Source organism: Lacrimispora sp. (genome assembly GCF_046972725.1).
In the GTDB taxonomy this organism is placed as follows: domain Bacteria; phylum Bacillota; class Clostridia; order Lachnospirales; family Lachnospiraceae; genus Lacrimispora.
The window spans coordinates 115,344-299,282 of sequence record NZ_JBKVXF010000005.1; the positions used below are offsets into that span (position 1 = coordinate 115,344).

Sequence of the window (183,939 nt, forward strand, 5' to 3'; positions counted from 1 at the left end):
TTACATCCAGTTCTCTTGTGGGGCCCTCACTTATTTGAATCATAAAGGGGGACTGGGAATCTGTAATTTCAAAAGGGCCATGGAAATATTCCCCCGTATGAATACTGGATGAATTGATCCACTGCATCTCCATAAATATACAGATACTTTCCATATAGGCAGCACCATAACCCGCGCCGCTGCCCATGGTATAAATTACCTTATCATTTTTATATTCCTCTGCAAAAGCTTCTGCTCTTTTTTCCACATGCTTACGGGCTTGCTTAACGATTCCGTCAATTTTTTTTACACCATCAAGAAAATCATCGTAATTATCATATCCTTCACTTTGATTTAATATCTCAACTGCAGCCATCAGGCCTACAATTGTTTTTTCTTGTGCAATATCTTTATCATCACCAAAGGAGTATGAAACCACATAATCGGAAACTTTTGTGATTGGAGAATCCTGTGACCAGGTAAGAGCAACGACCGATATACCTGCTTTGTGTGCCAGCTCCGCCGCTTTTACGGTCTCCGGAGTATTTCCTCTGTGCGAAGCTGTAATAACTACTGTGTTTTTACCAAAGACCTTCGGGGTATTATGTATGAACTCATTACTGTTATACCAGCCAGTACGTATGGAAACCGACTCTGTCTCCAGAAAAACCTTTGCTGGATAAAAAGCACCCAGGGAACCTCCGCAGCCCACAAAATATACTTCTTTAATTCCACCATCACCCTTTTTCTTTTTAATTATTTCAGAAATAATTTCTTTTACAGTCATATTTTAACCTCCATTATTATTTATATAACGTATTATAACATTATATAAATAATAATCAAGTATTACGTAAAATATTTATTTATTGTTGACTATCATTATATAATGTTATATAATGTATTTATTAATTGAACAAACACTTTTTGGAGGTAATATACAATGACAGTCACAGAAATTGTTTCTGCAATAAATAAGGAGCATGAAAGCATCACTTCTGTTTTCTTTGTTGGTTGCGGTGCATCCATGTCCGAGTTATTTCCTGGCAAGTATTTTCTTGAGGCAAACTCCCGAAAACTACGGACCGGTATTTTCACAGCAAATGAATTTAATTATTCTCCCCCTATAGCGGTAGATGAATCAGCGATAGTGATAACCTGTTCTTTAAGCGGAACTACACCGGAAACGGTAGCGGCTTCCAAAAAGGCAATGGAGTTGGGTGCCACAGTCATCTCAGTTACACATGTCGAAGGCTCCCCCCTTGCAGTAGCTTCTCATTACCAAATCATTCACGGTTTTGAAAAGAATTACGCTGCAAAAATGGAAAAGATGGCAAATGTCCTTAGTCTTGCTGCAGAGATTCTCAATACTTATGAAGGATATAAGCATTATAATGAAATGCAGGATGGTTTTTCAAAAATCTACAATCTAATAGAGACTGCGGCCTCCTCAAGCCTGGCAGCCGCAAAATTATTTGCCAACAATTACAAGGACATACCGATTTTATATGTCATGAGTTCAGGGGCCACCCAGATGGTTTCCTACTCCTTTGCAAGTTTCCTCATAATGGAGATGCAGTGGATCAATGCAAGCGCATTTCACGATGGCGAATTCTTTCATGGACCTTTTGAAATAGTAGATAAAGATGTTCCTTATCTCCTGCTGATGAACGACGGTCCAACACGCGCTATGGATTCCAGAGCTCTCACCTTCCTGCAGCGTTTTGACGCAAAAGTTACAGTTGTTGATGCAAAAGATTTCGCTCTCAGTTCTCTCATTGACAAATCTGTAGCCGAATACTTCAATCCACTGCTCATCTCAGGCATATTAAGAATTTATGCGGAGCAGCTGGCCGAGGTACGTAAGCATCCTCTTACCAAAAGAAGATACATGTGGAAACTTGATTATTAAGCTAAAAAGCCTCTGTAAGACAATCTGCTAAAGGAGTACTTTTTCCCCACCTTTACGGCCACTGTCTTACAGGGGCTTTTTTTACAATAAAAGTTTGCCTATGAAATATTTTCAGGTTCCTGAAATTTCTTACCAAAACCAAAGGAGCCGTCAAGCTGACAGTTATGGGAAGCATAAACAGCCGCCTTATAAAGACTCGTCTTCACAATCAGATCCTTGTAGTCCTGCGCAGTAGTAATACCAAATCTTCCGGATCTTTCAGGAAAATCAACGGCGTATTTCATACCATCTATATAATTAATTAAAAAGCAGGTAATAAAGGAATCTCCTGCTCCCATAGTGTCTTTTGCTTTTACCATGCATGGTGATTGCCGGTACATTTTCCCATCTACAAAAACAAGTGCTCCCTTGCCCCCTCTTGTCGCTATGACAATATGCCTGCAACCAAAGGATACAATCAACTCTATCTGACTTCTTATTTCCTCCTGAGGCATATCTTCTCCGCATGACAAACTGGCGCAATCAATATAAGGGCAGACCTTTTTTAGATAATCAGAAGATGCATAATTAGAAAAATCCATTGAAAGGAACGGTACTGTTTTCCGTATCACAGGAAGCTGAGCCTCAATATGACTGAATATACTGGTATGAACAATATCATAATCCACCAGATATTTTTTATCAATATTGGTAAGTTCCAAGGGATGCTGATTGGAAATACCTCCTTTGTTACTTCCTATAAATACTCTGTCTCCATCCACAAGCTTTACCCTTGCAGCACCATTCTCCCCCTTCCAAAAACGGCATCTGGAAACATCAATCCCAAGCGATGAAATAGTTTCATATACATATATAGCCTCATTATCATCACCAAAATTACCTAAGTATGCAGATTCATATCCAAACAATTTTGCATACACAGCAAAGTTTAACGCATTTCCTCCCGGATACATGGTCATGGTATGCATGTATTTATCTACCACGTTGTCTCCTAAACCTAACACTTTAATCATTATTTCATCTCCCTTTTTTTGTTTGCTAAATTTGTCACGGCATTGCATTTACATATAAATAGACTGCACATTTAAGTCTGCCATAGTTTCAGCCCTTTACCGCACCTTGTGTAAGCCCCCGCACAAACTGTTTCTGCATACACAGGAACAAAAACACCATAGGAGCCGATGCAATTAAAATACCTGCAAGCATTACTACATAATCAGATTTTAAATCCCCCTGAAACGCCATAAGTCCCAAGGGAATCGTCATAATGGACTTGTTTTCCAGAAATACATTGGCAAATAGAAATTCGTTCCATACGAAATTTAAGTTTACAATTGCACAGGAAGCCAAAACAGGCTTACTAACCGGAATAATAATCTTGAAAAACCGTTGCAGACTGTTACAGCCGTCTACAATGGCGGCTTCTTCCAATTCTTTTGGTATAGAAATGAAATAGGCTCGAAGCAAAAACATAGTAAATGGGATGCGAAAAGCTATGTACGGCAGGATAATTGCCCATTGAGTATTATAAAGTTTCACTGTCTGCAAAATCTTATAGAGAGGAACTAAAGCAACCTGTTCGGACAATGCCATCCCTCCCAGCACCAGTATAAAGATAAAGTCACTTCCAGGAAGCTTGAACCTCGTTAGACCATAGGCCAAAAATGAGCTGCACAAAAGGATAAAAAACAGGGAAACTGCACTTACCAGGATTGAATTTTTAAAATAACTGAAAAGGCCTTTATTCCATGCCGTCACATAGTTCACAAACATCCATTTCTTTGGAAGAGCCATAGAATTTAGAAACATCTCCTGATTTGTTTTTAACGAATTGAGCACAAACCATATAACGGGAAAAATGATAATGCACACCAGAAAAATAAGAAAGGTATGTAACAATATCTTTAATGCAAACACCTTTGGATTCTCAGAACATTTCATTCCACACTCCTCCTTTAATCCTTACCAGATTTTGTGACCTTCAACTGTATTATAGATGCTAACACAGTAATTGAGAAAATTAATACACCGGTTGCAGCGGCCATGCCCATATCGTCATGCAGAAATGCATTTTGATAAAGAAACAAACCAAGGACCTGTGAGTTATTACCCGGACCTCCGCCGGTAGTCGAATATACCTCAGTAAACAATTTAAATGCACCGATAATTGTAATAATTGAACATACCAGTAATTGTTCTTTTGCGAGGGGAATTGATATACTGAGAGCTCTTCTTATAGGACCTGCACCGTCAATAACTGCTGCTTCCAGAAAATCGTCTGATACATTTTGAAAGGCAACCACCATTAACAGCGTAATATAACCGGTAAATTGCCACTGACTCATGGCTATGATACAGAAAATGGCAAGCGTTTTATCTCCCAGCCACGTCTGCTGAAATTGTTGAAGACCTGCATTATTTAAAAGAGTATTGAAAAGACCTACTTGTGGAGAATAAATAAAATTAAACATCAGCCCTACTGCTGTTAAAGAAATCAAGGATGGTATAAAGTAAATATTTCTATATATGTTTCTACCTTTTCCAGTTAGCTTACTTTCCAGCAGCAAGGCAAGAATGGTTCCAAATCCTACCTGAACAATAAGAGAAATAACACAATAGTATATGTTGTTACGAATCATAATTGGAAATACCTCATTGGTAAACAACCGTCTAAAGTTTTCAAATCCCACAAACTTCATACTTGACGAGTAGGAAGATAATCGAAAAAAGCTATACACACAGTTAACTATAATTGGAATATATACAAACCCCACCACCAAAAGAAGTCCCGGCAATATATATAAATATGGGGTAAACTTAAATTTCTTTTTCATCTGAATCCCCTCCTATTTAATACAGGGAGCGTTTTACGCTCCCTGTTAAGCTGATACTATAATCAAATTACTGGACCAATGATTGTGCTTCTTTTGCTGTTACCTGAACCTTCTTCATTGCATCTGCAGGTTTCACATCTCCATTGGTTATATCTGAAATTACTGTCAAATAAGTATCACATACGGTCGAATACAAGGAACTGTCAAACCATGGCCCCATTTCTTTTGCAGAAGAAATCACTTTGTATGCATCAATTAAAGACTGGTCCTTAAGACTTTTATCAATACCTTTAGAAGCATTAAACCAGCCTACTTCTTCCGCCTGTTCAGCACCAACTTCCGGTCCAAGGAACCATTTTAAGAATTCTACGCTTTCTTCTGGATACTTTGTCTTAGAGGAAATAACAAACCCTTCCGGAGAACCCGTAAGAAGTTCCGGATTACCAGGTCCTTCGACTACCGGAAAGTTAAACATGCCCCAGTTTAAATCGGCATTTTCCTGCTTAACATTTGTAATTTCAACAAGTTCAGCATACAGCATAGCCGTTTGTCCCTGAGTAAATCCTAGCCTTGCCATATCATGAGTCTGCCCATTTACACCAGTATTCATATATGGTACAAGCTGTTGATAATATTCAAGTGCTTTTACATATCCCGGATCAGTAAACTCACCTGTTTTAGGATCATAATCCTTTGCTCTGACATCATCTGCAACAAGCATTTGATTTAAAGTACCTACATAATGACATGCCGGCCACTGATCCTGGTTTCCCTCGGCAATGGGCGTAATACCAGCCTCTTTCAGCTTTTCACATACAGCAATAAACTCATCCCATGTTTTTGGAATTTTAAGACCTTCTTTTTCAAATATATCTTTATTATAAAAAAACAATTTACCATCGAGACGGAAAGGAACTCCATAAATCATACCATCTTCTGTTGTATATTCTTTCATCTGAGTAGTCAGAAGCGAATCCTTCCATTCAGGATCTTTATCCATATAAGGAGTAAGGTCCATAATCAAATTCTCACGGATAAATCTCTCAGAAAATTCCCCTCCCCAGCTAAAGAATATGTCGGGGCATTCATCAGAACCCACAACAACTTTAATCTTTTCTTTATATGGCTGATTCTGAGCACTCGTAATCTGAATATGAATGTCCGGATGTAAAGTTTCATATTCTGCTACCTTTTTTTCTATAAACAAATTGCTGGGATCATCAGGAAATCTATGAAACAATTTAATTACCTTCTTCTCTCCTGAAGAGGCTTCTGGGGAAACTTCTGCAGTATTTTCTCCTGAATTGGCTTTTGAAGGTTCAACGGTATTCCCACTGCAGGCAGTCAGAGACATTGCCATGAGACAGGATAATCCTGCACACATTAACTTTAGACTTTTTTTCATAATTTACTCTCTCCTCTCTAAATGTTACAAATATTTCTTTTATTACATGCAGTATTGGTATGTATATGTATTATTACAACTTAGATACATTATATTATGACACATAATAATTTGCAATAGTTTTTTTTCACAAATTGTAATTTTTATCACTAAACCAAATAATATTCCGTTTAATATAGCAAAAGTGACGAAAACTCAGAAAGTAAAGTTTTACTTTCAAAAATTATTCGTCACTCAAACTAACTTTTTATTTTATTAGAATCAAATCATCTATTAAGTCAATATTGTCAACTTATACCGCTCAGGATTGATAATCAATTTGCAGTAATGTATAACTTCGCCTTCCTCATTCATCACCTGGTCTTTGTGGAGAAGAAGTGCCTGCTCAACTTTCACATGCAGCTTTTCAGCCTCTTCCTTAGTTGCATAACATATCTCTACGGTCTTCACAGCATGGGTGGGTACGGTTTCATGCCTCCGCAAGATCGAATATATGGAGCCAGTTAAATCCTCTCCCATCAAATAAGAATACTTTGACGAAAAATAATTTTCTTCCAGCATAACTGGTGCATTATCACTCTTACGTATTCTGACAATTTTTATTACACGGTCATTTTCATTTATATGAAGATACTGGCTTATGGCAACAGAAGCTGACATCCATTCTAAAGAAACCAATTCCGTGGACGCAGTTTTTCCATCATTTTCACACATTTCCGTAAAACTTAAAAGCTTATTCATAATACGGTTCAGTTTCTTTGCCGCTACAAAAGTTCCAATACCCTGACGTTTTGTGACATACCCTTCATCTGCCAGTATCTCAATAGCTTTTCTAACTGTAATACGGCTAACATCATAAGTCTGGCTTAATTCCAGCTCTGTCATCAACTTATCATTCTCCTTGAGCTTTCCTTCCATGATCTGTTGCTTAATATCGTCTGCCAGTTGTTGGTACAGCGGGATAATTGAATTTTTATTCATGTTTCTCCTTCCCGTATTATTTATTTGTATCAGATATCTTATGATATTATAATAACATGTTTGTTTAAAAAGGACAATCAGGTTTTTCCATGAATACTACAATGGTTCTTGCCGGGACCAGGTAACGTCTTCCCTTTAATTCATTTTGATGTATATCACATAATGCTGTGGCATCCGTATGAAACACCACATGCCAGGATTTCCCCTCTTTCCGGTTTGGAAGATCGAAGGTATGAGGCTCCCAGTGCATGTTATAAACCACATAAAAACTTTCATCCTTTGTGCCATCCGGCTTCCCTGCGTATTCTCCGCAGTAATAGATCCCAAGCTGCCTTCTGAAATTCTCAAATTCCGGGCACCAGGCTCTTACGCCGTGGTAGGACATATCCGGAAGACCGCAGGTTAAGTAATCCATAAGTCTCGGCTCTTTTGGCATATGAAACACCGGATGTGCTTTCCGAAAGGCGATCAGAGCCTTTACAAAATCAAAAAGCTCCTGATTCTTCTTCCTCAAGTTCCAGTTCAGCCACGTCACCTCATTGTCCTGACAATAGGCATTGTTATTGCCTGACTGAGAATTACCAAACTCATCTCCTGCCAGGATAAGAGGGGTCCCCTGGCTCAAAAAAAGGAGAAGGAATGCATTGCGCAGCTGTTTTTTTCTCAGCTCCAGAACCGTCTTTCTTCTCGTTGGCCCTTCCGCTCCGCAGTTCCAGGAATAATTGCAGGGATTGCCGTCCTGGTTGTTTTCCCCATTTGCCTCATTATGCCTGGTGTCATAGGAAACCATATCCATCATGGTAAAACCATTGGTATTGGCCATATAATTGATGATGCCCTGATCCGCCGGATTTCTCCTGCTGCGAAAAGCCAGGTTCTTCATCTGGTCCTCGTCTCCCTTTAACACCCGGCGCATGTCCACAAGAAAGCCATCGTTGCACTCTGCCAGATGCTTTTTCCCTCCGTTCGGCTTCTCGCCCCAGGAACTGGAAATCAGTTTGATCTGGCTTAAATATGGATCATCTCTCAATATATCCAGAGGCAGAAAGCCTGCCAGATGGATTCCATCCACATGAAATTCATTTACCCAGAAACGGACCGCATCAAGGACAAAGGAAGCCGGTTCTTTTCCTGTGAAATATAACTCGGTAATCAATTCCAGCCCTTCTTCATGAAGAGCTTTCACAAGGCTTTTCAATTCAGTGGCCGGATCAGACTCCCCGGATGCAAAAGAGGCTTTAGGCGAAAAATAATATCCCGGACCATATCCCCAATAATTTATTTTTCCGGTGGGTTTATCCACACCAAAGGGATTTCCAGGCACAAGTTCCGGCATGATCACCTCCTGGAATTCATAGACCGGCATCACTTCCACCGCAGTGATTCCCAGTTCCTTCAGATATGGAATCTTTTCCATAATCCCCCCGAAGGTCCCCTTATATTTTACACCGGAAGAATGATGCTTCGTAAACCCACGGCAGTGCATCCGGTAAATGATGGTATCTTCATAAGGAATCTGAGGCCGCCGGTCTTTTCCCCAGTCAAACTCCAAAAGCTCTGCAGGAGAAAGCAAAAGAGACTGAGCCTGAGTCAAATCGCCCCACACCTCCCGGTTGGCAAACCCTTTCCCATAAGGATCAGAAAACCGTTTCCCATCGATTTCAAAACAGTAAAAAAGGCCGGAGAAGTCACCAGATACCGTCATGGAAAACACATTTCCCTGTCTCGTCTTAAGGGGAAACGAAAGAGCCTTAAATGGTTCCTCCTCTCCCTTTTGAAAAAGTAAAACACGGCAGTCTTCTCCTTCTGCAGCCACACGAACATGCACCCCACCCGGTACCTTGGTCAGTCCCATGGGAAATATTCCGTTTTCGGCTGTAATCCTGTACTGTTCCATACCTTTTTCTCCTCCGCCTCTTTTGTGCTGTTACTGGTTCTTTATCTGCTCTGCCAGTTCATTCAGGTACATCCAGCGCTCCATCTTTTCTTCCAGAAGCTGTTCTTTCTCCGTTTTTTCTTTCATCAGAGCATTCAACCGGCCGTAATCAGTGGCCGCTTCCGCGATCTGGCCATCTAAGGCTTCCAGACCTTCTTCCAGACCTGCGATCTCATCTTCAATGGTTTCCCATTCCTTCTGCTCTTTATAGGAAAACTTAAGCTTCCGTTCCAGCTTTGGCCGTTCCTTTGCCTTTTTTTCCCCGCTGTCCGTTTTCTTATGAAACGATTCATTGGTACCGGATAATCCCTCCGGGTATTTCTCCTGAAATGCCGCCTGATAATCCGTATATCCGCCTTCGTACTGGGTCACTTTCCCCTGGCCTTCAAAGGCAAAGATCCGGCGCACCACACGGTCTAAGAAATACCGGTCATGGGATACGGTAACAACGATTCCCTGAAAGCTGTCCAAATAATCCTCTAAGATGGTCAAGGTCTGGATATCCAGGTCATTGGTCGGCTCGTCTAAGAGAAGTACATTCGGTGCATCCATAAGGATCCGAAGAAGATAAAGTCTTCGTTTCTCCCCGCCTGACAGCTTATCGACCGTAGTATACTGGACGCTGGGCGGAAATAAGAACCGTTCCAGCATCTGGGAGGCACTGACACTGCCATCCTTTGTCTTTACATACTCTGCCACATTGCGAATGTAATCGATGACCTTCAAGCTGCCATCCATATCCTCGCTTTCCTGAGAAAAATACCCCATTTTCACCGTCTGGCCTATGGTCACGGTTCCGGAATCCGGCTTCTGCCATCCGGTGATGATCTTCATCAGTGTGGACTTCCCGCTTCCGTTCGGCCCGATAATGCCAATACGGTCATTTTTTAGGAAGATATAGGTGAAGTCTTTCATCAAAACCTTATCTCCATAGGCTTTACATATATCCTGAAGCTCCACGGTGGTACGGCCCAGACGGCTGGCAACAGAATCTAACTCCACTTTCTGGTCGAACTCCAGCCCCTTTTGGTCTCTTAGAGTCTCATAGCGCTCGATATGTGCCTTCTGCTTGGTGGAACGGGCTCTGGCCCCCCGCTGCATCCATTCAAGTTCAACCCTTAAGATGGATTGGCGCTTCCGTTCGGTGGCAGCCGCCATATCCATACGTTCTGCCTTCAGCTTTAAATAGCCCCCGTAATTTTCCTGGTAACTATAGAGTTTCCCCTTATCCAGTTCCACGATCCGGTTGGTAACGCTGTCTAAGAAATAGCGGTCATGGGTAACCATAAGAAGGGCTCCTTTGAACCGGCGAAGATAATCCTCCAGCCAGTCCGCCATGCTGCTGTCCAGATGGTTGGTCGGCTCATCGAGAACCAGCAGATCCACGGTAGAAAGCAGGACGCTGACCAAAGCCACCCGCTTTCTCTGACCCCCGGATAAAGTCTCCACCTTTGAGTCAAAATCCGTAAAGCCAAGCTTTGTCAGCATGATTTTTGCCTGGCTCTCCAGATCCCATACATGTTCGTGACCTTCATTTTCCCGGACAATGCTCTGTAAAATGGTATCACCATCATGAAATACAGGATTCTGGGATAAAAAACGGATATCCAGATTTCTTCCCTTTACCACATTTCCTTTATCCGGTACCTCAAGTCCTGCCACAATTCGTAAAAGCGTAGATTTTCCTGTTCCGTTGATGCCAATGAGACCGATCTTCTCCCCTTCATTGATGCTGAAGCTGGTATCGTCAAACAGCAGCCGTTCCGTATATGATTTTGTCAAATGTTCTATCGTCAGTAAATTCATTCCTTATCCTTCTCTCCTGTCTGTCCCATTACCGGATCACAAGCTCCACCGGACAGTGATCCGAACCCAGAACCTCTGTATGGATGGCTGCGCTCTCCAGCCTGTCCTTTAAGCATTCCGAAACGCAGAAATAGTCAATGCGCCATCCGGCATTTTTCTGCCTAGCACTGAAACGGTATGACCACCAGGAATACACTCCCTCCGTCTCAGGATAGAAATAGCGGTACGTATCCACAAATCCAGCCTCCAAAAGAAGGGAGAATCTGGCCCTTTCTTCATCGGTAAAACCTGCATTTTTACGGTTGGTCTTTGGATTTTTCAAGTCGATTTCCTTATGGGCAACGTTTAAATCCCCGCAGAAAATCACCGGTTTCTTCTCCTCCAGCCTTTTTAAATAGGCCAAAAATGCTTCTTCCCAGGTCATACGGTACGGAAGGCGGGCCAGCTCATTCTGGGAATTAGGTGTATAGCAGGTAACCACATAATACTCTTCAAACTCAGCAGCAATCACCCTCCCCTCCTTATCATGCTCCTCTTCTCCGATTCCGTAAGTCACAGATAATGGTTTCTCTTTGGTAAATATGGCAGTTCCGGAATATCCCTTTTTCTCTGCATAATTCCAGTACTGATAATAGCCGGGCGTGGGCAGGTCGATCTGCCCTTCCTGCAGCTTGCTTTCCTGTATACAAAATACATCTGCATCCACTTCATTAAAATAATCTAAAAATCCCTTCTCCACACAGGCGCGAAGGCCGTTCACATTCCAGGAAATCATTTTTTTCATCATTTTCACCTCAATTTATAGATAAATACAGTATACCATTTTCCCATGAATCCGAAAAGGGGGCTTCCGCATGAAACGTGCGGAAACCCCCAAAACCAAAAGCATCATCAACCCTAACGCTCAGTATTATTTATTCTCTTCTGCCTGTTCCTCCGTCAGAGTGAACACCTGTCTCTTACGAGCCATCTCATCACTTGCCAGATATTCGTCATAGGTAGTGATCTTATCGATCAGCTGGCCGTTTACAATCTCCATTATACGGTTTGCCGTGGTCTCAACGATCTGGTGGTCACGGGAGGAGAAAATAAGAACTCCCTGGAATTTTACAAGACCATTATTCAGTGCGGTGATAGACTCCATGTCCAAATGGTCCGTCGGCTCATCAAGCATCAGGACATTGGCACCGGAGATCATCAGCTTGGAAAGCATGCAGCGCACTTTTTCACCACCGGATAATACCTTAACTTTCTTTACGCCGTCTTCACCTGCAAAGAGCATACGTCCGAGGAAGCCTCGTACGTAAGTAGCATCCTTTTCCGGAGAATACTGTGTCAGCCAGTCAACAATGGTATCATCGTTATCAAACTCCGCCGTGTTATCCTTTGGGAAATAACAATGGGTCGTGGTAAGTCCCCATTTATAATCTCCTTCATCCGGCTCCATCTCTCCTGCAAGGATCTTGAACAGAACGGTCTTAGCCAGCTCGTTGGGCCCTACCAGGGCAACCTTATCTTCCCGGTTTAAGGTGAAAGAAATGTTATCAAGGACCTTTACGCCGTCAATGGTCTTTGATATGTTATTAACAGTCAACACCTCGTTTCCAATCTCGCGGGCGGGACGGAAATCAATGTAGGGGTATTTACGGCTGGAAGGCTTGATGTCATCCAGCTCGATCTTCTCTAAGGCACGCTTTCTGGAGGTCGCCTGCTTTGACTTGGAAGCATTGGCGGAGAAACGCTGGATAAAGTCCTGCAGTTCCTTCATCTTCTCTTCCTTTTTCCGGTTTGCTTCCTTCATCTGCTTTACCATAAGCTGACTGGATTCATACCAGAAATCATAGTTTCCTGCATAAAGCTGGATCTTGCCGTAATCAATGTCCGCAATATGTGTGCAGACTTTATTTAAGAAATAGCGGTCATGGGATACCACGATCACCGTATTTTCAAAATTAATAAGGAACTCTTCCAGCCATGCAATGGCATCCAAATCCAGGTGGTTGGTCGGCTCGTCCAATAAAAGGATGTCCGGATTGCCAAACAGGGCCTGTGCAAGAAGTACTTTTACCTTCTCCGCACCGTTTAATTCTCTCATGGTCTTATAGTGTAAATCTGTTTCAATACCAAGACCGTTAAGAAGGTTTGCCGCATCAGACTCTGCCTCCCAACCATTCATGGTGGCAAATTCACCTTCCAGCTCCGCTGCCTTGATGCCGTCTTCATCGGTGAAGTCTTCCTTCATATAGATGGCATCCTTTTCCTTCATGATCTCATAAAGTCTGGTATTTCCCATGATAACTGTGTCCAGTACCTGGCAGTCATCGTATCGGAAATGGTCCTGCTTTAAGAAAGAAAGCCTCTGCCCTGGTGTAATTACGATGTCACCGCCTGTAGGCTCCAGTTCACCGGAAAGAATCTTAAGGAATGTGGATTTTCCAGCACCGTTGGCGCCGATCATACCATAGCAGTTTCCCTCAGTAAACTTAATGTTTACTTCTTCAAACAAAGCTTTTTTCCCGATTCTTAATGTTACGTTATGTGCACTAATCATCTTAAATTTCCTTTCTGTGATCTGCTTATGAAAAAACTATAAAAAAAGGGCCTATAGACCCTTCCGTTGTCATCTCTCTTATTTTACATGAAAATCCCGAATTTGCAAGCCTTTTATCAAAAAAGCCTTGATTATCCGGGATTTCAGGGGGTTTTACTTTCTGTTATTTGGCAGCTTCCACCTTCAGAGGAAAATTAGAAGCACTTCCTGCGTCATAAGTGACAGTCACATAAGTTACCTTCACTTTTGCGCCGCTTCCGTTGCTGTCATCTTCCGCTTTTCCAAGCACATCAGAATCCAGCCCTTCTGCATTATCCTTCATAAAGCCCATCTCTACACCAGATTCTGTCTTGATGGTAAAGGTGCTCATGGCCTGATCCGTAACGGTTCCTGTGGCTTCCGCCACTTTCATGCCCTCCTGGGCGTCTAAAACCAGTAAAATATCTGCATTCTTGGCATCATTACCGGAAATCTCCCCTTTGTAGACCACGGAAACCTCCACGCCTTCCTCCAGCGCATAGGAAGTCTCTACTGCCACACGGTCCAAATCAAGGGTCGTTTCTGCTTTCCCATTCAGTATGGTAATCTGATCCATGTTATCGGAAACACTTACGACCTTGCCGGTCAGTATTTTAAATTCTTCGGCATTCCCGGGAGCTTCTGTGCTTACCTCATCCGAACCTTCCGAAGCTTTTGAACTCTGAACCGGAGAGGATGTTCCTGTCGTTTCTGAATTAACAGCTGATTTTCCACAGGCCGTAAATACGAGGGCCGAACAGATAAGCAAAGCTGTAATCAATGTTTTTTTCATAAGCTTCCCTTCTTTCTTTTATGCTTAACCTATGATCTCGATTTCAGTATATCATCCGTTTGTGAAAAATCTTTAACTTTTTTCTTAAGTAATTTTAATTATTAACAACTTATACTTCAACATATAAAGGTGCCTGCCGATTGGTTCCAGGGCTTTGCCTTTATCACTCAACCTAATTTTAATCATCGGTTTCTTCTTTGATTCCGGCAATTCTATCAGTCTCACCGCACCTTCCAATTCGTCTTATTTTTATATTAATAGAGACAGGGTTGACTGCCTATATAATAAACTGTTTTCTTGTTAATCTTTTACAAGTACTAAAACTATCGCAATAATAGCCGTAAATATTATGCCTCCTAACATATAACTCATTTCACAATCCCCTTTGCTTTTCTTTATCATACCACTAATAGCTATTTTTCCCCTTTAACTGGTCTGGAAACCTTATCCAAATAAGCTTTTTCTTATACTCAATGAGCCTTTTTTTATGAAAGTTACGATTTCTTTCAAAATCAATTGTCCATTTAAACATATGCTTTAGCATATCATAGGTAGGCTTATAGTTACTTTCTTCATATCCAATTTTTTGCTTGATAAACCGAAAAATCATTCGATATATCCTAATATATAATGGTGTATCTAAAAAAATAATTACGTCTGCTAAATCATATAAGATTTTTTGGCTGTCTCTATAAGTTCCCTCTATAATCCATGAACTATTTTCATCTATTTTTTCAATGATTTCTTTTTGCTCTTGATTAGAACGTTTGTATCTTTTTTCATTAGGAAATCCCCACGCAATACAATCTCCTTCATAATAAATTATGTTTAATTCATCCGACAATTTTCTTGCTAACGTTGTTTTCCCACTTGCAACACTACCAAATATAAGTAATTTCATAAATCCCTCTATACTTAATAAAATCAATCATGCTATTTTAAATTGAATTTTGTTGCTTATGATCTTACCTTTTAGAAAAGCACCTAAAAGTAATTAAGTTATGATCAGGGTCTAAAAAACTCATATTCCTTACGCCCCATGGTCTTTCCTTTGGAGGTTCAATAATTTCGACACCAAGTATTTTTAATCTTTCAAATTCAACATCAATATTATTAACTGTAAATGCGATACATATGTTGTTAGAGTTTATTTTTCGCTCACTTCCGTCATTGTATATAGTCAGTGTTGTTTCCTCTGCTATGATAAATTGATGAATGTTATCATCACTACCGTTATCAATATCAAATAACATTTTGTAAAAATTTGATAACCGTATTACATCATTTGTCAATAAACATACTTCTCCTACCTTCATTCATGCTCCCCTATATTATGTAAACGATATTTATGTGTAGAATATCGCTTAAACTACTATCATTTCCAAACAACTTGATATATACTTAAATAAAAACGGAGGGGTTTATGATATCTTATCTTCCATTGCTTTTACAGTTGCTTGAATTGTTTAAATACGTTGTATATGTAATGATCTTTTTGTGCTGCATAAAATATTTAAAAAAATGACTTACTTTAAATGATACACTCATGCTGCAAAAAATATATATACTATATCGGAGGTTTAAAATGTTTAATTTTCTTGATTTAATTGTGGATATTATTGGCTTCTTTGTTGATCTGTGGACAATAGATAGTCCCAGAAAGAAAAAATAAAATTGCTCCATCATTGGATTGACGATCTTCTCACTTTCATCCTGACCTGCCGTTTTATTTTCTAGTGGGTCTTTGGTTATCGGTTCAAAGAATGAATTATTTATTTTGGGTAATATGAGCGGTTATTACTGTATAACTATAAGCATTAACTGTTATTACATAGTCAGACACACTTATGTACCAATTTTTTCCTCTTTTGACCAAACCACTATTAGGGTTCTTAATCATTTTGATACACCAATCAACAACATCTTCTTATAAACAAAGATTTTTTCTTATTCTTTCAGTCCCCAAAGCAGTAGTGTGTAACTTGCCTAAATTTAATAACAAATCATTATTCCCATACATTTTTATACTATATGTCATCTTTCATATTCCTACTACGCTCCTTTATAAGAATACGATAAATACAACTAACAATCAATAATAATTTTCCAATATTTGTTTACTATACAAAACCTGTTCTGCAGCATTAAGATGGCTACTTCAAACCTTCCGGTTAAATACAAACCTCGGCCATGATGATATTAAGACCACCCTCGACACCTATACACATTTTGGATCTGAGGATGTAAAAGTAGATAAACTAGAATCCTATTACGATGCAGTCAAAGGGCAAAATCATACCCCTGAAACACGCATAAACAGGGGCTTTCAGGGGTTTAATAAAAATCTTTAACTTTTTTCTTAAAATTTCCAACCTCTACAATATTTCCCCATACCTGCCCAAAAAACTCTGGGTACGGACATTCATGGAGGAAAATACCTCTTCCGGCGTCCCTTCCTCTACAATCACTCCATCTGCCATAAAGATGACCCGGTCAGAGATATCTCTGGCAAATGCCATCTCATGGGTAACGATGACCATAGTAATCTGTAAGTCTGCAAGAGACTTGATGACCTTTAAGACCTCCCCGGTCAGTTCCGGGTCCAGAGCAGAGGTTGGTTCATCAAAAAATAAGATCTTTGGATTTAAAGCAAGTGCTCTGGCAATTGCCACCCGCTGACACTGTCCGCCGGAAAGCTGGCAGGGATAGGCATCTGCCTTATCTTCAAGGCCCATTTTCTGAAGCAGCTTTACTGCCTCTGCCCTGACTTCCTCTTTATTGCGCTTCTGTACGTGGATCGGGGCATCAGTCACATTGTTCATCACTGTCATATGTGGGAATAAATGAAAGTTCTGGAATACCAGGCCGTAGTGCTTCCGGATCTGGCGCAGTACATCTTTGGCTGCGTAGACGGATTTTCCTCCGGTGCCGGAAGAAGCTGCTTTCTCGCCCAGATAAATCAGTTCTCCCTGATCCATCTCCTCCAGCATGGTGGCACATCGTAATAGGGTGGATTTCCCGGAGCCGGATGGACCGATGATGGAGACGATCTCCCCCTCTTTTACAGAAAGAGAAATATCCTTTAAAACCTCCTGGCCGTTAAATGATTTTTTCACATGGTTCATTTCCAGTAAGTACATTTCGGTCCTCCTACTCATAATAATTCATCCGTTTTTCTATGTATTCCATTCCAACTGCTACGATCAAGTTAAAGACATAATAAAAAAGTCCTGCTGCCACAAAGGGAACCAGACTTGTCTGGGAAGAAGCCAGTGCTTTTGCCACAGCAAACATTTCCAGAACGCTGATGGTAAATGCCAGAGAGGTATCTTTTACCAGCGTGATCACTTCGTTGGTGACAGACGGAAGAATCCGTTTTATCACCTGGGGAAAGATAATGCGGAAAAATGTCTGGGTTCTTGTATATCCAAGCAGCCTGGAAGCCTCATACTGACCCGCAGGCATGGACTGAATCCCGCTTCTGTAAATTTCCGCAAAATACGCTGCATAGTTGATAATAAATCCGATAAACGCAGCATAAAGGCGGTAATCATTCCCCACCTTTATGCCTAATAAGTAATATGGACCAAAATAAACCACCATCAGCTGAAGCATCAGAGGCGTTCCTCTCATGACTGAAATATAGAATTTAACAATGGCCTGTATGACCCGGTTCTTTGACATTCTTCCAAAGGAAACCAATAGCCCAAGGGGAAGGGAAAAGACCAGCGTTACCAAAAAGATCTGGATGCTGACCCACATCCCCCCTGCCAGTTGTGATAGTATCTGTATGAAAGTCATGATTACTCCTCCAATTACGTTCTTTTATTCTGCAACGGTGGTGACATCCTTGCCAAACCACTGCTCTGAAATCTTCTTTAATGTGCCGTCGGCTGCCATGGCATCCAACTGTTCCTGAACCTGATCCCTTAATGCATCATTTCCCTTTTTAAAGCCGACTCCATACTCTTCTGCAGATAAGGATTCCTCTAAAATCACAAAATCAGCTTTTCTCTGCTCGATCTGATAGGCAGCTACGATTACGTCCATGGCAACGGCATCCACGGCACCCATTTCCAGATCCATAAATGCAGTATTGTAATCCGGTGTGGTCTGCAAGGTCTTAAACGTATTTAATAAGGCCTCATCTTCCTTCAGGGCTTTTTCTGCGGAAGAATCTGCCTGAACTTCAACGATCTTTCCGGAAAGATCTGCAAGAGTCTGAATGCCGGAATCCTTTGCTACCACAAATACCTGGCTGTTCTTCATATAAGGTCTTGTCCATGTATAGCCGTCTTCCCGCCCGTTAATGGTAAATCCGTTCCAGATACAGTCAATATTTCCTGACTCCAGCTCCATATCCTTGGCATCCCAGCCGATTGGCTGTGCCACAAACTTTTTCCCCAGGCGGCTTGCCACTTCCTTTGCCAGGTCCAGGTCAAATCCGGTGTATTCTCCATTGTCCGCCACGAATCCCATAGGCGGGAAATCCTGATCAAAGCCTACGGTAAAGGTTTCTTCCCCGCCGGCTGACGCTTCTGTCTTCGCCGCTTCAGAGCTTGCCTCTTTGGTTTCCTCCGGCTGCGCGGAAGGCCCGGTCTCCTGCTTTGGGGAACAGCCGCTCAGTAAAGTCAATACGCTAAGTGCTGCTGCCATCTTTATCATTATTTTTTTCATCCTTTTATCCTCCTCATGATTTTCATGTGTTACCATGGTAGCACAGTAAAGTGTTTCTGTAAAGAAAAAAGTTTACGGGAAAAGGAAAATCAGTAAGGGAAAAATTTTCAGAGAAAAACAAATACAAGCAGCAAAAAAAGAAAAAGAACTGTCCCACCCATCAGGAGTGCAGGAAAGATCGGTGCCTTTCCTCTGACAGAACGTATTTCCGGTTCTGCAAACATGCCCCAGGGGCTTAATTCCAACACTCCAAACGGCAATTCGTTTTGATTCTGACCACTTAAAAAAGCCTGAAATTCCTTAAAGTCCTGCTCTACATAACGTTTTCCATCCTTCCAGTCCTCTATGGCATCTTTTTTTGTCCTGGAAAAAAAGAAAGAAGATTCACCTGCCTCCCTCATGCTTTCCTTTTTCTTTAAAAACTGCCGGTATGCATGTCTGATGCCTTTATTGGCCGTCTCCTGCAAGTCTCTTGTGGTCTGGTAAAGATTCATCAGGTAATAAAAGACCTTATAGGCATCCTTAGGCTGAAAGACCTGATACCTGCCTTCAAAACCTCTGCTTCTGCCCGCTGTTTTCTGGTACTGTTCCTGTATGTAAAAGTCAATCATACGGTCAATGGCTTCCCTCAAGTCCGAAGCAAGCCTCTGGTCGATGCCGGAAAACGTGCCAAAGATATGGGACTTTATGGCCATTATTGCAGCCAGGAAACCGTAAAGTTCTTCACTTTCCCCGGACAAGGCAGCCGCACCAAGTAAATTCCCGGATTGATTCATATAAGCAGCAAAGCGTTCTGCCAGTGCAAGGTCACCCGGAGAATAAATGGTCTTTTCTGCCATGGGGGAAATGGATGCCTGGGCGCCAAAGACCTTTTCATTATCCGCCCCCTTCCGGTTCTTTCCATCAATGACCGATATATAGGCTTCCCTTAACATCCGTCTGGAATATCCCACATCATTCTTTATCCGTCCTTCACCGGCCGGCTGATAGATGATCCCCTGCTCTCCCTGGTTTTCCGCTTTGTTGACCGGAATTCTTATTCCTCCCTGTCCTTCACCCGCGGCGTCCGCACCCTTTAATATGCCTTTGAACACCTGTTCCAGCTCCCGCTCACTTAAGGCATTGCCGGTTACGCTGTGATAGAGCGCGGCCCGTAAGGAATTTCTAGCGTTCTGAGAACCGAAGTTCTGAAGCAGAGCCACAAGCTCTCCAAGGCGGGCATCGAGAAGCTTTGCAATGAGATCCGGAAGCAGCTGATCTAAGGCAGAAAGCTGATTTTCTCTCACTCCGCCTGCCGGATGCTCAAGAATGGCAAGCAGCAGCTCTTTGTAAACAGCCGCAAGATGTTCCAGCTCATCCTCAATCTTTTTTTCTGCAAATGGCGTCCAGCTTTTGAGGCTTTCCCATGCCTGACCCGCTTCCTCTTCCCACATCTGGTCCGGCGCCGGAATGCCATTCTCTCTTTCCTTATAATAAGCACTTTCATCAGAAAGGGAAGCCCTGTCCTTAGAAGCATCAGCCTCTTTCGGCGGCTCTGCCCCGACTTCCTTTGCTTTTTCCACAGATGCTTTTGTATTTTCTCCTATCTCTTCGATAAACTCGATCTCCGCCTCGATAGCTCCTTTTCTCACAGCCTGCTCCATGGCATGGGGCAGGCCTCCGGCCGGCAGCTCCCCGGTCTTAGCAGAAAGCAGCTGGTCCTGTACCTTGATTTCCATATCCGTTATCCTCATTGGCTTTTTCCGAAAGCAGATTCCCCCCGGAAAGATCAGTCCTTTTCATCCTGAAAAACGATCCTTCCATTGCAGATGGTATATTTGACCTTCCCAAACAGGGATTCTCCTGTGAACGGGGAATTGGAGGACTTTGAAACATATTCCCCCACAGTCCATTCCTCATTGGGATCAAAGATTACAAGGTCTGCCGCACTTCCTTCCTTTATCCCATCAAACGGCAGCCGGTAAAGCCTTGCAGGGTTACGGCTCATTTTCTCCATTAATTCCATCATGGTCAAATGACCGGCACGTACCAGCTTGGTCACACCGAGAGCAAGAGCGGTCTCAAGACCGATAATCCCGCTGGGCGCATGAGTTAAATCCCTGGCCTTTTCCTCATGGCTGTGAGGCGCATGGTCCGTTGCAATAATATCAATACTTCCGTCCTTTAACCCCTCTAAAATGGCCTGCCTGTCCGCCTCCGTCCGCAGAGGCGGATTCATCTTTGCCAGCGTCCCATGGGTTAATACGGCCTCCTCTGTCAAGGTGAAATGATGAGGTGTTACCTCTGCATAGACATCGGCCCCCAATTCCTTGGCAAACTTCACCATCTTAACGGAAACGGCTGAACTGATATGCTGGATATCCACCGTTGCTTTCGTATGAAGGGCGATCATCAAATCCCTTGCCACCAGACTGTCCTCCGCAAGAGCCGGAGAACCGAAGATTCCAAGCTGTTCGGAAACCTTTCCGTGATTAATCCCATTATCTTCAATAAAAGCCGAATCTTCTTCATGAAAGCTTAAAGGCAAATCAAGTCTGGCCGCCATTTCCATGGCTTCATTTACAAGCTTTGTATCAAGAAGAGGAATCCCGTCATCCGTAAAGCCTGCCGCACCGGCGGCTTTTAACTCTTCCATATCCGTTAGCTCCAGCCCCTTAAGTCCTTTGGAAACAGCAGCAACAGAAAACACATTTATCCCCGTCTTTTTTCCTTCCCGGAGCACATATTCTAAGGTCTCTGTATTATCCACAGGAGGTCTGGTATTTGCCATGCAGACCACCGTGGTAAATCCGCCCTTGGCTGCCGCTCTTGCCCCTGTCTGGATATCTTCCTTATAGGTAAATCCCGGATCCCGGAAATGAACGTGAACATCAATAAGTCCCGGGGCTACAAGATAGCCGGAGGCATCGATTACCACATCCTCTTTGGAAACATTGAAATCCAGACTTTTGCCTATTGCGGCAATTTTCCCATCCGAAAGACAGATATCCACAGTCCGCTCTGTTTTATCCGCCGGGTCTATGACGTGTGCATTTCTAATCCATATCATTTTATATTCTCCCTTTCTTTTCTCTCTTCCGCCGGTAACGGTCTTTTCACAAATTTAAAAAATCCCTGAGGCAGCTCAAACACAAACACAATGCCCAGCACAATGGCCACCGCAACCTTTAATGCCATAAATCCGGTTCTGGCCGCCAACGCCAGTTCATCCGTCACAATATAATAAGCAGTCCAGTACACACCTGCCCCCGGCACCAGAGGAAAAATACCGGATATCAAAAATATGGTGACCGGACACCGCTGTCTCACCGCAAACATTCTGGACAAAAGGATAACTACAATCGTGGCTGCCAGTGCCGACACCGGAGTTGTCAGCCATTTCAAAAGAACCGCATAAACAATCCACCCTGATCCGCCGATGATGCCGCAGTAAGGATAATACCTGGAAGGTACCCCAAAGAGAAGAGAAAACGCGACGGTCCCAATCACAGCCGCCCCGATCTCAGGCAAAAGGCTCATAAAAACGTACCTCCCGTCAGCTGATGAAATAATCCAAACACCATTCCAACCCCCATGGCAATGCTGAAAAATACCAACAGCGCATCGAGCATGCGTACAGAGCCGGAAATATAATCCCCGTCTGCAATATCCCGAATGGCATTGGTAAATGGCACACCGGGAATTAAAGGCATGACAGAACCGATGATCATATAATTTAAATGTTCTCCCACTTTCAATAGATATAACATCATACAGACAAAGGTGACAAGGGCACCTCCGCCAATATTTCCTACGATTTTAGAAAGGCGGGGAGCGCTTAAAAATATCACATACAGATAAAGGAAAACTCCTGCCAGAAATGCTGCTGTGCTGTCCCTTAAATCCCCGCCGAAAAGATAACAAAAGCAGGCGCTTCCCACACCGGAGGCAACAATCTGCATGGTCTTTGATTTCCCAGGCATCATCCGGATATCCTTTAAGCGGCGTTTCACTTCTGCCAGACTTACTGACCCTGCTTCAATTTCCCTGGACAGCTGATTCACTGCCGCCACACGGTCCAGATGCGTCCCGCTCACAGGAATGTGCTGTACCTTTGCAAAGATTTCCTCCCGCTCATTGCCGGCGGTTGTAAAGATTCCGTTGCTGAGAACAAAGGAACTGCCGGATTCAATTCCAAAGTGGCGGCAGATCCGTTCCATGGTCTCTTCTACCCGGAAGATCTCGGCACCATTCTCCAACAGGATGTGTCCTGCCTGCATAGCAGCATCAAGGACTTCTTTTTGATCTGTTTCACGTTCCATTGCTGTCAGTCTCCTACCCGATAATAAAGCTCTCTCCGTCTTCCCGGATTTTAACGATCCGGTCCCGGTAAGGGCCTGACACTTCCATGTCTATCAGTCTCTTTATAACGGAAAAGTCTCCCCAGCAGTGCATGGGAAATGCGTGGCTGACCTGAGTTTTTCTCATAAACTCGTCAAAGCCAAGATAAAAGGCGTTCTCCTGTCTGGGATCCAGAGGCAGAAAAGCTGCATCCATGTGCATTCCTTCCAGCTTGTCCACTTCTGCCGTGTAACGCTTTGCCATGGTCTCATTCCAGTCTGCCGGCTCTCCCTCCCAATACCAGTTGTTCAAATCTCCTGCGTGGTAAAGTACCTTTCCTTCTGCTTTCACAAGAAAGGCAACCCCTTCATCGGTAGAACAGTAGGTAAGGACCTTCACAGCCGGTTCCCCGTCATAGGAAGACTGTTCTGTAATCTTCCCATAAGCAAACCGGAATCCAAGCTCCTCTCCCGCTTTCATGGAAGTAATCGCTTTCAGGGTTTCTTCAGGCAGTCGGTTTATCAGGATATCATCGGAAAAGACGAATCTGGTATTTTCATGTTTCTTTTTTAGATCCAGAACCTTTTCTGAATAATGATCTCCATGCCGGTGGCTTGCAAATACCATAAGAGGCTTATCCTTTCTGATTTCCGGCAGGACGCCTTCTGTATAGTCAAACAACAAAGTCACAGTTTCTAGTTCCACTAAAAATGAGCTGTGATGAATATAAATGATCTTCATAAGAACAGGCCTCCTTTATTTGGCTGATTGAAAAAATTATATCACAACAACCTCCCATCTGCATAGCATCTGAGCGCAAAAAAAGGCGAGGACAATTGTCCCCGCCCCAGAAATAAAAATTCCTGTTGGATCCGGTTATGTACGGATTAGTTAGCTGCTGTTGTTGTTTCAGCTTCTGCAGATGTCTCAGACTCGGAATCAGCTGCTTCTTCAGAGGAAGCATCTTCGCTGCCAGCTTCTTCAGAAGATTCTTCTAAAGTAGTCTCTTCTTCAGTTGTTGTTGTTTCTTCTTCTGTTGTAACTGCTTCTGTTGTAGCTTCTGTTGTTACTTCTGTCTCAGTAGCTGCTGTTGTTTCTTCTGTCTTGCTTCCGCATGCAGAGATTGCTGCCATTGTTAATACAGCTACGCCTGTAAGTACGAGTTTCTTTGTTGTTAATTTCATAATAATTCTCCTCCTTGCGACTACATAGGTTAGTCTTTTTTAATATGTTGCCATGACTTCACGTTGCCCTATGACCTTGAAGCCGAGTCCAAGTTTAACACCTTAGGATTACAAAGTCAATGACCTTTTCATGATTTTTTTCTTAATTAAAATTGGGGCAATTCTTAAAAATTATTACAACACCAATCGGGATGCAGAAGAAAAAAGTTATGAAAAAATGCACTTGAAATGGATGGTTTTTAGCTATTCTGATTTTGTCTATTTAAATAATGTTGTAACATATAATTAATTTGTTTTACATTTTTATATAATTCTTACAAATTCTCCTCTTATTTCATGGCAAACTTATCTCGTCAAATCATAGCGTTTTTTAAATAACCGCCGTATATCCTGGTCCGGCTAAAAACGATTCATAAGCACCACATTCCAGTGTTATCTGTTTGCATGGAACACCATAAGGACTCTTTCCTCTTTTCTTGTACATTGCAGATAAAACAGGAATTTGCTATACTTAAAACTATCCTTTACAATAAAAAAACAACTATAAACTGACAGGAGGAATTTTGTATGCTAAAAGATCTGGTTACCAGATGCCGTTCGTTTCGGCGCTTTCATGAGGATGTAAAAATATCTACGGAGGAGTTAAAAGAACTGGTGGACCTTGCAAGACTCACCCCATCTACTGCCAACTCCCAGGCACTTAAATTTCGGCTCTGCAATACACCGGAGGAAACAGAAAAGGTATTTGATACCCTTGGCTGGGCCGGTGCTCTGCCGGACTGGGACGGCCCCGAAAAAGGGGAACGGCCTTCCGCTTACATTATTATATTATGTGACTTATCACTGGGAAAAAACAAACTTCATGATGATGGAATTGTTGCACAGACTATAATGCTTGGGGCTGTCGAAAAGGGCTACGGCGGCTGTATGCTTGGAAATGTACAGAGGAGCCGCCTGGCAGAAGCACTTCAAATTGATACGGAAAAGTATTCCATTGATCTGGTTCTGGCCCTTGGGAAACCAAAAGAAGAGGTGGTTCTCGTGCCGGTAAAAGAAGATGGGGATGTGCGGTATTACAGGGATGAGAATCAGGTGCATTATGTTCCGAAGAGAAGGCTTGAGGATTTGATTGTATAGGTGCTGCTTTGATAGGTTTAACGCCTGGTATAAAATAATAATCAGCCGGGTTCTGGTAATTATGCCGGCTGATTATTGCTATGTTCATGGATGTTTTCTATTTCTTGCAGTGTATTTGCATTGTTGTAACTTGCTGTATCTGGTTCCTGTGATTTACTATAAACCATGGTCTAAAATCTATGTCCGCATTTCGGACAGAATTCAAAGTCTTCTGCAGTTTCATAACCACAGCTCATACACTTCTTCTGGCTCCATTGTGAATTTCTTCTTCCAGGCTCTATGATGGTCAAATCCTGCTCTGTAATGTCTACGGTCTCTCCATGACTTACCAGTTTCCCTTTTTCCGGGTTCAACTCATAGATTGTGTTACAGCAAGACATCTGAACGTAGTAGTGACGGTCCCATTTTATAATTGGAATGAAGAATACACTAAAATAGCTATAGGTCATAAAAATCTGATATCTGCCATAGCCTCCGCACAGGCTGCAGATTACAGTCCTGGCGTAAGCAAATTGTTTTCTGCCTTGGCTGATGCCGCATATAAAAAACATAATATCCATCTCCTGACATACCGCTTGTTACTATGACAACTGATTTTATAGATATGTTTTAATAATCATATCAATACCTCGTGGAAAACTTACACATTGGCTGCATGCACTTTGCCGCTAATAAATTGCAAGTTCTATAAGCATCCAGAAGCTTACCTGTAAATTTCTTTATTCATTCTATATTTAACAACTTTTTAAAAGTACAGCAAGGTGAGCCAGACTGTTTCCATGAGTATTAAAATCATTAATCACCTTATCAAATAAGCTTCGATTGTGGCCCAGCTTGCGGAAGAATACACTGCAGCAATGAATCATATCCTCAGAAGTGCTATCCGCTTCCAGATAAGTAGTAAGAGAAACCTTCACCATACTATATACCCAGATAAAATAAAGATAATTTTCCCATAGACTTCTTTCCATATCCTTAAACGGAATATTTGCATAAAACATGTAAGATATCATAACATTTTCAAGGAAATATTCTTTTCCATGAATCCACTCCTGAAACTGTTCTTTACAACCATGATAAAGTTCTTTTTCAAGTTTAAAAGATTCCTCTTTATTTTCTAAAATATTCTTCAAATCAGCGTCCATATTCAAATTCAGTCTTTTGCATATACGTTCCATAACCTGACTATAATACTGATCGCCCCCATTTAAATACATTAATCCTGTTAAAACACTATAATAGACAGACAAGGTATTATCCGCCTTAATACCCTGTAACATTCCAAGTATCTCTCCCTGCTCCAATTCCTTTATAAACCAATCTATATATACAGGAATATCAATACAATTGCCCTCTGCTGTCAATTCATCGATCCGTCTCATTGCCATTCCAAGAAGAAGCATACGGTCTTCTAAGGGGATTTCTTCAAGCTGAAGTAATATGATACAAAGAGTTTGGATATCATAGTAGTAATCTAAAGCAGAAAGTTGCTTTTTTTTATTTTTAATAACATAACTTCCATACCTAGATTCAGGGGAAAACGCCTTTTTTCCATTAATTAATAAAACTCCATCTTTTTCTTCCATAAGAAGCTCCAGAACCCTTTCACAGCCCAGGGACATGGAACATTCCACCTGGTCAAGGTAGCGATGATTTTGCCTGGGAAAGGACTGACAGGTTTGCGAAAGTATACTATATCCATAATTTTTTTGAGCCCGGCAAAGCCCTTCCTCTGTCAGCATAGGGCATTTATTTTCTCTGTCCAGAATAAATTTCGCATAATTGGCATCCGTCTTTTTATCGGGAGAGTATAATTCTATGGTCAATCCCCACTCATCTCGACCCACTACCTTTTTCTTCCGCCATTTACGATACTCTTCCCTTGACATGGAAATCTCCCAGCACTGACAGCAATTATAGAAACAGTCCCCGCCTTTACACTGAAAGCGGTCATACCAGGAAGGTTTTAACACATCTAGTTTTTCCATCATTGTCTCCACTATTTTATAAATCTATAATCTAAAAAATGGATGGACCTAAGTCCATCCATAAAAGGTAAACAAATTACTTTAATAACTGAAGAACGCCCTGAGGTACCTGATTTGCCTGAGCAAGCATAGCCTGAGATGCCTGAACAAGAATGTTGTTCTTTGTATAGCCCATCATCTCTTTTGCCATATCAACGTCACGAATACGGCTCTCAGCTGCTGTCATGTTCTCGGTTGTTACACTTAAGTTATTAATGGTATGCTCTAAACGGTTTTGAAGAGCACCAAGGTCACCACGTGTATTGGATACTGTATTGATCGCATCCTTAATAACCTGCACTGCATCAGCTGCTGAACTCTGCGTAGCAACACTTATACCAGTTAGTCCTAATCCCTTTGTACTCATAGCAGAAATGTTAACATCAAGTTTATTATGAGCCTCTGATGATTCGCCGATTTGAAGAGTAAGAGCTTTTCCTTCTCCCTTTGCTGTTGCACCACTAGCAGTTCCAGCCGCAGCAACAGTATTATCAGTGAAAACGATCTTCTCACTTAATTTTACTTTAACATCACCCAGTGCTTCAAATTTAGCTTTATCGGTTCCTTTACGTGCAGCTTCAAGTGCTTTGTCAATATCAGCCTGAGTAATCTCTTCACCTTTTTTGGCATCTAAAGTAATTGTAATCTCATTATCGTTAGTACCGCCTATCGTTGCACTTGCACCTTTCGTACCAGTAGAAGCAGCTGTTGCAATAGTTACTTTTGTTCCCTCTTTCGCTCCAACAACTTCAAATGAAAATTCATTTGTCTTTAATGCAGCTGCTTTAGTGGCATCAATATTTTCAGTTACTCTTGCATTGCCATCTAAGTTTCCACTAAGCAAAGCAATACCATTAAAATTAGTTCCTGTAGAAATTCGGTCAATTTCTGTTGTCAAAGACTTCATTTCTTTCTGAAGGTTTTCTCTATCTACTGCATCCTGGTATGTACCATTCGCAGACTGCTGAGCCAGTTCAACCATACGGTTTAACATGGAGTGAACTTCTGTTAAAGCACCTTCTGCTGTCTGAACTAAAGAAATACCATCGTTAGCATTCTTTGTTGCAGTCTCAAGACCTGTGATCTGTGCTCTCATCTTCTCAGAAATAGCAAGACCTGCTGCATCATCACCTGCACGGTTGATTCTGTAACCGGAAGATAACTTCTCAAGGTTCTTGGATACGCTACCGTTATTGCTTGTTAAGTTTTTGTAAGAGTTTAATGCTGCGATATTGTGCTGAATTCTCATTTGTATTACCTCCTTGAATTATGACGGGGACTTCCTTTTCCCCCAATTTTTTTTATCTATTTCAAACCTGTCATTCGGGCCCTGAGCAACAGGCTGAAACCTTAACTTTATGCCATACCATTCTTTATAGAAAAGCAAAGAATCGGTATGGAGAATGTTTGCTCTTTCTACTTTGACTGATGATGCTATGTTCATGCAGATAACTGCTATCCCGTAATTATGTATACTGCAAAGTAGCTGAATTAACTTTCTAATTGCTATATCGTCATATCTAAACTTTTCATAAGACTTTTTTTCAAATTCATTAAAAATTTTTAGCAACCGATGAACGGTCCCCAGCGGCAACTTTATGATATTATTACAACTTTAAATTCAACAATTTATTATAACTATAAAAGGGAAGTGTGAAAGCTCACCACTTTATAGCGAAAGGGCACCGCCCCATGACGATAGACCCACGTCACGATGCAATGCCCTTTTTTTGTCCAATCTTCTTACTATCTCTCTGCTTTGGCCTCTGAATGACCATAAAAGGTAAGCAGGTACAACCCGCAAATTCCTACCAGGCCATACACGATTCTTGTAAGTCCTGTCATGTTGCCGAAAATAAATGACACCAGATCAAAATTAAAGAATCCAATGAGCCCCCAGTTTACTGCGCCGATAATGGCAATGGTAAGAGCTGTGTAATTCAATGCTTTATTTCCCATGGCACTACCTCCTTTTCTTTCTTATTATGGAGCTGTCCTATGGTTTTTATACATTATTTTCCCAAATTATCAATGCGGGATCTCAACTCATCTTCTCTGTCTTTGAACAACAGTCTTTCATTGTACTGGTAATACCTTTCACACTCATATTCTTCCAGGAATTTAACGCTGTAGTACCCGGTATTCAGCTCTGTAACGAATACTACCATTTCCTGTCCATCCATGAAGGCTGCTTCCATAAAATCAAAGGCATATTCCAGAGTCTTCCCGGCATCAGACAGGTATTTTTCGTATTTGGCAGTTTCTTCTGCAAAAAGTTCACGGATTTTGTCCCAGGAAGACTGATCGTCCTGATAATCTCCGTTTCGGAGAGCCTCCTCGTATTTAAAAAGGATACGTTCCACATCCCGGCTCAGATAATCCTCCCGCCGGTTAATAAGTCCTGCTTTCCTTTTATTATCCCAGGAGTCCTTCCACAGGGTTCGTAACTCTGACAGACGTTTCCTCATGGAATCCTCTTTTGCCCCATGGTATTCCATTTCATCAGCCATCAAAGCGTCCTCTTTCTCCCTGTCATTTTCCGGATTTATCTTCTTAAGTTCCTCCATAAGAAGCTCCGTCATATCCCCTTGGTCCGCAACCTTGCGGAAATGCTGCCCCAGTCTGGAAAGCAGAAGGCCGATCACATTTAATTTTTCATCAAACGGCGCCCGGTTCAGCTTATTACAAAGGCTTTCCCGGATGGTGCCGGATAATATTTCTTCGATCTGGTAATCATCCCGGTATTTGTAGTATAGCTCCAGATAATTGGTGAAATCCTTGGCAATTCTTGGAAACTGAATGTATTCACCCACCACATCCCGGTCGGCTTTCTTTTCCAGACGTTCGTATATCTGGATAAACCGGGATAGATCCTCCCAGCCTCTGGGAGTGGCAAAGAACTTGCCGTCTACTGTGGTTTCGATGCGGCAGAAATTTTCCGGTTTGGTATTCAGATACGAAATCACCGCAGGATGCAGATCATGTTCATAGGCATAGGCTTTCCATACTTCAAAATCAGGCTCTACGTGTATCAACTTGATACGGTCCAAAGTCACCACATCAAAATCCCGGACGGATTTGTTGTATTCCGGGGGATTTCCTGCGGTTACGATTACCCAGCCCTCAGGAATCTTATGATTTCCAAAGGTCTTATACTGCAAGAACTGAAGCATGGTAGGTGCCAGAGTCTCAGATACGCAGTTGATTTCATCAATAAACAGGATTCCTTCTTTCAGTCCTGTGCTCTCCATTTTCTGATAGACCGATGCAACGATCTCGCTCATGGTGTATTCCGTCACCCGATAGGTTTCATCTCCAAATTCCTTGTCCGTAATAAACGGAAGTCCTACGGCACTCTGCCGGGTATGATGGGTAATGGTGTAAGCCACCAGTCCTACCTTGCATTCCCTTGCCACCTGTTCCATGATCTGGGTCTTTCCCACTCCGGGAGGTCCCATAAGAAAGACGGGCCTCTGGCGCAGGGACGGAATTTCATAAGAGCCGTAGGCGTCTTTTAATAAATAGGCTTCAATGGTGTTCTTTATTTCTTCTTTTGCTCGTTTTATATTCATGGCAGCTTCTCCTGTTATGAAACATTTAAATCCTCTTCCGTCAGTATCACTTTCATGGCCCAGCCTGGGACTGAAATATCCTCATACTGGTCTTCCATAAAGACAAAGGCCGTATCATAGGGAGGCATGGTGACCGGATAGATTCCTTTTCCATCGGTAAAATACAGCAGTCCCCGGAGTTTTTTAAAGACCCCCTTGTTGATCATGCCGTTTACATATTCAAAGGCCGGACGGAAATCCGTTCCTCCAAACCCAGATAAGGTAAAATGCTCCATATAATCTTCCATTTCTTTTTTACTGGTTATGGTCACATCCGAGCGGATTTCCTCATCACACTGTACAATGTGGATATTGACCTTTCTAAAATAGCTTTCTGATTCTCCCAAAACGGCGTATGTCTCCTCCAGAAAACGCCTCACCAGATCCCCGGATACGGACATGGAGGTATCTATAACAATGACAAAGTCCTCAATTTTAAATACTTCCCTGGTCTCTAACGGCTCGATTAGGGGCATACGTTTATATAGAGTCATTCCATAGGTATAAAATATGGGATCAAAGGAATCCGGGTCGATTTCCGACTCTTCCCGCAGGACGGCAAACTTTTTTAAAAACCGCTTGTAATCATACCGTTCCCGGTTTTCTGCCTTTACCTGCTCCAGAAGATTTTTGCCGGACCGGGCATCCTCTTCTCCGAAGGACTCCATCTCCGTCTCCATTCTTTCCCGCATTTCCTGCCACTTGTTCTGCCGTTCGGTACGGACCTTAGGGTCTTCATCCTGACTCCAGAGTTCATGGCTGTCCACATAAAATTCTGCGGCCATTTTGCTGATCTGTTCGGGAGTTAAGTTCATTTCCATTAAATCCTTATAGATTCCTTCTGCGGTAAAAACTTTCCGCTTGGCTGCGATTTTCCCGTAGACTTCTCTCCGGTAGGCCGACTGATGGCGGTAAACCGGTTTCACATAAAAGCTGTCTAAGATGGATTCAATGGCAATGTCACAGGCAATGTCCCAGAGTACCTTTTCACGGTCTCCCATTCCGCTCAAATGACAGAACAGGCAGTGGAACAGCATATGCAGATACGCCCGGTTTACAAGAATCCGGCTGCTCTTATACATGGCAAACAAAAGCTCCGGCTGATAATAGATCACATAGCCGTCAGTCGCAAGCCTTTTGCCGGTTCTGTCTGCCTCGAATACGAAGCTGCTGAGAGCTACGTCAAGGTATCTGAAATTCAAATAAAGCTCATTGCGGGCATTCATCAAAATGCCATGTCCCACCTTCACCTCTTCCAGCTCCTGGAGCTGCCTTTCTTTTACCGGATCGACCATCCTTCACCCAACCTTTCCTGATCTCTCTGCTATAAGGAAAACTTCCTCTTCCCGGCTGGAAACCGGCGGCGCCTTAAGTCCATTAAGTTGCTTAAAAGCTCCGGTTTCTCTTCCGTCGAGGCCATTTCCACCATGGAATCAAATTGCTTCTGGTCCTGCCCGTATTCCCTGGCAAGCCAGAGAAACATGGCAGAATCTTCTTTTAATGTCAGCTTCGCTATGGTTTCTATATGTTCTTTTAAGTATGCTTCATATGCATTTTTATCATGCTCCAGCAAATGCATAGGCGTATAAAGACGGTTTACGACCAGCAATCCGACCGCCCGTTCCGTTTCCTGAACCAGAAGGTGAGGAAACAGGGCATCGTATTTATGAAACTGAAAATCTGTATGGTCAAAACAATACCGGTACATGTGCCCGCAGCCATGCATTTCCCTGATAATGATCCTTGCGGGAGTGTGTTCCACCGATTCCTCAAACATCTCCGGAAATAACAGCCTCGCATTGCCGGCAGAGCTGTAATAATTTACATAAAGCTCCTGCCTTAATTCCGACAAGATTTCCTTTAGACAGGAATCGGCTTCATCGGCCAAATGGAAATCCAGAAAACGAATTCCGGTGCATCCGGTAAACAGTCCGGAACCTAAATCATCAATGGAACTGTAACACTCCACGCGGCTCAGTGCAAAACAGTTATAAAATGCGTAATTCCCAATTTTACGAATGGTTTCCGGCAGAAAAATTTCCTTAAGCTCCCCACAGGTTATCGCCGGAGGCAGATCTTTTTCCTCCGGCTTTATGGGATTTCCCTCTTCATCGCAAAAGAGCACCTCCTGCTCCAGAGCAGAGAGCATCTTTTCCCTGCCCCAGCCCCCGGAAAAGGCGTAGGCGGACAGCTCGGTTACGGGCAAGGACTCAATCTTCTCCGGGACACGGACAGAACCGGTATAGCCCCGGTATCCGAGTATTTGTATGTGTTCCTTTATGACTTGATATAAAAACATTCTAAAATCCTTTCAACGAATCATTTAACAGTTCAATATAACAGAAACAGAAGATAATTGCAACAGATATTTCTGTTAAAAAAGATGGCATACCTATCCGCAAAATTGGCATGCCATCTGTTTGTTTCAACAAAAGAATCAAATCAAGGTTTCACTACTCCATTATTCCGTGTCTTCTTTCAGCGTTGCATTCATACTTCCCATCCGGTAACCATCCAAGTCCATGGTAACGTAGGAAAATCCCAGTTCATGAAAATATCCTGTAATCTCCTCTCTTACAGACACCAGACGCTCCAGCTGGGAAGGAAGCACTTCAATCCGTGCAATGGTTCCATGAATCCGTACCCTTACCTGGCTAAATCCCATATCAAGCAGGCGCTGCTCTGCCTTGTCCACCATGGAAAGCTTTTCCCTGGAAATGGTCTCTCCGTAGACAAACCGGCTGGAAAGGCAGGCAAAGGACTGCTTATCCCAGGTCTTTAAATCCATCTCCTTTGACAACGTCCTGATATCTTCCTTCGTCAGTTCAGCATACCGCAGAGGGCTTTTGATGTTTAATTCCGCTACCGCAATCAGCCCAGGGCGGTAATCCCCGTTATCGTCAAGATTGGAGCCTTCGGCAATCTCCTTGATTCCCTGCTCTTTCGCTATGACGGCGATCTTTTCAAACAGTTCATGTTTGCATAAATAGCACCGGTTTTTCGGATTGCTTTCAAAGCCTTCGATGTCCAGTTCCTCACTGTCCACAATAAAATGCCGGATTCCTTCCTCCTTGCAGAATGCAATGGCTTCCTTAAGCTCCCGCTCCGGGAAAGAACAGGAACGCGCTGTGACTGCAATCACCTTGTCCCCCAGCACCTCATGGGCAGTTTTTAAAAGGAAGGTGGAATCGACTCCTGAGGAAAAAGCCACCGCAAGACTTTCCATTTCCTTTATATAAGATGTTAGTTTTTCCTTTTTTTCCTGTAATGTCATAGACGCTCCTTATCAAACAGATCCTATAGATATTAATAGGAATTATACCAGTGAATCCTGCCCGGTGTCAATCTTTCGGAAAGGAGAAACCGGTTTCCCCCCGCCTTTTTTACTTTTCGTTTCCGCTGTAAGCCTCCAGATTTTCGCACATCTTAAGTAAGACCCGGCAGAATATCTCTACCTCTTCCTTTGGAATGTCCTCGCAGACGATGTCTTCAAACTGCTCAAACACCTTTTGTATTTCCCTGGCTTCCGCAAGGCCCTTTTCCGTCAGGCAGATTAAAAATGACCGCCTGCGGTCCGGATTGCTTTGCCGGGTGAGAAGTCCCAGGCCCTCCAGCTTGTCCAGATTTCTTGACATGGTGGCCACCTCCATGTGGCAGATATCGGCCAGTTCCTTTTGGGTGATATGATCTTTTTTCAGAAGATAATACAATATTCTGGCCTGTCCCTGGCCGGGTGTTAAGCCAAAATCAGAAAGCAGCGGAGAAAATATCTGTTTTCTGGCTTTTTCCCCGCGCACCATCAGTTCTCTTATATTTTGCTTTTTCATGGCTCCCTCTTTTCGTTATGTTCTATCCCCTATTCTAACTCAAACTGCCCCATATGGAGCTGATAATATTTTCCCCTCTGCTCAAGCAGCTCGTCATGGCTGCCCCGCTCAATGACCTCTCCCTGTTCAAGCACCAGAATGGCATCGGAATTCCTGACTGTCGAAAGGCGGTGTGCAATTACAAATACGGTGCGGTCCTTCATGAGCGCATCCATTCCTTTTTCGATCAGCTTCTCTGTACGTGTATCAATGGAGCTGGTCGCCTCATCCATAACAAGAACCGGCGGCTGGGATATGGCGGCTCTGGCAATGGCAATCAGCTGGCGCTGTCCCTGGGATAAATTGCTGCCGTCGCTCTCAAGCATGGTATCATATCCATTTGGCAGACGGCGGATAAAGGAATCTGCATTGGCAATCCTTGCAGCCTCCAGAATATCTTCCTTCGTTGCATTCAGTCTGCCGTACCGGATGTTATCGGCAATGGTGCCGGTAAATAAATGAGTGTCCTGAATGACAAGAGAGATGGATCTTCTTAAATCATCCTTTTTGATATTGCGGATATCGATTCCGTCATAGGTTATGGCCCCTCCATTTAACTCATAGAATCGGTTGATCAAATTGATGATCGTGGTCTTTCCTGCACCTGTGGATCCTACAAATGCAATTTTCTGTCCTGGTTTCGCATAAAGACTGATCCCGTTTAATATGGTTTTTTCTTTGTTATATCCAAATACGACATCGTGAAAACGGACATCGCCCTTTAGGGGAACCAACCGGTACCCTTCCTTCTCATCCGGAACCTTCCATGCAAAGGAACCGGTATAGGAATCTGCTTCCTCCAGGCTTCCGTCTTCTTTTTGGATTACCCGGCTTAAGGTAACGGTGCCTTCATCTGTCTCAGGCTCGATTTCCATCATATTAAAAATCTTCTCCGCACTGGCAAGTGCCACCATAAGAAAATTGATCTGGTTGGTAAACTGGTTCATAGGCATGGCGCTTTGTCTTACATACACCAGATACGAAGCCAGAGTTCCTAAATTAATCAGCCCCGACAGGACAAACAAACCGCCCACACAGGCCGATATGGCATAGTTGATATAAGAAAGAGAAACAATGGTCGGCACCGTAATTCCGGTATAAGTGGCAGCCATGGTAGAGGAAATTCTCAGTTTTTCATTCAACTCATTAAATTTCTCCAAATCCTTTTTTTCATGACGGAAGATCTTTTCCACCTTCTGCCCCTCCACCATTTCCTCCACGTAACCGTTGATATTTCCAAGATTTTTCTGCTGCTCTGCAAAATACCGGATACTCAGCTTTCCATTATGACGGATGTATACCAGCATTACAATAAGAAAAACAATAACAATAAGAGAAAGTCTGATATCTAAGACCATCAGCATAATAATGGTTCCCACCGAGGTAATAAAGCTTTGGATCAACAAAGTAAAGCTGTTGTTCAGCGCTTCGGAAATGGTGTCCACATCGTTTGTAAAATGGCTCATCATTTCCCCATGGGTGTGGGTATCAAAATAATTCAAGGGAAACTTTTGTGTCGACCGGAATAAATCCATACGGATCTCTCCCACGACCTGCTGGGATACATGGACCATCATCCGGCTGTAACAGAGGCAGGAGAATGCACCGGCTAAGTAAACCAGTCCCATGATACCGATCATGCGGATAAGTCCGGGAATATTTCCCGGAATGATGTAATCGTTGATTGCCGGCTTTAAGAGATAGGTTCCCAAAATCCCGGCCAATGCACTGATGCAGACAAATATTGCGATCAGCACAACGGATAGCTTATAATGTCCGATATACCCCAGGAGTTTCATCAGGGTTTTCTTTGCATTCTTTGGTTTTGCAATTCTTGCACCTTTCATAAGCCCTGGCTTCCTCCTTTCTGCTGAGAATAATAAATATCCTGATAGATCTCATTTTCTTCCAGTAACTGTTCATGACTGCCGATGGCATTGATCTTGCCGTCATCAAGGATAATGATCTGGTCAGCATGCATGATGGAAGTAACTCTCTGGCTGATAATGATCTTAGTGGTGTCGGGAAGTGTCTTTTCAAGCCCTTCCTTGATCTTAGCTTCAGTGGCTGTATCCAGCGCGCTGGTAGAGTCGTCTAAAATAAGTACCTTCGGTGCCTTTAGAATGGCTCTGGCAATGCAAAGCCTCTGCTTTTGTCCGCCGGATACATTGACCCCGCCCTGACCCAGTTCGGTATCATATCCATCCTTTAAGCGGTCGATGAATTCATCCACGCAGGCGATGCGGCAGGCCTCTTTTAGTTCTTCTTCTGTGGCATCCTCCTTGCCCCAGTATAGATTTTCCTTTACCGTGCCGGAAAAAAGAGTATTTTTCTGAAGCACCATGGCGATGGAATCTCTCAGATGATCCTGGGTATATTCATAGATGGGATGGCCATCAATATAAATATCGCCGGAAGTGGCTTCATAAAGCCTTGGAATCAACTGGACCAGTGTGCTTTTTGCTGCTCCGGTCTGGCCGATGATGCCAACGGTCTGACCCGGTTTGATTTCAAAAGAAATATCAGAAAGCACATATTCCTTTGCGGTCTCCTTGTATTTAAAATATACGTGTTCAAAACGGATGCCGCCCTTTGAAATGGTAATATCCCTGGCGCGGTCGTCATTGATCACCGGTACCTCTTCCAGGACATCGGAGATTCTTTTCCAGGATGTTAAGGACCGGGTAAATAAAAGAAAAACATTGGAAAACATCATCAGGGAATTGAGTACCTGAAGCACATAGCTTAAAAAGCTGGTCAGTGCCCCCACCTTCATATTTCCCACGATAACCATATTTCCTCCGAACCACAAAATACTGAGGATGGTTCCGTACATCACAAACTGCATGGCCGGCATATTAAGTGCTGCCAGGGAAAAGGACCGTTCCGAGGAATTTTGGAGATTTGCGTTGACCTCCTGGAATTTATCAATTTCGTAATCCCCGCGGACATAAGCCTTTACCACCCGGATGGCCACCAGATTTTCCTGAATAATGCGGTTTACCATGTCCATGGCTCCCTGCATCTTCGCATAAAGCGGTCTTACATTTTTAATAATGAAAAATAAGATAATGGCAAGCGCCGGCGCTGCAAGGTAGAACACCATGGCCAGCTTTGCATTTAAGTAAAAGGACACCACCATAGCGGTGATCATCATGACCGGGGAACGGAATCCCGGACGCATGCCGTTGGTAATGGAGTTTTGGATGGTCGTAATATCACTGGTAAGTCTTGTGACCAGAGACGGTGTGCTGAACCGGTCTGTGTTTGCAAAGGAATAGGTTTGCATTTTCTGAAATTCAGCCAGACGGATCTGTGCGGCGACCCCGCTTCCGCAGCGGGCGGTATAGCGGGCACAGGCGTGACCGAGGAACAGGGAAAGGACAGCAAAAAACACCATTTGAAATCCTTTTGCCAGGATGTAATGCTTATCTCCATTGGCAACACCCACATCGATGATATCCGCCATCATCATCGGTATGATAAGTTCAAATATGGTTTCCGCCTGGATGCAGATAACTGCCAGAATAAATTCTTTTTTGTACTTTTTTGCATAAAGCAGCAGGTTTTTCATATTCGGTTCTCCACATTCGTTATTTTGCAACAGTTGCATGTGCAACTGTTGCATCTACAACTATTATAGCTATGTTTATAAAATAGTCAATGGAAATTTGCATATAAAAAGCTGCAATCCGCCAAATGGGATTACAGCTCTTTTTGTTTCCTATAAAAACCTGCTTTTTACCGGGATCTTTTCCCTGATCTTTGAAAGACGTTCAAGGGCTTCGTAAAGTGTCTCATCTTTTTTTGCAAAATGGAAACGGATCAAGTGATTGACAGGCTCCTTAAAGAAGCTGGATCCGGGAACTGCCCCGACCCCCACTTCCTTTGCCAGCACCTCACAGAATTCTAAATCGCTTTCATAATGGAAGTCCTTTATATCCATCATCACATAATACGCACCCTCCGGCACCGTATGGGTCAGCCCGATATCATCAAGCCCTTTTAAGAATAAGTCCCGTTTCCTGGTGTACTTTAAGAGCAGCTCATCATAATAATCCTGCCCGAATCTAAGACCCGGAATGACCGCTTCCTGAAGGGGCGCAGCCGCTCCAACCGTAAGGAAATCATGGACCTTTCTTGCCACATCAACGATTTCAGGGGAAGCGATGATATAGCCAAGACGCCAGCCTGTGATGGAGTAGGTCTTTGAAAGAGAACTGCAGGAAATGGTCCGCTCCCACATTCCCGGAAGGGAGGAAATATAAGTGTGCTTGTGAGGTGCATATACGATGTGTTCATACACTTCATCAGCAATTACGTACACATCATATTTTTTAGCCAGATCCGCAATAAAGGTCAGTTCCTCCAGAGTAAAGACCTTGCCGCATGGATTGGATGGATTGCATAGAATCAGTGCCTTGGGATTCTGTGCAAACGCAGCTTCCAGTTCCCCGGGATCGAACTGGAACAGGGGGGGATGAAGAGGTACATAAATCGGCTCTGCTCCGGAAAGAATGGTATCTGCCCCGTAGTTTTCATAAAACGGGGAGAACACGATTACCTTATCCCCCGGGTTTGCCACCGTCATCATGGCTGCCATCATGGCCTCTGTGCTTCCGCAGGTCACCACGATCTCGCGGTTGGGGTCAATGTCATGCCCCATGGGGCCGGACTGCTTAGCTGCCAGTGCCTCTCTGAAATTCTGGGCTCCCCAGGTAATGGAATACTGGTGGAAATCCTCGTATGCAACCTCTTTCAAACGGTCAAGGATCTCCTTTGGCGGATCAAAATCAGGAAATCCCTGAGATAAATTTACCGCACCGTACTGGTTGGAAATCCGTGTCATGCGGCGGATCACCGAATCCGTAAAGCCCGCCGTCCGGTCAGACAGTTTCTGCATCTTCTTTGCCTCCTGTTATATATGATTTGCCGTTATTTAAAATGCCCTGGGGATCAAGTGCCTTTTTGATCCGGTTCATCACCATTAAGTTCTCCTTTGGTGTCTCATGAAGGAAATAAGGGCGCTTACTGATTCCGATTCCATGCTCCCCGGATGTAAGGCCGCCTAATTCATAAGCCTTTGCATAGATCTTTTTCATATTTTCCTTCAATTCCCTGTGCCAGGTCTCCTCATCTCTGTTCCCCCTTACCACACAGAGATGAACATTGCCGTCTCCTGCGTGGCCGAAGCTTACCATCTGCATGTTGGAATCCTGCTCCAGCTGATTGATATAGTCAATAAAAGAATCGCTCTGGTTGATCGGCACTACAATATCTACCGGCTCCTGTTCGGATACGGCTTCCACCGCCTTTACAAGGGCCCCTCTTACCTTCCAGATGCCATCGGATAATTTCTTATCATCTAACAATAAAAAATCCATGGCTCCGTGTTCCATCACCAGCTCCCGTACCCGGGCCGCAGACGTTTCCACTTCTTCTTTTCTTCCGTCAAAGGTGAGAAGAATGTAGGAGCCTGCATCCGGCCTTGGATATTTGATTCCCATAAATTCTTCTCCGAGGCTGACCACCTTTCTCTCCACAAATTCTACTGCCGTGGGATTTACATTGGCCTGTAAGATAGTGAGTACATTTCTTATTCCTACGGTTAAGCTTTCAAAGGGAATTAAAACACTTAAGGACACCTCCGGCTTTGGGATCAGCTTTAAAATGCATTTTGTGATAACGGCAAGGGTCCCCTCCGAACCTACAATTAAGTTCTTAAGGGACAGGCCGCTTGCATCCTTTACATTCTTGCTTCCTGCCTGCAGGACCGTACCGTCTGCCAGGACGAGTTCCAGTCCTCTGACATAATCTCTGGTCACACCGTATTTGACTGCCCTCATACCTCCGGCATTGGTACTGATGTTTCCGCCTAATGTGGATTCCTTTTCTCCCGGATCAGGAGGATAGAAAAAACCTTCCCCTTCCACAAATGCCTGAAAATCCTTTAAAAGCACTCCCGGTTCCACCGTAGCGGTAAATGTCTCCCGGTCCAGCTCCAAAATCCGGTTCATCCAGGACAAATCAAGGATGATTCCGCCTTCCTCCGGTACGGTAGAACCCACCAGATTGGTTCCTGCTCCCCTTGGAGTAACAGGAATCCGGTTTTCATGGGCGTACTTGAGCAGCCGGCTGACCTCGATTTGGGAGACAGGGAAAACCAGCACGTCCGCCCTGCCTTTTAACCGACCCAGGTTGTCACTTAAAAACCGGGGTTCTATATCTTCAAACACGATGCGGGAATCATCATTGATGATATCCCGCAGAGCCTCTTTATTAAGGTACATTACTGCCTCACGATCCTTTTGCCATTATTTGTTTAACATATCCTGATCCCAGCCGGCTTTGATGAAATAGCCGCCAAAGGTATCGTTAAATACAGTTTCTGTCTCCGCTGACTGGAATGCTTTTACGACTTTTTCATAAACTGCCTTTTTCTCCGGATCCGCCAGGTCATCGGTACGTGCTGCAATTAAGTTCCAGTAATTTTCTTCTCCAAGGCTGGTATCTTTAAATACGGCTTCCTCCGTCTTCAAACCGAAATCCAGAGCATAGTTTCCATTTACCACGCCGGCAGTCACATCCGCCAGTGTGGAGGGGATGGTATTGGCAGCAAGTTCTTCGATCTTGATCTTAACGGTATATTCTTCAATATCATCTACCGTAGGGTTAAAGCCTGCTTCTTTCTTGATCTTGATCAGTCCTGCCGACTCTAAAACCTTAAGGGCACGTCCGCCGTTGGTAACATCGTTTGGAATGGCAATGGTATCGCCGTCTTTAATTTCAGATATCTCCTTTACCTTCGTGGAATACAGGTTTAAAGGAATGATAAAGGTATTGCCGATATTTTCGATCTTATAGCCATAGCTTTCGATCTCATTCTTTAAGTAAATGCGGTGCTGGAATGCATTTAAATCGATTTCCCCGTTTGCCAGTGCATTGTTTGGTGTGACATAATCGGAGAACTGCACGATCTCAAGGTCAATGCCTTCGCCTTTTAAGGCTTCCTTTGCAGGCGTCCAGAGTTCTTCATAGATACTTCCGACCACGCCAAGCTTAACAGTGACCGGGTCCGTCGTTTCTTCTCCGGAGGCTGCTGCCGTTGTCTCTGCTGCCTGTGTGCTTTCGGAACCGGTTGTCTCTCCGGTTTTTGCTCCGCAGGCGGTAAGTGCCAGGGTAAGGGCTGCGGCAGATAAAGTAAGTGTCATCAGTTTTTTAATTTTCATCATTATTTCCTCCATAGCTTGTCTCATTATAAAGTAAGTGCCAGTTCAAAATTTTCTTTCATGGTCTGACAGGACTTATGAAATTCCTCCAGCTCCTCTTTTGTTAAATCAAGTTCGATCACTTCTGCCACCCCGTGGCGGTTCAATACCGAGGGAACACTTGCATAAACACCGTTTTCCCCATATTGTCCCGTAAGAAGTGTGGAAACCGGTAAAATCCGGTTCTCATCGCCGAACACCGCTCGGACCACCTCTGCAATGGCTGCGCCAATGCCGAATTCCGTGGAACCTTTTCCAGCCAGAATATGCCAGCCCCCGGCTTTTCCTTCTGCTGCAATGGCTTTTAAATCAAGAGCTCCGTAGGTTTCCGGCTTTTCCTTTTGAAGCTGGGAAAGAGGCTTTCCTCCGATGGTCACTGCAGACCAGGCTGCCATCTGGCTTTCTCCATGCTCTCCCAGCGCATAGGCCAGAACAGACTTCTGATCCACTCCAATGGCTTCTGAAATAGCCCTTCTAAGTCTTGCACTGTCCAGGGTGGTGCTGGTCGATAATATCTTCTGTACCGGATAGTCAAGTGCATGCTGGATATAATGAGTCACTACATCCGCAGGATTTGAGATATTTAAAATGATTCCTTCAAAGCCAGAGGTGCGTATATTCTCCACGACGTCTTTTATAATGGCAACGGTCTCTCTCAAGGTATCCATTCTGGTCTGGCCCTTGCTCATATCCGGCAAAGGTCCTGCTGCCACGATCAGAAGATCGGCGTCTTTGGCCTCTGTATAGTCTCCCGCCCTTACGAGACACCGTTTGGGTAAATAAACCGTGGCGTCAAATAGATCCATGGCCTGGGCTGCCGCCTTTTTCCTGTCAATATCAATGTAGACGATCTCCTCACAGAGTCCCTGGGAAATAAGAGCATATCCCGCATGAGAGCCAACATGACCTGCACCTACGATAACTATCTTTCTTTTCTGTAGTTCCATGATTCTGCCTCCTTTATTCCTGATCCCATCAATGAGTGTTCTTTTTTACTATCTGATTGCCGATGATCTGAATGATGCTTACCATCAAAACAAGTACCAGTATGGTTACGTAGGTCACATCCACCTGATTCCGGTCATGCCCGTAGCGGATGGCGTAATCCCCCAGTCCTCCTGCACCTACCGCTCCTGCCATAGCCGTCAGACCAAGAAGGCTGATGGCGGTAATGGTGGTGCTGCGGGCAATTCCGGCAATGCTCTCCCGCAAGTATACACTGAAGATGATTTCCATAGGGCTTTTTCCCATGGAAAGAGCCGCTTCGATCAGCCCCCGGTCAATCTCTGCCAGTGCACTTTCGATCTGGCGGGCGAAAAACGGCACCGTTCCAAATACCAGGGGAACAATGGCACCTTCCACACCGATGGCCGTCCCCATAATCATTCTGGAAACCGGCATAACACCCGTAAGAAGTATAATAAAGGGAATGGACCGGAAGAAATTGATGACTTTATCAAATACCTGAAAAACTCCCTTATGTTCCAATATTCCGGAAGGCCTTGTTACGGTAATGGTAACTCCAAGGATCATACCCAGAACAAAGGAAATGGAACCGGACCAGAATGCCATAATAAGCGTATCGATAATGGCCTCATAAAAGGTCGGAAGCTTTCCCATAACATTGGGGATTATACTATGAAGCAAGTCCAGCATCTTTAATCACCTCCACTCCTACATTTTTTTCTGTCAGATAATCAATGGCCTTCATTAACTGTTCCCGTGCTCCGCTCATGATCGCCACCGTGCCGCCGATGGGGGCATCCTGAATGATTTCAATATCGGAAAATATGATGTTCAAGTCAATACCAAAGGTTCTTGAGACTGTGGATATCAGCGGTTCTGAAACATTTTTCTGTACATAAGACAGACGGACAATGATTTCGCCGGGTTTCAGCCTGGTCACCGGAGAATCCTCTGAAAGAAGACCTTCGATCTTCTGTAAATTCGATGTGGTCCGGATAAAATCCCTTGTCACTGCCTCTTTGGGATTTGCAAAGATAGAGAACACCTCTCCTTCCTCCACAAGCCGTCCCTTTTCCATAACGGCCACACGTCCGCAGATTTCCTTGATGACCGCCATTTCATGGGTGATGACCACTACGGTGATTCCAAGCTGCTTGTTCAGCTTTTTTAAAAGCTGCAGAATTGATTTGGTGGTCTGAGGGTCCAGGGCGCTGGTTGCCTCATCACACAAAAGCACCTTTGGGTCATTGGCCAAAGCTCTGGCAATGGCAACTCTTTGTTTCTGGCCGCCGGAGAGCTGGTTTGGATAGGCATTTTCTTTATCACCGATATCCACAAGGCGCAGCAGTTCCCGTACCTTTTTTTCCTTTTCTGCTTTGCTGAGACTGCTTCCTTTTAATGGAAAGGCCACATTTCCAAATACCGTACGGGAAGGCATCAGATTAAAATGCTGGAAAATCATACCGATTCCTTTTCTGGCAGTTCTCAGTTCTTTTGCGGACAGGGCAGTAAGTTCTTTTTCATCTACCGTTACCTTGCCGCTTGTGGGCACCTCCAGCAAATTGATGCATCGGACCAGTGTGGACTTTCCCGCTCCGGAAAAGCCGATGATACCGAATATTTCCCCTTTATCAATGGATAGGGATACATCCTTTATCGCGTGGACTTCCCGCTCACCGGTTCCAAAGACCTTAGAGATATTCTTAAGTTCAATCACGTTTTTTCCTCCCTTAAAATGCAAAAAAACGGTCTCCCGAAGGCTCCCGTTTCTGGTCTATGGTAAAACTGTGCAAAATTATGCACTTTTTTACTTCCCTGACTGAGAGCACAAAAAATAAAAAGAAGAGCAACACATCAGAACCATCGCCATAGCCATGTTCTTATCAATACCGGATTTACCATTTGCTGTGTTTGCCATCATTTTCATTTGAAGCTCCCATCTTATACTCTTTAACATACTAGTTTTGTTGGTATAATAGCACCCCGACTCTCCGTTGTCAACTCAAAATTTATAAATATTCATATCTTTTTCAATTTATAAGTTTTAAATACATTTCCGCTCCAAAAAATAAAACGTGCAGGACACCGGATCTCTCCACCTCCCTGCACGTTTTTTTAATCCCCGACTTTCCTGATATCAAACATCTGTTCCAGTAAAAGCCAGTTGGCACGGAAAAACTGCATCAGCTGCCAGTAACCTGCGCCTGTCAGTCCAAGTTCCTTAATCAAATCAAATTTTGCTTTATAGCTTCTCACATCTTCAAACCATACCTCATGCTCCACTCCATACTGCCAGTAACGGAAATAGGGTGACATGGCAACCTCATCAAACTGGATCTCCACTCCATGTTCAATGGCAAGCGCAATGGCTTCCAGATTGTTGATTGTGGTTGCACGGGTCACGCCTCTTTCATATGGAAGCGGCCAGTCATAGCCATAATTGGGAATCCCAAGACTTATTTTCTCCTTCGGAATCTCCGTTAAGGCATACTCTGCCACTCTCCTTACCATATTGATCGGCGCAACCGCCATCGGAGGGCCATAAGTATAGGAACCGTCAGGCCATAAGTCATAAAGCTGGCGGACAGACCTGCTTAACCTTCGATGGAAATATTTACTTCAAAAGGGATTCCATCTGCGGACAGCTTCACGCAAAGCACCTGGCTGGAACCCATCTTAATGGATATATTGTTGCCATATAACAGCGTTGGGGTTGAGATATCCACCATGATTCCGATCTCGGAAAAAAACGTAGCAGCATTGGCCGTAAGCATATTGGCCAATTCAGAAACAGCACTCTGAGCCATCTCATCAAACTCTTCCACCGGCATTCCCATCATCATCACAGATGCAATTTTCCTGGAGCCGTTAAGATCGGTGCAATATACCACATTTCCCTTGACCTCTCCCACGATTCCCACAGTCATGACCACACCGGTATTGGTCAGATTATCATCTTTCAGACAGATGCTGTCTTTCTTTATCTCATTAAAGCCCAGTTGCGGCATTACAGAAAAAAATGCCTGTACGAAAGGATTTATGTATTTTACATCCAATGATCGTCACCCCTTTGAAATCCGACATTAAGAAGTATATCTCCGTATGCTGTTCCGGCATGGACGGAAGTTGTGTAAAAGCCGGGAGTTGCTATATGAACACTCTCTCCATGCATAATGGTCGGAGGAGCCACACGCAGCCCGTATGCCTTATTTTTCCTGTTAAGTGCAGAACAGGCGTTTCCTGAAATAATATTGGTAAGCTCGCCGATTACTGCAGTCACTTCATCGGTTGTATTTGCTTCCTTTTTCAAAATGGCCGACGTCAACCGGCTGGCCGTATCCATATCCACTGCAATCAGCATTCTGCCGGAAAACTTTCCGATGATTCCAACAATAATGGTCAGCTCCTTGGATTCAAACTCCTTATCACAGACAGACTTTTCCTCAAACCTGACCAGAGTCTTTGTCATCTTATTGACCGCATCCAGTAAAGCTTCCTTGAAAATCTCCATGTGCTCGTCCATTAAGGTTTCATATAATTTATCGGATTCCATCACCCGGCTGATCGCAGTCACAAGGTTGTCCTCATCAATGGGCTTTTGTATGTAAGCCGAAACGTTGTTTTCCCTTGCGGCTTTCACGATTTCGTCATCCATCATGGAACTGATCACAATTACTTTAATATCCTTATTAATTTCATGGATTGCCCGTGTGCATTCCAGCCCGTCGGTTCCCGGCAATGTCATATCCATGGTCACCAGCTGGGGCATTTTTTCTTTTACCACTGCTTTTACTTTATCTAATGTTCCCGCTTCTCCAACGACTTCAAGCCCGTGTTTTTCAAGAATGCCCTTGATATAGGCAATGGAAAAAGGGGAATCATCAACGATTACAACTTTTGTACCAACCATACAAGCAATAATCCTCCTGATTAAAAGATTCATTTCCAAAACAATTCATTGCCATAAACATACCATGTATTTCCATCTTTTGTCAAAGCATTTTATATTCCTTTTCATTCTCTAATGTCAAAAGGATTATTCCGGCCTTAATGCAGGCAATGCCACTTTTGCAATTTGCTTTAATATGTCCTTTACCTCTTCGGGCGTCGTGTCTTTGCAGCATTCATCATAGAAAACAAAGGTCGTATCCTGTTTTTTTACTTCTTTTACCGGCTTATTTCCCATACCACTGCCCCTTTCTGATTGATTCTATGTGATTCTATGCCAATGAGATTGTACATCTTTCCTATTGAGTCACTACTATTTTAAGAAGATTTCCCATAAGATTACATATACTTTTAAAGGAGTCATTCATGTCTTATCTCATGTATTTGCGCAAAAGCCGGGCGGACAAAGAAGCAGAAGCAAGAGGAGAAGGTGAAACACTGGCCCGCCATGAACAATTACTGAAGGAACTGGCTGATAAACTGCAGCTTCCCATTGGTGCCATATATAAAGAACTGGTTTCCGGTGAAACCATTTCCGCACGTCCCAAAATGCAGCAGACCCTGCTGGAAGTCATGCAGGGCATGTGGGAAGGTGTTCTTGTGATGGAGGTGGAACGTCTGGCCAGAGGAGACACCAAGGACCAGGGAACGGTTGCCGAGGCCTTTAAATTCAGCAACACGAAGATCATCACCCCTTTAAAAACCTATGATCCGTCCGATGAATTTGACGAGGAATATTTTGAATTCAACCTCTTTATGTCGCGCCGGGAATATAAGACCATTAACCGACGGATCCAGAGAGGCCGTATTGCCGCATTCCGGGATGGCTGGTACATAGCAGGAACTGCTCCCTATGGGTATAAAAAGGTAAAGCATAAGGGAGAGAAAGGTTACACCCTTGAGATCATTCCGGAAGAAGCAGAGATTGTTGCATACATTTATGAACTTTACACCCACGCTTTTCTTGGCTCTTATCAGATCAGGGACCGGTTAAATGAATTAAATGTCCCCTCTCCCGGCGGGAAATCCTGGTCTGCTTCCTCTGTAACCGATATTCTGAGCAACCCAGTCTACTGCGGATACCAGAGGTGGCAGCGGCGGAAGGTTCAAAAACAAATCCTTGGCGGAAGGATCGTGGAATCCAGACCAAAGGCCAGGAACTGCGAAACGGTAAAGGGTCGCTTTCCTTCTATTATAGAAGAAGAAAAATATGATCTGGTGCAAAAGATCAAGGCCGGAAAGCCCCTTCCTGCAAATCCGGATACTGCCCTGCAAAATCCACTGTCCGGTCTGATCTACTGTGCAAAATGCGGCACACTTCTAACCAGGCAATCAGGCAATGCCAGACTGCCCCATGCCATCCTCCGCTGTCCAAACAGCAGATGCGGCAACATTTCCTCCCCCCTTCACCTTATCGAAGAGCAGGTAATCGAAGGCTTAAAGGAATGGCTGCCGGCGTATGAACTGAGCTGGCCGGAAGACATGGAAATAGAAAACCGGTCCACACGCTCTGTCTTAGAAAGTTCCATACATAACCTGATGGATAAATACGACCAGACCGTAAAACAGCTGAATGCTGCCTATGATTTACTGGAGCAGGGCGTATATTCCCCGGAGGTTTTTAGGAAACGGCACAGCACTCTGGAATCCCAGAAAGCAGAACTTTTCACCGAACTGGAGCACTTAAAAGATGAGCAGAACCGGATAGCCGCAGAGAAAGAGGCAAATAAAAGCTTTCTTCTGCCAGCCACGCATTTTATTGATGTTTACAGGGAAATAGAGGATATAAGGATTCGCAACTTTATGCTTAAGAATGTTTTAGACCATATTGAATATTTAAAAACAGAAAGGAATAAAAAAGGAGCCGGTAATACGGCCAATTTTACCTTAACATTTTACCCAAAGCTTCCGGAAAGCAATTAGCATCAGCGGATTGACAGAAGCTGTTATTACCTGTGACTGACCGGTCCTTATGTATACCCCCACTCATAAGTCATTATAAGAACCCGGTTGGCAGAGGCACCCAGCAGCCCGTAATCCACGCCTTCATATAAAAGACCAGGCTGATCTGCCGAAGTCTTAGGGGCGAGGGCAATCGTTACCTGATAACCAAACTGGTTCATGATCTCCGTCGCCCGCCTTACGAATACCGCATAAGCCAGCCGGTCATCGGCCATGATATATTCAAAATCAATATCCAGCCCCCCATACCTTTTTTCCTGCATCTCCAGTCCCAGATTCCACAGAAGCCTCTGCTGGACCTGGGTATTATGTACCACGATCGAAACCAGATTGTTGTTAAATTTCCCGTCAGGACCGAGAGGCGTCAGGGTCAGAATCGGGCGCACCCCCTCATCCAGAGCCCGTTCAATCATCCACTCAGGGTCGATTGCCGGAGGAACCAGATCCCCATTTTCTGTAAATCCATAGGAGAATACGTAAAGATCCGTTAAAAACGGGAGCGTTTGATCCAGATTATCCGGCTCGATAAAGGGGTATGCATACCCAAATACATAAAGAGGAGTCTTGTCTTCAGGAGGACTGTACTCTGCGATATAAAGCGCCTGGCCCACAGCCAGGCGGTATGGAGGATCGATCTGGTTATCATACACCAGAGTCTCCACCGGTATTCCCTGCGCATTGGCAATGGAGTCCACACTATCCCCCGGTTTTACCACGTATATTTTCATAACAGCATCCTTTTATCAGAATTGGTAAAGCATATGTGAAAACATGCAGAAACATGATAGATAGGGGGCCGGTTTCTAATTTCTTTAGAAAAACAAAGCGCGTTATTCATGAAAGTACAAGCCGACCTTTAAAAACTGTGCTTTTTCGGTCAAAATGTATATTTAAATGATTTTCAGCATTACCGGCTTTAAATCCTTTCCATAGCTCTATTTTTTCATTTAACAGGCATTTCATAATATAAATTTTTATTAAAATGCGTGAACAAACATAGGCATGTGCTGTAAAAAATCCCTGGATATCTTGTATTTATGGTAACTATGTATATCCGATTTCATAGTATATATAAAAAGTCTTAAGGTTAAAAACCATGTATATGTATACCCATCAAGGTAACTCTTACTATTCCATGCAGCCCGCTTATCAGATGTCTTTCATAAGAATTCTTCACGCCTCCCCTGATGCTCCCGCTGTGGACATATATGCAAATAACAATTTAATTGCAGAAGGACTTTCCTACAAACAGTTGACCAGTTACCTTCCAATTTTACCCGGCAATTATGAGATACAGGTATATCCGGCGGGAAACCAGACAAATGCTGTCATAGATACAAATGTAACCATTCCTCAAAACAGCGCCTTTACAGTAGCTGCCGCAGGCGAATTATCGGATATCGGCTTAATGCCAATTCCTGAAATGTTTATGCCAAATATGCCAATGGGAATGGGAAATGCTTCCTTTGTACGGTTTGTACATCTCTCTCCAAACGCTCCTGCAGTAGACATTACACTGCCAGACGGAATGATACTCTTTGAAGATGTATCCTATACACAGTTTACTGACTACCTTGCAGTAAATCCGGGAACCTATACCCTTCAAGTCCGGCCGACTGGAAGTAATCAGGTTGCATTAACAATACCTGACGTAACTCTGATGCCCGGCGCAATTTATAGTATTTTTGCAGTTGGCCTTGTTGGAGAAACACCACCATTAGAAGCAGTTATTGCTGTAGATGGGGAATATCAGTAAAATGACGTAAGACCCACATAAATGCGTTTTTTTATAAACGATATTTATGTGGGTTAAATATCAGTTTTGTTGATTTAAAACAATAAAAAACTACCAGCTTAATACTGATAACTGGTAGTTTACTTATAACATTTTATTAAACGAATTGTCCTTCTTTAGGAGTATATTTCCCAGTGACCTCAATAATATTTCCGTCTGGATCAGAGAATTGAAAATAATAATACGGCCTAACATTACAGACATACTTAATTTTTGTAAGGTTATCAGTAATATCTAGAGTTCTTATCCTCTCAAGTTCTATTTTTAAATCCTCAGTCCAAAAATTCAAAACAAATTTATGGGTGTTAGGTGCAAGCGCAATTTCTCTCATATTATCAAAGGAGTTTTCATATTCTCCCTTATGTATTACCTTATCAGGATTATCTGTATCAAAATGGCCATTCATCAATGAAATACAATTTCCTTCAAACATAAACATTGCAAAACGATTCATATTTTGCTTAGCAACTGGAACTTAAAGTATTTTTTCATAAAAAACAATTGATTCTGCAAAGTTATTAACAATCAAGTAAATGCTTTCAAGATGCATAACAGATCCTTCTAATGTTTAATTATAGCAATACAATACAACTTTATTTACCAACTATCGATATTCAGTTTTCAAAGTGCTAATAAATCTCAGCTAACCAAAGTTTAAAACACTTCTATCATCCATCACTTGAGAAGCTTCTGGAACACATGAGCTGCGCAGAATTGCGTCAAGTTCATGTCTTAAAGAATGCACGAATCCCTAATCAAGAATAATCTGATCCGCTCTTTGTCCTTTTAAGTACCTTGATTCTGGAAGCACTACAATATACTCAGTTCCGCCTTGTATTCTTAACATATTTTTTGTTTTGGATACAATTTGTTCCGTTTCTTTTCTATATACCGCATCAAGTACTCTTTTACCCCTTTGCATGTGTTCTGATATGATTAATATTCTTAGCATTTCACACCTTCTTCAATAAAAAAACCACTAACTTTGTTACTGCTAGTTAGTAGTCTTAAAATTACAAATTGGCATATGTCAGTTTTTTATTTTGATTATTTTTTACATAAGCAATGTAGTACGACTCCATCTTCTGCCTTATGTATTTTTCCGGGCTCACAAAGCACCACAGAAAATCCAGCATTTTCAACGAAACTTAAAAGCTCTTGGGGTAAAAATGCTTCCCAATAAATTTCAGTATTGGCATATGGATAAAATTTTCTACCGCTTACATATTGCTTATGGTGTTCCATTAAATATTCATAATCATGACCGGAAAAACTTAGTAAGCCATCTTTTTTAAGAACACGCTTACACTCACGCAGAAATTTACACTTATACGTATCCCCATACAATAAGCCAAATGTTTGAGCCCATATAATGATTACTTCAAATGAAGCATCATCAAACGGTAATGTATGCCCATCATATACCAAGAAATCAATGTCATAATAGCTTTTTAAGGATAATTTTGTAACTTGTTTTATAACTTCTTCTGAAATATCAATGCCTATAATAGAAAATCCCAAATCGAAAAGCGCAAATGCCTCTCTCCCCATTCCACATCCAATATCAAGAATTTTTGCTTCTCTCGGGAAAAAGTCAGTGACTGCTCGTTCCCATTTTTTAAGTTCTCCTTTATTCCAATAGACCATTTCATCTACATTTTCTTTATCTTCATACCACTTGTGCACGATATCATTCATGACATATTCACCTTACTTATTACCAATAATTTTCTTACTTTATTTTATATTACTGGAAAAGCTACTAACTATCAATATTAAGTTTCCAATTATAATCTTAAAGCGAATAAAACTTCCAGAAATGTTGCAAAGACAAACCAACAAAATATACTCCTCAAATTACATTATTAATACATTACAACCTAAATAAAAGACTCTTTATTTTATATTTTAAGTTATTAAAGAATAAATAGATAACATGCCTTAAAAACCAAGAAAGATAATCCTACAGCCCTGACTGGTATTCAGGGGCCTCATACGATTGATATCCCCCTACTTCCCATGTCCAGCTTTCCCTTAAGCTGGCAATGTTATTCTTGGACTTTAAAACCTCTAAATTATCCATTTTTTTGAAAGGAACCAGGATATTCTTCACGCTGCGCATCGTCTCTGCCTCCGTATATTATTTTTTAAAATCATACTGTTATTTTAATAAAAAGCTAATCCTAAAAATATATGTACTCCTACAACAACTTTCTTAGCTTACCTCTTTTTTAATTTACTGTTATTACCATTATATTTTCATAAATTATGTCTATAATAATACTGTGTTCAAGAAACACATTAAAGCCAAAGGTATAAAAGCATGGATGACAATGTGGAAATAACAATAGGTTGTTAATGAAGTATTGTTGACTGCTAAAACCTTAATAAGAAAAATGCCCTCATATAAATCTTGGGGGCATTTTTCTTTATTGCTTTACAAATTTCGGACAAATCCGAAACTTTTCGCACTGCTTTTTATATTCTCTTTATTTCGCTGGGTTAGCTCTCCAGAGTGATTCTCTACGGGCGACTTACATTTATTGCATTCAATGGTGTAATACACACTCCTGCGCAAATCCACTACTTTTCCCCTCTCCGACACTCTAGAAAATATATTAGTTCACATATTCTTTTAACTGGTTTTATATTTTTTATCTGAATTGTTCATGGATAATTCAGATACTTTTCTTCCATAATCCAAATTCCAATTAATTTATAACAACAAAAAACTACTAACTATATTCTGCTAGTTAGTAGTCCATGCTTACTTAATAAGTTTTTGATGCAATTAATGCATCTTCAAGTCGTTTCTTATTGCTTTCTCATAATGATTGCCCTTTCTTTAAAACCAAGACTTCCCCAAAATTTTCGCCCTCTATCATTCCAGCAAAAAACGTCCAAATCGATACATTCGGTATTTAATTCTTTCAAAAGCAAATTGAAAGCGACGGTTCCATTTCCTCCACGCCGATATGATCTGCAAATAAAAAAATCAATGAGGTAATAAGGATTTTTCTCTTTATTAACCAGAGCATAACCGACCACACTCTCTTCAACAAATAAAAACCCATGGCAGCCTGAATCTATATATTTACTTAATCTGTCCTCAAATTGTTCAATAGATAGTACCTTATCACTTGGTTCATCTTCAAATAATTGGCTGGTCATTTCGGCAACTAACCCTAATTCACTATGGTGTACTTTTTTAATATCCATATACCCTCCCCAAAATATAAATAATATATACGCCTATTTTAATTATAGGATATAAGTTTCAACTAACTGTCAATATTATGTCCTCATTGTGTTCTAATACGTTAAATATGAGTTTTGTAGATTTACCGCAATAAAAAACTACCAGCTTAATACTGATAGTTAGTAGTTTTCTTTACATATTCAATTTTATTGGCTTCACATTATGCTCATAATAAGAAATTCAATACATTAAATATTATGGAGGTCTATATCATACTCCATTCTTTTAGCTGTCTTAATGGCAATATCTTTTCCAACAAGTCTATTAAGAAGATAAAAAGACATATCGATTCCGGCTGAAATACCACCAGATGTGATTATATCGTTTTCATCAACATATTTGACTCCTCGTTGAACCTTTATCTCCTTATGCTCACTTTCCAGTCTATCTATATCCAGCCAGTGTGTAGTTGCTCTTTTCCCATCTAATAACCCAGCCTCAGCCAATAAAAATGAGCCTGTACACACAGACGCAATAATATCGCATTCCCTTGCTCTGATCTTAATCCATTTTTTAAGAATTTCATTTTGAATTTCTATTTCTTCTGCTCCATACCCGCCGGGTACAATTAATATATCAAAATGAGGACTATTATTAAAATCAAAATCTGGTTGAACCTTTAGACCATTTCGGGCGGTGATTAAATCTGTTGTTTGGGCGACAGTCTTTACTGTAAAAGGCTTCTGTTGACAATTTGGATATGAAGCACTGGAAAAAACTTCAAATGGGCCAGCAAAATCCAGCAATTCAACGTCGTTAAAAAGAAGTATACCAACGTTCCAATGCTTTTTCATATCTATTCCTCCAATCTCATGCGTATCTGGAATGGGTTCCATTATTTAAATAATCTTCATGAATAGACTACTACACATCTTACTAACTATCAATATTAAATTTTCAATGTGCTCTACTCCGTTAAATTCTAATTCGTAAAATAACTTAAATTTCTTACCTATTTTCAAAGAATAATTAAAAAGCAATTCTCCTGCCAGGAATTCATCCCCCTTATAGCCTTTCGCAAAATATCTTTCGCTTTCCCTGCAGAGAATGTCCGTATAGTATTTCCTTTCCACGGCTTTTGCATAAAATATGTTTCTCTTTATATATTGAATCCATTAAACATTCTACCTTTATTCTTTTCAATATTTTTACCTTCTCAAAATCTTTGCTTACCTGATTTGCTACAATAAAAAACTACTAACTTAATACTGATAGTTAGTAGTTGGTGATTACTATTTTTAAACCGAAATAAAGTTACTACTTTGCATTTAGCTTTGAATAGATAAATGTATCTTTCCAAATTGGTTGATTATTGTCATCCCTCCAGAAATACACATTTTTCTTTAAATATCCTTCTTGAGTAAAACCCATTCTCTCCAATAAACTCCATGAATTTTGATTGTCCGGATCACAGTTAGCGAAAATTCTATGAATTCCATTCTGAAATGCCATTTCAATAAGTTTTTCACAACTTTCTTTTGCATATCCCTTTTTCCAATAGTATTCGTTAAATACAAATCCTATTTCCAATGATTCAAAATCACTTTTTCCTAAATATACATTACCAATCATCTTGTTAATATCCCTCAACTCTACAGCTATCATTTCATCAGAAGAAATTCTCCATTTCAAGTTATCTCTTACTTCATTTATAGTCTTAGATTTATATGGCTCAAATTCTACAACTTTAGGATTGGACAAATATTCAAATAAATCCTGTAAATCATCTTCTTTATACCTTCTTAAAATCAATCTGTCCGTTTCTGCTATAATTGTATTGCCTTCCATAATTGTTAATCCCCCCTTTATTTTCTTGACTTTATAATACAATAAACTTCACTAATTATCAATTATCAAGCTTTTATTGTTCTTTCATACGTTAAATCTTTATTATCCCTTAAATTCAGTTTGTTTTGGAATAACTGCCTACTGTCATAAAGTCTCTCACATTACCGTCATATAACATTTATAAATTTACTAACGTATTACAAAAGTCAACCAATGCCCCATCCTTTTTAGCTACAACATATTTCCTAAGTAGAGTTTTGCCTTCTTCACGTAAAATACCACCATAACATTTTGGAAACGTATATGATTTCAATACTTCATTGCTCGTTCTCCATCTGTCATTTAATAATGATATAGCTCCATCAACAGGTGATTCTACTGAATAATATACTTCTCCTATAAAGAATCCCATTGCTGCACCTAAACACATCATACATGGCTCCAATGTTGCAAAAAGTTGCATTTTTTTTCTTTCCTTTACCGGGTAACCTTTTTCATCTACCTCCCATAGGACTTTCATCTCTGCATGTCTAAGATAAATTTTACTATTTTCTCCTGAAGAATAGGCTTTACCTATAATTTCATTCCCTTTAAAAATCACCGCTCCAACAGGCAGTTCCCCATTATTTAGGGCTAGTTCACCTACCCGGATTGCCAATTTCATTTTTTCTTCAATAGTCATCCTTTTCCTCACAATGCTTTTTATATAATTTTAAAGGATTTCTTACCAACTATCAATCTAAAGTTCTCCATACAATACTTTCTTTCACAAACTCTTCACAGATCCATCAAATTCCCGTCACAATTCCCCTGTATATTAATAATTACAAAAAGGTGAACAACCTTTTCATATAAACTTTTTCATACTCAGCCGGCAGGATTCCCCTCTTGCCGGCTCCTCCCATTTTATACGGTATCTGACATCTTGTCCCATTTGGAACTCCTCCCACTTATGGCCCATTGGTACCAGTGATTTATCCAAAACTGTTAGAAAAGCGGCCTTAAATGCTCACCCCCATTCTGGATATGCTGATATAAAAATGGATAAACTGGAAACATATTGCAACGCAGTCAAAATACAGTCAACCAACACTATAGAAGCATTCAAACGCCCATAGATAAAAGGTTTCCCAGCTTCATAAAAAAGTAAAGTGCTTTTTCACCGTCTTCGTTGTATAATGATTGAAAAGGAGGTTTTCTTATGCAGAATATCTTGGTATGTGATGATGACAAACAAATTGTAGAAGCTATTGATATATATTTAACAGGAGAAGGATTTCATATTATAAAGGCTTATGACGGCTTTGAAGCCCTGGAACTCATGGATGAAAATGAAATTGACTTAATGATTCTTGATGTAATGATGCCTGGGCTGGACGGAATACGTACTACCTTAAAGGTCCGGGAGACCAGCAGCATTCCCATCATTATCCTTTCTGCAAAATCAGAGGACACGGATAAGATCCTGGGCCTTAACATCGGTGCCGATGATTATATTACAAAGCCCTTCAATCCCCTGGAGCTGGTTGCAAGAGTCAAATCCCAGCTTCGCCGCTATACCCAGCTTGGCAATATGAACCAGCAGCCTGCAGGAGCCATTTACAAATGCGGCGGACTCGCAATCAATGATGATAATAAGGAAGTGACCATTGATGATGAGCTGATCAAGCTGACCCCCATTGAATATAACATTCTTCTCCTTCTGGTGAAGAATGCAGGAAAAGTATTCTCCATCGATGAGATCTACGAGCAGATATGGAATGAAGAAGCCATCGGCGCAGACAATACCGTAGCCGTACACATCCGCCACATCAGGGAGAAAATAGAGATCAACCCCAGAGAACCCCGGTATTTAAAGGTTGTATGGGGCGTAGGCTATAAGATCGAGAAGCAGTAGGAGTGATTATGAAGAAAAGAAAAGAATCTGCGGTCCTTATGCATATCTTCTTCTCCTTTCTTGTGGTGGTTGGCGTTACCATCATGTATAACAACATCCACTACGGGGAGGGGATCGACTGGATCACTCATGAAACTTATGAGGACACCCCTGAATTCACCCGCCAGCTTAAATCCGATATTGATGAGATTTTCAACTATGTAAAATACAAAGAAGTGTTTGAAACCGACGGCCGGATCGACTATTCAAAGCCTATTGTCCGGATCACTGACGGTCCCGGTAAGACAAAGGAATTTACGGTAGATGAGATGATCCGCAGGGCCAAATCCCAGGGCTATTATCTGAATGAACAGTTTAAAGTCAGCGGAGGCCACCCATCTGCAGCCAACGGGGACAATCCGGACGTTCGGGTGGATTACCGGGCTTATGAGCCTGATTTTGAAGCGACCGAGCCGGGAGAGAGCTTTCTTACCATGGACCAGCTTTCCTATGAGGTCCTTACCCATCTGGGTAACTATTACTCCTTTTACTACCGCTTTATCCAAAATCCCAGCAACTTAAAATTTGAAATTCTTTACCAGAACACAAAAGATGATTATAAGCTATACCGAAATGTCACGGGAAAAGACTTAAGCGACTTTAAAGCCATGGGGAAATACCTTTACGTGACAGGAGAATCCTTGTACGCGGATTCTAATTTAGCCACCGTTCCAAAGAACGTATCAGCCCAGCTGGAAAAGATGAATCCCTATAACAACGGCAATTATCATATGACCATCGCCGTAGATACTTCCTACCCATACGACGACGCTTACGCCAGGGCAGACGCTTCCTATGACCGTATGCGGCTGTTATATATCTTCGGGATCGTAAGCCTTGTAGCAGGCATTCTGGGCAGCGCAGCTACCCTCTACGCTCTGGTTTCCCTGACCGGATACCGGGAAAAAGAATCCAATGCCCCCAGACTGGAGCGGTTCGACCGGATTCCTGCGGAAAGCTGCTTTCTTGTTTTTGCCGGTGCCACTTTGTTTGCCCTGTTTCTGGCAGAAAAGCTGTTTAACAAGATCATTCACCTGTTTCTCGCCTATGAACAATGGTTTTACGGGGAACTGGTTTTAAGAGTGCTGATATACTACGGGGCAGGCCTAATGTTCGCTTTGAGCATGTTAAAACGCTATAAGGCAGGTACTCTTTGGAAGGAAAGCCTCTTATGCCGCTGGCGGAATCACTTCGCCCTGTATTTTAAAAATCACCGGTTCACGACCAGAATCGCATGTTCCTATGTTCTGTTTCTGGTTTTTAACACCTTCATGATACTGGCCTTTTGCGTTCTGCTTTTTACTTACAACGATCTGGCCTCCCGCATTCTAATGGGCGCAATCGTGATCTTATTCCTTTGTTCTGATCTCTGGGTCTTTCACAAGATGTACCACAATGCATGGGAGACGGACCAGATCAATCAGGCTCTTTTGCATATTTCCGAAGGAAATACATCCTATAAGATCGACACCCAGGCCTTTTACGGAAAAGAGCGGGAACTGGCGGAAAATATCAATCACATCAGCACCGGTCTGGAGTTCGCCCTCCAGGAAAAGGTACGAAGCGAGCGTTTAAAAACCGATTTGATCACAAACGTCTCCCACGATATCAAGACGCCGCTTACTTCCATTATTAACTATGTGGATCTCATTAAAAGAGAGGGAATCAAGGACCCTAAGATATTAGGCTATCTGGAGGTTCTGGAACAGAAATCCCAACGCTTAAAGACCCTGACCGAAGATCTGGTAGAGGCTTCCAAGGCAAGTTCCGGGAATTTAAAGCTAGACATCGCCAGCATTGATTTTGTAGAGCTGATCCACCAGACCAACGGAGAGTTTGAAGAGAAATTTTCCCTCCGCCATCTGGAGCTTGTCTCTGATTTACCGGATGAATCCTACTTCATCGAAGCAGACGGCAGATACTTATGGAGAGTCCTTGAGAATCTGTATAATAACGCATTTAAGTATGCCATGGAACACAGCCGGGTGTATGTGGATATTATTGAAAAGGAAGACATGGTCATTTTTACCATGAAGAATATTTCAGAAAACCCGTTAAATATACGGGCCGACGAACTGACAGAACGTTTTGTCCGGGGTGACGTAGCCAGAACCACAGAAGGAAGCGGCCTTGGGATTTCCATTGCCAAAAGCCTGACGGAGCTTCAGGGCGGACAATTCATGTTATATATTGACGGGGATTTATTCAAAGCCAGTGTGGCTTTCCCCATTAAGAGATAAACAAGAGGGAGTGCAGGTCCCAAACGCGGCCTGCACTCCCTCTTCCACTTTTTGCTTCACTGATTCTTAACCAAAGATTCTCCATCCGCAGATAAAGTTATTTCTCCACCAGTTACTTAAGGTACGCTCCACGACCTTACCGTTACTGGAAGATGCATCAATGACCTTTCCGCCTCCGGCAACGATTCCCACATGTCCGCTTACCACAATGATATCACCTGCCTGCAGGCTTCCAAAGCTGCTGATCTTCGTATATTTGCCAACACTTCTCCAACCGGAAGAAGTCAGATAGCTCTGCCTTACCCCTGCCTGATTGAGGGACCAGTAGATAAATCCGGAGCAGTCAAAGGAACTAGGGCCTTTGGCCCCCCATACATAAGGACGCCCAAGCTTTGATCTTGCAACCGACAAAAGTCCGCTTACACCGGAGCCGCCTTTTACCGTTCCCCCTTTTGAGCTGCTTCCTTTTCCGCCGCTTCCTGATGAGCCAGCGCTCTTTATTCCGCTTCCCATAAGCTTATTAAGAGTATTTTGACCTACCAGACCATCCGCGGACAGACCGTTATTGCTTTGAAATGCTTTTACAGCACTTTGCGTTACTTCTCCATAATAACCGGTAACATTGGCGGAAGCCAGATAGCCGTACTTATTTAACAGCTGCTGGACCTTTATTACGGAGTCGCCCTGCTCTCCCATGGTCATTCCGTTTGGCTGAGCCTCGGAGCTTGTTAAGGCCAATCTGGTGGAAGGCCCTAAATATCCGTCGACTACAAGGTCATTGCGGGCCTGGAACTGCTTGACGGCAGTTACCGTATCGCTGCCGTATGCCCCATCCGGTTCCGACATTAAGTATCCCAGCGCTTTCAACCGCTGCTGGCTGACTAAAACAACATCACTCTTTTCTCCATAGGATAAAAGGTTTGGCCTGATCTCTTCGCTGTAAAGCAGGTTAATGGTCTGCCGTCCTACTTTTCCGTCAATATTAAGGCCATTCACCTCCTGCAGTTTCTTAACCGCTGATTCCGTCTCATCGCCAAAGCTTCCGGAAACCTGTCCTGCATCCGCAAGGTATCCAAGTTCATAAAGACGGGTCTGTATCCGTAAAATATCGTCTCCAGCCACCCCCTTAGATACCGCATAGTATTTGGCAGAAGGAGACATAATGGATTCCAGCGTCTGGGCACCCACAATTCCGTCCTGTGCCAGTTCATTCTGACGCTGATAGGTCTTCACAGCCATTTCCGTCACGTTCCCGAAATACTGCGTCGGCTCATCATTATCCATAAATCCCAATTCCATCAACCGCTGCTGCAGACTTGCCACAACCGGATGCTCCACGCCGTTTCTTAAGTACTCCGGGATCGGATTCTCTTTCTGTTCCGGTACGTCTTTCAGCCGCGGCAGCAGATCTCCTCCCGGAGAAAGCAGGCTGACTGGCTGAAATTCCTTTTTTGCAAGAGAAGGGCTGGCCTCAGAAGTTGTAGCAGTCCCTTTTTCTGCCGCCCCTTCTACATTGGTACATCCGGACAGAAATGCTGCTGCCGCTGCTGCTATAAAGAGGGAACGGACAGAACGTCTTTTCCATTGTATTTTTATGTTCATAAATCAGATTCCTTTCCTATGTAAAATCAGGTCTATTTTAGCATAAATTTGTCAGAAAGGGAAAGGGAATTTATCTCATTGCACCAAAAGGCCGCTTATGATATATTTAAATCAAAAGAAAAACTACTCTTTGAAAAGAATAGTTTCATTAAAGGAGGGATTTATATGACACCTGTTTTATGGGCTGCCGGAGGTACCGGCTTTACATTTCTCATGACGACACTGGGGGCTTCTGTGGTATTTTTCTTCCGGAAGGAGGTAAATCAGGCGGTACAGAGAATTTTTCTGGGCTTTGCCGCAGGCGTCATGATTGCAGCTTCCGTCTGGTCGCTTTTGATACCGGCCATTCAAGAAGCAGAAGCTGCCGGAGGCATCGGCTGGATACCTGCTGCGGGCGGCTTTTTACTGGGCGTTTTGTTCCTTATCGTTCTTGACTCCCTTCTCCCTCATCTCCATCCGGATATGAGCAATCCAAAAAGCAACGAAGCAGAAGGGATCTCTTCCACCTGGAAGCGGACCACGCTCCTTGTGATGGCGGTCACACTCCATAATATTCCGGAAGGTATGGCAGTGGGCCTGGCGTTTGCATTGGCTGCCCAGCACGGCAATGATCCGGCGCTTTACACCTCTGCCATGGCACTTGCCATTGGTATCGGCATTCAAAACTTTCCCGAGGGCGCAGCCATTTCCCTTCCGCTCCGGCAGGAAGGACTGACTACAGGAAAAGCATTTATCCGGGGCAGCATGTCCGGGATCGTGGAACCTGTCTTTGGAATCCTGACGGTATTGATTGCAGGAAGCATTGCTCCCCTCATGCCCTGGCTTTTGTCCTTTGCCGCTGGAGCCATGATGTATGTAGTGGTGGAAGAACTGATTCCTGAAGCACATTTAGGGGAGCATTCCAATGCAGGCACGCTTGGCGTCATGGGCGGATTCCTGATCATGATGATCTTAGATGTGGCATTGGGTTAATGATTCTGATTATCTTTAAACAAATGGAACCGCTCCACGAGCTGTTCCAGATAAGCAGCCTGGCTGGACAGCTCCTCACTGGCTGCTGCGCTCTCTTCCGCGGTTGCAGAATTGGTCTGAACCACCTGGGAGATCTGACTCACCCGTACCGATACGTTTTCTACGGATTCTGCCTGCTTCTCAGAAGCACCTGCAATCCGGTTTACGGTATCCACCACCTGAATGGTGGTATCCTTTACCACACCAAGAGAATGGGAAGTCTGGGCTGCAATAGCCATACCGTTTTCAACTGCCTTCACGGAATTTTCGATTAAAACAGCCGTATCTTTGCTGGCCTCTGCACTCTTGCTTGCAAGGTTACGCACCTCATCAGCAACAACCGCAAAGCCTTTTCCGGCTTCCCCTGCCCTTGCCGCCTCTACTGCGGCATTCAGCGCCAGAATGTTGGTCTGGAACGCAATATCTTCAATGGTCTTAATGATCTTTCCGATTTCCTGAGATGATTCATTGATTTCATTCATGGCAGAGTTCATGGTGACCATATGAAGATTGCTTTCCTCCACTTCCATCTGCACCTTAGCCGTCAGAGTGTTGGCACTTTGGGCATTCTCTGCATTTTCCCGGATCTGGGAAGAAATTTCTGTAATTGCATCGGTCAGCTCTTCAAGGGCCATCGCCTGCTCTGTGGACCCCTGGGACAACATCTGTGCCGCATCGGATACCTGGTCAGAACTGATATCGACCTGGACACTGGACTCATGAATATCTCCCAGAGTATTATTAAAGCTTTTTAATATGGTAACAAAGGAGCTTTTGATTTCAGAAAAATCTCCCATGAAATCCGTGATCTGATCTCTGGGAACCGTTAAATCCCCTTTTGATAAACGAAGAAGAATGGAAGAAATCTCTGAAACATAAGAATCCAGAATTTCCATGGTACTTCTTATACTGTCTGCCAGAAATCCGATTTCATCCTTTGACTGATAGGTAATTAGCCTGGCTCCCTTTAAATTCCCCTTAGACATTTCCTTTGCCGCCCGGTCAAGCTCTTCCAGAGGTCTGACAATGGATCTTGAAAACCGCATGGCTATTACTGCACAAATGGCAACACCTATGATCAAGGCTCCGATTCCCATTCCCAGGGCAATGCGGCTGGCTCCATCGGCCTCAGTTACAAAGTCTTTTGCGTCACCGGATACGGACTGAGCCAGCTCCATGACCTTTTCTCGTATTTCCTCATACTTTGGTTCATTGACATTCCTTATCATGGTTCTGGCTTCGTCCAACTTGCCCTGAGATGCCAGTTCCAGTACTGCTGCATGAATCTGGTCAGACTCCTGCAGTCCGCTTTTGATCTCAGCCAGTATCTGTTTCTCAGCCTCTGTTTTTAAAAGAGATTCAAGAACGGATATGGCGGCCTGCATATCTGCAGAGTCCTTATCAATCAGAGACTTCGCCTCACTGCCGGCACTTGCAATATCCGTTTTCTTTTCACTTGCCAGCCGGTACAGTACCATCTGGCTGTCCAGAAGGTTGCGCCGGATCACCCACATATTATCCGTTGCAGCGTAAGGCCCCTGATATAATTTCTGAAAATTGCCGGATATCCCCATCATTCCCACAATCAATCCCATAATTGCCAAAGCACCAAGTAAAATAATGGTACCAAATACAACCACCACTTTTGTTTTAATCTTTTGATTTTTATACACAACTCTGCCTCCATTTGTTTCCTCTTTCAAAGAGGTTAATCCAAACAAAAGAAAAAAGATACCCTAAAGCAGTTTCCTGCAAGATATCTTTTATCTTTTATCTATTTCCTATCAGATCCCATTTTTTGCTTTGTACGCAATCGCGCCAGTGATCTGGCTAAAGATGCTTCAAAATGAGAATGCTCCTGAAGGCTCTTGCTCTGCCTCAGCTGTTCCTCAGCTCTTTCCCTGGCTTCTTCGGCACGGCGTTCATCAATCTCCTCCGGATGTTCCGCAGTATCTACAATGACTGTAACACGGTTGTTGATGATCTGGGCAAACCCATTCCCCACCAAACCGCTGATCCATTGACCGTTTCCGTCAAGCAGACGCATTTCCCCGATTGAAATGGCAATAACCATATTTTCATGATGGGGAAGAACTGCCTTTTCACCATCCGCCAGAGGAATAATAAGCTCCTGGCAGGAACCTCTATAAAACACCTTATTGCTGGCAAGAACCTGAAGGAAAAATGTATTCGTACTCACAGGCAGCACCTCCAAGTTAAGCCTCTAATTTCCTGGCCTTTTCAATGACCTCATCAATGGTTCCCACATTAAAGAACGCAGCCTCCGGATACTGGTCCATCTCGCCGTCTACGATAGCCTTGAATCCGCGGACCGTTTCCTTAAGAGGAACGTACTTACCGGAAACACCGGTAAAGTTCTCTGCAACAGAGAATGGCTGGGATAAGAATTTCTGAATCTTTCTTGCCCGGTATACCGTAGTCTTATCGTCATCACCTAACTCTTCCATACCGAGAATTGCTATGATATCCTGAAGCTCCCTGTATTTCTGAAGAAGTTCCTGTACCTTACGTGCAACCTCATAGTGCTCTTCGCCTACTACGTCCGGTTCCAGGATACGGGAATTTGATTCCAGGGGATCAACTGCCGGATAAATACCCTGTTCAACGATCTTTCTGGATAAAACAGTAGTCGCATCCAGATGTGCAAACGTTGTTGCAGGAGCCGGGTCCGTCAAGTCATCGGCCGGCACATATACAGCCTGTACAGAAGTAACGGAACCATTTCTTGTAGAAGTGATCCGCTCCTGAAGCTCGCCCATCTCCGTAGCAAGGGTTGGCTGATAACCAACCGCAGAAGGCATACGGCCAAGAAGAGCGGAAACCTCAGATCCGGCCTGTGTGAAACGGAAAATATTATCGATGAACAAAAGCACGTTCTTATGCTCTTCATCACGGAAATACTCCGCCATGGTGAGTCCTGTTTCTGCCACACGCATACGTGCGCCCGGCGGCTCATTCATCTGACCGAATACCAGTGCGGTCTTAGCAATAACACCGGATTCTCCCATTTCAGTCCAAAGGTCATTACCCTCACGGGAACGTTCTCCAACACCGGTAAAGATGGAATATCCGCCGTGCTCGGTTGCGATGTTATGGATCAGTTCCTGTATAAGAACCGTCTTACCAACACCGGCACCTCCGAACAGACCTACTTTTCCGCCTTTTGCATATGGAGCCAAAAGATCAATTACCTTAATTCCTGTCTCCAGGATCTCAGCTACCGGACTCTGATCCTCAAATGCAGGCGGATCTCTGTGGATGACCCACTCCGGACCACCGGATAAAGTCTCACCGTTATCAATGGTCTCACCAAGTACATTAAAAAGACGTCCCAGAGTCTGTTCACCAACCGGAACCTTAATACCTTCACCGGTTGCAGTTACTTCCATTCCTCTGCTCAGTCCTTCGCTGGATGCCAGCATGATACAACGGACGGTACCATTGCCCATATGCTGGGCAACTTCCATTACGCAGCGCTTTCCTTCATTATTCACCTCAAGGGCATCTTTAATTGCAGGAAGCTCACTGCCCTCTAAAAACTCAACATCTACTACAGGTCCCAGGACCTGAACGATCTTACCTTTATTCATATTCTGTTACTCACAGTCGTGAGGACTCCTCCTCTCTCAATTCGTTGAAAACACGATGAAGCTATGCTTTTTTCCTTTTTTTCTTCTGGGCTTTTGCCCCGCTGATTACCTCAGTGATTTCCTGAGTGATCGCTGCCTGGCGGACACGGTTGTAAGTGATCGCCAGTTCGTCAAGCATATCCTGAGCACTGTTTGTCGCAGCCTGCATTGCCATCATTCTGGAATTCTGCTCGCTGGAATAAGATTCCACCAGTCCGCCGTAGATGAATCCTGCAATATAATTGGGCACGATGGCATCAATTACGGCTTCCGGGGAAGGGCTCATGGTGATCTCCTCCAAATGTACATTCACCGGCACATTCAGAGAAATCTGTTTCTTCGGAATGGGAAGAAGCTGATTTACTTCTGCTTCCATCTTCATAGCATTGGCCATTCTGGTGTAAATCATATACACCTCATCAAGTTTTCCAGACAGGAAATAATCCACGATCTTTTCTTGTATGATTCTGGCCCGGCTCATATTGGGCTTCTGAACTGTATAGCGGAAGTCCTGTTCCACAGGAATTCCTTTTTTCTGGAAATACTGCCGTCCCAAATCTCCTACTACGAACAGCATGGGATTACCACCCTTGTCAATCTGCTCCTGGGCCAGCTTAAATACATTATGATTGTAAGCACCTGCAAGTCCCTTATCAGCAGTCACCACGATATAACCGATCTTACGGTCTTCTTTCTTAATCTCCGGCCGGGTATCCAGATACGGATTATCAATATCAGGGGTATGTCTGATGATCCTGGCGATGGTGCTCTGCAGCGTATAAAAATAAGGCTCCGTATCAGTCAGGGCTTTCCTTGCCCTTTTAAGCTTTGACGAGGAAATGGTATACATCGCATTGGTAATCTTCATGGTGCTTTTAATGCTGTTCATTCTGCTTTGTATCTCTCTCGCATTTGCCATATTCTACACCCGTTTCTGTATATAATCAGCCGCTATATCAAGAATCTTCTGTTTCAGTTCGTCCGACAGTGCTTTGGTCTCTTCGATTTCTTTGCCGATCTCCGGATGGGCACTGTCAAAGAATTCAAGAAGTTCTCTCTGGAAATCCTTAATTTTTGAAACTTCGATATCCAGCAGCAGACGGTTATTGGCAACGACCAGACTGATAACCTGGGCATGAAGGCTCAATGGATGGCATAACGGCTGTTTTAACAGCTCCGTCAGCCCTCTTCCGTATTGGATCTGCTCTTTGGTTGCTGCATCAAGATCAGAACTGAACTGAGTAAATACTTCCATTTCCCGGCACTGCGCCAGATCGATACGAATGCTGCCCGCTGCCTTTTTCATCGCTTTGGTCTGTGCCGCACCACCAACACGGGATACGGAAAGACCAACGTTAACGGCCGGTCTCATACCGGAGAAAAAGAGGTCACTCTCCAGGAAAATCTGTCCGTCAGTAATAGAAATAACGTTGGTAGGAATATATGCAGCTACGTCTCCCGCCTGTGTTTCAATGATTGGAAGGGCTGTAATCGAACCGCCTCCAAGCTCATCCTTCAAACGGCTGGAACGCTCAAGCAGTCTGGAATGAAGATAGAATACATCACCAGGATATGCCTCACGTCCAGGAGAACGCTCCAAAAGCAGGGAGAGAGAACGGTAAGCCACTGCATGCTTGGATAAATCATCATACACGATCAGTACGTCTTTTCCCTTATACATGAAATACTCTGCAAGAGCAGTTCCTGAATAAGGTGCGATATACTGAAGAGGTGCCGGCTCACTTGCAGAGGAAGATACCACAATGGTATATTCCATTGCACCGTAATGAGTCAGAGTATTTACAAGCTTTGCAACCGTAGACGCTTTCTGTCCAACCGCAACATAAACGCAGATCACATCTTTTCCCTTCTGGTTTAAGATGGCGTCAATGGCGATGGAAGTCTTACCTGTCTGACGGTCACCGATGATCAGCTCTCTCTGTCCGCGTCCGATCGGAAACATGGAGTCAATGGCAAGAATTCCTGTTTCCATGGGAACGGATACACTCTTACGGTCAACGATTCCAGGTGCCTCATGCTCGATGGGACGGTAATCGTCAGAAACGATATCTCCCTTTCCATCGATCGGTGCGCCAAGAGAATTGACAACTCTGCCAACAAATCCGTCGCCTACCGGAATACCAGCACGCTTTTTGGTTCTTGTTACCTTAGAGCCTTCTTTTACTTCACGGTCGGAACCAAACAGGATGCAGCCGATATCTTCTCTTCTGATATCCTGGACCATGCCCTTGATTCCATTATCAAATACAACGATTTCGCCGTACATTGCATGATCGATCCCATAGACCGTTGCAATGCCGTCACCTACGCTGATGACAGTTCCCACTTCCTGGTCCCTGGCATGCGTATCAAAATCTTCAATTTCACTTCTCAATATCGAAATAATTTCATCTGAATTGATGGAAGCCACGTTTTTCACCTCCGCATTATTTTTTGTTCTAATTGTCTCAGACGTCCCTTTAAGCTCCAGTCAGTTTCCACATCACCTACGCGGAGAATAAATCCACCGATCAAACTGGCATCTTCGATCAGACAGAGTCTTACATCCTTTTTATCGTACTTTCTGCAAAGCATCGCCTTGATCTCCCGAATCTGTTCCTCATCAGGCTTTGTCACGTAGTATAAAGAAGCATCCAATATTCCTTCTTCTTCCGACACACGGGAACGCCATGCCTTAAATATATCATTGACAAGGTCTATATCCCGCCTTTCGACCAAAACCTTTAAAAAGGTTTTCATCTCCTGTGGAAATACCCGATCGATCACCCGGTGCTTACTGCTCTTTGGAATGACAGGGCTGCTTAAAGCATGCTTAAGCTCCGGCACTACTTTTAGCACCAGAGCTGCTTCTTCAATGGCCGTTTTGGGAACGGACATTTCAAAAAGCACCTGTCCGTAATTAATTGCTGCCTGCGTCATGGGCATCACCTGCTTCTGCTAAAAATGAATCGTAAAGCGCCTGGTTTGACATAGCGCTCGCTTCCTGATTAACTACCTTGGCCGCTGCTGCAATTACCAGGCCTGCAATCTGCGCCTTAGCTTCACGCAGAGCCTTTTCCTGATCGGCCGCGGTTTTCTTCTGAGCTTCTCCAATCACCCGGTCTGCCTCTTCCGCCGCATCTTTTAAAATCCGGTCATACTGGGCCTTTGCCTGGTTCTTTGCTTCTTCGATAATCTTTAATCCCTCTTCTGAGGATGCAGCCAGCTTCTCTTCATACTGCCTTTTGATCTCCGCTGCCTGTCCCTCACTGTTCCTGGCATTTGATATGCTGTCCTCAATCATTGCCTGCCGCTTATTCATAATACCCATAACCGGCTGAATCAGAAAATGCCGAAGCAAAAAATACAGGACAATAAGATTAACCATATTAAACACAAGGTTCATATCCAGTCTAAGCATCTATACCGCCTGCCTTTCTCTCTAAATTTTCCGAATAATCCCTGCTTTCAGGCATTATTTAAGGAATAAGATGATAAGAAGGGCAATAACGAAACCATAGATAGCAGTTGCCTCTGCAAGTGCGCAACCTAATAAGAGTGCCTTGCTGATCTTGCCTTCTGCTTCTGGCTGTCTTGCGATAGCATCTACGGACTTAGCAGTTGCCAAGCCAATACCTACACCTGCACCAATACCTGTTAATACTGCAATTCCTGCTCCAATAGCTGTCAACATAATAATCTCTCCTTTTAATTTAAACTGTTTTTACTCTACTGACTCTTTAATGAAAAGTGCAGTCAGGAACACGAATACATACGCCTGAATCAATCCGTCAAATATATCAAAATACAGGGAAAACGGAACTGGTACGATCGGCGCTGCAACCAGCTTTATAAGCTCCATAACTACGAATGCTCCTAAAACGTTACCAAACAATCGCATACAAAGCGACAATGGCTTGATAAATATTTCCAGGATATTAATCGGTGCGATAATGGCCACCGGCTCCGCAAAGCTTTTTATAAAGCCCTTCAGACCTTTCTTGTGAAAGCTTGCATATTCAATCAGCAGAATGCTCATAATAGCAAGCGCTGCGGTGGCATTTAAATCTTTGGTAGGCGGTTTCACACCCAGCACACCAATTAAATTGGCCACACCGACATAAATTGCCACAGAAACCAAATAGGGGATGTAACGCTTTCCTTCTTCGCCGATAAGGTCTTCAAAGAAACCGTAAAGTCCACCAACGGCCAATTCCAGTATCTGCTGCTTTTTTCCAGGATTCTCAACCTTTAAATTTCTAACCAGGCAGATGGAAAGCAGCGTCAGAGCTGCCATGATAAACCAGGTTACCACAACAGATTCCGCAATGGGAATTCCTCCGAATAAAGGAATCGTAAATGCCGTTTCGCAGTTCAGTTCTTCCATTAACTTCTCTGCTAAATCCTCCGTAATGCTCACTTCCTCTCTTAGAGACAGTCTTTCTCTTTATTCTTTCACCCATTTAAAAATTGTATTTTTAAAGATACAATATTGCATGAGTATATGGTGTATCATACTTTCATCTGCAAAAATTGTCAACTTTTTGCATATTTCATAACATTTTATTAATGTGGACAATTGTTTAAACATTTGGAACAATTTTTTTGTTATAATTCAAAAAATATTATCCATTTTTTAACCGTAAATGTAACAATAATGTAAAGTATTTTTGATTCAGCTAATTTTTCTAGGTTTTATTCCAGTTTTTACGGTAATAATTTGTGAAATTTAACTACGTTTTTTTTGCAATTTTTAAATTCCCCGTCATAACTCACTAATATCCATGTAGTTTAATGGTAATACATGAAAAATAAGACAGCCCTATAAGAAGAAACATGAAATATACCGGGATTCTACACAAATGCTCCCGCAAAAAAAATTTAAGTTTTAGATGACTTACTTCTTATTATATGGAAACATATTAAATGAAATAACCTGGAACTATATTAAGAAAGAACATATTATGGGAGCACGATATCTTAATGATTTTAAAAAACAGATATCCGGAGCATGGTTTTGCCGGGTCATATTAACAAACGTTAAGGCGGTTATTAAGCTATGCTTCCATAGAATGCATTTTTATAAATGAAACTTAAAGAACTTTCATTTAATCGTTTTTACCATAATTATTGTCTCATAAAGTAAGTATGACTTAATCTCAACCAGAATATGCTTCCAATTAATCTTTTAAATAGGTAGAAACAGAAACCGAACAAAAAAGAAGCCAAAGCTTTTAACAGCTTCCGCTTCCGGGTTCCAATGATAATTTATAAATCCGCACAAAGGAAAAGCACCGTCCCCAACGCTCTCCGTCGTCAAAAACAGTACTTTTTTACTGCGCCTTCAGGGACTCGAACCCTGGACAAATAGATTAAGAGTCTACTGCTCTACCAACTGAGCTAAAGGCGCTTGTCTTTCGTTTTTCTGTGTGCTCTTGTCTGAGGCACGTGTGTAATTATATAACCGTCTTCAACAAAAGTCAACACCTTTTTTACAAATAATTTACCATTTTTTAGTGTTTATTTATTTTTCTTATTTTTATCCATATTTGCGCCCAGTGTTTTGTTCACTTCCACAAAAGATTTGTTCCAGGAAAGCAGTTTCTTATTCAAGTCAGTCTTGTCGCTGGTTGCCTGGAGAAGTTTGTTTGTAATCTTGTCTTTCATGCCCATAACCTGCACCTGCATCCTCTTTTGGTTTATTATATGCAGAACCGGTGCCATAGTCAAAAAAATCTGGCACCGGTCTGGAATTTTTTATTTTCTTCCTGCAACCAGTTTATAAATAGGATTTCCTTTTGAGGAGAACTTCTCTTCGTACTCTGTCATTACATTCCCCTCCCCCATCTCACTGTGGTGGAGGTCATAAGTAAACGCTTTTATTTCCCATATTTCTCCTGGAATCGCCTCCAGAGAATAGTCAAACAGGCCCCTGTTATCCGTTTTAAATTCCACAGTCCCTTCCGGTGTCAGAATCTGATCGTAGACCGCCATAAATTCCTTTGATGTGAGTCTGCGTTTTGCGTGACGGTCCTTGGGCCATGGATCAGAAAAGTTTAAATAGATCTTCTGAACTTCTCCAGGTTCAAATATATTTGATAAATGAATTGCATCCACACACATAAAATATATATTATCAAGCTCCAGTTCCGCTCTCTTTTGAATCCCGCGCAAAAGCACGCTGGGATATCTTTCGATTCCCACATAATTGATCTCCGGATGAAGGGAAGCCAGTTCCATGATAAAACGGCCTTTTCCCATACCAACTTCTATCTCAATGGGATTTTCATTTCCAAAGACTTCCCTCCAGCACCCCTTTTTTTCTTCCGGATTCTGGACCACATATGGGCTGCCAGCGATCTCTTCTTCCGAACCTGGTATGTGACGTAACCTCATATTCTTACTTCCTCCAAATATTTTATCTTCTTATTAATAATTCCCATGGTCTGAACATGCAGGTAGATTGTATCATAACACGAGGGACAGGCGCAAGTAGGCACCTGAATTCTCTGATTAGGAGAAAGCGTAAAATAACAGGTGCGCAATTTCAAATAATCAGGTATAATGTCTGTATATTCGCATACAACCGTTTTTGCAAAGGAGGAAATATATGGGAACGACTGATAACAGTTTCCGGATCAGAATCCAGCAGGGTCTTAAGGAAACAGAAATGCTTTTGAACCAGAATCAATATAATATGTCTATGATCAAAGCCCGCCAGACTCTGGAATACATGGTAAATTATCTGGGAGAAAAAGCCCTGATCGTGGAAGGCGATTTAGCGGACAGCATTGACCAGTTATTTGAACGCCGCATGATTTCCCAGACTTCCAAAGACCACTATCACAGAATCCGTATGATTGGGAACAAGGCAGTTCATGAAGGCAATGACAGCCCCTATGACGCAAAAGAAGCCCTGCATCTTCTTTCACAGGAAGTAAGTGGGTTTGCAAATACATTTTATAAAGAAAGCCACAGGGAGGCTTTGCCAAGGCAGCGCTCCGCTAATTTAAGATCTGCTCCAATCGCTTCAAGAAACAGTGCTTCAAGAGGCAGTGTTTCAAGAGGCAGTGCTCCCCAGAAGCCGGCACAGAGAGCAGGTTCCGGCGGAAGAAGGACTGCTCAAGCCGGAGCCAGCCAAAGGCCGCCTCAAAGAAGCGCTTCGAGAGGCCGCAGCAGACGCCGCTCACCAAAGAACACCCCTGACACCAGCAGCCTGTTAAAGCCGGCACTGATTTTCCTGGGAGTGCTTGTCATTGTGCTCATTTTTGTAAAACTTGTCCCTGGTAAAGGAGATAAAAAAGAAACGGCTGCACCTGATACCTCTGCCCAGGTTTCCACGGAAGCAGCTACCGGGGAGGTAACTGCCGAAGAAACCATGGAGCCGGAGACAGAAGCACCTAAGAGCTATACCACAAGGAGCAAATTAAACGTCCGTTCCACCCCGTCTACCGACGGAGCCAGACTGGGAAGCCTTGCCGCAGGCACCACGGTTGATTTTGTAAAAACCTACGATGACAAATGGACGGTTATCATGTTTGAAGGTAAAGAAGCTTATGTTGCCTCGGAATTTTTGACGGAATCGGAGGAGCAGCCGGATTCCGGCTCCAGCGAAACCACGGATTCTTCAGAAACTGCAACAAATACCGCACAGTAAACTGCCAATTAAGCGAAGAGCAGAGGAAGGGATTCCTCTGCTCTTCGCTTTTTTATTGATGAATATTCCCAGTAGATGCAGCGTAAGTTATAGGTATGATTAAATTTTTATTAAATTGGTGAATTTTTACAAATTAGTATGGTATTTTTTTGAAATTATAGTATCATTATAATATAATACGTTCTATTACTAAAATATTTTACAAGGAGGCTAAGGTATGGATAAAGTGATTGAGAAGATTTCAGACATTGAATCGGCAGCAACTTCCATTATGGATCGTGCCAATGAACGCAAAACGGCATTTGCAAAAGATATGGAAAGACGAACTGCCGCTTTTGATCATGACTTGGAAACAAAGACCAGTAAAAAAATCGAAGCACTGCGCAGAGACATGGAAATTGAGATGAATCACCAGCTGGAAAAACAGAGAAACGACTGGTTAAAACTGCAAACCGCATTGGAAGCCCATTATGAGGAGCATCATCACCAGTACGTTGAAAATTTATTTCAAACTATGATAAAGGAGTGATCTCATGGGAGACTTGCTGTCTTACAGCGGCATTACCACCAAGGTAAGGGCAATGCAAAGCCATCTGATCACAGAAAACCAGTTCCGCGAGATGGCCGGCTTATCCACGGTTTCCGAAGCCGTAGACTATTTAAGCCATTTAAAAGCCTATCAGGGGCTTTTTTCTGACCTGGAGGGAACCGGCCTTCACCGGGGTGCCATCGAACAGAGGCTCATCCTTTCTCTTTACCAGGATTTTGCCAAGCTCTACCGCTTTTCCAACTTAAACCAGCGTAAGTTTCTTGACCTGTATTTTATGCACCTTGAAATCGATATCCTGAAGAAATGTCTCCGAAATGCCATTGGGGATAACCGGCCGGATATCGATCTTTCTATTTTTGAGGACTTTTTTAAGAAACATTCCAGACTGGATCTCATAAAGCTGGCATCTTCCAGAAGTCTTTCAGACTTTGTAACGAATCTGGAGGGTTCGGTCTATCACGACCTGCTTTCTGGTTTATCTGACAACAGGGAGCCTACTTTATTTGATTTTGAGGTTCATCTGGATCTCTTATATTTTAAAGCCATCTGGAGGGTCATGGGGAAATATCTAAAAAAAGAAGAAAAGGAGCTTTTGTCCCGCTGCTTTGGAAGCAAGCTGGATCTGCTGAATATCCAGTGGATCTATCGTTCCAAAAAATATTATCATTTGCAGCCGGCAGACATTTATACCCTTTTAATTCCCACCAATTACCACCTGAATAAGGAACAGATTACAAAAATGGCAGAGGCCGGAACCATGGAAGAATTTTACGCTGCGTTAAAAAGCACCTATTATGGCCGGAAAACAAATATAGAGACTTATGATGTGCCGGATCTGGAGCATCTTACCATGGAGGTGCTTGATAAAATCCACCGTTCTACCAGCCGTCAAGATCCCTATTCCATCGCCACGCTGAATTCCTATCTGTATTTCAAAGAAGAGGAAATTCAAAAAGTTATCACCCTCATAGAGAGCATCCGGTACCGTTTACAGCCGGATGAAATCATCTCCTATGTGGCAAAACAGTAAAGGGGGTTGCTTTTCGTGATAGAAAAGATGAAATTCTTAAGTATCACCGGGCCCAAGGAAGATATTGACCGGGTCATCGACACTTACTTATCCAGATACGAAATCCATCTGGAGAATGCCCTGTCTGAGCTGAAAACGGTGCAGGACTTAAGACCTTATGTTGAAACGAATCCATACAAAGAGATTCACCAGCGTGCCGTAGAGCTTGCTGAACTGCTTCCTCCCGGAGAGGAGCCGCAGAACCCAAATAAAAGGTTATCTGTGACTCAGGCCGCTGCTATCATTAAAGAAATTGGAAAACAGGCGGAAGAACTAAAAGCCAGAGAAGAAGAACTTATTTCCAAACGGGATTCACTTAAGGAGTCCGTGGAACGAATTCTTCCTTTTACCGGACTTAATTATGATTTAAGTTCCATTTTTCATTTTAAGTACATCAAATTTCGTTTTGGCCGTATCACTCACGAGTATTACACCAAATTTGAGAATTATGTATACGATACCATTGATACGGTTCTCTACAAATGCAGGGAGGACGAACAATACGTCTGGCTGGTCTATTTTGTACCGGAGACCATAGCAAACCGGATCGATGCCATTTATGCGTCCATGCATTTTGAGCGGATTGACCTTCCGGAGGACTATAAGGGTACCCCTTACCAGGCCAGCCAGTCGCTGGAGGACAGTATGAAAGCGGTCCAGATAGAAATCAATGCCGTCCGCAAACAGCTTTCCAACCTGTTGAAGACCCGGCTGGAGGACTTGATTGCCGCAAAAAACCGGCTGGAAACCTTTTCCACGAATTTTAACGTAAGAAAACTGGCCGCCTGTACCAAACAGAGCCGTAACACCTTTTATATCCTCTGTGGATGGATGAGCCACCGGGATGCAGATGCGTTCCAAAAAGATATTTCCAACGATGAAAAAACCTTCTGCATCGTGGAAGATGACCAGGAAAACATTATGAGCAATCCTCCCACCAAGCTTTTAAATCCCGGACTATTTAAACCATTTGAGATGTTTATCCGCATGTACGGACTTCCCGCTTATAACGAGGTAGACCCTACCATATTGATTGGGCTCACTTACTCCTTTCTGTTCGGATTCATGTTTGGGGATGTGGGACAGGGACTTTTCCTTCTGATTGGAGGACTTTTCCTTTACCGGTTCAAAAAGCTGAGCCTTGCTGCCATTATTTCCTGCTGCGGCTTTTTCTCAACCATCTTCGGGTTCCTGTTTGGAAGTATCTTCGGCTTTGAAGATGTGATCCATGCGGTCTGGCTCAGGCCTATGGAGCATATGACAAACCTGCCCTTTATCGGGCGTTTGAATACGGTATTTATTGTGGCTGTTTCCCTGGGAATGGGCATTATTCTTCTGACCATGATTCTTAATATGGTAAACAGCTTCCGTTCCAGGGATCCGGAGCGAACCTTTTTTGACACCAACGGGCTGGCAGGATTTGTCTTTTACGCTTCCCTTGTCCTTACGGTCGTTCTCTATATGACAGGGAACCCGGTTCCGGCTTCCACTCTTCTTATTCTGATGTTTGGTGTTCCTCTGCTCATGATATTTTTCAAGGAGCCGCTCACCAACCTGGTGGAGCGAAAAGCCAGAATTATGCCAAAGGAAAAAGGCATGTTTGTGGTTCAGGGATTTTTTGAACTGTTTGAAGTGCTTTTGAGCTATTTTTCCAACACCCTTTCTTTCGTCCGTGTGGGGGCCTTTGCGGTCAGTCATGCGGCTATGATGGAAGTGGTACTGATGCTGTCCGGTCACGAGGCCGGAACCGTAAACTGGCTCGTCGTCGTTTTGGGCAACCTGTTTGTATGCGGCATGGAAGGTCTGATCGTTGGTATTCAGGTGCTTCGTCTGGAATATTACGAACTATTCAGCCGTTTTTACCGGGGAACCGGCCGTGCATTCAAACCATACGGAAAAAAACTATAAAAAACTTATCAGGAGGTATTTCTTATGTCCATGTTAGTAAAAATCACTTTAGCAACCGCATTAATCTTAAGTATTGCTCTTCCTCTTTTTGCATTTGCCATGGGGGAAAAAACAAAGGGGCGCTATAAAACTGCCCTTTCCATCAATGTACTGTTATTCTTTGGTACCATGATCGTATCCAGTGTGCTGATGTTCCAGGGCCAGGCAGTTGCAGCAGAAACTGCTGCCGGCGTTACGGGAGGTGTGGCAGGAATGGGGTATCTTGCTGCTGCTTTGTCCACCGGTCTTGCATGTATCGGCGGCGGTATTGCCGTATCTGCAGCCGCCAGTGCAGCGCTTGGAGCCATCAGCGAAGACGGTTCCATTTTGGGTAAATCACTCATCTTCGTAGGCCTTGCCGAAGGTGTTTGTCTTTATGGTCTGATCATCTCCTTTATGATCCTTGGTAAACTCTGATCATGAAAATGTATTTAATCAGCGACAACTTAGACACCTGGGCCGGCATGAGACTGGCCGGAGTGGAAGGTGCTGTCGTTCATGAAAAGGATGAGCTTAAGAATGAACTGGATAAAGTCCTGGCCGATAAGGAGATCGGGATCATCCTCCTGACAGAAAAGTTCGGAAGAGAGTTTCCGGACATTATCGACGATGTGAAGCTGAACCGAAAGCTTCCCCTCATCATAGAAATCCCTGACCGCCACGGTACCGGCCGCAAGCCCAGCTTTATCACAGATTACGTCAATCAAGCTATCGGATTAAAACTATAAGAAAGAGGTGGTCATCTTGACAACTGAGGAAAAACTACAGCATTTCCTGGAGTTTTGTATGGAAGATGCCAGATCCCGCAGTGCAAAGATGCTTGACGAGTATACGGCTGCTTTGGAGCAGACCTTTGCAGAGCATCAGGACAGTGCAAACCGGCGGGCGGAGCAGCAGGTGGCATTGGAAAAGAAACGGATCGAACGGGAAATCAACAAAAAGCTGTCTCTGGAACAGATAAACATCAAAAGGGAATTCGGGAAAAAGCAGGATGAACTCAAGGAAAAGCTGTTTAAAGAACTTACGGAAAAGCTGTTAGAATACATGAAGACGCCTGAGTACACCCTGCTGTTAAATTCCCAGATACAAAACGCTTTGAAACTGGCTGACAAAGAATTCATTACGATTTATATTGACCCTGCAGATGAAGGGAAACTTTCAGGTCTGTCCCTTCCCCAGGGCGCTGACATACAGGTGAGCGAATACTCTTTTCTGGGCGGTATCAGAGCCGTTATCCCATCCAGGCATATTCTGATCGATAATTCGTTTCAGACAAAGCTTTCCGAGGCAAAACGTGATTTCCGCTTTGATGTAAAAGATATAATGGGAGGTACGGCCAATGACTAATACAGGTAAGATCTTCGGCATCAACGGCCCTGTTATCTATCTAAAGGGTGATACCGGATTTCAGATGAATGAGATGGTTTACGTTGGAAAGGATCACTTAGTAGGCGAGATCATCGGTCTGACTGACCGGCGCACCACGGTACAGGTATATGAGGAAACCAGCGGATTAAAACCAGGGGAAACCGTGACCTCTACCGGATCTCCCGTATCTGTTACTCTGGCTCCCGGCATCTTAAACAACATCTTCGACGGAATCGAACGCCCTTTATCGGAGATTGCAAAAACCGGCGGAGCCTATATTGACCGGGGCATCCAGGTGGATTCCCTTGATACAAAAAAACTTTGGGAGACTCATATTACGGTAAAGAAAGGCGACCGCCTTCATCCCGGTACCATCATCGCAGAAGTACCGGAAACCCCTGCCATTATCCATAAGGTCATGATCCCCCCGGATTTGGAAGGCGACGTTTTAGATGTGGTTTCTGACGGTTCCTATACCATCAGCCAGCCGCTTCTGACACTGAAACTGGCAGACGGCACCACCAGACAGGTGACTATGACTCAAAAATGGCCCATCCGGGTCCCACGCCCCATCTTAAAGCGGTATCCTGCCAGCAAGCCCTTAATCACCGGACAGAGAATCATCGATACCCTGTTCCCCCTGGCAAAAGGCGGTACTGCCTGTATCCCCGGCGGCTTTGGAACGGGAAAGACCATGACCCAGCACCAGATCGCCAAGTGGTCGGATGCGGATATCATCATCTATATCGGATGCGGGGAGCGTGGCAATGAGATGACTCAGGTACTGGAGGAGTTTACAGAGCTGATCGACCCCCGTTCCGGCAATCCCTTAATGGACAGGACCACACTGATCGCCAACACCTCCAACATGCCCGTAGCCGCACGGGAGGCCAGCCTTTACTCCGGTCTTACCCTGGCAGAATATTACCGGGATATGGGATATCATGTTGCAATTATGGCGGACTCCACCTCCCGCTGGGCGGAGGCTTTGAGAGAGTTATCCGGACGTCTGGAAGAGATGCCTGCGGAGGAAGGCTTTCCCGCATACCTGGCTTCCCGCCTGTCCGCCTTTTATGAGCGGGCCGGTATGATTCAGAACTTAAACGGAACGGAAGGCTCGGTTACCATCATCGGCGCCGTTTCTCCTCAGGGAGGGGATTTCTCCGAACCGGTGACCCAGAACACCAAACGTTTTGTCCGCTGCTTCTGGGGCCTGGACCGGAACCTTGCCAATGAACGGCACTTTCCCGCCATCCACTGGCTCAGCAGCTATTCGGAATATCTGACTGATTTGGAACCCTGGTATATGGATTACGTGGACAAAAAATTCGTGGATTACAGAAACCGGCTGGTATTTTTACTGACTCAGGAAAGCAGCCTGATGGAAATCGTAAAGCTGATCGGAGGAGATATGCTTCCTGACGACCAGAAGCTGATTCTTGAGATCGCCAAGGTAATCCGGATCGGATTTTTACAGCAGAACGCATTTCATAAAGAAGACACCTGCGTCCCTATGGAAAAGCAGTTCTTAATGATGGATTTAATCCTGTATTTATACAAAAAATCCCGTTCTCTTATCTCCATGGGAATGCCCATGTCCGTATTAAAGGAGGATCCAATTTTTGATAGGATCATTTCCCTGAAATACGATGTTCCCAATGACCGGCTGGATCTTTTCGATGACTACAAAAAGCAGATCGATGCATTTTATGATTCTGTCATCGAACGCAATGCTTAGGAAGGAGGCAGAAAATGGCAATTGAATATTTAGGCTTAAGTGCAATCAACGGTCCGCTGGTCGTGCTGGAAGGAGTCCAGAATGCTGCTTTTGATGAGATTGTGGAAATGACAGTAGCCGGAAAGACAAAAAAGCTGGGAAGGATCATTGAGGTTTACGAGGACAAAGCGATTATCCAGGTCTTTGAAGGGACTGAGGGACTGGCACTCCGCAACGTTCACACCCGCCTGACCGGGCGGCCCATGGAGCTGTCTGTATCCGAGGACATGTTAGGCCGTACCTTTAACGGCATCGGAGTTCCCATTGACGGGTTAGGTGACATTGGCTCCGACATCCGTCTGGATATTAACGGAAAACCTTTAAACCCCGTGACACGGGAATATCCAAGAGATTATATCCGTACCGGTATTTCCGCCATCGACGGACTTATGACTCTGATCCGGGGACAGAAGCTGCCGATCTTTTCCGGCAACGGGCTTCCCCACGATGAACTGGCCGCTCAGATCGTTCAGCAGGCTTCCCTGGGAGATAATTCTGAATCCAGCGAAAAATTTGCAGTGGTATTTGCCGCCATGGGCGTGAAATACGACGTGGCAGACTTTTTCCGCAGAACCTTTGAAGAAAGCGGAGTTTCCGATCACGTTGCCATGTTTATCAATCTGGCAAATGATCCGGTGGTGGAGCGTCTGATCACCCCGAAAGTGGCTCTTACACTTGCAGAATATTTAGCATTTGAAAAAGGAATGCACATTCTTGTGATTTTAACGGATATGACTGCTTATGCGGAGGCGCTTCGTGAGGTTTCCTCCTCAAAGGGAGAAATCCCTTCCAGAAAAGGATATCCAGGCTATTTATACAGCGAACTGGCCTCCATTTATGAGCGGGCGGGAATCGTAAAGGAACGGCATGGCTCCGTGACCCAGATTCCTATCCTCACCATGCCAAATGATGATATCACCCACCCGATCCCGGACCTTACAGGATATATTACCGAAGGCCAGATCGTACTGGACCGAAGTTTATACGGCCAGTCCGTTTATCCGCCGATCAACGTACTCCCCTCTCTCAGCCGTCTGATGAAGGACGGCATCGGAGAAGGCTTTACAAGGGCCGACCACCAGGGCGTGGCAAACCAGCTGTTTTCCTGCTATGCAAAGGTTGGCGATGCAAGAGCGCTGGCATCAGTCATCGGAGAAGATGAACTGTCCCCCATTGATAAGAAATACCTGGTGTTCGGGAAAGAATTTGAAAGCCGGTTCGTAGGGCAGGGAAACAATACAAACCGCAACATTTTAGAGACTCTGACCATTGGCTGGGAGCTTTTAGGACTTCTGCCAAGGGCCGAATTAGACCGTATCGATACCAAAGTACTGGATCAGTATTACAAGGAAACCACCCCTGACGCTTCGGAAGAATAGGAGGGAAATCCATGAATCCCAATACATTTCCTACAAAAGGAAATTTAATCCTTGCCAAGAACTCTCTTGCTCTTGCAAAACAGGGCTATGAGTTAATGGATAAAAAGCGGAACATTCTGATCAAAGAGCTGATGGAACTGATCGATGAAGCCAAGGGCATCCAGTCTGAGATTGATGAGACCTTTACTTCCGCCTATAAAGCCCTTCAAAAAGCAAATATTGAATTAGGCATTGATTACGTAAAGGACATTGCCATGGCTGTCCCTGTAGATGATTCGGTGCGCATCAAGACCAGAAGCATTATGGGAACGGAGATTCCTCTGGTGGAGCATGAGAAAAGGCCTTTAAACTTAACTTATGCCTATTACAGCACCAGGGAATCTCTTGATGAGGCCCGCTACAAGTTTGAGCGGGTAAAAGAACTGACCTTAAAGCTCTCCATGGTGGAAAACTCCGCTTACCGTCTGGCAAACAGCATCAAGAGAACCCAGAAGCGGGCCAATGCACTGAAAAATATCACCATTCCCCGTTATGAAACACTGACAAGGAGCATCACCAATTCTCTGGAGGAAAAAGACAGGGAGGAGTTTACAAGACTTAAGGTGATCAAGAGATCGAAAAACCGGGGCAATGTATGACCGCAGAAAAAACAGCAGGCACTATCTCTCTGCCTGCTGTTTTTTCTATACCAGAAGAAATACCAGCCTGTTCTGCCCGGACCATTCCTCACTGTACTGATAGCCAAGGCCCGAAAAGGCTTTCAGCCCTTCCACATCCGTAATATTGTTTTCCGCCATATAACGGACCATTTCTCCTCTCGCCATCTTGGCAAGTGTTCCCTTTTGCTTTACCTTACCTCCGGATAATTCTCCAAATTCCACGGTTATGAACCTATCCTCCGGCGTCAGATATGCTTCAATCGCTGAGGAATACTCTTTTGATGCAAGGTTGAGAACCGTACTCTCCTCATGAAAAACCTTCCGGTAAAGCTTGTCTCCCCAGAATTCATACAAATCCTTCTTTTCCTGCACCAAAAGCCTGGCCTTCATCTCCAGACGGTATGGCACGACTCCGTCAAACGGAGCCAGAACTCCGTAGAAGCCGGAAAGGATCCGCAAATGCGTTTCCACATATTGGACCGCTTCCTCGGAAAACACCACCGGAGCCATATGCTGATACTGGAGTCCCTCGTAGGAAAGAATTGCAGGTGTCAGCCCTTTCTCCAGGTCCATTCCGGCAAACCGTTCGTAGTTCAAGGCAGCCAATTTATCATTGCACTGCCACAAAGCCCTGGCCTCCTCATAAGAAAGCTGCTGGATACAGCTGCATAAGAGCTTTGTTTCCTCCATGAACTGAGGCATGCCTTTTACAGGAAGCAGATCCGGATTCACCTTCATCCGTTTCGCAGGGGAAATAATCACCTTCACCTTAGAGCTCTCCCAACATCTGAGCCGGATTTTCCGCAGCGTTTACTTTATCAAATGCTTTGGCAATGATTCCCTGTTCGTCGATCAAGTATGTGGTTCGTACGACTCCCATGGTTTTTTTCCCATACATGTTTTTTTCCTGCCATACATCGTATGCCTGAATTGCCTTTAATTCCGTATCCGACAGCAGCAAAAAGGGCAGGCCGTACTTCTCTTCAAACTTCTTATGAGACGCTACACTGTCCTTGCTGACGCCTATGATCACAGCATCCTTTTCTGAGAACTGGGGATACAGCTCCCCAAAGGCACAAGCCTGCTTCGTGCAGCCGGGAGTATTGTCCCTGGGATAAAAATAGAGAATCACCTTTTTCCCTCTGTATTCTTCTAACGTATGTACCTGGCCATTCTGGTCCGGTAAAGCAAATGACGGTGCTTTTGTTCCTTCTTTTAACATAGCGGGTCCTCCATTTCTCCATGAATCTTTGGCACATCTGCCAACAACGTGTCTTTATCCGGTTATCCTGCAATGGCAGAAACCTGCCTCTGCCTGAATGAGTTTCACCTGACTTTTATAATCTAGCATGGAAATGCAGCAATGAAAAGAAAAAATTAAAATCCCTTTCAGTAGTTGACAAAAATTATCGGTTTATGGTATGATACTAAAACACTTGAGGGAGTAGTTTGCGCAGTGTATCTGCGTGCCAAGTCAACATACTGACCGGCTTCGGTCTGGCTTGCCTTAATAAACGAGACTCATGTATAGCAGCATGCTGTACATAGTCTTTTTTTTTGACTCATGCATAGCTTGTCTATGCATGAGTTTTTGTTATATACAAACAATTTAAGGAGAGAATTGCATTGAAGGAATTTCAGGAAAACACACGAGAGTTACTGGACCGGCTGCAGACCCACGATACAGCCGGACTAAAAAGCGAACAGATTGAAACCCAGAGGGAGAGATACGGAAGCAATACGCTGACCAGGGAAAAACCGGAATCGCTGATCCGGCGTATTATAGAAGCTGCCAGCGAACCCATGATTCTTATGCTCATCATGGCAGGGGTCATCGCCCTTTTGGTCAACATCATCCGCGCCTCCACAGGCTCAGAGGCGGACTTTTTGGAATGCCTTGGCATCTTTTCAGCCATCTTTCTGTCTGTACTGATTACCGTCATTATGGAAGGCAAAAGTGCCAAAGCCTTTGAAGCCTTATCAAAAATCAGCGATGATGCGATGATCAAGGTCATCAGAGACGGCGAGACCCATTTGCTGAGCCAGAGAGACATTGTCGCAGGCGATATTGTTCTTCTTTCCACCGGCGATAAGATTCCTGCCGATGGACGGCTGTTACAGAGTTCCGGACTGGCCGCCGATGAATCCGCATTGACCGGCGAGAGCACCCCGGCAAAAAAGGATGCAAATCTGCGGATCGTGGATGAAAAGACACCATTAGCGGAACGGGCCAATATGGTATATTCCGGCAACTACATTACCAGCGGTTACGGCAAAATGGTAGTAACCGCCGTCGGTGACAGCACAGAATTCGGGAATATTGCAAGAGAGCTGACAAATGCAGAACGCTCTTCCACCCCTCTTCAGGAAAAACTTGCAAGACTTGGGAAAACCATCACCATTCTGGGTATTATTGCCGCTGCCATCGTCTTCCTCTCAGAGCTGATCTCTTTTGCTTTGGCTGGCGGACTTACACTGGAAGCAGTTCTCGATGCGTTTGTTACCAGCATCGTCCTTATTGTTGCGGCTGTACCGGAAGGACTTCCTACCATAGTGGCTGTGTCCTTATCCATTAATATTATCAAGCTTTCCAAACAGAACGCTTTGGTAAAAAAGATGATTGCCTCTGAAACCGTAGGCTGTATCAACGTCATCTGCTCCGACAAGACAGGCACCCTTACAGAAAATAAGATGACGGTTTCCGCATTTTACGACGGCTCCTGGAAGGAAAACACCAGGGAGCTTACATCCGACTGGCTGATTCATAACATCTGTTTAAATACCACGGCGGACATTGCCCCGGATGGTTCCTTTATCGGCAACCCTACCGAATGTGCCATGATAAACTTTTACCAGCAGTCCGATGCCTGTAAAAAAAGCGGAAAGACCTATAAGGACGAGCGTTCAGACCACGACGTACTCCATGCATTCCCTTTTTCATCCGAGCTAAAGCATATGACCACCATCAGTAAGGTAGATGGAAAGATCATTTCCTACGTAAAAGGAAGCCCGGAATGCGTTTTCTCCATGTGTGCTCTCTCCGGAGAAGAGCGCACTAAGATTGAATCCTATATTGTAAAGGCACAGGAAAAGGCCATGCGTGTCATTGCCTTTGCCCATAAAGAACTTCACGAAATGCGGGACTATGAAGATGAAGTTCATCATAATGACATGGAAAAGGACATGGTATTTGACGGTTTTATCGCCATCTCCGATCCTCTTCGAGCCGATGTTTATGAGGCAGTGAAAAACTGCCGCATGGCTGGAGTCGATTTAAAGATCCTGACCGGAGACAATATCATTACGGCAACTGCCATTGCCAATGAGCTTCATATCCTTGAAGGCGGAAGAATCGCAGTGGAAGCCAAAGAAATCGCTGATTTAAGCGATGAGGAACTCCTTGCCAGGCTTCCTAAAATCAGCGTGATCGCCCGGAGTACTCCTGCCATTAAGATGCGGGTGGTAAAACTGTTAAAATCCCAGAATAACGTGGTTGCAGTCACCGGTGACGGCATCAATGACGCTCCTGCCTTAAAGAACGCAGATGTGGGCATTGCCATGGGAATCTCCGGTACGGAAGTTTCAAAGGAAGCCAGTGATATCGTACTTCTTGACGACTCCTTCTCCACCATTGTAAAAGCCATTGCCTGGGGCCGGGGAATCTATGAGAACTTCAAACGTTTTATCCAGTTCCAGCTTACAGTGAATGTTTCTTCCGTAATTGTTGTTTTCACCTCTATTCTGTTAGGATTAAAAGCACCATTTACCGCACTCCAGCTCTTATGGATCAATATTATCATGGACGGGCCGCCTGCCCTCACCCTTGGTCTGGAACCCATTTATGATGACCTTATGAATCGTCCTCCTACCGGAAGAGGTGACAACATCATATCAAAGACCATGTTCTTAAGAATCGGACTGACCGGAATTTATATTTCCGCCATATTCCTTTGTCAGTATGTATTTAACTTTTTGGGCGCCACGGACAGAGAAATGACAACCGTACTTTTTACCCTGTTCGCTCTCTTCCAGCTGTTCAATGCCTTTAACTGCCGGGAGCTTCATGCCACCAGCATCTTTAAGCATTTATTCCAGAACCGGATCATGCTTTTGGTAATATCCATTACCTTCCTTCTGCAGGTTCTGATCATTCAGTTTGCAGGTGCATTTTTCGGAACTGTGCCTCTTGGCTTTGCCATGTGGCTTAAGATCTTCGGGCTTACCTTCAGCGTCATTCTCATCTCTGAGTTCGTGAAGCTGTTTCTCCGCCGTAAGTAATCAGGAAAAAGCCAGTGAATCCGCTGCATGATCGTTATGCAGAAGAATCACTGGCTTTTTATTGGTTTTCTATGGCTGTTTATGATACGGCCGCCCTATAAAAACAGGGAAAAGGGGAATACAAGAATCAGGGCCGGCAAGATATTTAACACCCTGATTTTCTTAATATTTGCAATTTTAAGCCCAACAGCCAGGGTTATAATTCCTCCGCAGGCCCTGAAATTAGCCAGCATCAAATCGCTTACATAGGGAAGGATATAGGATGCTCCGCAAAATAACAAAATTCCTACAACAAACTGAGGAATGGCAATAAAGCCTACCAGGAATCCGGCGGTCGTGCCAAAAATGACGGCGGTAAAAAAATCCATGACAGACTTTGCATACAGTATGGACTGGTCTCCCGTCATGGCGGAATTCATGGCTCCAAAGATACCGGTTCCGCTGAAGCAAAACAATATAATAAGACTGATTATGATATCCATCTGCTCTTCATCTAAACGTACCGGAAACTTATCTTCCAACTTTTTTAGCCCTGCAAGAAGATTTTCCTCCAGGCTCACCATCTCACCCAAAACCGTTCCAACGATCACTGCAAGCACCACTGCCGACAAACTTTCCAGTCTTATAATCAGATAAATTCCCATGGCAATGGCTGATAAGCCAAATATATTGGGAAGGGACTCCGAAAGCTTTTTGGGAAAATGATTTTTTAAAAATGCTCCCAGAATTCCTCCCGTAAAAACGGCAATACTGTTAATAATTACACCTAGTGGCATAGCTTTTGTCTCCTTTTTTCTGTTATCGTGATGTCAGCATATTCTTATGGATCTTTGAAAATATTTGAAGAAATTCTGCCCTTTTTTCTTCCGGAATATCCCGAAATGTTTCTTCTTCCAGCTGCAAAAATATCTCCTCCACCTTTTTTTGCAGCACCTTTCCCTTCTCCGTCATAAATACATGATAGGAACGCCGGTTTCCATTGAGCCGCTTTCGGACAATAAGGCCTTTGGCCTCCATGCCGTTTAGAACACTTGTTATGGTAGCTGCCTCCAGAAAACAGGCATCTGCAATCTCCTTTTGGGTCGCCCCGTCAAAGTTCCTTAAATAGTCAAGAACCTTTGGCTGACCGGATGTGAGATCCGTATCCCTTAAACGGTCCATAACCCTTCTCTGGTAAATGGACTGACCCGCCATTAACAGATAATGAAATGATTTCATACCGCCACCTCTTTAGTTAGATTTCTAATCATTGTATTTCTAACTTTTTCATCTGTCAAGTTTTTTATGGTTACGTTTTTGTTTGAATGATATAATAAAACTAATTGAAAGTAAAAACAAAATCAAGATTTACCAAAGATGTATGAGGAGCATTATGAAGATTGCAGTATGCGATGATAATATTTTATTTCAGGAAGAAATCAAAAACCTTTTATATGAGTACTTTGGAAAGCTGTCGGTTGAAATCCGGCTGTTCACAAACGGAAACCAGTTTCTTACAGCGGTTCAATCCGCAGACATTCCTTACGACCTTGTTTTTATGGATATTGAAATGCCCGGGATCGATGGGCTGGAAACAGCCAGACAGTTGCGAAAAGATAACAGGGATTTATTCCTGATATTTTTATCAAGCCACACAGAACTGGCCTTTGATGGTTATGAGGTAGACGCTTTCCGCTTTCTCACCAAACCGGTAAATCAGGAAAAATTGTGGAAAGCCTTACGTGACTGGGAGAACCTGCGTCTTTCCGAGGAACGGCTCTGCCTGAATCTGGGGGAACGCAGCCAGGTGTTACGCTGGAGCGATATCCAGTACATCCAAAGCGAAAATGTATACGTAAATGTGGTCACCGCAAAACAGCGGATCCTTGTCCGTATGAAAATCAACGAACTGGAAAAAAAGATGCCGGAATCAATGTTTTTTAAGCCTCACCGCAGTTATTTGGTGAACTTAAAGCATGTTCACGGCTTTGATACGAAAAAAATACGAATGGTCGACGGACTGGAAATCCCCCTAAGCCGGAGAAATGCGGCAGAATTCCGGAACCGTATGATGAATTTTCTTCATCGGTAACAAAAAACGGTTTTAATAAATCATAGAGAAAGGAAACTTTTATGGATGCCATCTACCGGTTGATCGGAGGACTTGAAATTTTAATCATAATGACTGCAATTGCCCGATATGTTTTTCTGGAAAGAGGTCCGCAGACAAGAACTATGCAGTTGCTTTTCTGGGGAAGCTTTCTTGTTTTTGATACAGCAGGGGCCTTCTCCTCCTATTCGGAAACAGCAACCGCCCTGCTTCCCTTTTTATACCTGATGGCTTTCCTTTTCATGGGAAGGCCTTCCCGCCGCATACGGGGAATGCTTTTTGTGATTCCGGTTTCGGGAATGATGCTTTCTCTTCTTTTCATTCCTTTTCTGACCGTATACCTGTTTACAGGTTCCATGAACCAGGTGCTGGAGCTGGACGGCACCTTCTGGATACTCATGGATATTCTCTTTTGGATCTTCTGGCTCCTATTTGCGGTAAAAGGCAGGCGGTGGAAAAACAGGTACTTCCCTTCCTGGCAGCAACGGAGACTGACACCGTGGGAAGCCATTCTATTGTGGGGCATCGGCTTCTTTTTACTGGTCCTGTTTTTGCTGTTAAGCATGATAGATGAGTTTTCCCTTTCACTTTCTTTAGCCAGAGGACTTGCCGTATGCGCCGCCGTGGTTTTAGGAATTGTGTTCTATGCGGTTGCTGCAATCACGGTTCAGGGAAATATTAAAACATACTTTGAACGGGAAGCAGCTATCAATGAATATTATTTAAATGCCCAGTTAAAACATTTCAAAGCATATCAGGAAACGCAAAAAGAAACACGAAGAATCCGCCACGATATGAAAAACCACGCAGCCTGTCTGTACGCGCTTTTAGAAAAAGAGCATTATGAAGAAGCAAAGCTCTATATCAAAGAAATCAGCCAACTGGTCAACCAGACCGAGGAGCGTTTTCATACCGGAGATCCTATGATCGACGCTATTTTTAATGAAAAGGATGGGACAGCTTCTGCACACGGAATACGGCTGTCGGCAGATGGAATACCGGAATTTCAACAGATGGAGCCGGTAGATATCTGTACGATTTTTGCAAATGCCCTGGACAATGCCATAGAAGCCCAGAAGGACTTCAAAGACCGTGAGAAATGGATTCATGTGACATTTGTCCGTCAGCATGCCATGAAGTACGTCCGTATTGCCAATCCTGCAAAGGAAGTCCATAAAACAGGTACTTCCTTTCTTACGGAAAAGAATTCCAAAGAGCATGGATTCGGACTGGAAAATATCAGACGGGCCGTTGAAAAGTATGACGGACAGATGAATGCCTCCTATCAAAACGGCATATTTGTGCTGGAATTGCTTTTTACAACAAAATAACCGCCATCCGCAACAAAAAATTCCGCCAGAACCGTTCCCATGCTATATTGAATCTATAAAAAACTGCAGCTAAGCAGTAGAATGGCGGTATTTATGAACAAAATTTTAAAAATTAAAAGACAATTGAAGACCCCAGACCAGCTTGAAGCAAAAAAGCAGGTCAATAAGATCATCATCGGAATATTGTTGTTTGAACTGATTATGACAGCCGGTGTTCTGCTGGATGCAATTATTCAAATCATCCGGGTTGCTGTGGTATCCATGAATCATCCGGATTTGGAACAGCAGGTTGATGCCGCTTTGATGGAATGCCTGAACAGCGGAAGAGCAACGATTATTTCCCTGACAGCCGGAATTATATTTTTATTCTTTTTCTTTAGAAAGCAGGACTTTTCAAAAAAACTGTTCGATAAAAAACAGCCCATGAAGGCTTCTGCTTTCTTTTTCATTCTCACCTTATTTATGTCGACCCAGCTTGTCTTTCTGGCAGCCAGTGTGGGAGGCGAGTCCCTTTTTAATATGTTCGGATACAGTATAATGGCGGAAATTGAATCAGCAACCAATACCAGCACCGTATTTTCCATGTTTTTGTATGCTTCTTTTATCGGGCCAATTGCAGAAGAACTGGTTTTTCGCGGTTTTGTGATGAGGGGATTGGCGCGGTTTGGAAAAATCACTGCAATTTTGTGTTCTGCCCTCCTGTTTGGTGCTTTTCATGGAAATCTGATTCAGGGCGTTTTTGCAGTAACTGCCGGCATGGTCCTTGGATATGTGGCCATGGAATATTCCATTCTATGGGCGATTGCAATCCATGTAATCAATAATTTCATCTTTGGAGATCTATGGGCCTATGTGACCGGAGGATTTAATGAGACTTTACAGCTTATTCTTTTTTACGGTGTTTATAGTTCCTTTTTCGTGGGAGCAGTGATTCTACTCGTCTTAAAACGGAAGGAAATCAGAAATTACTGGAACAATAATAAAAATGAAAACGGTTATTATAAAATCATTTTTACCTCCTTATGGTTCATTCTTTTTATGATTCTCCATCTGGCATTGGGAATCAGCGGAATCCACAAACTTTAAGGGGATTGACAAACACTCCTCCAAATCTTATACTTTCCTTAATTTCCAAAATGGAAATAATCCGGAGGTTACCTATGAACGCTGAATTTTCACTTTTTTTCTTTATTGAAGCCATCGGTACCATTGCCTTTGCTTCTTCCGGGGCAATGGTTGCCATTAAAAAACAGCTGGATTTGCTTGGAGTCATTGTTCTTGGAGTCACTACGGCGGTTGGAGGCGGCATGTTAAGGGATATTATCATAGGAAATGTGCCTCCTGCCCTTTTTCAGAACCCTGTTTATGTATTACTTGCCTTTTTTACGGTAATGATTCTATTTATCATTGTTCGGCTAAACCAGAGAATCCTGGCCGGGCGCTCCATCGAAACCTATGAAAAGGTCATGAACATCTTTGACGCCGTGGGACTTGGCGCTTTTACCGTCGTGGGAATCGATACAGCCATTCTTTCCGGCTATGGTAAATACCATTTTCTCATCATATTTTTAGGTGTTATCACAGGGGTAGGCGGCGGAATCTTAAGGGATATCATGGCCGGTCAGACCCCTTATGTCCTCCGCAAGCACATTTATGCCTGTGCATCCATTGCGGGTGCCATTCTTTATGCCGGGCTTTTGGAACATATCAACGGAAATGCCGCCATGCTGGCCGGCGCCTGTTCTGTGATTTTAATCCGTCTTCTGGCAACCCGTTTTTGCTGGAACTTACCAACCGCTACAAAAAATAATGAATGAAAGGGGAATATGCATGAACCGTTTTTTACAATACACCATTGGGATCATCTTTTCTTTCTGCTTCATGACCGTTCTTTTATTTACCTCCGTGGAAGCTGCTGTTTACTGGATTCCAGGATATTTTGAAGCAGAATACACCAAATACAACGTCACAGAGGCCGTTTCCATGACCATGGAGGACTTACTTGATGTTACGGACCAGATGATGGCTTATTTAAAAGGAAACCGGGCGGATTTACACGTTCCCACCACCATGGGCGGCGTGGAACGGGAGTTTTTTAATGCCAGGGAAATCGCTCACATGGAAGACGTCCGGGGGCTTTTTCTAGGTGGGATCTCCATTCGCAGAGGCTGCCTGATGATTATGGCTCTTTGCGTAATTTTGCTGTTTTTACTGAAAACCAGCTTTAAGAGTACGTTTCCCAGAGCGGTGTGCGCAGGGAGCGGACTTTTCTTTGCAGCGTCTGCGGTCATTGCCTTTATAATTTCCACAGATTTTTATAAGTATTTTGTCCTGTTCCATCAAATGTTCTTTAAAAATGATTTATGGATGCTGGATCCTTCCACGGACATGCTCATTAACATTGTTCCGGAGGGCTTTTTCCGTGATACTGTCTTTTTAATCGGGCTCATCTTCTTCCTTTCTGTCTTGTCACTTATCTCCATATGCCTGTTTTTGATACATAAAAACGGGAAAAATTCCAAATAATCTTTACTTGTTACCCTAAATAACCTATACTGTAAAGTGGAGAATTATCTGAAACTGATTTTGAACTAATGGAGAGATTATCTTATATGACTCAATTTGCAAAAAGGTTCCCTGTTTTTTTCCTTTGTCTGCTTCTTTTTGTTTCCTCCTTTGCAGGAACATCTAAGGCGGCCGCTGAATGGCCGTCTGATTTGTCCGTCAGTGCACAGGGGGCTATTGTGATGGATGCAGACACAGGAACTGTTCTTTGGGGCCAGAACATACACACCCAGTACTTTCCCGCCAGTATTACCAAGGTCATGACAGCCCTGCTGGTAATCGAAAACTGTGACCTTGATGATACCGTAACGTTTTCCCACAACGCCGTCTTTAATGTGGAGTCTGGAAGCAGCAATGCCGGGATCAATGAAGGAGACAAGCTGTCCGTCAGAGACTGTCTTTATGCCCTGCTGCTAAAGTCTGCCAACGAAGCCGCCAACGCCCTTGCAGAGCATGTGGCGGGAAGCACGGAAGCATTTGCGGATATGATGAATGCCAAAGCAAAGGAACTGGGTTGTACCAATACGAATTTTGCCAATCCAAGCGGCTTAAATAACCCGGAGCATTATACCTCTCCCTATGACATGGCCCTTATTGCCAGAGCCGCCTTTAACAACCCCACATTTGAAGAAATAGATTCCACGACCTATTATAAACTTCCGCCCAACTCCATCAACAAAGAGGGACTTACCATCTATCCCGGACACCGGATGATGAAAAAAAACAGCCCCTATTATTATCCGGGTATTATAGGCGGAAAAACAGGCTATACCACTCTGGCAGGCAATACCTTAGTTACCTGTGCGGAGAAGAACGGACTGAAACTGATTACGGTCATTTTAAAAGGCTCTACGCCTGTATACTGGTCCGATACGAAGAAGCTTCTGGACTTTGGATTTGAGAATTTCGTGTCTTTAAAACCGGCCGACTATGAAAAAACCTACAGCTCCATCACCAGCGATTTGAGTTTCAGCGGACTTTCCATCAAGCATCCGGAGGCATTGGTACTGGACCCGGACAGCCGCATCATTCTTCCCAAAACAGCGGAATTTTCCGATGCAAAAGCCGAGTTAAGCTATGATATTTCTGCCGATGACCCGGAAGGGGCCATTGCAAAGATCAACTACCGCTACAACGAGCGGGTGGTCGGAAGCACTTTTGTGGAAATTAACAAGGAATTATTTCAAACAGGCGGACAAAAAGAACCGCCGGCGGCAGAGGCATCAGCTCCTGCCAAAGAAATGGAATCCGAAACGATTCCGGAATCCAGACAGACTTCTGCCGGAGTTTCCGATGAATACAGGCAGAAAGCGCTGAGCCCGTTTAAGATTCCGCTGGCCGCCTGGCTGATCCTGGGAGGGGTCGGACTTCTTGTTCTGATCGGTGCTCTTGTGTCTTTTTTCCTGTACAAGAAGCACAAAGATGAGGAAGATTTCCTCATTCGGAGGGAACAACGTATGAAACGGCTTAAGGATTCCGGTGTTTCAGTCGATGAATTCAACAGTATCTTAGAACAGAGACGCAGCTCGTTCACGTCAAAAAGAAAAGGCCGTCGGGGCGGCCGTTGGAAATTCCGTTAAATCTATCAAGGGGGGGACATGGTGAAATTCAGAAAACCTACGAAAAAAGAACTGGTGCATAATGTGCTGACAACTTTGGTTTTTCTTTCTTCAGCCACGATTATCTCCTATTTGATCATGTTTTTCGGCGGGTTTACGAATAACGTGGGGATGGTCTATATTTTGGCAGTTGTATTGATCTCCCGTTTTTCCAATGGTTATATACCAGGGGTAATTGCTTCATTTATCAGTATTATCTGTGTGAACTACATATTTACCTACCCTTATATGGAATTTAAGGTTTCAGGGATTGGATACTCCATTACGTTTATTACGCTGCTTGTGATCTCGACCATAACAAGTGCTGCCACAACTCACTTAAAGCAGCAAAACAGAATTCTCAGTGAAAGGGAAAAGCTGCTTATGGAAGCCGAAAAGGAAACCATGCGGGCCAATCTTTTAAGAGCCATTTCCCACGACTTAAGAACTCCGCTTACAGGAATCATCGGTGCAAGCAGTGCCTATCTGGAGAATAAGAACAGTATGTCGGAAGAAGAAAAGACCAATCTGGTTTCCAATATTGGGGAAGATGCCAACTGGCTCTTGAATATGGTGGAAAACTTACTCAGTGTTACAAGAATCCGGGACACCGGAGCTCATGTGACAAAGCAACTGGAGCCTTTGGAAGAAGTGGTATCAGAAGCACTTTTGCGTTTCCGTAAAAGGCTTCCTGACGCCACCGTACATACAACCGTTCCCGACGAGCTGATCATGGTTCCCATGGATGCCACGCTGATTGAACAGGTCATTATCAATCTCCTGGAAAATGCGGTTTACCATTCCAACTCAACGGAACCCATAAGCCTTACCATCTCCGTTCATGACGGATATGCCTGGTTCGAGGTGAGTGATCAGGGGATCGGACTTTCACCGGAAAGACTATCCACTTTATTTGACGGCTATACTTCTCTGCCCAACAGCAGCTTTGATTCCCACAAGGGGATGGGGATCGGTTTATCTATCTGCAAAACCATAGTTGCTGCCCATAACGGAACGATTCAGGCTTCTAACAAGGAGCACGGGGCTGCATTTACGTTTACATTACCATTAGGGGAGGACATTTATGAGTAAATTTACAATCGTCATGATCGAGGATGAAAAGAATATATGCAACTTTATAGAAAGTGCATTAGAAAGACAGGATTACAAAGTGAATACCGCCTTTAACGGAAGGGACGGGCTGGCTTTGATCAATTCACTTTGCCCGGATGTGATTCTTCTGGACCTGGGACTCCCGGACCTGGATGGCATAGACATCATAAAGAGTGTCCGCAGCTGGACAACGATTCCTATCATCGTCATCTCGGCAAGAACCCAGGAACAGGAAAAAGTAGCAGCACTGGATTTTGGCGCCGACGATTACATTACAAAACCTTTTGGCACCAGTGAGCTTTTAGCCAGAATCCGTACCGCACTGCGCCATGGAAAACCTACGGTCAAGGCCATAGACGGCTGTGTCATACAGACTCCGTACCGAAGCGAAGGCCTGCTGATCGATTTTGCCAGACGGCTTGTTATGCTCAATGAACATAAGATCCATCTGACTCAGATCGAGTACAAGCTGGTATCCTTACTGGCGGAAAACTCAGGAAAGGTTCTGACCTATGACTATATCATCAGCCACATCTGGGGCCCTTACGCGGATAATAACAATCAGATTCTAAGGGTCAACATGGCTCATATCCGCCGAAAAATAGAATCAAACCCGGCGGAACCCAAATTTATCTTTACGGAAATCGGCGTAGGATATCGAATGAAGGAAAGTGAAATTTAAGAAAGGGGCTGTGCCCCCTTCTTCTTATTCTGTTTTCGGACTCTCGTTTTCTCCGCCCGCTTATTCTTAAATTCCTCTTTTTTCTCATAGATCTCACCGATCTCTTCTTCGTCCGCCAGCTTCATGGTCTTTACCACATAGATCTGTCCGTCATCACTTTTTCTCATCCGGATCTTTCCCTTGACATTTCCATGAACCGGACAGCAGCCAAGGGCTGTATAGGATTTCTGGTTTACGGAAAACCACCGGATCTTCTTTTTAAGCATCCGGTTACACTTACAGCAGATCAAATCGGTTACGGTTTTATCTGCAATAGCATCCTGTTTTGTGGCAAAGGGTCTGGAAATATATTTGGAATATTCGGGAAATGTCAGATACACCTCTTCCTCCCGGTTCTCTGGAAGGCGGTAATAATCTGTGGACCAGTATTCCTTCACCCTTTCAAAATCCATCTTATGCATGATCTGCCCGGTATAATGGGCATCATCAAGAGCCCGGTGAAACGGCCTCTCTTCCATAATTCCCATCTCAAAAACTGCGATATCAAGCGACAGCCGGTCCTTGCCGTCTCCATAGAGCAGACTGTAGAGCTTTTGCAGATCATAATAAAGAAGGGGTTTTGGAAATGGATTTGGTATCCCATAAAAGGTACTGTTCCTTTGCAGCTCCGTCAGATCCATGGAACCCCAGGTACAGTAAATGGCATCTTCCCCGCACCACTGCAGAAACTCCTGGAATGCCTTTTGAAAGTCTGTTCCTTCTTCCAACAGAACCTTTTCATCCATATGGGTCACTTCCAGAATCTTTTCATGAAGCTCCGTATAGACCTTGGGCTTAATAAGCCTTTGAAACTCTCCCGCTTCCTGAAGAGATTCATCAAGCTTCACAGCCCCAATCTCAATGATCTCAAAGGGAAAATGCGCAACGGTATCTTCCTTTCCCCCTGCACTCTGGTTCCATTCCAGATCCAGTACAATATAATTCTTCATAGTTAAAATCCTTTATTCTATCAGTCTGTTCAGCTTATCCGCCATGATCCGTCTGCGTTTACTGCTCTCTTTTTCATCAATGCACCATGCGTCCCCTTCCTTAAAAAGGAGGTCTCCTTCTTTGGCTCCTTTTGGAAGCTCCGACGCGTTCAACTTCACGGTATCTCCGTCTTCATTCTCACAGATAACCAGCTCTCCGCTTATACGGTCTATAATATATCTCATGGCTTTCTCCTCTCCTTTACCAGCCTATGGCTTGCAGATTGCGCATGGCTCATATCCCATATCAATCAGTTCTTCTCTGGTTCCGACAATCACAGTGCGGTTTTTCTCTTTTATGGAAACAGCAGAACTGCATTCCGGAAGATGAAACTTCTTCGTATTGGTATTTACCACGTACTCCTGCCGGGTGGCTGTACTGCCTGAATCTCCGGCTGGAGCACCGGGCGTTTCGGATTCTAATGCCGCTCCGGTCTCCTTACCCTCCTTTTGCTCTGTCTCACTGTCTGCACCGGGAAAGGTAACATGGGTTCCATTACTTACTGCCACTATGGTTCCAAGCTGGTCGGTCCGTAAAACCTTAATGTGTTTCTTCTTTAACAAATCCAGTATCTCTTTATGAGGATGCCCGTAATCGTTATCTTTTCCGCAGGATATGACGGCATATTCCGGATCCACCTTATCAATAAAGGCCTGGGATGAGGAGGTGGAACTGCCATGATGGGAAACCTTTAAAACATCCGCTTTTAAGGACAGACCGTTTGCAATTATATCTTTTTCTGCATCTTTTTCTGCGTCTCCGCACAGAACAAAGCTGTTATTTCCGTAGTCCACCCGGATTCCTACCGACCAGTTATTCAGTTCATCTCCGTAATCCCGGTTAGGTGCCAGAATCTGGAAGGATGCAGATCCCAGTTCATAACTGGTTCCCGGTTTGGGAAGGGTTATTTTTAAATTCTTTTCTTCGATGGCATCAAGCAGACGTTCATACATCTTTGTGGTGTGGGCCTTTTCCGGCATAATGATTTTTTCAACATCAAATTCCCGTATGACCGCTTCCAGCCCCCCAATGTGGTCGGAATGGGGATGGGTTCCAATGACATAGTCAAGCGTCTTTACGCCCTGCTCTTTTAAGTAGGAAACCACTGCCGGGCCCTGATCCCGTTCTCCGGCATCGATCAGCATATAATGCCCATCCTTCTCAATCAACGTACTGTCTCCCTGACCCACATCTATAAAATGTACTTTTAAATCCGTTCCCGAAGCCGTTTTATCCGCCGCAGCCTGGTTCCTGCCGCCTGATGCTGCAATTCCTGAACATCCTGCTAAGAACAGTGCCAGAATAAGGACTGCAGCCAGAACCATACGTTTATAAAACTTTCCTGTCATTTTTTCTGTCATTCCCATGTGCTCCTTCGTGCTATTATATGATAGAATGTTTCATCCTACAAGTATTTTTCAGAGGAACACCAGTTCACTCATGCCCAAAAAGACGGACTGCAAGTTCAGGCAGTCCGCAGAATTTCCTGTATCGTTTTAAGAAATTTTTGAACCATCGGCCCCTACAGCAGACCCGTCAGGCGTTGTTGTATCTGCCAGCATCTGACCGCTTGTAGGGTCACAGTAATACTGTTTTCCATTCCAATGGATCCAGCCGGTAGCCATGTAACCTTTCTCATTGAAAAAGTACCAGCTTTCTCCAATATATTCCCATTTATTTACTGGGTAACCTCCTGTAGAGTAAGCGTACCACCAGCCGGTCTCATCCTGTCTCCATTCACCCAAAGCCCCGTTTGCCGCCCGGTTTTTCTCCGCAGCACTCGTATCTATGTATTTGGCTGAAGATTCTACCCAGGCCCCTTTTTGAGCTTCATTCCGGTCATTTACCGGGCGTATCCGGTAGGTATAGCTTCCCGGCTTTCCCATTTGACGGGTAAAGTCCATACTGTTTTTACTGGTGGTGAGAACGTCACTCACACTTTTTCCATCCCGGTAAAGCACCAGCTCATAGCTTCCGGTCCCGCCGGTTTCTGACCAGGCGGCCAGGTTTCCATTTCCCCAGCCTGCACGTTGAATGGACTGGGTATATTCACCTACTTTAGGTAAATCAACCGTAACGGTCAGCGTCCGGCTTAAATCCGCCCGCTCTTGCTTGATATAAGTTCCCCCGCTGACTAAAATGCCATTTTCATCTGTAGCAAAATAATATCCTTCCTCTGCATAAAGCTTTACTTTCATTCTGGGAACATCGCCTTCATACCACTGAAAACCGTCATTTATAAACTCACAGTCCCCTACATCAACACGGCTGTTCTCCGCCGTAACCTCAACCTCCTGCTGGGATATGGAGTCTCCGGGCATAATCTGTGCAGTAACCGTTATCTTTACTTCCATGATCTTTTTTCTGGAAGCCGCCATGGCTGGCATGGTGAAAAGCCCTGCTGCCAGAGCTGCTGCCAGCACCGTTGATAAGATTTTTTTACCGGTCATATCAAATCCTCATCTTTCTATCTATTTCATATTTTGTGAATTCCTGTATGTTATCCGTTTATTATAACCCATTTCCGGGCATTTGTGAACTGCCTGCATAATTTATGCAAAAGAGCCAGTTAATTTACGAAGAAACCCTTTCTGTTTCCAGCCTCACTGTCTCATTGACGGGAATCGGGTGATAATCTTTTGAATCTTTGTTCTTTATAGATGAAATTTGTCACATTTGTTTATATTTACAACTAGGAATCCCTTCTTTGATATGCTATCATAGCCTTATTGGATGGTAATTATTAAAAATATTGTTAAAAATTGGGACTATATGCAAGTTTTTAAACCTTTACCGTAAGACAAGGAGTTTTTAAAGTTATGCACTGTTATGCCGAATTTATAGACTGTTATCCACAAAAAAGCAACGCGATTTCCACAGATGGATCTTTTTTATTTTCTGCCGGATATGAGCTGCAGGGAGGCCACGAGACTGATGGAAATTAAAACAATTCTTTATCATGGCTCGTCCGTCTCCAAAACAGGGCTGGAACAGGATCAGGTTCGATTTGAACGGTTTCTGGAACATTTTATTGAACATACTCCGAAATGGGGGACAGAAGCGCTTTTAATCCTACCCGATGGTAAAGCTCTTTTAAAGCCCTATTACTGGACAGGAATGGCACGCATCAGCTGCATGGATACAATTGCAGCGGTGGGTGCCCGGACGGATTTAAGTTTTTCCATCACAAAAAGCTTAAAGGCATTTGAAAGTGCCGGAGGCTACCGGGAAAAGCTCAGGATCTGCGCTGTCTATCAGCCGGAATTGATGACTTTGACCAAATTCCTAAACCAGTGCCAGAAATTATTAAAAGAAAATATTTCCTTTTCCGTAGGTGTATTTGGCTCTCCTGAGAATCTGGACATGATCCAGGAGCTTCGCCGTTCTCTTTCCTCGGACATTTATCTATGGATCGAACCGCTGTCAGAAATAAGTTATCCGTACTCGATTGAGGAGGAAATGGAATTCCGGTGTATCGATCCCCTTTTCTCCCAGGAATGGGCCTATACATCAGCAAACAAATCTCAATGCCTGGACCGGCTCTTTGTTGAAAGCGACGGAAAGCTCAGGCTATGTGTATCCTGCCAGTATATGGAAGGCAACTGGAACCATTTGACAGACCAGTTCCCCGCTCCGGTCTGCGGCCAGTCCATCTGCAGCGGATACCTTGCCTATGGAGGGCGGAAGGATTACCAGCATGCCGCTGTTTTTGGACAATACCCTATGTTCCGGATTCCCTGGAAGCCAAAAGCCTACTTTTTAACAGCAGATAAGGTTCTCTTTCATAACCTGGAACAAGAGGATTCTGAATTCCTTCTGGCTTTAAAAGACCGGAGAGAGGACGCCCCTCTTTTCCTGATTACTTCCCTGCCCTACAAAGAAGCCACCAGACATTACCATACCCTGCTTCCCATCTGCGGAGGCGGCATTTTTGCAGGGGGCGCGCACATTGTGCTGAATAAAAAGGGCCGGCAGCCCCGCCGGGAAGAGATTTTGGCCCTTGACCCTTCTATTATTCCTATTTTGGAGGAAAAGCAGTCCGAATACGGATGCAGGCTCAGAATTTTCAAAAATGAAGACACCATTTACCGGTTCACAATGGAAAAACCGTTCAGCCGTATGTGGCGGGAATCCGAATATGAAGCACTGATGGAATTCATCCCTTCCAGGAGTTTCCGCTGTTTTATTGAAAATAACTGTTTTCACATCGTTCCTGCAAATGCAAATGAAAAAAATGGAATCAAGACCATCAGCCACTGGCTTTCCATCTGCCCGGAGGATTGTGTTTCACTGGATAATTTATCTTAAAAAAGGAAGCAAAAGAGACTTTTGTACACGTCTCTTTTTGCTTCCTTTTTTTTCAGCAGTCTCCTTTTGCAAATTCCGCCAGCTTTTTATTAAACTCATCCTTCTGATCGTAAAATGCGGCATGCCCGCTGAACTCAAAAGCTTCCAGCACCGAATTCTTTATATACTGATGCTGAATCTCCCCCAGTACAAATGGAACCACTTTATCGTGAATGCCGTGAATGATGAGAGTCGGTACAGCAATTGCCGCCAGATCCTCAAACAGCACCTCTGCAATCCAGGTTTTGGCTATGTCTGCGGTTGCCCAGCCGGCGGCCTGCAGACCGATCTGGAAAAACCACTGGGCAAAAGGTTCAGTAATATGCTGAAAGAAAAAAATATTTCCGAAGTTATTCAGCATATTGGGGCGGTCCGCGTAAGTACCGTCAATGATATCTATGACCGTTTGTTCATCGAGTCCGTAAGGAAAACCGGGCCGTTTGATCAGGCTGGGGGCGGCGGCGGCAAACAGGGCAAGCTTTGAAACTCCATAGCCATGATGTCTTTTCATATACCGGATGGCAATGGCACCCCCGGTCGAATGCCCGGCAAGTATAAAATTGCTCAGCCCCAGTGCTTCCACCACCTCTCTCACATCATCTGCCAGACGGTCATAACCGTATCCGCAAAAGGGTTTATCAGAATCTCCAAATCCCCTGGTATCAATCCCGATGCAGCGAAATCCCTTTTCCGGAAGCACATCAAACTGGTACTCAAACAGCTTATGGCTTCCAGGCCAGCCGTGAAGGAACAGGATGGTGTCTTTGCATTCCGGGTTTAAGTCCTCAACGTAAATATTCACATCTCCGTCAACAGTAACATAATATCCCATAATATTGATTCTCAAAGTCTTTTAATTTATTCTATTCATTTTGAAAATGTAATGTTCGGTTTTGTTTTGTGATTTTGCATTTTGTGCCGGAATTATATAAAACAGCCGGAAGCCAAATCAGCATGGGCAAAAAGGAGAGGCTTATGAGATGTAGAATCCATAAAAAACTATTAATGTTTGCTTACTAAATCTCCAAAATAGAATTTTAGAAGGAGATTTTTCAAAAAAATAATCACTAAAGGGGGACAGATTGATTGACGAAAATCAGTTATTTACAGCTTCCGTTTTTTTGATACATGAAATAACCTATAAAAGCGATTACTTCAAAATCACATAGTATGAAAGCATATATTTTTTAATTCACAAAATTGAAATAAAAACCCCATTTATAACTTTTCCTTATACTCTTTTACTTTATTTTCAAAACTATTATTGGCATCCTTTCTTTTAAGTACTAAAATCCATATAAGATCATCTATCTGCTCACTAAGAACAGAATATCCCAAAGATTGTGCATAGTCTTCCATGGCTGTTACAGTTGTAAAATATTCATTTTTTAAATCTCTTAATTCCGCTTCTGTGCAATATCTTTCAAAGTTTTCTCTTGCTGCTTTATCGTAAAACATCAGATCGGTTATAATAATCCTTCCGCCTGGTTTTAAAACCCGGTCCATTTCCGTTAATGCCATTCTTTTTTCACTTTCATTACAATGGTGAAAGGCATAGCAGCTTACTGCCGTATCCATTGTTCCATCCTGCAGGGGCAGTTCTAAGAAGGTTCCCATTCGAAGGTTTAAATCAGGAAACTTTTTTTTGGCTTCAATCAACATATTTACAGATTGGTCAATACCTATAATATTCTGAGTTTCCATTAATTTACCTGCTAAATTCCCGGTACCTACGCCAACCTCAAAAGCATTTCCTTGAACTTCATTTACCTTATCCGTCGTTAGCCGAATAACCTTATCATAATGCTTGTAAAAATCCAATCCATGATGCTGTGTACTAATATATTCATCGTAATCCTTTGCCCAATTATCAAATTCCCATTTATCTTCCCAATTCTCCAACTGTGAAATGTAACCGGCAGTCTTTTTCATAACTGAAACCAATTGGTCCAAATACTCTTCCTCTTCAAACATTAAGTCTATACATTCCTCCAGAGACTCACTGATCATTCTCATATTGTGTATATGATGATTTAATTGATCATATTGTTTGAAAAACATCTTTATTGGTTTGTCCTCATCCGCAAGCATCTTTAATATATCTTCAATGGAAAATCCCATTTTTCTATACAATAAAATGGTTTGAAATTGTAGCATGTCTTCCATTGAATACAATCTATAACCATTATTATCTCGCTTAGGTATAAGTAATTTCTTTTTTTCATAAAACCGTAAAACATTTGGATTTACATGAAATGCTTCTGCAATCTCATTAATTTTAAACATATTTGTTTTAAGTGATGATTGTAACACTGTTTTCATATAGTTTCTCCCTGATTTTCAAATTTTTTGTCCTTAACACCGACATACATGTATTATGAAGGTTCATCTTAGGTGAATGTCAAGTAGAAAAACAGTATAGATAAAAAGAAATAAAAGCCGTGTGTTTATAATTCAAACTAATTATGACAATTATTATTTGGTGGAAGTGAATTGAAAAAATGATGTAAAAAAATCTTAAATCGCATGATATAATTCAATTATAAACATCTTTTTATATTGTTCAGATTATATAAATTTTTTATATATAATATTGAAAAATTTTTTCTATAAAATGCGACAGTCTTTTTTTATCATGTGCATATCGTCTGGGAAATACTAAAAAATATGTACCAATGAGACTAATAAAGTAGCTAAATGTAATCATTTCCTTGAAACAAAAGTAAATCGGAAAAATTTTATTTATCAATACCATATTATGGGAGCATAAAACTGATTACACAATCCAGCCAATTGCATCTGTATTAGAGAAATATGTTTAATAAGTTTCATGTTATATCATTCCATTTATCAAATAGATATCCACCAACACACCCCAAATTTATCTATAACAGTTGCACAGCACTTACTCCATGGAACTTCCTGAATGGGATTAATAACAACACCGCCATTACTTAAAACATGAAAAGCATTATAAACCGCTTCCTTACTCCCCATCTCAAAAACATTAAACGTCATAGTTTCCCATTTCATTTTATGAATTATGTTTATGTCACAAGGATTCACGGCTTCACTTAATGCTAAAAATCCTTCACCACCTACAGATAATTCACAGTGCGAATAAGCAGTTTTGTCATCATTTAAGATTTTAAATGTAATCTCTGCACCAAAGGCTTCGCAATACATTTCTGCAGCTTCAAAACTGTTTCTCACATAAACTTGAGCATAATTTTTCACATTTACCCTCCCATACAAAATATAAATGATCTAAAACTTGACATACATAGCAAATGATTATTGGTGCAGGCTATTTGAATTGATTAGATCTAATGTATATCCTCAATCCATCTGCTTATTCTATTCCAACGAAATAACTATATAATGCTTTTAATCATAAAAAGCAAGAATTCTACCGGGCGGAAAGCTATCAATTTTTTGTCATAGATCAAAACAAATGCATTAACAGCTTGATAAAGCATTATCGACTAAGTTTGTTTTATCAACTTCACATTTTATTTACAATATAATTTATGGCTTTCTCGTTAAATAAAGAATTACGATGTCGTTGAATTCAATTTTATTACCATGATTTAAAATTGCTGTCCGAATACCCTCAAAAAACTTCGATTTATACGGTTCTTGCAGGACAATATGGTCACTGTGTGTACCAAGATATTCTATGTAATCGTTAGCAGTAAATTCTCTTTTTGAATAAAATCTATATTCTTTAAATTCAATGAAACCATAATTAACAGCATTACAATAGATCATTTTTTGATTGTAAGGTATTTCAGGATGAAAATATTGTGCATATACTTTTTGAATATCATTGTATAATGCTTCATTCGGCGTTTGATAATCCCCGTGCATCATCATCATCGCAAGAAATCCACCATTTTTCAGGAGTTCAAAACTCCTCGAAAAGGCAATTTGTTCAGGAATCCATTGAATAGCTGCCGCAGAATATATTAAATCAAATTTTTTGTTTCCAAAATTGTAGGTTTCAAAGTGCCCATTTACAATATGAAAGTTGTTATAATTCTTAAATTTCCTTTTTGTAAAATCAAAGAGATGTTCCCCAAGTTCTATTGCAAGATAATTACAATCAGTTTTAAGAATAGGCTCTGTTGCCTGCCCCGTTCCCGGACCAATTTCAAGTACTGCTTTGCGGCAATCAAGCTGAGTATGGTTAATAATGAATTCAAACGTATCGTCGTTGTACTTTGGACGCCACTTATCAAACTTTTCTGGTATTGTATCAAATATTTTCCTGAATTCCACAGACTCTCCCTTTTTTAAAATAAAATGAAGCTTAAAACATGTTTTCAAAGTCAACATAAGTTCAGTTTAAACGGTTACGATTTTACATCAGCTTTAGCCAGACATTCTTGTTTTGTTCGTTATATACATGCACAGTTTTCATAGCAAAAAAGTTGGTTTGAAAATAAAAAATCTCCAATACACAGAAAACGTGTTTAGTTCCCCAACCGATGAAAAAAGATATGAGTTTTCAAGCAGCAGCCTAACATGGTTCGTTGTTTTCCTGATTCATTTTATACGCTTTTTCCCCCCATTGCCCCAGTAAATCTAAAGCAGGAGCTATACCTTCCCCTAATTCAGTCAGAGAGTATTCAACCCGCGGCGGAACTTCATTGTATTGCGTTCTTTTAATTATATGTGCCTGTTCAAGCTCTTGCAGATTTCTGGACAGCATAAGATTGGATATTCCATTGAGTCTTCGCTGTAACTCGTTAAACCGTATCACCCCTTCATTGTGCAGCACCCAGCAAATTTGAAGTTTCCACTTACCATTAAGAAGATGCAGTGCGTAATAAACAGAACATGTTTCCATAAAATCTCCTATTAGTTAGTTTTTTGATACTTAGTTAATAAATTTTGCGTACTTGTAAAATATTAACTGGTGTTTTACGATTATAACAGAAATCCAAATATATATAAAGGTGGTTATTGAAATGAACACATTAGAAGCAATAAAAGCAAGGCAGAGCATTCGTACATTCCACGCGCAATCCGTAGAACAGGATAAACTGAACGATCTGTTAGATGCCGCAAATGCTGCGCCTATTTTCGGCTGCATACACCTAACGGTTATTGAAAACAAAGAGTTAATTCATTCCATAGGCGAAATCACAAAGTCAAAAATGCTGGCCTCAGGAAACGAATTTGCGGTGCAGCAAGCCTCCGCTTCCAATTATAATCCTACCTATAATGCACCTGTCTTTCTAGTGTTTTCTGCAAAAGGCGGCAATGACAATATGGGGTTTAACATGGGAAACGTATCTTGTGCTGCACAAAATGTTCTACTGGCAGCAACAGAGTTAGGGTTGGCATCGTGTTTTGTCATGGCTCCGATGATGGCGTTTACCGATGAGAATGTGTTTTTAAAAGCAGGTATTCCGGAAGATTACATTCCACTGGTGGGTGTTTGTATCGGGTATTCTTCGCAAACGGCTTCTTTAAAAGAACGGGCTGCAAAAGATAATGTGAATTTTTGCTGATCGAAAGCTGCTGCAAAATAGAACCTTTCTATTACAAAAAAAGCCGAAAACCTTAAAAGCAAAGGTTTTCGGCGTTATACGCTGGCGTCCATAAGAGGATTTGAACCTCCGGCCTACCGCTTAGGAGGCGGTCGCTCTATCCAGCTGAGCTATATGGACGTATCTGGTTTTGCGATTACAGCCCGACAAAAGCCGCACTCTAATCCCGTATCACAGCAAATGTTGTGAACAGTGCAATATTTATTATATTCACAATTGGCCTTTTCGTCAAGCGATAACTTTCATTATTCCGCTTTCTCTTTAAAATTCACCACTCCCTGCATCCAGATCTGGCCTTTAAACCTGCGCCCTACCTCCGGAGTTCCTACTAAATCTTTCTTGGCAATTCCTACATGAAAGATTAAGTCACTGCATTCTATGGTGAAATCATATACTTCTTCCTCTGTAATCGTATTCTTCTTTTCGTCGATCTTTATGATCTCTCCGATGATGGAATACTGGTCACATTCCACACCGCATGGCATGAAACAGGAGTCAATAATGGAATATAAATCTTCCTTCATGGCTCTTCTGGAGGCCTGGGAATATAAATCAATATCTTCAATGGTCAGAGTTTCCATAGCATCCTCGTCACCGTTTTTCGCGGCTTCCAGCAATGTGTTACGGTCTTTTGCCGCCACCCTGGCTTTTTCTCTCTGTTTTTCTGATTTCTGTATGGGGAGAAGGATCTTTCCGCTTATGGACAGGCCGGAAAGACATGCATCCCTGGTGTCCATGGAGTGATGATCTATCATCCGTTCCCTGCATTCAAAAGAATTGTCTATATAAAAGATCAGGGAAATTCCCACCTTATATTCATCTAAAAGACCGGCATATGTTTCCCGCTCCGTATGACGCTGTATGGTGCAAGGTACATCCGATGTCATATCATTGGTTTTTAAATAAGGATAATAATAGCTTCTTCGAAATTTTCCATCCCGATCCATCTCTCCAAAGATGGCGATTCCCATCCCTGGTGCCACTTCCTTACGAAGCTCACAAAGATTGGATTCCTCATCGATCTGAATCCGCTTTAGCCCGGATAAATCTTCACAGATCTGGTCCAACAGTTTTTCTATGTCCCTGTCCTTCTGGTAAAGACTGAAACCGATGGTTCTCAGGAATTTGTGCATAGAATCATCACCTGCTTTCTGTTTTACTAAGATAAATTTCAGGAAAACAATAAGGCGAAGAACACTCCGCCTCAAGTCTTATCGCTTATTATATACCAAAATCAGTAACAATGCCAGTAAAATTTTTGTATGAAGCCTGTATTATACAATTCCCTGGGCAATCATGGCATCAACGACCTTTTCAAAGCCTGCAATGTTTGCTCCTGCCACATAATTTCCGCTTACACCATAGCGCTCTGCTGCATCGGAAGCCTTTTTGTAAATATTTACCATGATTCCATGAAGTTTTTCATCCACTTCTTCAAAGGTCCAGGAAAGTCTCTGGCTGTTCTGGGACATCTCAAGTGCAGATGTTGCCACGCCGCCTGCATTGGCTGCTTTCCCTGGCATAAAGAGCATTCCGCTTTCCAGGAAGAAATCAGTGGCTTCTCTGGTAGATGGCATATTTGCTCCCTCTGCAACCGCAAAACATCCATTTGCTTTCAAAGCCCTGGCATCCTCAATGTTTAATTCGTTCTGCGTCGCACACGGAAGGGCGATGTCGCAGGGAATGGTCCAAATTCCCTTTCCTTCGGTATAAACAGCAGTTTTTACCATATCCGCATATTCACTAATGCGTCCTCTTCGGACCTCCTTGATCTCCTTGACCACATCAAGCCGGATTCCAGCCTTGTCATAAACATATCCGCAGGAATCACTTAATGCAACAACGGTTGCACCAAGCTGCTGTGCTTTCTCTGCTGCATAGATGGCAACGTTGCCGGAACCGGAGATGACCACGTTCTTACCAGCCAGCTCTTTTCCGTTTGCTTTCAGCATCTCATCAAGAATATAGACCAGTCCGTATCCGGTAGCCTGGGTGCGTACCAGAGAGCCGCCGTAATTAAGTCCTTTTCCGGTAAGGACTCCTTCATATAAACCGGTCAATCGCTTATACTGTCCATAGAGAAAACCAATTTCTCTGGCCCCTACCCCGATGTCTCCGGCAGGAACATCCTGGTCTGCACCGATATATTTGGATAACTCGGTCATAAAGCTCTGGCAGAATGCCATAACCTCACGGTCGGATTTTCCTTTTGGATCAAAGTTTGAACCGCCTTTGCCGCCGCCGATGGGAAGACCGGTCAAAGAGTTTTTAAATACCTGTTCAAAGCCTAAGAACTTTAATATGCCCTGATTTACCGATGGATGAAGGCGCAGTCCTCCCTTGTAAGGCCCGATGGCACTGTTAAACTGTACCCGATACCCTTTGTTGACCTGTACATTCCCCTGATCATCGACCCACGGCACACGGAAGGAGATGATTCTCTCCGGCTCTACAAGGCGCTCCAAAAGCCCGATCTTGCGGTAATGTGCTTCATTAGCATCAATAACAAGTTTCAGGGAATCAAGCACCTCTTTCACGGCCTGATGGAATTCTGCTTCTCCCGGGTTCTGTGTTACAACTCTTTCATAGACTTCATCCACGTACGACATAATTTTCTTTCCTCCTTGGATTATAATGCATTTTAACGGCTTAATAAAATTAAGTTTCCAAAAAAAGGCAAAGAAGGGCCAGAACTCGCGATGTTCCGGCCCCTTTGCCTGGTCACTACTTGTAGGAAATTATACCAAGTTAATTTAATAAAGTCAACAATGGGTTTTGCTTAATATTATTAATTCTATTTTTTCTTTTTGTTCAGAGCTACCATCTTTTCCTGATTTTATCTAAAGAATCAACGTCTTTCCATTTAACTATTCATATAGTTTCTCAATCACCAGATTTTTCTATTCCCCTAAAAAAAACAAGTTCTTCCAAAAACTCCGGCCTGCCATCAATATCCTTCTTCAGTACCTTAAATATAGCTGATTAAATGACTTAAACATCAATCACCTGCATGTGATGACATTGCCTGTAACAGCGTTGCTTGTCCTACACTCAACGCACCTGCATTCTCACAGTCTATTCTCTCCGCTCCATAAAAGTTTATTACGCTAAGCAATAATATATTTCCTGCAACAAATGCCACCATAAGATACCAAGCCATCCCTATTTTCAAAAGCCCACCTTTTCTTTCTGAATTTTCATTTCATACCTCCTTTTTCCCTTTGTTTCTTTATTTCCTATCTATTTTTATCCGCCTGTATTTTATATTGATTTCTATTTTTAATGATATATAGAAAGCTGGCTTCATACTGGTTATTTTTCATATGAATTAAGTAACCAATATTTTTAAATAAATCTCATACTGCTTTATCCCCTTAATAATTTGTTTCCATGGCTTATAAAACCAATTGTAAGCCATAACTTAACCACAAGTTTTCAATCAGTTTTTCCTATGGTAACCTTCTAATAGATTTTCAGACTTTATAAAAGGAGTAAATCACTATGAAAAATGGACAAACCATAAAAACCAAATCAGAGACGGAATCCACTCCCAGGTTTTAGACAAAAAATCTTTCACTGGCCGGTATTTTAAATGATCTGTTCATAAATTTCTGACCGAAAGGTAAAAATGTTATATTTTCTCTATTTCCCCTGGTACGCTTGACAGAAAAGGCTTTCCAACTTAAAATAGTTTCAATGCAGAAAACAGATTAAATTGAAAATACAAATTAAAAAGAAGGACTTTTTTATGATACAGGACATTTTTCCACATGTATTTCATAATGAATTTGAAATAAAAACTCCCGGAAGCGACAGTTATTTTTTTTACTTTCTGGATGGAAGCCTTATGCTTTGCAGGCACAACACGAAACTTATTCCTCAGTTTGAAGACCTTGGTTCACTCAGTCCGGAAGCCATGTCCCACTGTGATTTTCTCTTCTCCATTGATGAGATGGACTTCTATTTGATAGACGAGTCCTGTATCAAGCTGGAAGAAACAGACACTCTGAAATTCTATAAGACCGGTGTCATAAGGGAATTAAAACCCATGTGGGTCTCTTTTGCAGCGGTATCCGCCCAACAGCTTCACCGCTTCTATACCTCCAACCGTTTTTGCGGCTGCTGCGGCTCTCCCACGATGAAAAGCAAAAAAGAGCGGGCTGCTGTCTGCACCAGCTGCGGCAACACCATTTACCCTAAGATCTGTCCGGCCGTCATCGTTGCTGTTACACATGAAGGAAAGCTGCTTTTGACCAAATATGCAGGCCGGGAATATACCCGTTATGCCCTGATCGCCGGTTATACCGAGTTTGGTGAGACTCTGGAAGATACGGTAAACCGGGAAGTCATGGAGGAAGTAGGACTCCGGGTAAAAAATCTCCGTTACTATAAAAACCAGCCGTGGGGCTTCAGTGATTCCATTTTAGTTGGATATTGGGCAGAACTGGATGGTTCTCCACAGATTCACTTAGATGAAACAGAGTTATCCACAGCCGTCTGGATGGCTCCGGAAGATATCCCCGACGATTTCACCAATATAAGCCTGACACACGAAATGATTCTTCTTTTTAAAGAAGGGAAAATGAAATAATACAAAAAAAGCAGAATGCGCCTTGTAAGCAGATACCCGCTTCATCAAGACGCATTCTTTTCGTTACTTATAAATTTGCTTCACTTATGACAGCCCCTTATAAAAGGAAGCATATCCGTTGGATACCACCTTACCCTTTCGTGGAACCTGAACGGCCACAAGAATCATATTCAGCAGATCCACACATGCCCCTCCGGCATTCAGTACACTTAAAAAAATCATATACCGGCTCCACAGCCCGGCTGTCCACATCAGTAATGGAAATACAAAGGACAGGATCAAAAGCGGCATGACAGACACCAGAAGAAACCGTTCCCTGGATAACACCTCTTCCGAATACACAAATCCAAACATTCCGTTGAATCCCCAATAGGTCTTCCGTGACTGCCATACCTTTGGTATGAAAACAGCATGAATGGCTTCATGCACCAGGGTATACGCCATAATTCCAGCCAGATACAATAAGATTTTCAGATCTACCGTAACTTGTAATAGAATGCCATTTCCATTAGAAAAGCCAAACATCGACGGATCAAGGAAATAGCACCAGAGTCCGTTTAAGACCATCAGTACGACGGACAATGGCAGGGACACCCCCATTGCCGCTCCTATTGATTTTGGCTCTTTCAGCCTTTGAAAACCATTTGATAATAACTCCCGGGTTCTGGCCTGATCTTCTTTTGGGATTTTTTTGATATATTTCATTGAACTTCCCCTTTAGCAATTAATGATAGTTTTAATATAACCTTTATGGTTTATATTCTTGCAAATTTTCAGAAGAATATCTACATTTGTATTTTAACATAAAAAGACCGCCTGCGGTTGCAGAACGGCCTTTTTTTTTCTAACTCACCTTATTTTCCATAATAAGCCTTTAAATACATCTCCTTGATTTCACTGAACAGAGGATATCTTGGGTTTGCACCGGTACACTGGTCATCGAATGCATTTTCAACCATTTCATCAAGGGTATCTAAGAAGTATTTCTCATCGACACCATAATCCTTAATCGTAGCCTTGATACCCACTGCTTTTTTCAGTTCCTCCACCTTAACAAGGAATTTTTTAAATACCTCAGCATCATCCTTGCCTTCTACCCCGCAGAACCGTGCGCATTCCGCATATCTTGCCAGTGTATGCGGATACTGGTACTGAGAGAAGGTTCCCATCTTAGCCGGTGCCTCGGAAGCGTTAAATTCCATTACCAGGTTGATCAAAAGAGCATTTGCTATTCCGTGGGGAATGTGATGGTATGCACCTAATTTATGCGCCATGGAATGGCAAACTCCTAAAAATGCATTGTTAAAGGCCATACCTGCCATACAGGAAGCGTCCGCCATCTTGCATCTTGCTTCCACATTGGTACCGTCATTATAAGCGGCAGGCAGATACTCAAATACATTCTTCATGGCCTTTAATGCAAGACCATCCGTGTAGTCAGAAGCCATAATCGAAGCATAAGCCTCTAATGCATGAGTCAGAACATCAACACCGGAAGCGCTTGTTAAGCCCTTTGGCTGACTCATCATGTTGTCTGCATCCACAATGGACATATTCGGCATGAGCTGATAGTCTGCAAGCGGATATTTTACGCCTGTTTCCTGATCTGTAATAACCGCAAAGGAAGTCACCTCGGAGCCGGTACCGGAAGAGGTTGGAATTGCTACAAAGTAAGCCTTTTCTCCCATTTTCGGAAAGGTGTAGACTCGCTTTCTGATATCCATAAACCGCATAGCCATATCCTGGAAATCAACTTCCGGATGCTCATACATCACCCACATGATCTTGCCAGCATCCATTGCAGAACCACCGCCCAGTGCAATGATGGTATCCGGCTGGAATGCTCTCATAGCAGCTGCGCCGGCCTGTGCATTGGCCAGAGTCGGGTCAGGCTGAACATCTGAAAATACGGTATAAACAATGCCCATCTCGTCTAATTTATCTGTGATCGGCTTGGTGTAGCCATTTCTGTAAAGGAAGGAGTCTGTAACAACAAATGCTCTCTTTTTGTCATAGACATCCTTTAATTCACTCAATGCTACTGGCATACAGCCTTTTTTAAAGTAAACCTTTTCCGGATTTCTGAACCAAAGCATGTTCTCTCTCCTCTCAGCAACGGTCTTAATATTGAGCAGATGTTTCACGCCAACGTTTTCGGAAACAGAGTTTCCGCCCCAGGATCCGCAGCCCAGAGTCAGGGATGGCTGTAATTTAAAGTTATAAAGATCACCGATGCCGCCATGAGAAGATGGTGTATTGATCAGGATCCGGCAGGTCTTCATCGCCGCCGCATGCTTTGCCATCTTTTCCTTTTCATTTACATTTATATACAGGGAAGCGGTGTGGCCGTAGCCGCCGTCAGCAACAAGCTGTTCTGCCTTTTCAATGGCTTCGTCAAAGGTTTTTGCCTTATACATTGCAAGAACCGGAGAAAGCTTCTCATGGGCAAATTCTTCTTCGATATGAACGTTTTCCACTTCACCGATGAGAATCTTTGTGGATTCCGGAACATCGACTCCTGCAAGCTTTGCAATGGTATGAGCCTTCTGCCCTACGATCTTTGCATTCAGAGCACCGTTTATAATAATGGTCTTACGAACCTTATCAAGCTCTTCCCCCTTTAAGAAATAGCAGCCCCGGACGGTAAATTCCTTCTTAACTGCATCATAAACCTTATCAAGAACGGTAACAGACTGCTCAGAAGCACAGATCATACCATTATCAAATGTTTTGGAATGAATGATAGAGTTCACTGCCATCTTAACATCAGCCGTATCGTCAATGATCACCGGAGTGTTGCCTGCCCCAACGCCCAGTGCCGGTTTTCCGGAAGAATAAGCCGCTTTTACCATTCCCGGACCACCGGTTGCCAGAATAATATCCGCACTCTTCATGACCTCATTGGTCAGCTCCAGGGAAGGAACGTCGATCCAGCCGATGATCCCCTCTGGTGCACCGGCCTTCACAGCCGCATCAAGAACTACTTTTGCTGCCGCAATGGTGGAATTCTTCGCACGTGGATGGGGAGAAATAATAATGGCATTTCTGGTTTTCAGGCTGATAAGTGTCTTAAAAATCGCAGTGGAGGTCGGGTTTGTGGTCGGAATAACTGCAGCCACCAGACCAATTGGCTCTGCGATCTTTTTGATGCCGTAGGCTTTATCTTCTTCAATAACACCGCAGGTTCTGGTATCCTTGTAAGCGTTGTAAATATATTCAGCCGCATAGTTGTTCTTAATAACCTTATCTTCTACAACACCCATGCAAGTTTCTTCCACAGCCATTTTTGCCAATGGAATTCTTAATTTATTCGCAGCGCTTGCTGCTTCATAAAAAATCTTATCCACCTGTTCCTGTGTAAAGGTAGCATATACCCTCTGAGCTGCCCGCATGGCTTCCATCTTTGCAATCAGGGATTCTACACTATCAATGTGTTCAGGGATTCTTACCTGCTCTTCTTTCTTTGCCATCTTGAATTTCCTCCAATTTTATGTGCGTATAAAGGGTTTACCAAGTTCGATAATTTTTTAACGATCTATCATATTTTTATTATATGCTATTGTTATTTTTTTGTCAATATATTTTTTTTAATATTTTTCTTTCCTGAAAATCATTCCGGCTATATCCTTATCAATATTTTTTTACTTAATATCGAGGTAGGAATAACATAAACTTCTCAAACAAATAAAGGAGGAAATGTACGCAGGATAATGTATGATATCAAATACAAGGCGGATACTTCAGACTTCCCCAACGAAAAGCCCTAAAACAAACGAATTCTCCGGATCTATCCAGTTTCTATGGACGTATTTAAAAACTTGGCAATCCGTACCATGTATGTTATAGTTAGCCCTGGAACCATACTATTCTTTACAGACTTTAAAAATCATGGGGAATTGTTTTTAAAATCCGTATTTTTATTGACAGGTTCTGTTAATGGACGGTTTCAAAGAAAGATAAGGGGATTTAAGAAATATGAAAATTACGATTGGCATAGACCTTGGAGGCAGTACGACTAAAATTGTAGGATTCCAGGATCATAAATTAAAAATACCAACCTTTGTAAAGGCCGATAACCCCATCGCCTCTCTTTTTGGAGCGCTGGGAAAATTCATTTATGATAATGACCTCCAATTGAATGAAATTGAAAAAATTATGCTTACAGGTGTGGGAAGTGCTTATGTAGAACAGCCCTTGTACGGCATTCCTACCTTTAAAGTAGATGAATTTATCTCCAATGGGCTGGGAGGACAATATTTTACAGGACTAAAGGACTTGATTGTAGTAAGTATGGGAACCGGAACTTCCCTTGTGCAGGTAAACGGTGACAAGATCATTCACACCGGCGGCATCGGCATCGGAGGAGGGACTATCGTCGGCCTGTCCAGTCTCTTATTAAAGACCCAGGATATTTCCCAGATCATGGAGCTGGCGAGCAAAGGAAATTTATGCAACATTGACCTGCAGATTCATGATATTTCAAAAAATGCCCTGCCCGGTCTTCCGCTTACTGCCACAGCTTCAAACTTTGGTAAGGTGCGGAACCTGGTTTCCGAAGAAGACATTGCCATCGGAATCATCCACATGGTACTCCAGGTCATTGGAAAATCAGCGATTTTGTCTTCTTTAAACAGCAATATCAATGATTTCGTTATGACAGGCAATCTGGTTAAATTTCCTCAGTGCAAGGAGATTTTCCAATCCCTGGAATCTATGTTTGATGTTCATTTCATAATACCGGAACAGGCAGAATACAGCACTGCTATCGGTGCTGCGCTGACAGAAGAACGCCACATGCAAATGAAACAGGTGTTATGATTTTAAAATTCAATCACATTTTGCTCGCCGGTAAGAGTATTTATGGTGGCTTTTGCATTTTGTAAATATAAGACTTCCATTATATTATCGTCAACCGAATACATTTTGCTTAAAGCTCCCGGATACTCTTCCATCATGGCGACTCTGGCTTCTCTTCTATGGTCCGGAACCACTTCACCTTCCAATCGAATAAATGTCCCCTTGCTCATTCCACTGATTTCAATTTTAGGATTTTTTAACATCTGCTGATAGACTGGCTTTTTATTATTTGTAATAATATAAAGCTTTTCTTCAAATGCACATACAGCTCCAAATGGCCTGACTCTTGGCTGATCTCCGTCTATGGTTGCAAGATAAAATGTTCCGCATTCCTTTAAATACTTTAATACTTCTTCCATGTTAAAACTCCTTTTTCTTATACCCTTTGTTCAAGGTATTCATTCTATAAATAATATTAGCGATGGTTATTATGATTTAACTTTATGGAACTTATTATATCACTCCCAGGTATTTTTTCAAGAAAATAATCCAGGCAGAAAATAAACAGGCGCAGCTCATGCCGCACCTGTCTTTATGAATGGTAGCCCAAAGCCTGTTCCAAAGCATCTTTTTCTTCACTTCCAAGCAAGACTTCAGTTTCTCCCCGGTCTACCTCTTTGATGTATACATAACAGCCTTCCCTGCTATGAACAGAGTTTAATACAAATCCGGAATTGGTATAATCAAGCAACGCCATAGCAAAGCTCAAATTACCACCCATTCCTTTAAACGCATTATATTTTACAAGCCCAAACTTTTGAAGGGCGCTTCTGTAATTTTTATTGGTGTTTCGTAGAGAATCTTTATTGGCCCTGTCTTCTGCCTTAAGTTCTGCGATGTCTTCCATCTGACTCATAATTATATCTTCCAGGGTCTCTGCATCTTTTCCCCTCATAAAATAGTCGTATCTGCGGTAAAGCTTTCTCATTTGAATCAGACAAATGATTACAACAATCATAAGTATAATGGTAAGTGCAGCCAATCCAATAATTAAATAAGCAGGATCCATTGGCAGCTGACTCAATACACTGTTATCCATTCTTTCGTCCTCACTTCCATATTGTTACCTTATGGATTCTATTAACTCTACTATTCTTTCCAATTCCGCCTCAGAATAATACTCTATCTCAACTCTTCCTTTATTTTTATCCTTCCGGTTGATGCTGACCTTTGTACCCATGGCAGTTTTCATACGATCTTCCAATTCACGGAAAATAAAAGCCAGGCTTTCATCCTCTTCTTTCTTTTCCTTTGGTTCCTTCTTTTTTGATAAGGATTTAACCAGTTTCTCCACCTCACGAACACTCAGGCTTTCTGCTACAATTTTCCCTGCGAGCTGAAATTGAAGTTCCTGATCTTCTACAGACAAAAGTGCTCTGGCATGACCGCCTGTGATCTGATTCTTGATCAGCATATCCTGAACCCGTTCGTCAAGTTTTAACAATCGCATGCTGTTGGTGATTGTAACACGGTTTTTGGCTACACGTGCTGCAATCTCTTCCTGTTTTAAGTTGAATTCATGCATCAACCGCTGATAAGCCTTTGCTTCTTCAATAGGATTTAAATCTTCTCTTTGAACATTTTCAATAAGTGCAATTTCCATGGATTGCTGCTTTGTATATTCCCGTATGACTACTGGAACCTCTTTCAGACCTGCAAGTTTTGCTGCTCTCCATCTTCGTTCTCCTGCTATGATCTCATAGTATTCTCCCTTTTTTTGCACCAAAAGAGGCTGGAGAACGCCATATTCCTTCATGGATTCCGCCAGTTCAAGAAGAGCTTCTTCGCCAAATTCCATTCTAGGCTGGTCACGATTTGGCTCAATCGAAGACAGTTTCAAAAACAGTTCTTTTCCTGCCTCTGAGTTCTGCACCTCTTCCTGTTTTTCCTCTGCATGATTCACGGCATCCTGTTTTTGTTGATTTTTTAACTCCTGATCTTCAGCCGCTGACTCCATTACCTCATCTCCAAAAATTGCTCCAAGTCCTTTTCCTAAACCTGTTCTCTTTGCCATATCTAGATATCTTCTCCTCTGCTTATTACTTCGGCCGCCAGTAACCGGTAGCTTTCTGCTCCTGCTGATCTGGAATCGTACAAATTAATCGGCATTCCATGGCTGGGAGCCTCTGCCAGTCTGACATTTCTGGGTATAATGGTTTTATAGATATTCTGGTTTAAATTATTCTTTACACTTTCCACAACTTCCAATGAAAGATTTGTCCTTGCGTCGTACATGGTAAAGACAACCCCCTCCATTTCCAAGGAAGGATTGAGTTTCTTTTTCACCAAACTTACGGTTTTCAGTACCTGGCTTAACCCTTCCAACGCATAATATTCACATTGAATTGGCACTAAAACGGTATTGGCGGCTGTTAATGCATTGATTGTTAAAAGATTTAATGACGGTGGACAATCTATGATGATAAAATCATAGTTTTTCTTAATTTTTTCAAGATATGTTTTAAGGAGAATTTCTTTGTTTTGAATTTCCAATAACTCAATTTCTGCTCCTGCCAAATCTACATTTGACGGAAGCAAATCCAAATTTTCCTGGACATTGGCAATCAAACACTCTTCAATTTCACACTCTCCTACCAGCAGATCATAGATTGTTCGCTCCACGTTGCTTTTTTCAATTCCAAGCCCGCTGGTTTCGTTTCCCTGTGGGTCAAAATCCACAGCTAATACCCGTTGTCCTGATTCCGCAAGACAAGCAGATAGATTAATTGCAGTAGTCGTTTTACCGACTCCGCCTTTCTGGTTTGCTATCGCAATGATTCTTCCCATTATTTATTTTCTCCTGTTACAACATCCGGAAATTGCAGTTCAAACTAGAGTATAGCATATTTTATTTTTTTTCTCTATGGTTTCCTGTAAAAAAAATACATAAATTATAAAAAATGTTTCACGTGAAACATTTTTCCAACTTTAAGAATAAATTAATATGTTTTCCGTTGTAAGTCCATATTGATTATATTATAATAGGAAAAGATCAATCTACTTTAGGAGGGAAATAATGAAAACAAAGAACAAATTACTGACTCTTCTCATTCTGTCCGCCAGCGCAGCTGCTGCTACTGCTGTCCTTAATAAATGCATTAAGCTATCAGCAACCTCCAAGAACTTACTAGCCGACACGAAAGCTCAATGTTACAAATGGCGCTTTGGCAATATTCATTATACAAAAACCGGAACCGGAAAGCCACTTTTACTGATTCATGATTTAGCTGCACATGCCAGCGGATACGAATGGAATCAGATGATAAACTTATTAAAAGATCATTACACAGTCTATGCCATCGACCTTTTGGGATGCGGCCGCTCCGAAAAGCCTGATCTCACTTATACCAACTATCTATACGTTCAGATGATTTCAGATTTTATTAAGTCCGAAATTGGCCATCGGACCAATGTCATTGCTTCTGGAGCATCATCTGCTCTGGCTGTTATGGCATGCAACAATGCCCCAGAACTGTTTGACCAACTCATGCTTATCAACCCGGACAGTCTTCTTACATGCAGTCAGATTCCTAATAAACATGGAAAATTCTATAAGTTTATTTTAGACTTGCCGGTTATTGGCACTTTGCTGTATCATATAGCTACCAGTAAAAAGGCAATTAGAGAAGAATTTACCAAAGACTATTTCTCCAATCCTTATTCTGTAAAAGCATCACTTATTGATGCCTATTATGAATCCGCCCACCTGGGAGATTCTCCAAAATCTCTTTATGCCAGTGTAAAATGTAATTATACAAAGTGTAATATTGCAAATGCTCTAAAAAAGATTAACAATAGCATCTATATTGTAGGGGGCCGTGATATTGAAAATATTGAAGATATGATTCTTGAATATCAGAGATACAATCCAGCAATTGAGAGTTCTTATCTCTCCCATTCCAAGCATCTTCCTCAATTGGAAAATCCTTCCGAGTTATTGCATACCATTCAAATGTTCTTTGTTTAAACCGATCAGACCATTCCAATTTATAGTTGGCTCGTATGGTTGAATTTGGATGCAGGTTATGCAATAATTAATTTAATATTTCTCAATAAGTTTATGAGCAGATTCTCTTATGGGAATGCTCATAAATTTTTTTGATTAAAACTTATATATAATTTATAGAAACGTTTGATCTTCTCTTCTTTCATTTTATGTTCTATCTAGTTTTTTATAAACTATGTGATTATTTCCTTTATAAAATCCTCTTATTGGGTTTATTGATTATAATAGATAAATAGATTGATCTAAAGACTTATTGCATAGTGCCTTTAATCGTTTTTATAGTTCTGTTGAGAAGACAATCACTAAGCTTTTATGGAATTTTTTTTGATATAATAATAACACTTCATATATCAAGATATCCCCCAAAAACGCCTTATAACAATCATGCTCACTTACCACGACTGCTTACTATATAAACGTCTTAAATAAACTTGCCACTTTAATTTGCTGCTGTGATCCACTTACTCTTATATAGTTCTCTAAACTATATGTACCTCTATTTGTTTACTAATCTATAACTGTCATCTATGTCTTACACCTATTCTGTTACTATATAATTTTGGCCTTATACTAAAATGCTTTCTTCATTTATGTGTAATAATGTATATACCAATTTATTGGAATCGAATGAAACAGCCCGGTATTTTTATACGTAAATATATGTAAAACATTAAATTCTAAATTGCATCTTTTTTTATTTAAAAAGATATTGTATATAATCATTCGTTTTTTTCTTCTACTCTGTTATTGTACATATAATTTCAGATTTATAATATTTATAATAATAAATGTATTTATTCTTAAATACTACTATCAATCCATATAATACCTCAACTTACATTTTCAAGCACATTTAACTGCAAAACAAAAAAGTTTCACGTGAAACATCCTCTAATCAAAACGGAGTATCTGCTCCTGGATGTTTCACGTGAAACAATTTTTACTTCAATGGTTCTTTTGTTGGCATCCCAGCTTTTCTGGGATATCTTTTAGAAGTTTCCGTATTTTTACGAATCGTTACCAATGACCGTTCTGCATCTGTACCGGGAAGTAAAAATGTTTCTACGGATTCTGTCTTACCACCCAATAAAAACACTGCATGCTTTGCTGCATTTAATTCTTCTTCTATCTTCCCTGACTTATACGGAATAAATGCTCCGCCTACCTTTACAAAAGGCATACAGTATTCTGATAAAGTACTTAAATTGGCTACAGCTCTGGAAACACAGAAATCAAACGTTTCCCGATACAGGGGATCACGCCCCATATCTTCTGCTCTTCCATGATTCGCCTGAATATCTGTTAATTCCAGTTGATCAATAACCTCATTTAAAAACTTCACCCGTTTATTCAGAGAATCCATTAAGGTAATCTTCAATCCTGAAAATGCAATCTTTAAAGGAATTCCAGGAAATCCGGCACCTGTACCCACATCAATAATTTTATAATCTTTATCTCCCAAATCCTTTACCGTTTTCACCAAAGACAAACTATCAACAAAATGCTTTGTGATAACTTCATCCATTTCAATAATAGCTGTCAGATTCATGAATTTATTCCATTCTGTTAATAATTCAAAATATTTATAAAATTGATTTAATTGATTTTCTTCCAACTTTAAAGACAATAAATTCAATTCACTCATAAACCGCTCTCTAAATGCATCCGTCATGATTCTGTTTCCTCTTCTTTCTTATCCAGGCTCCGCGAATGCCTATGCTGCTCCAAATACACCAGTAAAACAGAAATATCAGCCGGAGATACACCGGAGATTCTGGATGCCTGCCCGATAGACATTGGTTTATATAGATTCAGCTTTTGAACAGCCTCACGCCTCAGATTTTTTACCTCCTCATAATCAAAGTCCACATCCAATTTTTTATTCTCAAGTTTTTTATACTGGGATACCTGCTGTTTCTGCCTGCGGATATATCCATCATATTTAATATTGATATCCACCTGCTGGGCCGCATCCCAGGAGAGCAACGGTCTGTTTTTATCTATTTCAGTCAACATAAAATAATCAAGCTCCGGCCTTCTCACAAGCTCTGCCAAGGTGGTTCCTGTCTTTAAAGGCGTACTTCCATTCCGCTCCAAAAACTCCTGAACTTCCTTTGACGCACCGATATTGGTTGTTTCCAGACGTTTGATTTCCTTTTCAATGGACTGCTCTTTTATCAAAAGCTTCTGATACTGTTCCTCGGAAATGAGTCCGATATCATGTCCAATCTCCATAAGACGCAAGTCTGCATTGTCCTGACGGAGCAAAAGCCTGTATTCCGCTCTCGACGTCATCATACGGTATGGCTCATGACTTTCCTTGGTAACAAGATCATCGATCAGCACTCCGATATAGGCCTGGGAGCGGTCCAATACCTTGGGTTCTCTTCCAAGAACCTTCATGGCTGCATTTACTCCTGCCATAAATCCCTGAACCGCAGCCTCTTCATAACCGGAGCTTCCGTTAAACTGGCCTCCGCTGAACAAGCCGCTCACTGCCTTAAATTCCAGTGTGGCCTTCAACTGGCGGGAATTGATGCAGTCATATTCAATGGCATACGCATTCCGGACAATTTTTACATTCTCAAGACCGGGAACCGTCCGGTACATGGCATGCTGGACATCCTCCGGCAGGGAACTTGACATGCCTCCCAAATACATCTCATTGGTATAAAGGCCCTCCGGTTCCACAAATACCTGATGACGGTCCTTATCCGGGAATTTTACCACCTTATCCTCAATGGATGGACAGTATCTTGGCCCGGTTCCCTCAATGGCTCCGGAATATAGGGGGGAGCGGTCTAAATTGCTCCGAATGATCCGGTGAGTCTCTTCATTGGTATACGTAAGCCAGCAGGAAATCTGCTCCTTTTGCACGGTCTCCGGATCCGTAGAAAAGGAAAACGGAACGACCCGCGCATCGCCAAACTGCTCTTCCATTTTTGTGAAATCCACACTTCTCTTATCGATTCTGGCAGGAGTGCCTGTCTTAAATCGCCGCATTTCGATTCCATGGGCTTTTAAAGACTCTGTTAAGTAATTGGCTGCCTTCAAGCCGTTAGGGCCTGTATATTCACTCACGTCGCCGTAGATGCACCTTGCTTTTAAATAGGTCCCTGTCGCCAGTACTGCAGCCTTACAGTGATAGACTGCCCCGGAAAGAGTCTTTACCCCTGTAATCGCTCCATCCTCAGTGATGATTTCCGTGACCTCTGCCTGCCTTATGGTCAGATGCTGCGTATTCTCAAGAGTTTTTCTCATGGTTCTTGAATATTCCTGCTTATCCGCCTGAGCACGCAGAGAATGAACGGCAGGCCCCTTGGACTGGTTTAACATCTTAGACTGAATAAAGGTTTTATCAATATTTTTTCCCATTTCACCGCCAAGAGCATCAAGCTCCCGGACCAGATGCCCCTTGGAGCTTCCGCCTATATTGGGATTACAGGGCATCAGCGCAATGCTGTCTACACTTACGGTAAATACAATGGTCTCAAGTCCCAGCCTCGCACAGGCCAAAGCTGCTTCGCAGCCCGCATGACCGGCGCCTACAACCACCACATCATAAGACTCCTCTAAATACTGCATTTTATTCTCCCTTCTTCTTTCGTGCCTGTTGACTCAGGCATAAAGGTGTGCCTCCGGGCACATTTTTATCATAACTCATTATTTGCCCATACAAAATTTACTGAATATCTCATTGACCAGATCATCCTCCACCGATTCCCCCAGGATGGTTCCCAGCTGCTCATAGGCATCCATTAAATCAATGGAATAAAAATCCTCCGGCATGCCGTTTTTAATACTCTGCTCTACCATAAAAAGACTTTCACAGGCCTTTAAAAGTGCATTCTTATGCCTTACATTGGTGATGTAAACCTCATCATTAAAATCCAGCTTTCCTTCATAAAACATGGATTTAATTTCCTGCTCCAAATCCTTGATCCCGGTTCTTTCCTTTGCGGAAACAGAGATCACCGGATGGCCGGTCCATTCCTTAATATGGGATTCCGTCACCACGGAATCCAGGTCCATTTTATTTAAAAGAATAATTGCTTTTCTATCTTTAATAAACCGGAAAATCTCCTCATCATTTTCATCAAGAGGGCAGGAACCATCCACCACATAGATGATTAAATCCGCCCGTTCTGCCGCAGTTCTGGCCTTTTCCACTCCGATTTTTTCCACCACGTCTTCCGTATCACGGATTCCTGCCGTATCGATGATGTTAAGACTCAGCTCCTCCAGACGGATCTGTTCTCTTAAGGTATCTCTGGTGGTGCCTGCTATATCGGTGACAATGGCACGCTCCTCTCCCACCAGGACATTCAAAAGAGAAGATTTCCCTGCATTCGGCTTTCCTAATATTACGGTTTCGATTCCTTCGGAAAGGACTCTTCCATTATCTGCAGACCGGATAAGTTCTTCCATTTCCTTTTTCAAAGGGACAAGAGTTCCCATAAGAGTATCCTCGTATCCATCCAGAGAAATGTGTTCCGGATCATCAAGAGCCGATTCAATAAACGCAATATGATAAATAATCTTCTCTCTCATATCCCTGATCCGTTTGGAAACCGATCCTTCCAACTGGCTGACCGAAGACTTTCGTGCATATTCATTTTTAGCATTGATCAAATCCATGACAGCTTCTGCCTGAGATAAATCCATTCTTCCATTTAAAAAGGCTCTTTTGGTAAATTCGCCTGGCTCAGCCGGCCGCGCTCCATACTTTAAGACTGTCTCCAGAATCCTTTTCGTTACCAGAACTCCCCCATGACAATCGATCTCAACCGTATCTTCCGCCGTATAGCTTCTGGGCCCCCTCATAATCAGTACCAGAACCTCATCCACCACTTCATCCCCATCACAGATATAGCCGTAATGGATGGTATGGGACCGCTCCCCGGAAAGCTTTTTATCCTTTTTTCCTTTCCCTTTAAATATCCTGTCTATAATTTGAAATGACTCCTCGCCGCTGATTCTCACAATTCCGATACCGGAACCTGACATCGCTGTAGCAATAGCCGCTATTGTATTCAACTTCATATTCACTCACCTGTTTATACGGAAAAGGGGTGAGGTGCCTTCCGACAGCCCCAACCCCTCATTGTTGATTGACTATTTATCTTTTTCCTGATTCCGGTCTTTTTTTGGATATTCCCGTTTTAGAGAAATCACAACATGTCTGAACGGCTCGTCTCCTTCACTTCTGGTAATAACAAATTTATCGTTTTGAAGTGCAGAGTGTATGATCCTTCTCTCATAAGGATTCATAGGTTCCAGAGATACGGAACGTTTGGTACGTTTTACCTTGTAAGCAATGTTCTTAGACAGTGTTTCCAGAGTCTCTTTTCTACGCTCCCTGTAATTTTCCGTATCCAGCTTCACCCGGATATAATCTTCGCTTTCTTTATTAACAACAAGGCTCACCAGATACTGAAGAGAATCCAGAGTCTGTCCTCTCTTTCCAATCAGAATGCCCATATCATCGCCTGACATAACAATGGAAAGTTCCCTGTCTCTTTCATCAAAAGAGATTTCCAGGTGAACGTTTAAATCCATGGCATCGAATACCTCTGAAAGAAAATCAGACGCTTTATCTTTCAAAGTATCTTTCTTCTTTGCACGGATAACCGCTGGCTTTTGGCCGATAAATCCCAGAATACCATTACTGCCCTTATCAACAATTTCATATTCCAGTTTGTCACTGGTTGTCTCTAATTCGATTAAAGCCTTTGTAATCGCTTCATCAACGTTCTTTGCTGAAACTGTAATCATATCCATAGGTCACCCCTCCTGTTATTTTTGCTTTTCGTTGTACTTTTGGACCATTCTGGCCTTTGCCGAAATGCTGTTTGGATTGGAAGTATCTTTTTTATAATAATCAGTGGAAGCCTTTACCTGCTCCTTTGTCTTTTCCAACTTTACATTCATATCCGCTTCTGTTTTATCCACAGATGCCTGAAGGTTCTTTAAATTAGCCGTTGCATTATGGGAAACACGCTGAGGGGGAAGTCCCTTCTTAGCACGCTTCTTGTTGGCCTTTTCCACGTTTTTCTTAATCATTTCATCCATGTCAATGCTGTTTAAATAGCGGTTTACTGCTAACTGCTGAATGATCTGAAAAACACTGGATGCGATCCAGTAAATACCGATACCGGAAGCAAACGTAAAACAGAAGAAGACAGACATCAGAGGCATGACCGTATTCATCATCTTCATGGACTGAGCCATGGTGTTGTTTTCATCTCCCGCTTTCTGGGCCTGGCTCTGGTTTACCGTCATCAGTCTGGCACTGAACCACTGGCTGACACCTGCCAGAACAGGAATCAAAATGGCTAAACTGAACTGAAATCCGCCTCCGCTTGGGAAAATAACGCTGGAAGGGGTGGAAGCAAGATTGATTCCCAAAAATGAATTCATATGGGAAATCTGTTCTGCATTGGCGGCAATAACATCTTTTACACTGGGAAATAAGTCCTGAAGCTGTCCCCACTGAGTAGGATTTAACTGATACAGAAAATCCACCATACCATTGCTTGTGGACATATCATGGACTCTAGTAATATTAATCTTGTTGTCTGCAGCAAACTGTTTCAAAGTTGCAACATGATCCACATTCAAGGAACTGATGGCTGTCACAACATTTTCAAACACCCGTTTAACGCTCGGCACGTAAGCAGGAATCTGATAAATTACCTGATAAAGTGCAAACAGGATAGGCATCTGAATGACAAGCTGTAAACATCCGCCTGTCATGGAAGTTCCATATTTTTCATAAACTGCCTGGATCTCCACGTTTTGCTTACGCATGGACTCCTGGTCAGTCTTTCCTTTATACTTTGCCTGAATGGCTGAAATTTCCGGCTGCATAACGCTCATCAGCTTTGAAGATTTCTGCTGTTTCAGCGTCAAAGGGAACATAAGAAGCTTTGTTACGAGAGTAAATAAGATAATACATAAACCGATATTCTGAATTCCGAATGTAGTGGTCAGCTGAAAAAGCCAATCCATGATAACACCAAGAACAGTTGCGAACGGGCCCAGAATGCCCCCTACCTTAGTCAGTACTAAGAATTCCAATGAACTACCTCCTCATCTGTTACGGAACTGGATCATAACCGCCTTTTGCAAAAGGATTACAGCGAAGTATTCTTTTGCAAGCCAAAAACGTACCTTTAAACACCCCATACTTATTCAGTGCCTCAATGGCGTATTGAGAACACGTAGGTGTGTATATGCAGTGAGTTCTTATTTTTAACGGAGACAGAAATCTCTGATATCCTCTGATCAATAAAATCATGATTTTTTTTACCATAAGATCACTTCGATTCTTTTTTTACAATGTTATGAAGTCCGCACAAGTGCAGATATGCACTTTCGATTGTTTTGTAATTTTCTTCTTTTGCCGCTGCTCTCACAACGACCACGATGTCTAACCCGGCCTCTACCATGTCTTCATGAAGCCTGAAGCTTTCTCTGATTAATCTGGTTATGTGATGTCTCACAACGCTGTTTCCTACTTTCTTGCTGACAGAAATTCCTATTCTTGTTTCGGGCCTGTCCGTCTTTTTCACATACATCACAAGAAATTTGTTAGCCAGTGACTTTCCGTTCTGGTAAACAGCCTGAAAATCCTGGTTTTTTTTGATCGAATTAAAATGTTTCATAAATATCTTTCCTTTTCCGTTTATCTGGAATTTGAGAAAAGAAAAGGCCACAATTACTTGCGGCCTGGTCCATTAAGCTGATAATTTTGCTCTTCCTTTTGCTCTTCTGGCTGCTATAACTTTTCTTCCGCCTGGAGTGCTCATTCTGGCTCTGAAACCATGAACTTTGGATCTCTGTCTCTTCTTTGGCTGAAACGTCATCTTCATAATGTACGGACACCTCCTCTTGTTACAATAGCTTATCATAGGCAATATGATGAAACATATTGAGACTATTTTAGTTAAACATCGTTTCAATTATATAGAACAATGTATGGTTCGTCAAGGGAAAAATGTAATTTTGCTTGTATTTAAGCCGATTTCTCTCTCAACTGGAAATCAGCTGCCGGCATCTTTTCCAGTCTCATCCACTTTACTGCTGAAACTGATACCAAAAAATACATATAAACGGTTATTTTTTACATCAAACAGAATTCTGTCGGTTTTTGTATTATTATATTTAAATAAGAATAAGCAAAAGGAGATGTACAGCATGTCACAGATTTATCATGTCAGAGAAGGGGCCGTTTTATCCTGTTCCTTTGGTTCAGGGGAAAGTGAACTGAAAGTTCCAAAAAGCCATGGAACGGCCATCCAGGGGAAAAACCAGGCAACAGTAACCGATCACATCGGAAATGTGAATATTATGACATTTGGCATGTGCACGAAAACAGATCCTCCGGTTCCCTGTGTTCCGGCCACTACGCTAAAATGGATCAATGGAAAAAAAGATTATCAGCTTGGCGGAGAGATGGCTTTATTAAATACCTGCATTGCATCCTGTATGCAAGGTGGAATCATTAAAATCATCCATTCCGGCCAGGATGAGTAAAGGGGGCTTACCATGTCAGCAATTACCTATATACAGCTTAAAACAAACATTGACTGCATCAGGCAGATCAAAACGGTCCGCATCATACAACGTATGAATGAGCATGCCCGCCTTTTTTTGACTGCAGTTTTATCGAATGAGAAGAAGGACGATTTTATAGAAAAAAATTTATGCAAAGAACAAGTCATCCTTTCTTCTAATGAGGATACCCAGATGACACTTTTTCAGGGAATGATACTGGAAGCACAAACAGAAGCAATTGGCGGCGTCTATTACTTAAAAATCAAAGCCATATCCAATTCATATTTGACCGACTTAAAGAAAGTATCCCGATCCTTTCAGGATAAGAAAATGACCTATGAAAAGTTAATTAAAAATATAATATCCGATTACCCCAGTGGTGATATTCTGGATCTTGCATCAAAAGGAAAGGCTTTGGAACACTTAATTGTACAATATGAAGAAACAGACTGGGAATTTTTAAAACGACTGGCCTCCCACTTTCATGTTGGAATTCTTCCTTCTGTTACACATGAAGGTCCTAAAATTATTATGGGAGTTCCTAAAGGAAGCAGTGCCGGTTCCATGGACTGCAGTTCTTACAAAATGGTCAAGCACCTGGATAAGCATTTGAAATCTTCAAAAAACGGAGGCGGCCAGTTAAATGAAGCAGACTCCATGGAATATCTCTTGGAAACAGAAAAAAATTATACGATTGGAGATCAGCTTACTTTTCAAAACATACCGCTGTACATAAAAAGCAAGGAAGCTTCCATGTCCGGTGGTATCTTAAAATTCAAATACGCCTTATCTTCCCAGGCAGGATTTTATGAAGATTATATTTATAATGAAAATATTGCCGGAATATCACTAAAGGGCAAGGTACTGGACATTAAGGAAGACAAATTAAAAGTCCAATTAGAAATTGATGATTCCCAAAACAAAGAAAAAGCCTGGAAATTTCCTTATGCCACTCCATATGCAGCGGAAGGACATAGCGGATGGTACTGTATGCCGGAACGGGGCGATACTGTGCTGGTTCATTTTCCTTCTCATAAGGAAGAAGATGCATATGGTATGAACTCTGTAAGGGTGAAAGATAAAGATTCCGATGACTTTGATGACCCTGACATAAAAATTTTCAGGACAAAAAATGGAAAAGAAATCCGCTTCAGCCCGGAAGAAATTCTCATTACCTGTTTAAGCGGCATTGATGAAATAACAGGCAAAAAACAAAATATTTACATAAAGCTTCATCAGGATACCGGAATTGAAATCGTAAGTTCGGAACCGATTCAATTTAAATCAGACAAGGGAATCCGGCTGGATGCGGAAGACTCCATTCAATTACTGGCTTCAAAAGAGATACGCCTGACATGCAAGACCAGTGAAATTTTAATTAATGAAAAAATTGATATTTGTGGAGAAGATGTAAAAATCAATTAATCACAGAAGGAAAACATATCGATGGAATACTTTGTAATGATGCCCGACCAACGAATCAAAAATCCTTTAAAAATCAATGCAGATTCCATTGACTTTCAGACTTCGGAGGCATTTGCCGCATATACCGATTTTCAGCCAGATACCGCCTTTGTTGATTTTATGACATTGAAAAAACAGTTCTCTCATCTTTTCTGTGTCTCGGATTCCTTCAAGGAGCTGCTGGAAATTTATGATGATCATTTGTCCCCGGTACCCTTTTTTGTAACTGACCGGAATCAAAAAGGGCAAAAAATATACTGGATCATTCATGTAGAATCCATTGACTGCCTGGAAGTCAAACCTTTTATGCGTTATGACAATCTGGTATTAAAATCTGAAAAACTAAAGAATAAATATATTTTTCGGGTTACTTTTGAAAAACAGGAATATCTTATCGTCTCTCTGATACTGGCAGAAAACATATTAAGAAAAAGTCCCACCGGAATAAAATTTCTTCCGGTAGCCCTGCAATAGAGGTGCAATTATGAAAATAATCACAGATCTACCGTTTTCCGTTACGTACATAAAAAAACTTAAAATCATTCAGCGCCTTAACAATCACGGAATTGCTTTCATTTCCGGATTATCCAATGAAGAGGCTAAGGAAGCCATAGATACAGTAACATGGAAAAAAAATGTTACCATTAAAAAAATTTCTTCCAGCGGCAAGGAATCCATTCTTTTCTGCGGCATTCCCTGCTCCATGAAAATTAAGCATACCAGCGGTGTCACCGAATGGTATCTTTTGTTGAAAAGCGGTTCCGTTCTCATGGATTTTCAGAAAAAGAACAAAAGTTTTCAAAATGTAGATACTACTTATAAAAAGCTGCTGGAAACTATAATTAAATCTTACCATGGAGATTTATTTGATGCATTCTCAAAAGGAAGACTTCAAAAACAACCTCTCATTCAGTATGAAGAAACCGATTGGGAATTTATAAAAAGAGCTTCCTCCCTGATCGGTGCTCCTGTTCTTCCTGATATCACTTGCCCACTGCCCAGAATCTATCTGGGAATGCCCAATGGAGACAGGCACTCTGATTCAAAAATTAACGAATCAATAATAAAGAACTCCGAGGACTCTTTATACTGCCACTTTCACAGTACCAAAGAATACCAGATCGGAGATACGATATCCAATGGTTCTCTCTCCGTATCAGTTACGGAAAAAGTCATATGTCTGAGAAAAGGAATTTTATCGGTTTCCTACCGGGGGCTAAATCAAAAAGGCTTAAGCAGAAAACCAGAAAACAATCAAAGGCTTCAAGGAGTTTCTATAGCAGGAACTGTGATTGCCGTAAAAAAAGACCAATTAAAAGTCCATCTTTCCATTGACAACTCGCAGATGAAATCAGAAGCATTCTGGTTTCCATTTTGTACTCCTTACGCAGCCGAAGGCACTGCCGGCTTTTATACCATGCCTGAGACCGGAGAAAATGTAAATCTCTATTTTCCGACCTGTAAAGAAAAGGATGCTGTGGTCTGGTATACAAACCGTCTGGATTCTTCGGACAACGAAAAGGTTCATACCCCGTCTGTCAAACGCTTTGGCACCAGCCATGGGAAAGAAATAAAACTGTCACCCAATCAGATTTCCTTCACAGCGGCAAAGAACCAGCTGCTTTTAACCATGAACGAAACAAATGGAATTGATTTAAAAAGCCATCAGAACATTCACTTAAAAGCTTCCAAACGACTTCTCTCCCGCTGCCAGACCCTTGAAATGGAATCTCAGGATAAAATTATACTTGCTACCCCATCATCTTCTATCATAGTAGATGATATTGTGCACATAAAGAGTTAAATACATACGAACCAGGAAAGGAATCAATGTATGGAAAACCAGAAAACTTATGCGGAAGACATCATTAAAAAAATCAAAGAAACGAGCCAGTCAGATACCTCAAACATTTACGGCATAGAAAATGACATTCATAACGGTTTTATTATTGTTAAATACAAAAAACTTGAAATTGAAGAAAAAGAAATACTTGACGGTTCCCTTTCCATGATGCTTCCTGCTGAATTTCAAATTATGGACGAGAACCTGGCAAAAGTCAAGTATCCGGATGAAGACAGACCTGACTATATCTATACCAATGACGATACTACGGTCAACTTAACCTTTTCCTTAGACAACAGCGGAGAAATTGACAATAATGAGGTGGAAGAAGTCAAAAACCTTTTGGCAAAGCAAATAAAACGTCTCTATCCTGCATCCAAGATCGAAGACAGTCAGACGATAGATGCCGAAGGAAAAAACATTAGTTTCTTTTCCTTTGATATACCGCTGATTGACGGAAACCTTTATAACCTGATGTTTTTCATGGAACATAAAAAACAGCTTCTTATGGGTTCATTTAATTGCAGCATCTATCAGAAAAAGCAGTGGAAACCATTGATCCGCCAAATGCTCATGACAGTAAAGAAAGTTCCGGAAATCGGGTGATGATATGCGACAAGAAGTTTTGGAAAAGTTCTATGAACAGGATGTAATGCCTGCCCTGGCTCAAGCCTTAGAAAATCTGGAAACTGATTTTCAAAAAACAAAACAGGATATGAAACAGGAATTTATCGACTGTTTTAGAAAAATCTGTGTTACTGCTGAAAGGTCAAGAACCATATCTTCATCTAAGACAGGTTTCCTCTCCTTTCATGTACTCCGGACCCGGATACTTAATCATAATTATTCTTATCCGGCCATGAGCTATGACAAAGAATGGTATTTAAATAATGGTATTATGACCGGTGAACTGGATGTTTCCTATTATTACAACCATTATGAATCCCTTTGGAAACAGCTTACAAGGGAATCAAGGAAATACATACAGCAATTTTGCGAACCCGATATAGAAACAATTATGCTGAAACTGTTTGAACCCTTTCATGAATATGTGGTGGAACTGATGCGCTTTAGTCTTTTGGAAGCTCTGGAAACGGAAGAATATGAGGCCCTTAAGAAGGAAAGCCGATTTGAAATTCAATCTGGAGAATACTTTGAACCCGGTGATCTGATTCATATCGAGCAGATAGAAAAGAACAGATACGAAATTCTGAATACAATCATCCAGACCAATGATCAGTCCTGCTGTTTTCAGGATTATCGAAATCTGGATCTGGCAACTCTCACTTCTGAGGGAAAAGACTTTCGCTATACCGATTTCAGAAATTGCAACTTACAGGATATTAACTTCACCAACAGTCTTCTCATGGGAACAAAATTTAAAAACAGTTTTATGAGACATGCCAACCTTATGGTTTCCATGATCCATGATGCCCGGTTTGACCATGCAGACTTAACAGATGCAAATCTTCAGTACTGTGTCGCATTTACCGGAAAAAATCAGGCAAACGCATGGAAAAGTACTGGCTTTACCGGAGTCAGCTTTAAGAACAGTTGTCTGAATCAAGCAAACTTTACCGGTGCAACCATCCTTGGAGGAGACTTTGAAGGAGCGGATCTTACCGGAGCGGTATTTGATAAAGCGGTTTTAAACCGGAGCCGCTTTCAAAAAAAGCAGCTTAATCAATGCTTTTTTAGTCCGCAACAGCTTGAACAAATAGAAATCATACCTTAAAATAAAAGGAGGATTCCCTTGTTTGCCATTGGAGGCCTTATTAATAAAGCAAAAGCAATGATACCGAAAGTCGCTAACGTTGCCAAAAAGGCAGTCAGCACCGTATCAAAAAAAATAACTGCAATTAAAAACAGTGCCGTTGGAAAGGCAGTCGCTTCTATTCCAAGCAAAATAAATACCGCAAAAGCTAAGGCACAGGCAATCACCAAAAAAGTTGCGGCAGCTGTACCAAAGGCAGTGAATGCCATAAAAAAGACAAACAAAGCCATAGTCAGCAAAGCGGTCCAAAAGGGGGTACAGATCAATTCTGCCGTCCAAACAAAATTAAATGAGATCAATGAAAAGAATCAACGGATTTTAGATAAAGTAAAAGCAGAAGGGGATGTTGCCTTCTCCCGGACCATTAGGGGAGTTCTTACTGTCGGAGCATGTCCCACTCTCTATCCCATTGTATCCTCTTCTATTACTTTGGATTTTTTACTCCAGAGCCGAAAAGCCGTTCTGAAAGAATATCCATTTTTAGAATGGCCGCAAACAAAGCTTAAACAAGGACTTTCTTTTCTGGAAGAACATGCCCAAAAGGCAAATGATTTTATTGGTTCAAACGTCTATAACGCAAACATTCCAATAATTTCAGATTCTGTGGGTGCCTTTACCGGACAAAGAGACCCTGATGCCAAAAGCAATGTTTTTTCTGTTGCTGGATCCATTAATCGTGGCTTCTATATAAAAGGGGCGGTTGGAACCCTAGATGCACTTGCTCATGTTGCTGCCGACCCCTATGAGGCATTGGAAGGGCTTAACTCCATTGCTCTCAGTCCCGAAACTACTATTCCTATGATTGGTGATAAGGTTAAAAAATTTTTTGTTGATAAGGTTTGTAATGGCAGTGGTGATGAACGGGCAGAAGTTGCCGGACAGGTGGTATTTGAAATTGCCCAACTTTTTATAGGAACCGGACAAGTGAAGGCCGGGACGACGATTGCCAAGACAGGCAGTGAATTGTCAACCGGTATAAAGGCTGTAAAAGCAACCACAACAGCTGAAAAAGTATTTAGTGCAGGAAAATATCTGGAATCGCCTATGTTTAAAAACCTTGGGAAGGTTCTTGATTCGACCTTAACTAAAACTGCACAAAAAAGCGGAGACTTTCTTGATAATCTTCGATTTATGCTGAAAAACAAGAACGACCTAGTTCCCTCTTACGCTGGAATTGGCCAGGCTGATGATTTTATAGGCACTGGGAAAATGCTGCAAGATGGATATACCAATCTGAAATCAATGTTTAAAAAAGCTGAACCACCTGGCGGATCTGGCGTCAACATAAAATCTGGGGTGGCAAGTGAGAATTTAGGGGATGAGGCTGGTAAGATTGTTAAGGGGGTTAATGAGGGGTCGGGTAAGTTAGTTCAGGCGAGTACTGAAGACCTGGCAACTTTGCGAAACAAATGGAACGTTCCTGAGACTGATACGATTGCCATTGGAAAAACCGATATTAAGGGATTTGAGGATGCTATATTTGAGGGAGGGTCACCGAAGGTAAGAAAAGAGGCAGGTTTGCCATCTCTAGATATTGAAATGCCGGATCGCAAGATAAGAGCACCATATAAAAATAATCTATTTATTAATCATGCGGAAGAAGGTGTTATAAATCAATTTGATTCTTCAATTCAAAAACTTGGGCTTGATCCTAAAAATGTTGAAGGAACAGTTTCCATTCTCCAATCAAATCCTAAAGGGGTATGTAATAAGTGTACAGCTGGCTTACTTGAAGGAGGAACCGATAAAAGTGGTATAATAAAGCAGATCAGTGAGAAATATCCTAATGTTATATTTGAAATCTCATCAGAAACAGTTGATGGAGTAATCCCGAATGGCTTAACAAATTTCAAAGTAATAAATGGAAAAATTATAGATTAAAGGAGAAGTTTATGCTTGAATTTAAAGATTGTAATAAGGATGAGCAGATTACAGTATTATTAAGTTTGGCAGAAAAGTTATATCCATATTTTAGTAAAGATGAATATAAATTGTTGGCAAAACATATCACAAGAACTTGTCGAGAGTGGGAAAAAGATAAAATAATTTCGCCGGATGAACTATACAAATTTATTGATAGTGGAGGAGATGAAGATATTTCAGTTATCCAGGAAGAGAGTGAGGGTTATGACATAGAACTATGGGATTGTTATATTTATATTATTGCATATGTATGTAAAATAGCCTATGAATACGATAATCAAGTTTATGTCCCACAAATAATCGAGAGTGTTGATGATTCTTGCTATGAAATAATCAAGGAGATTTGCCAAAATATTGAGATATTGCCCTCAGGTATCTACAATAATATTAGTATAAGGAAATAAGAATATTTTAGCTTTGAATACATAAAAGGACTATTGTAATGTTACACAAATAATATATTCCCATAGAAGCTTTTACCAGAACACAACAAGAGAGAGGTTTAGGCTTTGGGAAAACAAAAAAAATGATATTAGACAAGTTGATAGTTATGCAAGGACGGAACGGTTATTAAGGTTCTGTCCTTGTATGTATTATTATAATCTGTCAATATATTTTAACAGTTTCATGCCATCCATAAACCCATGCTGATACAGAAAAGCTTCTTCTAAAGCAAGATGGCTTATAAGTGAGTCAATGTAATTTTCAAGCAGTTTCTTCTCTTTGTCAGGTAAAGTTTCAATGAAAATCTCAGCCTGTAGAATTTGCTCATCTTCCTTCTTAGATTTGTTAGGCTGATTTTTGTGGAATATATCAATTAGCATGTTGATTCGTTCCTGAATAAACATATCTAGTAATTCTCGTTCGGTCATAATGCTTCCCTCCTTTGAGAACATACGATACCAAAACAGTGTCAGAAAATCGATACCAGAAACTACTAAAAATAGATGCTTTGAATTGGGTAAATAGATCAAATGAATTCACGAAATGCTTATTGTCGTAATTTACTGGTTATAGATTTAAAGGAGTCGCTCATGACCCCGTAACTTTTTCGGGTAAATGGGATTTATGTGTAAGTGTAACCCCGGTTCCGACCCTAATGCCCTCAATCCGACCCCGATGAAAAGGTTCTTTCAGTCCGCATTGCGGGCTGATGTAACACGAGCCGGGGAGGTTTTTGACCCCGGCTCTTTAACCTGCATCATTTTCGACCCCATGGTTCACCTCTGTTTTAGAGCTTGGAATGAGCTGAGATTATCCGTTACCGGATTTTAAAATTGGCTGCAGATGTGGGACCTAGAGCATTGCGGAAACTGGCATATATGTTCCACCATCGGTTTTAATGGTCACACAGGGGCTATATTTTGCGACACAGGGCTAACAGAGAATGCGACATCAAATCTGCGCTGCCATTGCTTTAAAGATATCTGCCTACCCCCATGATTCATGGTGAACCATGGGATTTACAGGAAATTGGTTCTATGGTAAAATGGGGCTGCCGGGGGTTACAGGGGGTAAAATCCCCCTTTCTGTAGCTCCCTTTTCCGTTCTTTTTTCTGCCGTTTCTTCTCCTGAAATTAAATCCAGAAATGACTTGCAATCCATTCCATACAGAGTTAACATCAACAACCAATAAAAGAAATAACTTGTCCTTTCACCCATTGGTTTGTTGTAGATAGGCTGTCGCCCCCTTGCGGACTCATAAAGAGTTAACGCTGTCATCTGAGGTTGCCGGTACGGGAACTGATCGGTTGGAAACAAGATCAGGAGGGAGAGAATTGCAGAAAAGAGAAAATCTGCTTTACGTGGGGATTGACCTGCATAAGGAAACACATACCGCAGTTATGGTAAACTGCTGGAATGAAAAGTTAGAGGTTGTTGTCATTGAAAACAAGCCCAGTGAATTTAAGAAGTTGGCAGAAAAGGTGAACAGAAAATCCAGTATTCTTGGACTGGACCCTATTTATGGATTGGAAAACGCTTACGGCTATGGAAGAAGTTTAGCTGTCTGGCTGATTGAAAATGATTACATAGTAAAAGATATCAATCCTGCACTGGCTTATGACCAGAGAAAAAGCGCACCCATGCTCCGAAAAAATGATGAGCATGATGCGTATTGTGTGGCAACGGTACTCATTAACCAGTTGCATACCTTGCCAGATGCAAAGCCAAAAGATAACGAATGGACACTGGCACAATTGGTAAATCGGAGAGATTTACTGGTGAAAGACGGTATCCGGTTTAAGAACGGCCTCCATGAGCAGATATCCATGGCATATCCCAGTTACAGTAAGTTCTTCAGTGAAATAGACGGGAAATGTGCCATGTATTTCTGGAAGACCTACCCGTCCCCTGTCCATTTGCAAGAAAAAACAGTAGAAGAACTAACGATGGAATTCAAAGAAATGTCTCCGATCATCAGAAAAGATAAAGCAGAGTTGATTCTGGACTGCGTTCATAATGATGGAAATACCTTTCGGGAATATCAGGAATCCAGAGATTTTATAACAATAAGTCTTGTAAGAGACTTGGAACATCAAAAAGAAGAATTAGCAGGGCTTGATAAAGAAATCGAGAAGATCCTGCTTAGCTTCGATTATAAACTGACCAGTATGCCGGGGATTGGAACTTCTATTGCCAGTAAGCTGATTGCAGAAATCGGAGATATCCGAAGATTTTCCAATGCTGATAAGCTGGCAAGATTCGCAGGAGTGGCTCCTGTAAAGTTCAGTTCCGCCGGAAAAGGCAAGGAACAAAGCTCCAGACAGGGAAACCGCCAGTTGCATGGACTGTTTTATTTTCTGGCGGTAACCATGGTGTCCAAGCCAAAGAATGGAGCGCCTAATCACCGCGTATTTTACGACTATTACATACGGAAAATCGGTGAAGGAAAGACAAAATCTCAGGCACTGGTCTGCATCATGCGTCGATTGGTGAACATTGTGTACGGAATGATGAAAAATAAGACGGAATATCGGGAACCGATTCCAGAAGAAGAACAGTAATTTTTCTATTTAAATACAGCACAAAGACGTGCTATAATTTTTTTAATTGAATAAAGATTTTTACCCTTTGTCGGATATCTCAGTACTCCACCTGAGGGTTCGGGTAAGGTTACAAAGCCTAGTGACTTACCTAATTCAAGCGCCAAGCCAAAAGGAAATTATGCACCAAATGATACGCCTGGATATATTAGGCAAAATGAGTCGGCAGATTTACTTTCTCAAAATGGTTATAAAGTTGAAATGCTAGACGAAGTACCAGGTGGTAATGGTTATGGTGTTAAAGAAACGTCTAATCCAGATCTTCTTATCGAAAATAAAGTGTATGATTCTTATGCTCCAAAAGCTGAAACAAGTACGAAAACAATTGTCAGAGAATTGTCAGGTAAAACTAAAAATCAAGCACCTAATATAGTACTGAACTTAGATGATTATGCCGGAAACGTTGATGAATTGATAACTGTGATTAAGCAAAAGGCAACTCCTAGTGGAGATCTAAAAAGACTAGAAGATTTGAAAATTATTAAAGATGGAAAAATTACTAATATTTTTACTGATTAAGGAGATATACTATGGAGTTTGAATTGTTGTTATTTAGTAAGAAAACTCAAAAAGATTATGCTTATTACTTAATGCAAATTTTAGAAAAATTAAACATTCACTTCAAATCTATTGAAGACCAAGATTCTATTAATTTATGTCTTGACTGTATGACTATATCGGTAGATTTAGAAGAAGAGGTCGGGCTAGAGGTAATTGAAGATGATTTTAACTTTGTTGCAGATACAAGTGCACGAATTCAAGTGTTTAGTCAGTTTAGAGATTATGCTTTAGAGATACTTTTTAAAACTATAAATGAAATTATTAAGAATACAGATTATAATTTACTCTTAATTGGAAATGGATCAAACTTGATTTTGGAGAGAAAAAATAATAATTACTATACGTCATATCTTGATGATTACTACTATTTTAAGATTCCTTTTGATATACTTGGAGTTAAAATTGAAGAGCTAAAAAGGTAAAGGTCATAATTAGTTTAGTGGCATAAGCCTCGTAGCCAATCGGCCAGCAAGTGAACTGCCCCCAACAGTTTAATTTAGTAACTTTTGGGGGCAGTTCAATAATAAAGTGTGTTCTTGAGGTTAAAATACCGGGAACTAATGCAAGAAAAATGGTCCACTTATAATTTATTAATATATTTCAGAATCTTCATTCCATCGATGATCCCATGCTGATATAGAAAAGCTTCTTCTAAAGCAAGTTGACATATAAGAGAGTTAATGTAATTTTCAACCAGTTTCTTCTCTTTGTCAGGTAAAGTTTCGATGAAAATCTCAGCCTGTAGAATTTGCTTATCTTCCTTCTTAGATTTGTTAAGCTGATTTTTGTGGAAAATATCAATTAGCATGTTGATTCGTTCCTGAATAAACATATCCAGCAATTCTTGTTCGGTCATAATGCTTTCCTCCTTTGAAAACATACGATACCGAAACAGTGTAAGAAAGTCGATACCCAAAACGACTAAAAACAGATGCTTTGAATTGGGCAAATAGATCAAATAAATTCACGGAATGCTTATTGTCTTGATTCACTGGTTATGGTTTTAATGGAGTCGTTCATGACCCCGTAATTTTTTCGTATAAATGGGATTTACGTGCAAGTGTAACCCCTGTTACGACCCCAATGCCCATCAATACGACCCCGATGAAAAGGTTCTCTTAGTCCGCATTGCGGGCTGATGCAAGCCGAGCCGGGGAAGTTTTTGACCCCGGCTCTTTAACCTGCATCATTTTCGACCCCATGGTTCACCTTTATTTTAGGGCGAGAAATGAACGGAAATTTTATGTAACCAGATTTTAAAATTGGTTGCATATGTGCGACTTAATGTGTCGCCAAGACTGGCATATGTGCGACATTTTTCTGATAAAGCAACAGGAAGATGAACAGTAGGTAGCGGTAATCCGAACATTTATCAGATAAAAAGAAAACGCATTTCTTTTCAAATATGCCCAACAAGGCTTGGTTAGGCTTGAATGGCATACATGTTCCACCATTGGTTTTAAAGGTCACACAGGCGCGATATTTTGCGACACAGGGCTAACTGAGAATGGGACATCAAATCTGCGTTGCCATTGGTTTGTGATACCTGCCTACCCCATGGTTCATGGTGAACCATGGGATTTACAGGAAATTGGTTCTATGGTAAAATGGGGCTGCCGGGGGTTACAGGGGGTAAAATCCCCCTTTCTGTAGCTCCCTTTTCCGTTCTTTTTTCTGCCGTTTCTTCTCCTGAAATTAAATCCAGAAATGACTTGCAATCCATTCCATACAGAGTTAACATCAACAACCAATAAAAGAAATAACTTGTCCTTTCACCCATTGGTTTGTTGTAGATAGGCTGTCGAACCCTTGCGAACTCATTAGAGTTAACGCTGTCATCTGAGGTTGCCGGTACGGGGACTGATTGGTTGGAAACAAGATCAGGAGGGGGAGAATTGCAGAAAAGAGAAAATCTGCTATATGTAGGGATTGACCTGCATAAAACCCATACCGCAGTGATGGTTAACTGCTGGAATGAAAAGTTAGAGGTAGTTGTGATAGAAAACAAGCCCAGTGAATTTAAGAAGCTGGCAGAAAAGGTGAACAGAAAATCCAGTATTCTTGGACTTGAACCCATTTACGGATTGGAGAATGCATACGGCTACGGCAGAAGCTTAGCTGTCTGGCTGATTGAAAATGGTTATATTGTAAAAGACATTAATCCGGCTCTGGCTTATGACCAGAGAAAAAGCGCACCCATGTACCGAAAAAATGATGAGTATGATGCGTATTGTGTGGCAACGGTTCTGATTAACCAGTTACATACATTGCCGGATGCAAAGCCAAAAGATAATGAGTGGACACTGGCGCAACTGGTGAATCGAAGAGATTTATTGGTGAAAGACGGTATCCGTTTTAAAAATGGACTCCATGAGCAGATTTCTATGGCATATCCCAGTTACAGTAAATTTTTCAGCGAAATAGACGGCAAATGTGCCATGTATTTCTGGAAAACCTACCCGTCCCCTGTCCATTTGCAGGAAAAGACGGCAGAAGATCTAACAATCGAATTTAAGGAAATATCCCGCATTGCGAGAAGAGACAAAGCAGAGTTGATTCTGGATTGTGTTCAGAATGATGGAAGTACCATACGTGAATATCAGGAATCCAGAGATTTTATCACAACAAGTCTGGTACGGGACTTGGAACATCAAAAAGAAGAATTGGCAGGGCTTGATAAAGAAATTGAGAAAATCCTGCTTAGTTTTGATTATAAACTGACCAGTATGCCAGGAATAGGAACTTCTATTGCCAGTAAGCTGATTGCAGAAATAGGAGATATCCGAAGATTTGCCAATGCAGACAAGCTGGCAAGATTCGCAGGAGTAGCACCTGTAAAGTTCAGTTCTGCTGGAAAAGGGAAGGAACAAAGCTCCAGACAGGGAAACCGTCAGTTGCATGGACTATTTTATTTTCTGGCGGTAACCATGGTGTCCAGACCCAAGAACGGAGCACCCAATCATCCTGCTTTTTATGACTATTATATGCGAAAAATTGGCGAAGGTAAGACAAAATCCCAGGCACTGGTCTGCATCATGCGCCGTTTGGTGAACATAGTGTACGGAATGATGAAAAATAAGACAGAATACCGAGAACCATTGCCAGAAAAAGAACAGTAATTTTTCTATTTAAAAACAGCACAAAGACGTGCTATAATTTTTTTTAGTGAATAAAGATTTTTACTGTTTGTCGGATATGTCAGTATTCCACCTGAGGGTTCGGGTGATGATGTTGTAACATACCGGAGAGTTCAAGGTGGTGAAGGTACTACTCCAAATCAGTCAAGCCAGCCACGAGTTAAAGTTAATGAAAATGGTTCCGTTAGTATACAAGATAAAAAAGCGGATCTAAATGTTAGTATAGATAATGGGGAACACTCTAAATACTTTAACGAAGTTAAGAGGGGAGGCACCGGTGAAATAGTAGAATTTGATATGCCAAAATGGTTTGATGATTTTCTGAAAGAAAATACAATACCACAAAACAACTATACTAAAAATCCTCTAAATCAAGGTGGTACTGCTCCAAAACTTGTCGATCCCAATATGCCTGGTAATGCATTTGAACTTCCGACACCATGGACAGAGTGGATTGAGGAATATGCAAAGAATGCTAGGGTAAAATCACCATAGATTTAGTATAAATTATAGGAGGGAAAGGGTTATGTTATTTGAACCAGATGGTATAACTAAAATAATAATAGGAACTAGAATAAATAATGACTTCAACTGGTATATAACGGATAAAGATTTGTGGTTTATGGACTATGAAAAATTACATAACGATTATAAGAAAAAATTTGAAAATCTGAAAATTCCTTACAATATGGATAATCACGAGGATCAGAATGAACGGAAAGGATTGCCCATTTTAAACGAAATTTCGATTCATGAATTAAAGCCAAGAATTGATAAGTACAAAGTAACAGTAGGTGAGTTGAGGGAATTATTAAAAATGCACTTATCATTTAATAGCAAAGAAGATATTTATTATTGCTTTATTCCCGCCCTGTATTTAGATTTTGATAAGAAAAAGTTATATTCTCTTTACATGGAATACGAATCCTTTGAAACTTATTTAGCCAAAGGGTGGAGTGGAAAATACGAAGATTTTCTTAGTAAAATAGAATTAAAAGAAAAATATTGGTATGATGAAAACGGAATACCTATTTTAGATTATAGTAAAGGAGTATCTAATGCATGAGCGATAATAAATTAAGCATTATATCAGAGAAGTTTGAAAATGAAAAAACAGGAGAACCAGTCGAAGGTATTACAATTATAATTGATGGAAAATTAAAAGATATGTTTGATATTATAATTGAAAAAGAGGGCATTTATAGTGACTATAAAGAAGTTACGCGCGATGTACTTTTTTCTGGTATAAATAATTATGTAGAGAAGTATAAAAGTGAAAAATAATTCTCCGCCAAACAGGTAAAAATACCTTAGAAGAAAATAATAGTGAACCCTTGAAGATTTGTGAAATTAAATCAATTAGGTTTATGGACTTCCTGTTTTCCTGATTAATTGGAACTATTTTACTGGAGTCGTTCATAACCCCATAACTCTTTCGAATAAATGGGCATTCCGTGCAAGTGCGACCTCGGTTACGACCCCAATGCCTGGAATCCGACCCCGATGAAAAAGTCCTTTCAGTCCGCACTGCGGGCTGATGTAAGCGGAGCCGGGGAGTTTTTGACCCCGGCTCTTTAACCTGCTCTATTTTCGACCCGGTAATTATGGATTAAAGTTTGCCTGTGGACAGGTCATATGCAATGGAGTGATCCAGTGGCTTTTGGAAGAAAATATACCAGGAAGGCAGTTGTGTTGCAGGCTGCTACTGTCAAATCGCCTTACATTGGGTTTTAATCATGGAGATGGTTACTTGTGCGATCTGAGCCCTTCCAAGGGCACACAGGGGCAACACGAGCGGACAATGGAGGATTAAAAAGGGTGTCCAGTAGCAACTGTGGATTAAGTGAATAACGCTTCTCAAGCTTTGTCAAAAAGTGTTATAAAAAAGTAAGAAAAAGTTTACCAATGCAGGGGTGAACCCTTCTTCTCAAAAAAAATTACTTATGGTAAACTGGGCTGGAGGGGGGCTACGGGGGGAGAAATGCTCTTGCTGTAGTCCTTCTTTTTCTCTTTTTTCTGTCCTTTTCCACTTCAAGAAAATAAAATCAGAAATGACTTGCAATCCATTCGATAGAGAGTTAACATCAACAACCAATAAAAGAAATAACTTGTTTTTTCACCCATTGGTTTGTTGTGGATAGGCTGTCGAACCCTTGCGGACTCATTTTGAGTTAACGCTGTCATCTGAGGTTGCCGGTACGGGAACTGACTGGTTGGAAACAAGAGCAGGAGGGAGAGAATTGCAGAGAAGAGAAAATCTACTTTATGTGGGGATTGATCTTCATAAAGAGACTCATACCGCAGTAATGGTAAACTGTTGGAATGAAAAATTAGAGGTAGTTGTCATCGAAAACAAACCCAGTGAATTTAAAAAGCTGGCAGAAAAGGTAAACAGAAAATCCCGTAGCCTTGGGCTGAATCCCATTTATGGATTAGAGAATGCTTACGGCTATGGAAGAAGTTTGGCTGTATGGCTGATTGAGAACGATTATACAGTGAAGGACATCAATCCTGCCCTGGCTTATGATCAGAGAAAAAGTGCGCCTATGTTCCGTAAAAATGACGAGTGGGATGCATACTGTGTAGCAACGGTTCTGATTAATCAGCTGCATACTTTGCCTGACGCAAAGCCCAAAGATAACGAATGGACACTGTCACAATTGGTAAACCAGAGAGAGCTGTTAGTAAAAGACGGAATCCGCTTTAAAAACGGACTTCATGAGCAGATATCTATGGTATACCCCAGCTACCATAAGTTTTTCAGTGAAATCGATGGGAAATGTGCCATGTATTTCTGGAGGACTTATCCTTCCCCAATGCATTTAGAGGGGATAACAGCAGAAGAATTAACCGCTGAATTTAAAGAAATAGCCCGTATTACAAAGAGAGATAGAGCAGAACTCATTCTGGACTGTGTTCAGAATGATGGAAACACCATACGGGAATACCAGGAATTCAGAGATTTTATCACAAGGAGTCTGGTAAGAAATTTAGAGCATCAGAAAGAAGAACTGGCAGGAGTTGATGAAGAAATAGAAAAAATCCTGCACACGTTTGATTATAAACTGACCAGTATGCCGGGAATTGGAATAACGGTAGCCAGTAAACTGATTGCAGAAATCGGTGATATCCGAAGGTTTTCCAATGCAGATAAGTTAGCGAGATTTGCAGGAGTAGCACCAGTCAAGTTCAGTTCTGCCGGAAAAGGCAAGGAGCAGAGTTCTAGACAGGGGAACCGTCAGCTGCATGGACTGTTTTACTTTCTGGCAGTGACCATGGTTTCTGTACCTAAGAACGGAACACCCAATCATCCAGTATTTCACAGTTACTATATGCGGAAAATCAGTGAGGGAAAGACAAAATCTCAGGCACTTGTCTGTATTATGCGCAGACTGGTGAACATTGTGTACGGAATGATGAAAAATAAGACAGAATACCGTGAGCCGGTATTGGAAGAAGAACAGTAACTTTTGATTCAAAATAGCACGGAGACGTGCTATACTTTTTTTAATGAAATATAGAATTTTCACTTCCTTCCGTATATCTCAGTACTCCACCTGAGGGTTCGGGGGGAGCAGAAGGTATCCTAAAACAAAGAACAAAAGGATTGGATTTAGAAGCTCATCCTAGTAGTATGAAGCAATTAGGATCCAAGAAAATGAACGAATTAAAGAAGAAAATTGATTCTCGAACAATAACAAAAGATGAATATACACAGTATGTGTGGAATAAAAAAATGAAGGAAATTAGAACAACAGCTGTAAATGATTTTTGGGATATGGAAGTTGTTCGCATATCTGAGGGCACTCCAACAAGGCCCTGGAGTGAAAGCCAAATGGCTGAGATAATGTCTGGTAAAAAGCCTACATTTAATGGAAAAGCATTACAAGGACATCATAGTTATAGTGTTTCTAAATACCCACACTTGGCAGGAAGTCATGAAATTATATGGCCTGCGACCTTTAAAGAACATCTTAATGGCTGGCATGGTGGTAATTGGCGGACTAGTTTGCCAGGGAAACCAATTGTAGAAATTGATGATTTAATAGTAAAATAAAGGAGAAATTAACCCAATATGCAGTATGCAATAATACAAATTACTATTTTGGATAAAGAAAATATTGTAAAATACATATCACTAATTCGAGGTTTCACGAAAGAACCTATAGGAGAAATAAAAGACAATGCATTAAAGGGAAAGGCAATTATTGAGTGCCAATATTCAAAAAAACCAAAAGAATTAGAACAAGTATATAAAGTGATAAAAGAGCTAAGAGACAAAGGGGCAAAAATTAGAATAGTTCAAAAGCTTTTTGGTAAAATGGAAAGAGAGATTGATATAGAAATTGTTGAAAACCTCATACAAAGAAATATAGATACTAGTGAGGAAGTAAAAAGAATTATAGATTCAGAAGTTGGAGAGTAATAGTCAAAGGACAATAAGGAGGTGCAGTGGTATTTTTTAACCCAAGAACACAGCAATTTATTTATTGCACCGTTCTTGGGTGTTCTAATGTTTTTTGAAAGTCACACTGCTCATCAATCTAAGAACCCCTGTTGATAAAGATATAGTTCTTCCAAAGCAAATTGATTGGTAGATTGTAAAATTTTCTAGCACTGCCAATTTAACAGAGCAAATAGCAGAAGGTACTATTATAAAAACATCTGTTGACAGAAACGCCACTTTTGCAAGAATACTATATAAAAAAATTTAATGTTGGCTCAAAGGTTAACTGTTCGATCATTGACATTTAAAATTATTTATTAACCCAAAACACAGCAAGAATAAAATATGTTGTGTTTTGGGTTTAAATAATCAGAAATTACAATTTATCAATATATTTGAGAACCTTTATTCCATCAATAAAACCATTCTGATACAGAAAAGCTTCTTCTAAAGCAAGTTGGTTTATAAGGGAGTTAATGTAATTTTCTACCAGTTTTTTCTCTTTGTCAGGTAAAGTTTCAATGAAAATCTCAACTTGTAGAATTTGCTCAACTTCCTTCTTAGATTTGTCAGCCTGATTTTTGTAGAATATATCAATTAGCATGTTGATTCGTTCCTGAATAAACATATCCAGTAATTCCTGAGCGGTCATAATGCTTCCCTCCTTTGAGAATATACGATACCGGAACAGTGTCAGAATGTCGATACCAGAAACTACTAAAAACAGATGCGTTGAATTGGGCAAATAGATTAAACGAATTCACGGAATGCTTATTGTCTCGATTTACTAGTTATGGTTTAAAAGGAGTCGTTCATGACCCCGTAACTTTTTCATATAAATGGGATTTACGCACAAGTGTAACCCCGATCACGACCCTAAAGCAAGGAATCCGACCCCGTTGAAAAATTCTTTCAGTCCGCATTGCGGGCTGATGTAATTCGAGCCGGGGAAGCCTTTGACCCCGGCTCTTTATCCTGCATCATTTTCGACCCCATGGTTCAACCCTATTTTTGGGGCAAAATAAGGCGAGAATTTTCAAGTTCAGGAATTTACAAATGGTTGCGAATTTGCGACTTGGGAATATGAAAAACTGGTCTATATGCGACATTTTTCTGAAAAAACAACCGGATGACGAACAGGAGGTAAAGCAATCCAAACAGTTATCAGGTGCAACGGGAAATACCTTTGTTTTTCAAATTTGCCCAACGAGGTGTCTTAATGTCTGAATGGCATATATTGTCCTGCCATGGGTTTTAAAGTTTACACAGGGGCAATATTTTGCGACACAGGGCAAACTGAAAGTGGTCTATTGATTCTGTTCCACCAGAAATTTAGGCAGATCATCCACCCTATGGTTCATGGTGAACCATGGGATTTACAGGAAATTGGTTCTATGGTAAAATTGGGCTGCCGGGGGTTACAGGGGGTAAAAACACTTCTTCTGTAGCTCCCTTTTCTGTTCTTTTTTCTGCCGTTCCTTCTCCCGAAAATAAATCCAGAAATGACTTGCAATCCATTCCATACAGAGTTAACATCAACAACCAATAAAAGAAATAACTTGTCCTTTCACCCATTGGTTTGTTGTAGATAGGCTGTCGCCCCCTTGCGGACTCATAAAGAGTTAACGCTGTCATCTGAGGTTGCCGGTACGGGAACTGATCGGTTGGAAACAAGATCTGGAGGGAGAGTATTGCAGAAAAGAGAAAATCTGCTTTATGTGGGGATTGATCTGCATAAGGAAAGTCATACTGCAGTGATGGTGAACTGCTGGAATGAGAAGTTAGAGGTTGTCGTCATAGAAAACAAGCCCAGTGAATTTAAAAAGCTGGCAGAAAAGGTAAACAGAAAATCCAATCATCTTGGGCTTGACCCCATTTACGGATTGGAGAATGCATACGGCTACGGCAGAAGTTTAGCTGTCTGGCTGATTGAAAAAGGTTACATTGTAAAAGACATTAATCCAGCTCTGGCTTATGATCAGAGAAAAAGTGCACCTATGCTTAGAAAAAATGATGAGCATGATGCTTATTGTGTGGCAACGGTTCTGATTAACCAGTTACATACCTTGCCAGATGCAAAGCCAAAAGATAATGAATGGACGTTGTCACAACTGGTAAATCGTAGAGATTTATTGGTGAAAGACGGCATCCGTTTTAAGAACGGACTCCATGAACAGATATCCATGGCATATCCTAGCTACAGTAAGTTCTTCAGTGAGATAGACGGAAAATGTGCCATGTATTTCTGGAAAAGCTATCCATCTCCTGTTCATTTGCAGGGAAAGACAGCAGAAGACCTAACAATCGAATTTAAGGGAATATCCCGTATTGCCAAGAAAGATAAAGCAGAGTTGATTCTGGACTGTGTTCAGAATGATGGAAATACCTTTCGGGAATATCAGGAATCCAGAGATTTTATCACAACAAGTCTAGTACGGGACTTGGAACATCAGAAAGAAGAATTAGCGGGGCTTGATCAAGAAATCGAAAAAATCCTGCTTAGTTTTGATTATAAACTGACCAGTATGCCAGGAATTGGAACATCCATAGCCAGTAAACTGATTGCAGAAATCGGAGATATCCGAAGATTTCCCAATGCTGATAAGCTGGCAAGATTTGCAGGAGTTGCTCCTGTAAAGTTCAGTTCTGCCGGAAAAGGAAAGGAACAAAGCTCAAGACAAGGAAACCGCCAGCTACATGGACTTTTTTATTTTCTGGCGGTAACAATGGTTTCGAAACCAAAGAACGGAGTACCCAATCATCCAGTATTTTATGACTATTACATGCGAAAAATCAGCGAAGGAAAGACAAAGTCTCAAGCATTGGTCTGCATCATGCGCCGTTTGGTAAACATTGTGTACGGAATGATGAAAAATAAGACAGAATATCGGGAACCGATTCGAGAAGAAGAACAGTAATTTTTTCTTAAAAATAGCACAAAGATGTGCTATACTTTTTTTAATTGAATAAAGATTCTTACCGTTCGTCGGATATCTCAGTACTCCACCTGAGGGGACGGGGGCTATTGGTAAAGGTGGCTCAGAGGCGAAATTTACAGGAAAGTTGCGTGGAGAAGATGTGACATTAAAAGATGTAACCGTACAGGATATCTCATCTGTTAAGCGAAATACGGTTGAATTGCAGACTCTTCGAAATGAATTTAATACAACAACTCGTAAAGCTTTTCTAGAAGATCTAGGGAAAAATACTGATTATTTAAAAAATACCGGATTTTCAGATATAGATGTATTAAAAATTCAAAATGGTAGAGTACCAGATGGTTGGCAAGTTCATCATAAATTGCCATTAGATGATAGCGGTACTAATACATTTGATAATCTAGTACTTATACAAAATGAGCCTTATCATAAAGTAATAACCAATTATCAAAATAGTATCACAAGGCAAATGGGAGTTGGTGAAGTACAAACAGTACAATGGCCACTGCCAAATGGAAATATATACCCAGCACAACATTAGGAGGATATAAATAATGTGGCAGGATAAATTAAATGAAATAGTTAAAGAAAAGCAAATATATAAAGAGAAAATAAATGTAGGTGCCCTTGAGGATGAAATACAATTATTCAAACGGTACGTGATTAAAGAACTTAATGTTAATTTACCAGTCGAATATTTAAATATATTGAAAACAGTAAATGGCATAGAGTTTAATGGTTTTATATTTTATGGTATTGATGAATCTATATTACAAAGAATACCAAATCAAAAAATTAATGGATTAGTAGAAAATAATAAAATATGGCTTGAAAACGAATGGTTACAAAAATACATCTTTTTAGGTGAAAGTAATATTAGCTGGTACGTATACCATAATGAAAATAAAAAATATTATGAATTGGATAATCCATCAGGGAGAGAGATTGAAGAATTTAGTTGCCTTGAAAACTTATTGGAAAAATTATTGAGTGATTCATTGCTATAAGATTATTATTAAAACATGGTAAAATTTAATATGGTGTACCTACGCAGACACCTTAAAATCCTTGAACTTGGCTGATTTAAGGCTTGTTACAGCCACCTAATGGGTGACTTTATCCTTTTTGACAGCAACCTAATAAATAAGAAAAATTTTAGCTTAAATCCTTAGGCAATCGGCATTGCCGCCTGCTGTAAACTGGCACGAGCACCGTAAGGTGCAACGGGAAATACCTTTGTTTTTCAAGTTTGCCCAACGAGGTGTTTTATTGCCTGAATGGCATATATTGTCCTGCCATGGGTTTTAAAGTTTACACAGGGGCAATATTTTGCGACACAGGGCAAACTGAAAGTGGTCTATTGATTCTGTTCCACCAGAAATTTAGGCAGATCATCCACCCTATGGTTCATGGTGAACCATGGGATTTACAGGAAATTGGTTCTATGGTAAAATTGGGCTGCCGGGGGTTACAGGGGGTAAAAACACTTCTTCTGTAGCTCCCTTTTCTGTTCTTTTTTCTGCCGTTCCTTCTCCCGAAAATAAATCCAGAAATGACTTGCAATCCATTCCATACAGAGTTAACATCAACAACCAATAAAAGAAATAACTTGTCCTTTCACCCATTGGTTTGTTGTAGATAGGCTGTCGAACCCTTGCGAACTCATTAGAGTTAACGCTGTCATCTGAGGTTGCCGGTACGGGGACTGATTGGTTGGAAACAAGATCAGGAGGGAGAGAATTGCAGAAAAGAGAAAATCTGCTATATGTAGGGATTGACCTGCATAAGGAAACTCATACCGCAGTGATAGTAAACTGCTGGAATGAAAAGTTAGAGGTTATTGTGATAGAAAACAAGCCCAGTGAATTTAAGAAACTGGCGGAAAAGGTGAGCAGAAAGTCCAGTATTCTTGGACTTGAACCCATTTATGGGTTAGAAAATGCATACGGCTACGGCAGAAGTTTAGCTGTCTGGCTGATTGAAAATGATTATATTGTAAAAGACATTAATCCGGCTCTGGCTTATGACCAGAGAAAAAGTGCACCCATGTACCGAAAAAATGATGAGCATGATGCGTATTGTGTGGCAACGGTTCTGATTAATCAGTTACATACTTTGCCTGATGCAAAGCCGAAAGATAACGAATGGACACTGGCGCAACTGGTAAATCGAAGAGATTTATTGGTGAAAAATGATATCCGTTTTAAGAACGGACTCCATGAGCAGATATCCATGGCATATTCCAGTTACAGTAAGTTTTTCAGCGAGATAGACGGGAAATGTGCCATGTATTTCTGGAAAACCTACCCGTCCCCTGTCCATTTGCGGAAAAGACGGCAGAAGATCTAACAATCGAATTTAAGGAAATATCCCGCAGTACGAGAAGAGACAAAGCAGAGTTGATTTTGGATTGTGTTTACAATGATGGAAATACCATACGTGAATATCAGGAATCCAGAGACTTTATCACAACAAGTTTTGTAAGAGACTTGGAACATCAGAAAGAAGCATTGGCAGGGCTTGATAAAGAAATCGAGAAAATCCTGCTTAGTTTTGATTATAAACTGACCAGTATGCCTGGAATTGGAACTTCTATAGCCAGTAAGCTGATTGCAGAAATCGGAGATATCCGAAGATTTTCCAATGCTGATAAGCTGGCAAGATTCGCAGGAGTGGCTCCTGTAAAGTTCAGTTCCGCCGGAAAAGGTAAGGAACAAAGCTCCAGACAGGGAAACCGCCAGTTGCACGGACTGTTTTATTTCCTGGCAGTAACCATGGTATCCCGACCAAAGAACGGAGTACCTAATCATCCGGTATTTTATGACTATTATATGCGGAAAATCGGTGAAGGTAAGACAAAGTCTCAGGCACTGATCTGCATCATGCGCCGTTTGGTGAACATAGTGTACGGAATGATGAAAAATAAGACAGAATACCGAGAACCATTGCCAGAAAAAGAACAGTAATTTTTCTATTTAAAAACAGCACAAAGACGTGCTATAATTTTTTTTAGTGAATAAAGATTTTTACTGTTTGTCGGATATGTCAGTATTCCACCTGAGGGTTCGGGTGATAAAGTTTATATACCTAGAGATGCCGATGGTAATCCTATAGCTTTAGCAAAACAAAAAGTTAATGGACAGGATATTCCTTTGCCAGATCCAAATGCACAAGACCCTCATACGGTATTAGGCGGAAAGATGAGTTCTAAAACTGGATTACCATATAGACAATCTGCTACATTTCCGGAAGGGGCATGGCCGACTGCAAATGGAAAGAATGTTCCTTGGAGTGAGGCACATTGGGGAGATCATGGAAAGCCGTATCATCATTCAAATCCACATCAGCATATATTTGATTACAGCCCAGAAAAAGGTGGCTGGTATCGACAGAAACCAACTGATTTTTATCATTAAACGTGAGGTGTTTATATGGATTTTACACTAGATATTTTATTATTGGAAAATGAACTTTATAAATTAAATATTAAAGAATTTTTGTTTGAATGTGGAGGAGAAAAGTTTTCACAAGATCCTCCTATTTTTAAGGATGATACTGGTTTAGAATTTAAAGAAATACAAGATTTGGATTATTATACAAGGTGTTATAAAAAATATATTGAGAATGATATAAATATTAACCAATACATATCCTTAACTTTGTGCGGAGATTATATATCTTATTTAAAATTTTTAATTAATAAAAAAATTTCAAATGCAAATGCCGATATTATTTTAAAGTTTCTAGAAAAGTTATTTGAGTTAAACACTTTTGCGGTTTTTCTTATACGAGACGAGGAAGAAATAGATAGTAGATATAGGATAAAAATGAAAGATGAGCTTTTGAATGTTTTTTGCAATTGCATATGAATTAAAAGAGAGCCCATTTAATGAATCCGGGAAGAATGAATCCACATGGGGGGGGGAGTTTCAGATGTGGGTTTATAATAATTCCGTATGTATTTTTTCAGTGGATGATGAAATACGTGAATATGAATGCGATTTAAGTTTTATTGTTGAGTGATTATGCAAAAATAAAAACCACATTCTTGAAGAAAGCCCATTTCCATTACCTTGTGAAGGTGATAATGCGATAGAATTGTACAATAATAGTGGGGATTTTGATTCAGATGATGATAATGAATTTAATTCGTGGTATGAAAAAAGACAAGTCTGGTATTTTAATCATTCATGGTATTCCAACAATGGTGGGTCATATCTAGCAGATGTGTTTTTTAGACGAGTTAATAATACTATTGAAATAGCATGGGACAACACAGAATTATATAACAATATAAAGTATGTTAATTCCAAAGGAGTATGTTATATTCCAGTTGAATTGTTTCAAATTGTAGTTGATGGATTCATAGAAAGTTACATGATCGAAATATCTAAAAGCGAGAAAACAAAAAAAGGAAAATAGACTGTCGACCCCTTGCGAACTCGTCTCCCTTTCAAACAAAATCAAATGAGATCAACGCAAAAAATCAACGAATTTTAGATAAAGTAAAAGCAGAAGGGGATGTTTCCTTCTCCCGGACCATTAGGGGAATCCTTACTGTCGGAGCATTGCCCGGATCTTATCCCATTGTATCCTCTTCCGTTGCTTTGGATTTTTTACTCCAGAGCCGAAAAGCGGTTCTGAAAGAATATCCATTTTTAGAATGGCCGCAAACAAAGCTTAAACAAGGACTTTCTTTTCTGGAAGAACATGCCCAAAAGGCAAATGATTTTATTGGTTCAACCGTCTACAACGCGAACATTCCAATAATTTCGGATACTGTAGGCGCATTTACCGGACAAAGAGATCCTGATGCCAAAAGCAATGCTTATTCTGTTGCTGGATCCATCTATCGTGGCTTCTATATAAAAGGGGCGGTTGGCACCGTAGATGCACTTGCTCATGTTACTGCCGACCCCTATGAGGCATTGGAAGGGCTTAATTCCATTGCTCTCAGCCCCGAAACGACTCTTCCTCTGATATGTAATGAGGTTAAGAATTTTTTTGTTGATAAGGTTTGTAATGGCAGTGGTGATGAACGGGCAGAAGTTGCCGGACAGGTGGTATTTGAAATTGCCCAACTTTTTATAGGAACCGGACAAGTGAAGGCCGGGACGACGATTGCCAAGACAGGCAGTGAATTGTCAACCGGTATAAAGGCTGTAAAAGCAACCACAACAGCTGAAAAAGTATTTAGTGCAGGAAAATATCTGGAATCGCCTATGTTTAAAAACCTTGGGAAGGTTCTTGATTCGACCTTAACTAAAACTGCACAAAAAAGCGGAGACTTTCTTGATAATCTTCGATTTATGCTGAAAAACAAGAACGACCTAGTTCCCTCTTACGCTGGAATTGGCCAGGCTGATGATTTTATAGGCACTGGGAAAATGCTGCAAGATGGATATACCAATCTGAAATCAATGTTTAAAAAAGCTGAACCACCTGGCGGATCTGGCGTCAACATAAAATCTGGGGTGGCAAGTGAGAATTTAGGGGATAAGACTGGTAAGGTTGTTAATGGGGTTAATGAGGGGGGACAAGCCAGTCTTGATAAAATTACAATTATAAATAAAAAGTTCTCAGGACAAACATTTGAATTATCAGGTGATTTGGCTAAAAAGTATCCGAGTGGTGTTAAGTTTACTAATGAAGGGTTTCCAGATTTTAGCCCTTATAGTACAAAATCAGTTGAAATTCGAAACCTTCAGTGAGATGCTTATTATGATTTTATAAAAGCAAATCAAACAGCAGGTTATAAATCTACCCCGAAAGGATTTACATGGCATCATGTGGAAGATGGAAAAACTATGATGTTAGTGCCAACAGACCTACACAGTGCAGTTAGGCATACTGGAGGGGCCTCATTAATTAGAAAAGGCTTGAGACCTTAATGAAAGGAGATTATCTATGATACCTAATTTATTTAAAAATGATATTTTTTGGGAAGGTACAGTAAAATTGGTTGAATGGGAAAATTTTTTTCAAAAAAAAATAGTTTTATTGTTAAATGTAGGAGGGGATTGTATTATTGATCAAATTACTGAAATTCATAAAAATGCATTTCACTATTTAATTGAACAACAGATAAATATTCTCGATGCAGCTATTAAGGAGATTTATCAAAATTACCCATTATGGCAAGATGAATATAATTATAATGAAGATGAAAAAGAATTTTTAATGCCAAATTTGTCTTGCATAGAGGATTTGAAAAAACTAGTGAATCCTAAAAAAATATATATTATGGATGTAGAAACTGATAATATGGCATATTTTGGAATTGAATTTCAATGTCGTTGGGATGAAGAACATGGTGTAGGACTGATGTTTCACAAAAATAGAGTCGTAAAAATTGGCGGTGCAGATACTGCTTTTATGACATGGATTGCTGAGGAGGATAAAGAAAGATAGGCAGTAAATGATGACAGGAGAAGCGAAGAAAGTTCCAGAGTTATAAATATAACATCATTGGAAATTTAAGAATACTTGTTTTGCTACATATCCCTATGAGACATTGAAAGGGCTTAATTCCATTGCTCTCAGCCCCGAAACGACTCTTCCTCTGATATGTAATGAGGTTAAGAATTTTTTTGTTGATAAGGTTTGTAATGGCAGTGGTGATGAACGGGCAGAAGTTGCCGGACAGGTGGTATTTGAAATTGCCCAACTTTTTATAGGAACCGGACAAGTGAAGGCCGGGACGACGATTGCCAAGACAGGCAGTGAATTGTCAACCGGTATAAAGGCTGTAAAAGCAACCACAACAGCTGAAAAAGTATTTAGTGCAGGAAAATATCTGGAATCGCCTATGTTTAAAAACCTTGGGAAGGTTCTTGATTCGACCTTAACTAAAACTGCACAAAAAAGCGGAGACTTTCTTGATAATCTTCGATTTATGCTGAAAAACAAGAACGACCTAGTTCCCTCTTACGCTGGAATTGGCCAGGCTGATGATTTTATAGGCACTGGGAAAATGCTGCAAGATGGATATACCAATCTGAAATCAATGTTTAAAAAAGCTGAACCACCTGGCGGATCTGGCGTCAACATAAAATCTGGGGTGGCAAGTGAGAATTTAGGGGATGAGGCTGGTAAGATTGTTAAGGGGGTTAATGAGGGGGCGGGTAAGAGTTTTAAACAAGGAGACTCTATACCGAAAAATATTTTAGATACAAAACCTAAAAATTCACCAAATCCGGAGAAGTGGCTTAATAATGGTGGAAAGGTTGAGATTGAAAATGATGTGTGGAAATATACCAATAAAGATGGAGTTACTGTTAAATATAATAATGGCTATCCTAATTTCAAAGAAGCTGGACAAGTAAAACAAGAGGTTGATATCGGAGAATTCAAAGATTATCGTACTGATTTTGAACGTGCAGATGAGTTAGCCCCTAATGGTCCTAGAGATTCCATAAATAATACATGGCATCATAATGAAGATGGAAAAACATTACAAGAGGTGGGTAAATCTATACATAAAGAATTCACTCATCGTGGTGGAATGTCCATTAAAAAAGCAAATTAAGGAGAATGCAAATGTTTAAAAGTACATTTAAAAAAATAACTAAGAGTGATATTGTAAATTTTGAGAATGAACTATCTACTAGGATTCCAGAGGATTATACTGAATTTTTACTGACATATAATGGTGGAGTGGTCGAGCCTTATATTAAGGTCAAAGTCAATGATCTATCATCATATGTAAATATAGACGTTATTTATGGAATTAATACAGGAAATTCTAACTCAGATATTTTAACTTGGACTAATAAATTTTCGGATGATATGTTAGAATCTTCCCTAATAATAGCGGACACATTGGAAAATGGTTTTATAATTTTAATATGTACAGGAGAATACAAAGGAGTTTATTACTGGGACGATTCGTACCACTTTGATTCTTCAGAAGATGATATGAATACATATTTTATAGCGGATAGTTTTTCTGATTTTCTTAAGATAATTAACGAATGTAAAAACAAATAACTATTATAGATAAAAAAACTGGTTAAATTTTACGAGGTGTACCTATGCAGACACCCTAAAGAGCCTTGAACTTGGCTTATTTTAGAGTGGTTACAGCCACCTGATGGGTGACTTTTGTCTTATTGACAGCCACCTAGTAAAAAAGAAAGGATTTGACCGAAATCCTTATGCAGTCGGCATTGCCGTCTGCTGTGAATCGGCTGGAGCGCCGTAAGGTGCACCTGCCTTTAACCTGCATCATTTTCGACCCCATGGTTCATCCCTGCTTTTAGAGCAAAATCAAGCGAGAATTTTTCAGTTCAGGAATTTATAAATGGTTGCAGATGTGCGACTTGAGGGATATGAAAAACTGGCATATATGCGACATTTTTCTGAAAAAGCAATTGGAAGACAAACAGGAGGCAATAGCAATCCAAACAGTTATCAGGTGCAACGTGAAAAAACTATGTTTTTCAAATTTGCCCAACGAGGTGTTTTATTGCCTGAATGGCATATATGTCCAGCCATGGATTTTAAAGGTCACATAGGGGCAATATTTTGCGACACAGGGCAAACTGAAAGTGGTCTATTGATTCTGTTCCACCAGAAATTTAGGCAGATCATCCACCCTATGGTTCATGGTGAACCATGGGATTTACAGGAAATTGGTTCTATGGTAAAATTGGGCTGCCGGGGGTTACAGGGGGTAAAAACACTTCTTCTGTAGCTCCCTTTTCTGTTCTTTTTTCTGCCGTTCCTTCTCCCGAAAATAAATCCAGAAATGACTTGCAATCCATTCCATACAGAGTTAACATCAACAACCAATAAAAGAAATAACTTGTCCTTTCACCCATTGGTTTGTTGTAGATAGGCTGTCGCCCCCTTGCGGACTCATGAAGAGTTAACGCTGTCATCTGAGGTTGCCGGTGCAGAAACTGATTGGTTGGAAACAAGATCTGGAGGGAGAGAATTGCAGAGAAGAGAAAATCTGCTTTATGTGGGGATTGACCTTCATAAGGAAAGTCATACGGCAGTTATGGTGAACTGTTGGAATGAAAAGTTAGAGGTAGTCGTGATAGAAAACAAGCCCAGTGAATTTAAAAAGCTGGCAGAAAAGGTAAACAGAAAATCCAATCATCTTGGGCTTGACCCCATTTACGGATTGGAGAATGCATACGGCTATGGCAGTAGTTTAGCTGTCTGGCTAATTGAAAAAGGTTACATTGTAAAAGACATTAATCCGGCGCTTGCTTATGACCAGAGAAAAAGTGCACCTATGCTCCGTAAAAATGATGAGTATGATGCGTATTGTGTGGCAACGGTTTTGATTAACCAGTTACATACTTTGCCGGATGCAAAACCAAAAGATAATGAATGGACACTGGCTCAATTAGTAAATCGGAGAGATTTACTGGTGAAAGACGGTATTCGCTTTAAGAATGGACTCCATGAGCAGATATCCATAGCATATCCTAGCTACAGTAAGTTCTTCAGCGAGATAGAAGGAAAATGTGCCATGTATTTCTGGAAGACCTACCCGTCCCCTGTCCATTTGCAGGAAAAGACGGCAGAGGATCTAACCATCGAATTTAAGGAAATATCTCGTATTATCAAGAAGGATAAAGCGGAATTGATTCTGGATTGTGTCAAGAATGATGGAAATACCTTTCGGGAATACCAGGAATCCAGAGATTTTATTACAACAAGTCTGGTAAGAGACTTGGAACATCAGAAAGAAGAATTGGCAGGGCTTGATAAAGAAATCGAGAAGATCCTGCTTAGTTTTGATTATAAACTGACCAGTATACCCGGAATTGGAACTTCTATTGCTAGTAAGCTGATTGCAGAAATCGGAGATATTCGAAGATTTTCCAATGCTGATAAGCTGGCAAGATTCGCAGGAGTTGCTCCTGTAAAGTTCAGTTCTGCCGGAAAAGGGAAGGAACAAAGCTCCAGACAGGGAAACCGCCAGTTGCATGGGCTGTTTTATTTCCTGGCAGTAACCATGGTGTCCAGACCAAAGAACGGAGCACCCAATCACCCAGAATTTTATGACTATTATATGCGGAAAATAGGTGAAGGAAAGACAAAATCTCAAGCACTGGTCTGCATTATGCGTCGTTTGGTAAACATAGTTTACGGAATGATGAAAAATAAGATAGAATACCGGGAACCGACTCGAGAAGAAGAACAGTAATTTTTTCCTTAAAAATAGCACGAAGATGTGCTATACTTTTTTAAAATGAATACGAATTTTTACCGTTCGTCAGATATCTCAGTACTCCACCTGAGGGGACGGGTAAGATTAAAAGCATTGATGAGATACTTCAAGGTGCAGAGGATACAACTAATAATGCTGGAGTTGCACGTAACTTTGAAAAATCGGGAGGATTTAAAAAAACATTGGAGGATTTTGAAGCATTAAACCCATCAAATGTTAAAGATATTCAAACTCAATATGGTTCAGGAAAAGTTGGAACTTTAAGTGATGGAACAAAAGTTGTAGCTAGGCCTGGAAGTAAAACCGGAGGTTCTACTTTAGAAATAAAAATATCAAGTAAAAAAATTTATAAGATAAGATATTAAAGAGAGGGCATTTAGATGGAAAAATGGCAAGAAGTTTTTGAAAATAAGATTCCCAAGGCTCAGTATGAAATATTATTAGAGAATGGGGAGGAAAAAGGATTAATAATTAATCTTATTTCGGCTGGATTTAAAGTACAGCTAGATTTCGGCGCAGTGACAGCTTTTAGAATGTTAGACGAGGGCATAGCACTTAACAATCTATTTAAAGATGAACATGTTGAGCATTTCCGAAAGATAGGTTTTGCTAATGTAATTTATCAGGTAACTGGGGGAGAATTTGATACCTTTGTTAAGAAGATTGGTGATAGCCTTTATGAATATTTAGAGCTAAAACATTATGTAATAATTTCAAAGAACTATATTGTTGAGATTATTACAGAATGGGAGCCTGATATTAAGAAAATGGTTTCGGTAATCGAGGACTAAACACCTTGCTCAGTCCCATGAAAAAAATAGAATAAGACTGAGCTATGTTGTATTCTAGGCTTTTTTACTAGTCTATAATTTATAAATATATTTAAGGATTTTTATTCCATCCATAAATCCATGCTGATACAAAAAGTTCTCTTCTAAGGAAAAAAGATTTGTGAATGAATCAATGTAATATTCAATCAACTCTTTCTCTTTATTGGGCAAATGTTCAATGAAATTCTCCGCCTGTAGAATCCGTTCTTTTTCCTGGTCAGGTTTCTCGGGCTGGTTTTTATGAAATGCATTAATTAACATGTTGATACGTTCCTGAATAAACATTTCCAGTAATTCCGGTTCGGTCATAATGCTTCCCTCCTTTGAGAACATATGCTACCGAAATTCTTTCAGAAAGTCGATATCAGAAACTACTAAAGATAGGTGCCTTGATTTGGACAAAGAGATTAGACGAGGTCAAGTATTATTGGTCAGGGGTTATTGAAGTCGTTACTGACACCGTAGTTTATTTGTGTAAATGGTGCTTTTCTGCAAGTGCGACCCCGGTTACGACCCCAATGCCAGGAATCCGACCCCCATGAAAAAGTCCTTTCAGTCCGCATTGCGGGCTGATGTAATCCGAGCCGGGGAAGTTTTTGACCCCGGCTCTTTAACCTGCATCATTTTCGACCCCATGGTTCCTCCTGCTTTTGGAGTAAAATAGAGCGAGAATCTTATAGTTCAGGAAGTTATAAATGATTGCGCTTATGCGACTTGAGGAATATGAAAAACTGGCCTATATGCGACATTTTTCTGAAAAAGCAACAGGAAGACGAACAAAAGACAATAGCAATTCAAACAGTTATCAGGCGCAAAAGGAAAATCCCATGTTTTTCAAATTTGCCCAACGAGGTGTATTATTGTCTGAGTGGCATATATGTTCCACTATTGGTTATAAAGGTCACACAGGGGCAATATTTTGCGATACAGGGCAAACTGAAAGTGGTCTATTAATTCTGTTACACCAAAAACTTAGCTGGTTCATCTGCCCCATGGTTCATGGTGAACCATGAATTTACATCAAACTGTGTCTATGGTAAAATGATGCTGCCGGGGGGTACAGGGGGTAAAAATACTCTTTCTGTAGCTCCCTTTTCTGTTCTTTTTTCTGCCGTTCCTTCTCCCGAAAATAAATCCAGAAATGACTTGCAATCCATTCCATACAGAGTTAACATCAACAACCAATAAAAGAAATAACTTGTACATCCACCTATTGGTTTGTTGTAGATAGGCTGTCGCCCCCTTGCGGACTCATAAAGAGTTAATGCTGTCATCTGAGGTTGCCGGTACGGGAACTGATTGGTTGGAAACAAGATCTGGAGGTGAGAGTAACGTGAAGAAAGACATTTCACGTATGCAGAAAAGAGAAAATCTGCTTTATGTGGGGATTGACCTGCATAAGGAAAGTCATACTGCAGTGATGGTGAACTGCTGGAATGAGAAGTTAGAGGTTGTCGTCATAGAAAACAAGCCCAGTGAATTTAAAAAGCTGGCAGAAAAGGTAAACAGAAAATCCAATCATCTTGGGCTTGACCCCATTTACGGATTGGAGAATGCATACGGCTATGGCAGTAGTTTAGCTGTCTGGCTAATTGAAAAAGGTTACATTGTAAAAGACATTAATCCGGCGCTTGCTTATGACCAGAGAAAAAGTGCACCTATGCTCCGTAAAAATGATGAGTATGATGCGTATTGTGTGGCAACGGTTTTGATTAACCAGTTACATACTTTGCCGGATGCAAAACCAAAAGATAATGAATGGACACTGGCTCAATTAGTAAATCGGAGAGATTTACTGGTGAAAGACGGTATTCGCTTTAAGAATGGACTCCATGAGCAGATATCCATAGCATATCCTAGCTACAGTAAGTTCTTCAGCGAGATAGAAGGAAAATGTGCCATGTATTTCTGGAAGACCTACCCGTCCCCTGTCCATTTGCAGGAAAAGACGGCAGAGGATCTAACCATCGAATTTAAGGAAATATCTCGTATTATCAAGAAGGATAAAGCGGAATTGATTCTGGATTGTGTCAAGAATGATGGAAATACCTTTCGGGAATACCAGGAATCCAGAGATTTTATTACAACAAGTCTGGTAAGAGACTTGGAACATCAGAAAGAAGAATTGGCAGGGCTTGATAAAGAAATCGAGAAGATCCTGCTTAGTTTTGATTATAAACTGACCAGTATACCCGGAATTGGAACTTCTATTGCTAGTAAGCTGATTGCAGAAATCGGAGATATTCGAAGATTTTCCAATGCTGATAAGCTGGCAAGATTCGCAGGAGTTGCTCCTGTAAAGTTCAGTTCTGCCGGAAAAGGGAAGGAACAAAGCTCCAGACAGGGAAACCGCCAGTTGCATGGGCTGTTTTATTTCCTGGCAGTAACCATGGTGTCCAGACCAAAGAACGGAGCACCCAATCACCCAGAATTTTATGACTATTATATGCGGAAAATAGGTGAAGGAAAGACAAAATCTCAAGCACTGGTCTGCATTATGCGTCGTTTGGTAAACATAGTTTACGGAATGATGAAAAATAAGATAGAATACCGGGAACCGACTCGAGAAGAAGAACAGTAATTTTTTCCTTAAAAATAGCACGAAGATGTGCTATACTTTTTTAAAATGAATACGAATTTTTACCGTTCGTCAGATATCTCAGTACTCCACCTGAGGGGGCGGGGAATATTACTAGTAATATTTCCCCTGAGATGGAAGCAAAGATCTTAGAGGGACAAAGAATTGGAACTGGTAATAAGGTAATAAGTGGACATTCTCCAAATGCTGTTAATAATAATAGCCCCATCTTTGCTGTAGAAGAAGTAAAAATAAATGCGGATGGCACAAAGGTGGTTAAGTTCTATAAGCAATTTCCTGATGGTAATGTTTCTAGACTAAAGACAAGCACTATCTTTCCTGATAATTGGTCAGATGATGCAATTATTAGTGCAATTCAGGATGTGGCAGATAGTACTCCTATTGGAATAAGGCCATTAGATGGGCAGACTTTACATAGAGGTATTGTTAATGGTGTCGAAATCGATGTAATTAAGCAGGGAGAACAGGTATTATCTGGTTATCCAGTAGGTGGTAAACCCACACCAGGATTTGAACCTATAAATCCATAAATTTTAGAAAAGGACTATAGAATATGTATAATAAATTAGACGAATATTTAGTTGAATTTTCAGATGAAAACTCGTCAGATGATTATTGGTATGATGTTGGTTTTGAATATGCTTGCCAGTTATTAAATAAGTTTAAAGAAGAAGATTGGTCAAAGCTAATACAACGGATTGATGAAAAAAATATTATTTGGAAAAAAAGATTGGTATACTGCTTTGGTGATAATAAGAGAGATGAAGAATTGAATATTATTTTGAAGCTTATTGATACTAAAGATGAAGAACTATTTGTAATGTGTATTGATGCACTTTGTGAGATAATCGGTAAAGATAATAAAAGTAAAATTGCATCTAATCAAGTTATTGAAAGAGTTTTACAATTAATTCCTGAAAGTGGTCTAGCAACAAAAAAGGTCTTAGAGAGATTTATTCAACAAATTAATTAAGATATAAAAAGAATTTTGGAGTGATCGAAAGATTTTGTAAACCTCCAAACTGATGTGCGATATCTATTTGGTGTACCTACACAGGCACCTTAAAAAAACTTTAACTTGGCTGATTTCAGAGTTGTTACAGCTACCTAATGGGTGATTTTATCCTTTTTGACAGCTACCTAATAAATAAGAAAAATTTTATCTCAAATCCTTATGCAGTCGCCATTGCCGGCTGCTTTAAACTGGCTGGAGCGCCGTAAGGTGCACCTGCCTTTAACCTGCATCCTTTTCGACCCCATGGTTCATCCCTGCTTTTGGAGTAAAATAGGGTGAGAATCTTATAGTTCAGGAAGTTATAAATAGTTGCGATTGTGCAACTTGAGGGATATTAAAAATTGGTCTATATGCGACATTTTTCTGAAAAAACAACCGGAAGACGAACAGGAAACAATAGCAATCCAAACAGTTGTCAGGCGCAAAAGGAAATTTCTATGTTTTTCAAATTTGCCCAACTAGGTGTTTTATTGCCTGAATGGCATACATGTTCCACCATTGGTTTTAAAGGTCACACAGGGGCAATATTTTGCGATAGAGGGCAAACCGAAAGTGGTCTATTTATTCTGTTCCACCAGAAATTTAACTGGTTCATCTGCCCCATGGTTCATGGTGAACCATGAATTTACATCAAACTGGTTCTATGGTAAAATAAGGCTGCCAGGGGTTACAGGGGGGTGAAAAATATTCTTACTGTAGTCCCTTTTTTCTGACTTTCCTTCTCTTGAAAGCAAATCCAGAAATGACTTGCAATCCATTCCATCCAGAGTTAACATTAACAACCAATAAAAAAATTGTGCCAAAGGCGTTGCCATAACCTAACCTATCACTATTTTCATCTCTATACATCCCCACCACCTCTAAAACACCTATCATTTCTACCCCCACCATATTATAATAAAATCAGCAAAACCTACAATCACCCAAAGAAAGGAAGCCATTTCATGAAACATCAAGATATAAACATCAGAGACCCCTTTGTCCTGGTGGACACCGGCACTTACTACTTATATGGAACCAGAGCAGATACCTGCTGGATGGAAGCCGACGGCTTTGACTGCTATACCAGCAAAGACATGGAGAACTGGGAAGGGCCTTTTGAAGTCTTTCACAAACCGCAAGATTTCTGGGCCGATAAAAACTGCTGGGCACCGGAAGTTCATAAGTACAACGGTTCCTACTATATGTTTGCCACCTTTAAAGACAGTAAAGTCCATGGAGGAACTGCAATTTTAAAAGCCTCAAATCCGCTTGGACCATTTACCCCACATAGCAAAAAGCAAATTACTCCAGGCGATTGGGAATGCATTGACGGCACATTTTATTTAAGTCCAAACAAAACTCCATACATGGTCTTTGTACACGAATGGGTCCAGATCTCTGATGGGGCCATCTGCGCTGTTGAACTCAGCAAAGACTTAACAAAAGCCGTTTCCCAGCCGTTTGTCCTCTTCCACGCCTCAGAAGCTGCTGGATGGATAGTTCCCATCACGCCGCAGAACAGACCCGGAACTCATTATGTAACAGACGGCCCATTTCTCTACCGTACCGAACACAACCGCCTGCTCCTTCTATGGTCAAGCTTTGGAAAAGAAGGGTACACAGAAGCCCTTGCCTATTCCGATAACGGCGATATCACAGGCAGATGGGTCCAGGATAACAGACTTCTCTTTCAAAAAGACGGCGGCCACGGTATGATTTTTCAAAATATGAACAATGACCCATATCTCACGCTGCACACCCCAAATGAACATTTAAAGGAACGTCCTGTCTTCTACGCATTAAGAGAAAAAGACGACACCCTCTGGCTGAAAGAAAAGGCATAAAAGAGATCATCTTACCAGAAATCCTTACTCCCAAAAACCATTTAAAAAGCCCTACTATAAAAATCTTGCTATTTTTTACATGAAGACGTCAATTTTTTACATAATGCCATATTTTGTCATGTTTTGCTGTTATAATGAAGAAATCCATGCGATGTCATTGGGTTAATTCACTTCATTTAAAGGAGATCATAAATGGAAAACCAACAACGAACCTGGGAAGATTGGGCTGCTGAAATGTTTGTAGGTAACAATTATTATTATTATAAAAAGAAGTGGGAAAACCAGAGCCCGAACGGCTCTTTTTCCAGCTGGAACTGGGCTGCCTTTCTCTTTCCTTATTACTGGCTGGCATATCGTAAAATGTATTTATACGCATTTCTTTCCGTTATTGCTTCTTTTGCATCCACTATCATACCATTTGGTGGAATCATCACTCACGTTGTAACAGGCGTATATGCAAACTACTGGTACTACAGCAAATGCAATACAGCTATAAAAACAGCTTCCCAATACAGGAATGAAGATGCGGCTGTATATTTAAAAAAGCAGGGAGGAACCAGCGGACTTTCTCTGTTCCTATCAATTGTCATCAATATTTTACTTGCTTCCGCTATATTTGCAGGACTTTATACATTTTATTTATACACCGAACGTACCACATCATCTTCTGTTGAATTAACTTCACCCTCTTTACATACAACTGATGTGCCGGAAGCTGCCACCTATGAAGTAACCACCAAAGACGGCCATATTACCTATACAGTTCCTGAATATTATGTACAGACGGAATATGAAAACCCCGATCTGTTTTTAAGCTCTGATTACAACGATTTGACTCTTCTGTCGTATGATTACAGACAGGAAGATTTTGACGACACCGTAGATGAGCTGTTCTTTATAGAAGAAACAGCCAGACAATATTCCGAAGAATATATGCTAGAGCCTGTCACTGATACGGTTCTTCCTGTTCTTGACTCTAATACCTCTCAGGCTCTATTTTCTAACGCGGATGAAGGTGTTGTAACCTATTATTATATTACCTGTAAGAAAATTGATAAATATTACGTAATAACACTTTTTGTTTCCTCTCCGGATAATTGGCTGAAGTATCAGAAAGAAATTGTAGAAATCATTTCAAGTGCCACATCAAACAAAACGATTTAAAACTTTGCTGAACTTCTATCAGCCCATTAATTACGAATTATTATTCAAATCCTAAATTGTTTTAAAAATTATTATACTAAATTTTACCAAACTGGTTGTGATCCGATTGGATTTGAGATAATATTTGAAGTAATGGGCAAAGTATTTCTATCATAATCATTGAACTACAAAACTCATAAACAGAAAAATAAATACGGAGGAAATGAATATGTTCGAATCTATGATTGCTGCGCTGAAAAACCAGAAACGAAAGATTGTATTTACAGAAGGCACAGACCCAAGAATTTTGGAAGCTGCAAGCAGGCTTTATAAGGAAGGGATTTTAACTCCCATCCTTTTAGGAAACCCGGAAGAAATTGAAAATTCCGCAAAAAAATGTGGATGGCCTGTCGATGGAATTGAAAAGATCGACCCTCTTCACTATAATGAAACTGAAGAAATGATATCAAAGATGGTGGAACTGAGAAAAGGAAAGATGGATGAAGCTGCCTGCCGTGCTGCTCTTTTAAAATCCAATTATTTTGGCACCATGCTGGTTAAGATGGGAAAAGCCGACTGTCTGCTGGGAGGAGCCACCTATTCCACCGCTGATACCGTAAGACCTGCCTTACAGTTAATCAAAACAAAACCAGAAAGTAAGATCGTTTCCAGCTGCTTTATCCTTTACCGCCAGACAGAAGGCGGAAATGAAATGTACGCTATGGGAGATTGTGCCATCAATCTTGACCCCACAGATGATGAACTGGTTGAAATTGCATATGAGACAGCCCGTACAGCAAAGACATTTTCCATTGATCCAAAGGTTGCCCTGCTTTCCTACAGCACACTGGGTTCCGGAAAAGGCGAATCCGTTGATAAGGTAAACCGCGCTGCCAATAAATTAAAATCCATGAACCTGGACTTCCCGGTGGATGGAGAACTCCAGTTCGATGCTGCTATTTCCCCAACAGTTGCCAAAACAAAAGCATCCGGTTCTCCCGTTGCAGGAAATGCCAACGTCTTTATTTTCCCTGATATCAATGCAGGAAATATCGGGTATAAAATTGCACAGAGATTAGGTGGTTTTGAAGCCTTCGGACCCATCCTTCAGGGACTGAACGCGCCGATTAACGACTTATCAAGAGGATGCAATGCTGACGAAGTTTATAAAATGTCAATCATAACCGCAGCTCTGATTTAAGATATCATTAAAAGTAAATATAATACCATAAAAAACGGCTCCCCTTAAATTTCAAGAGGAGCCGTTTCTAATATAACCTATCTTTTCATCACTTTAAATAATGCCTGAGAAACCGCCACCGTCAAAATTCCGGCCACGATCGCCTCAGGAATTCCATTGATGCAGATTATTCCAATAATTACCGAATAGATTCCCTCCGTCAGCCCTTTGGCAGCATGTCCATACTCTTTTCCAAAAAGAAAATAAATCAGATTCATTACCAAAAGTGTATTGGTTAATGATCCGGCCGCCCCAGCTGCCGCCAGCGCAATGGTTCTTTTTCCCTTTTTGTCCTTAAATCCGTGAAGCACTGCCCGAAACACGTAATACGATACGATACCAATTAAAATCCTCGGAACCATACAAATGATCAGGCTCCCAAAATTACCGCCGTACTCTCCCACCTTTATGAACGGTGAAAATACAAAGGATGTCAGATTAGGCATGTAGGTATTTTTCCACAAGCTGGTCAGTCCAAACACCATTCCTAAAAAACCGCCATATTTTGGTCCAAGAATAATGGCTCCAATTATGACCGGAACATGGATAATGGTGGCGTTCATAAATCCCAGTGGAATATATCCTAAGGGCGTAAATGCCAGGATTACGATAATGGCAACGAATACGGCTGCCAGTACCAGGTTACGGGTTTTGTTCTCAATGTCCATCTTATACCTCCTGTGCTACTGTTCTTATGATAAGATACAATGCAACTAGTTACCTTTGCATTATACCTGCCGCCAAAGGCTTCCGTCAATCCATGTCCTCAAATTCACACGAAATTTGTTAATTTACATAAAGTTATCAACAAAGTGGGGATAACTTGTGGAAAACTATCTTGATACTATCTTGATAACCCCCCATTTGTTCACAAGCATGTCCTCTCATCCCCGATAAATAAAAGTTTTCCAGAATGTGAATAAGGGAAGTTTTAAAAACTTCTCTTTTTGTGGACAACTTCCTTCCCGGATGGTCATCAACATATCATTCACAAGCAATACACATCCTCTGCACACACTTATCCACAATTTTTTACTAATGTCATTGAAATATATTTCAAAATAGTATAGAATGAACAGTAGATTGGGCAAATGCGCATATTTGCATTTTTATAGATGTAGGAGACATACAATGTTAGAAAAGTTAAAGGAAAAATGGGACGAAATCTTATTGAATTTAAAAGAAGAGCATGAAATTACAGACGTTTCTTTCAAAACCTGGCTTCTTCCCCTAAAAGTTCATGCTGTGGATGGTGAAAAAGTCATCGTCACAGTACCGGATGTGGAATTTCTGGGATATATCCGTAAAAAATACGGGTTCCTCTTAAAGATTACCATTGAGGAAGTGACTGGTTTTGAATGCAGCGTGGATTTTGTTGTGGAAAATCAGATTCAAAAGGAAGCTTCCCCAGCTCCTGCTGAAAATTCTCTTATTAAAAATACAGGAAACCCGGTCAACCAGTCTGCGATTATTAATGCCAATTTAAATCCAAAGTACATTTTTGATACCTTTGTGGTCGGTGCGAATAACAATCTGGCCCATGCTGCCTCCCTGGCAGTGGCGGAATCCCCTGGTGAAATCTACAATCCTCTTTTTATATACGGAGGCGTTGGTCTGGGAAAAACTCACTTAATGCATTCCATAGGACATTTTATCCTGAAGAATAATCCCAATGCAAAGATTCTTTATGTGACCAGTGAAAAATTCACCAACGAGCTGATTGACGCGATTCGAAATAAAAACAACTTCTCTCCTACAGAATTCCGTGAAAAATACCGTACCAACGATGTACTTCTGATTGATGATATTCAGTTCATTATCGGTAAGGAAAGTACGCAGGAAGAATTTTTCCACACCTTCAATGCTCTTTACGAAGCAAAGAAGCAGATCATCATCTCCTCCGATAAACCTCCAAAGGAGATTGAAACTCTGGAAGAACGGCTCCGGTCCCGGTTTGAGTGGGGTCTGACTGTGGACATACAGTCCCCGGATTATGAGACCCGGATGGCCATCCTCCGTAAAAAAGAGGAAATGGAAGGTTATAACATCGACAACGAAGTAATCAAATACATAGCCACGAACATCAAATCCAACATCAGGGAGCTGGAAGGTGCCTTAACAAAGATCGTTGCACTTTCCCGCCTTGATAATAAGGAAATTACAGTGGAACTGGCGGAAGAAGCCTTAAAAGATATTATTTCTCCAAATGATAAAAGGGAAGTTACACCGGAACTTGTCATTCAGGTGGTTGCAGATCATTACGGACTAACTCCACTTGATATCTGTTCCCAAAAGCGTAATAAGGAAATCGTTTACCCCCGCCAGATCGTGATGTTCCTATGCCGCGATATGGTTGGAACCCCCTTACAGATGATTGGAAAGTTTCTTGGCGGAAGGGACCATACCACCATCATTCATGGAATTGATAAAATTACCAACGACATCAATAAGAATGAATCTTTAAGTAATACCATTGAGATCTTAAAAAAGAAGATTAATCCACAATAATGTGTGTATGAACTGTTCATTTCCTGTGGATAATTAGGGCTTTCCATTCGTTTCTCATCATCTTGTGGATAACTTGAAAGTTTTCCTTAAGTTCTGTGGACGTTATTCACACGATTATAAACACAGAAATCCAAGCCTTTATAAAGGTTATCAGGGCTTTTACACAAACCCACAGCCCCTACTACTAATACGACGGAATTTAATTATATCATCCATCTATTTATTGTAATTTCTAGAGCAAAGGAGTTATCAACAATTATGAAACTGACATTCCAGCAGGATGCTATTTTAAACGGCATTAACATTGTATTAAAGGCAGTCCCCAGCAAGACCACCATGTCCATCCTTGAATGTATCTTTATTGATGCCAGCGGTTCTGAGATTAAGCTTACCGCCAATGACATGGAGCTTGGTATTGAAACCAAAGTGGAAGGAACCATCCTGGACAGGGGAAAGATTGCATTAGAAGCAAAACTCCTATCCGAAATCGTTAGAAAACTCTCTTCTGCGGGAGACTCCCTTGTAACCATTGAAAGTGACGAGAAATTCACGACCACCATTTCCTGTGAAAATTCAGTTTTCCATATCCAGGGACGGGATGGAGAGGAATTCGCTTATCTTCCATACATTGAACGGGATCATTACATCTGCTTATCCCAGTTCTCCTTAAAAGAAGTGATCCGTCAGACCATCTTTTCCATTGCACCTAACGACAGCAATAAGATGATGACCGGAGAGCTTTTTCAGGTAACAGGAAACCAGTTAAAAGTAGTTTCTCTGGATGGTCACCGCATTTCTATAAGAAATATTGAATTAAAAGATGACTACCATGATATAAAAGTCATTGTTCCTGGCAAGACTCTAAGTGAGGTCAGCAAGATTCTTGGCGGAGACAATGAAAAAGAAGTGTTGATATTCTTTGGAGCAAACCATATTTTATTTGAATTTGACCAGACAATTGTAGTTTCCCGTCTGATCGAAGGAGAATACTTCCGCATTGACCAGATGCTTTCCAGCGATTATGAGACAAAGACCACCGTTAATAAACGGGAACTTTTGGATTGTCTTGACCGGGCAACCATTCTGGTTCGCGAAAACGATAAAAAGCCGTTGATCATTAACATCGTAGATCAGGAAATGCAGCTCAAGATGAATTCCAGCTTTGGATCCATGAATGCAGAGGTTCCTACTCATAAGACAGGAAGCGATATTATGATTGGCTTTAATCCGAAGTTTTTGATTGATGCTCTGCGGATTATTGATGATGAAGAAGTGACACTTTATATGTTAAATCCAAAATCCCCATGCTTTATCCGGGATGAGGAAGGAAAATACATTTATCTGATTCTGCCTGTCAACTTTAATGCAGCATCTGTATAAGAGAATGGAGAACTCATGGAAACAATCAAACTGAAAGGTGAATATATCAAACTGGGCCAGGCCTTAAAGGCTGCAGGTCTGGTTGGGTCAGGTGTTGACGCCAAATATGCGATTGAGGATGGCCTTGTATCGGTCAACGGCGAAACAGAATATCAAAGAGGTAAAAAACTCAGATCCGGAGATACCGTTACCTTTGAAGGCAATACCATCAATATCGAATAACGCCTTACTGGCATACCTTTATGTTCAGAAAGCATGGACAATAGAGAGGAAATTACAAACTCCATGAGGATTGAATCGATAGAGCTTAAGAATTACCGCAACTATGAAGAATTACATATGGATTTCAGCCAGGGAACCAACATACTCTATGGGGACAATGCCCAGGGAAAGACCAATGTCTTGGAAGCAATCTATGTCTGTGCTACGACAAAATCCCACAGAGGCAGCAAAGATAAAGAAATCATACAGTTCGACAGGGATGAGTCGCATATCAAGCTAAATATCAGAAAAAAAGATATCCCGTACCGGATTGACATGCATTTAAAGAAAAACAGGACCAAAGGTGTGGCAGTGAATGGCGTTCCCATAAAGAAGGCCAGTGAGTTGTTTGGAATTGTCAATGTTGTGTTTTTTTCTCCGGAAGACTTAAATCTCATAAAAAACGGGCCGGCAGAAAGGCGCAGGTTCATCGATTTGGAATTATGCCAGCTAAATAAGCTATACGTTCATTCCCTGGTGCAATACAACCGGATCGTAACACAGAGAAACAAGCTGTTAAAAGATCTGGCATACAGGCCTGATTATGAGGAAACACTGGACATATGGGATATGCAGCTGATCCAGTATGGAAAAGAAATCATTTATTACCGGAAAGAATTCATCGAACGGTTGGGAGGGATCATTGAACCCATCCACCGAACCCTTTCCGGTGACAGAGAATCTCTTCGCATTCTTTATGAACCAAATGTAGAGGCAGATGCGTTTGAAGATATATTAAGACGGAGCAGGAAACAGGATTTAAAACAAAAAACTACCTTAACAGGTCCCCACCGGGACGATTTGAGTTTTATTGTAAACGGAATCGACATACGCCGGTTTGGTTCCCAGGGACAGCAAAGAACCGCTGCTTTGTCTTTAAAACTTGCAGAAATAGAACTGGTAGAAAATATTGTACATGATTATCCGATCCTTTTGCTTGATGATGTGCTGTCTGAACTGGATAACAGCAGACAGAATCAGCTGCTGGCAGGGATTAATCACATACAGACCATTATTACCTGTACGGGACTGGAAGACTTTGTAAATAACCGGTTTCCCATTGATAAGATATTTCGGGTAGTAAATGGTACCGTAGGAAGTGAAAATTAACGATTCAGGAGGAAGCGTGGAAATATGAGTCAAGAATATGGTGCAGATCAAATCCAGATATTAGAAGGGCTTGAAGCAGTAAGAAAAAGACCCGGAATGTATATTGGCAGTACGTCCATCCGGGGTCTTCATCATCTGGTATATGAAATCGTGGATAATGCGGTAGATGAGGCTCTGGCCGGATACTGTGACAGCATAGAGGTAAGTATCAATCCCGATAACTCCATAACCGTTCAGGATGACGGCCGTGGAATTCCGGTAGGCATCCAGAAAAAGGCCGGAATTCCGGCAGTTGAAGTGGCATTTACCATTCTTCATGCCGGAGGTAAATTCGGCGGCGGCGGATATAAGGTTTCCGGTGGTCTTCACGGAGTAGGTGCTTCCGTCGTAAACGCTCTGTCCGAATGGCTGGAAGTTGAGATCCGCCAGGAGGGAAAGATCTACAAACAGCGTTATGAAAAAGGAAAGACCATGTATCCTTTAAAGGTTATAGGGGAATGCGGAATGGAGGAACACGGAACAAAGGTAACCTTCCTTCCGGATAAAGACATTTTTGAAGATACGGTTTATGATTATGATACCCTGAAAATACGTCTTCGGGAAACTGCATTTTTAACCAAGAATTTAAAGATTGTTTTAAAAGATGACAGAGAAGATAAGCATGAGCATGTCTTCCACTATGAAGGTGGAATCAAAGAATTTGTCACCTACTTGAACAAGGGAAAGACTCCCCTTTATGATCAGGTATTTTACTGTGAGGGAACAAAGGATGGCGTTTATGTGGAGATCGCCATGCAGCATAATGATTCTTATACAGAGAATATCTACAGCTTTGTAAACAACATCAATACTCCGGAAGGCGGAACTCATTTAGCCGGATTTAAGAGTGCCTTAACCACCACCTTAAATGACTATGCGAGAAAAAATAAACTTCTCAGAGAGAGTGAGACCAATTTATCCGGTGAGGATATCAGAGAAGGTCTTACTGCCATTATAAGTATCAAAATTGAAGAACCTCAGTTTGAAGGACAGACCAAGCAGAAATTGGGCAACAGCGAAGCCAGAGGTGCGGTAGATAACCTGCTTCGTGAACAGCTGACCTATTATCTGGAGCAGAATCCCGGGATATCAAGAACCATCTGTGACAAATCCATTATGGCACAGCGGGCCAGGGCAGCAGCCAGAAAAGCCAGGGACTTAACAAGAAGAAAGACAGCTCTTGAAGGAATGGCTCTTCCGGGAAAGCTTGCAGACTGTTCCGACAAAAATCCGGAAAACTGTGAGATCTACATCGTAGAGGGAGACAGTGCGGGCGGTTCCGCAAAGACAGCGCGTTCCAGAAACACGCAGGCAATCCTGCCCCTTCGCGGTAAGATTTTAAACGTAGAAAAAGCCAGACTTGATAAAATATACGCCAATGCAGAGATTAAGGCCATGATCACCGCATTCGGCACCGGTATTCATGATGATTTTGAAATCAGCAAGCTAAGATACCATAAAATAATCATTATGACCGATGCCGATGTAGATGGTGCCCATATCAGTACCCTGCTTTTAACCTTCCTGTATCGGTTTATGCCTAATTTGATCAAAGAAGGTCATGTATATCTGGCACAGCCGCCCCTTTATAAGGTTGAAAAAAGTAAAAGAGTCTGGTACGCATATAGCGATGAGGAGTTAAATTCCATCTTAAAAGAGATTGGAAGGGATAACAATAATAAGATCCAGCGCTATAAAGGATTGGGAGAGATGGATGCAGAGCAGCTTTGGGAAACTACCATGGACCCGGAAAGACGTGTGCTTTTAAGAGTCAATATGGATGAAGATTCCCAGTCTGAAATGGATTTGACCTTTACTACCCTTATGGGAGACCAGGTAGAGCCAAGACGTGAATTTATCGAAGCGAATGCCAAATACGTACAGAATCTTGATGTTTAATTGGAGGAAATAAAATGGAACCAAATATCTTTGATAAAGTTCATGACGTGGACTTAAAAAAGACCATGGAAAAATCGTACATCGATTATGCCATGAGCGTCATTGTTTCCAGAGCTCTGCCTGATGTAAGAGACGGTTTAAAGCCGGTTCAGCGAAGAGTTCTGTATTCCATGATTGAGCTTAATAACGGTCCCGACAAGCCGCATCGTAAATGTGCCCGTATCGTCGGTGATACCATGGGTAAGTACCATCCTCATGGTGACAGTTCGATTTATGGTGCACTGGTAAATTTAGCGCAGGAGTGGTCCACCAGATACCCCTTAGTGGATGGCCATGGAAACTTCGGTTCTGTCGATGGAGACGGTGCCGCCGCCATGCGATATACGGAAGCCCGTTTAAGCAAGATATCCATGGAGATGCTCGCTGACATCAATAAGGACACCGTTGATTTCAGCCCGAACTTTGATGAAACGGAAAAAGAACCAGACGTCTTACCATCCCGTTATCCCAATCTTCTGGTAAATGGTACATCAGGAATTGCCGTCGGCATGGCTACCAATATTCCTCCTCATAACTTGAGGGAAATCATCGGTGCAGTTGTAAAAGTCATCGATAACCAGGTGGAGGAAAACAGAGAAACCACCATGGAAGAAATCCTGGAAATCGTCAAAGGACCGGATTTCCCCACAGGAGCAACCATCCTGGGAAAAAGAGGGATTGAAGAAGCCTACCGCACAGGAAGAGGTAAAATCCGTGTCAGGGCAGTCAGTGACATTGAGACAATGCCAAACGGAAAGAGCCGTATCATCGTTACGGAACTTCCATACATGGTCAATAAGGCCCGCCTGATCGAAAAGATCGCAGAGCTGGTGAAAGATAAAAAGGTAGACGGAATCACAGATTTAAGAGATGAGTCTGACCGTTCCGGTATGAGAATATGCATTGAACTTCGCCGTGATGCCAATGCCAACGTGGTGTTAAACCAGTTGATCAAGCATACCCAGCTTCAGGACACCTTCGGAGTGATCATGCTGGCTCTGGTGAAGAACAAAGCCGGGGTGCTGGAACCAAAAGTACTTAACATTCTTCAGATGCTTAACTATTATCTGGATCATCAGAAGGAAGTTGTAACAAGAAGAACCCGTTACGACTTAAACAAGGCAGAAGAGAGAGCTCACATCTTGGAAGGTCTGCTTATTGCACTGGATAACATTGATGAAGTCATTAAAATCATCCGTGGTTCACAAAATATCCAGATTGCCAAAGCAGAACTTATGAGCCGGTTCCAGTTAAGTGACGCCCAGTCCCAGGCCATTGTAGATATGCGTCTTCGCGCGCTGACCGGTTTGGAACGGGAAAAGCTTGAGAATGAATACAAAGAACTGGAAGCAAGGATCGCAGAATTAAAAGCCATCCTTGGAGATGAGAAAAAACTTCTGGCAGTGATCAGAGAAGAGATTTCTGTCATTTCCGCAAAATACGGAGATGACAGAAGAACCTCTATCGGATTTGACGAGTACGATATGTCCATGGAAGATTTGATTCCTGATGAAAGCACCATTGTTGCCATGACGAAGCTTGGTTATATTAAGAGAATGTCTATAGACAATTTCAAAAACCAGAACCGCGGAGGCAAGGGAATCAAGGGAATGCAGACCATCGACCAGGATTATATCGAAGATCTGATGATGACCACCACCCATCACTATCTCATGTTCTTTACCAATACTGGCCGGGTATACCGGTTAAAGACCTACATGATACCGGAAGGAAGCCGGACAGCCAGGGGAACAGCCATTGTAAACCTTCTTCAGATGCTTCCAGGTGAAAGCATTACAGCCATCATACCGATGAAGGAATACGATGATGAAAAGTTCTTATTCATGGCAACCCGAAACGGTATGGTTAAGAAAACCCCGATGATGGAATATGCCAATGTCCGTAAGAACGGTCTTCAGGCCATTGTCCTTCGTGAAAATGATGAACTCATTGAGGTTAAGGCAACCGACGATACCAATGATATTTTCCTCATAACGAAAAAGGGACAGTGTATCCGGTTCCATGAAAAAGATGTCCGGGTGACCGGCCGTGTATCCATGGGTGTCATTGGAATGAAATTAAATGATGATGACCAGGTCATCGGTATGCAGATGGAGACCCAGGGACCAAAACTTCTTATTGTTTCCGAAAACGGAATGGGCAAACGCACACCAATCGAAGAATTTTCCCCGCAAAGAAGAGGCGGAAAAGGAGTCCTGTGCTATAAGATCACTGAAAAAACCGGTGATATCGTTGGAGCAAAGCTGGTTGAAGATGACCATGACCTTCTTCTTATCACCACAGAAGGTATTGTAATCCGTATTTCTGTCAATGATATTTCTGTCATCGGAAGAAATACCTCCGGTGTAAAGCTTATGAATATTGAACAGGATTCAGATATCCGGGTAGCAAGTATTGCAAAAGTCCGGGATGACGGAAGCAAGACTGATGAGGAGTTGGAAGAACTGGATTCAGAACTTCCAGAAGATTTTGAAGAAGCGGAAGACACAGGTAACAGTGAGGAATAAAATCTTAATACATTACCTCTTGTAAAATTTAATTTTTTATATTATAATTCAAGGCAATAATATAGAGCGGTAAAAGACTTTGAGAGCAGCAATATATTTTACTGCGATCAAAGTCTTTATTCTTTCATGAAATCATGCAGGAATCCACTGCATGGAAAAAGTCCGGAAAAAGGAGGAACAAAAGGTTGGAGAGTGACCCGGGCGCGGCTAAGATCGCCGCACAGATTTTATTATTAATAGCCCTCACCATAATGAACGCATTTTTTTCAGGGGCAGAGATGGCTGTTGTATCGGTCAATAAAAACAGGATTCGGAGGTTAGCTGATGGCGGGAATAAAAAGGCAGCATTGATTCAAAGGCTATCAGAAGATTCTACCGGTTTTTTATCGACCATCCAGGTAGCCATTACGTTTGCAGGATTCTTTTCCAGTGCATCGGCAGCGACCGGTATTTCTCAGATACTTGGTGGAACGTTTGAAGCATATGGAATTCCCTATGGCCAGAGCATTGCTATGGTGACGGTGACTATTATACTGTCTTATTTTAACCTTGTTTTTGGAGAATTGATACCAAAAAGGATTGCATTGCAGAAAGCAGAATGGTTCAGCTTATTTTCAGTCCGCCCCATTTATATCATTTCCAGAATCTTGGCGCCTTTTATAAAGCTTCTTTCCGTTTCAACCAACGGAGTATTAAAGCTTCTTGGCATGAAGACAGACAATTTAGAAGAAGAAGTATCCGAAGAGGAAATCCGTTCCATGCTCCAGGTCGGACGTGAAAGCGGAGTATTCAACAAGATCGAAGAGGATATGATCACATCAATATTTCTTTTTGATGATAAGGTGGCCAGAGAGATCATGATTCCGCGTCAGGATATGATTGCAGTGGATATTAATCAGCCCCTGGAGCTGGCGCTGAATGAGATATTGGACAGCCGCCATTCCAGAATCCCAATTTATGATGAAGAGATTGATAATATCATCGGTATTTTATCCATGAAGGACTTTACAATCCAGATGAATAAGAATGAACTTGCGGATATTGATATTCGTCCTATTCTGCAGAAACCTTATTTTATTCCGGAGAATAAAAAGACCGATGACCTGTTTTTGGATATGCAGAAGCATAAGAAGAATATGGCAATCTTAATTGATGAATACGGCGGAGTATCCGGACTCATAACCATGCAGGATCTGATCGAAGAAATCGTGGGGGATATCCATGATGAATACGAGGATACGGAACCGGAGTTAGTTGAAGTGGAACCTTGCGTCTATAAAGCCTCCGGCAGTATTTCCCTGTATGATATCGAGGAGGTTCTTCATGAAGAAATCGAAAGCTCCTGTGATACCTTGTCAGGGTATTTAATCGAAATTTTAGGCTTTATTCCAAAAGAATCCCAGATGCCTCTGGAACTGGAGGATGGGAAAAACAATTATACCATCTTAGAGATGAAGGATAAGGTCATAAAGAGTGTCATAATCCGTATCGAAAATAAAGCAGAATAAAAATAAAAAAGAGGTCCGGCTCCTGGCATTCAGAAGGCCGGACCTTTTTAAGTACAGTCCCTTGACAAGGGGGTGTCAAATTTGGTAAGATACAAACTGAAACCATAATGATTACAGATAAAAAAGTCATAGGAAGATCGTGAGAACGGGGGATAAGTATGACAAGTGAATTTGCAGTAGCCGTCCATGGAGTGGTTTATTTAAACCAGAGACAAACCACAACGTCCAGTGAAGAACTGGCCTCCAATGTCTGTACCAATCCGGCCAGAATCAGAAAAGTCATGGCAAAGCTAAAAAAAGCCGGAATTATTGAAACGAAGGAAGGTCTGGAGGGAGGATATCATCTGGTCCAGGATCCCTCAACGGTTAATTTAAAGCAAATCTGCGATGCTTTGGATGTAAGCTTTGTATCATCTTCATGGAAATCAGGAGATGAAAATCTTCCCTGTATGGTAGCTTCCGGGATGTCTGGAGTGATGGATGAGATGTATGCCGAATTAAATGAGCTGTGCAGAAGCAGAATGGAACAGATCACCATCAAAGATATACAGGAACAATTGATTCGTAATCGGCTGAATGCTAAAATGATGGCAGGGGATGAAGAATAACATCATACCTGCCATTATTTTTTTGACTTGATTTCATTATATGAATCATTTATGATAAAAAAAGATTATTAATATCCCTTTGCCTGGAGGTAACCATGATTAGAACTGTAAGCAGTGAGGAAATAACAAGAAATATTAAAGAGATGTGTATCGAAGCAAATCATGTGCTGTCTGAAGATATGAAGACTGTATTTTATGAAACGGTAGAAAGTGAAAAATCAGATTTGGGCAGACAAGTCCTCTGCCAGCTGAAAGAAAATTTAAGGATTGCCGGAGAAGACATGATCCCCATCTGTCAGGATACCGGGATGGCAGTAATCTTTATAAAAGTTGGCCAGGATGTACATATAGAAGGTAAAAATCTTACCGATGCCATTAACCAGGGAGTATCAGAAGGTTATGTGGAAGGTTATTTAAGAAAATCGATAGTAGAGCCCATCAAACGAATCAATACAAATGACAATACCCCCGCAGTCATTCACTGCGAAATTGTAAGCGGTGATAAAATTGATATCACAGTAGCTCCGAAAGGCTTTGGAAGTGAGAACATGAGCCGTATTTTTATGCTAAAACCGGCAGATGGACTGGAAGGAGTAAAGGAAGCCATTCTTACAACCGTCAAAGAAGCCGGTCCCAACGCATGCCCTCCTATGGTAGTGGGTGTTGGTATTGGCGGAAGCTTTGAAAAATGTGCCCAGATGGCAAAGCATGCCCTGACACGGGATCTAAATGAAAAACCGGAGATTCCATATGTGAGAGAACTGGAAGAAGAAATGCTAGGAAAAATAAATAAGCTGGGAATCGGGCCAGGAGGACTTGGCGGAAGTGTTACGGCTCTTTCCGTAAATATTGAAACCTATCCTACCCATATCGCAGGACTTCCCGTTGCGGTTAATATCTGCTGTCATGTGAACAGACATGCTCACCGTATCATATAATTAATGAAACTGAATTGGAGGAAACCATGGATTATCATATAAAAGCTCCTATAAGCAAAGAGGATGTCAGAAAACTGAAATCCGGAGATTACGTTTACCTGACAGGAACTATATACACAGCCAGAGATGCTGCCCATAAGAGAATGATGGAGTCTATTGACCGCAGCGAGCCCCTTCCTTTTGACATAAAAGGAAATACCATTTACTACATGGGCCCATCGCCTGCCAGAGAAGGCCGTCCCATCGGTTCGGCAGGCCCAACCACTTCAAGCCGTATGGATAAGTATACCCCAACCCTTCTTGATATGGGAATGGGCGGCATGATCGGCAAAGGAAAACGAAGCAGTGAAGTCATTAAAGCAGTGGTCAGGAATGAAGCGGTATATTTTGCAGCAGTAGGAGGCGCCGGCGCCCTTTTATCCAAATGCATCACAGAATCAGAAGTAATTGCCTATGAAGATTTGGGAACCGAGGCCGTCAGACGCCTTACAGTTAAGGATCTTCCTGTAATCGTTGTTATAGACAGCAAGGGAAACAATCTATATGAAACTGCCATTGAAGCCTATAGAGAGGAATAAATATGAACCGCATTGTCTATATGGTAATAAAAAATGTGTTTCGGGTACCGGTATGGTTTTACCGGATCTGGAAATTTGGATTGCCGGGTGATACACATACCGACAAGGAACGGTATGATTACATCAGAAATGTGGTAAAAACAGTAAATCGTTCCGGCCGGGTAGAAGTAGAAGTTCATGGAATTCAGAATCTTCCCGCTGAAAATGGTTTTATCCTGTTTCCCAACCATCAGGGATTATTTGATGTACTTGCGCTAATGGAAGCCTGTCCCAACCCATTAAGTGTGGTTGTAAAAAAGGAAGCTTCCAATCTTATTCTGGTAAAACAGGTAATAAAAGCCCTTAACGGCTTTTTCATAGACCGTAAGGATATAAGAGCCTCAATGGATATTATCATTCAGATGACGGAAAACGTAAAAAAAGGAAAAAATTATGTAATATTTCCTGAAGGAACCCGCAGTCGTGAAGGAAACAACCTGTTGCCCTTTAAGGGAGGGACCTTTAAAAGTGCCGTTAATGCAAAATGTCCGATTGTTCCTGTCGCCCTCATTGACTGTTTCAAACCCTTTGATGAGAAATCCTCCAAAAAGCAGAAGGTGCAGGTATGCTTCTTAAAACCACTCTATGCGGAGGATTACCAAAAGACAAAAACCACCCAGTTAGCAGAAATTGTCCACGACAAGATTCAGGAAGAAATAAATCAAAAAATAGGTTGACAAGTCGATATATATTTTGTATAATTGTCAATGCGTCTGGGAAAGCTAATACTTGAACAACGCATCATATGGAAGATATGAACTACGGAGAAATACTCAAGAGGCCGAAGAGGCGCCCCTGCTAAGGGTGTAGGTCGGGCAACCGGCGCGAGGGTTCAAATCCCTCTTTCTCCGCTTAATTCCAAATGATCCCTTTTTCAAAACAGACAGTAAAAAAGTAGTTGACACAATCGTGAAGATATGTTACTATATACCAGCTGTCGAAAAACAGTGAAAAAGAAAATAAAAAAGTTGTTGACAAACAAGCGACCACATGATAAGATATACGAGTTGCTGTTGAAGCAGACAACACAAAAAGCACTTTGAAAACAGAAGATTGAAC

Annotated in this window: 181 protein-coding genes, 3 tRNA genes and 3 pseudogenes (1 of these 187 cut by a window edge); 85 read left to right on the forward strand and 102 right to left on the reverse strand. The window is 41.7% G+C overall.

Annotation, left to right across the window (positions count from 1 at the left end; all coding sequences use genetic code 11):
• On the reverse strand, positions 1-766 hold the 5' portion of the coding sequence (locus ACLTWA_RS16175; protein WP_412328929.1) for an SIS domain-containing protein. Its footprint begins 209 nt before the window's first position; 766 of the gene's 975 nt are visible here — the first part of the coding sequence; it begins with the start codon at positions 764-766; its stop codon lies off the left edge, out of view.
• A 156-nt stretch (positions 767-922) separates the two neighbouring features.
• Here ACLTWA_RS16175 and ACLTWA_RS16180 point away from each other — a divergent pair, with 156 nt between their 5' ends.
• Positions 923-1,891, forward strand: coding sequence for an SIS domain-containing protein (locus ACLTWA_RS16180; RefSeq protein ID WP_412328930.1), 969 nt, complete (start codon positions 923-925; stop codon positions 1,889-1,891).
• Between the two features lie 98 nt (positions 1,892-1,989).
• Here the strand turns inward: ACLTWA_RS16180 and ACLTWA_RS16185 are convergent, their stop codons facing one another.
• From ACLTWA_RS16185 to ACLTWA_RS16290, 22 genes and pseudogenes are all read right to left on the reverse strand, one after another.
• Positions 1,990-2,904, reverse strand: coding sequence for a PfkB family carbohydrate kinase (locus ACLTWA_RS16185; protein WP_412328931.1), 915 nt, complete (start codon positions 2,902-2,904; stop codon positions 1,990-1,992).
• An 88-nt stretch (positions 2,905-2,992) separates the two neighbouring features.
• Entirely contained in the window at positions 2,993-3,832 is an 840-nt protein-coding gene (locus tag ACLTWA_RS16190; protein ID WP_412328932.1) for a carbohydrate ABC transporter permease, read from the reverse strand.
• 14 nt (positions 3,833-3,846) lie between these two features.
• Positions 3,847-4,725, reverse strand: a complete 879-nt coding sequence (locus ACLTWA_RS16195) for a carbohydrate ABC transporter permease (RefSeq protein ID WP_412328933.1) — start codon at positions 4,723-4,725, stop codon at positions 3,847-3,849.
• A 67-nt stretch (positions 4,726-4,792) separates the two neighbouring features.
• Positions 4,793-6,130: an ABC transporter substrate-binding protein gene (locus ACLTWA_RS16200; RefSeq protein WP_412328934.1), complete on the reverse strand. Its 1,338-nt coding sequence runs from the start codon at positions 6,128-6,130 to the stop codon at positions 4,793-4,795.
• 273 nt (positions 6,131-6,403) lie between these two features.
• Positions 6,404-7,111 carry a GntR family transcriptional regulator gene (locus ACLTWA_RS16205; protein WP_412328935.1) on the reverse strand — a complete coding sequence of 236 codons (708 nt, stop codon included), beginning with the start codon at positions 7,109-7,111 and terminating at the stop codon, positions 6,404-6,406.
• Between the two features lie 64 nt (positions 7,112-7,175).
• Positions 7,176-9,008, reverse strand: coding sequence for an alpha-amylase family glycosyl hydrolase (locus tag ACLTWA_RS16210; protein ID WP_412328936.1), 1,833 nt, complete (start codon positions 9,006-9,008; stop codon positions 7,176-7,178).
• A gap of 30 nt (positions 9,009-9,038) precedes the next feature.
• Positions 9,039-10,853, reverse strand: a complete 1,815-nt coding sequence (locus tag ACLTWA_RS16215) for an ABC-F family ATP-binding cassette domain-containing protein (protein ID WP_412328937.1) — start codon at positions 10,851-10,853, stop codon at positions 9,039-9,041.
• A gap of 28 nt (positions 10,854-10,881) precedes the next feature.
• Positions 10,882-11,637 carry an exodeoxyribonuclease III gene (locus ACLTWA_RS16220; RefSeq protein ID WP_412329102.1) on the reverse strand — a complete coding sequence of 252 codons (756 nt, stop codon included), beginning with the start codon at positions 11,635-11,637 and terminating at the stop codon, positions 10,882-10,884.
• Positions 11,638-11,763: 126 nt separating this feature from the next.
• A complete protein-coding gene (locus ACLTWA_RS16225; RefSeq protein WP_412328938.1) occupies positions 11,764-13,404 on the reverse strand; it encodes an ABC-F family ATP-binding cassette domain-containing protein in 1,641 nt (546 codons plus the stop codon).
• A 163-nt stretch (positions 13,405-13,567) separates the two neighbouring features.
• Positions 13,568-14,215 (reverse strand): hypothetical protein, encoded by a 648-nt coding sequence (locus tag ACLTWA_RS16230; RefSeq protein ID WP_412328939.1) that lies wholly within the window; start codon positions 14,213-14,215, stop codon positions 13,568-13,570.
• 406 nt (positions 14,216-14,621) lie between these two features.
• Positions 14,622-15,116, reverse strand: coding sequence for a DNA topology modulation protein FlaR (locus ACLTWA_RS16235; protein WP_412328940.1), 495 nt, complete (start codon positions 15,114-15,116; stop codon positions 14,622-14,624).
• Between the two features lie 64 nt (positions 15,117-15,180).
• Positions 15,181-15,531 (reverse strand): VOC family protein, encoded by a 351-nt coding sequence (locus ACLTWA_RS16240; RefSeq protein ID WP_412328941.1) that lies wholly within the window; start codon positions 15,529-15,531, stop codon positions 15,181-15,183.
• 452 nt (positions 15,532-15,983) lie between these two features.
• Positions 15,984-16,235 (reverse strand): annotated as a pseudogene (locus ACLTWA_RS16245) (DUF3781 domain-containing protein).
• A gap of 355 nt (positions 16,236-16,590) precedes the next feature.
• The gene (locus ACLTWA_RS16250; protein ID WP_412328942.1) at positions 16,591-17,355 is read right to left on the reverse strand and encodes an amino acid ABC transporter ATP-binding protein; all 765 of its coding nucleotides are present in this window, start codon (positions 17,353-17,355) and stop codon (positions 16,591-16,593) included.
• A gap of 10 nt (positions 17,356-17,365) precedes the next feature.
• Entirely contained in the window at positions 17,366-18,016 is a 651-nt protein-coding gene (locus ACLTWA_RS16255) for an amino acid ABC transporter permease (protein ID WP_412328943.1), read from the reverse strand.
• 24 nt (positions 18,017-18,040) lie between these two features.
• Positions 18,041-18,892 (reverse strand): amino acid ABC transporter substrate-binding protein, encoded by an 852-nt coding sequence (locus tag ACLTWA_RS16260; RefSeq protein ID WP_412328944.1) that lies wholly within the window; start codon positions 18,890-18,892, stop codon positions 18,041-18,043.
• Positions 18,893-18,999: 107 nt separating this feature from the next.
• On the reverse strand, positions 19,000-20,610 hold the full coding sequence (locus ACLTWA_RS16265; protein WP_412328945.1) for a hypothetical protein: 1,611 nt from the start codon (positions 20,608-20,610) through the stop codon (positions 19,000-19,002).
• A gap of 50 nt (positions 20,611-20,660) precedes the next feature.
• Entirely contained in the window at positions 20,661-21,941 is a 1,281-nt protein-coding gene (locus ACLTWA_RS16270; protein WP_412328946.1) for a dihydroorotase, read from the reverse strand.
• Positions 21,938-22,411, reverse strand: a complete 474-nt coding sequence (locus tag ACLTWA_RS16275; protein ID WP_412328947.1) for a threonine/serine exporter family protein — start codon at positions 22,409-22,411, stop codon at positions 21,938-21,940. The genes ACLTWA_RS16270 and ACLTWA_RS16275 overlap by 4 nt, the downstream gene beginning before the upstream one ends.
• Entirely contained in the window at positions 22,408-23,193 is a 786-nt protein-coding gene (locus ACLTWA_RS16280; RefSeq protein WP_412328948.1) for a threonine/serine ThrE exporter family protein, read from the reverse strand. The genes ACLTWA_RS16275 and ACLTWA_RS16280 overlap by 4 nt, the downstream gene beginning before the upstream one ends.
• A 13-nt stretch (positions 23,194-23,206) precedes the next feature.
• The gene (locus ACLTWA_RS16285; RefSeq protein ID WP_412328949.1) at positions 23,207-23,953 is read right to left on the reverse strand and encodes an MBL fold metallo-hydrolase; all 747 of its coding nucleotides are present in this window, start codon (positions 23,951-23,953) and stop codon (positions 23,207-23,209) included.
• A 146-nt stretch (positions 23,954-24,099) separates the two neighbouring features.
• On the reverse strand, positions 24,100-24,396 hold the full coding sequence (locus tag ACLTWA_RS16290) for a hypothetical protein (RefSeq protein ID WP_412328950.1): 297 nt from the start codon (positions 24,394-24,396) through the stop codon (positions 24,100-24,102).
• A 567-nt stretch (positions 24,397-24,963) separates the two neighbouring features.
• On the opposite strand from ACLTWA_RS16290, the gene ACLTWA_RS16295 reads away from it, so the two are divergent.
• Positions 24,964-25,533: a nitroreductase family protein gene (locus tag ACLTWA_RS16295; protein WP_412328951.1), complete on the forward strand. Its 570-nt coding sequence runs from the start codon at positions 24,964-24,966 to the stop codon at positions 25,531-25,533.
• A gap of 170 nt (positions 25,534-25,703) precedes the next feature.
• Here the strand turns inward: ACLTWA_RS16295 and ACLTWA_RS16300 are convergent, their stop codons facing one another.
• The 21 genes and pseudogenes from ACLTWA_RS16300 to ACLTWA_RS16400 all read right to left on the reverse strand — a co-directional run bounded on the left by ACLTWA_RS16300 (position 25,704) and on the right by ACLTWA_RS16400 (position 47,457).
• On the reverse strand, positions 25,704-26,084 hold the full coding sequence (locus ACLTWA_RS16300; RefSeq protein ID WP_412328952.1) for a zinc ribbon domain-containing protein: 381 nt from the start codon (positions 26,082-26,084) through the stop codon (positions 25,704-25,706).
• Between the two features lie 183 nt (positions 26,085-26,267).
• Positions 26,268-27,521, reverse strand: a complete 1,254-nt coding sequence (gene fliB, locus ACLTWA_RS16305) for a flagellin lysine-N-methylase (protein ID WP_412328953.1) — start codon at positions 27,519-27,521, stop codon at positions 26,268-26,270.
• A 76-nt stretch (positions 27,522-27,597) separates the two neighbouring features.
• Positions 27,598-28,809, reverse strand: coding sequence for a flagellin (locus ACLTWA_RS16310; protein WP_412328954.1), 1,212 nt, complete (start codon positions 28,807-28,809; stop codon positions 27,598-27,600).
• Between the two features lie 497 nt (positions 28,810-29,306).
• Complete coding sequence (locus tag ACLTWA_RS16315) at positions 29,307-29,519, reverse strand: DUF378 domain-containing protein (protein ID WP_412328955.1); 213 nt, start codon at positions 29,517-29,519, stop codon at positions 29,307-29,309.
• Between the two features lie 53 nt (positions 29,520-29,572).
• On the reverse strand, positions 29,573-31,132 hold the full coding sequence (locus tag ACLTWA_RS16320; RefSeq protein ID WP_412328956.1) for an ATP-binding protein: 1,560 nt from the start codon (positions 31,130-31,132) through the stop codon (positions 29,573-29,575).
• A gap of 14 nt (positions 31,133-31,146) precedes the next feature.
• Positions 31,147-32,466, reverse strand: a complete 1,320-nt coding sequence (locus tag ACLTWA_RS16325) for a VWA-like domain-containing protein (protein ID WP_412328957.1) — start codon at positions 32,464-32,466, stop codon at positions 31,147-31,149.
• 29 nt (positions 32,467-32,495) lie between these two features.
• Positions 32,496-33,470, reverse strand: a complete 975-nt coding sequence (locus ACLTWA_RS16330; protein WP_412328958.1) for a leucine-rich repeat protein — start codon at positions 33,468-33,470, stop codon at positions 32,496-32,498.
• A gap of 162 nt (positions 33,471-33,632) precedes the next feature.
• Positions 33,633-34,445, reverse strand: coding sequence for an ATP-dependent sacrificial sulfur transferase LarE (gene larE / locus ACLTWA_RS16335; protein ID WP_412328959.1), 813 nt, complete (start codon positions 34,443-34,445; stop codon positions 33,633-33,635).
• Positions 34,446-34,554: 109 nt separating this feature from the next.
• Positions 34,555-34,998: a MarR family winged helix-turn-helix transcriptional regulator gene (locus ACLTWA_RS16340; RefSeq protein ID WP_412328960.1), complete on the reverse strand. Its 444-nt coding sequence runs from the start codon at positions 34,996-34,998 to the stop codon at positions 34,555-34,557.
• Positions 34,999-35,027: 29 nt separating this feature from the next.
• Positions 35,028-36,884, reverse strand: a complete 1,857-nt coding sequence (locus ACLTWA_RS16345; RefSeq protein ID WP_412328961.1) for an ABC transporter ATP-binding protein — start codon at positions 36,882-36,884, stop codon at positions 35,028-35,030.
• Entirely contained in the window at positions 36,881-38,611 is a 1,731-nt protein-coding gene (locus ACLTWA_RS16350; protein ID WP_412328962.1) for an ABC transporter ATP-binding protein, read from the reverse strand. Before ACLTWA_RS16350 ends, ACLTWA_RS16345 begins: the two co-directional genes overlap by 4 nt.
• 150 nt (positions 38,612-38,761) lie before the next feature.
• Positions 38,762-39,940 carry a pyridoxal phosphate-dependent aminotransferase gene (locus tag ACLTWA_RS16355; RefSeq protein ID WP_412328963.1) on the reverse strand — a complete coding sequence of 393 codons (1,179 nt, stop codon included), beginning with the start codon at positions 39,938-39,940 and terminating at the stop codon, positions 38,762-38,764.
• Positions 39,924-41,327: an FAD-binding oxidoreductase gene (locus ACLTWA_RS16360; RefSeq protein ID WP_412328964.1), complete on the reverse strand. Its 1,404-nt coding sequence runs from the start codon at positions 41,325-41,327 to the stop codon at positions 39,924-39,926. Before ACLTWA_RS16360 ends, ACLTWA_RS16355 begins: the two co-directional genes overlap by 17 nt.
• 24 nt (positions 41,328-41,351) lie before the next feature.
• Positions 41,352-42,269: a MetQ/NlpA family ABC transporter substrate-binding protein gene (locus ACLTWA_RS16365; RefSeq protein ID WP_412328965.1), complete on the reverse strand. Its 918-nt coding sequence runs from the start codon at positions 42,267-42,269 to the stop codon at positions 41,352-41,354.
• A gap of 23 nt (positions 42,270-42,292) precedes the next feature.
• Entirely contained in the window at positions 42,293-43,252 is a 960-nt protein-coding gene (locus ACLTWA_RS16370; RefSeq protein ID WP_412328966.1) for an L-lactate dehydrogenase, read from the reverse strand.
• 28 nt (positions 43,253-43,280) lie between these two features.
• Positions 43,281-43,961 (reverse strand): methionine ABC transporter permease, encoded by a 681-nt coding sequence (locus ACLTWA_RS16375; RefSeq protein ID WP_412328967.1) that lies wholly within the window; start codon positions 43,959-43,961, stop codon positions 43,281-43,283.
• Positions 43,942-44,988 (reverse strand): methionine ABC transporter ATP-binding protein, encoded by a 1,047-nt coding sequence (locus ACLTWA_RS16380; RefSeq protein ID WP_412328968.1) that lies wholly within the window; start codon positions 44,986-44,988, stop codon positions 43,942-43,944. Before ACLTWA_RS16380 ends, ACLTWA_RS16375 begins: the two co-directional genes overlap by 20 nt.
• Positions 44,989-45,386: 398 nt before the next feature.
• Positions 45,387-45,824: pseudogene (locus ACLTWA_RS16385) on the reverse strand (glycosyl hydrolase family 18 protein); the annotation flags it as partial.
• Positions 45,825-45,865: 41 nt separating this feature from the next.
• Entirely contained in the window at positions 45,866-46,327 is a 462-nt protein-coding gene (locus ACLTWA_RS16390; protein ID WP_412328969.1) for a chemotaxis protein CheX, read from the reverse strand.
• The gene (locus tag ACLTWA_RS16395; RefSeq protein ID WP_412328970.1) at positions 46,318-47,181 is read right to left on the reverse strand and encodes a response regulator; all 864 of its coding nucleotides are present in this window, start codon (positions 47,179-47,181) and stop codon (positions 46,318-46,320) included. Before ACLTWA_RS16395 ends, ACLTWA_RS16390 begins: the two co-directional genes overlap by 10 nt.
• Positions 47,182-47,307: 126 nt before the next feature.
• The gene (locus tag ACLTWA_RS16400) at positions 47,308-47,457 is read right to left on the reverse strand and encodes a hypothetical protein (RefSeq protein WP_412328971.1); all 150 of its coding nucleotides are present in this window, start codon (positions 47,455-47,457) and stop codon (positions 47,308-47,310) included.
• A gap of 128 nt (positions 47,458-47,585) precedes the next feature.
• Here ACLTWA_RS16400 and ACLTWA_RS16405 point away from each other — a divergent pair, with 128 nt between their 5' ends.
• Positions 47,586-49,142 carry a recombinase family protein gene (locus ACLTWA_RS16405; protein ID WP_412328972.1) on the forward strand — a complete coding sequence of 519 codons (1,557 nt, stop codon included), beginning with the start codon at positions 47,586-47,588 and terminating at the stop codon, positions 49,140-49,142.
• 50 nt (positions 49,143-49,192) lie between these two features.
• Here ACLTWA_RS16405 and ACLTWA_RS16410 read toward each other — a convergent pair.
• Positions 49,193-49,909 (reverse strand): annotated as a pseudogene (locus ACLTWA_RS16410) (LysM peptidoglycan-binding domain-containing protein); the annotation flags it as partial.
• A gap of 425 nt (positions 49,910-50,334) precedes the next feature.
• On the opposite strand from ACLTWA_RS16410, the gene ACLTWA_RS16415 reads away from it, so the two are divergent.
• Positions 50,335-50,937, forward strand: a complete 603-nt coding sequence (locus ACLTWA_RS16415) for a DUF4397 domain-containing protein (RefSeq protein ID WP_412329103.1) — start codon at positions 50,335-50,337, stop codon at positions 50,935-50,937.
• Positions 50,938-51,073: 136 nt separating this feature from the next.
• Here ACLTWA_RS16415 and ACLTWA_RS16420 read toward each other — a convergent pair whose 3' ends face one another.
• From ACLTWA_RS16420 to ACLTWA_RS16455, 8 genes are all read right to left on the reverse strand, one after another.
• Complete coding sequence (locus tag ACLTWA_RS16420; protein WP_412328973.1) at positions 51,074-51,385, reverse strand: VOC family protein; 312 nt, start codon at positions 51,383-51,385, stop codon at positions 51,074-51,076.
• A 342-nt stretch (positions 51,386-51,727) separates the two neighbouring features.
• Positions 51,728-51,928 (reverse strand): hypothetical protein, encoded by a 201-nt coding sequence (locus ACLTWA_RS16425; protein WP_412328974.1) that lies wholly within the window; start codon positions 51,926-51,928, stop codon positions 51,728-51,730.
• A 95-nt stretch (positions 51,929-52,023) separates the two neighbouring features.
• Positions 52,024-52,674 (reverse strand): class I SAM-dependent methyltransferase, encoded by a 651-nt coding sequence (locus ACLTWA_RS16430; protein WP_412328975.1) that lies wholly within the window; start codon positions 52,672-52,674, stop codon positions 52,024-52,026.
• Positions 52,675-52,939: 265 nt separating this feature from the next.
• Positions 52,940-53,098, reverse strand: coding sequence for a hypothetical protein (locus ACLTWA_RS16435; protein WP_412328976.1), 159 nt, complete (start codon positions 53,096-53,098; stop codon positions 52,940-52,942).
• Between the two features lie 692 nt (positions 53,099-53,790).
• The gene (locus ACLTWA_RS16440) at positions 53,791-54,195 is read right to left on the reverse strand and encodes a GNAT family N-acetyltransferase (protein WP_412328977.1); all 405 of its coding nucleotides are present in this window, start codon (positions 54,193-54,195) and stop codon (positions 53,791-53,793) included.
• Between the two features lie 228 nt (positions 54,196-54,423).
• A complete protein-coding gene (locus ACLTWA_RS16445; RefSeq protein WP_412328978.1) occupies positions 54,424-55,029 on the reverse strand; it encodes a DJ-1/PfpI family protein in 606 nt (201 codons plus the stop codon).
• A gap of 463 nt (positions 55,030-55,492) precedes the next feature.
• A complete protein-coding gene (locus ACLTWA_RS16450) occupies positions 55,493-56,023 on the reverse strand; it encodes a GNAT family N-acetyltransferase (protein WP_412328979.1) in 531 nt (176 codons plus the stop codon).
• 178 nt (positions 56,024-56,201) lie between these two features.
• Complete coding sequence (locus tag ACLTWA_RS16455; RefSeq protein WP_412328980.1) at positions 56,202-56,705, reverse strand: nucleoside deaminase; 504 nt, start codon at positions 56,703-56,705, stop codon at positions 56,202-56,204.
• Between the two features lie 519 nt (positions 56,706-57,224).
• Between ACLTWA_RS16455 and ACLTWA_RS16460 the strand changes: the two genes are divergently transcribed.
• Together ACLTWA_RS16460 and ACLTWA_RS16465 are read left to right on the forward strand one after the other, a co-directional pair.
• Positions 57,225-57,920 carry a response regulator transcription factor gene (locus ACLTWA_RS16460; RefSeq protein ID WP_412328981.1) on the forward strand — a complete coding sequence of 232 codons (696 nt, stop codon included), beginning with the start codon at positions 57,225-57,227 and terminating at the stop codon, positions 57,918-57,920.
• Positions 57,921-57,928: 8 nt separating this feature from the next.
• Positions 57,929-60,199 (forward strand): sensor histidine kinase, encoded by a 2,271-nt coding sequence (locus ACLTWA_RS16465; protein ID WP_412328982.1) that lies wholly within the window; start codon positions 57,929-57,931, stop codon positions 60,197-60,199.
• 66 nt (positions 60,200-60,265) lie between these two features.
• Here the strand turns inward: ACLTWA_RS16465 and ACLTWA_RS16470 are convergent, their stop codons facing one another.
• Positions 60,266-61,801 carry a peptidoglycan-binding protein gene (locus ACLTWA_RS16470; protein WP_412328983.1) on the reverse strand — a complete coding sequence of 512 codons (1,536 nt, stop codon included), beginning with the start codon at positions 61,799-61,801 and terminating at the stop codon, positions 60,266-60,268.
• Positions 61,802-61,966: 165 nt separating this feature from the next.
• On the opposite strand from ACLTWA_RS16470, the gene ACLTWA_RS16475 reads away from it, so the two are divergent.
• On the forward strand, positions 61,967-62,773 hold the full coding sequence (locus ACLTWA_RS16475; protein WP_412328984.1) for a ZIP family metal transporter: 807 nt from the start codon (positions 61,967-61,969) through the stop codon (positions 62,771-62,773).
• Here ACLTWA_RS16475 and ACLTWA_RS16480 read toward each other — a convergent pair.
• The 12 genes from ACLTWA_RS16480 to trmB form a co-directional block, all read right to left on the reverse strand.
• Positions 62,770-64,485, reverse strand: a complete 1,716-nt coding sequence (locus tag ACLTWA_RS16480) for a methyl-accepting chemotaxis protein (protein ID WP_412328985.1) — start codon at positions 64,483-64,485, stop codon at positions 62,770-62,772. The two genes, ACLTWA_RS16475 and ACLTWA_RS16480, sit on opposite strands and share 4 nt — an antisense overlap.
• Positions 64,486-64,586: 101 nt before the next feature.
• On the reverse strand, positions 64,587-65,012 hold the full coding sequence (gene atpC, locus ACLTWA_RS16485) for an ATP synthase F1 subunit epsilon (RefSeq protein WP_412328986.1): 426 nt from the start codon (positions 65,010-65,012) through the stop codon (positions 64,587-64,589).
• A gap of 16 nt (positions 65,013-65,028) precedes the next feature.
• Positions 65,029-66,423: a F0F1 ATP synthase subunit beta gene (gene atpD / locus ACLTWA_RS16490; RefSeq protein ID WP_412328987.1), complete on the reverse strand. Its 1,395-nt coding sequence runs from the start codon at positions 66,421-66,423 to the stop codon at positions 65,029-65,031.
• Positions 66,424-66,484: 61 nt separating this feature from the next.
• Positions 66,485-67,381: an ATP synthase F1 subunit gamma gene (gene atpG / locus ACLTWA_RS16495; protein ID WP_412328988.1), complete on the reverse strand. Its 897-nt coding sequence runs from the start codon at positions 67,379-67,381 to the stop codon at positions 66,485-66,487.
• A gap of 3 nt (positions 67,382-67,384) precedes the next feature.
• Positions 67,385-68,902: a F0F1 ATP synthase subunit alpha gene (gene atpA / locus ACLTWA_RS16500; protein WP_412328989.1), complete on the reverse strand. Its 1,518-nt coding sequence runs from the start codon at positions 68,900-68,902 to the stop codon at positions 67,385-67,387.
• Positions 68,899-69,402, reverse strand: a complete 504-nt coding sequence (gene atpH / locus ACLTWA_RS16505; protein WP_412328990.1) for an ATP synthase F1 subunit delta — start codon at positions 69,400-69,402, stop codon at positions 68,899-68,901. Before atpH ends, atpA begins: the two co-directional genes overlap by 4 nt.
• Entirely contained in the window at positions 69,383-69,883 is a 501-nt protein-coding gene (atpF, locus tag ACLTWA_RS16510) for a F0F1 ATP synthase subunit B (protein WP_412328991.1), read from the reverse strand. The genes atpH and atpF overlap by 20 nt, the downstream gene beginning before the upstream one ends.
• Positions 69,884-69,937: 54 nt before the next feature.
• Positions 69,938-70,156: an ATP synthase F0 subunit C gene (gene atpE / locus ACLTWA_RS16515; RefSeq protein WP_412328992.1), complete on the reverse strand. Its 219-nt coding sequence runs from the start codon at positions 70,154-70,156 to the stop codon at positions 69,938-69,940.
• A gap of 30 nt (positions 70,157-70,186) precedes the next feature.
• Positions 70,187-70,849, reverse strand: coding sequence for a F0F1 ATP synthase subunit A (locus ACLTWA_RS16520; protein ID WP_412329104.1), 663 nt, complete (start codon positions 70,847-70,849; stop codon positions 70,187-70,189).
• 950 nt (positions 70,850-71,799) lie between these two features.
• A tRNA-Lys gene (locus ACLTWA_RS16525) sits at positions 71,800-71,872 on the reverse strand.
• A gap of 110 nt (positions 71,873-71,982) precedes the next feature.
• Positions 71,983-72,129 carry a hypothetical protein gene (locus ACLTWA_RS16530; protein WP_412329108.1) on the reverse strand — a complete coding sequence of 49 codons (147 nt, stop codon included), beginning with the start codon at positions 72,127-72,129 and terminating at the stop codon, positions 71,983-71,985.
• A 90-nt stretch (positions 72,130-72,219) separates the two neighbouring features.
• Positions 72,220-72,858: a tRNA (guanosine(46)-N7)-methyltransferase TrmB gene (trmB, locus tag ACLTWA_RS16535; protein ID WP_412328993.1), complete on the reverse strand. Its 639-nt coding sequence runs from the start codon at positions 72,856-72,858 to the stop codon at positions 72,220-72,222.
• A gap of 214 nt (positions 72,859-73,072) precedes the next feature.
• Between trmB and ACLTWA_RS16540 the strand changes: the two genes are divergently transcribed.
• The 10 genes from ACLTWA_RS16540 (at position 73,073) to ACLTWA_RS16585 (ending at position 82,847) form a co-directional block, all read left to right on the forward strand.
• Complete coding sequence (locus tag ACLTWA_RS16540; protein ID WP_412328994.1) at positions 73,073-74,119, forward strand: SH3 domain-containing protein; 1,047 nt, start codon at positions 73,073-73,075, stop codon at positions 74,117-74,119.
• A gap of 217 nt (positions 74,120-74,336) precedes the next feature.
• A complete protein-coding gene (locus ACLTWA_RS16545; protein ID WP_412328995.1) occupies positions 74,337-74,648 on the forward strand; it encodes an ATPase in 312 nt (103 codons plus the stop codon).
• Between the two features lie 4 nt (positions 74,649-74,652).
• A complete protein-coding gene (locus ACLTWA_RS16550) occupies positions 74,653-75,699 on the forward strand; it encodes a V0D/AC39 family V-type ATPase subunit (protein ID WP_412328996.1) in 1,047 nt (348 codons plus the stop codon).
• A gap of 15 nt (positions 75,700-75,714) precedes the next feature.
• Positions 75,715-77,646 (forward strand): V-type ATP synthase subunit I, encoded by a 1,932-nt coding sequence (locus ACLTWA_RS16555; RefSeq protein WP_412328997.1) that lies wholly within the window; start codon positions 75,715-75,717, stop codon positions 77,644-77,646.
• A gap of 24 nt (positions 77,647-77,670) precedes the next feature.
• Entirely contained in the window at positions 77,671-78,102 is a 432-nt protein-coding gene (locus ACLTWA_RS16560) for an ATP synthase subunit C (protein ID WP_412328998.1), read from the forward strand.
• Positions 78,103-78,104: 2 nt separating this feature from the next.
• On the forward strand, positions 78,105-78,413 hold the full coding sequence (locus tag ACLTWA_RS16565; RefSeq protein WP_394523994.1) for a V-type ATP synthase subunit F: 309 nt from the start codon (positions 78,105-78,107) through the stop codon (positions 78,411-78,413).
• A gap of 16 nt (positions 78,414-78,429) precedes the next feature.
• Positions 78,430-79,032, forward strand: coding sequence for a V-type ATP synthase subunit E (locus tag ACLTWA_RS16570; RefSeq protein WP_412328999.1), 603 nt, complete (start codon positions 78,430-78,432; stop codon positions 79,030-79,032).
• Complete coding sequence (locus ACLTWA_RS16575; protein WP_412329000.1) at positions 79,025-80,791, forward strand: V-type ATP synthase subunit A; 1,767 nt, start codon at positions 79,025-79,027, stop codon at positions 80,789-80,791. Before ACLTWA_RS16570 ends, ACLTWA_RS16575 begins: the two co-directional genes overlap by 8 nt.
• A gap of 14 nt (positions 80,792-80,805) precedes the next feature.
• Complete coding sequence (locus ACLTWA_RS16580; protein ID WP_412329001.1) at positions 80,806-82,209, forward strand: V-type ATP synthase subunit B; 1,404 nt, start codon at positions 80,806-80,808, stop codon at positions 82,207-82,209.
• A gap of 11 nt (positions 82,210-82,220) precedes the next feature.
• Entirely contained in the window at positions 82,221-82,847 is a 627-nt protein-coding gene (locus ACLTWA_RS16585) for a V-type ATP synthase subunit D (protein WP_412329002.1), read from the forward strand.
• A 45-nt stretch (positions 82,848-82,892) separates the two neighbouring features.
• Here ACLTWA_RS16585 and yaaA read toward each other — a convergent pair whose 3' ends face one another.
• Positions 82,893-83,636 carry a peroxide stress protein YaaA gene (gene yaaA, locus ACLTWA_RS16590; protein ID WP_412329003.1) on the reverse strand — a complete coding sequence of 248 codons (744 nt, stop codon included), beginning with the start codon at positions 83,634-83,636 and terminating at the stop codon, positions 82,893-82,895.
• A gap of 1 nt (position 83,637) precedes the next feature.
• Positions 83,638-84,090 (reverse strand): peroxiredoxin, encoded by a 453-nt coding sequence (locus ACLTWA_RS16595; protein ID WP_412329004.1) that lies wholly within the window; start codon positions 84,088-84,090, stop codon positions 83,638-83,640.
• A gap of 398 nt (positions 84,091-84,488) precedes the next feature.
• Here ACLTWA_RS16595 and ACLTWA_RS16600 point away from each other — a divergent pair, with 398 nt between their 5' ends.
• On the forward strand, positions 84,489-87,146 hold the full coding sequence (locus tag ACLTWA_RS16600) for a calcium-translocating P-type ATPase, PMCA-type (RefSeq protein WP_412329105.1): 2,658 nt from the start codon (positions 84,489-84,491) through the stop codon (positions 87,144-87,146).
• A gap of 95 nt (positions 87,147-87,241) precedes the next feature.
• On the opposite strand, the gene ACLTWA_RS16605 is transcribed toward ACLTWA_RS16600, so the two are convergent.
• Both ACLTWA_RS16605 and ACLTWA_RS16610 read right to left on the reverse strand, forming a co-directional pair.
• Entirely contained in the window at positions 87,242-87,922 is a 681-nt protein-coding gene (locus ACLTWA_RS16605) for a DUF554 domain-containing protein (protein ID WP_412329005.1), read from the reverse strand.
• Positions 87,923-87,944: 22 nt separating this feature from the next.
• A complete protein-coding gene (locus ACLTWA_RS16610; RefSeq protein WP_412329006.1) occupies positions 87,945-88,364 on the reverse strand; it encodes a MarR family winged helix-turn-helix transcriptional regulator in 420 nt (139 codons plus the stop codon).
• A gap of 154 nt (positions 88,365-88,518) precedes the next feature.
• On the opposite strand from ACLTWA_RS16610, the gene ACLTWA_RS16615 reads away from it, so the two are divergent.
• From ACLTWA_RS16615 to ACLTWA_RS16650, 8 genes are all read left to right on the forward strand, one after another.
• The gene (locus tag ACLTWA_RS16615; protein ID WP_412329007.1) at positions 88,519-89,217 is read left to right on the forward strand and encodes a LytR/AlgR family response regulator transcription factor; all 699 of its coding nucleotides are present in this window, start codon (positions 88,519-88,521) and stop codon (positions 89,215-89,217) included.
• A 41-nt stretch (positions 89,218-89,258) separates the two neighbouring features.
• The gene (locus tag ACLTWA_RS16620; protein ID WP_412329008.1) at positions 89,259-90,566 is read left to right on the forward strand and encodes a sensor histidine kinase; all 1,308 of its coding nucleotides are present in this window, start codon (positions 89,259-89,261) and stop codon (positions 90,564-90,566) included.
• Between the two features lie 93 nt (positions 90,567-90,659).
• Positions 90,660-91,652: a CPBP family intramembrane glutamic endopeptidase gene (locus ACLTWA_RS16625; protein WP_412329009.1), complete on the forward strand. Its 993-nt coding sequence runs from the start codon at positions 90,660-90,662 to the stop codon at positions 91,650-91,652.
• A gap of 74 nt (positions 91,653-91,726) precedes the next feature.
• Positions 91,727-92,383 (forward strand): trimeric intracellular cation channel family protein, encoded by a 657-nt coding sequence (locus ACLTWA_RS16630; RefSeq protein ID WP_412329010.1) that lies wholly within the window; start codon positions 91,727-91,729, stop codon positions 92,381-92,383.
• 13 nt (positions 92,384-92,396) lie between these two features.
• A complete protein-coding gene (locus tag ACLTWA_RS16635; RefSeq protein ID WP_412329011.1) occupies positions 92,397-93,092 on the forward strand; it encodes a TIGR01906 family membrane protein in 696 nt (231 codons plus the stop codon).
• An 86-nt stretch (positions 93,093-93,178) separates the two neighbouring features.
• The gene (locus ACLTWA_RS16640; protein ID WP_412329012.1) at positions 93,179-94,711 is read left to right on the forward strand and encodes a D-alanyl-D-alanine carboxypeptidase family protein; all 1,533 of its coding nucleotides are present in this window, start codon (positions 93,179-93,181) and stop codon (positions 94,709-94,711) included.
• Between the two features lie 18 nt (positions 94,712-94,729).
• Complete coding sequence (locus ACLTWA_RS16645; protein ID WP_412329013.1) at positions 94,730-95,821, forward strand: ATP-binding protein; 1,092 nt, start codon at positions 94,730-94,732, stop codon at positions 95,819-95,821.
• The gene (locus ACLTWA_RS16650; protein WP_412329014.1) at positions 95,814-96,524 is read left to right on the forward strand and encodes a response regulator; all 711 of its coding nucleotides are present in this window, start codon (positions 95,814-95,816) and stop codon (positions 96,522-96,524) included. Before ACLTWA_RS16645 ends, ACLTWA_RS16650 begins: the two co-directional genes overlap by 8 nt.
• Here ACLTWA_RS16650 and ACLTWA_RS16655 read toward each other — a convergent pair.
• From ACLTWA_RS16655 to ACLTWA_RS16670, 4 genes are all read right to left on the reverse strand, one after another.
• Positions 96,521-97,513 carry an exonuclease domain-containing protein gene (locus tag ACLTWA_RS16655; protein WP_412329015.1) on the reverse strand — a complete coding sequence of 331 codons (993 nt, stop codon included), beginning with the start codon at positions 97,511-97,513 and terminating at the stop codon, positions 96,521-96,523. The two genes, ACLTWA_RS16650 and ACLTWA_RS16655, sit on opposite strands and share 4 nt — an antisense overlap.
• 12 nt (positions 97,514-97,525) lie before the next feature.
• Positions 97,526-97,738: a DUF3006 domain-containing protein gene (locus tag ACLTWA_RS16660; protein ID WP_412329016.1), complete on the reverse strand. Its 213-nt coding sequence runs from the start codon at positions 97,736-97,738 to the stop codon at positions 97,526-97,528.
• A gap of 24 nt (positions 97,739-97,762) precedes the next feature.
• Positions 97,763-98,902, reverse strand: coding sequence for a ComEC/Rec2 family competence protein (locus ACLTWA_RS16665; protein ID WP_412329106.1), 1,140 nt, complete (start codon positions 98,900-98,902; stop codon positions 97,763-97,765).
• Between the two features lie 147 nt (positions 98,903-99,049).
• Positions 99,050-100,003 (reverse strand): cell wall-binding protein, encoded by a 954-nt coding sequence (locus ACLTWA_RS16670; protein ID WP_412329017.1) that lies wholly within the window; start codon positions 100,001-100,003, stop codon positions 99,050-99,052.
• Between the two features lie 484 nt (positions 100,004-100,487).
• Between ACLTWA_RS16670 and ACLTWA_RS16675 the strand changes: the two genes are divergently transcribed.
• Positions 100,488-101,861 (forward strand): hypothetical protein, encoded by a 1,374-nt coding sequence (locus ACLTWA_RS16675; RefSeq protein ID WP_412329018.1) that lies wholly within the window; start codon positions 100,488-100,490, stop codon positions 101,859-101,861.
• Positions 101,862-101,913: 52 nt separating this feature from the next.
• On the opposite strand, the gene ACLTWA_RS16680 is transcribed toward ACLTWA_RS16675, so the two are convergent.
• The 5 genes from ACLTWA_RS16680 to ACLTWA_RS16700 form a co-directional block, all read right to left on the reverse strand.
• Positions 101,914-102,732, reverse strand: coding sequence for an alpha/beta fold hydrolase (locus ACLTWA_RS16680; RefSeq protein ID WP_412329019.1), 819 nt, complete (start codon positions 102,730-102,732; stop codon positions 101,914-101,916).
• A gap of 386 nt (positions 102,733-103,118) precedes the next feature.
• Positions 103,119-104,222, reverse strand: coding sequence for a MerR family transcriptional regulator (locus tag ACLTWA_RS16685; protein WP_412329020.1), 1,104 nt, complete (start codon positions 104,220-104,222; stop codon positions 103,119-103,121).
• Positions 104,223-104,750: 528 nt separating this feature from the next.
• Positions 104,751-105,137: a VOC family protein gene (locus tag ACLTWA_RS16690; RefSeq protein ID WP_412329021.1), complete on the reverse strand. Its 387-nt coding sequence runs from the start codon at positions 105,135-105,137 to the stop codon at positions 104,751-104,753.
• Between the two features lie 291 nt (positions 105,138-105,428).
• A complete protein-coding gene (locus ACLTWA_RS16695; protein ID WP_412329022.1) occupies positions 105,429-106,181 on the reverse strand; it encodes a class I SAM-dependent methyltransferase in 753 nt (250 codons plus the stop codon).
• Positions 106,182-106,422: 241 nt separating this feature from the next.
• The gene (locus ACLTWA_RS16700; RefSeq protein WP_412329023.1) at positions 106,423-106,752 is read right to left on the reverse strand and encodes a winged helix-turn-helix transcriptional regulator; all 330 of its coding nucleotides are present in this window, start codon (positions 106,750-106,752) and stop codon (positions 106,423-106,425) included.
• Between the two features lie 121 nt (positions 106,753-106,873).
• Here ACLTWA_RS16700 and ACLTWA_RS16705 point away from each other — a divergent pair, with 121 nt between their 5' ends.
• Positions 106,874-107,419, forward strand: coding sequence for a nitroreductase family protein (locus ACLTWA_RS16705; protein ID WP_412329024.1), 546 nt, complete (start codon positions 106,874-106,876; stop codon positions 107,417-107,419).
• An 82-nt stretch (positions 107,420-107,501) separates the two neighbouring features.
• On the opposite strand, the gene ACLTWA_RS16710 is transcribed toward ACLTWA_RS16705, so the two are convergent.
• From ACLTWA_RS16710 to gdhA, 3 genes are all read right to left on the reverse strand, one after another.
• A tRNA-Arg gene (locus ACLTWA_RS16710) sits at positions 107,502-107,578 on the reverse strand.
• A 125-nt stretch (positions 107,579-107,703) separates the two neighbouring features.
• Entirely contained in the window at positions 107,704-108,591 is an 888-nt protein-coding gene (locus tag ACLTWA_RS16715) for a DUF3881 family protein (protein WP_412329025.1), read from the reverse strand.
• Between the two features lie 141 nt (positions 108,592-108,732).
• Positions 108,733-110,067 (reverse strand): NADP-specific glutamate dehydrogenase, encoded by a 1,335-nt coding sequence (gdhA, locus tag ACLTWA_RS16720; RefSeq protein ID WP_412329026.1) that lies wholly within the window; start codon positions 110,065-110,067, stop codon positions 108,733-108,735.
• 1,139 nt (positions 110,068-111,206) lie between these two features.
• Here gdhA and nudC point away from each other — a divergent pair.
• Positions 111,207-112,049, forward strand: a complete 843-nt coding sequence (gene nudC / locus ACLTWA_RS16725; protein WP_412329027.1) for an NAD(+) diphosphatase — start codon at positions 111,207-111,209, stop codon at positions 112,047-112,049.
• 84 nt (positions 112,050-112,133) lie between these two features.
• On the opposite strand, the gene ACLTWA_RS16730 is transcribed toward nudC, so the two are convergent.
• Together ACLTWA_RS16730 and adhE are read right to left on the reverse strand one after the other, a co-directional pair.
• Positions 112,134-112,754 carry a DUF3267 domain-containing protein gene (locus ACLTWA_RS16730; protein WP_412329028.1) on the reverse strand — a complete coding sequence of 207 codons (621 nt, stop codon included), beginning with the start codon at positions 112,752-112,754 and terminating at the stop codon, positions 112,134-112,136.
• A 149-nt stretch (positions 112,755-112,903) separates the two neighbouring features.
• Positions 112,904-115,519 carry a bifunctional acetaldehyde-CoA/alcohol dehydrogenase gene (gene adhE, locus ACLTWA_RS16735; RefSeq protein WP_412329029.1) on the reverse strand — a complete coding sequence of 872 codons (2,616 nt, stop codon included), beginning with the start codon at positions 115,517-115,519 and terminating at the stop codon, positions 112,904-112,906.
• A gap of 505 nt (positions 115,520-116,024) precedes the next feature.
• Here adhE and coaW point away from each other — a divergent pair.
• The gene (gene coaW, locus ACLTWA_RS16740) at positions 116,025-116,867 is read left to right on the forward strand and encodes a type II pantothenate kinase (RefSeq protein ID WP_412329030.1); all 843 of its coding nucleotides are present in this window, start codon (positions 116,025-116,027) and stop codon (positions 116,865-116,867) included.
• A gap of 2 nt (positions 116,868-116,869) precedes the next feature.
• Here coaW and ACLTWA_RS16745 read toward each other — a convergent pair whose 3' ends face one another.
• The 4 genes from ACLTWA_RS16745 to ACLTWA_RS16760 all read right to left on the reverse strand — a co-directional run bounded on the left by ACLTWA_RS16745 (position 116,870) and on the right by ACLTWA_RS16760 (position 119,693).
• A complete protein-coding gene (locus tag ACLTWA_RS16745; RefSeq protein ID WP_412329031.1) occupies positions 116,870-117,265 on the reverse strand; it encodes a pyridoxamine 5'-phosphate oxidase family protein in 396 nt (131 codons plus the stop codon).
• A gap of 173 nt (positions 117,266-117,438) precedes the next feature.
• Positions 117,439-117,945 carry a DUF4446 family protein gene (locus ACLTWA_RS16750; protein ID WP_412329032.1) on the reverse strand — a complete coding sequence of 169 codons (507 nt, stop codon included), beginning with the start codon at positions 117,943-117,945 and terminating at the stop codon, positions 117,439-117,441.
• 24 nt (positions 117,946-117,969) lie between these two features.
• Entirely contained in the window at positions 117,970-118,920 is a 951-nt protein-coding gene (locus tag ACLTWA_RS16755; protein ID WP_412329033.1) for a ParB/RepB/Spo0J family partition protein, read from the reverse strand.
• Between the two features lie 2 nt (positions 118,921-118,922).
• Positions 118,923-119,693, reverse strand: a complete 771-nt coding sequence (locus ACLTWA_RS16760; protein WP_412329034.1) for a ParA family protein — start codon at positions 119,691-119,693, stop codon at positions 118,923-118,925.
• A gap of 229 nt (positions 119,694-119,922) precedes the next feature.
• Here ACLTWA_RS16760 and ACLTWA_RS16765 point away from each other — a divergent pair, with 229 nt between their 5' ends.
• On the forward strand, positions 119,923-120,873 hold the full coding sequence (locus ACLTWA_RS16765; protein WP_412329035.1) for an alpha/beta fold hydrolase: 951 nt from the start codon (positions 119,923-119,925) through the stop codon (positions 120,871-120,873).
• A gap of 979 nt (positions 120,874-121,852) precedes the next feature.
• Here ACLTWA_RS16765 and rsmG read toward each other — a convergent pair.
• From rsmG to rpmH, 8 genes are all read right to left on the reverse strand, one after another.
• Positions 121,853-122,584 (reverse strand): 16S rRNA (guanine(527)-N(7))-methyltransferase RsmG, encoded by a 732-nt coding sequence (gene rsmG / locus ACLTWA_RS16770; protein WP_412329036.1) that lies wholly within the window; start codon positions 122,582-122,584, stop codon positions 121,853-121,855.
• Positions 122,581-124,497, reverse strand: coding sequence for a tRNA uridine-5-carboxymethylaminomethyl(34) synthesis enzyme MnmG (gene mnmG, locus ACLTWA_RS16775; protein WP_412329037.1), 1,917 nt, complete (start codon positions 124,495-124,497; stop codon positions 122,581-122,583). Before mnmG ends, rsmG begins: the two co-directional genes overlap by 4 nt.
• A 78-nt stretch (positions 124,498-124,575) precedes the next feature.
• Positions 124,576-125,955, reverse strand: coding sequence for a tRNA uridine-5-carboxymethylaminomethyl(34) synthesis GTPase MnmE (gene mnmE, locus ACLTWA_RS16780; RefSeq protein WP_412329038.1), 1,380 nt, complete (start codon positions 125,953-125,955; stop codon positions 124,576-124,578).
• A 72-nt stretch (positions 125,956-126,027) separates the two neighbouring features.
• Positions 126,028-126,693 carry an RNA-binding cell elongation regulator Jag/EloR gene (jag, locus tag ACLTWA_RS16785; protein WP_412329039.1) on the reverse strand — a complete coding sequence of 222 codons (666 nt, stop codon included), beginning with the start codon at positions 126,691-126,693 and terminating at the stop codon, positions 126,028-126,030.
• A gap of 15 nt (positions 126,694-126,708) precedes the next feature.
• The gene (locus tag ACLTWA_RS16790) at positions 126,709-127,992 is read right to left on the reverse strand and encodes a YidC/Oxa1 family membrane protein insertase (RefSeq protein WP_412329040.1); all 1,284 of its coding nucleotides are present in this window, start codon (positions 127,990-127,992) and stop codon (positions 126,709-126,711) included.
• 19 nt (positions 127,993-128,011) lie between these two features.
• Positions 128,012-128,227 (reverse strand): membrane protein insertion efficiency factor YidD, encoded by a 216-nt coding sequence (gene yidD, locus ACLTWA_RS16795; protein ID WP_412329041.1) that lies wholly within the window; start codon positions 128,225-128,227, stop codon positions 128,012-128,014.
• 4 nt (positions 128,228-128,231) lie between these two features.
• Positions 128,232-128,579, reverse strand: a complete 348-nt coding sequence (rnpA, locus tag ACLTWA_RS16800; protein WP_412329042.1) for a ribonuclease P protein component — start codon at positions 128,577-128,579, stop codon at positions 128,232-128,234.
• A 72-nt stretch (positions 128,580-128,651) separates the two neighbouring features.
• Positions 128,652-128,786, reverse strand: a complete 135-nt coding sequence (rpmH, locus tag ACLTWA_RS16805; RefSeq protein WP_394524072.1) for a 50S ribosomal protein L34 — start codon at positions 128,784-128,786, stop codon at positions 128,652-128,654.
• A 325-nt stretch (positions 128,787-129,111) separates the two neighbouring features.
• Between rpmH and ACLTWA_RS16810 the strand changes: the two genes are divergently transcribed.
• The 8 genes from ACLTWA_RS16810 to ACLTWA_RS16845 are packed head-to-tail and all read left to right on the forward strand — an operon-like array spanning position 129,112 to position 136,879.
• Positions 129,112-129,450, forward strand: coding sequence for a DUF4280 domain-containing protein (locus ACLTWA_RS16810; RefSeq protein WP_412329043.1), 339 nt, complete (start codon positions 129,112-129,114; stop codon positions 129,448-129,450).
• Positions 129,451-129,462: 12 nt separating this feature from the next.
• Positions 129,463-130,896, forward strand: a complete 1,434-nt coding sequence (locus tag ACLTWA_RS16815; protein WP_412329044.1) for a contractile injection system protein, VgrG/Pvc8 family — start codon at positions 129,463-129,465, stop codon at positions 130,894-130,896.
• A gap of 21 nt (positions 130,897-130,917) precedes the next feature.
• The gene (locus ACLTWA_RS16820; RefSeq protein WP_412329045.1) at positions 130,918-131,409 is read left to right on the forward strand and encodes an imm11 family protein; all 492 of its coding nucleotides are present in this window, start codon (positions 130,918-130,920) and stop codon (positions 131,407-131,409) included.
• Between the two features lie 10 nt (positions 131,410-131,419).
• Positions 131,420-132,739, forward strand: coding sequence for a phage baseplate assembly protein V (locus tag ACLTWA_RS16825; protein WP_412329046.1), 1,320 nt, complete (start codon positions 131,420-131,422; stop codon positions 132,737-132,739).
• 30 nt (positions 132,740-132,769) lie between these two features.
• Positions 132,770-133,384: a hypothetical protein gene (locus ACLTWA_RS16830; RefSeq protein WP_412329047.1), complete on the forward strand. Its 615-nt coding sequence runs from the start codon at positions 132,770-132,772 to the stop codon at positions 133,382-133,384.
• A gap of 4 nt (positions 133,385-133,388) precedes the next feature.
• The gene (locus ACLTWA_RS16835) at positions 133,389-134,513 is read left to right on the forward strand and encodes a pentapeptide repeat-containing protein (protein ID WP_412329048.1); all 1,125 of its coding nucleotides are present in this window, start codon (positions 133,389-133,391) and stop codon (positions 134,511-134,513) included.
• Positions 134,514-134,531: 18 nt separating this feature from the next.
• Positions 134,532-136,433, forward strand: a complete 1,902-nt coding sequence (locus tag ACLTWA_RS16840) for a hypothetical protein (RefSeq protein ID WP_412329049.1) — start codon at positions 134,532-134,534, stop codon at positions 136,431-136,433.
• An 11-nt stretch (positions 136,434-136,444) separates the two neighbouring features.
• Positions 136,445-136,879, forward strand: a complete 435-nt coding sequence (locus ACLTWA_RS16845) for an Imm6 family immunity protein (RefSeq protein ID WP_412329050.1) — start codon at positions 136,445-136,447, stop codon at positions 136,877-136,879.
• 192 nt (positions 136,880-137,071) lie between these two features.
• On the opposite strand, the gene ACLTWA_RS16850 is transcribed toward ACLTWA_RS16845, so the two are convergent.
• Positions 137,072-137,347 (reverse strand): hypothetical protein, encoded by a 276-nt coding sequence (locus tag ACLTWA_RS16850; protein WP_412329051.1) that lies wholly within the window; start codon positions 137,345-137,347, stop codon positions 137,072-137,074.
• A gap of 906 nt (positions 137,348-138,253) precedes the next feature.
• On the opposite strand from ACLTWA_RS16850, the gene ACLTWA_RS16855 reads away from it, so the two are divergent.
• From ACLTWA_RS16855 to ACLTWA_RS16865, 3 genes are all read left to right on the forward strand, one after another.
• Positions 138,254-139,480: an IS110 family transposase gene (locus ACLTWA_RS16855; RefSeq protein ID WP_412329052.1), complete on the forward strand. Its 1,227-nt coding sequence runs from the start codon at positions 138,254-138,256 to the stop codon at positions 139,478-139,480.
• Positions 139,481-139,720: 240 nt separating this feature from the next.
• Positions 139,721-140,038, forward strand: a complete 318-nt coding sequence (locus ACLTWA_RS16860) for a hypothetical protein (RefSeq protein WP_412329053.1) — start codon at positions 139,721-139,723, stop codon at positions 140,036-140,038.
• Positions 140,039-140,049: 11 nt separating this feature from the next.
• A complete protein-coding gene (locus tag ACLTWA_RS16865) occupies positions 140,050-140,502 on the forward strand; it encodes a hypothetical protein (protein WP_412329054.1) in 453 nt (150 codons plus the stop codon).
• A gap of 158 nt (positions 140,503-140,660) precedes the next feature.
• Here ACLTWA_RS16865 and ACLTWA_RS16870 read toward each other — a convergent pair whose 3' ends face one another.
• The gene (locus tag ACLTWA_RS16870) at positions 140,661-140,936 is read right to left on the reverse strand and encodes a hypothetical protein (RefSeq protein ID WP_412329055.1); all 276 of its coding nucleotides are present in this window, start codon (positions 140,934-140,936) and stop codon (positions 140,661-140,663) included.
• Between the two features lie 1,039 nt (positions 140,937-141,975).
• On the opposite strand from ACLTWA_RS16870, the gene ACLTWA_RS16875 reads away from it, so the two are divergent.
• The 7 genes from ACLTWA_RS16875 to ACLTWA_RS16905 all read left to right on the forward strand — a co-directional run bounded on the left by ACLTWA_RS16875 (position 141,976) and on the right by ACLTWA_RS16905 (position 147,643).
• Positions 141,976-143,199 carry an IS110 family transposase gene (locus tag ACLTWA_RS16875; RefSeq protein WP_412329056.1) on the forward strand — a complete coding sequence of 408 codons (1,224 nt, stop codon included), beginning with the start codon at positions 141,976-141,978 and terminating at the stop codon, positions 143,197-143,199.
• Positions 143,200-143,514: 315 nt separating this feature from the next.
• Entirely contained in the window at positions 143,515-143,712 is a 198-nt protein-coding gene (locus tag ACLTWA_RS16880; RefSeq protein WP_277406243.1) for a hypothetical protein, read from the forward strand.
• Positions 143,713-143,743: 31 nt separating this feature from the next.
• A complete protein-coding gene (locus ACLTWA_RS16885; RefSeq protein ID WP_412329057.1) occupies positions 143,744-144,283 on the forward strand; it encodes a hypothetical protein in 540 nt (179 codons plus the stop codon).
• Positions 144,280-144,501, forward strand: a complete 222-nt coding sequence (locus tag ACLTWA_RS16890) for a hypothetical protein (RefSeq protein WP_346919945.1) — start codon at positions 144,280-144,282, stop codon at positions 144,499-144,501. The genes ACLTWA_RS16885 and ACLTWA_RS16890 overlap by 4 nt, the downstream gene beginning before the upstream one ends.
• A 956-nt stretch (positions 144,502-145,457) precedes the next feature.
• A complete protein-coding gene (locus ACLTWA_RS16895) occupies positions 145,458-146,684 on the forward strand; it encodes an IS110 family transposase (RefSeq protein ID WP_412329058.1) in 1,227 nt (408 codons plus the stop codon).
• A 191-nt stretch (positions 146,685-146,875) separates the two neighbouring features.
• Positions 146,876-147,274 carry a hypothetical protein gene (locus ACLTWA_RS16900; RefSeq protein ID WP_412329059.1) on the forward strand — a complete coding sequence of 133 codons (399 nt, stop codon included), beginning with the start codon at positions 146,876-146,878 and terminating at the stop codon, positions 147,272-147,274.
• 18 nt (positions 147,275-147,292) lie between these two features.
• Complete coding sequence (locus ACLTWA_RS16905; protein ID WP_412329060.1) at positions 147,293-147,643, forward strand: hypothetical protein; 351 nt, start codon at positions 147,293-147,295, stop codon at positions 147,641-147,643.
• A gap of 397 nt (positions 147,644-148,040) precedes the next feature.
• Here ACLTWA_RS16905 and ACLTWA_RS16910 read toward each other — a convergent pair whose 3' ends face one another.
• Positions 148,041-148,316, reverse strand: coding sequence for a hypothetical protein (locus ACLTWA_RS16910; protein WP_412329061.1), 276 nt, complete (start codon positions 148,314-148,316; stop codon positions 148,041-148,043).
• Positions 148,317-149,355: 1,039 nt separating this feature from the next.
• On the opposite strand from ACLTWA_RS16910, the gene ACLTWA_RS16915 reads away from it, so the two are divergent.
• The 17 genes from ACLTWA_RS16915 (at position 149,356) to ACLTWA_RS16995 (ending at position 161,583) form a co-directional block, all read left to right on the forward strand.
• Positions 149,356-150,582, forward strand: a complete 1,227-nt coding sequence (locus ACLTWA_RS16915) for an IS110 family transposase (RefSeq protein WP_412329062.1) — start codon at positions 149,356-149,358, stop codon at positions 150,580-150,582.
• A gap of 160 nt (positions 150,583-150,742) precedes the next feature.
• Positions 150,743-151,144: an HNH endonuclease signature motif containing protein gene (locus ACLTWA_RS16920; RefSeq protein WP_412329063.1), complete on the forward strand. Its 402-nt coding sequence runs from the start codon at positions 150,743-150,745 to the stop codon at positions 151,142-151,144.
• 13 nt (positions 151,145-151,157) lie between these two features.
• The gene (locus tag ACLTWA_RS16925) at positions 151,158-151,610 is read left to right on the forward strand and encodes a YrhA family protein (RefSeq protein WP_412329064.1); all 453 of its coding nucleotides are present in this window, start codon (positions 151,158-151,160) and stop codon (positions 151,608-151,610) included.
• A gap of 733 nt (positions 151,611-152,343) precedes the next feature.
• Entirely contained in the window at positions 152,344-152,952 is a 609-nt protein-coding gene (locus tag ACLTWA_RS16930) for an IS110 family transposase (RefSeq protein WP_412329065.1), read from the forward strand.
• Entirely contained in the window at positions 152,883-153,569 is a 687-nt protein-coding gene (locus ACLTWA_RS16935) for a transposase (RefSeq protein ID WP_412329066.1), read from the forward strand. The genes ACLTWA_RS16930 and ACLTWA_RS16935 overlap by 70 nt, the downstream gene beginning before the upstream one ends.
• A gap of 186 nt (positions 153,570-153,755) precedes the next feature.
• Positions 153,756-154,019: a hypothetical protein gene (locus ACLTWA_RS16940; protein WP_412329067.1), complete on the forward strand. Its 264-nt coding sequence runs from the start codon at positions 153,756-153,758 to the stop codon at positions 154,017-154,019.
• A 15-nt stretch (positions 154,020-154,034) separates the two neighbouring features.
• Positions 154,035-154,472, forward strand: a complete 438-nt coding sequence (locus ACLTWA_RS16945) for a hypothetical protein (RefSeq protein WP_412329068.1) — start codon at positions 154,035-154,037, stop codon at positions 154,470-154,472.
• Positions 154,473-154,701: 229 nt separating this feature from the next.
• The gene (locus ACLTWA_RS16950) at positions 154,702-155,025 is read left to right on the forward strand and encodes a hypothetical protein (RefSeq protein ID WP_412329069.1); all 324 of its coding nucleotides are present in this window, start codon (positions 154,702-154,704) and stop codon (positions 155,023-155,025) included.
• Between the two features lie 146 nt (positions 155,026-155,171).
• Complete coding sequence (locus tag ACLTWA_RS16955; RefSeq protein WP_412329070.1) at positions 155,172-156,314, forward strand: hypothetical protein; 1,143 nt, start codon at positions 155,172-155,174, stop codon at positions 156,312-156,314.
• An 18-nt stretch (positions 156,315-156,332) separates the two neighbouring features.
• Positions 156,333-156,494: an HNH endonuclease gene (locus ACLTWA_RS16960; RefSeq protein WP_412329107.1), complete on the forward strand. Its 162-nt coding sequence runs from the start codon at positions 156,333-156,335 to the stop codon at positions 156,492-156,494.
• Positions 156,495-156,510: 16 nt separating this feature from the next.
• On the forward strand, positions 156,511-157,014 hold the full coding sequence (locus tag ACLTWA_RS16965; RefSeq protein WP_412329071.1) for a DUF6985 domain-containing protein: 504 nt from the start codon (positions 156,511-156,513) through the stop codon (positions 157,012-157,014).
• 103 nt (positions 157,015-157,117) lie between these two features.
• Positions 157,118-158,131: an HNH endonuclease gene (locus tag ACLTWA_RS16970; RefSeq protein ID WP_412329072.1), complete on the forward strand. Its 1,014-nt coding sequence runs from the start codon at positions 157,118-157,120 to the stop codon at positions 158,129-158,131.
• An 11-nt stretch (positions 158,132-158,142) separates the two neighbouring features.
• Positions 158,143-158,592 carry an SMI1/KNR4 family protein gene (locus tag ACLTWA_RS16975; protein WP_412329073.1) on the forward strand — a complete coding sequence of 150 codons (450 nt, stop codon included), beginning with the start codon at positions 158,143-158,145 and terminating at the stop codon, positions 158,590-158,592.
• A gap of 313 nt (positions 158,593-158,905) precedes the next feature.
• On the forward strand, positions 158,906-159,298 hold the full coding sequence (locus ACLTWA_RS16980; protein WP_412329074.1) for a hypothetical protein: 393 nt from the start codon (positions 158,906-158,908) through the stop codon (positions 159,296-159,298).
• A 243-nt stretch (positions 159,299-159,541) separates the two neighbouring features.
• Positions 159,542-160,768 carry an IS110 family transposase gene (locus ACLTWA_RS16985; protein WP_412329075.1) on the forward strand — a complete coding sequence of 409 codons (1,227 nt, stop codon included), beginning with the start codon at positions 159,542-159,544 and terminating at the stop codon, positions 160,766-160,768.
• Positions 160,769-160,974: 206 nt separating this feature from the next.
• A complete protein-coding gene (locus ACLTWA_RS16990; RefSeq protein WP_412329076.1) occupies positions 160,975-161,157 on the forward strand; it encodes a hypothetical protein in 183 nt (60 codons plus the stop codon).
• Positions 161,158-161,172: 15 nt separating this feature from the next.
• A complete protein-coding gene (locus tag ACLTWA_RS16995; RefSeq protein ID WP_412329077.1) occupies positions 161,173-161,583 on the forward strand; it encodes a hypothetical protein in 411 nt (136 codons plus the stop codon).
• 72 nt (positions 161,584-161,655) lie between these two features.
• Here the strand turns inward: ACLTWA_RS16995 and ACLTWA_RS17000 are convergent, their stop codons facing one another.
• Positions 161,656-161,931, reverse strand: a complete 276-nt coding sequence (locus ACLTWA_RS17000) for a hypothetical protein (RefSeq protein ID WP_412329078.1) — start codon at positions 161,929-161,931, stop codon at positions 161,656-161,658.
• 386 nt (positions 161,932-162,317) lie between these two features.
• On the opposite strand from ACLTWA_RS17000, the gene ACLTWA_RS17005 reads away from it, so the two are divergent.
• The 4 genes from ACLTWA_RS17005 (at position 162,318) to ACLTWA_RS17020 (ending at position 165,194) form a co-directional block, all read left to right on the forward strand.
• A complete protein-coding gene (locus ACLTWA_RS17005; RefSeq protein ID WP_412329079.1) occupies positions 162,318-162,635 on the forward strand; it encodes a hypothetical protein in 318 nt (105 codons plus the stop codon).
• A gap of 320 nt (positions 162,636-162,955) precedes the next feature.
• Entirely contained in the window at positions 162,956-164,203 is a 1,248-nt protein-coding gene (locus tag ACLTWA_RS17010; RefSeq protein ID WP_412329080.1) for an IS110 family transposase, read from the forward strand.
• Positions 164,204-164,334: 131 nt separating this feature from the next.
• A complete protein-coding gene (locus tag ACLTWA_RS17015) occupies positions 164,335-164,751 on the forward strand; it encodes an EndoU domain-containing protein (protein ID WP_412329081.1) in 417 nt (138 codons plus the stop codon).
• 23 nt (positions 164,752-164,774) lie between these two features.
• The gene (locus ACLTWA_RS17020) at positions 164,775-165,194 is read left to right on the forward strand and encodes a hypothetical protein (protein ID WP_412329082.1); all 420 of its coding nucleotides are present in this window, start codon (positions 164,775-164,777) and stop codon (positions 165,192-165,194) included.
• Positions 165,195-165,926: 732 nt separating this feature from the next.
• Here the strand turns inward: ACLTWA_RS17020 and ACLTWA_RS17025 are convergent.
• Positions 165,927-166,112, reverse strand: a complete 186-nt coding sequence (locus ACLTWA_RS17025; RefSeq protein ID WP_412329083.1) for a hypothetical protein — start codon at positions 166,110-166,112, stop codon at positions 165,927-165,929.
• 68 nt (positions 166,113-166,180) lie between these two features.
• Between ACLTWA_RS17025 and ACLTWA_RS17030 the strand changes: the two genes are divergently transcribed.
• The 3 genes from ACLTWA_RS17030 to pta all read left to right on the forward strand — a co-directional run bounded on the left by ACLTWA_RS17030 (position 166,181) and on the right by pta (position 169,406).
• On the forward strand, positions 166,181-167,062 hold the full coding sequence (locus ACLTWA_RS17030; protein ID WP_412329084.1) for a glycoside hydrolase family 43 protein: 882 nt from the start codon (positions 166,181-166,183) through the stop codon (positions 167,060-167,062).
• 192 nt (positions 167,063-167,254) lie between these two features.
• Positions 167,255-168,226: a DUF2628 domain-containing protein gene (locus ACLTWA_RS17035; protein WP_412329085.1), complete on the forward strand. Its 972-nt coding sequence runs from the start codon at positions 167,255-167,257 to the stop codon at positions 168,224-168,226.
• A gap of 208 nt (positions 168,227-168,434) precedes the next feature.
• On the forward strand, positions 168,435-169,406 hold the full coding sequence (gene pta, locus ACLTWA_RS17040) for a phosphate acetyltransferase (protein WP_412329086.1): 972 nt from the start codon (positions 168,435-168,437) through the stop codon (positions 169,404-169,406).
• Between the two features lie 77 nt (positions 169,407-169,483).
• Here pta and ACLTWA_RS17045 read toward each other — a convergent pair whose 3' ends face one another.
• Entirely contained in the window at positions 169,484-170,113 is a 630-nt protein-coding gene (locus ACLTWA_RS17045; protein WP_412329087.1) for an ECF transporter S component, read from the reverse strand.
• Between the two features lie 463 nt (positions 170,114-170,576).
• On the opposite strand from ACLTWA_RS17045, the gene dnaA reads away from it, so the two are divergent.
• From dnaA to ACLTWA_RS17105, 12 genes are all read left to right on the forward strand, one after another.
• Positions 170,577-171,953 (forward strand): chromosomal replication initiator protein DnaA, encoded by a 1,377-nt coding sequence (gene dnaA / locus ACLTWA_RS17050; RefSeq protein WP_412329088.1) that lies wholly within the window; start codon positions 170,577-170,579, stop codon positions 171,951-171,953.
• Positions 171,954-172,211: 258 nt separating this feature from the next.
• Entirely contained in the window at positions 172,212-173,333 is a 1,122-nt protein-coding gene (dnaN, locus tag ACLTWA_RS17055; RefSeq protein WP_412329089.1) for a DNA polymerase III subunit beta, read from the forward strand.
• Between the two features lie 15 nt (positions 173,334-173,348).
• Entirely contained in the window at positions 173,349-173,555 is a 207-nt protein-coding gene (locus ACLTWA_RS17060; RefSeq protein ID WP_412329090.1) for an RNA-binding S4 domain-containing protein, read from the forward strand.
• 63 nt (positions 173,556-173,618) lie between these two features.
• A complete protein-coding gene (gene recF / locus ACLTWA_RS17065; protein ID WP_412329091.1) occupies positions 173,619-174,704 on the forward strand; it encodes a DNA replication/repair protein RecF in 1,086 nt (361 codons plus the stop codon).
• A 24-nt stretch (positions 174,705-174,728) separates the two neighbouring features.
• A complete protein-coding gene (gene gyrB, locus ACLTWA_RS17070) occupies positions 174,729-176,642 on the forward strand; it encodes a DNA topoisomerase (ATP-hydrolyzing) subunit B (protein WP_412329092.1) in 1,914 nt (637 codons plus the stop codon).
• Between the two features lie 14 nt (positions 176,643-176,656).
• On the forward strand, positions 176,657-179,209 hold the full coding sequence (gyrA, locus tag ACLTWA_RS17075; protein ID WP_412329093.1) for a DNA gyrase subunit A: 2,553 nt from the start codon (positions 176,657-176,659) through the stop codon (positions 179,207-179,209).
• A gap of 185 nt (positions 179,210-179,394) precedes the next feature.
• Positions 179,395-180,717, forward strand: a complete 1,323-nt coding sequence (locus tag ACLTWA_RS17080) for a hemolysin family protein (protein WP_412329094.1) — start codon at positions 179,395-179,397, stop codon at positions 180,715-180,717.
• 158 nt (positions 180,718-180,875) lie between these two features.
• Complete coding sequence (locus tag ACLTWA_RS17085) at positions 180,876-181,325, forward strand: RrF2 family transcriptional regulator (protein ID WP_412329095.1); 450 nt, start codon at positions 180,876-180,878, stop codon at positions 181,323-181,325.
• Positions 181,326-181,420: 95 nt separating this feature from the next.
• Positions 181,421-182,263 carry a fumarate hydratase gene (locus tag ACLTWA_RS17090; RefSeq protein ID WP_412329096.1) on the forward strand — a complete coding sequence of 281 codons (843 nt, stop codon included), beginning with the start codon at positions 181,421-181,423 and terminating at the stop codon, positions 182,261-182,263.
• 14 nt (positions 182,264-182,277) lie between these two features.
• A complete protein-coding gene (locus ACLTWA_RS17095) occupies positions 182,278-182,841 on the forward strand; it encodes a Fe-S-containing hydro-lyase (RefSeq protein WP_412329097.1) in 564 nt (187 codons plus the stop codon).
• Between the two features lie 2 nt (positions 182,842-182,843).
• A complete protein-coding gene (locus tag ACLTWA_RS17100; protein WP_412329098.1) occupies positions 182,844-183,557 on the forward strand; it encodes a lysophospholipid acyltransferase family protein in 714 nt (237 codons plus the stop codon).
• Between the two features lie 86 nt (positions 183,558-183,643).
• Positions 183,644-183,731: transfer RNA gene (locus ACLTWA_RS17105), tRNA-Ser, on the forward strand.
• Positions 183,732-183,939: the final 208 nt, after the last annotated feature.

Coding starts and splice junctions, on each gene's coding strand:
- ACLTWA_RS16180 (WP_412328930.1), top strand. CDS start 923: ATGACAGTCACAGAAATTGTTTCTGCAATAAATAAGGAGCATGAAAGC.
- ACLTWA_RS16185 (WP_412328931.1), bottom strand. CDS start 2,904: ATGATTAAAGTGTTAGGTTTAGGAGACAACGTGGTAGATAAATACATG.
- ACLTWA_RS16190 (WP_412328932.1), bottom strand. CDS start 3,832: ATGAAATGTTCTGAGAATCCAAAGGTGTTTGCATTAAAGATATTGTTA.
- ACLTWA_RS16195 (WP_412328933.1), bottom strand. CDS start 4,725: ATGAAAAAGAAATTTAAGTTTACCCCATATTTATATATATTGCCGGGA.
- ACLTWA_RS16200 (WP_412328934.1), bottom strand. CDS start 6,130: ATGAAAAAAAGTCTAAAGTTAATGTGTGCAGGATTATCCTGTCTCATG.
- ACLTWA_RS16205 (WP_412328935.1), bottom strand. CDS start 7,111: ATGAATAAAAATTCAATTATCCCGCTGTACCAACAACTGGCAGACGAT.
- ACLTWA_RS16210 (WP_412328936.1), bottom strand. CDS start 9,008: ATGGAACAGTACAGGATTACAGCCGAAAACGGAATATTTCCCATGGGA.
- ACLTWA_RS16215 (WP_412328937.1), bottom strand. CDS start 10,853: ATGAATTTACTGACGATAGAACATTTGACAAAATCATATACGGAACGG.
- ACLTWA_RS16220 (WP_412329102.1), bottom strand. CDS start 11,637: ATGAAAAAAATGATTTCCTGGAATGTGAACGGCCTTCGCGCCTGTGTG.
- ACLTWA_RS16225 (WP_412328938.1), bottom strand. CDS start 13,404: ATGATTAGTGCACATAACGTAACATTAAGAATCGGGAAAAAAGCTTTG.
- ACLTWA_RS16230 (WP_412328939.1), bottom strand. CDS start 14,215: ATGAAAAAAACATTGATTACAGCTTTGCTTATCTGTTCGGCCCTCGTA.
- ACLTWA_RS16235 (WP_412328940.1), bottom strand. CDS start 15,116: ATGAAATTACTTATATTTGGTAGTGTTGCAAGTGGGAAAACAACGTTA.
- ACLTWA_RS16240 (WP_412328941.1), bottom strand. CDS start 15,531: ATGAAGGTAGGAGAAGTATGTTTATTGACAAATGATGTAATACGGTTA.
- ACLTWA_RS16250 (WP_412328942.1), bottom strand. CDS start 17,355: ATGTACTTACTGGAAATGAACCATGTGAAAAAATCATTTAACGGCCAG.
- ACLTWA_RS16255 (WP_412328943.1), bottom strand. CDS start 18,016: ATGACTTTCATACAGATACTATCACAACTGGCAGGGGGGATGTGGGTC.
- ACLTWA_RS16260 (WP_412328944.1), bottom strand. CDS start 18,892: ATGAAAAAAATAATGATAAAGATGGCAGCAGCACTTAGCGTATTGACT.
- ACLTWA_RS16265 (WP_412328945.1), bottom strand. CDS start 20,610: ATGGAAATCAAGGTACAGGACCAGCTGCTTTCTGCTAAGACCGGGGAG.
- ACLTWA_RS16270 (WP_412328946.1), bottom strand. CDS start 21,941: ATGATATGGATTAGAAATGCACACGTCATAGACCCGGCGGATAAAACA.
- ACLTWA_RS16275 (WP_412328947.1), bottom strand. CDS start 22,411: ATGAGCCTTTTGCCTGAGATCGGGGCGGCTGTGATTGGGACCGTCGCG.
- ACLTWA_RS16280 (WP_412328948.1), bottom strand. CDS start 23,193: ATGGAACGTGAAACAGATCAAAAAGAAGTCCTTGATGCTGCTATGCAG.
- ACLTWA_RS16285 (WP_412328949.1), bottom strand. CDS start 23,953: ATGAAGATCATTTATATTCATCACAGCTCATTTTTAGTGGAACTAGAA.
- ACLTWA_RS16290 (WP_412328950.1), bottom strand. CDS start 24,396: ATGAAATTAACAACAAAGAAACTCGTACTTACAGGCGTAGCTGTATTA.
- ACLTWA_RS16295 (WP_412328951.1), top strand. CDS start 24,964: ATGCTAAAAGATCTGGTTACCAGATGCCGTTCGTTTCGGCGCTTTCAT.
- ACLTWA_RS16300 (WP_412328952.1), bottom strand. CDS start 26,084: ATGTTTTTTATATGCGGCATCAGCCAAGGCAGAAAACAATTTGCTTAC.
- fliB (WP_412328953.1), bottom strand. CDS start 27,521: ATGGAAAAACTAGATGTGTTAAAACCTTCCTGGTATGACCGCTTTCAG.
- ACLTWA_RS16310 (WP_412328954.1), bottom strand. CDS start 28,809: ATGAGAATTCAGCACAATATCGCAGCATTAAACTCTTACAAAAACTTA.
- ACLTWA_RS16315 (WP_412328955.1), bottom strand. CDS start 29,519: ATGGGAAATAAAGCATTGAATTACACAGCTCTTACCATTGCCATTATC.
- ACLTWA_RS16320 (WP_412328956.1), bottom strand. CDS start 31,132: ATGAATATAAAACGAGCAAAAGAAGAAATAAAGAACACCATTGAAGCC.
- ACLTWA_RS16325 (WP_412328957.1), bottom strand. CDS start 32,466: ATGGTCGATCCGGTAAAAGAAAGGCAGCTCCAGGAGCTGGAAGAGGTG.
- ACLTWA_RS16330 (WP_412328958.1), bottom strand. CDS start 33,470: ATGTTTTTATATCAAGTCATAAAGGAACACATACAAATACTCGGATAC.
- larE (WP_412328959.1), bottom strand. CDS start 34,445: ATGACATTACAGGAAAAAAAGGAAAAACTAACATCTTATATAAAGGAA.
- ACLTWA_RS16340 (WP_412328960.1), bottom strand. CDS start 34,998: ATGAAAAAGCAAAATATAAGAGAACTGATGGTGCGCGGGGAAAAAGCC.
- ACLTWA_RS16345 (WP_412328961.1), bottom strand. CDS start 36,884: ATGAAAGGTGCAAGAATTGCAAAACCAAAGAATGCAAAGAAAACCCTG.
- ACLTWA_RS16350 (WP_412328962.1), bottom strand. CDS start 38,611: ATGAAAAACCTGCTGCTTTATGCAAAAAAGTACAAAAAAGAATTTATT.
- ACLTWA_RS16355 (WP_412328963.1), bottom strand. CDS start 39,940: ATGCAGAAACTGTCTGACCGGACGGCGGGCTTTACGGATTCGGTGATC.
- ACLTWA_RS16360 (WP_412328964.1), bottom strand. CDS start 41,327: ATGTACCTTAATAAAGAGGCTCTGCGGGATATCATCAATGATGATTCC.
- ACLTWA_RS16365 (WP_412328965.1), bottom strand. CDS start 42,269: ATGATGAAAATTAAAAAACTGATGACACTTACTTTATCTGCCGCAGCC.
- ACLTWA_RS16370 (WP_412328966.1), bottom strand. CDS start 43,252: ATGGAACTACAGAAAAGAAAGATAGTTATCGTAGGTGCAGGTCATGTT.
- ACLTWA_RS16375 (WP_412328967.1), bottom strand. CDS start 43,961: ATGCTGGACTTGCTTCATAGTATAATCCCCAATGTTATGGGAAAGCTT.
- ACLTWA_RS16395 (WP_412328970.1), bottom strand. CDS start 47,181: ATGGTTGGTACAAAAGTTGTAATCGTTGATGATTCCCCTTTTTCCATT.
- ACLTWA_RS16400 (WP_412328971.1), bottom strand. CDS start 47,457: ATGGGAAATAAGCCGGTAAAAGAAGTAAAAAAACAGGATACGACCTTT.
- ACLTWA_RS16405 (WP_412328972.1), top strand. CDS start 47,586: ATGTCTTATCTCATGTATTTGCGCAAAAGCCGGGCGGACAAAGAAGCA.
- ACLTWA_RS16415 (WP_412329103.1), top strand. CDS start 50,335: ATGTCTTTCATAAGAATTCTTCACGCCTCCCCTGATGCTCCCGCTGTG.
- ACLTWA_RS16425 (WP_412328974.1), bottom strand. CDS start 51,928: ATGCTAAGAATATTAATCATATCAGAACACATGCAAAGGGGTAAAAGA.
- ACLTWA_RS16430 (WP_412328975.1), bottom strand. CDS start 52,674: ATGAATGATATCGTGCACAAGTGGTATGAAGATAAAGAAAATGTAGAT.
- ACLTWA_RS16435 (WP_412328976.1), bottom strand. CDS start 53,098: ATGCGCAGCGTGAAGAATATCCTGGTTCCTTTCAAAAAAATGGATAAT.
- ACLTWA_RS16440 (WP_412328977.1), bottom strand. CDS start 54,195: ATGGATATTAAAAAAGTACACCATAGTGAATTAGGGTTAGTTGCCGAA.
- ACLTWA_RS16445 (WP_412328978.1), bottom strand. CDS start 55,029: ATGAAAAAGCATTGGAACGTTGGTATACTTCTTTTTAACGACGTTGAA.
- ACLTWA_RS16450 (WP_412328979.1), bottom strand. CDS start 56,023: ATGGAAGGCAATACAATTATAGCAGAAACGGACAGATTGATTTTAAGA.
- ACLTWA_RS16455 (WP_412328980.1), bottom strand. CDS start 56,705: ATGACTATTGAAGAAAAAATGAAATTGGCAATCCGGGTAGGTGAACTA.
- ACLTWA_RS16460 (WP_412328981.1), top strand. CDS start 57,225: ATGCAGAATATCTTGGTATGTGATGATGACAAACAAATTGTAGAAGCT.
- ACLTWA_RS16465 (WP_412328982.1), top strand. CDS start 57,929: ATGAAGAAAAGAAAAGAATCTGCGGTCCTTATGCATATCTTCTTCTCC.
- ACLTWA_RS16470 (WP_412328983.1), bottom strand. CDS start 61,801: ATGAACATAAAAATACAATGGAAAAGACGTTCTGTCCGTTCCCTCTTT.
- ACLTWA_RS16475 (WP_412328984.1), top strand. CDS start 61,967: ATGACACCTGTTTTATGGGCTGCCGGAGGTACCGGCTTTACATTTCTC.
- atpD (WP_412328987.1), bottom strand. CDS start 66,423: ATGAATAAAGGTAAGATCGTTCAGGTCCTGGGACCTGTAGTAGATGTT.
- atpG (WP_412328988.1), bottom strand. CDS start 67,381: ATGGCAAATGCGAGAGAGATACAAAGCAGAATGAACAGCATTAAAAGC.
- atpH (WP_412328990.1), bottom strand. CDS start 69,402: ATGACGCAGGCAGCAATTAATTACGGACAGGTGCTTTTTGAAATGTCC.
- atpF (WP_412328991.1), bottom strand. CDS start 69,883: ATGCTTAGACTGGATATGAACCTTGTGTTTAATATGGTTAATCTTATT.
- atpE (WP_412328992.1), bottom strand. CDS start 70,156: ATGTTGACAGCTATTGGAGCAGGAATTGCAGTATTAACAGGTATTGGT.
- ACLTWA_RS16520 (WP_412329104.1), bottom strand. CDS start 70,849: ATGGAAGAACTGAACTGCGAAACGGCATTTACGATTCCTTTATTCGGA.
- ACLTWA_RS16530 (WP_412329108.1), bottom strand. CDS start 72,129: ATGAAAGACAAGATTACAAACAAACTTCTCCAGGCAACCAGCGACAAG.
- trmB (WP_412328993.1), bottom strand. CDS start 72,858: ATGAGGTTACGTCACATACCAGGTTCGGAAGAAGAGATCGCTGGCAGC.
- ACLTWA_RS16540 (WP_412328994.1), top strand. CDS start 73,073: ATGGGAACGACTGATAACAGTTTCCGGATCAGAATCCAGCAGGGTCTT.
- ACLTWA_RS16545 (WP_412328995.1), top strand. CDS start 74,337: ATGGATAAAGTGATTGAGAAGATTTCAGACATTGAATCGGCAGCAACT.
- ACLTWA_RS16550 (WP_412328996.1), top strand. CDS start 74,653: ATGGGAGACTTGCTGTCTTACAGCGGCATTACCACCAAGGTAAGGGCA.
- ACLTWA_RS16560 (WP_412328998.1), top strand. CDS start 77,671: ATGTCCATGTTAGTAAAAATCACTTTAGCAACCGCATTAATCTTAAGT.
- ACLTWA_RS16565 (WP_394523994.1), top strand. CDS start 78,105: ATGAAAATGTATTTAATCAGCGACAACTTAGACACCTGGGCCGGCATG.
- ACLTWA_RS16575 (WP_412329000.1), top strand. CDS start 79,025: ATGACTAATACAGGTAAGATCTTCGGCATCAACGGCCCTGTTATCTAT.
- ACLTWA_RS16580 (WP_412329001.1), top strand. CDS start 80,806: ATGGCAATTGAATATTTAGGCTTAAGTGCAATCAACGGTCCGCTGGTC.
- ACLTWA_RS16585 (WP_412329002.1), top strand. CDS start 82,221: ATGAATCCCAATACATTTCCTACAAAAGGAAATTTAATCCTTGCCAAG.
- ACLTWA_RS16595 (WP_412329004.1), bottom strand. CDS start 84,090: ATGTTAAAAGAAGGAACAAAAGCACCGTCATTTGCTTTACCGGACCAG.
- ACLTWA_RS16605 (WP_412329005.1), bottom strand. CDS start 87,922: ATGCCACTAGGTGTAATTATTAACAGTATTGCCGTTTTTACGGGAGGA.
- ACLTWA_RS16610 (WP_412329006.1), bottom strand. CDS start 88,364: ATGAAATCATTTCATTATCTGTTAATGGCGGGTCAGTCCATTTACCAG.
- ACLTWA_RS16615 (WP_412329007.1), top strand. CDS start 88,519: ATGAAGATTGCAGTATGCGATGATAATATTTTATTTCAGGAAGAAATC.
- ACLTWA_RS16620 (WP_412329008.1), top strand. CDS start 89,259: ATGGATGCCATCTACCGGTTGATCGGAGGACTTGAAATTTTAATCATA.
- ACLTWA_RS16625 (WP_412329009.1), top strand. CDS start 90,660: ATGAACAAAATTTTAAAAATTAAAAGACAATTGAAGACCCCAGACCAG.
- ACLTWA_RS16630 (WP_412329010.1), top strand. CDS start 91,727: ATGAACGCTGAATTTTCACTTTTTTTCTTTATTGAAGCCATCGGTACC.
- ACLTWA_RS16635 (WP_412329011.1), top strand. CDS start 92,397: ATGAACCGTTTTTTACAATACACCATTGGGATCATCTTTTCTTTCTGC.
- ACLTWA_RS16640 (WP_412329012.1), top strand. CDS start 93,179: ATGACTCAATTTGCAAAAAGGTTCCCTGTTTTTTTCCTTTGTCTGCTT.
- ACLTWA_RS16645 (WP_412329013.1), top strand. CDS start 94,730: ATGGTGAAATTCAGAAAACCTACGAAAAAAGAACTGGTGCATAATGTG.
- ACLTWA_RS16650 (WP_412329014.1), top strand. CDS start 95,814: ATGAGTAAATTTACAATCGTCATGATCGAGGATGAAAAGAATATATGC.
- ACLTWA_RS16655 (WP_412329015.1), bottom strand. CDS start 97,513: ATGAAGAATTATATTGTACTGGATCTGGAATGGAACCAGAGTGCAGGG.
- ACLTWA_RS16660 (WP_412329016.1), bottom strand. CDS start 97,738: ATGAGATATATTATAGACCGTATAAGCGGAGAGCTGGTTATCTGTGAG.
- ACLTWA_RS16665 (WP_412329106.1), bottom strand. CDS start 98,902: ATGACAGGAAAGTTTTATAAACGTATGGTTCTGGCTGCAGTCCTTATT.
- ACLTWA_RS16670 (WP_412329017.1), bottom strand. CDS start 100,003: ATGACCGGTAAAAAAATCTTATCAACGGTGCTGGCAGCAGCTCTGGCA.
- ACLTWA_RS16675 (WP_412329018.1), top strand. CDS start 100,488: ATGGAAATTAAAACAATTCTTTATCATGGCTCGTCCGTCTCCAAAACA.
- ACLTWA_RS16680 (WP_412329019.1), bottom strand. CDS start 102,732: ATGGGATATTATGTTACTGTTGACGGAGATGTGAATATTTACGTTGAG.
- ACLTWA_RS16685 (WP_412329020.1), bottom strand. CDS start 104,222: ATGAAAACAGTGTTACAATCATCACTTAAAACAAATATGTTTAAAATT.
- ACLTWA_RS16700 (WP_412329023.1), bottom strand. CDS start 106,752: ATGGAAACATGTTCTGTTTATTACGCACTGCATCTTCTTAATGGTAAG.
- ACLTWA_RS16705 (WP_412329024.1), top strand. CDS start 106,874: ATGAACACATTAGAAGCAATAAAAGCAAGGCAGAGCATTCGTACATTC.
- ACLTWA_RS16715 (WP_412329025.1), bottom strand. CDS start 108,591: ATGCACAAATTCCTGAGAACCATCGGTTTCAGTCTTTACCAGAAGGAC.
- gdhA (WP_412329026.1), bottom strand. CDS start 110,067: ATGTCGTACGTGGATGAAGTCTATGAAAGAGTTGTAACACAGAACCCG.
- nudC (WP_412329027.1), top strand. CDS start 111,207: ATGATACAGGACATTTTTCCACATGTATTTCATAATGAATTTGAAATA.
- ACLTWA_RS16730 (WP_412329028.1), bottom strand. CDS start 112,754: ATGAAATATATCAAAAAAATCCCAAAAGAAGATCAGGCCAGAACCCGG.
- adhE (WP_412329029.1), bottom strand. CDS start 115,519: ATGGCAAAGAAAGAAGAGCAGGTAAGAATCCCTGAACACATTGATAGT.
- coaW (WP_412329030.1), top strand. CDS start 116,025: ATGAAAATTACGATTGGCATAGACCTTGGAGGCAGTACGACTAAAATT.
- ACLTWA_RS16745 (WP_412329031.1), bottom strand. CDS start 117,265: ATGGAAGAAGTATTAAAGTATTTAAAGGAATGCGGAACATTTTATCTT.
- ACLTWA_RS16750 (WP_412329032.1), bottom strand. CDS start 117,945: ATGGATAACAGTGTATTGAGTCAGCTGCCAATGGATCCTGCTTATTTA.
- ACLTWA_RS16755 (WP_412329033.1), bottom strand. CDS start 118,920: ATGGCAAAGAGAACAGGTTTAGGAAAAGGACTTGGAGCAATTTTTGGA.
- ACLTWA_RS16760 (WP_412329034.1), bottom strand. CDS start 119,693: ATGGGAAGAATCATTGCGATAGCAAACCAGAAAGGCGGAGTCGGTAAA.
- ACLTWA_RS16765 (WP_412329035.1), top strand. CDS start 119,923: ATGAAAACAAAGAACAAATTACTGACTCTTCTCATTCTGTCCGCCAGC.
- rsmG (WP_412329036.1), bottom strand. CDS start 122,584: ATGACGGATGCATTTAGAGAGCGGTTTATGAGTGAATTGAATTTATTG.
- mnmG (WP_412329037.1), bottom strand. CDS start 124,497: ATGCAGTATTTAGAGGAGTCTTATGATGTGGTGGTTGTAGGCGCCGGT.
- mnmE (WP_412329038.1), bottom strand. CDS start 125,955: ATGAAGTTGAATACAATAGCGGCTATTGCTACAGCGATGTCAGGTTCC.
- jag (WP_412329039.1), bottom strand. CDS start 126,693: ATGGATATGATTACAGTTTCAGCAAAGAACGTTGATGAAGCGATTACA.
- yidD (WP_412329041.1), bottom strand. CDS start 128,227: ATGGTAAAAAAAATCATGATTTTATTGATCAGAGGATATCAGAGATTT.
- rnpA (WP_412329042.1), bottom strand. CDS start 128,579: ATGAAACATTTTAATTCGATCAAAAAAAACCAGGATTTTCAGGCTGTT.
- rpmH (WP_394524072.1), bottom strand. CDS start 128,786: ATGAAGATGACGTTTCAGCCAAAGAAGAGACAGAGATCCAAAGTTCAT.
- ACLTWA_RS16810 (WP_412329043.1), top strand. CDS start 129,112: ATGTCACAGATTTATCATGTCAGAGAAGGGGCCGTTTTATCCTGTTCC.
- ACLTWA_RS16815 (WP_412329044.1), top strand. CDS start 129,463: ATGTCAGCAATTACCTATATACAGCTTAAAACAAACATTGACTGCATC.
- ACLTWA_RS16820 (WP_412329045.1), top strand. CDS start 130,918: ATGGAATACTTTGTAATGATGCCCGACCAACGAATCAAAAATCCTTTA.
- ACLTWA_RS16825 (WP_412329046.1), top strand. CDS start 131,420: ATGAAAATAATCACAGATCTACCGTTTTCCGTTACGTACATAAAAAAA.
- ACLTWA_RS16830 (WP_412329047.1), top strand. CDS start 132,770: ATGGAAAACCAGAAAACTTATGCGGAAGACATCATTAAAAAAATCAAA.
- ACLTWA_RS16835 (WP_412329048.1), top strand. CDS start 133,389: ATGCGACAAGAAGTTTTGGAAAAGTTCTATGAACAGGATGTAATGCCT.
- ACLTWA_RS16845 (WP_412329050.1), top strand. CDS start 136,445: ATGCTTGAATTTAAAGATTGTAATAAGGATGAGCAGATTACAGTATTA.
- ACLTWA_RS16850 (WP_412329051.1), bottom strand. CDS start 137,347: ATGACCGAACGAGAATTACTAGATATGTTTATTCAGGAACGAATCAAC.
- ACLTWA_RS16860 (WP_412329053.1), top strand. CDS start 139,721: ATGCTAGACGAAGTACCAGGTGGTAATGGTTATGGTGTTAAAGAAACG.
- ACLTWA_RS16865 (WP_412329054.1), top strand. CDS start 140,050: ATGGAGTTTGAATTGTTGTTATTTAGTAAGAAAACTCAAAAAGATTAT.
- ACLTWA_RS16870 (WP_412329055.1), bottom strand. CDS start 140,936: ATGACCGAACAAGAATTGCTGGATATGTTTATTCAGGAACGAATCAAC.
- ACLTWA_RS16880 (WP_277406243.1), top strand. CDS start 143,515: ATGCCAAAATGGTTTGATGATTTTCTGAAAGAAAATACAATACCACAA.
- ACLTWA_RS16885 (WP_412329057.1), top strand. CDS start 143,744: ATGTTATTTGAACCAGATGGTATAACTAAAATAATAATAGGAACTAGA.
- ACLTWA_RS16890 (WP_346919945.1), top strand. CDS start 144,280: ATGAGCGATAATAAATTAAGCATTATATCAGAGAAGTTTGAAAATGAA.
- ACLTWA_RS16900 (WP_412329059.1), top strand. CDS start 146,876: ATGAACGAATTAAAGAAGAAAATTGATTCTCGAACAATAACAAAAGAT.
- ACLTWA_RS16905 (WP_412329060.1), top strand. CDS start 147,293: ATGCAGTATGCAATAATACAAATTACTATTTTGGATAAAGAAAATATT.
- ACLTWA_RS16910 (WP_412329061.1), bottom strand. CDS start 148,316: ATGACCGCTCAGGAATTACTGGATATGTTTATTCAGGAACGAATCAAC.
- ACLTWA_RS16925 (WP_412329064.1), top strand. CDS start 151,158: ATGTGGCAGGATAAATTAAATGAAATAGTTAAAGAAAAGCAAATATAT.
- ACLTWA_RS16935 (WP_412329066.1), top strand. CDS start 152,883: ATGTGCCATGTATTTCTGGAAAACCTACCCGTCCCCTGTCCATTTGCG.
- ACLTWA_RS16945 (WP_412329068.1), top strand. CDS start 154,035: ATGGATTTTACACTAGATATTTTATTATTGGAAAATGAACTTTATAAA.
- ACLTWA_RS16965 (WP_412329071.1), top strand. CDS start 156,511: ATGATACCTAATTTATTTAAAAATGATATTTTTTGGGAAGGTACAGTA.
- ACLTWA_RS16975 (WP_412329073.1), top strand. CDS start 158,143: ATGTTTAAAAGTACATTTAAAAAAATAACTAAGAGTGATATTGTAAAT.
- ACLTWA_RS16980 (WP_412329074.1), top strand. CDS start 158,906: ATGGTTGCAGATGTGCGACTTGAGGGATATGAAAAACTGGCATATATG.
- ACLTWA_RS16995 (WP_412329077.1), top strand. CDS start 161,173: ATGGAAAAATGGCAAGAAGTTTTTGAAAATAAGATTCCCAAGGCTCAG.
- ACLTWA_RS17000 (WP_412329078.1), bottom strand. CDS start 161,931: ATGACCGAACCGGAATTACTGGAAATGTTTATTCAGGAACGTATCAAC.
- ACLTWA_RS17005 (WP_412329079.1), top strand. CDS start 162,318: ATGATTGCGCTTATGCGACTTGAGGAATATGAAAAACTGGCCTATATG.
- ACLTWA_RS17015 (WP_412329081.1), top strand. CDS start 164,335: ATGGAAGCAAAGATCTTAGAGGGACAAAGAATTGGAACTGGTAATAAG.
- ACLTWA_RS17020 (WP_412329082.1), top strand. CDS start 164,775: ATGTATAATAAATTAGACGAATATTTAGTTGAATTTTCAGATGAAAAC.
- ACLTWA_RS17025 (WP_412329083.1), bottom strand. CDS start 166,112: ATGATAGGTGTTTTAGAGGTGGTGGGGATGTATAGAGATGAAAATAGT.
- ACLTWA_RS17030 (WP_412329084.1), top strand. CDS start 166,181: ATGAAACATCAAGATATAAACATCAGAGACCCCTTTGTCCTGGTGGAC.
- ACLTWA_RS17035 (WP_412329085.1), top strand. CDS start 167,255: ATGGAAAACCAACAACGAACCTGGGAAGATTGGGCTGCTGAAATGTTT.
- pta (WP_412329086.1), top strand. CDS start 168,435: ATGTTCGAATCTATGATTGCTGCGCTGAAAAACCAGAAACGAAAGATT.
- ACLTWA_RS17045 (WP_412329087.1), bottom strand. CDS start 170,113: ATGGACATTGAGAACAAAACCCGTAACCTGGTACTGGCAGCCGTATTC.
- dnaA (WP_412329088.1), top strand. CDS start 170,577: ATGTTAGAAAAGTTAAAGGAAAAATGGGACGAAATCTTATTGAATTTA.
- dnaN (WP_412329089.1), top strand. CDS start 172,212: ATGAAACTGACATTCCAGCAGGATGCTATTTTAAACGGCATTAACATT.
- ACLTWA_RS17060 (WP_412329090.1), top strand. CDS start 173,349: ATGGAAACAATCAAACTGAAAGGTGAATATATCAAACTGGGCCAGGCC.
- recF (WP_412329091.1), top strand. CDS start 173,619: ATGAGGATTGAATCGATAGAGCTTAAGAATTACCGCAACTATGAAGAA.
- gyrB (WP_412329092.1), top strand. CDS start 174,729: ATGAGTCAAGAATATGGTGCAGATCAAATCCAGATATTAGAAGGGCTT.
- gyrA (WP_412329093.1), top strand. CDS start 176,657: ATGGAACCAAATATCTTTGATAAAGTTCATGACGTGGACTTAAAAAAG.
- ACLTWA_RS17085 (WP_412329095.1), top strand. CDS start 180,876: ATGACAAGTGAATTTGCAGTAGCCGTCCATGGAGTGGTTTATTTAAAC.
- ACLTWA_RS17090 (WP_412329096.1), top strand. CDS start 181,421: ATGATTAGAACTGTAAGCAGTGAGGAAATAACAAGAAATATTAAAGAG.
- ACLTWA_RS17100 (WP_412329098.1), top strand. CDS start 182,844: ATGAACCGCATTGTCTATATGGTAATAAAAAATGTGTTTCGGGTACCG.